A 230,686-nucleotide genomic window follows, 5' to 3' on the forward strand; every position below is an offset into this window, starting at 1 on the left:
GCTTCGGTAGTTGCAGTAACCCAAGGAGGCTCCGGCAGTCACGCCACCATAGTTCTTTCCATAGGGTTTGATCCACCAATCACGCGCAGGACGGTCGTAATACCCATCACCCAGTGAAATCCCATAGCCTGCGTATCCCTGAATGTAGGCACTTGTCTTCCCAAGTCCCAAATTGTACCTGACATCAACCAACGCCGGCAAGAGCCGCTGAAAAGCAATGGATTCGTAGCCCAAACCGATTCCCGTCATCCACCGCTCATTCCATTGCCAACCATTGACCATTTGGAAACTGGGCCCGATCGCCGAGGCGAAGTAGTTGCATACAGTGAAATTCAACGAAGTATGGTTGAAATACCCCGCAGTTTTCATGACAAAACGGTGCTTGCGCTTGTCGATGGTGATATGGGCCACGCTGTCGTCCGGAAAATTCCGATAGGTTCCATCTTCGGATTGAATCCGCACATGGTCACCTGCCAATCGTTCCATGAAGGTCCCACTGACGCGTTTTCCATCCGTCAAGCGAATGACATCTTGAGAAAAGGCTGCTGACCATGCCATGATGATCAGCAGCCCTGCTCCTGTTAATCTCTTCATTTGAAGGCGATTGACTTACAGCTGTACGGGAATCAAGCTCAATTGCGTGATGTTGCGCAAGTCGCTGCAATCGTATTGATAGATGCCCGCAGGACCCGTCATGATCAGCTTTGTTCCAAGCGGAATCACGTCGTTGGCGACGATACCCGGGAATTGGGCGGTCATGTTGACTTCAATTGCGCTCAAATCCGTTTTGTCGAATACTTTGAGGCCATCAGGGCCGTCGCAGAGGAACAATGAGTTGTTGGCGACACCCAAACCGCGTGGGTTGGTCATGTTGTAGGTGTACATCAAACGTGGGGCGTTGATATTCGAGATATCGAGCACTTCCAACACATTGACGCCTGCACCGGTACATGGGCGGCCGGTGGACAGTGTCAAGAACGCCTTGTCGCCTTGTACCACCACAGGATCACAACCGGTGCCATGATCATACTGCGAAAGGTAGGTCGGGCTGGAAGGATTGCTGAGGTTGAAAATCAACATGCCCATGGTCGTGCCGATGAAAAGATGGCCTTCGGCAGGAAACACCGTTTCTGGAAATCCTGACCAGTTCAGATCGACATCGTTCAGGTGATTGATCCCCGTCGCAACGTCAAATGTGGACAATTGCCAGTTGTTAATGGCATAGAGGTAATGGTCTTCGAGGGCAAATTTGGCTGTAGAAGCTGCAATCCCGACACTGGACTGATTGGTGGTACGACCGTTACCCGTTCCGCCGCCAAAGTTGTTCATTGGAGTTACGGACACCATCTCACCGCCATTGTACATGTCATCGGAGGTGTACTCACCAACTTTCCATCCGACTACGATACCCTTGGAAGGATCGACGTTGGCAATGGGATAGTTACGGTTGAAACCGTCGAGATAGGCGAAGTTTTCGTAGGCTACGTAATCAAACACTTCGGTGGCGCGGTCTTTCAAAACCGGGTTGCGTGGATCCGTGATGTCAAAAGACAAAAGATCCTTGTAGCTGTCGAGATAAAGCGTGTTTTCACGGACTGCAATGTCTGCACTTGCCTGAACAGGGAGGAAACCCAAGTTCACAGGGCTGCTAGGTTGCGAATTGTCGAAGAAGTGAAGACCCTTCATGTATTCGTTGACCAGGAGCAGGTTGCCATAGACATAAATGCGGCCAGGATTTTGAAGCGAACGCGGCGCTTCCATCGTGATAGATTTGGAACGCCAAGTTTCCAAGCTTTCATAGACCGGGACATTGGCGGTGAATGTGCGGACTGTGCGATCTGTACAACCGAAAGTCAGCACCGTCAGGAGCAAAACAACAAGGGATGAAATTTTGATACGCATAGGAGGTACTTATTTTATGCTAAGTTAATCCGAATCTCAAAAACCGCAAGTGTCAAAATCGATCCATGGTGACGCACTTGCACCACTTCTCAACGGAATCCGCCAGCTGCGATGCCTGCCATCACCCCGATCAAAATTCCGACCACATAGAGGCCAATCACGATGATCGTCATGATCCCCACAAAACGGTAATGGTTACGCAATTGCTCGAAGGAAGACTCCAAACTCATCGAATCACGCATGGTGATGGCATTGAGCATCTTCGAGGAAAATTTGTTCAGGAAAAGGACCGGGAAAAAGTACAGACCGGCCATGACCAGGTACACTACGCCGATCAAGCCCATCGGCGCGCCACCAAACATGCCGCGGCTGCCATACATGGAACTCGCCCGGCCACTGATCAAGGCACCGCCGGCAAACATGAGCAGGGCTGCGAGCACCATAAATCCGATGCCGATAAACCCGAGAATGGACAGGAAACGCGCCCATTTTGCAGTGCTTTCTAGAAAAGATGTGGAATTGGGTGACAGTTGGAGGCCGCCGTCTTTGGATTCTTGGTCAAATGGATTCATTGAAGTGTATATTTTGATTTGAATGCAATGTAGCTGAAAATCAATTCCAAACCTCCAACTCAGGAACAAATTTTCAGAATTCATGGCCAAAATCATCCGATCAGCATGCAAAGCCTGATTTTTGTCAACACGAAGAAAAACTTGGCGATCTAGATTCGCAGCAGATTCACCGCTTAATTTGTTGAAACCTCCTCTTTATGAAATCTGAAACACTTGCACAAGCAGAATGGGCATTGGAATCACTGCTGCGTGGTTCGGTCAATGAACGTGAAGCATTGCGCGACCGTCTGGAAGATCCGAACGATGCTTCGATCGACAAGTCTGCGCTTTTGGGCATGGTCATGGGACAGTTAAATGGAGATTTTGAAGCGCAAAAAATGTTGGCAGTACCCATAGGAAGCGAGAAGCGTGCAACCTACTATTGGTTGCTCACCATACTTGGCCGGCTTGTGAAAAAAGATACTGAAAGTGTAACATTGTTAACCAAGGTCGTCAAGAGCTGCGTTGGCGATCAAAATTGTGACCCAAAGGCTCGCTATTGGGCATTGGAGTCGTTGATCAAGTTGGAAGCTGAGCAACTCATTGGCATTGCCAAAGAAATCCTTGGGAATGAGCCGACATTCCTTCCCCCACCACCCGAAACGCCAGAGAAAGACGCAAAAAAGGGAAATAACGACGGTACGGTAGCAGCGGAAGTACCAAAAAAGCCGAAATCAAACATCGTCTATTCACTCGCGTTGGCTATTCTACTTGATCAAAATGCGAAACAGCCGGAGGACAAATCACAATTGAATGGTGAGCTCATCGTTGCAGGGCTAAAGGACAACTACGGCCACCGAATGGCCATGCGGGTATTGCCTCATCCCGATGCGATCAAAGAATTGTGCACTTGGCTTCATCCAAATGTCCCGGGCAAGCCTTGCGACACCGATGCCCTCGCCGACGCCGTGCAAGCACTTGCTGTCTTGCCCTTGAAGCACGAACACCAAGAAATGGCCGCAGAAGCCTTGGCATCGTTTATCCGGCGCGCGCGGCATCATTCTTGGTGGAATAGCCTGCATGCCATGGCCCTCCATGGTCTCGGTCGGTTCAAATACCCCGCTGCAGTACAGATTTTGGTCGAAGACCTCGGTGATCCGCATCCGGCGATCTTGTACGAAGCCGCCAAAGCCTTGGAAGCCACCGTGGGCGTCAGGATCGCTACCGACCGCATCGTCGAGGTCGCAAGCAAAAAAACAGAATCCATGATCTTCCGCTATGCCAATGCCTTGCGCTACATGGACCGCGCGGAAGTCGCCAATCAACTTGAGCATCTGATGTTTACCGGCGAACTCGTGATGCAGGAAACTGCACGGAACCTGCTGGGTGAACTTGGCGGCCGCGAAGCCATGGACAAACTTCGCAACCGCACGGAAACCATGAAAGCCCACCGCGAGGCCATTGAAAAGACGGAAGACGATGTAAAAAGGCTTTTTGACAAATCCCTCGAAGAGGCAAGAAGCGGCTACACGATCTCCACGAGCATGAATTTTATGCTCTTCCTCGTCGGATTGGCGTTCATGGGTGTATTTCTGTTCCTTTTGATGCGCGACCCCGACTTGAAAAATGACACGATCGGCAAGCTCATCGCGGGTGGTGGCGGTGCCTTTGTGCTCATTTACAACATGTTCTTTGCCAAAACCCGCGATCAGGTGCGCGAGTCTGCAGAGCATTTGCTTGGCCTCAAAGTGATCTTCCTGGGTTACTTGCGGCAACTTCATCAAACGGATCAGGCCTACGTGCGCCGTTACCTGGAGGATAAGACAATCGCCACCACGGAATTGAAGGAATATGCCGACTTGATCACGGCGACAATGCAAACAGCATTGGCCGAAATCAAAGGCAATGTCAAGGGCAGCAGTGATTACAATCCGCCCGCGCAAGGTGGTACAACGGGTGGAGGCCCATCAACCGTTTAATAATCAAGCGACAAGCAGGAAAGACTTCGTTCTGATTTGCAACAAGCTTCAAAAGCAAGTAGCTTCGTTGCCCATTTGAATCAGTGATTGCATGATGCGTAGAATCTTTTTGTTGGTCATTTGCCTTTCCGTGACCTGCCTTTTCGGTTGCAAGGAAAAAGGCGGTCAGGAAAATACGAGCTCCACCCCTGTCGCAACGGATTCGGCCAAGGTCGATTCGGTCGCAGCGCCCAAAGTTGCCACAGCCGATTCGGCGACGCTGATGAACCTTGCCAAGGAAATCCTGCAATTCGCCGAAAAAAAGGACTTTGGCAAAATCGCAGACTACATTCATCCGACTGCAGGAATCCGGTTTTCGCCCTATGCCTACGTCGATACGGCTGAGCACAAGCACTTTACTGCCGATGCATTCCGGGTCCAAGCGACAACCGACGCCAAAAAGAAGGTTCTATGGGGAACTTATGATCCGATTGGTGATGACATCAAGGTTACCGTGGAAGCCTATTTCAAGGAGTTCGGCTACGACAAAAACTACCTTGGCGAAGGTCAATTTGGGTTCAATGAAACGATGGGTGGCGGCACCGTGATCAACAACACAGAAGAAATCTACCCCGGCTTGCCACGTGTGGAGACCTATTGGGCACCAAAGGACGAGGAAAAAGCTCCCTACGAATGGGGTACCATCCGACTTGTTTTCAAAGAACACGAAGGAAAATTCTACCTTGTGGCCTGGATTCACGACGCGTGGAACACCTGAGAAGTTATAAGTGATTAGTGAAAAGTGAAAAGTCTTGACTCAATTGACGCTGTGGTGGAGAGTGGAGAGTTTCGGTTGCTTGTTTGACCTTCACTGCTCCAAGTGAACAAGTTGATCAGCCTCCATCCTTGATTGCCACCTATCTATCACGTCTTGCTCATTCTCAATTCTCCATTCTCAATTATTCATTCAATGAGTTATCTCGATACCACCTACAACGTTTACAAGGATGCGGCTGAGACGCCGAATGTCGGCCTTTGCTGCACCACGACACCGGTTTGGCAATTGCCGGGCCTGAGCATTCCTGCAAAAATGCTGGCGATGAACTATGGCTGCGGTTCGACGGTGAATCCGCGGGACCTTGTGAATGAGCCGACTGTGCTTTACGTGGGCGTCGGTGGCGGCATGGAATTGCTGCAATTCTCCTATTTCAGCCGTCGTCCGGGTGGCGTGATCGGGGTGGATGTGGTGGATGAAATGCTGCAAGCCTCCCGCGAAAACATGGTGCAGGCCGAGGTCGAAAATCCTTGGTTCCGCTCCGAATTCATCGATTTGCGCAAAGGGGATGCACTTTCCTTGCCGATCGCGGACAATTCGGTGGATGTTGCGGCGCAGAATTGCCTGTTCAACATTTTCAAGATCGACGACCTGAAAAAGGCGCTTTCCGAGATGTACCGCGTGCTCAAACCCAATGGCCGCCTCGTCTTGAGCGATCCCGTTTGCGATACCGAAATGCCCGAAGCCTTGCGCGAGGACGCGAACCTGCGTGCGCTTTGCCTCAGCGGATCGATGCCCTTGGCCGATTACATCAAAACCATCACCGACGTGGGCTTTGGCACCGTCGAAATCCGTGCACGTCGCCCCTACCGCGTGCTCGCACCCGGGCATTACGCGACCGACAAACTCATTTACATCGAAAGCGTCGAAGTCTGCGCCATCAAAGACCCGATGCCTGCCGACGGCCCCTGTGTCTTCACCGGCAAAACAGCGGTCTACTACGGCGGAATGCCGTTTTTCGACGATGGCAACGGTCATATCATGGCTTACAATTCGCCGTTGGCGGTTTGTGACAAGACGGCCGCGGCATTGAAAGGACTGTGGCGGGATGATATTTACATTTCGGAGAGTACGTATTTTTATGATGGTGGGGGTTGCTGCTGAGCTCCGCTCAGCTCCTCGCACGCACACTCGGACTCACACTCTTATTCTCACGCGCGCTCGCAGTGACGCTGGGACGCGCGCTCGCAATGACGCTGGGACGCGCGATCGCAGTGACGATGGGACGCGCACTCACTCTGACTCTTCCACCATCTCCTTGAGCTTCAGATTCATCCGCTCAAAATTGGTGGCTGCCTCTTGGTACACTTTTTTGCCGTAGGACTTCCCAAACAATCCGCCCCACGATTCGCCTTGGGTGAATTTGATTTTGCCTTCGCCGATGTCCTCCAGTTTGAAGTAATGGCGGGCTTTAAAGAAAAACAAGGCGCCGCCGCCCCAGGCGAAGGCTGAATCGGGCTTCATTTCCAGGACCTTGGCTTTGAAATCATAGTCCTTTTCCTTGCCGTCGATGTGAATGTGCAATCGCTTTCCCTTTTCAGCCTTGCCTTCGATTTTGGTGATGTACGGGTTCCAATTCGGGTAGTCTTCGAATCGGAGAAGGATGGCCCAAACCGCAGCAGCATCGGCTTGGATGATGGTTTCGACCTGCACGCCATTGGGTTTTGCAAAGGATTGGGCCTGAATGAAATTCGCAGAAAGAATCAGCAAACACAAGGCAAACACGGTTTTCGCGGCAAAGGATCGAATCATGCTGCAAGAATACGGGCTTGCAGAGGATCGTGCAAATCGCCGGTGAAAGCCAGGTCAATTCGGCAAAACAGGTGGCAGGCCGCCTTGGAAATTGCCCATGGGTTCGAATAGCTTCCCGACTTCGTCCAAGAAGGTATTGAGTTGGGGTGCGGGCATTGGAATGACATTCGAATAGAGATGTTTGTCGAATCCATTTTCGTCCGTACTCCAAAACGAAATTGTCAGGTAGTCCACGCCCTCGATGGTCCGGATGACCTTGGGTATCAGGCGCACGTCGTCGAATTGTTGTACCTTGCCTGCGGTCTGGAAAAATCCCCAATTCTGCTGGACCAACAGCGCCGAACGGCTGACTTCGATCCATTCTTCGCCTTTGACATTCCACAGCAGCGGAATTCCCGGCCAAAAGGACAACATCACAATGACAACGATGACGGGCAAGACCGCCCCGCTCCCACTCTCATCGGTTCCTGTAAAAAGCGCGACTGCAAAGGGCAACACCATGAGAAAGCCAATCAGCATCCCAAGCGCCCATTTTTTCCAAGCAGCCGGCCGCATGCTCACGATGAGCCTGACGGTGTTGGCAGAAAGATGGACTTCGGCGGTATGTTTCACAGCAACAACTGGTACGCATGGATGATGGCTGGCAAAACTAGGATTTTCAGCCGAAAAGGCAGCATCCGGCATTCAGGGTTGGCGAAAAATGCGGAGGGAAATTCGTCCAAAGGAAAAGAAATGTGCCCCCATTCCCCAAAAGTATTATTTTTGCACGCAATTGCCGGGATGGCGGAATGGTAGACGCGCTGGACTTAAAATCCAGTGATCCGTAAGGGTCGTTCGGGTTCGAGTCCCGTTCCCGGTACAAAAGTCGGCTCTGCCGACTTTTTCAGTGTGAGGGCAGAGTGTGAGTGAGGAGGCGGAGGCTACCACAAGTGCCTTTGGTGATCCATCTTTTGATGAAGAATCCGAATGACCTCTACCTAGCCCTTGTTTTTGCGGTAGAAAACGACGTGCCTTCCAAAGGAACGCGAACGACAACCGGCGAATAACTCTTCTCTGGAACGGCATTGACGACATTCCGGATCGTTGCCGATCTCGACCAAAGTCGCTTCGATCAAACTATAGTAACGCTCGAATTGAAGTTCCCCTACTTCAGCAACGTGTATTGAAGAATATTTTTATTATCCTTGGCCGCGGGTATGGAAAGCTTGTACGACAATTGATCAGGCTTTACTCTGAGCGTTAAGCACATTCTGGCGAATGTCCTCCAAACTTTCTTCGCTATATTCGCCGCGTTCCAAACCAGAAAGTCCAATCGAAAGTTCTCGCTTCAATTGTTGGATTTTCAACTCATTCAAAAGGTCATGATTTTTCATCGTGTCAAGGCCCAGCCGGTTGGCGTGCTCCCCTACTCCTTGACGTAAACGCTGCTACAATAAGTGGTGCCCTGCGAATGCAGCTCGAAAAAAATAAATATTGAATCCCTACTGGAATATCCGATTACTTGGTCCACAGTATATCCGCAGGGTACAGAACAGGATTCAACCACGAGATCGCCATCATCCTCCACCCTTACGCGCATATTTGAAGTATTGGTGCCGGTGGAATCGCCCATTACCGGCCGAATGGTTAGTCTGTCTTGCGTGCCTTGATAGCGTGTGATCCGCGTGTGACCTTGGCTGGGGCAGCTACTGCAACTGGATACCGATCGGTAATAACCCAACATGCCGGCAGTGGTGGCATAGACGTGCACGAATTGTTCGATTTCTGCGCTATTCCCTGCCTGATCTGTGGCACTGTAAATCACTTTGTAATTGCCCACCCGGCTCACATCCAGATTTCCACCTACTTGTACCTGGTCGCTGAGATCGAGGTCCTTCTTGTCAAATGCCACGATACGGGGAGGAACGAACGGCGTCGCTTGGGGCCAATCCAATGAATCTGGTGAGGCGAGACGCATGACAGGGGGCTCGTCGTCTTTTGCGCAGCCTGGCAGTCCCAGCACAATAGGAAGCGATAGTGTTATGAACAACAGGTGTCGTGTGAGAATAGGCAACGTCATCGGTCAAAATTGTGGGTAAAACATAGGAAATGCAAACATTACTCCCCAACCTTTGAAAGTCGAAAATTCGCCTCGGAAACTCCCTTGGTCAGCCGCACGAAATAAATCCCTTCTGCATAGCCAGAAAGATCCAGCAAACTTTCTCCAGCAGGATACGTCGAAATCATGACCAACTTTCCTTGTGCGTCGAAAACATGGCCTTCCATTTTGCGGTCAGTCACGATACGAAACAAGCCGGTGGATGGGTTTGGATAAACCGAGACATTCAAAATCGTCGGATCTAGTATCCCTAAGACGGTGTTTACGGGGACGTATTGACAAACCCTTTCGGTGCAGCCATTCGCAGCAGTTGCAGTCAAGCAGACATTATAGACAAAAGGTAGGAAATACGTATGCGTGGGATTTTGGGCGGTGCTTGTGCTCCAATCGCCAAAGTCCCAAGCCCAGGCTGTTGCAGCGGCACTCAAGTCGGTAAAGGATGTCACGAGGGAATTGGTGGAGGCGGAGAATGCAGTGGCAGGGCCCGGGGAAATGTTGGCAGTAATGGTTTGGGGTATCGAGTGGCAGGAGGCATCGTCTGCCGTCACGGAGACGGTGCCACCCTGAGTTCCAGCCGTAGCGGTCATACTGGTGGTCGTACTGGAGCCGGACCATCCTCCGGGAAGGGACCAAGTGTAGCTGGTAGCGCCGGGGACTGGCGTGATGCTATAGGTGTTCTCACTTCCTGCGCATACGCTTAGGTTACCGGAAATTGCTCCGGGCTGGGCCGGAGCAGCCATGATGCTAATGGGTAGTGACTGGGCTGAAGAGGAGCCACAGGCATTGCTTGCTATCACGGTGAGATTGCCGCCACTCGCACCCGCACTCGCAGTCAAACTGTTGCTGGAGCTGCTTCCAGACCACCCGCCAGGCAATGTCCAAGCGTAACTTGTCGCTCCGGGAACTGAAGCGATGCTGTAAGTATTGGTACTCCCTGGACAGACCGCAATATTTCCGGTGATGGACCCGGGTTGTGCCGGTATTGGAATGATCGCAACATTCAATGTACGATCTGTCGAAACGCCACAATTATTTTCACCATTGACAGTGATTATGCCGCCAGTGGCGGTTGCCGTTGTGGAGATGGTATTGGTGGTGCTGCTACCCGACCATCCGCTTGGCAAAGTCCAATTATAACTTGTCGCGCTAGGGGCTGCTGGGAAGGTGTAAGTATTCGAGCTTCCTGCGCAAATGGCGCTATTACCAGATATGAAGCCGGTCAGAAAGGGAACGAAATTGACGGTGAGATTGATCGTAATGACGCTATCACAAACTTGGCTATTGGGGATGATGGCCGTGTAAGTGCCACTCATGGTATAGACCTGCCCATCGGGGGCAGTATAGGTATTACAGAACGTAGGATTGATGGTGGCGGTGGTGGTGACGCACTGATCGATCTTGGATACAAAAATATCGGAACCTCCAGTAGAAGTCAAATTCGCAACACCTGCTCCCGGGTCAAAATCGACGGTATTAGTGAAGATTCCCCCCGTGAAAATGGAAGTGTAGGTGGGAACGGCGACTGCATAGCAAATATCTGATCCCGTACCTCCCCAGCGGTAGGAATCTTTGTACAACCCCATCGAATCCAATATTTGTACAAATGCATCCTGGCTGCCCGCCGATGTCCACAATTGTGTAGTGGCTCCCGGGTCAAAATCAACCGTTGAACTGAATTGCCCTGTCGTGAAAACATTTCCCAGAGGATCCGTATCAATGGCAATGCCTCTGTCAGTACCTGCGCCTCCCATCACAGCGTGCCATTCATAAGATCCTATATCATTCAATTTGAGTACGAAAATGTCCTCCCCCCCAATAGTACTTTCGTAGGCAGTGCCAACACCGGGATCGAAATCGATCAAATTGGTCGCGAAATACCCTGTTACCAGCGCACTACCATTGGGATCAAATGTCACGGCAAGGCCTCCATCATTTCCTCCAGCCGCACCTATGCCTCTGCCCCAAAGATGATTTCCCGAAGCATCAAATTTGATGATGAAGGCATCCGTGCCTCCGCCTGACCCCGTAATCATATTTGTCCCAGGCCCTGGATCGGTGTCAAAGGTTGTATCATAGCTTCCAGTAATACAGAACGTCCCATTGGCGTCTGCCTTTATGCCGAAGATGTCTTTTACACCAGTCGTGCCGAGTCCCTTTACCCAGAGAAAAGTGCCAGCTGAGCTCAGCTTTACGATGAATACATTGTTTGCGCCATAGAGGATACTGGTTCCTGATCCGGGGTCGTAGTCCGTGCTATTCGCCTGCCTGCCGGTAGTATAGACGCTTCCTGCACCATCTACAGTCATTGCACGCGAGAAATCGTCATCCTGAGAACCGTCGATCATTTTGGCCCACAGAAAATTACCGTTGGGATCCAATTTCAAGACATAGCTGATAACCCAGCCTGTCGTGGCCTGCGTATAGGTACCTGGGCCAGGATCAAAGTCAGCGACTCCAACGAAGGTTCCGCCTACAAAAATATTCCCATTGGGATCTGTGGCTACGCTGTGGGGTTTGATCCTACCGGAGCTAAAAAGTCCCTTCGCCCACACAAAGTTGCCTGCCGCATCCAGTTTCAAAATGTAAGTCTGATAATTGTTACTGGTCGGCGTGAGGTTGAACACGCCCGGTCCTGGATCAAAATCGACTGTATTGCGAAATGTTCCAACGCTGATGGTATTCCCCACTTCATCTGAGACCAATCCCGCAAAGGTCTCAGAGTTTTGGGCATTGCCTACTCTGTCTGCCCACTGATAGATTTGGGCTGGAACCTTAACAAGCAAAGCCATTAAGAGTAATAGAATACAACAGCGGAGTTTCATTTCTGTCAATGGCTATGTGGATGATTGAACGCGAATCTACTTAAAATCATTGACAGTCAACTTGTCTGGCCAAAAAACATTTCACTATTCGCTAAAAAATGAAGAGAGAGACTTCGAATGTCGATGGAAAACGCTACAATGTACGTTTCAGGTCACTTAAAAGGTCACCGTAGCGCTCAAATCAAACCATAATGGGTTCGAACTTTGCCACGCGGCGTGTACTTTCACAATGTGAGGGCGGAGTGTGAGGGCGGAGGAGATAAAGCGCAGCGAGTTCGACGACGACCAACTAAATCCCTATAAATCAGATAGCTTGCGGGCTTTTTAGAGATATCGTTTCTCGGTAGACCACAAAAAGGCACCTACTTCTCTCGTATAGGTCAAACCTTTGTTTGGAGGCTCCTCCAAGAATACGCGAAACGAATCCACTTGCGTTGGCGACCCATTCAAATCGAGGGGAGGATTTCATAGCGATGCAATCGCAGTACCAATTGATCTTCGAATACGCAGCCCAACCTCCCTAGCCTACTCGACCTTGCGGCTAACGAAAAAATCACGCCATCGGCAGCTACTTACGTGCGGCAAGAAAACGAAGGCCGATTAATGTATTTGGCAATATCGACGAGATTCAGCAATTTTATATCGTTAACGCCCTAGCCAACTTTCAAAGCTGGGAGTGGCTCATTATCCGCTTTTCCCTCATTCAATACAATTCATTCATCTGCAAAACCCCTTTAACCATGAAATTAGCACCCTTTTTCATCCTGTTACTGTTTGCGTCTGTAATCTATGCCCAGCCTGCGGGAAGCTTGGATCCGTCATTTGGTGTCGCTGGCAAGGTGACCGTCTCCTTCACAAGTGGCCAAGACAAGGCTTATGGCGTGGCGATACAGGCCGACGGGAAGATTTTGGTTGCCGGGTATGCTTCCAGCAACATTACGGGAAAGGACTTCGCCTGCCTACGCCTGAAAGAAAATGGAACCCGAGACAGCACCTTTGGAATCGCGGGATTGGTCACGATCGACGTTCAATTGGGGAGTGAGGACATTGCCTACGGGATTGCTTTGCAGGCTGATGGTAAAATCGTTTTGGCGGGCTACAGTGACGATGGCAGCGATAAAGATGCTGCAATAGTGAGGCTCCTTGACGATGGATCCATTGATGTGACTTTTGGCACCCAAGGCAAAGTTCTGACGGATTTTGAAAATGGGAAACAGGATGAGATCAAGGTCGTACGTATCCATCCTCTCACCGGAAACATCATTGTCGGCGGCGCGGCGATCATCAATGCAAGCACCTCCAAGCCCGTTGTCGCAAGGTACCTCAGCAGCGGTAGCTTGGATAGCACATTCAACTCCAATGGAATTCGATTGATGTGGATCACAAGTCTGGACTACCAATATCTTTTTTCCGTGGAGGACCTTGTGGTGCAAGCAAATGGAAAAATCAGTGCAACCGGCTGGCGCGATTTTACTGGGCTACCATGGGATTCTGATTTTTGGGCCGCAAGGATCAACAGTGACGGCTCGATGGACAATACCTTTTCCGGTGATGGTGTGAGTGTCTACAACGGCAGCTTTAACGGGTATGACAAAGGGTATGCACTCTTGCTGCGCTCCAACAACAATATTCTCATCGCTGGAGGTGGCTACGAAACCACGCTCTATTATGACTTTGCAACGTTTGAGTTGAATGCTGATGGCAGCACAGCCCCTTGGTATGCCATCCAAGATTTTGGCGAAACACTCGACGACATTGCCTACGGTATGCTGGAGGACAACAATGGCCGGTTTGTTCTCGGCGGTTCGTCAGGATCCAATACTAACAAGACTTTTGCGCTCACTCGATTGCAGGCAAATGCGGCCTTGGACAATTCGTTTGGCACAAACTCCAAGGTCACGACTACATTTGGCAGCAACATGCTTCAAGAGTGTTTTGACATTGGCCTTCAAAACGACAACAAGATCGTAGCTGCGGGATATGCCGGCAATGACTTCGCGGTTGCCCGTTACCTGGGCGATGCCGTCCCGCAACTGGACGATTTTAATTTGATCTCCCCTTTCAACAATGCCATCAACCAAAATTTTGCCAGTCTTAATCTGGATTGGTCGAATGCCTTTGGTGCAACTTCGTATGAAGTGGAAATTGATTCCAGCCTCGGATTTTCCACTGGACCACAAACTTTTACCGTTTCCAATTCTGCAAAAACCCTCACGAATCTTGTACCATTGACCGATTATTATTGGCATGTACGGGCCACGGATGGCAGCAATTGGGGACAATGGAGCGGTGTTTGGAAGTTCACGACCAAAACCGACGCGGTGGGTATAGCAAATACGATCGACCGGGATGCGTTTGCTGTATTTCCGAATCCCACCCACGATATCGTGACCATCCAATCGCCCATCAGTCTCAGTGGCAAGGAATTCAGGTTGGAGGACATAGCTGGAAGGCTTGTATTGAAGGGCGTTTTCAGGGGAGTGTCACCCTCGATTTCGCTGGTCAGCTTGCCCCGGGGGATTTATTTTTTGCGCGTCGGAATGGTCGACGGGATGGCTTGGAAAATTGTAAAGGAATAGGGAGGATTCTGGCTGATTTGGGGTCGCACCGCCTCTCTTTTGCAATTTTACAAACGGAAGCACCTGCTACCAGGTGGGTCGATTCCGCAGTCGCCCCCCCCTCACCTCTCCTCAATGCGGTAAACCACAAAATACCGGTACCGGTCCTCGTCAAATGGCACCATTGACGCAACGGTCTCAATCCAATGTATGCGGTATTTTTGTCCCGGCACAAGTTTGTCCAGGAGCTCGTTGGGGATGTGGCGCTCAACAAGGAACATCATCTGTTCCTGAGGATGGGGTTCCTCCAGATGGCCATAAAAATTGAACGGCTCTCCGTCGATTTCTTCAAAGATCAATTCGATGGACCCGCTGCCGAAATTCCCGGCAAGTTCTACGCCATCTGGAACGATGACGCCTTTGGATGGCTTGGAAAGCTTGTAGAGCAATTCTTTTTGAACCAGAAAGGTTTCTGGCAGCGGAAATTGCTGGCCAAGTAGCGAGTCTTCCCTCGAAAGCTGGGCGGCCTGAACCGTCTGATGCTTTTTGGATGGACTCGGATGGCAGGATGCGAAAAATCCCATTGCCAACAACAGGAAAAAGTAGCCAAAGCCCCGAAGTTGGCCCCGCAGGGAACCACAGGCAAACAAGATTTGGAACATGCTCACTGTTATTTGACAGGATCAAGCACATAACTTCTGTCCCAGACGTCTTGGGACTCAGAGGTAAATGTGGCAAAGGTATATTTGGTGTACTTTTTACCGGACTTTTCTATCTCCACCGGTGCAGTGACCTGCGAAGGACGGTACTCCCAGTGATGCCCCTCTTTGAATCCTTGGTAGGTCCGCACAAACCCATACTTGTAGGCATTGCGCTCCATCCACCAGTTGATTCCGCCTACGGCGGTGTCACCTTTGTTGTTCAGGTCTACTGCGATCCCCCGTTGGTGGGTGCTGTACCCCACTGGGTTTGCTTTGTATCCGGCATTGATCATATCGATCTGATAATCCCAATCCCTGAAACCGGTATTCAGTTGCAGGTCCTGCCCTGCCGCATTCGCAGCATCCAACATTCCTTTGAGGCCCGGCCAGATCTCTTTGACTACATGTTCGATATTGCCTTTGGAGTCCACGATCTCGATCACGTCGTCATTCCCCGTAAACTTGGCTGTCCCCTCGGTGTCCTTGCCCTTCGCGCGGTCGTAGCGCCCGTCGGGGATGACTTGGTTCCACATGCCATTTTTTCCCTTCAGGTCTGTATGGAAGCCATGGGTCAGGTTCAGCAGATTGGTATGCCCGAGCGATGCGCCCTTTGCGTACTTGTCTGATCCCTCCGATTTTGTTGCCTCGAAGACCTCCACGTAGGTTCCCGTCGTTTTTGCATCCTGCGGGCCAATGACCACGTGCTTGCCCAAGGCGAGCGTACCCGTTGCCGGAATGTAGGAAGGCACGGCATCGCGAATGTTCGCGTCGGCAACAGTGATCTTTCTCTTGTTGGGATTCGCCTTGTCGTGGGCCTTGGTGCTGTAGTTTCCCGTGGAGGTATAGACAGTTTCGCTCCCGAATGTCACCTTTGCGAGGCTGTGCGGCGCATTGTCCAAGTAATACCCCGAAAAAGTTTCCTCTACCGTGATTTCGGTATTGATCGGAATCACGCTGTTGTCTGCGCGGGTAGGATAGCGATTGCCGGATTGGAGAATCACAGCATTTTCGACCGCCACCGTATAATGCGAGGGATCGGTGGAAAGTGGCTTCACGGCTGCCATTACCCCGACCGATTCATTTTTGAGCCCGCCTTTGATGTTGCTCACAGCCGTCCAGCCAAAACCGACGCAATGGGCATAAAGCAAAGTATCCTGACCGGTCGTAGAGGTTGATTTCTGGATAAATACGTCATCGATATCGACCTTCGTGCCGTTTGGAATCGTTTTGTCCTTCCCGACAAATGATTCATCAGGGACTTCCTTGTCGCCCTCCTTCTTCTTGGGAAGGTCGGCATCGCCCTTTTTGTATTTGATCGCGGCCCAAGAGGCGTTCTTGTCGCGGATGACCGCTGCAGGATCGGCAATTTCGAACTTTCCCTCGCTGTAAGACGTGCTGTCAGGATCGTTCTCGCTTGCGAGTTGTGCAACTGCGCCAGCCTTCAACTGAAACGCAGGAGGCGCCATCGTTACACCGCCTTCGCTGGAAAACTGCGCGTTCTCTTTTTTGGGTTCTGTCGCGTGCGTAGGGGAATCAGCCATAAATGCATTCATTTCGTCCGAACAGAAGCGTCCTGACTTTGGTAGTAGCAATGTAAGGGAAATTTGTCATCCAACATAGGGGAATCACAACAAAATGTTGTATTTTAGACTAGAATGAAAGCATCTTTCCCCATTACCCTCCTGCTTTTTGCTTGTGTGAACCTCTTCGGTCAAAATTGGCGCCCGATCACCTTGGGCGAAACGCATCATTTTCGCTCTGATACTGCCCAGCATTTCCCGGACCGGAGTATCCGTGTGGATTCCGTGGCGGGTGGAACGGTGGATTCGGTGTATTTCCTGACCCAATACCTCGAATTGCTCAGCTTCGACACGGCCGCCATGAATCGGCCGGGGTTTTGTCAGCATCGTTTGCACATTCGTCCCAATGGATGGTACCAATTTGAGGGCCCGGGCAACCTCGCGGTCCATGCGACGGCGAGTTTGAATGCTACTTGGCTGTTGGACAGCATTCAAGGCCTCAGTGGCACGGTGGAGGCAATTTGGCAGGGAACTGTGTTGGGGCAGACGGATTCGCTGAAACGTGTTCGCATTACAGGTGGCGATTCGTTGATCCTCTCCAAGAACCATGGCATCGTCGAATGGCCCGCTGCTTTGGGTTCGGGGCATTTCCAATTGGTCGGTTTGCAGGAGCAGCAGTTGGGGGAGCGGTATCCGACCTTCGACGAATGGTTTCCCTACCAAGTCGGGCAGCAATTTTTCTGGGAATCTTATTACCACGTCTTTGATGGCACGAGCAATGTGTTTTATGGCCATTACAAGATGCTGGTAGACAACGTCGTCCATGATGCAAATGGGGTCCTCGTGACTTTTTCCGGCATGTACGAATACGGTGGTCAAACCAACAACGGCCCCATCTATTGGTCTCCCGTGTACCCATTCAATTCCAATACTTTTTCCATGCGCAAGACGGGAAATACGGCCTTCACGCACTTGCACAAGGAGGCATGGTCGCAGCCGGATTCGATTTTGGTCTATCTGCCCACAGACTTGATGGATTTCAGGTGGGTCGATCTTTGTCCCCAATACCTGACACAAAACTCCAAGGCCCTTTACTACAATCATATCCTGCGGACGGAAATCTCCCGCGCCGATACTGCCTTGATCCTCAACATCGGCGAAACCACGCCTGCCCAATCCGGCTGTTTTGAACCCGATTCCAGTGGCAATGCCATCTCGTACATGTGGGATGAATGTGAATACCGCGTTCGATCGGGCCTGGGTTTGGAACATATCCAATTTTTGGGCATCGATGAAACCGGATGGTCCGACTTGGTCGGCTACATCACCCTCACCGGCGACACCGTCGGCAATGTCTGGCGCACGTGGTTCTTGACCGGGGTGGCTGAGACTGCTGATTTGGACGTCCAATTGTCTCCCGAATCCAGCGACGGTTCAAACTTCGATTCAATGGCCGTCCGACGATTCTTGGACATTGGAATTGATGGATGCCAAGGGGATGGTGCTGCGCAATGAGGCCGGGCTTGGGAATAGGCATGAATTGGATTTGGCGGAGCTTCCGGCGGGGATTTACCTGCTGCGCTTGCAGCAGGGCGGTGTTTTGGGCAGCCGCCGGCTGGTGGTTTTGCGGTGAGGTTGAATGCTTTAGAAAAAGTAGTCAATCGGCCTATAGCGTTTCGAAAAGGCACCGACGCCTCAGTAATATTACCTTGCCAGCGGAAGGAAGGGAGCTCCTTCAATGAAGAATCCTTCAAGCAGGTGCAGTGATGATTATTCACCGTTTGAGCTTGCGACGTTGCGCACCAAAATAGCATCTGAAGGATGATCGAAAAATGTGGCCACAATCGCTGAAAACGACCTCGAATGTTGCGTGATTGAATTGTATCGGAAAGGACAGTAATTTGTCGAGTTCCTCATGAAGCTGATGTGAATCGGGATTCCCAGCGGAAAAATCAATCCTGCCTTGAGGAGAGTCTGCCGAAAGCCGGTGTGCAAGCCAGACTCCTGCCATTCCAAGCTGCCGCGTACCAGAATACTCGAACCTTTGATCGCCATTGAGCGAGCCGTTGTATAACAATGCGAAAGGTTGCTATAAGGAAAGGAAATTTTGTCGATTTTTTAGGTTTTGGCATTGGGAGAGTTGCAAACGTGAGTCCCTGACGCTATTTTTGCAGACAGATAATCAGAGACGATGATGTCCATTTATCAAGACTTGCCATGCCCCAGAAAATCAGAAGGTTGTCTAGGAAAGATTCCTGCAAATCTGAGTTCCTGCCCTACCTGTAACACACAAGTCGCATCTCCCAATGTGCGGATGGCAGATATCCCAGAAGAGTGTGCTGCATTACAAGAACGATACCAAGCTGCGCTTTTACTTGCAGAGGGAAATGGGGCATCGGCGACATTTCAGGAACTGGAAAGAAAATTGAACCGTTCGCAAGCTGTAATCAATATGAGTCCCAGCTTTGTCGAGCAGATGCTAACATATTCAAACACGCTTTATTCTTCCTACCAAGCCCAAGTTGGTGCTGGTACGCGAAAACCAGCCGAATTAGTGAATGATCGTAAGCGCTTGGCAGTAGAAGACATGTTGTTTGGGAGTATTGGAAAGGAAATTGCCTATTCTGCGCTTTCTCCGGATGGCACCGGACTATGGTCGTATGGCGATCTTGCCGTAACGCTTCGTGATGTATCCGTTGCGCATCGATCCTCATTATTGGAGGAGAACTCTTTTGACTTCATGAAGACGCATAAGATTGAGTTGATGGCTGAATCGCTTCCGCTGGGCTATCGTTCCACCTGGAAAGGACGTTCCCATCTTGGCGCTGCCAAACTTGCAGCGGAGCTGCATGAAACGATGAGTGATTCAGAAATTAATGCACTGATTTTGACCTCAGATGGTGACAGAGGGGTTGATAAATTCATTGAAATCCATATCTTTGGTACGTTTGATAATAATGCAATAGCGAAGGTTGTCAGTCGAGTTACCCGAAAGTCTGGAAAGGTCAATGTTGTTCTTTCTGGAATCAAGGACAAGGCTAAAAAACTCGGGATCGAATTTCTAAATGTTTAAGCAAGTCATCATATCTGGCAGCACGGCAAGCGCATTCGTCTTGAAAGGTCGTCATTGGGAGATGCTAGAGGCTGATGGTGGCTCCAGTTGGCGACCCTGCAAATCTCAGCAGCTTCTAAATGTCACCTCCTTAACGCAGGATTGGAAGTTATTGGAGGACAAAAAGCTCAATTACGGATCTGTCGAGTTATTACTTCAAGAGGCAACAGAGCGGCACGATGTCTTGCACTTTTTCTTAATGGGCTTGGACTCAGACTTTTCTCATTCCACACGTACGGATGCGCTTTCTTACTGCGCAGAGTTGCTCGTGAAGCCATTCTTGCTTGCCCACTTGGAGGGCATACTCTATTCCACAGCTGCTCCGGCGAAGGCCGAATTTGAATCAGCAATTCAGATCAGTCACGTTGCTGGGCTAGTGGAGATTTGTGCCTTGCTCAAAGATGTTTGGCAAAAACGACAAGCGATTACAGACCTTGCATTGGGTTGGTCACGATTTTTTCATGAACAATTTGTCGAGGAGGGGACAAAGGATGCTTTGCGCTTGGAACTGATGAGGAATGGGTATTTCAAGACCATTTCGCGAGTACTTTTTCATGGGGGTTTTTCGCAGCTAGACACACTTGTGGTGATGCATTCGCGACTCAAGAATCCAGTGTCGAGGTTGAGTGCTCCGCTTGTGTTGCAAGAGTTTCATGGTCTCCTGCGAGAATCGCTTGGGATCAAGGTTGCAGATACTGCTAATCGGAAGCTAGAGGACGATCGGGATGAGCGCTTTGGCGAGGAGAATGATGAATCCGTGGAGGATCAGATTCGTGACTGCCTAGAAAGATACTTAATTGAAGGAAAAGGAAAGCCACTGACAAAAAAGTATTTTAAAGGTTTAGAAGTCAAATCACGAGTAGAGGAGGCAATTTCGAAGATTGAAATGGCTTTGTACGCCAAGGATCTTGTAATCGCGATGCAAGGACTTTTGCATTTGATTCAGTACCAGATCAACTATAGCTACCGCGAGAATATTCTCAAGTCTTGTACCAATTTGATCAACATTGCACGAAAACAAGGGAATATTGATTTCATGGAATCAGTTTTGGTGGCAGCTCAAATCTTGGATTCTGAAGACGCTGCATTTTTGACAACGAAGGCTGAAATTTTAAAGTCGCAGGGGAAGCTCAATGAGGCCCTCAACGCTTATGACGGAGTGATTCAGCGATTCCCAGACAATGTAATTGCAAGAAGTGGTCGTGCCGAAGTACTAAAGTCGCTGGGCAAGCTCGAAGAAGCACTTGCAGCTTACAACGATGTGATCAATCAATTCCCTGAAAATTTGGTGGCAGGGAATGGACGCGCAGATATCCTTAAGTCACAGGGAAAGCTCTGCGAAGCACTTGCGGCCTATGACATGGTGATCCTGAAATTTCCAGAGGATGTCGTGGCATTAAGTGGTCGTGCCGAAATTATCAAGTCTCTTGGAAAGCTCGACGAGGCACTTGCCATCTACGAAGGTTTAATCCGCAAGTTTCCTCAAGATGTTTACGCTATGACCGGTTTGGCCGAAGTATTGAAATCGCAGGGCAAGCTCGACGAGGCACTCACCGCTTACAACAAAGTTATCAAGCAATTCCCAGAAAATGCGGTGGCAAAGAGTGGCCGAGCCGAACTTCTAAAATCGCAGGGCAAACTCGAGGAAGCTCTATTCGCCTACGACAGTGTGATCCTGCAATTTCCAGAAAATGCGGTTGCAAAGGCGGGGCGCGCAGAAATCCTAAAATCCCAAGGAAAGCTCGACGAAGCACTTTCCACCTACGAAGGGTTAATACGCAAGTTTCCTCAAGATCTTTATGCTTTGACGGGGCAAGCCGAAATATTGAAATCGCAAGGAAAGCTCGAAGAAGCGCTGGCCGCGTACGACGCAGTGATCCAGCAATTCCCAGAAAATGTGGTGCCAAGGACTGGCCGCGCCGAACTCCTTAAATCGCAAGGAAAATTCGAAGAAGCGCTGGCCGCGTACGACGCAGTGATCCAGCAATTCCCAGAAAATGTGGTGGCGATGAGTGGTCGAGCCGAAATCATCAAATCGCAAGGAAAGCTCGAAGAGGCTCTCGCTGCTTACGAGGGAGTTATCCGCCAATTCCCAGAAAATGTGGTAGCAAGGACTGGTCGAGACTCGATTTTGCTATTACAAGGTAAGATTTCAGCGACCACGATATTTGCAAAGTTGCCCGCCAAACCACAAGGACGACAGGAATGGGTATCTTATCACTTGGGTTGTATGGCTCTGATTCGTGAGGGTGAATTGGATTCTGCGATTGATAGATTAGCGTTTGCTCTGGAGGCAAATCCTTTCAAATTGGATCATCCTTACTTCATTTCTGCGATGGCTACGGCACTCATCTGCGATCATAGGTTTGTAGAGGGGCTATCATGGCTTGATAAGCAACCTGATTTTGGCCAATCTGACATCGCCCAAGCCAGAAATCGAATTTTGAGAGCCCATGCAATGTTTGCCCAGGAGAAGCGACAAGAAGGGATTATACTGCTCAGTCAGATCTCGACAATGGTGCTGTTATCGTGAGTCAGGCTAAAACTGCGCTTACGAGACGATTTGTCGATGAACCCGATGTTCAACTGATCCCGCAATTGGATTCGGAAATATGGGAGGCTGAATTCAGGCTGCAAATGGTTGCTTAACCCTAGCGCAGCACCACTCGCATCCCTGTTTTAGTACTGCCCTGTCCAAGTTCGCAACAAGCCACAAGGTCGACGCATTCCGCCCACCCGCCAAATCAACCCATTCGCCCAAAATCTGTCCCTCCTACCCTGCTTTCTTTTTCTTTTGCATCCATGTAACCCTACACGGACATTCACCGTAAGGGTCAACAAGAATTCAAAATCAAGATGAAAGAGACATAGGTTCCTCACGAAAAGCGCCCAAGCAGACTTACCGTCATTACCCGTCGTGACCTGACGCCGGGATATCAAGCCGTTCAATCTGGACATGCTGTTGTCGAATTTTTGATGCGCTATCCGCAAGTGGCTGCGCGTTGGCATCTGCATTCCAACCATCTGATTTTCTTGTCCGTAGCCGATTTGCCCGCTTTGCAGGAGTTGCTTGCCTGCTTGCAATTGGCCGGATTGTCGTGTGCTGCTTTTTACGAACCTGACATCGGCGAAACGCTCACCGCCTTTGCTGTGGAACCTTCACCGCTTGTGCGCAAGTTTTGTGGCCGGTTGCCCTTGTGCCTCAAGGAGTGCAATTCCGAAGCGCTCCTTTCACCCAAACCCATTCTAAATCAATAAAAAACATGAATAAATACCACCATTTGCAGCAAGAACTGCAAACCAACGGCCAAGGCAAGATGAAATGCTATGGCCAATCGATGTTGCCGATCCTGAAAAGCGGCTCCTTGCTCACCTTCCAACGACAAGACAGCTATGCCATCGGCGACATTGTGTTTTGCAAGGTCAAGGGGCGCTTCATTGATGCGCACAAGATCATCAAGCAGCATCCGCAGCGCGGCTTCCTGATCGCGAACAACCATGGCCATGAAAATGGCTGGACCAAGGTCGTCTTCGGCCGCGCCATCCGCGCTGAATATCAAAACGAAACGAAAGAATTATGACACCGACATAGGTTCGAATCCGAGATCCGCCGCTGCGACTTTTTATCAAACCAGCGCAGTCCGAAAGGATAGCATTCACTTTTATTGAACACAATTTTTACCTCAAAAACATTAAAAAAATGAAAACGAAAATACATCCAACGACCTATCGCACATGCGATGCAACTACGATTACCGACCGACTGATGCAAGCCATCGCGCAGGTGCAGGACCATGCCCAAACGCGTGGCTACCGGCAAACGGGCGACATTCCCACTGTGCAGGCACTCCACGCCGGCGTACAAGCCGCGACGCAAACGCTTCGGAAGCGCCTGCTCAAGCGCGCCGAAGCGGTTGCAGAAGAAAACCAACTTGCGCAGTTCCAATCGATTCCTGCACCTCGTATGCATGCGCTTGCTCGCCTATGGGCCTGAAGCACAGGTCGCGCGCGTGGACGTATCCGAGCAGGAAGCGGCGATCCGCGCAGCGCGCCAAGCTTGGTTGAAAGCCCGAAGCGAGGCCGAAGCCAAGCGTTTGGCTTATGTCGCGGAAAAAGGTGATTTTTACAGGCGCATCGTTTGATGCGCAGCCGCTTGGGCGATCCAGGCGGCATTTGCGGGCATAGTTCAAATGGTCAGAACGGCCGACTCTAAATCGGCTAGTGCGGGTTCGATGCCCGCTGCCCGTACAAAAGTCGGCTCCGCCTACTGTTGCAGTGTGAGGGCGGAGTTTGAGTGAGGAGAAAAAAGCGAATTCGTATCTTCGAATCCATTTTACCTAGAGGGAGAAGCTCAGTGGAAGAGCGTTCGGCTAGCTAAGCCGAATGTCGCGGGTTCGAATCCCGCCTCCCTCTCCAATCGTTTGTGTAGCTCAGCGGAGGAGCATCTGGTTCATACCCAGAAGGACGCTGGTTCAATTCCAGCCATGAACGACGGGGGGTAGCTCAGTTGGAAGAGTCCTTTCTCTGCAAGAAAGTGGTCGCCGGTTCGAATCCGGCCCCCCCAGCTACGGAGTGTGAGAGGGAGTGTGAGAGCGAGAGACATTGTATTTGTGCGGTTGGTAGAAATTTTGCGTTTGGTTTTACTGCATTTTGATTGGGTTTATTTTGGCGAATTCTAGGGAGCATATCGAAGCGCTGCTGCAGGTTCACAAGGACCTGCTGGAGGAGATTTTGCAGGGGCTTGCCGACTTTCCCGAATTGGCGGAGGAGGAAACGCGGCTCAAAAGCTTGATTGCCAAGATCAACCGCAAGGCGCGGAAACAAAATCGTGCGGTTACTCAGGAAAACATTCGGAGTGAGGATGCCGCAAAAATTGCTGCTTCCGTCCTCTTTCAACGTAACGACGAACGGCAAGTCGGTTTGCCATTGTTGAATGCATCCTCCGAGCATGCAAGCGAATTGACCCAATCCAAAAACTGCTATTGCTGCAAGTCGCCGTTCAAGCAACTGCACCATTTTTACCATCAGCTTTGCCCCGATTGTGCAGCGGAGAACTTCGCCAAACGGAGCGTCAAGGCCGACCTGCGGGGCAGAATCGCCCTCGTGACCGGCGGCAGGATCAAAATCGGATCCGAAATCAGCTTGAAATTGCTGCGTTGGGGTGCAAAGGTGATCATTACGACGCGTTTTCCTGCGAATGCCCTCGCTGCGTTTCAGGCCCAAGAAGATGCATCCGAATGGTTGGACCGCTTGGAGATTGTAGGCTTGGACTTGCGGAATTTGCAGGATGTCGAGCAGTTGATCATACGCTTGCACCGCGACCTCCCCTATTTGGATGTGCTCATTCACAATGCAGCCCAAACCGTCAAGCGCCCCATCGAATTTTACGCGCCGTTGTTGGCCAAGGAAACGAACAGCCAACTCCTCGAAGACAAGGCTTCGCTCCTGCCCGGATTGCCCTCGCCTCATTTTCCGGCCGGGAAGACCGATCTCTATGGGCAGCAAGTGGATTTGCGTCCGGTGAATTCATGGTTGCAACCCTTGGACGAAGTGACTTTGCTGGAAATGTTGGAGGTGCAATTGGTGAATGTCACGGCACCTTTTCGACTGAATAGTGCCTTGAAACCACTGATGGAGCGCTCCCCGTTTGACCGGCGTTTCATCGTGAATGTCTCGGCGATGGAGGGTGTATTCAACCGCAACTACAAGAGCCCCAACCATCCGCATACCAATATGGCCAAGGCCGCACTCAACATGATGACGCGCACGGCAGCCGAAGGTTATGCGCAGGCGGGCATCTACATGACGAGCGTGGACACGGGATGGATCACCGATGAAAATCCGGCGCCGAAGCGGGAAAACTTGCGGAACCAAGGTTTTGTGCCGCCTTTGGACGTGATCGATGGCGCGGCACGGGTATTGGACCCGGTTGTCGAGGGCATCCATCAGCCGCAGACACCGTTGTTTGGCGTATTTCTCAAGGATTACAAGATCAGCCCATGGTAAACAAGGATCATAATATCACGGAGTCGGTCGTTTGTCCGGTCGGACCCTTGCCTGCCTCCTTGCCGTTTGACTTCACGGAAATCGCGCCGCTTTTGCAGTTTTTGTCTTCGAATGCAGCTGCAAGCGAGGTTTTGGAATTCCAACGGGGAACGGTCACGTCCGCTCAGACTTTGGATTGTTGCAAGCAAGCACTCGGCCCTGCGGGAGCGAGCCTGATCACCGAAGCCCTCAAGGGCAACGACAAGATCAAGGCCATTCTCCTGGGCACGGGCAGCATCGCCAACCAAGGCGCAGCAAGTGTAGCCGAATTGCTCCGTGAAAATACCTCCATCGAAACGGTTTATTTGGGTTGTAATTTGATCGATGGTGAAGGAATGCGGTCCCTGACAGCATCCTTGGAAGGCAATCCGCAGGTGCATGCCCTGTGGCTCAAGCGCAATCCGCTCGGGGTCGACGGCGCCAAGGCCTTGGCGCGGCTGCTGGGCAAGAATCGCAATCTCCGCACCCTGGATCTCGTGAATACGCTGATCGGCAATGCCGGCCTCGCCGCACTTGTCGATGCCTTGGTGCAGGAGGATTATCCGCTCGAGCGCCTTTACCTCAGCGGGAATTTCCTCGACGAAGGCGCTGCCGTTACATTGGGGAATTTGCTGCGCGGCAATCGGCACATTCAGGAAATCTACCTCAGCGTCAACCGGTTGGGTGACGCTGGCGTGTCGAAACTTGCTGAGGGCCTGCAGGAAAACCAGCATTTGAAGGTCTTGAGCCTCGCGAGCAATGGCATCGGACGCGCAGGCGCCGAAGCGCTTTCCACGGCGCTTGCGCTACATCCACGGATGGAATCGCTCGATCTGGGTTATGCACGTTCCACCAAAGTCTTGGGCGGTGCGGCCAACCACATCGGCGATGCGGGCGCCCATCATCTCGCGCAACTCATCCGCCAAAACCGATCCTTGGTGCAGCTCGACATCCGCAAAAATGGCATCGGCATCCTCGGTTTGAAAGCCATTTCGGGGGCATTGACAGAAAACAATCAGCTCCAAGAATTGATCCATGACAACATTCGGGTGCCATGGCTCAAGCAAGAAATCCGGGGAAAACTGGAGCGGAACCGTGTTGGGAAAACGATGCCTCCCATCCCTGCGGATGTGCAGGCTGTCAAAAGTGTGTATCGGTGAACGGGAATGATGCAACGATGAAATTTACCCGTCTGCGCCCGATCCAGCGCGAAGTCTGACGCGCAGCCGCTTGGGCTTTCCGGGCGGCACCTCAGGGGATGGTTGAGATGCTCCGAACGACAGATGCTCAATCGGCCCATGCGGGTTCCATGCGTGTACACGGATGCAGCTTGCGTAAGGGATGTGCGTGCAAAGGAGCGTAGGATTTAGAAATATTTGCCACCCCAATCGCTCAATTAGCTCATTGTATAAGGAGCAATTGACTGTCGACAACTCCCTTCACCCAATGCTTCACATTGGCCTCAATTTCAATGTAATCACCGGGGAATAGATGCGCATTGATCCCGTTTTCGTTTTCAAAGATGACATTTCCCGAGATCAACACCAACAACGCTGCTGCTGCCGTTTGATGGGCTTTCAAATGCCCCTCGGCCAAGATTTGCAGAGCAATCACCTTGCCCGATGTTCCGGTAAACAACACTTTGGAACTGACTTCCTTGTCCGACGAATGAATGGCCTGGATATTCATATTCTTCAATTTTGGAATTGTTTACCGCAACGTTCGTGGGCGGAATTGACGATGTCGTTAAATTCTGATACCGTGAGATATTGCGGGGTATAGATGACTTGATTTGCCTGAAGCTGCCCCACAAAAGCACGCATGTGGTTTCTTGAGCCGCAAGTGAGCCGATCATAAACAGCGATCAGCTCGGGATTGGATGTATGTTGATAAAAGCGTTTGATGTCAAAAATGTCGAGATCCTCGATCGTCGCACCCACCTTCAAAGCTTCGATAAGTGACTCCCCTGATTTTTGGGTGAGCTCATCGTAAAGTTTTTGAAGTTCGGCGTTCTCAAATACGCCCTCTGCTTTGCCTTTGACCGGGTCTTCGATTCCATAGCGATTGAGCAATCCCAGTACACTCTCCATGTGCCGCTGCTCACTTTCGGAAATATTGGAGAAGACCCCTTGACCATATTTTTGGGCCGAAAAAACATATACATCATGGGCCAGTTTTTCTTCCTCCCGCAGAAAGACAAGATCGGCCTTCTCCTGCGCACTGACAGGCATATCCGTGAGGACATTGTCAGCACAGGAAAACGTGAGGATCAAGAGCGCGAAATACGAAATCAACATTTTCATATAACCTCCGATTAATTAATCAAAGCTAGCCGATCCCAATATCAAGTGAAGCAACCTTGATTACACCCGAAGCTGACTTCCCTCAGCAATTTGGGCTTTGTTTTCCACAAAAAACGGCATGCAGCGCATTGCTCCGCATCCTGCGATGACCCGCAAGCGGTTACCACTCAAAAAACTGATCGAATTCTGTCACGGAATCCTTGGCCGAATGTACCTTTCGGCCCTTTTATCCTCCCAGACCAATTTCAACCTCAAAGTGTCATCGTATTCGCATTTCCACTTGAAAGGCTCATCCTTTTTCATATATTTGTCATTCGTCTAAAAGTCTATTGTCCATTGCCCGAAGTCAGCGTCTATGAAAATCCAATCAGCACCAAGGAAAAATTCCTCTGCGCAAGCGGAGACTGAAAATGGCGGCAAAAGCATGGCGCCACCGCAGTTTGCATTTCAGGATCAGGCTGATCGTGGGGCCAAGGTCGCACAGAAAAAGGATGCAGGGGTCGTACAGAAGCAGGAAGCTGCCGGGCAGTGTGTCGCACCCGCTACGCCCGTGATCGAAACAACCAATGAAGCTTGGTCACACTATATGAATGGTTGTGGCAGCTCCGTGGACATCGGTCCCATTGCGATTCAGACGCTCCTTGACAGCGAAGCTTTTCAGGCAAAACATCAACGCATCACCGGCGGATTGACCACTTCATTGACTGGAAACTTTTCCGTGGACATGACTTGGAAGGTGTTTCACATTGGCCGCACAAACGTGGACTACAACGTACAATGCAATGGAGATCAGTGCACTGTGACCTATACCCTTTTTGTCAATGACGGATTCTGGGATGTCGACTACATCGACGAAACCGTGCTCGGTGGCCTGGGATTTGATGCTTATCAACCAGATGGAATGGGCCCCAACCTCGAACGGTTTGGCGGGACGCCTTACCGCTACAACACGGCTACGCGCTCCTTTACATTCCAAAATCCCGGCTACTGATCGATGGGACTTTGCAAATGGGGCTTCCAATTTCTTGTGCTTGCGTTTTTCACGTTGGCGATCCATACACTTACATCATGTGCGCCACAAAGCGCTGAGAGTACCACTATGCGCCCCGATACCACACTTCCTTTTGGCCTTTTTTTGGATCCGGATGCCGATTTCAAGGGCGGATTTACGATCCGGGAGTCCGACGGCTTTGCGCTCATCGGCAAGGGTGTCACCTACCGAGACATCAACCTCACCGTGGCGATGCTGATCGGCTACGGCGTACAAAAAGATGCGCTCGCTGCCGAAGTTTTGGACGATCAAGGGAATACAAAATTTATCAAGGTGCTCAAGCAGTTGAGTCCTTCCAAACAGCCGTTTAGCGTCTCGTGGGCAACGGAGGATGTCAAGAACAACGGAGATTACACTTGGGTGTCCTTGGCAGACAACGAATAGGTTTTTGTTTGGACAAGTGAAAATGCCGCCCAATAGGAACATTGGGCAGATACCCGGTCAAAATTGCAGGTCAAGGCATAGAACATAAAAACCCACTTTCGGTTGTAATTCGCATCGCTCGGCCAAGCTGCAACACGTGTGGCAAACAACCATGAATCACCCTTATGCCCGTGATTGCAGACAATGCAATATCTTGGAATACAAAACCTTCTCGTCAATCGGTTTGGAGACGTAGTCGTTCATCCCGATTTCCTTGCAGCGCTCGATGTCAATCGGGGTGACGTCTGCGGTCAGGGCAATGATGGGAACCGTGGAATGCATTGTGCCGCGGATATAACCCGTCGCTTCAAAGCCATTCATTTCTGGCATTTGCAGGTCCATCAAGACGACGTCATATTCATTTTGCTTGAGCATCTCGATGGCGATTTTCCCATTCGCGGCGATATCAAGGTCAAACCCGAAATCGGCAATGATGATGCGGATGAGCAGTTGATTCAAGGCAACATCTTCGGCCACCAAAATTCTTACGGGGCGGATTGCGTTGGAGGTATTGCCATTGGGCTTCCGAATCTCCAGGGCATGCGGCGTTGCGTCACCGGGTTTCAAATTGGCCTTTGCGAAATTCAGGATAAAGCCAAACGTGGAACCTTTACCGATTTCGCTTCTCACAAAGATGGAGCCACCTTGCAATTCCACCAGTTGTTTCACAATGGCCAATCCCAGCCCTGTTCCGCCATAGGAACTCGTGGTTTCAATGTGCGCCTGCTCGAAATTTTTGAAAACATGCTGCAATCGATCATCGGAAATGCCGATTCCAGTATCCGAAATCGCAAATTCAATGGAAGTATGGTCCAAGGTCTCCTCCAACAGCCGAATAGAAAAAGCGATATGACCTTTCGTCGTAAACTTAACCGCATTGCTCATCAAATTGAGGATGATCTGCCGCAGCCGCATCGGATCGCCCACGATAAGCGCCGGAATTCGGGGATCAAGATCATGGGAGAGTTCCAGATTTTTCTCCTTGATTTTGTGCTCAAACAATTGAAGCATGGCCGAAATGGCATCCGACAGGTTGAAGGGCTTCTCTTCGAATGTCATTTTGCCGGCGTCGACTTTTGCGAGGTCCAAGATGTCATTGATCAGGACGATCAAGGCATCGCCTGATGACTTGATGGCACCGATGTATTCCCTTTGATTGTCATCCAAGGTCGTTTTCAGTACCACATTGGTAAATCCAATGATGGCATTCATCGGCGTTCGGATCTCATGACTCATATTGGAAAGGAATTGCTGCTTTGTCTTGACCGCGTCTTCGGCGACCTTTGTTTTGTGCTCCGCAATTCCCTTTTCGATGACCAATTCAGCATTGACCATTTCGATATTTTTCTTTGCATTGGTCTCGATTTCAAGCTGTTCCAGCAACCCACGCTTTTCTTGATTGCTTAGCTCAAGCGCCAATCGCCGCACCTCGGTGACATCGTGCATGGCAAGCAGGATCAGCTGTTCCTGATTGGTCTTTTGCAACAGCAAGCGCCCATTCATCATCAGCGTTTTTTCGCCGATTCCAGGAAAGTCCTGCGTTAGTTCGAAATCATCGAAATGAGAATTTTTGGGAATGATCTCCTCCAACAGTTCACGCAGTTTGGGAATATTCCACTGCTTCTGATCCAATTGAAACAGGTTGACGCCTTCGGCGTCCCTGGCTTGCAATTGAAACAGCCGGTAAAATGACTTGTTGGCTGACTTGATGCGGAGGTTGCCGTCCAAGATCAGCATCGGCTCGTGAATGGTGGCGTTGATGGCCTCCGCAAAATCGCGCGCCTCGGTCACCTGCTCATTGAGATTGATGATCTCCTGATTCACGACGGTCAGTTCCTCATTGGTACTTTGAAGTTCCTCCTTGTTGGTTTCAAGTTCCTCGTTGAGGCTCTGTAATTCTTCGCTTCCGCTGAGCAGCTCTTCGTTGTCACTTTGGAGCTCCTCATTGGCTGCCTCTTGCGCCTCGGTGATGCTACGCATATCCTCGCGTGCCTCTGCAAGCTCCTGCTCCAGTTGCATAATGCGCAAATCGCTCGCATTTTTCTTCCGTTTGGAAGATGCCGAATTGACCTCAGCACCACTTTCAAGGATGTATCGACCGTCGGTCGGCATCGTTTCCCGCTCCAAAAAGAGAATTAAATAGTGTGGTTCACTGATATTGGGGAGCTGCGAAGCTTCAATGGCAATATTGCGTACCCGCCCGTTTTCCTCAAGCGGAATGCTCTCCTTGACAACAACGCCGTTTTGTTTTTTGCATTTGTGCATGAGGTTACGCAGCTCAAATGCCAAGCCATGCTTGGCCATTTTGAAAAGGTTGTGGCTGGGCTTGCCGCCTCCCTGCTCCAAATAGCTGCCTGTTTTCCCCCGAAAATGCACGATGTCCATCGCTTCATTGACCACCACGCCTGCAGGGGTGTATTTGCTCAGCATGATGTCGTCGGCCACCTTCTGAAAATCGGTGCGGACATACTCATTTTGGGCGTTGGAATCTGACTGACTCAGGTTTTGTTCGCTGCGTTCTGTCGCCACATGCATGAATTTGCCGAGTCCGGGTTTACGCGTGAAGATTTTGTCGCCCTTGACGGCGGGAGCAAACAGCTCAGGCACGCCGCTGGTAGTCTCCGACTTGCCCAGCAACAGAAAGCCCTTGGGATTCAACGAATAGTGAAACGTCGTCAACGCCTTTTTTTGCAGGTAAGGCTCCATGTAAATGAGCACATTGCGGCAACTGATCAGGTCAATCTTGCCAAAGGGTGGGTCTTTGACGAAGTTGTGAACGGCAAAAACGCAAGCTTCACGGAGTACCTTGTTGACCTGATAGCTGCCATTGGTCCTGGTAAAATACTTTTCCAAACGCTCAAAGGAGACATTTTTCAATTCGTTTTTGGAATAGATACCGATTCGCGCCTTTGCAATGGCGATTTCGCTGAGGTCTGTGGCAAAAATCTGGACGCGCTGCCGGCTATCCCCCAAAAATTCCCTGATACAGATCGCGATGGAATAGGCTTCCTCGCCCGTGCTGCATCCTGCCACCCAAACACGAATGGTTTCCCCATGGGGATTGTTGCTGATGATCTGCGGAAAAATCGATTCGCAGAGATTTGCAAAGCTTTTGGGGTCACGAAAAAAGGATGTGACGGGAATGAGCAGGTCTTGGTACAGCGTATCGACTTCCTGCTTGTTTTCGCGCAAAAACTTCAAATAGGCCGCAGGTTCTTCGTTGTTGGTCAATGCCATTCTGCGAAGGATACGGCGCTGAATCGTCGTTTGCTTGTAGTAGGTAAAATCCGTTCCCTTTTTGATCCGCAACAAGGACGTGATTTGTTTAAACATCTCCTCCTTTTCGATTTGTTGATGCAATTGGAGATCTCCGCGCCCAGCCAGGCTTTTGGTAATTTCGAGGATTTTGGCTGGGATTTTATCGGGCGGCAGCACAAAATCGACCACACCTGCCTGTGCCGCACTTTGTGGCATTCCTTCAAACGCGGCGGATGCTTCGTCTTGCGCAAGGGTAATCCCCCGTGGTCCTTGATCGCTTTGAGGCCGAGCGTGCCGTCGGTGGCCGTTCCAGAAAGCACAACGCCGATGGCATGGGCCTGATGCACCTCTGCCAAAGAGCAGAAAAACCGGTCAATCGGCATGTTTGGATCGAGCTTCTGTTTGGGTGGGCGCGGAGCAAGCAACAAAACCCCATCGGTGGCGATCATGATTTTGTTGCTGGGAATCACATAGATATGATCGGGTTCCACCTTCACATCGTGGGTGATTTCCAAAACTGGAATCCGCGTCACCTTTTGCAAGAGCTCAGGCAACATGCTTTCATGGCTAGGATCCAAATGCTGTACGAGCACGTAGGCCATGCCGGAATCTTCCGGAATCGCTTTGAGGAGTTTTTTAAAGGCATCCAATCCGCCGGCAGATGCGCCGATACCCACCACGGGAAAAAGGTTGGCCGAAGGCTCAAGGCTGGTCGAATTTATTTCGGGTGTGGTTTCGGATTTCATAAATCACGGGTTGTGAGACAATTCATGCGGCATCTTGCCCATTTTGGGGAATGCAAACCAATCGCGGAACGCCTAAAATTCAAGAAGGGTGGCAGTACGCAAGCGGAGCGTATCTGAAGGATTGGCAAATGTTGAAATCGACTGATGATCAAGCATACAGTGCATTAGCCAACAAATTTGATGCACATTGTCGGGCGGTATCGTTCCCTTCATCTTCCTCATTAAACGCCCTCATTTTCAAGAACTTTCGATTGAAAAAAATCCTACTCTCAAAGATACCCCTTTTTGAAGGCGCATTCCTAGGAAAAATGATGGAAGTCATGCGGAAGTTTGTTGCGACTGAAGAGGAAAAGTGATTTCAAGTCGTGAGGCAATAACAACCTTCCTTTCATTGGATTAGCAAAATCGAAATTCGCAGCATGATCGAAGGACTGGATTGCAAAATTTCGTAAATTTATTCTCCTCAAAACCGTTGAATCCGTTGATCAACCGATATACACTTGCACTTTCCTTTACAGCCTGATGAAAACACCTTCTTTCTTGATACTTTGGCTTTTTGGACTTGGCGGGCCGGTATTTGCCTGCAGCTGCGCTTCTCCCTTCAGCATGAAAGAAGCCGTTCGGGAGACGGATATCATTTTCCGAGGTACCGTTGTCGCCGAAAGGATCCTCAAGGTGCCCGATCACGAAAACAAATCCAGACAACCGCATTATTTCAACTTCACCGAGTACACCTTTGATATTCAAGCGATTTACAAAGGGAAAATTCGGCAAAAATCGGTCACTGTAACCACAAGTCGTGGCTGTTGTGCCTGCGGATTTCCCTTCGAATTGCAGCGCGAATACATCGTCTATGCAGATTGGGACAACCGATACCATTCAAACCCATGGGAAGTGCCCAAATTCCTGAGCACGAGCATCTGCAAGCGCACCACGCCCAAGGTAGAGGAAGAAATCAAGGCCATGCAGCAGGTCAAGTGGTGGCGGAAAGGCAGTTCCGTTGTACGACTTTGACGTCAAATTGTAGGCTTCATTTGGCTGAGGTGATACGTTCGGAATTTCTTAATTCGCTGGGAATCTCAAAAAACGTTTCCAAATCCCACCCTCCAAAACGCAAAAAAGTCCGCTAGAAGCGGACTTTGAGCGAGAGACGAGATTCGAACTCGCGGTTCGAAGCGTCCTACTCCGGCAAAGGTGAACACCTTTCCTCCCAAATGAACAGCGCATCAGCCCAATTCAATACATGCCATTCTCGTTTCTTGGGGGTAATGACTGATCAGAGCAATTCTGCCTTGGTGCTCGCTTGCCCGGTAGTGGTCCTTGTCCCGGTACCAAGCTGAAACAAAAATCCCCATTCGGAAACATTTCCATTGGCATGTTCTATGCGGATAACTCCGCGATCCAATTGCGCAGTAGGACTCACCAATCCGCCTCCGGCCCATTGGTTGCCTGACGAAGGACTCATCGGGACAATCGTTTGGCCGCACATGCGGCATTGTGGCGTAAAGGTCACGTCCAAGTCTTGGATTTGCTGCGCACCCGGACCTGCAAGGATCACATCCACTTCGATTTGGTCACCGTTGGTACTGAGGTGGATGAATACGTTTTGCAATTGGTTCTGGCCCATGGCAGTTCCGAAAAGCAGGAGGAGCGTGAAAAAAGCAATGATGTTTTTCATACGAATAATCCTTGGTCAAAATTTCTTGAGAAGCTGGTTGCAAATCCTATTGTAGGTGATTGAGACGACTGATCAGAGCAATTCTGCCTTGGAATTCGCCTGTGAAGAACTTGATCTTGTCCCAGTTCCAAGTTGAAACAAAAATCCCCATTCGGAGACATTTCCATTTGCATGTTCTATGCGGATAACTCCGCGATCCAATTCCGCAGTAGGACTCACCAATCCGCCTCCGGCCCATTGGTTGCCTGACGAAGGACTCATCGGGACAATCGTTTGGCCGCACATGCGGCATTGAGGCGTAAAGGTCACATCCAAGTCTTGGATTTGCTGCGCACCCGGACCTGCAAGGATCACATCCACTTCGATTTGGTCACCGTTGGTACTGAGGTGGATGAATACGTTTTGCAATTGGTTCTGGCCAATGGCAGTTCCGAAAAGCAGGAGGAGCGTGAAAAAAGCAATGATATTTTTCATACGAATAAGATTAATGGTTCAAAAACTGGCCGAATTTTGTCCAGAATGCGCATTCGCACGCCATTCAGCCTCGGTCATATACAAAAGTGCGCTTGGGCTTGCAGTCTACAGCGAACCATCTAACCAACCGTGCCTTTGAACTAACCAACCGTGGCTTTCGGCTAATGAATCTATTGGCGATTGTGGGACCATCGTTCCTTTTTGTCTTGATCTGCTACTTTTGGCTTGGAGAATGCGAAAAAACGGAGGGTGGACAATGGGATTTCCATTTTCCACCCTCCGAATTCAATGATCGGATTTCATTCCAACTTCATAGCTTGCTGAACTTGACTGTTTGGCCCGTAGCCATGTCACGCACGAAATAAATTCCGGTTCAAAGCTGTTCACGTCCAAAGCCAGATTATTTTCAATCTCCAAGCGTGTCAATTCTTGGCCGAGCATGTTCAGCACCACGATGGTGGAAGGATGCATTACCTGAATTTGAAGCATGGAACCCGCAGGGTTGGGGTAAATGTTGAGACCAGTGCGATCGATCGTTTCCGCAAAGCCTGTGACTGGAGCAAAGGTAAAAACCCTTGTATGGCCAGCACTCAGTGCAGCACCGTTGTTCTCGGGCGCTCCAACGGCCATGGTATTGGCATCGGGCATGCTGACGGAAGTGCCACAAAAATCCCCGGTTGCTTCTCCTGTAATGTCTACGCCATCTTGAATCCAGCTACTGCCATTCCACCTGAAAACTTGCACTTGGCCCGATTCACTGGAATAATAGGGAGCTCCGACTGCGATGGTATTGGCATCGGGCATACTGATCGATGAGCCTAGGCCGTTGCTTGATGCGTCGCCATCGATGTCGATCCCTCTTTGCAACCATGTACTGCCATTCCAATCATAAATGCGCACATGACCAGCATCAACCCCATTGGTGTTATCATTTTGGGGCCCGCCAATTGCCACCGTGTTTGAATCGGGCATGCTTACAGCATTTCCAAAATAGTCATAGGCAACTTCACCATCAATGTCGGACCCTTTTTGAATCCAACCGCTACCATTCCATTTGAAGATGCGTGCGTGACCTGCAGTTCCGTTCGTGCCTTGATTCGCCAATGCACCGATGGCAAGGGTATTGGCATCAGGCATACTCACGGCGCATCCGGCTTGGTCACTTTGTCCTTCACCCCAAATCGCATCCCCACGTAACAGCCAGGCGGTACCATTCCAGGTATAAACATACACCTTGCCTATTCCATTGTGAAAAGGTGCACCAACAGCTACGGTATTGGCATCAGGCATTGAGACAGATGTTCCGAATTTGTCAGTTGTGATGGCGCCCGCGATGTCAACTCCCTTTTGCGCCCACGCGCTGCCGTTCCATGAAAAAATCCTTACCTGTCCTGAATTTGAGCCATTTTCATCACTATTGGGTGCCCCGATTGCGATCGTATTGGAGTCTGGCATACTTAAAGCATAGCCAGAAATGTCCCCCATCGCTTCGCCGTTTATGTCTGTACCTTTTTGTACCCATGCGTTTCCGTTCCAATGGTGTATTCTCACATATCCGGCATCAGGGAGGTTTGCATCACTGTAAGGAGCACCAAACGCCAACGTATTTGCATCAGGCATGCTTACCGCGTAACCTGCAAAGTCATTTTCGGAATCTCCCTCTAGGTCCGTGCCTTTTTGGATTTGGGCGAATGCAAAGTTGCTGATTCCAATCATCGAAGCCGATGCGAGCAATAAAACCTTAATTTTCTTCATCTTCTGATTCAATTTACCAAGTCCAATAAAGGTTTCAAGGCTTATTGCTTGCTGAACTTGACAGTTTTTCCAGTGGTCACGTCGCGCACAAAGTAGATTCCAGCGTCCAAACCCGAGACATCCACGGATGCTTCATTTTCAACATTCAATCGCTTCAATTCTTGGCCGAGCATGTTGAGGAGCACGATCGTTGAAGGTTGAGCGACATGGATTTGAAGCGTAGAACCGGCTGGGTTGGGATAAATGCCAAGGCTACTGAGGTTTTCATTGTTCTCTGCCATACCGACGGCCACAGGGTTGGCTTCATTGTACAGGGAGTCAATCTCTGACCCCGAAAGTTTGCGCCTGTAAACGCGCACGTCATCGATGGAGCCCCAGAAAAAGGCGTTGTTGCTTTCGGAGAGATAACCCAAGACAAAGGGACGACCGACGATGTTGAAGTTGCCACCGAAATCCGTGGTATCATGAGAGACGTATTGTCCATCGACATAGATGATCGTGCTATCGAGATGACCATGGACAACCACGACATGCTTCCAGCTTCCACTGATGTCGCCGCCAGAAATGGCCCTGCTATTGCTGAAACTGCAACGCTCATAGGACCAAAGGTTCTTGCTCGCGCCCCCAAACAGGGGATCGGCCAGGACGGCAAGATAGTATTGATTGTAGTTCCCGTTGCCGCCATCTCTTTTGCTGAAAATAGCGCCAAACTGCGTAGAAGTATAATGGACCCACACTGATACGGCGAAGTCACCAGTGCCCATTTGAAACTCGGATGAATCGCCAAAGTCGATGTGATCGTCCATCCCATCAAAGCTATAGGCCATGTCACTGTTTCCAAAACGGTCGGTAGCGATCGTGGCACCCGTTACCGTTCCGTCGTTGGTCCCAACCTCGTCATTGGCATCGCCAGAATTGAAGTAGTATTTGGCCACCAATCCAGAATCGATCTGCGCTTGGGCTCCAAGGCTGATTCCAACGAAAGCTAAAAAAATGAGTAGTATTTTTTTCATAATAATAACAGTGAATGATTCAAAAATTGACCGCGACTTGGCTCAGAATCTGCGTGAGCGTCTCCTTAAGCCAAACTCGTGGACAAAGATTAACCTTAGCGAATCCTCCACCTATGCTCATCTAACCAAACGTGCGTTTCAATTAACCAACCGTGGATTTCGGCAAAGGAACGATGGTGATACCCACCCTTTGCGGTTGATGGCTACCGCTCGTTAACTCAAAGCCACCATTCGTTAATTCATGTTTGGAGGAACGGCCCACGATGTCTTATCATTGTGCATCAGGAGAAAACATGACATTTAAGGCGGTTATCATTGAGGATGAAGAAAATTCAGCGGCAGCTTTGGCGATGCTTTTGCAAGTTGGCTGTCCTGAAGTACAGGTGATGGAATCCTGTCGCTCCATTCCGCAAGGCGTTTTGGCGATTCACAAATTCAAGCCTGACATCGTTTTTTTGGACATTGAAATGCCCGTTTACAGCGGATTTGATTTGTTCAAGTTCATTCCCGAACCGGAATTCAGCGTCGTTTTCACCACTGCCTACAGCCAATATGCAATCAAAGCATTTGAGGTCAGCGCCGTGGATTACCTGCTGAAGCCGATCGAGGCTGATGCGCTTGTGGCAGCAGTCAAAAAGGCCAGCATCAAGCAGGAAAAGGAGCTGATCATCAAAAAGATGTCGGCCGTACGGGAAAATGTCGAATCTGAGAAGCTCAAAAAAATTGCCTTGCCGATTTCGGACGGTTTGGCATTCGTGGAGATCGAAACCATTGAGTACTTTGAAGCGGAAGGCGTTTATACCCGCATTTTCTTCAAAGACAAATCCCAAATCTTCATCAGCAAAAACATCAAGGTCTTTGAAGATATCCTTTGCAAACACGACCATTTTCTCCGGATCCATCGTTCGCATTTGGTGAATTCCGATTTCATTTTGAACTACCATCGCGGCGAAGGTCTGGTAAATATGGCTTCCGGTGCTACCTTGCGCATTGCGAGAGACAAAAAGCAATGGTTTGAAGATACAGTCAAAACAATTCGATTGGGCAATGGCAGCTAAACGCCGCGTAATAGGAAGCTGGATTGGGGCCCACAAATGAAAAAATGGGTCTTGATCGGGCCACTGTTGCTACTGTCCACGTTGCGGTTGACAGCCCAAGACCCTCAATACTTTAACTATGGCATTGGCGAGGGCCTGCCCAGCAACCAAATCTACGAACTGGAAACAAGCCGCGACGGCCACTTGTGGTTGGGAACTGATCGCGGGTTGGTCAGGTTTGACGGCACCCATTTTGCACAACTTCGGGCACCCCGCAACGAGGAAACAGGGATCACACAACTGTTTGAACACGAAAAAACAGGCATGTATTGCCGCACGTTTGACGGACGCCTGTTCCTTGCACGCGGTGACAGCCTGCTTCCACTCCCTGTTTTCTCTGGATTGGTGGATTATCGCATCCTCGGCGACCGACTGTATTATCTGACCGCGTCCAAAATGGTGGAAGCAGACCTTTTGGGTCGCAATCCAAAAGTTCTTTTGGAAGCCGATCGGCGCCATCAATTGCTTTACATTTTGAATGATTCCGTCGTGATGAGCAATTACGCCGTCTTTCAGGTCAAAACAGGGGCCCAAACCGCGTTACCGCCAGGAAATTGGATGCGCTATTCGGTTGCAGGAGCAGTTTGGCTTTCCCGAATTGGAGATTCACAACCCTTTCAGGTGGATAAAAACCTGCAACTCCAGCAATTTCCAGTCATGCCACCGCATTTTCGCACCAATTGCCAGATTACCAAGGTTCTGCCCACCAACCAAGGCTACTACTTCGGATCCTTTTGCGGCGTTTTCACACCTAAAAATACAGCACCCTTCTTTTCCAAACATGTCGTGACGGACATAGAAATCGACATTGAGGGCAACTATTGGTTTTCGACGCTTGGGGATGGCTTGATGTTGGTCCCGCAGATTGAAGTTTTGGAATATCGACGCGGAGCTGGCGTTTTTCAAACGAGGCCAGACAAAATCGTAACCGATTCGCAAGGGAATGCCTATATCTGGGGCGTCGGAACGATTTACCGGATTCGAGCAGGCCAACAGCAGATGGAACGGCTACACGAGCTTCCGACAAAAAAGGAATGTCAAGTCGCTTGGCTCAATGAAGCAGAAAATACCATCTATTTCGAGAGTGGCGGCTTCTACGAATGGAATTTGGACCATGCCGAGCGCGCTCCGCGCCGCATTGGCGACATGAACATCAAATCGATCGCAGCAACGCCCGCCGGTTTTCTCACACGTACGTGGAAATTTTTTACGATCCTTCGAAATCAAGAAAATCTTCCATTGCCAAATCATTGGTTTTCAAACTATTTAGGGGCAGAAATTGCGCGACAGGGTGCCTATACCACAAATGTCATTGCGGGTCCAAATTTGCCGAACGAAGGGGCACAAGTTTGCACCTACGATGCCGTGGGTGATCGAGTTCTCTTGGGTTATTTGAAGCAAAGTTTCCTCCTTTCGCAAACTGGCGTCGAGAATGTGGAATTGGACGGGCAACCCCTTCGTCTGACGGCAGTTACGGCACATGAAGGCAGCATCTACATGGCCGCAAAACACGAAGGAATTGTGCAATTAAGACCCGACAAAGTCGTGATCCGCCTCCTTGACCCGGCCTATTTCGACCACCATCGTGTGATTCAGATGCGCATTCACGCGGGCAGTCTTTGGCTCTTACTCGCGGATCGTCTCATTTCCATTCGCTTGGATGGTGAGCATCTCACACGGCCGATTCATACCCATGCAACTGGCAACTACGAATACCGAGACTTGAATTTTGCCGCTCAGACGATTTGGATTGCCACAAATCAAGGCCTCCTCAACATCCCTCTTGCATTGAATGTCATCGACACCATCGCCCCTAGGTTGCAAGGTGTTCAGATTCTGAATGGGACCACGGAAGTGGACACGCGATCCCCATCCGAATTTGATCATCGCGACAATGCATTCATTGTCAAACTACAAGGCATCCATTTCAAAAGTCGCGGAAAGTATTGGTTCAAGGTCCAACTCGCGGATTATGAGAAAGAAGCGCAAACGGTTTTTCCGCAAAACCCCGTTTTGCAATACAAGGGACTACCACCGGGCACCTACACGTTGCATATTTACGCGCAAAATTTTGACGGATTTCGAAGTCCAACTTTTGAATACGCTTTCACGATTCTCGCTCCTTTCTGGCAAAAAGCTTGGTTTTACCTGCTGTTGGTGTTTTTTGCAGGATTTTGCGCGTTTGGGGTCGCAAAATTGTATGCCCGTTACCTGAGACGGCGGAACCTGATGCAAATGCAGTTGGTGGAGTCCAAGCTCACCTCTTTGAAGGCGCAGATGAATCCGCATTTTATCTTCAATGCGCTCGGGTCGATCCAATTTCTCGTTTTGAAGGGCGAAATTCTCCATGCCAATACCTATCTCGGCAAGTTTAGCAGGCTGATGCGAATGGTGCTTGAAATGAGCGAATTAAAAGCAATCACGCTCAATGAGGAAATCCAAAGCTTGACTTTGTACCTCGAACTTGAAAAACTACGCATGGGCGAACGTTTCTTGTATAAGATCCAAATCGAGTCAGGTATCCAGCTGGATTCCATCAAACTGCCACCTTCCTTAATTCAGCCCTACGTCGAAAATGCCATTCGTCACGGATTGCTCCACAAAGAGGGTGAAAAGACACTCCAAATCAACTTCAGCTTCGACAAGAACATCGACACATTGATTTGTTCCATTGACGACAACGGAATTGGCAGAGCGGCCTCAAGCAAACTGAGGGAAGGGTCGCATAGATCATTTTCATCGCAGGCCGGCACCAACAGGCTCAATCTCTACAATCGCCTTTATCCTGGGTACTTCAACATCAAATTTCACGACAAAGCAGCGGATGCAGGAACAAAGGTCGAGATTACGCTGCCGATGCATTTTGAGGGTTAGCCCTGCAAATGTGGTCGGAAACGATGTATGGACTTGATGAAAGGAACCTCCAAGACGCAAAAAAGTCCGCTAGAAGCGGACTTTGAGCGAGAGACGAGATTCGAACTCGCGACCCCGACCTTGGCAAGGTCGTGCTCTACCAGCTGAGCTACTCTCGCAATGGGACACAAAGATAACGGGGTCTTTTGGAATGTCAAGCACCCAACGGCAAAAATTTCAATGTTTTTTCGAATAAATGCCCAAATGCGCTGTAAATGAGGCAGTTTTTTTCACTTCACGGCCCCGGCCTTTAACTGCAAAGACGCAAAGGGCGCAAAGATCCGAGAGGCAAAGGACAATTTCGCTTCGAGTCTTCGTGGCTTCATGGGGAGATTTTCCACCTTTCGCTTCAGCAGAGCCTCCACGCGCGGCATCACGTCGATGTCGGCGCCAAGGAAATCCGTTGAAAATCATCCTTGGAATTTTGCCGGTTTCGCCGTATCTTTTCCTTACGAAGAGACACTTTCATGAAATCGATTTTCAGAATCCTATTGCTCTTATTGCTTGCGTACGTTGCTGTCGGATGTACGCAAGTTTGCTCCACTTGCCGCACCGAATATGGACAATATGACGGCGACAGCCTCAATACAGTCTATGAACATGAAAACTGTGGCAGCGCCTCCGCGATTTCCAATTGGGAGGAACAAGAACGGCAGGACCTGCTCCACTACAAAAAGGTCAGTGGCGTCCCCTTCTCAGAATGCGTTTGTTGGAGACATTGATCCGTGTGAATTAGCTCCGCCACTCATCGCGATTCACTTCCCATTCGCCCTATTCAGCGCCTATGGCCAGTCGACAATTCACAATCGTCGACTCCACTTTTCACTTTTCACTTTTCACTCTCCACTTTTCACTTCAGCAGCGCGAGCTTGATCTCCTGCAATTTCAGCAGCGCTTCCACAGGCGTCATGCGGTCGATGTCCACGCCTGCAAGCACCTCGCGGATGCGCAGGGTGTCTTCGTCCTTGAGCTCAAACATGTTGAGCTGAATCGACTGTTTGCTGCTGAATTTGATGCTTTGCGCGACTTCCTTGTCGTGCATTTTGTTTTGCTCGAAGTGTGTGAGCAGGTCGCTGCTGCGCTTCACAATGCTTTTGGGCATGCCCGCCATTTCAGCGACGTGGATACCGAAGCTGTGGTTACTTCCACCCGGAATCAGCTTGCGCATGAAAATGATTTTCCCGTCCAATTCCTTGACCGAGACATTGTAGTTTTTCACGCGCTGCATCTTTTCGCTGATCTCGTTGAGCTCGTGGTAATGCGTTGCAAACAAGGTCTTGGCAGCACATTTCGCGCTTTCATGCAGGTGCTCCACGAGTGCCCAGGCGATGCTCACGCCGTCGTAGGTACTCGTGCCACGACCGATTTCGTCGAGGAGAATGAGGCTTTTGCGCGTCGCATTGTTCACGATGCGGGCCGTTTCGTTCATCTCGACCATGAAAGTCGATTCGCCGCTGCTGATGTTGTCGCTCGCCCCTACCCGCGTGAAAATCTTGTCGACCCAGCCGATTTTTGCCGAATCCGCGGGGACAAAACAACCCACCTGCGCCATCAACACGATCAACGCCGTTTGCCGCAACAAGGCCGATTTACCCGCCATGTTGGGGCCGGTGATGATGATGATCTGTTGCTGCGCATTGTCCAGGAAGACGTCGTTGGGCACATACGTTTCATCCCGGCCCAAGCTCGTTTCAATCACCGGATGCCGCCCGGCACGGATGTCGAGCACATCGTCGGCATTAATTTCGGGCTTGCAATAGTTGCGTTTCAGGGCCACGTTGGCGAATGAACCGAAAATGTCCAATTCTGCGATTTGAAGGGCATTGTGCTGGATCGCCAACAGCCATGCCTGTAATTTTTCGAGCAATTCGGCGTAGAGCCGCGTCTCCAATGCCACGATACGGTCCTCTGCATGGAGGATTTTCTCTTCGTATTCCTTGAGCTCTTCCGTGATGTAACGCTCTGCACCTGAGAGGGTTTGCTTGCGCATCCAATCGGTCGGGGCTTTGTCCTTGTGAACGTTGGTGACTTCGAGGTAATAACCAAAAACCTTGTTGTAGCCGATTTTCAGCGAACTGATGCCGGTCTTTTCAATTTCGCGGCGCTGCATGTCGAGCAGCAGGTCCTTGCCGTTTGCGCTGATGTTGCGGAGTTCGTCGAGCTCGGCATTGAGTCCGCCGCGAATGACGCCGCCGGTATTCAAATTGTTGTTGGGATCCTCCTCCAAATACTGGTCCAGCAGGCCAAGGGCCTCGCTGATGTCATGGAAAGCCTGCTCGCGGCGGTCGAGGTGGGCGGCTCCAAATTCGAGCAGGAGCTTGCGCAAAGGACCAATCAGCCGAAGGCTGTTGCGCAGCATCATCGCCTCGCGGGGTTGCATTTTGCGTGTCGCCAACTTCGAAACATGGCGCTCAAGGTCTCCGGTTTTCTTGAAAATATCCTCCAAATGCCGCAGGTTCACTTGGTCCTTGAGCAGTGTTTCCACCGTTTCGAGCCTTCTGCGAATGGCCCCCAAATCCTTCAGCGGGAACAGCAGCCATCGCCTGAGCAAACGCGCGCCCATGGGCGTGAGCGTCATGTCGAGCACGTCCACGACGGCTTTTCCATCCGGATGATTGGGGTGGATCAACTCCAGGTTGCGAATGGTAAATTGATCGAGCCAGACAAATCCTGAATCATCAAACAGCTGAATGCCAGCGATGTGATCGATCTGCGTTTGCTGATTTTCGCGGAGATAATGCAAGACCGCGCCGGCGGCGATCACTCCGGATTCTTCCTTGTCGACACCAAATCCCTTGAGGGACTTGGTCTTGAAATGGCCGAGCAGGGTTTCCTGCGCATAATCGAACTGGAATACCCAGTCCTCCAAGCCGCGAGATGTAGAACTTCTCCCCGATTTCCTCCTTGAATTGCCGGATGTCCTTTCGCCCCACCAAAACTTCGGCAGGTTTGAGCGTATTCATCAGCTTTTCAGCCTGTTGAATCGATCCTGAGAGGCAGAAAAATTCGCCGGTACTCACTTCTACGAATGCCAATCCGACCTCTTTGCCGCTGAAATGCAAGGCTGCGAGGTAGTTGCTCTCCTTGCTGTCCAGCATTTTGTCGCTGAAAGCAACTCCGGGTGTGACGAGTTCGGTGACGCCGCGTTTGACGATGCCGATCGCTTGTTTGGGATCCTCGAGTTGATCGCAGACCGCCACGCGTTGGCCCGCACGAACGAGGCGGGGCAGGTAGGTATCGAGGCTATGGTGCGGGAAACCAGCGAGTTCCATTTCGCCGGTTCCATTGTTGCGGCGGGTCAGAACGATGCCGAGGATTTCCGAAACCTTGACGGCGTCCTCGCCAAACGTTTCATAAAAGTCCCCTACCCTGAACAGCAAAACCGTGCCGGGGTGTTTGGCCTTGATGGCATTGTATTGCTTCATCAAAGGCGTTTCCTTCGCCTTGTTGTCGTCCTTTTCTTTCAATGGATCCGCCGTTCAATCATTCAACTTCAGACAAATCGCCAATTTCCGAGGAAAGCAGCCGACTCCGAAACGGAATTATCAACGGTAGGTGTACAATTGGGGGAAATCAGCTGTCATTCACCTAAAAATTCGCGGAAGACCGCCCAAGGGCGAAACTTTCCGCGAATTCTGTTGAAAGGGACCTGCTTTTTAGATCATCGCTTATTCCCAGAAGACCGTTCCGGTGGTGCCATCGACTGTAATCACCTGCCCATCCACAATTTTTTTCGTAACATTTTCACAAGCAACCACGGCGGGAAGGGCAAATTCGCGGGCGATAATCGCAGGATGGGAAAGATACCCTCCTTCTTCTGTGACCAGCGCACCCAATCGGTTAAAAAGGACGGACCATTCGCCACTTGTGATCCTGCAAACCAGAATCTCTCCCTGCTGAACTCTGGAAAACTGATGTGGCCCTTCGACGATTCTGGCGATCCCGGTGTATTTCCCCGCAAAAACGCCCAAGCCATTCACCAAATTCGAGGAATCGGATTTTTGCAAATTGGATGCAGCATCGGGCTCGATAGATGTCATGAATTCGAATAGGCCAAACAACTTTTTGAGCCCGGAAGGAAAGGGCGCTAGATTGGGCAATGGCGCTTCGGCGGGACCATAAGCAGCGGGACCCCGGTTAAATTTCGCCCATTGCCTTTCGCCTAGCCGGTGCAAAATCGTGGCTTTCAGGTTCTGAAATTTGCCCTGCAGCGCCTGAACAACCTCCGCTTGCGTGAGCATCACCATGTCTTCGGGCCCATTGGGGAGATCGGAAATGCGCCTCCCAGCCTCGAGCAGGTGCAGCCGTAGCATTCCCCATACCTTTGAAATACACTCAATTCCATTCGCATCACGGATAAAATATCCCTTTCTCGCCCATTCGAGCAATTCCTCAAACTCCGAACGCAATCCCGAATCCGCCAATTGTGTTCTTGCAGCATCGATTTCCACGCCATCCTCCTTTTGCAGTCGATTGGTTAACGTGTTTCCTGCTTTTAATTGTTGCAGTTGGGACGCCAATGTTTGGTGCAGGTAGTGAAGATTTTCACCCCAGGTCGGGTTGTTCACGTCATAGTCAGACATGCGCATCGTGTGGCGCTCCATCCATGCGCTAAATTCTTGGTTCAATTTTGGATATTCCTCCAAGACCTGCGCAATCGTCTTGCGCTCCAAAGGCATTTCCTGGATTTGCGCATGACTCAGGTTTTGCAGGCAAATCGTTTCCAATTCGACCAAATGCTGTGTGGTTGCCCCGGAATTTCCGCTGAGAACTGCCAAGGTCTTTTTGTAATCCCAACCCAAATGCGATTTGCAGAAGATTGCAAACACCCCGATGCAGGTAAAACTTGCCATTCCGAGGCCTGCATGCACTTGGGCTCCCTTGATGGCGATCGTTTTCAGCTGATCCATTTGCTGTATCAGCGCTGATGTGGACAAATCGCCGAGCGTTTTCAAGTTGAAAGACGCGATTTGATCCTTGAACCATTGCGCATCGGAGGCCTCCCACTCCACAACCGGCTTCCGATAGGATTTTCCGTCAAAGAATGGACCCGCATGTTTGTTCATTTTGCGCATGGCCGGAATCAGTCGCGCTACGAGCCACATCACCCAATCCGGCGGATTTTTACTTCCACCGCCCCCGGCCATTTCCATCCGGGCATACAAATGACCGCCGATAAGCTTAAAGTCCATCCCTTTTACCGGCAGTCCGTAGGTTTTCAGCACTTCGGTGAAGGCCTTTCCGTAAGGATCAAAGAAAAGATCCCATGTAAACGGCGTGGGTATGGTGTGATGGTCGTCCCGTTTCCAGCTTCCTTTGGGAATTTCGATGGCGATTGGAATGGGCGCTATAGGCAGCGCCGTGATCGGCCGGCTTTGCAGCAAGAAAAATTCGCCATTGGAAAATGCCCATTCGATGTCTTGCGGGCACCCGAATTTTGATTCCAAAACTTTTGCGACTTCGGCGATTTTGGCGATCATCGGTTCGGTCAGCTCCTTCACGGCGGCACCTTTCCGCTGAATTTCTGAAGCATTCCAAACGATTTCCTCCGGGCTGACCTCTCCGGAAACGAGCTTTTCACCAAGGCCTGTAACCGCTTCGATAACCACTTCATGCCGGTTACCTGAAACGGGATTGGCCGAAAAGGCGACACCCGCAACATCGGCAGGGACCATTTGTTGAATGAGCACTGCCATCGCGCCGCCACCTGACGCATGATAGGCTTTCACCTGTGCTGCGTCCAAGGACTGAAGACAAGATAGCACAGCCTCCGACAAGCCGTCTTTCGGAACATTGAGGATCGAGACGAATTGACCGGCAAAGGAGGTCTGACTTCCATCCTCCAAGGTTGCCGATGAACGGACGGCGTAAGGTCCGGGACCAAGCTTTTCTGCTGCCGGCAGCAAGCTAGCTGCAAGTTCGCTCGGAATCGAAGGTGCTCCGTCCCATCGCACGGCCGGGATGACAAATCCCTTGGGGACATTGAATCCCCAGCTTGATGCGAGATGAAGGTGCAGTGCCTTGGCACCGATTTCCTGCTTCGTCGGTTGCCAGCCAACGGTTCCAATTGCCGACAGCTCAGTCTTTGAGGTGGTCATCATTTTTTAAATTTTAGAGGGTGATTCTTGAATTCCTTTATAATTCAGGCATTTGTATAAAATGCCGATGTTCACAGCGAAGAGGTCGCCCGGGCGATCGGGGAACAAGCGCAATCCGAGCACGCCCGTTCCATTAAAAATCGAGCCGATCAAACTTGAGATTTCAAATTGGTCCAGATTGGTTGCGATTTGGTGGTGGTCCAAGGCGTATTGGATGTGTCGGTGAATGAAATTGCCCGTGCTGCGTGTTTCATATCCATCTGGATCCTCATTGGGGAACAGTTCAAGTTTGTCGGCCCGACTCAACTCGACCCCCATTGGAAATTTGAGATTCTCCGAAATCATCCCGTAAAAAGCGCGAACAGAATGGGGCGATTCATTGCATACGCGGCCCATCGAGGCATACATTTCTGCGATTGCGGGTATGCCAACAAGTTCCTTCCTTCGAATCAAAACCTGCAGTTCCATCATCCAACAGGCATTGGAAAAAACCAGCAGCGCATCCTTTTCCGGAAAGTACTTGAAAAAGGTCACCTTGGAAATCATGGCCACCTCGCAAAGATCCTCTACCCGGATTTGGTTAAATGGCATTTCATTCAGCTTTTCACGAAGGTGCCGCACGAGTGCAAGACGAATTCGCGCGACCTTCCTGTCCTTCAAACCGATTTTTGTCATTGAATCTTGCATTGGCAACTCCGATACATTTATTTACTCTAGTAAATATATATACACAAATTAATATTTTCAAACAGGTCAAAAAAAAATGGTGCGACAGGCACCATTTTTTTATTCGGATCAACCCTGTAATTCTCTCCAAGGTTGCTGAAACTTCATTTTCTGGCTTGTGGTAGCAATTCCTTCAGACGCATACCACAATGGCATCACTTCAGCGCCCGCTCTTCCGGCCAAACGGAGGTGCTTTCACCGATGGCCATGTCGGTCAGCTTGTAACTTTTGGCCTTCCATTCGTCAAAATTCAGGTCAAATTCGCCAACGCGGGCTTTGTCCCCACTTTTGATTTCGGCGAATTCAGCGCTTTCGTAATAGCCTTCCTGATCGACCATGAGCAAAAGCGATTTGGGCTCCAAGGATTTGATGTCAATCACCAATCGATGGCTGCCTTGTGCAACACTGCTTCCAAAATCGATGTCCAAGGCGATTTTGTCGACCGTTCCACCGATGCGCACGACTTCGGCTTCAAGGTCCAGTCTCAGAAATCGGAACACGTTCACCACTGCAGGTGCCAACAAAGGATCGTAGAAATGCTTTTTGATGCGTTTGCTACGGTGCATGATCTCCCACTCGTACATGCCATCGCAGCGGATTTCGCCATCTTGCCAGAGAATTTGGTACTTCTCTCCTTGCACGACGAATTTGCCCGTGAAAGCCTCGCCATTTTGCCTTTTCCAGTGCACATTTCCTGAAAAGTTGCCGATACCTTCATATTGCTTTTGAAAGGCCAACATCAAGGTGACGGGGTCATATTTTTGTGCCTGAAGGGCCATGAACGGCAAAAGGACCAAAAGGAGGAGTAATGTCTTCTTCATCTTGCGAAATTATATTGCATTCTATCAACAACAATGCCAGAAATTCACATTCACCACCAAAAAAAGAAGCAAAACGACTACAATCTAGGTAGGCAAGAAATATCGATTGCAATACGCCGCTGATTTCCAATACCATTGAATTTATGCAGAACCCAATTTCAGCCGTTATCCAGTTGAGATGATGCGTCAGGAAACGAGATTTGTTACTTTCGTCCCGAATTGGAATCCCCTGCCTGTCATTGGGGCAACTTACGAAAGGAATAATGCGAAAACTGAAGCTCGACGAACTGGGCCGCAAGTCGGTCGAAGAATACAAAGCAGCTGAAAAACATCCGATTGTGGTGGTATTGGACGATATACGCTCCATGATCAACGTGGGTGCGGTTTTCCGGAATTGTGATGCCTTCCTCATCGAGAAGCTTTACCTCTGCGGCTACACCCCTGCCCCGCCCCACCGGGAAATCACAAAGTCGGCGCTTGGCGCGGAAGAGGCGGTCGAATGGGAACATGTCCCTGAGATTCTACCCTTGATCCTCAAACTCAAGGCAGAAGGTTACCGCATCGCAAGCATCGAACAAACCGATGGCAGCGTATTCCTCCACGAATTCAAACCCAAGGAAGATGAAAAATGGGTGATCGTGATGGGCAACGAGGTGGATGGGGTTAATGCGGAGGTGGTTACCAACTCAGACGTGGCGGTCGAAATCCCTCAATTCGGGACCAAACACAGCCTGAATATCTCTGTCGCCACTGGCATTGTGCTCTATGCCCTTGTTTTAGGCAATCCCTGACCGCTTCAAAGCGTCGGAATGGCTTGCTTGAGCAGCCACTTTTTGAGGAATTCGTCGTTGTCGACACGCCCGAGGACAAAACGCTTGCTTTGCGCCAAAACAGCTGATTTAAGTGCCACTTCGTGCACCACGACGCGTGGGTTGCCGTACGAGGCATGGATAAAATCGACCGATTTGGGACCATTGGCAATGAATCCGGTGTGAATATCCAACCCGACAATGTAAAGTCCCTGCGGGAGTTTCCCCATGCGACGCACGAGTTCGGGGACGTCGATCCCGCCATAATCTTTGATTTGGTCTGCAGGACAAACCGTGCGGATGATTTTCAAGGATGCCTGCTGCGCCAATTTGGCGCGTTCGACGCCAAATCCAGCATCTCTGAGAATGGTCGTGACGAAGTAACCGCAGGCGATTTGCCCTTCGCCGGGCTTTTGCGTGATGCCGTTAAAATCCCAGGGGGTACCCATCCATGGCGGAAAAAGCTGCTTGGCAATCACGTCGAGCACGAGTTTGCGCGCAGCAACCACCAATGTCAAACGTTGATCAGCGCCCGCAGACGCGTAAAGCGTAGCCATTGAATCCCGCTGTGCAACGATTTCGGCCTTGATGGCGGAATAATCCTTGCGAGAGCAATCACCGACCCGCGCCCATGCGTGGGAGGGCAAGCTGCCAATCATCAACATGGAAACTGCCAAACAAGCGATGGTATTCCGCATCAGGAATGCTGGATTTCACCTTCCCAGGGATCGACCGTGCCGATCAGCACGTTCTTGGAATCATCGCGCAATGCCTTGATCACACCGTCGCTGATTTCGTCGTTGCTCAGGCGCATCGTCGTGCCCTTCTCGCGTTTGAAACCCAGGACAATGATGCGGTAAAGCACCCTTTCCAAGTTCCGGAAAGTACTTTCAAAGTATTTGCGCTCCTTGACATTGGCAAGCTCCTGACCTGGAAGAATCTGGAAATAGCGACAAACAGGTGATGTCGAATTGAGGATCGAAGCGATGACATCCACAAACTTCAGGAATTGCTCCTGAACCCAGTTGATGGCAAGTGTCACCGGGCCAAAGGCCTCGATGGATTCGCTGATTCGTTGTGAAAGTCCATCGACCTCGTGGGAATCCACGGCAATCGGATTAATTCTGCCAGAAAGCCCGACGGCTTGCGCCTGAAGCTTTTCAAAGTCGTATTTGGACCGAGCCACCACCGTCACGACGTTGTCGTGCGAGGCAAGAAAGAGTGAGACCTTCTCTAAGACACCGGTCCCACCAACCACTAACACATGAGCCATACGCTACTTTCTCCGGTTTTATTTCAAGAACAATTCCCGCGACCGAAACCGGCACATCAGGAAACCTAAATCTTTCTAAAAGCCTTTCGTTCATGCCTTTTTCAAGGAGCAAAAACGATAAGATGATCGGCTTACGGCTTTCAACAAGGAGAATTTACGACCTGTTTTTCAGTTTGGTTGCACGTGTGGATAAAAGAATTTCCGATTTATACACAAACACCTGATTATCAATTAAATTAATTCTTATCCACAGACATTCCACAATCAAATAATTCACTGTTCGAATTAAAGTTCACAAATTTAACAACCAAGCAATTCACTGAATATCAGCAAATTAAAACTTCGTTAGAATGCAATGAAATTGAACTTGGAATTACTGGATCACGAGGGAGTCATTGACCACAGCCGCAGCACCAAACCATCCGACAGCGCCATTGTCAAAATTTGTGGCGAGGTTGTCGGGAACGGAGGCAAATGGTCCGCCCGAGCCGGTGCCTTGCTGAAAGAGGGTAACGAAAAAATCGTAGGTTTTTGCCGAAACAGCCCGCACCTCGACGACGATCGAATCGCCGAGCCGGTTGGGATACGGAAACAGAAACGGTGACAATTGTCCATCGACAAAGGCATCATCGCTCACCAACAGGTCCGCAATCGAATTGAAAACGGTGTCGTTGCGTGTAAATCGAAATTGATAGAAGTCGCCCCTCCCCGCGGGCTCCTGCGCCAGCAAGCCCACGTAATAGCCCGCACCAAACACCATGGTGTCGTTGTATTCGTAGCCCGTTCCCAACAATGGATTGATGCGCGGCAGGTAATTGGTTGCGGAATACTTCTGTCCTTCGACCGTGACGTCCAAGAAGTAGTTGTGCTCGCGTTGCCCCTGGAAATCTGTGGTTTGGTACCATCCGGGACCTGTTTCAACCAAGGTATCGACATTTCCGAGATCATCGCGCAAGATCAATTGAGCACCTGTCACGTGAGATTCGGCACCATCGCCCAAATAGGGACTCGACCGCGAAACCTTAAAATCGTAGGGGCCCGGCTGATCGGTAATCCATCCTTCGATCACGATTTTGGGATCGGCATCGTTCAGCTGCAGGTCGATCTTCTGTTCGCAAGCGACGAGCATTGCCGCCAACGGCAAAAGCATCAAAATTCGGGATTTGACGAAGTTTTTCATGTCAGAATTTGAAGTTCCAGGTGATCGAGGGTACCCAACGGAAAAGGTAGGTTTTGTAAGCGTTGCGAACGGTGACCTGCTGCCCCGGATTGTTGGGATCGTCTTCTTGCTCCTCCCTGAAATCGATCGAAAATGCATTTCGGCGGCCGTAGGCATTGTAGCAGGTGAAATTCCACGAGCTTTCCAGTCTTCGTTTTTTGTTTTCATCGACTTTGGGCTTGCCGTCAATGGTCACGGACAAATCCATGCGATGGTAATCGGGCAACTGATCGGCGTTGCGGGCACCGTAAAGCGGCACAAAGTTGCTGTCGATGCGGTAGCCACCGACCGGGAATGTGACGGGCCGGCCACTCGAATAAACCCATGTCGCGCCGATGTTCGTGCGCTTGCTGAGTTGGAATCCGGCAACCACGTGGAAGTCATGCAAGCGGTTGCTATTGCTCGGATAAGGGTTTCCGCCGTTGATGCCGGCGATTTGCCGCATGGCCTTGCTCAAGGTGTAGCTCACCCAGCCGGTCAATTGTCCGCGCGTCTTGCGCAGCATGAATTCAGCGCCGTAGGCATATCCGTCGCCTCTTAGAATCTCCGTTTCAATCGTCGGATTCAGGATCAATTCTGCACCATTCTTGAAGTCGATCTGATTGCGCATGTCCTTGTAATAAATCTCCAAGGATCCTTCCAATTGGTTGTCGAGGAAATTTTGGAAGTAGCCCACGGCAACTTGGTCGGCGATCTGCGGCACGATGTGCCGGCTGCTTGGAATCCAAATATCCCAAGGGAAGGAGGCGGTGCTGTTGGACGCCAAATGAAGGTACTGCCGTGTGCGCATGTAGGAGGCCTTGATCGAATTGCTTGCCCCGACCAAATAACGCGCGGAAAAACGCGGCTCCAAACCATGATAAAGCTGCACGATCTCGCCTGAGGAGTACTGAGTGGTGTCCAAACGGGTTTCGTAAGTCGAATCGTAGCTGTATTCCTCGCCAGGACCCAATTGGGCGAATTGCGACCATCGCAAGCCGTAGGAAAGGGACAAGCGGTCGCTCACGGTTTGTTCGTTGCTCGCATAAATCGCCGATTCCAAAGCATAGTCGGGACTTACATTCAGCGGCTCCAGAAAGCTCTCCCCGAGCGGTTCGAAGATACCGGGATTCACCCGGTGAAACGTGGCATCAATTCCGAATTGAAGCTGATTTTTGGGGTTTGCAAACCAAGTGATGTCGTTTTTCAACGCGTAGTCCCTGATTCCTGAACCAAATTCGAATCGGTCTCCTGTAAAGGTCTCTGCTTCGAATCCGTAGAAAAAGTCGCTCATGATCAGCGTGGTATTGCTGAAGAGTTTGTCGCTGAAAAGGTGGTTCCAACGTAGCGATCCGGTTGCATTTCCCCAATCATTGCTGAAAATGTTCCTGAACTTGAAAACGTCCCTGCCGAAATAACCGGATAGGAAAAGCCGGTCCTTGTTGGAAATACGCAGGTTGGCTTTGGCGTTGAAGTCATAGAAATAGAGCTTGGTTGCCTTCAGGTTAGGGTCTTTGGCCAAGTTCAAAAAAATGTCCGCGTAGGTGCGGCGTCCGGAAACCACGAAGGATGCACGGTCCTTGATCAAAGGCCCTTCAATCGTAAGCCGGCTCGAAATCGCTCCGAGTCCGCCGCTTGCATGCCATTCTTTGTTGTTGCCTTCTTTCATATGAAGGTCGAGCACGCTGCTGAGGCGCGTTCCGTACTGCGCAGGGATTCCGCCCTTGTAGAGTTTATATTCGTCGCGCAAGGCATCGGCATTAAACACCGAAAAGAAGCCGAGCAAATGCGAAGCATTGTAGACCGTAGCATTGTCGAGCAATACCAAATTTTGATTGCTTTGACCTCCACGCACATAATAACCCGTGATACCTTCTCCGACGGAAACGACTCCCGGCAGCAATTGGATCGTGCGAATGACATCCACCTCGCCCATAAATGCCGGCAATTTCCGTATCTCTTTCAGGTTCATGGTCTCCACGCTCATATCCGAACCTTGGACATTGTCAGCCGATGCCTTGTCGGTGATTTCCACGGTTTGCACCTCGACGGACTTTTCAAGGAGCTCGAAATTCTGGCTAAGATCCTGATTGAGCTGAATATGAATGGTATCGGGAACGTAGCTCAGGTACCGCACCACGACATCGTATTCGCCTTCCGCCAAGGTCAAGGAGAAAAAGCCGTAAGTGTTGGTATAGGCGCCGGTGCCAGCGCTTGGGACGAGGACCTGCGCGCTTGCAAGGTCTTCGCCGGTACCGCCATCGCGGACGTAGCCGCTCAAAGTGTGTTTGGTCTGCGAAAAAGCTGTCGCACTCAGCAGGAACAACAGCAATACCACAAAAGCTGATTTTCGAAAGAAAAGGATCATCGCGGGCTTCAATCTAACAGTCTCACATCGGGACTCACTTCTCAGACACGCGAAGCAGGCAATTGGTTTGCTTTGGGGAGAAATTTAATTTTGCATTAGCCACTACAACCGGAATGACCGCCCCAAAAGAAGCAGCCATCCTAGTACTCTATATCTACACAAAATTCTTAGTTGTAGCCCTTCATCGCCGTGAAGTACTCTTCCTTGCTCATGCCGATCACAACAATCTGAACAAAGCTCTGTTCGCTGAGGTGGTTGCGCCAATTGGTCACGACGCCACCCAAATTGTAGCTTTTGAAGAAAGGCTCATCGCAGAAGATGTTGAGCTTGAGGGACATCTTTTCGAAATCATCACTTAACAGCCAATACTTCTGCGTGATGTAAAAGTCATCGCGCCCAGTCCGTGAGCGCATCAGATCTGTCAAGGACTCCACGAGCGAATCGCGGTTTACATTCCAGGGAAGGTCATTCACGGCAACTGAAAATTCGCCATCAAAGTTGAATTGCTTGACATCGCCGTACCAGTAAACGCCCGGCATACGATCAAGCTGTGTGACCGCAGTTTGCAGCAAGTCAAGGTCACTGTAGCGGATGCGCGACCAACGAATGGGTTTAAACCCACGCTGAAATTCTGTGAGATCTTTTTCCGTAAAGCGGTAGCTGAAGGCCTCGTCGGTGATATAATTGCAGCGAAGATTGACGCGAAGGGTCTTTTGCAAGTCGCCGTTGCGGTAAAATTTGAGGGCATAATGGTATTCGCAGTAATCCTCGTAGGTCTCTTCGAAGCTCCATTTTTGCTGAATTTGCCTCAAAATCGTAGGATCAGACATGATAAACGTGCCCAACTTTTCCTGAATGGCGACAGGTTGATAATTGGTCAAAGACACGCCAACCATTTCCCAGCGGCCAGTGGAAAGATCAAGATCTTCCAACAATTTCTTGGCTTCAAGGCCCTGAACAGTGCCCCAAAAACAAATCCAAACCAATAGAATTTTCTTCAACATAACGGCAACACGCTTGTATTCAATCAATTTGATAAAAATACGGCTTTTGCCCACGATCCGAATGCGTGCTTATCCACAGAAATGCGGGGTTTTCCACAATAATGAACAGGGGATAGTTAGTAGTTAGAATGTAGCAGTTAGCAGTTTGGGAGAATTGCATTTGCTAACTGCCAACTGCTAACTCCTAACTAAATATCCTCTTCCTCATACTCCACCACAAGTGCGGGTGCGAGGAGGACATTGGCTTCAATGGCCTTCGCGGTCGGCGTTGCTGCGATGCCGCCCATCGCGGTTTCTTTGTAGCGCGATTCCATGCTTTCGCCGACCTCGGCCATGGCATCAATCACTTCATCAACTGGAATGATGCTGCGGTCACCCGCTAAGGCCATTTGGGCCGATGCGAACGCGATCACAGCCCCCGAACCGTTGCGTTTGACGCAAGGAACTTCGACCAATCCGGCGACGGGGTCGCAAATCAGACCCAGCATGTTCATGATGGTGATGGCCACGGCATCAAAGACTTCATCGATCGTGCCGCCGAGGCAGTACACGATGGCGCCTGCGCCCATGGCTGCTGCCGTGCCCGTTTCGGCCTGACATCCGCCGACGGCGCCCGCAATCGATGCACGACGCTCAATCACCAAGGCGATGCCTGCCGCTACGAGCATGCCTTCAAAAATCACCTGATTCGGCAATTGGTGCAATTCCTGCAAGGTCGTTAAAATGCCCGGCATGATGCCCGAGGCGCCCGCCGTGGGTGCTGCAACCACGCGTCCCATGCAGGAATTCACCTCCTTGGCTGCAATTGCATACGCCAACAGCTTCTGGAAATTCTCCCCCAAAACCGAGACCTTGGCAGCCATCACCTTCTTGGCGCCATTGTCGATCATGCCGCTGATGCTGCGCATGTCATGCTCCAATCCTGTCCGCACGGCATCGGTCATCACCGCATGCGCCTGCTCCACACGGGCCCAAATCAAGGTCTCCTCCCCTTCCTTCTCCCGGATTTCATAGTCCATCACCGGACGCCAAAGCGGTTGTCCAGTGGCCTTTACTGCCTCGATCCATTCGGAAAAGCTGTCGAATAATACGTTCATCGTGCAGTGTATATGCGCAATTTGGAGGAATGCTTGACCTCCCGGTCGGCATCCAAAATTCTCAAAACATAGTTGCCACTCGGCAAGAAGGCAAAATCATCCTCCCGCGTAAAATGCATCACATTGTAAAACGGCGCGACTTCTATCACCCGCTTCCAAACGATCCGCCCGCTAGCATCAGCCAATTCGAAGGTCGCAGCATAGGCTTGAGTCCCATTGTCAAATGCGACACTGAAATGATCCGTCGCCGGATTGGGATAAATCGCAATGCTATCGCCCCCCATCCAAATCGAGGAGGCTACGGCTGGCAAATCACTCCCTGTCAGGAGCTTGTAGGCCACGGCAACATCGGGAATCCCATATCCATAAAATGTATCCGGACTTTCATAACGGTCTGCCGATCGGATGATGGCATCGTAAAGGACCATGTTTGGCGTATTGGGGGCACTTTGCAGCAAGCAGGCCCCCATGCCGGCTGCAACGGGGCAACTGAAACTTGTACCATTTCCCTGCGAAAGCGTTCCGCTGCTGCGAATGTAGCTGCAGCCCTCTCCCATCGCCGAAATGTCGGGCTTGATGCGCCCGTCAAAACTCGGTCCCTGCGAACTGAAACCTGCGATCACTTCGCTGCCATTCACTGCCCCCACCGAAATCACACTGTCGCCGTCGGAGGGCGCTAGCATTTTGCCAGCCCCGTCATTGCCAGCACTGTTGAATACCACGATACCCTTGCTTGCCGCCAAATCCGCGGCGATCGTGATGATCGCGGTGTTGCCGTCCAGGTCGTCGTAGGTATAACTGTCAAAATCCAAGGTTCTGTATCCCAGAGAGGTAGAAAACAAATCCGCCCCGATCGAATCCGCAAATTCCATCGCAGCGACCCAATTGTCTTCCTCTTGATGGGTTTCTGAAGCGTCGGATTCCGTATGACAGAGAATGAAGGAGGCCCCGTGGGCCGAGCCCGCAAACCAGAAGGATGAATCGGAACTCGATTCGCCCCATCCTGCCAAAATACTCAGTGTAAATTGCCCGTGGTCGCCTTGGTTGAATACATTTTCCTCGTTGTTGACAAAGTCCCATGTTGCGACGAGGCGGTCACTGTTGATGAGGTGGCTGAGATAGGGGTTTTTGTCGGCATCGCGAAACCCGTTGTCCATCATGGAAATGAGGATTCCGTGGCCGTTGTACCCGTTTTTGTGCAATTTGTCGAGGCCGATCATGGCTGTCTGCGTATGCGAGAACCCCGCCGAATAACCTTCACGGGCGTTGACAGCTGGAACTTCGTCGAGATCCAAAACGACCTTCGGAATGCGCTTGACTGCTTTCACATAGGGCAATGAGGCGACCGAAGCGGCTGTTGCTTCGTCCATCCGTACAGATGTTGCATTCAACCACTTCGAGGGATGCAGCAACGTAGCACCCGCGGCACCCACACCATATATATACTGTCGATTCACCGGGAAGTCGCTGAATTGAACATTCAACCCCTGACGAAGGCGGCGGTCAATCGAGCGTTGCGCCAAAAAATCCGTCGGTTCGAGGCCGGAGACATCGCCCTTGTCGGTGAACATCACCCAATATTTATCCGTTCCACCTTGAGAAAAAGCAGGCAGGAAAAAACCGCAAAAGAGCAAAGTCAACAACCAATTCCACTTTGTTTTCATCGGGACTAAAGTTACGGAAAATTCGAAGAAGCCTCTGACTGTTGCCCGACAGGACGATATTTTCACGAATTTCTCTTGTGCGCTTTGCGTTTAACCCGCTTGGCAGATCGTCGGGTACAGCTGTGACGAAATAGAAAAGATCGTAGAAACTCAAAATCCAAGTGGAATTCGAATCCCTACGACCTTGTGAGTCAGCACATATTAAAGCAATCAGCCGCGCTTGTTTTTTGCCCGGCCATCGACATTGATGCCAGTTCCGTCCAAGACGTACTTGTGCACCAATCCTGCCAAAGCGGCTCCGATGATGGGCGCGAGCCAAAACAGCCATAGCTGCTCGACGGCCCAACCGCCTTCAAAGATCGCAGCAGCCGTACTTCTTGCCGGATTCACCGACGTATTCGTTACCGGAATGCTGATCAAGTGAACCAAAGTGAGGCCGAGACCAATGGCCATGCCAGCAAATCCGCCGGGAGCGGTCGATTGCGTGGCGCCCAAAATGATCATGAGGAACATGAAGGTCATGACAATCTCGGTCACGAGGCAAGCCACCATGCCGTATTGCCCTGGAGAATGGTCGCCGTAACCATTCGAAGCAAACCCATTCGTCGCCCAGCCTTCTTGTCCGCTGGCAATCAAGTACAAAACCGCTGCGCCAGCTATGCCTCCAAATACTTGAGAAACAATGTATCCTGGCAAATCCTTGGCTTCAAACCTCCCACCGAGCCATAGGCCGACCGAAACCGCCGGGTTGAAATGTCCGCCGGAAATATGCCCGACCGCGTAGGCCATTGTGAGGACTGTCAAGCCGAAAGCCAATGAAACGCCGACGAATCCGATTCCCATTCCGCCCGGAAAACCAGCGGCCAGAATTGCACTCCCGCATCCGCCGAGGACGAGCCAAAATGTCCCAATAAACTCTGCAATTAACTTTTTCATTCCTGATTTTGGGGTTAAAGTCTTGATTTTAGTTGAATATCGGATGCAAAATGCAGTCCCGAACGGAAGACAAGCTAGGAAAAATTCCTGCACGCATTCACATATTCAGGAAAAAGTGGAATTCGAGGGTCCAATTGGCGGTTCGGGACGAATTCTTTCAATCATTGAAGGAAAAGGTCTGCCTAGTTTCGGCAACTTTCGTAAATTGCGCGCTCATTTTTTCCGCGCATAAGACATGTTTGAGAATCTTAGTTCCAAGATAGAACGCGCCTTCAAGAAACTGAAGGGCTCCCATAAAATCACCGAACTCAACATCGCTGAGATGATGAAGGAGATCCGCCGTGCCTTGGTGGATGCGGACGTGAACTACAAAGTGGCCAAGGATTTCACCAACGATGTGAAAGACAAGGCATTAGGCCAAGACATTTTGATCTCTGTCTCCCCAAGCCAACTCATGGTCAAGATCGTTCATGACGAGCTGACCTTGTTGATGGGCGGCAAGGGCGAGGAAATCAAGATGAACAGCAAGCCGCCGACCGTGATTTTGATCGCTGGTCTGCAAGGTTCGGGTAAGACGACCTTCACGGGCAAGCTCGCCAAATACCTCAAAGGCAAGGGTCGCAATCCATTGTTGGTCGCTTGCGACGTGTATCGTCCTGCGGCTATCGATCAGTTGACCGTGCTTGCCGAGCAAGTCGGTTCAGACATTTATAAGGAGATCGAGAACAAAGACGCCGTTCAAATCGCCAAGAACGGTATCGAATTCGCCCGCAAAAACGGCAAGGACGTCGTGATCGTGGACACCGCCGGTCGTTTGGCCGTGGACGAAAAGATGATGAACGAGATTGCGGCCGTGAAGGCTGCGATCAGCCCCGACGAAATCCTCTTCGTCGTGGATGCGATGACCGGCCAAGACGCGGTCAATACGGCCAAGACGTTCAACGAGCGCTTGGACTTTGACGGCGTGGTGCTGACGAAATTGGACGGCGACACCCGTGGTGGTGCTGCGATTTCGATCCGGTCTGTGGTGGACAAGCCGATCAAGTTCATTTCGAGCGGCGAAAAAATGGAAGCCCTCGACAGGTTCTATCCTGAGCGTATGGCCTCCAGGATCTTGGGCATGGGCGACGTGGTCACCCTCGTGGAACGTGCGCAAGAGCAATTTGACGAGGAAGAAAGCCTGCGTTTGCAGGCCAAAATGCGCAAGAATCAGTTCGACTTTGACGACTTCTTGAAGCAGCTTGCCACGATCAAAAAGATGGGCAACATGAAGGACCTCCTCGGAATGATCCCCGGCGTGGGCAAAGTGTTGAAAGACACGGAGATTCCGGACGATGCCTTCAAGCACATCGAGGCGATGATCCAATCGATGAACAAGGAAGAGCGCGCCAATCCAGCCCTGATCAGCGGCGGACGTCGCAAGCGCATCGCCGACGGTAGCGGCACCACCGTGCAAGAAGTCAATCAGCTCCTGAAGCAATTTGGCGAGATGAAGAAGATGATGAAGACCATGAACAAACTCAGCGAAAAAGGCATGAGCATGAACAACATGCCCATGATGCGCGGGAAGCGCTGAGGCGGGTGTGACTTCAAAACATATTGGAAACGCGGCTTCGAAAGGGGCCGCGTTTTTCTTTGATTTACAATGAAAAGGAACCCGATCCGTTTCTTAAAAACAGAGAAATAACACTACTTTAGGTTCTCAAAATCAAGATTATGCGCAAAACCTTCATCCTTTGTTGTCTCTTATTCCTTGGCGGAATCGCAGCGGCACAAAATACCGCAACCGACTTCAAATACGCATTGAAGCTCAGCAACCTGAGTTCCCTCACGATTTCAAGAATCCGTGACACGCAAGGGAATAATATTGGAGGGAGCTACTTGCGCTTGTTTCAGCCGATTCCTAGCTTTTCCTACAAGACGAAAAAAGGCAACTTCAATGAAATCGGATTGAACCACCTTGCGCTCAATTCGAGTAGCAGGGCTACACCCCGGGCATCACTTTCCAATTTTGGCTTGTCGGTTTCGCTTTCCAAATATTGGGTATTCCTCAAAAGCAAGGAAACCCAATGGGTTCCCATGCTCGGTGTTGGGCTCACTCCCTCCTATTCCTTCTCGCAACTCGATCCCAACAACAATGTCGCGAGGATCAAAGCCAGACAGCAATTGGGAGTCGAATTGCTCCTTACGCCACGTATTACCTGGTTTTCCAAGAATCGGTTTTTCATGGATTTTGGGCTGCCGATCAGTTTGGCAAGCTTGAACATGACCTCTGCGACTATTCAGCCATTAAACTCCACGACAAGTCGAGACCAAACGAGTTTCAATTTCCGTCTGTTTTCCCCTCGTGTGATGGGGCTCATCGGATTCGGCATCAAACTCTGAAACGCATTCCTGCCAAGACCATGCACCGATTTTGGGATGCTTGAGAAGCAATGATTTCTGTTTCTTTGTTCTCAAGACTTCTCGCCCATGAAAAAAAGCATATTGACCATCCTCATCGCCACCCTGGCAATTTCAATCTCAGCCCAAGCTCCACGTTTTGAATTTCGGCACCTTGTCAAAATAGGCAATGCCACTACTTGGGGACCACGTTCGATTTGGGTGAAAGATGCGCAAGGTATCGAAGTCGGGATTCATGATGCCTTGAAGGTCGATCTTCTACAAATTACGCCTACTTTTGGTTGGCAAACGAAACGTGGTGATCTCTGCGAAGTGGCGATCACCAATTGGGCGTTTCGGTTTCAGGAAACGATCGAAGTAGCAAGTCAGGGGCTTGTTTCGGGATCTGTTCGTATCACTGATTTGGGTGCGAAATTCAGCTACTTCACCCGCTTCTTGAAAAAGCAGGATCACCTTGTGTCGCTTTTGCTAGGTTTCGAGGTGATGCCTCGGTTTGATCGTTACCATTCCCGACCAGCGCTCTCAACGATTTTTCCTGAATTGAAACAGAACCTCTCCTTGGGAGCCAACATTGCGCCGCGGATCGCATTTTATCCAAACTCGAAGTTTTTTGCTGATATCACGGGGAGCGTTACACTTGCCGAATACCATGTTGCAAGCCTTATCTATTCCAGCAATGGTTCCATACCGGCACCCGGCCTTCATAACGACTGGCTGGGAATTTTGGAAGGAAATTTTGGACTTACTGCATCGGCGGGCATCAAGTTTTGATTATTTATTCAGGAATTAGCTGATAATCAAGCCAATGTCAAAGACAGATCTTCCTGAACAGATTGGGTTCAGGTTTTTCCTCGGGATCAAACTCTAAAACGCATTCCTGCCAAGACCATGCACCGATTTTGGGATGCTTGATTTGCAGAAATCGAACGTATTTTGATAAAAGGGCATTCGGTAATTCAATTTCATAGATGATTTTCATGGAAAGCGTCGCATTCTCAAGAAGTGCGGCGCTTTTCCATTGAATCCGACCGATTCCTTAAAACCCTTCAAAAATCCCCAAACCAAACAGGCTGAAGTCGTATTTGATTGGATCCATGGGATCAAACTTTCGAAGGGAATCCGTCAGTTCAAGTGCTGCCTTCCAGTCGTTTTGGGTTCGGGTGAGCAAGCCGAGTTTCCTGCCGACATTGCCGGTATGGACATCGAGCGGACAAATCAATTGATCCGGACGCATGTTGTTCCAAATACCGAAGTCCACGCCCGCACCGTCCTTGCGCACCATCCACCGCAGGTACATGTTGAGCCTTTTGGCACTTGAACCGGATGATGGATCGGCAATATGTTTGGCGGTGCGTTCTGTGAATCCTTTGGTGGCCAACATTGCGTTCCGGTAGCGAACGATTCCCTGCGCAGTATCCAACTGATTTGCATCGAGTTGCATCACATTTTCCAAACCACCTTCTTCCGAATAAATTCGTCGCAATCCCAATACCATACTTTGCAAATCGGGTCCTTGAAAAGTGCGGTAGACGAATTTTTCAAGTGCCTTCAGCTCTTTGGTCTTCGCCTGCATGACGAATTCAAATGGCGTATCGTCCAGCATTTCCATCATTTTCCCCGCCGCACGCACGATCAGATCACGGCGTCCCCAAGATATCGTTGCAGCAAGCAATCCTGCAATTTCGATGTCTTCCTTGCGGGAATAGCGATGTGGAATGCAAACGGGATCCGCCGAAATGAAATCCGGACGGTTGAATTGATGGAGCTTTTCCTCGAGAAGCGATTTGATTTCCAAATCGATCATTGCCTATTGCCCCGCCTTTCTAAATGGCGAATTTTTCTGATGGGACTGAATGGCTTTGAAAGAAAGAATCAGCGCCGCCAACAGCACCACAAATGAGAAGATTCCGAAAGCAGCACCGTCAAACATCAGGAAGAAGTCATAGAGACCATGCGCGAGCACTGCAAGGAAAAGCCCCAAGGCCATCAAGCCAACACGTTTTCCGCCGCTGGCATTGAATTTTGCCAAACCGACGAAATACCCCATCAGGTGTGCAAAAACAGCATGGGCCGGCACGGCGGTAAACATTCGGAGAATGCCAACACCGAGTCCGCCACCTTGTACATACAAGACATTCTCGATCGCGGCAAATCCCATCGATATTGCAAGTGCATACATGATACCATCGTACGGCTCATTGAAAGCCTTTCTTGGATAAGCATACAGCCTCAATACCAAGAACTTAAATCCTTCTTCCGAAAATGCGACAACAACAAAAGCCAGCAAGACAGTGGGAAGAAAAGGATTGTTCTCCTCCTGAATGTTGAAGGCCTTTTGCATCCCGAGTTCGGCGAACACCACCGGCAAAGCGATGACGATCCCGAAAACGAAACACAAAATCAGAATCCCCAAAGGCTCCCGCTCGAAGCGATCGAGCATAAAAACCATCGTGAAAATGATGATGACCGGGGCGAGTGCAATCGAACCAAGCAGGAGCCAATCCATGTCTTAGCCGATGGCCTGTTGAAGGTCTTCAATCAGGTCTTCGACGTTTTCAATGCCGACCGAGAGGCGAATGAGCGAGTCCTTGAGACCAGCCTTTTCCCGTTCTTCCTTCGGAATGCTTGCATGGGTCATCGTGGCTGGGTGTCCACAAAGGGATTCGACACCGCCGAGGCTTTCGGCCAAGGAAAACAATGAAAACGAGGACAATACGCGCTTTGCTTCGTCGATATCATCGCCTTTCAGTGTAAAAGAGATCATTCCTCCGAAGTCCCGCATTTGCTTCTTGGCGACCTCGTGACCCGGATGGGAGGCCAAACCCGGATAGTACACACGCTCGACTTTGGGATGCGCTTCGAGCCACGCAGCAACCGCGCGCCCGTTTTCGCAATGCTGACGCATGCGCAGGTGCAAGGTTTTTACGCCGCGCAGCACCAAAAAGCAGTCCATCGGTCCGGGAACAGCCCCGCAGGCATTTTGAATGAAAGCCAAACGGGCATGCAGATCGGCATCGTTCACCACCAAGCACCCCATGACCACGTCAGAGTGACCGCCCAGGTATTTGGTGATCGAGTGCAAGACGATGTCCGCGCCCAAATCCAGCGGATTTTGCAGATAAGGCGAGGCAAATGTATTGTCTACGACGGTCAACGCACCGCATTCCTTGGCGATCGCGGTCATGGCGGCGATGTCCACGATGTTCATCGTCGGATTGGTGGGCGTCTCGACCCAAAGCATCTTTGTTTTCGGGGTAATTGCAGCCTTGACAGCAGCGATGTCTGCCATGTTCACGAAGGTGAATTTGATGCCGAGCGGCTGGAAAATCTTGGTGAAAAGGCGGTAGCTGCCGCCGTAAAGGTCATTGGTGGAGACGACTTCGTCACCTGGTTGCAGCAATTTGATCGCAGCATCCTCGGCAGCCATTCCCGAGGAAAAACAAAGCCCGAATTGGCCATTTTCCAATGCAGCCAAAGCCTTCTGAAGGGCTGTGCGCGTCGGATTGTGGGTGCGGGAATACTCGTAACCCTTGTGGTCGCCCGGGGCGGCTTGCACGTAAGTGCTTGTCTGATAGATCGGCGTCATGATCGCGCCAGTCGTTGGATCGGGTTCGACACCCGCATGAACAGCCTTTGTCCCAAATTTCATATTTCTTCGCTCCTGAATTTTTCCTGTAACTTTATCCAAAATCCGGGGTAAAATACGAAATCATCTCTAATCCTAAAGGAATTCATCAATGGCGAAGCTCAACTCCACAGAACAAAAACTCCTCAAAGAAATCGAAGAATGGAAAGAAACCGGTCCCGGATTTCTGAATAGTGCCACCCATGTGGTCACAAAGCCGCTTTTGTGGGCTGCAGGAAAGCTGATTCCTGAAGACATCCAAGACAAACTGGGCGGTGTCGGTGAAAAGATTGCTGAAAAACTTCAAGATGCTTCCCAATGGACCGTGCGGGAAGAGGAGGTTTTGAAGGCGACCAAGGAATTCGAAATTGACAGCGCGACCATTCTGGAGCTTCAGAATGCATCGGTTTTTGACCTGAACCACGTCGCCGAAGAGTTTGTCAAGTTCAATACAAGGCTTGCCGCAGCAGAAGGTTTCGGTACAGGCCTGCTCGGCTGGGCGGGTTTGCTCGCGGATTTGCCTGCCTTGTTTGTGCTGAACTTCCGAATGTTGTACCAAATTTCGTTGAGCTTCGGTTACAAAGTTGAACCCTCCTCCGATGAAGGCGAAGAACCATTTGAGGTCGGCTATATGCTACGGATTTTCAAGATTGCCACGGCTGCAAGTACCGAAGCCAAAGAAGCCGCGATTGCCGAATTGAAGGAATTTGAGGAGGATCATCCCGATGGGATTTCCCGGATTGGATCCGACTTTACACGCAAGCAGCTTGGCAAGACGGCCGCGATCAATGTTTCGCGGATCATCATCAACCAAATTGTCAAGGAAACTTTGGCACGCAAGGCGATCACCTCGATTCCCGGCATCGGGGCGATTTTGACGGCGGGATTCAACTACTATTATGTGCAGGACGTTGGCCGCACCGCGATCATGATCTACCAAGAGCGCTTTTTGCTGGACAAAAAGGGCCGGAAGAAGATCGTGACGATTGATGTGGAGTGAGGGGTGGACAGTGCCCCTCCTCTTGTGTGATCAAGTGAATTTCAAATTTCGTCGAATCGGACTATTTTTGAGTATGAGAACCAAATTGCAAAACGAGTTTGATTACTTTGTTGCCCACCAAGACGAACTTGTCAAGCTCTATCGTGGGAAACAAATCGTGATCAAGGGAGCCCAAGTGATAGGTGCCTACGATACACTTTACGATGCCTATCACGAAACCGCCAAGACACACAAGCCGGGAACCTTTGCGATCCAGTTGTGCGAGGAAGGCGAAGAATGCTATACGGCTACGATTTTGCGTGCTGTCTTTTGATCATCAAATGTTAACCAAATACAGCGCATTCACAATCCGTTACCGGCGTATAACGGCAATTTTAGATTGTTATGTCCAATTGAGGGCCATCGATGATAATTCAAAACAAAAGGTTCTTGCATTTTTTGATACAGGGGCGATGATTTCAGCAATCGCCAGAGATTGCGCGCAGCTATTGCAGGCCGAAGAAGTAGGTTCCATTCGAATGCGCGGCTTTACGGGAATCGAGTTGGTTCCGCAGTATATCGTCGACGTAGAGCTGCCCAATGAAATGGAAATCCAAACCTTGATTGTTGCTGAAAGTAAATCACTGGGAGAAAACTCAAAAGGTGAACCTTACGGATTCTTGATCGGTATGGACATCCTAAAATTCGGGGACTTGGCGCTCAACCATGCGGATGGCTACGCGAGCCTGAGTTTCAGAATCCCGAGCCTCGCGCATGTCGACTATGTGGAGGAGTATCACAGCGATTTCCCACCTGAATAGAATGGACAGCTTCTCACGAAAAAAGGCAACACCCTTCAGTGTTGCCTTTTTTTATACTCTTTTCCGGTGGTCGGATAAAAGCTCCTGATCAAGTCAGGCTCATGGAAATCTTTTTCTTGATGTCGTCAATGTTCTTGCGGAACTCCTTGTCAATGGAGATCAAGTCATTGACGGTTTGAACAGCGTGAATCACCGTGGAGTGGTCGCGGCCGCCGAAGTGCATGCCGATCGTCTTGAGCGACGCTTTGGTAAGCTCCTTGGCAAAAAACATCGAAATCTGGCGTGCTTGCACGATTTCCCGTTTACGGGTTTTGGCGCGCAGCAAGTCTTGATCCACGGTCAGGTGCTCACAAACGAGCTTCTGAATGGCGTCGATCGAAATTTCGCGGCTGACGTTCTTGATGAAGTTCTTCAGCATCTGCTTGGCCAAGTCGAGGTCTACCTCGCGCTTGTTCAAGGAGCTTTGTGCAAGCAAGCTGATCAACGCGCCTTCCAACTCACGCACGTTGCTCGTGATGTTGTGGGCGATATACTCGATCACGTCCCCGGGCAACTCAATGCCGTCTTTGTACATCTTGTTTTTCAAGATGGCCACACGGGTGTGGTAATCTGGCAATTGAAGATCAGCGCTCAAGCCCCACTTGAAGCGGGACAGGAGGCGTTCTTCCATTCCTTTCAGGTCTTTGGGTGGGCAGTCGCTTGTAAGAACGATCTGCTTGCCTGCCTGATGAAGGTGGTTGAAGACGTGGAAGAAATGGTCTTGCGTCTTTTCCTTGCCGGAGAAAAATTGAATATCGTCTACGATCAAGACGTCGATCAGCTGATAGAAGCTGATAAAGTCATTGACGGTATTGTTCTTGATTGCCTCGACAAACTGGTTGCAAAACTTCTCCAGAGGAGACGTAAAGCACGATTTTGTTGGGGTATTGGGACTTGACCTCGTTGCCGATGGCTTGGGCGAGGTGGGTTTTCCCGAGACCGACACCGCCGTAAAGCAAGAGCGGGTTGAAGGCAGTTTGACCCGGCTTGGTGGCGACGGCGTAGCCGGCAGCGCGTGCAAGGCGGTTGCAATCTCCTTCGAGGAAGTTCTCGAACGTGTAATTTGCATTAAGCTGGGAATCAATGTTAATTTTTTTGATTCCCGGAATAACGAAGGGGTTGGGTACAGACTTGCCGATGTTGATCGGCATGTTGACCGCCGGGTTGCGGGTGTTTACCTCCCGCGACGAAGTGGGGATGTTGATGGAGTACTTGCGCCCTTCATCAAGGTTGTTTTCCACGATAATCGAGTATTCCAGACGGCCATCCGGGCCGAGGAAATGCTTGATTGTCTTGCGCAACAGTGAAACATAGTGCTCTTCAAGCCATTCGTAGAAGAATTGGCTTGGCACCTGTATCGTCAACACTTTATCATCCAGCTTCAACGATTCGATTGGTTCAAACCAAGTCTTGAAACTCTGCTGATTAATGTTGTCCCGGATCACTTCCAGGCACCTTTCCCAAATATCCTTGTGGTCCAAATTCATTGAAATTCCGTAGGTCTGATTAAAACCAATCAGTTGATAAAGACTAGCACTCAGCAAGCGCCAGCGGTGACATTAATTCCATTCCTTAAAGCTCCAAAGTTGTTGAAATATTTCCACAAAAAAAACTTGTACAACAACAATTTTTAGCTTCTGAAGATTCCTTTTCAAGGCGAATCAAACGTTTCACCTTCTCAAGATAATTCGGCATAAAACACTCATTTACAGACGATTAATACTTTCTGGAATTTCTAAACGTTCCCAGAAAACGCTGACAATGAATGCCGTCATTGTTCACATACAGAATGTGGATAACCGCGCTTGCAAGTCCTGCCCAAATGCCAAGTTGAAGGGTTTTCCACAGGTTCATTTTGAGCAGGTTAGAAAGCTTGACTTCTATCAGTCATTAGCCCCAAATCTGAACATTTTGTGAACATCACGTTTCAGTAACATGATTGCCTCCCGTGCAGGAACCATCTCCGTTCTTACCATTTCCCGCATCAACAATTTTCCCAAATCGGATCCGGTCGCGTCCTTGGACATGCCGCTCGCAACTTGGTTGATGAAACCGATCGTCTGCTCCTTGGCCCGCACCACAGCGTCCCAGCTCTCCGAATCAATATAGAGTTGCTGCGTGAGGTTGTGCTCAAATTCAGCCCGAACCTCCGAAGTCATCTCCATTTGAAAGGCCTTGACCGTCTTGCCGCGCCCGTCCACCCGAAGTACCATGTTTTCAAGGCTGATGCGTTCCAGAAACAGCAATGCGCGCTCATACGCCTGCAAACGCAGCGGAACAATCTGCGAAAGTGCTCCTTGAAACACCTTGAAACGCATTCTCGTCTCTTCCTTTTTGGACTGTTCGCGCACCAAAAAGGCCACGGCACCAAGCACCAAACCCGCAGGCACGATGTATTTCAATAACTCCAGAATGATTTCTGATGTCTTCATGGGCAAAAAGCAATGATTTTTTTAAGCAATAGGTCTACTTGCGAAGCCCCATTAACTGGTCTGATGCAAATATAAAGCAATCAATTGAGTCGCGGCGACCGTCGGCGGAATTTTCCCGGCCTCCACAAGCAATTCTTTGACCTTCAATTCATTTTGAATTTTTCCATCCTGATAAAACCGGTCGAGCAATACATGTCCGATGGTTTCGTGCATCCAGGTTTTGGCTTGCTGTTGGCGCTGTAAAGCCAGAAATTCGTTTTCCGTTTGGCTTTTCCGGTATTCTTCCACCATTGCCCCGATCTCCGGAATCCCCTCTCCGCTTACTGCCGAACAGGTTTTCACTGGCGGAAGCCATCCGTTTGCAGCTGCGGGAAAAAGGTGCAAAGCACTTTCATATTCAGCGCGGGCCTGCTTGGCCTTCTGAAGGTTGTCGCCATCGGCCTTGTTGATGGCGATCCCGTCGGCCATTTCCATGATCCCCTTCTTAATCCCCTGCAACTCGTCGCCGGCCCCGGCAAGCATCAGGAGCAGGAAAAAATCCACCATGCTGTGCACGGCCACTTCGCTTTGCCCCACTCCCACCGTCTCGACGATGATGAAGTCAAAACCTGCTGCCTCACAGAGCAAAATCGCCTCGCGCGTCGCACGCGTGACGCCGCCAAGCGAACCGCGCGCCGGCGAAGGACGCACGTACGCCCGCGGATCACGCGACAACCGCTCCATCCGCGTCTTGTCCCCCAAAATGCTACCTTGGCTGATTTCGCTGCTTGGATCGATCGCCAAAACCGCCAATTGATGTCCAATGCCGGTCAAATAACTCCCGAATGCATCGATAAATGTGCTTTTTCCTACTCCCGGCACGCCGGTGATCCCCATCCGAAAGCTCTCCTTCACATGCGCCTGACACCCTGCAAGCACTTCCGCAGCTAGATTGCGGTCGCTCTCCAACGTGCTCTCCACCAATGTGATGGCACGGCTCAAAATCATCCGGTCGCCTTGGCAGACGCCGTCGATATAAGCTTGGGGGGAGAGTCTTTTACGCACTTTTTGAATGAGAAATTAGAAATGAGAAATGAGGGTTTTGCGAGAAGTTTAGAGTTCAGAGAGCAAAAACCCGAAGGGGTCGCGCAAGCAATTCAGAATGACATGGTCACGCAGAGCGAAGCGCCCTTGTCATGCAGAACGAAGCGAAGCATCCGGGAGCTCATAGCAATTCTTTTGATCACATCCCTACTGATTTTGTGGAGAGTGGAGAGTTGAGAATGACCGCCGTGGGTATTTGGCAGCGTGATGAATGCGAAAAGCAAATCTTTCCCTGCAATTCGGACTTGCGCTGTTGCTTCCTTGTCATACTCGGGACTTTTCCTCTCCATTTTTAGTCGATTTCTGCGTTTCTCCTGCGTTGTCGCGTATTCTTTTGGAATCAATCCTTGAGCAAGCGGTTGAGGATTTTCTGCGCTGCGAGCGGAATGACGGTTCCGGGGCCGAAGACTTCGGCGACGCCTGCCTTGAAGAGGAAGTCGTAGTCTTGCTGCGGGATGACACCCCCGGCGACGACGAGGATGTCGGCGCGGCCAAGGTCCTTGAGGGCGGCAATGAGTTCGGGAACCAAGGTCTTGTGGCCTCCTGCGAGGCTGGACACACCTAGTATATGCACGTCATTTTCCACGGCTTGGTTCGCCGCCTCCACCGGAGTTTGGAACAAGGGACCTATGTCCACGTCAAATCCAAGGTCGGCAAAGCTTGTCGCGATCACCTTGGCGCCGCGGTCATGCCCGTCTTGGCCCATCTTGGCAACCATGATCCGCGGACGGCGGCCTTCGAGGGCCGCAAATTCGTCGGCGAGGCGGCGGGCCTCCTTGAAATTGTCGGTTTCCATTGCTTCCCTTGCGTAAATGCCTGCAATCGAATGAATCACAGCCTTGTAGCGTCCAAATACTTTTTCGAGGGCATCGGAAATTTCACCCAAGGTTGCTCTTGCACGGGCTGCATCCACCGCCAAAGCGAGCAGATTGCCCTCCCCGGTTTCAGCACAACGTGTCAACGCACCCAATGCGGCATTTGCCTTGGCCTGATCGCGGTTGGCCTTGACCGCGTTGATACTTTGGATTTGGCCGTTTCTCACCGCGGTATTGTCCACTGCGCGGATGTCGATATTGGTCGGCGCGTCGGTTTGGTAGCGATTCACCCCAACGATCACGTCGGTTCCGGCATCGATGCGCGCCTGTTTGCGGGCAGCTGCTTCCTCGATACGCATTTTGGGAAGGCCGGATTCAATGGCCTTGGCCATGCCTCCCATGGCTTCGACTTCTTCGATCAAGGTCCAGGCCTTGTGCATGATCTCGTGCGTGAGGCGCTCGACGTAGTACGAACCGCCCCAAGGATCAACGACTTGCGTGATGCCGGTCTCTTCCTGAATGTAAATCTGCGTATTCCGGGCGATGCGGGCGGAGAAATCCGTCGGCAAGGCAATGGCTTCGTCAAGCGCATTGGTATGCAGACTTTGCGTTCCGCCGAACGCCGCCGCCATCGCCTCTACACAAGTACGGGCGACGTTGTTGAACGGGTCTTGCTCGGTCAAACTCCATCCGCTCGTCTGACAATGGGTGCGGAGCGACATGGACTTTGGATTTTTGGGGTTGAATTGCTTGACAATCTTGGCCCAAAGCAGCCTTGCGGCGCGCATTTTGGCGATCTCCATGAAGAAATTCATCCCGACCGCCCAGAAGAAGCTTAGTCTTGGGGCGAATTCGTCGATGTCCAGACCGGCATCGATGCCTTTGCGCAAGTATTCGAGGCCATCCGCGAGGGTATAAGCGAGTTCGAGGTCGGCCGTCGCACCTGCCTCTTGCATGTGGTAGCCCGAAATCGAGATCGAATTGAACTTCGGCATCTTCTCGCTGGTATAGCGGAAAATGTCGCCGATGATGTGCATGGAAGGCGCCGGCGGATATATATATGTGTTGCGCACCATGAATTCCTTGAGAATGTCGTTTTGGATCGTGCCATTCAACTTCTCGGGAGCAACGCCTTGTTCTTCGGCTGCGACAATGTAAAAGGCCATAATCGGCAAAACCGCACCATTCATGGTCATGGACACCGACATTTCGCCGAGGGGAATGCCGTCGAAGAGCAATTTCATGTCCTCGACCGTATCGATGGCGACGCCTGCCATGCCGACATCCCCTTTCACACGCGGGTGGTCACTGTCGTAACCGCGGTGGGTAGCGAGGTCAAAGGCGACGGAAAGCCCCTTCTGCCCTGCTGCGAGGTTTTTGCGGTAAAATGCATTCGAATCGGCGGCGGTGGAAAAGCCTGCATATTGGCGGATCGTCCATGGCTGCGAAGCGTACATCGAAGAATAAGGTCCGCGCAGATAGGGTGCTAGTCCGGCGGCGTAATGGAGGTGCTCGAGCGGCGCCAAGTCCTCGGCGGTATAGCAGGCCCAAAGCGGAATTCCCTCTGCCGAATCCCAGGCTTGGCTTTCCAATTCTTGATGGTCATTCGCCAGATTCCACCATTCAGCGAGGCTGCCTTCATTTTGCTTGCGCCAATCGATTTTTGTGAAGTCAGGTTTCATGCGCGGGCCTCCTTTCTTTGTTTCAAAGTCTCCAAAAGCCGTTCCAAGAAGTTGACGCGGTCCATTCCAGCGAAAATCGGCTCGGAGATCCCATTCTCCTTGAGTTTTTCCCAGCCTTCGGGTTTGCCTGCAAGCAACAGTATCGCGTCGGGTAGCACTTTTTGGATTTCAAAAAGCCATTCCCCGCCTTTTTCGAGGTAATCGCCATCGGCACCGCAAAGGACGACGACGGCAGGATTGAAGGATTTGGCTGCAATCATTGCAGCTTGTAAATCAGCTGGATGCGCATTTTCGGCACAGGTAAATCCGCCAGCAGCAAGCACATTCCTTGCGAAATTGGCCCTTGCAGCCCGCATCACGGGATCGCCGATGGTCAACAGGAGCGCCTTGGAAATTGCTGGGTTTGCCTTTTTCAATTCCTGCATTTTCAGCCGCAGTTGTTCAAAAGGCAAAGCGAGGCGGTTTCCTTCGAATGGGGGATTTACAATTCCGAGGGTAGCACCCAAGCGCTTCATTCGCTGCGCAATCGCCGTTTTTTCGATCAAATCTTCGTTCTGGTAATTTGTCGCAGGCAATGTCTCCAGTTCATTCGGGAAATGATTGGTTCCCAGAATGGTCTTGGAGCCCGTGCTCACGGCAGAAGTTCTTTTCCGTTTGCCTTCGGAGAGGGATTGCTGAAGCCGGTCTTGTTGTAAGTAAGAATACCATCCGCCTGCGGCTTCGATTTCCTGAAAAATGGGCCAAGCCTTGTCGGCCAATTGATCGGTCAGTGCCTCCACAAAATAGGTTCCGCCGGCTGGATCGATCACTTTGCCGAGGTAGGATTCTTCCTTCAAAACGAGTTGAATGTTGCGTGCGATACGATAGGCATCTGCATCGGATTGAGCAAATTGGGCGTTGTAGGCGGGCAAACTCACCGTAACACAGCCGCCAAGCGCGGCAGCCATCGCTTGGGTTGTATGCCGCAACAGATTGACATGCGGATCGGCAACCGTTTCATTGGAAATGGAAGGCACGCCGGTGATATAGGTGTAATCCCCTGGATGCCCCGGGAGATTCCAAGCCTCCAACATCCGGCCCCAAAGCACTCTGAATGCCCTGATCTTGGCCATTTCGCCAAAAAAGTCGGTGCTGATCGGAAACTGAACCGCAATCAAACGGAAAACTTCATCGGGCGAAACACCCAATTTGGAAAGGCGGTCGACCAAATCGGTCGCCATAGCCAAGGCATAAGCAATTTGTTGTGCAGCATTGGCACCTGCAAGTTCGAGGTCTTGCAGGTTGAGGGTAAACAACTTGAAGAATTGACTGCTTGCTTGCGGGAGTTTTTGAAGGGCGTTCACGCAAAGCGGCAAAAGTTCTGCCAGCAATCCTTCATCCGGCTTTCCTCCTTTGAAGAAGTTCAGCGGATTCAGGTCCAAACCGCCAATGACCCGTCCCAAAAAGCCGGAATCGAGGAAATCGAGGGCGACATCCCCCAATTCGAAGTAAAGTAAAATCTCTTTGGCCTCCGCCCAGGCGACGACCTTTTCCAAATCCGCCCAATTGTCGATGACCAAGCCTCCGCCAGCGGCATTTTCAGCTCCCCCCGTCGTAAGCGCCTTCCGAAATCCATTCGCCAAGACAATGCGTAACGCTTGCCGACCGGTCCATGGCTGATCCTCAACACCTTTGGAAAACCTTTCGAAGTCAGCAAGGTGAACCTGCCCAAAGTCCTGGCAAAGCAGCCATCCGCCTTGGCTCACGTCCATGAGGTAGGAATCACCGCGGCGCAAGTCATTGAGGCCAGGGAAACTCCGATCGACATCCGAAGGAAGGTCTTCCTTGGCATAGACCGGTGCAATCGGAACGCCTGATTCGGAATAACGGACGAGTTTTTCGTAGGGTTTGCCTTTGAGATCCGACACAACCTTGTCCAACCATTGCTGCTTGGAAACGGGCGGAAATTCATCGAGCAAGTGATCGGCCATTGAATTTGGAATTATTAGAACAAACGACCGAAATTAGGGGTTTATTCGTTGATTTGGAAAAAGAATCGGCAAAATGAAGGGCTCGCGAAGGGCGGAGAAGAATCTATGATTCCAGCAGCAATTACGATTACAAAAGCAGCCGCATCCGCGATCAAAGCCGTGATGCAAGGAGAAAACGTTCCCAAGGACTATCGCTTGCGTGTGGGCGTGCGCGGAGGTGGCCCCGCCTGCGCGAGTGTGAGTTATCTCTTGGGATTTGACAGCAAAAAGGAGTCTGACCTTGAGTATGAAGTAGATGAAATCCCCGTTGTGATCGACCGGTCCCAGAGCATGTATGTTTTGGGAATGGAAATTGACTGGCATGAGGACGAATCGCAGCGTGGTTTTGTGTTTAACAATCCGACGTTGCGCAAGGAGGCATAAACGCTCCGGTAGGCCTGCAATTTTGATGAAATTGGTCATGGTCAGGAATTCGGATGTTGTTTTTTAGAATTGTATGCTATTTTTGGGCCGAAGGCAAGCCTTCTTAATTGAAACAAAATCGTTGGTGCTAGACTTCCTCCTCATATTTCTCACATCCATCGTTTTTAGCTTTGCTATTTCGATTCCGATTGGCGGAGTGAACATGGCTGTGTTCCAGGCGACGCTCAACAACAATGCACGTGCAGGCTACCTGATCGGTTTCGGTGCAATCCTCGCCGAAATCATCTATTGCGCGATTCCAATGTTTAGCTTGGGAGAAACCTTAAAGGATTGGGGAATCATGTCGATACTCTCCATCCTTTTTATCCCGGTTTTGCTGATCATGGGCATTGTCACCATCGTCAAAGCCAACAAGGTCGAAGTCAGTGACCCTCAAACAGGGGTAGGTTCACACAATCGCAGCGCTTGGGGCAACATTGTCTATGGCTTTTTCCTTTGCGCAAGCAATCCGATGACGTTTGTGTTTTGGATGGGAATTGTCGCGGCCTTGCTCGAAGAAGAGTGGATTCATGATACCTGGGGAGACAAACTCGCTTGGTTCATGGGCGTGCCCGTCGGAACTTGGTTTCTCTATTTTATCTTCGTGCAAATCGCAAAGATCACCCGTAGAAGGATCAACCAACTATGGAAGGCGCGTCTCAACATCATCATCGGCGTGATTTTCATTGGAATGGCGATCTACATGACCATCAGCTACTTCCTCGGAATGGGCCAATCGCATTGAGATTCGGCAGCACTGCAGAACCCTACCTTTCGGCAAGTTTATTTTCCTAATCTTCTGATTTACTGAGGGTCTTCAGTCTTGAATTCCTTTTCCGGCGAATCGGTTTGTTCCAGAAGATTCGAAGTTTCATGGACTTCCAATTCCTCCACCGGGCTGCTGAATTCAAGGTAGGTGGGTGGCGTTTCCGGGATTTCCGGTTCTGCGACCTCGTTTTCGATGGGTTCGATCACCGTTGTTTCGACCACTTCTGCGTCCTGAAACGGCGGTTCTGTCGGGGTTTGCGTTTCCAATTCCGGGGAATCGGGCATTGAAACCACCGAAATTTCGATGGTTTTCTCCTCGATGATGGTGGTGGTTTCCGTTATTTTCTCGAGGACGACCGTTGTTTGGGCGACCGGAACGGATTCAACAGCCAAAACAGCCTCCTCCACGGGGGCGACAACCTCCTCCACTTTCGAAATTTCTATCGGGGAATCAGGGCTTTGGACTTCGACAACCGCAGTCGGGTCCGCCACAATTGGCGATGGATTTGCTTCAGCAATCGGCGCGATCGGGACCACCGGTGCAATTGGTGCAACAACGGGTTCTTCGCGAATGGCAGCGGAAACCTGAGTCGGCGGAGCTACCTGTTCCGATGGCGTTTTGGCAAGCGTTTCCCGTGCGTCCGCAATCGCATCCGCAGCGAAGCCTTCCAAGAAATAGTCCAGAAGGGCATCTGCATCAGCCTCGACAATCTGCCGTTTGGGCCAATCCACCAGAATCAGGCCCTTTTTGCGCATGAATTCTGCGAGAATCGTTGCGTCCTCCGCTGTTGCGTAGCCATCAACGTTGCCGGGCGATGCACCCCGAGGTACCGCACGACTTCGTCAAATTCCTGACCGTACAAAACGACTCCTGATGGCACGCTGAATACAAAAGTGCTGTCGGCCACTTGATCGGAACCCATAAACGTAAGCCCGTCAATGGCTTTAGAGGCCGGGAAGTATTCGGTGACGATCATTTCGAGCGTGACCTTGCTGCCCCGCAAGGGCGCAAAAAAGTCGTACCGATCATATTGACGGGTGTAAAAGGTCTTCCCGTCGCGAACGGTGCTGTTGAGTTGAATCAGCTCCTCGATTTTTCCGAACACCTCTTTTGCAACGGAGCGGTTGCTGGCATTCGTAAGTTCGCAATCACGCCATTCCCACGTGCCCATTTCGAGCAACCGGAGGTCTTGGCGTTTGCCTGACATCCGCGGCATCTGATCGGCACGGGAGGGGTAGCTGTAAACCGGAACTTCTTTGACTTCCACGGCAGGTGCCTCGGCTTCAGGCGTACGCTTTTCGACGAGGTCCACATGGACCGTCAAAGTGCCCGAACGCAAAGCCTTCTTGGCTGTCGCAGGTTGAACCTTGGCCACTTTCCAGCGATCACCGTCGATTTCGACCCACGTTTCCTCGGTGAAATCCATGGGGATTTCCTTCAAGCTCAACTCGTCAAAGCCGATCAGCCGTTCGCCTTTTGTGTCCACAAACTCCACACGGAGGATCTTTTTCTTGCCGAATGCCATCTTGGGATCTGGTTTGCTGCAAAGTTAGGGAAATCTATTGAGTTCAGAGATCAGAGTTCAATGTCGATAGATGAGAGTTCGTCGTTCAGAGACCACGAAAACCCTAAAGGCTTACCAAAATCAAACTCTCAACTTTCCACTCTCAACTCTCCACAACTCAGCCCAAATCTGAATCACCGCACGCTAAATGCAAGTCAAGTTTGCTCTATATTTGCCGCCATGAATTTCAGAGGCACAGAAACATATATCGCGACCCGCGAATTGCAGACAGCTGTGAATGCGGCGATCCATTTGGAGCGTCCGTTGTTGGTCAAGGGCGAACCTGGAACCGGGAAAACGTTGTTGGCCTTTGAGGTTGCGAAGTCCTTGGGGATGGAAATCTTCACTTGGCACGTCAAAAGCACCACTTCTGCGCAGCAGGGCCTCTACGAATACGATGCGGTTTCCCGCCTTCGCGACAGCCAATTGGGCGACGCCAAGGTCAATGACATCAGCAATTACATCAAGCCCGGACCCGTTTGGAAGGCATTCGACAGCGACAAGAAGGTGGTGTTGCTCATCGACGAGATCGACAAAGCCGACATCGAATTTCCCAATGACCTGCTGCTCGAGCTCGACAAAATGGAATTCTACTGCTACGAATTGCAGCAAACCATTCGGGCCAAGCACCGGCCGGTCGTGATCATCACAAGCAACAACGAAAAGGAATTGCCCGATGCGTTTTTGAGGCGCTGCTTCTTCCATTACATTCGATTCCCGGACCGCGAAACCATGCAATCCATTGTCAATGTGCACTTTGAGAATCTGGATGGCGAATTGTTCCAGCGGGCAATGGACGTCTTTTACAACCTCCGCGAAATCAACGGCATCAAAAAGCGGCCAAGTACCAGCGAATTGATCGATTGGCTGAAACTCTTGATTTTGGGGAAAGTCGCACCTTCGGAGTTGGCGGATACCGATTTGACCAAGGTTTTGCCGGCCTATTCGGGAGCATTGCTGAAGAATGAGCGGGATTTGGACATGCTGCTTGCGCGGATCAAACGGCGGTAGGTTTGACCGCTTGCGGATGATTCTTGTTCAGGTGATTCAGCAGCAAATACCTGAAGTAGTACAAATGTTCATTCCGCAGGTACTTTCCGATCATTCTGATCTCCTTGTCGGTTTCAATTTCCATGACAGTTTCAGTCCCGAGCTTAGAAAACCCATCGGAATAGGTTTGCGCACGCACAGTACGCGTTGCAAAAGCGCGTCTCCGGATGCGCACGTGCTGGATGCGTTTCCATTTGAGCCTCACGTAAAACCCGATTCCAAAGACGGTGCGCCTGAGATACAAGTATTCGCCTTTGACTTGAATACATTCCCTGCCAATCGAAAAAAACAGGAAATAGCTCAAGGTGATCAGTGTCGTTGCTCCGACTACGAGGTAAAATAAGGTCGGAACCTTTTCCAGTGACAATGACCGAACCAAAAAACCACCTTGAAAGAAGGTCAGTCCGCCAAAAACGATGGCCATGATGATGGACATGGACGGCGCAGTGGCCACGAAACCGCCTTTGGTAGCGCGGTAAAACACCCGTTTGGGATGGTCCTCCGGACTTGCGAATGTAATTTCCGGCTCCGAACGGGAAACGAGGTTCTGCGGGTCACCAATTTTTCTTCGAAAGGTTTTTGCCATTGGAGAAGTGAAAAGTGATTAGTGAAAAGTGAAAGTAGTTGCCTGGAAATGCCTATTGCGGCTTTTGGCCTTCCACTGCCGGTAGTGATATTCGATCAGGTAGCGAAAGTATTGTTGATGGGCATCCTTCAGATTCTTCCCGAATTCCCAGTTGTCGTCGGTTGTTTCGATTCGGATTTGGGGGCGGCGAATGGTGCTAAAATTTTCGCTTTCTTCGCCAGATATGCCGACCATAACTTGCTCCCTGGTGATTGACAGCCGCTTTAGGTTGGTCATCGAAATCCTCTTCCCGAGTATGATGCCAATAAACTTTCTTTGGAAACGAATCCATTCTCCATCTAGCGTGAGCACTGCTTTTGAAAAGGAAAATGCTGCTCCGCAAATGAACATCCCCGCTGCGATGGAACTCATCACTGGAACCCAGGTCGTCGGAATTTTTTCTTGTGCATTTGCTGAGAGAATTAATACGATGCAGGCAACGCCAACGATCCCAAACAATGTACCGATCGGAACATTTGCCAGTGGTGCGGTGACGACAAATCCACCTTCGGTTTTTTGAAGCTTGACCCTTTTGGGAGTGTCTTCTGGACTGTTGAATTCGAAAGCTGGCCTGCTGGGTTTGGGTGCAGTCGGTGCATCTCGCGCGGGTGCAGGCTTGCGAGGACGTGCGGAGGGAAGATCGTCAAAGTTGCTGGGAAAGATTAGTGAAAAGTGATTAGTGAAAAGTAGTTGCACTGGAAATGCCTATTGCGGCTTTTTGGCCTTCCACTGCCGGTAGTGGTATTCGATCAAGTAGCGAAAGTATTGTTGATGGGCATCCTTCAGATTCTTCCCGAATTCCCAGCGACGATCCGCTGTTTCGATGCCAATTTTGGGGAATCTGCGTACGCGTTCAATGGGATACCCGATAGAACCGATCATAATTTGCTCTTTGGTGAGAAAAAGCCGCTTCAATTGCGTCAGGGAAATCCGCTTTGTGCGACGGATGCCAAATAGCGAGACCTTGTAGGTCAGCCATTCGCCGTCCAAACTCAATTTCGCACGCGGGAATAAATACAAAGTGCTTACAAGGAAGAACAGCCCTGCCAAGCCTCCCATGATGGGAATGAAAATGGGTGAAATGTCCTCGTTGGCGATCGTAGAAAGCATCAAAATCGTACTTCCCAACCCTGCCAAAATCATCACCAATCCAGTGGCCACGTCGCGCAGGGGTGCTTCGGCAGCATATCCATCGGCCAACTTTTGAAACTTGACGCCAACCGGCGCATCCTCCGGCCCATTGAAGCGGATAGCCTTGCGTTTTGGAATTCCAGAAACATAGGACTCGAGGGGTGGCCGATCGAATGGACCTTCTTGATACGAATCTTCCGGGCCGCCTTGAAATACGTTCATTGTGAAAGGTAAAAATTTATTTCCATCTCCAAAAGCTGGAAAATGATAGCATTTAAACCCTATACGATAGCTTTACTATCTGGTTACATCTGCCGTTTACTTTCCCTAAATTCGCGGCATGTTTATCGACTTCTTCTTGCTGCTTAAATCCAACGGACTTCCTGTCTCGATTCGGGAACATTTGACCTTGTTGGAGGCGCTGAAGAAAGGCGAAGCCGAGTTCAGCCTGGAGGATTTCTACCATCTTTCGCGGGCAACGTTGATCAAAAAGGAGCAGCATTTTGACCGGTTCGACATGCTTTTCGGGCATTATTTCAAGGGAATGGAGCTGATTCCGAATGAAATGCTGCGCGACATCCCCGAGGATTGGCTGCGGAAGAATCTGGAAAAATTCCTCAGCGAAGAAGAAAAGGCGATGATCGAAGCCATGGGCGGATTGGAGGCCTTGATGGAGCGCTTCAAGCAGTTGATGGAGGAGCAACACGAACGCCACGAAGGCGGCAACAAGTGGATCGGGACGGGCGGCACCTCCCCTTTTGGCGCGTATGGCTACAATCCGGAGGGATTTCGGATCGGGCAAGAAGGCAGCCGCCACCGGCGCGCCATCAAGGTCTGGGATCAACGGCAATTCCGCAACCTGAGCGACGATGTCGAGCTCAATACCCGCAACATCAAAATGGCCCTGAGGCGCTTGCGCGTCCTCACCCGCGAAGGCGTCGCCGACGAACTCGACCTCGAGGCAACCGTCCGCAAAACCAGCGAAAACGCCGGCCTGCTCGACCTCGAAATGGTTCCTTCGAAACGCAACCGCGTTAAAGTGCTGATTTTCTTCGACATCGGTGGTTCCATGGACGACCATATCCGCGACTGCGAGGAGCTATTCAGCGCTGCCCGCCACGAATTCAAGCATTTGGAATACTATTATTTCCACAATTGCCTCTACGAAACGGTCTGGAAAGACAACAATCGCCGCATGAGCGACCGCCTTCCGACCCTCGAAGTCCTCAACAAATACAACAAAGACTACCGCGTGATCATCGTCGGTGACGCAAGCATGTCGCCCTACGAAATCACCTATCAAGGCGGCAGCGTCGAGCATTACAACGACGAAGCCGGCATCGTTTGGCTGCAACGCCTGCGCACGCAGTTCCCCCACATCGTCTGGCTCAATCCGGTCCCCAAAGAACATTGGGGCTACACGCAATCCATCAAGATGCTCGAGAAATTCTTTGAGGATCAGATGTTTCCGATGACCGTGGGAGGATTGACGGAAGCGATGAAAAAACTGAAGAAGGGGAATTGAAAATGGAGAATGGAGAATGGAAAATTGAGAATTTGTGGCGATTCTGAATTTGTGGAGAGTTGAGAGTTGAGAGTTTTCGCACTTTGCAGCTCGGCGCCTGTCCCGCGAGCGAAGCGTTTGACTTGACCTACAAATTGGGACGATTGAGTAGATGCTTTGCATTTTTCACGACCCTATGGAACTGCTAACTGCTACTTGCTAACTGCTAATTTACACCAACTTCATTGGCCCCTGCTACTTGCTAACTGCTCATTGAATATCTAATTTGGTCGGATGAAAAATACGGGCCTGATCTTTGGTGCGGCGTTTGGGTTTCTGGGAGTGGCTTTGGGCGCATTTGGAGCGCATGGCTTGGAGGATTTGCTGGTTGCGAATGGCCGTGAGGCGACTTGGGAAACAGCTGTCCTTTACCAATTTGTACATGCGGGATTGTTGCTTTTGCTGGGAATTTTGGATCATCTCCATTCTTCTACCAAGCTGATCCGCATTTCCATTTGGACAACCATCGTCGGAATCCTGATCTTCTCGGGTTCGCTGTATGCCTTGAGCCTGACGAATATCAAATGGCTGGGAGCCATCACGCCATTGGGCGGACTCAGTTTTTTGGTGGCCTGGACGCTCCTTTTCATCTTTTCACTTCGAATCAAAAAAAATCAATGACACATTTCGAAAGCCTGCGGGCCAAACTGACCGATGCAAGCCATTTGGCCTCTGCCCTTGCTTTGCTATCTTGGGACCAAGAAGTGATGATGCCCGACGGCGGCACGCGCCTGCGTTCGGAGACAAGTGCTTGCCTCACAGGCATGTACCACGAATTGATGGTCGGGCCGGTCATCGACCGCATGAAAGCCGTCGAAGACGCTGGACTCGAAAAACTCGACGCATTTCAACTGCGCAACTACAAAACCCTTCGTCGGGAGATCGATCGCATGGTCAAGCTGCCCAAGGAATTGGTCATGGAGAGCAAACGCGTGAGTTCGGAGGCATTGAGCGCATGGGTGAATGCGCGCAAGGAAAAGAATTTCAGCCTTTTTGCGCCGCTCCTCAGCGAAATCGTACGTCTCAAGCGCCTCGAAGCAGACTGTTACGGCTACGAAGCCCATCCGTATGATGCGCTGTTGGAATCCTACGAACCGGGGATGACAAGTGCAAAGCTGAAAGCGATTTTTGAGCCCTTCAAGCTGGAACTCGGCGGATTGTTGCCCCAAATCGCGGCGCAGCCGCAGATTGACGACCGCTGGATTCGGCAGCAAATTTCGGCAGAAGCGCAGCTGGATTGGAGCCGAAAGGTCTTGCAGGCAATGCATTACGATTTGAATCGCGGCCGCCAAGACCTGAGCGCACATCCGTTTACGATCAATCTCAATCCCGACGATGTGCGCATCACGACGATGGTACAGGCCGATGATATTCGGGAAATGTTGTATTCGACGATTCATGAAGCGGGTCATGCTTTGTATGAGCAAGGCTTGCCGGCGCAACATTTCGGCTTGCCGGCCGCGGAGGCGTGTTCGTTGGGCATCCACGAATCGCAAAGCCGCCTTTGGGAAAACAATATCGCCCGCAGCTTGGCATTTTGGGAGCATTTTTTCCCGAGTTTCCGCGAATTGTTTCCCGACAAATTGCAGGGAAAAGGCCCCGAAGATGTCTTCAAAGCCGTCAACAAGGTACAGCCGGGCTTCATCCGCATCAGCGCCGACGAATTGACCTACCATTTCCACGTTGCCTTGCGGTTTGAAATCGAATTGGCCTTGGTGAGCAAGGAAATCGAAGTGGCCGACCTGCCCGCCCTCTGGAACGAAAAGGTAAAAAAATACCTCGGATTGGACGTCAAGCACGACGCCGAAGGCGTTTTGCAAGACATCCATTGGTCCCACGGCAGCATCGGCTATTTCCCGACCTATTCGTTGGGAAGCTTCTATGCCGCACAACTCATGGATACCGCCGAAATCCGTATTCCCGGCCTGCAATCCCAATTCTCAAGAGGTGAATTCGGCGAAATGAAAACGTGGCTGAACCAGGAGATTCATGCCCACGGCAAACAATACGACAGCGAGACACTCTGTACGCTTGCCACAGGCAAGCCTCTGGATGTGAGCCACTTTACGCGGTACGCGAAGGGAAAATTCGGGGAGGTTTATGGGGTGAGGATTGAATGAGAAATTAGAAATGAGAAATTGTTCATTGCAATACCGGTAGATGAAGCTTGGACCAACGGGTTTCTTTGACTTTGCGAACCTTTGCATCCTCTGCGGTTTTAAAAGACAAATAAAAACGCTGAAAACGTTGCGATTCGCAGGAATGTAGGACTAAGAATATGGTGGGAATGGTGAAGTAAAAGGGAGCTCAAAGTTCATCGAGCTTCACTTGGGAGGCGATTTCTTGGTATCGGGCTTCCCCTAATTTTTCTTTTATTGCGTCAAGATAGCTTTCAGGATGTTGCAGATTCGGCGACCCAATCTGTTTGAGGATAGCATAAGCCTTCAAGAAATAAGGAATCGCCTCCTCGTATGCTTTCCGCCCATAGATGATTGAACCCATATTGTGCAAAGTTGCCGCCATTCCAGCGATGTCACCAATCTCCTGTCTGATCATCAAGCTCTGCTCCTGCACAAAGCCGTGAGTCCCCCGCGCCGTAATCCTACTGAGGTTGTGAGCGTCGCCCCTCCGGCACGCTGTCCTTGATGCCGGTCGCCCCCAGGCCTCTCTCCCCGGTCTCTGATCTAGCTGTTCGTATCCTCCCCGCTCGGTCGCCAATCGTAGGCTAGGCTCAGTCAGGCCTTCTCGTAGTTCCCTCGGGCTTTGTAAATCTGACTTAGGTTGTTGAGCGTCGCCCCCTCCCCCGCGCGGTCGCCGAACTCCTTCGTGATCTTCAGGCTTTGCTCCAAATAACGCAACGCCGTGTCGTAGTCACCTCGGGCATCGTAAATCTGACTCATGTTGTTGAGCATCGTTCCCTCCCCCACGCGGTCGCCGATTTCCTGCCTGATCTTCAGGCTCTGCTCCATCAAGCGCAAGGCCGTCTCGTAGTCCCCTCTGGCAAGCGCGATTCCAGCGAGGTTGTTGAGCGTCGTCCCCTTCGCTGATTGGTCGCCGATCTCCTGAAAGATCTTCAGGCTTTGCTCCAAATAGCGCGTTGCCTTGTCGTAGTCCCCTCGAGCATGCGCGATTCCAGCAAGGTTGTTGAGCGTGGCCCCTTCCCCCGAAAGGTCGCCGAACTCCTCCTTGATCTTCAGGCTTTGCTCCAAATAACGCAATGCCGTGTCGTAGTCCCCTCGGACTTTATATATCTGACCGATGTTATTCATCAATAGCCCTTTACCCTTTGCATCCGCGATCTCTTCGAGCTTGCTTAGAGCAAACTGAAACCATTCAAATGCTCTGGCATATTCCCCGAAGGAAAAGTGCAACTGTCCCAATCGCGTAGCCAAATTTGCGCGGTAGCTGATGGTAGATGAGTCACTTGCAGCTTCTCGCAATTGCGTTTCCAAACGCTCGATTTCTGCAAGCTTTTCCTCCTTGGTGCCAGACAAGCCGTCTCCCACTTGTGCAAATTGCGTCTCTGCCACCTCCACCTCCCGATGTAAATCGATCTCTAAATTCCGAATTGCCCACAAATCAGGCAATCCTTTCTGCAGATTGCGCAATACCTCAACCGAAGATGGAATAAAAAGCACCATCGAAATCGGCACCTTCGTCAGCTTATCGCGTTGCTGGTTAAGGGTGATGCGGGCTGTATCATCCTCCAAAATTTTCTCAAATCCCTCAATGAGCAAGATACCGCTGCCTTGCGAAATGGCGATGCGCCCGACGCTGGAATTCTCTTCCAACGGAAGTCGAATCCTTGCAATCAATCGCTCAGGATATACATCGCGCAAGCGGTCCATGACCGTTTCGACAAAGGAAAGGTGGTTGTGCCGGACCACAATCAATTGAAACTCACCGCTCGCCACAGCCTTTGTGAGCAATGCTATCTCGGCAGTATTGTCGGGCTCAGTGAAGGACAACTTGCTTGTAAAGATTTGAATGTGTCAAAATTGGGTTGGGCCGCTTGTCGCTGCCATCGTTGTATTCCATTACTAGGATTTTTTCTAATAGATCCTCCAATACATCGTCAAATTGCACCTCTAGATGTTGGTCATTCAGCAACTTGAGTTCTTTGAGCTTGGCCCATTCCTCCTTTTCCACATATTGCGCAGCTTGGCTAGCAAGACGCTTTCGGGCCTTTTCGAAGGCAACACGGTCCAGTTGGGTATTGTTAGGGGCCACATTGAAATAGGTTTGCTGCAAAATGCGAAGCAATTCTCTCGGGGAGCCGCCAGAAAGAATAATGATTTCATCGACCAAATCTTCATTCTCAAACAATGTCCGTTCGATGCGCTGAAATACAAAATTGCGAAACGCTTCAATGGCAGGTTCCAATAGATTTCCATCCCGATCAGAAAGTTTCACAGACGGAAAAGTCTCCACAGCACCGAATTGAAGAAGGTGTTGCCGCTCCCTCATTAGCTCGATTGGAAGCGTAAAAATGGTATATGCCTTGATTGACCGGAGCCGATTCGATTCGTCGATAATGATTTTTTGCGAAGGTCAGCTGTCATGGTCTTTTCCAAGCCGTCCACTATGAATAATACTTCCTTCCCAATACCTTTTTTTCGCAATGCTATATTTGCCTCCTCAATGAAATCATTGAACCGTGTAGCAAAATCAGGGAATCGATTCTTGAAGGAAGTGCGAATGGTATTTACCCATTGTTTGGAGCCTGACAAGCCTGCACGGACGTAAGCCACAATTCCAAACAAGGATTGTAGGACATTGCCTTTAGTCACGCCATAGCCAAACTCCATTCCGGTATCGGCCTTGATCGTCGTGCCAATTTCCTTTTCACGCTCCGAAAACCAGCGCTGCATTTCTTTTAGAACCGTTTCGCTGATATCCAATTTCTGGTCGTTAAGTTGTCTAATGAGTTTCTCAAGCTGGAAAATCAAGATATCCGTGTACTCGATATCGTTCATGTCAAGCTCATCGTCGATATTGCAAGTCACGCAAAAAAAGCATTCCGGACGATGGAGGTTTTGGGAATATTTGGCGAGTTCTGACGTCTTCCCTGAACCACGCATTCCACCAAGGAAAAAAAGTACCTTTTGCGAGGAGCTTGTAGCAGGATCAAATTGAAAACTACCGCCCAATTGCGAAACATTCAGTCTCTTGTAGACGATCCGCTCCTCAAAATCTCCTCTTACGTCCCTGAATTCGACGTAAAATTCATGGTCTGGGCCGATCGGTTCCGTAAACCGAACCGCCTGATCGACCTCGGACAAATGATTTGCCTTGTGTGCTGAATTGACAATTGCCATGATGCAAAGCTAAACATTTGGCCTGACCAATGAAACATTTTCTGGGTGGGTTCCTAAGACGGCACAGCAAATTTCGCTAGTCCGCAAGCGAGGGACTCGACTTGTTGACCCACAAATCTTGTAGTTGAAGGGATTACCAAAACATCCCGTCTAGTGACGATTACAAGGGTATTTCTTTAAGGCTGCGGAAAATCTCAACCATGGAAACGATCCCGAGGTAAAGCATTAAGGCTAAAACTTCCTCGTTTTTAAAAGTACCTACAAAGAATGATGGCCACGTAATCAAAGACATTTATGGCAGGTGATACTTCTGGTAAGCAACCCCAGTTCCATTTCTAATTTCTCATTCTAAAACTCTTTCTGCCCAAACGGAAATCCCAACATATACAGCTTGTCTTCCGCACGCGTAATCGCCGTATACGCCCAACGGAGGTAATCGTGCATCGTCATGCCTGGGTACATCGGTTCGAAGGCGATGATGACGTTGCGCCATTGGCCGCCTTGGGCTTTGTGACCGGTGACTGCGTAGCCGTATTTGATTTGCAAGGCGTTGATATAGGGGTCTTTGCGCATAGTTTCCATGGCCCTGGTTTTGGGCATGGTTTGGTATTCTTCCCGTCTTGCGCGCTGTACTTGCTGCATGTCGGTGAAGCTCATCTGCGCCTTTTTGTCTGCCAAAAGGTCGAGCACGACCTTGCATTCGACCTCGACCGAATTGTTGCTCAAATCCTGGAATTCAATCAGGACATCCACCCAGCGGAAACCGTATTTTTCTTCGTACGTCTCACGGTGCACCTCGCGTACAAAGCCCATTTCGCCGTTGGCGATGAAGGGAAATTGCTGTTCGCCCCAGGCGTAGTTGTTGCGGACGACCATGATTTGTTCGCCGCGAATCAAGTCTTCCTCGGGATCGTGCAACAGTTTTCGCACAGCAAGATTGACATCCACGGCGAGCTTATTCGAATAGGTCAAAAACACAACGGCATCCGGATCCTCGGCCCGGAAAAGTCCACTGTAAAGCTCCATGGCTTCGTAACCATTGTCCACATATTCCACTTCGCCGCCCCAGACTTTTTCAATGATCGGCGGAATGTCGCTTTCCATCGCTTCGCGGACCTCGGTGGCGTAGCGGAGGACTTCGCTGAATTCGGATTGGCGCATGACCTCCTTCATTTGGGTTCCGAGCACGCGCATGCGGTAGTTTTTGCGCATGTAGTCGAGGTCTAATGCGGGCGATGTCTGACTTCCCACCGGTGGCAACTGCGCCGGGTCGCCGACCATGATGATCTTCCGCTTGATATCGTCATGAAACACAAACTTCAGCAAATCAGCCAACAAACCCGATCCGGCCCCGTCTTCTCCCCCATCGCCGACCATCGAGGCTTCGTCGACGATGTAGTACATCTTGCTCGGGTCCTTGTTTTCCTTCAACCGAAAAATCATTCCACCGCCAGGCGTTTCTGAAGGCGCATAGATGTATCGGTGAACGGTGGACGCGTAGCGTTTGGTGCGTTTGGTGATCACTTTTGCAGCACGCCTGTCGGGGCCAACAAGGCGACTTTGTAACCCTGTTTCAGTAAAAAGTAGGTCAATAGCCGAATGAGGAAGGTTTTCCCCGTTCCGGCGGCACCCTCCAACACAAACACCGCCCGCCCAATTTCATCGCGGTGGTAGCGAAAAAACTGTTCCATCGCCCGGTCTTGGTCGGGAGTGAGCGACATTTCCACCTTTTGGAGAATGTCATCGATGATATGACGGTATTCGATGGACAAGGGAACGCGGTTGGGAAAAAGGTACTCAAAGATGGATGAAAATGCAGGGGCAAACAAGCGAGAAACAGGTGCGGCGCAACCGGTTTCCCAGTTGCGCCGCCCGATTTTCAAACGTCAGACTCAGGAAACGACGGTCGCTTCCTTGCCCAGACGGGTCATGACATTGTCTTTGCGCAAGCGGTAGAAATGCTTGCGTCCGACGCTGCGCTCATGCTTGATGATGCCGCTGTCAATCATGATCTTGATGTACTTCTTCGCGGTCGTGCCTTTGATGTCCAGCGCCTCCTCAAGGTCTTGGCTGCTGAATCCGCCTTTGCTGTGCTCGACGAGGAATTTAGGCATGTCAAACACCACTTCGAAGATGGTACCGCGCTTGTACAAGTCAAAAAACATCAAGCGGATGCCGTTTTCCAGCTGCTTGTTGTTGGTTTCCTGCTTGTCCAGGAAGAATCCAAGGCGATTGACTTCTTTGAACGTAATGTAGCTGCGCAAGTTCCTGTAGCTGAAGTCGATGTGATCGGCAGCCAGCGGAAGGTCACCCTTGCTGATGGAGATACATTTGTTCAGAACTTTGTTGCGCACGCTGTTTGGAACGTCTTTGAATTCCTCCCAGGTAGCCATCACGAAGTTCATCGGGTTGTTTTCATGCGAAATCTCAGTGATGAGTTTTTCGGCAAGTTTCTGACCCAAGACGTCGCCACGTGCAATCGCGGTGAGGCGCAACATTTTCATTTCGTAGTACTGGAAACGCAAGTACACACGCAGATTGAAGTGGGTTGCGGGCTCAAGACGGATGTATTCCTCCAAGAAGCGATCAAACATTTCCTGACCGATGTTGCCGATATGGCTCTCCATGCTGTCGATCATATCGGTCATGGCAGCGAAGAAATCGGTCAATGCATTGACCATCCAGCTTACGCCTGGGCGATCGACTTCAACAAGGAACATCGTATTGATCTTGGCCAAGCCGAAGGAAACGAGATAAAATCCGCCTTCATCGACCTTTTTGTAGCCCTTTTTGACCATTTCCAAAAGGAGGTCATAGGCTTTCTGCGCGTCGCGCTTTTGCAAGTAATAGTCAGCATAAGCGTTGGCTGCGCGCACGTATGCCCGGTGATCATCGCTCTTTTTGGCTTCATTGAGGACCTCTTTCAAGTCCTTTTCATTGATTTTGGTTTGCTTGCGTGCAGCGATCACCATCCAATCCAGGCGAAGTTGCAGGCGCATCGACTCATCTTTGAGGCGTTTTGCAATCGTCAACGCCTCGTTGATATCGTCCATCGCCATTGCCAGCAAATCCTCGATATCGTCATCGTCCAGCTCAGAGGAACTCAGGCTGAAATAATAGCTGCTGAACAAGGATTTGAGGTAAGCCTTGGCAAATCCGGGGATGTTTTTGCTGTCCAAGGTGACATTTTTCTCCACCTCACGCACTGTGCGCAGGTTTTCCTCTACCTTGACGATATCATCGTCGTGACCAGCAGACCTTGCGACGAGTGCACGCGCCTGATAATCCAGGACGGCAGTGCGATATACGCGCGCCAAACCAGCGTCGGATGCCGAATTTGCATATTGCTCCAACTTGGAGATTTGATCCTGCAGGCGCTTCATGTTATCACCCTTGGAATCGGCCAAATACAGGTCGCAAAGGTTCAAGAAAGCGGCAAGCGTACGCGAAATTTCTTGTTCGGTAGCGGCTTTTTGAAGCCAAAACCTCGCCTTGTTGCTTTTGCCGGCATTGGTTTCATTTTGATAGACGAAACCTGTGATGGCACTGACGCGGTAAATGAACTCGGAGCCAATTTCATCCCATTCGATGTCATCGATGGCCCTTTCAAAGGACTCGATCGTTGCTTTGCGCATCAATCGCGCCGATCCACCTTGGAGATACTTAAAATACCAAATCCATCCGGCGGCATCAATCTGTGATTGACCCGAGCTGAGCAAGGATTGGAGGCGCTTTTCGATGAGCTCATAGAGTTTTTCGAATTCGTTGTAATTGCTGCGATGGGCTGCGAAAAGAAGCGCAGACTCTGACAAGAAGACAAAATACTCCGCGCCATTGTTGTCATGTACCGAGCAGTTTGCGATCTCGCCAGCCAAAATCTCCTCAAGGAGTTTTACATCGTCCAGATCTCCTGTGCGTACAATGTCCTTGAGCGCTTTGGGATAGCTGAATCGACTGCTCTCGCGCGTCAGGCTCGCGAGCAGCTGGTAGTAATATCCAATGTTCATAGTCACTAATCTTTAAAGAAGTTTCCAAATAGTAATAGCACACCAAAACGAAGGCCTGAAATCGCACCTTCGAGGTATAAACACATCATCCAATCACACCAAAGTGGCGAGCGTACGGGTATCTTAGGTCGAAAAATAAAAAATCAAACAAAAAATGTGGTTTCCAAGGTCAAAAGTACGGAAACAACCGCCATTCACAAACCTGATGTTACATTTTTCCTCCACATTTCCACAGGTTCCTACACAATTGACGACACACCCTGTGTCTTAGTTCAAATCCTTATGGCAAATGTAAGCGAAATGCACTTGATCAATCTCGCCATTTTTCGGTTTCGCGATACAGTTGATTGAAAAGCACATTTTTAGAGCCGATAAAGCATCTGCAACCACTTTGGAAGCGGGCAAAACCTGCCGCCCAACGCCGTGTTTTGGGATCCGGCGGGAGAAAAAATCCTCAAAAACCCTCAAAAGCTTCCCGCGCGAATCAAATACCTGATTTATGTCATCCTTTCTGCAATTGAACCCATTCTTGCGTTCATACAGTTTGCCATAAAACAGAACGATGTCGACAAATCTAATTAAGGTCAGCCTGAACGCTTCTTTTCCATCGACGAATCACCATTAACCTTAGCAACTCAAATTAGCAAGCAAAATGAAGGTTTGGTGTTGAAAGTCTGTCAAGCGTTTGATTTTCAAATTTGCTTAATTTGCCCTTTGATTGATCGCTTGGAACCCAAGATAATTTTCGTGTGGAGCAAGACATATTTGATGTAATCGTAGTTGGTGGTGGCATTGTTGGATTGGCAAGTGCGTGGAAGATTCAACTTGCCTATCCTCATCTGAAGGTGTTGGTGCTTGAGAAGGAAGACAAGCTCGCCGACCACCAAACAGGGCATAACTCTGGTGTGATCCACTCGGGACTCTACTATAAGCCAGGCAGTTACAAAGCAAAAAACTGTGTAGAGGGCAGGCATGAATTGGTTGCATTTGCCAAAGAGCACGGGATTCAGCACGATGTCTGCGGAAAGATAGTGGTCGCAACGCATGAGAGTGAATTGCCATTCATGGACAAAATCTTCAACAATGGCATTCAGAATCAGGTTGAAGGAATTGAGAAAATCGGTCCTGAACGGATTCAGGAGATCGAACCGCATGTGCGCGGAATCGCCGGCATCTGGGTGCCTTGCACAGGAATCATCGATTTCCGAGGACTTACAGAAAAGCTAGGCGAACTCATTGTTGCAAAAAATCCACACAGCAAGGTGCTGACAGGGCATGAGGTCATCGGGGTGGACAAGGGCGAAGGCACTACCACCGTGAGTACCCTGAAAAAGAAATTCATTGGAAAACACCTGATCTTCTGTGGTGGATTGCAAGCAGACCGGCTCGCCAAAATGGATGGACTCTCCGATATCGGGATGCGCATCGTGGGCTTCCGCGGAGATTATTATGACTTGACCCCCGCAGGGAAACACAAGGTCAAGCACCTGATCTACCCTGTTCCAAATCCCGCATTTCCGTTTTTGGGCGTGCATTTTACCCGCATGGTCGACGGCAGCATCGAATGCGGTCCCAATGCGGTTTTTGTCTTCAAAAGAGAAGGCTACGGAAAATTGTCTTTCAGTCTGCGCGACAGTTGGGACGCCCTCACCTATCGCGGCACTTGGAAACTCTTTTTCAGGCAATGGAGATTTGGGCTGGACGAATACCGCAGAGCGTTTTCCAAGAAGCTGTTTCTCAAGCAACTGCGTCGACTCATCCCGTCATTGGAAATGGACGACCTCATGCCTGGGCGCGCTGGCGTTCGTGCAATGGCGCTTGACCCCAACGGTGATATGATCGACGATTTCAAAATCGAATACAAGCAAGCCAGCATTCACGTACTCAATGCACCGAGTCCAGCCGCGACATCTGCGCTTGCGATTGGCACAGCAGTGCGGGAAATGGCAGAAAAACACTTCGGCCTTCAATAACGTCCATCATGCAGAATGAATTTGTAAATACCCCCGAATCGATTTTCTTGCTGTACGGGGAGACATTTTACCTTGTTCCCAGTGCCGAAGACGATTTGAAGCCAAGGCAGGAGCAGCAAAAAGTGGGGACCTCTCCAGCAATCGCGCCGACTTCCAAGCCGATTGCCGAAAAGCCGGTTAGCCCTCCCTCGGAAATTAAAACCCCCGTCACGCCCCCAGTCGAAACGCCGATCCCGGCCATGAAACCTGGAATTCAGTGGCGAACCAAACCTGCAGCCAAGATGATGTTCATCATGCAACAGGTGGAGCTCAAGGACCCCGTACTCTCCGATCTCCTGAAAAAAATCGTGGAGGCGATCGGCATCCCCTTTGAAGCGGCAGGATTCGGAATCATTGATGGACCGGTAAACTTGGCCGAATTTGAAAGCATGCCCAATCGCTATGGCGTTGTCTTTGATGGCGATTTATGGAGGTCACCCAACATGGCGACAACTTTTGGCGACAAGGAAGTCTTTTTCAGCATGCGTCTGGCCTACCTGCAAAATGACGCCGAATCAAAAAGGCAACTTTGGGACTACCTGAAGAATCTCAAACAATTGTTGACTTGATCATGGACAAAAAGCAAGTGTTCTTCGGGACCGGAAACGCAAAAAAGCTTCAAGAAATCGGACAAATTCTGGGTGAAAGCTTCAGTATCAAGAGCTTTCTGGACTTGGAGGCTCCCTTGGATGTGGAGGAAACGGAAAGTACGCTCGAAGGAAATGCACGCTTGAAGGCGATGGCCTTCTACGCGCATACGGGAATCCCATGTTTTGCAGATGACACTGGTTTGGAGGTCGAAGCCCTGAACGGTGCACCGGGCGTCTATTCAGCGCGTTATGCTGGTCCGGAAAACGATGCGACCGCAAATATGAACAAGCTCCTGCATGCCCTCGAAGGAAAATCATCGCGTCAGGCGCAATTTCGCACCGTCATCGCTTGGTATGATGGGAAGGACCTACGCTTTTTTGAAGGTGTGCTCAAAGGTGCAATCGGTGTCGAAAAACGTGGAAATGCCGGTTTTGGCTATGATCCAATTTTCATTCCTGCAGGAGGTTCGCGTACGTTGGCAGAAATGGAACCTGTTGAAAAAAATGCCATTTCTCACCGCGGAAAAGCCGTTCAACAACTCGCCCAATATCTCTTGCAACTATGAATGATGCTGTAAAGCCATATTTTGTCGGAATTTCCGGCGGCTCCGGTTCTGGAAAGACAACGCTACTCAAGCGAATTGTGGAGCGCTTCAATCAAGAAGCACTGACACTCATTTCGCAAGACAATTACTACATCAGTCTGGCAGACTTGCCAAGGGACTTGAAAGGGGAAGTCAATTTTGACGACCCCTCCGCTTTGGACCTCGATGCCCTTGCCGTGGACATGGAAAAGCTCCAAAGAGGAGATAGTTTTGAACTTGAAGAATATACCTTCAACAATCCGTCGCGGGCACCCAAAATGCTCAGGTTCGCTCCTGCACCGATCGTGGTGATCGAAGGCCTGTTTGTCTTCAACAATCCCATCGTGAACGAAATACTGGATCTGAAGGTATTTGTGGACACTTCGGAGCATTTGCGTCTTTCTCGACGGATTCGGCGCGACGCTGCTGAACGGGGCTACGGCCTGGAAGACGTGCTCGCCTATTACGAGAAGTTCGTGGTGCCGATGTACCGCCAACACATTGAGCCTTTTCGCGCTGAATGCGATCTTGTCATCCCCAACGACCGTCACATGGAGCGTGCGACATCGGTATTGATCGATCATTTGGACGCTGTGCTTGCAAGACGCCGGGCTTGAGATCGGCTTTCGCATTGATTTCCGGATTGTTGCGCATTGATTTTTGAATATCGGACAGCATAAAAAAGGCCCTCGTTGGAGGGCCTTTTTCATTTCATATCAATCGTTCCGATTATTCTTCGTCTCCGCCGTTGTCAGCAGATTCTTCGATTTCCGGTTCGGTAGTAGCGTCCTCATTGGCTGGCTCAGCTACTTCTGGTGCATTCTTGGACATACCCTTCAGCTTGGCTTCAGCCTTTTCCCGCTCTTGAGCCTCCAATTGAGTCTTCAGATTGGCAAGTGCGGAAATTTCGCCCAAAGTTGTTGTCTCTTGCTTTGGCTTCGGTGTCTGGCTTGAACCACCACCTTGCTTCTTGGCGCCACCTTGACCTTGGGTCTGGCCTTGTCCTTGACCCTGCTGACGCTCAGCACCTTCGCGCTTGCGGCCACGGCCTTCGGTTGCTTCTTGAGCAGGCTCTTCATCCCATGTTGCACGGTGTGAAAGCACCAACTTTTTGGCATCCTTGTTGAATTCAATCACTTTGAACTCATAGGACTCACCGGTTTTGAGCTTAGGCTGACCTTCGGCAACGGCCATATGCTTGCTAGGTACGAAGCCTTCGACGCCGTACTCCAGTTCCACGATACCACCTTTGTCATTGAAGCTAAGGAGTGTGCCTTTGTGGGTCGTTCCGAGCACAAAGATGCTCTCAAACGTGATCCAGACATCCTCTGTCAACTGCTTGTGGCCCAAGCTGAGGCGACGGTTTTCGACGTCGACATCCAATACGACCACTTCCAGCGTTTCTTCTTTCTTGATGAATTCGCTAGGATGGCTGTATTTTTTGGTCCAAGAAAGGTCGCTGATGTGCACGAGGCCGTCAACACCTTCTTCGAGCTCAACAAAAAGACCGTAGTTGGTCATGTTGCGCACAATGCCTTTGTGGTGTGAACCAGGGGCATATTTGGACGCAGCATTGAGCCATGGATCGTCTTTGCTTTGCTTGAGACCGAGGGACATCTTGCGCTCGTCGCGGTCGATGCTGAGGATAGTTGCCTCAACCTCGTCACCGATCTTGAAGAGTTCGGTCGGGTTTTTGAGGTGTTGTGACCAGCTCATTTCGCTCATGTGCACAAGGCCTTCGACGCCTGGCATGATCTCGACAAAAATGCCGTAATCTGCAACTGTCACTACGCGACCTGTGATACGTGAACCTTCGACGAGATCTTCAGGAAGCGACTCCCATGGATGAGGCATCAACTGCTTCATACCCAAGCTGATACGCTTCTTCTCTTCGTCGAATTCGAGTACCACAACGTTGACTTTCTGGTCGAGGTCGAGCACTTCGTCCGGGTGGTTGATACGACCCCATGAGATGTCGGTGATGTGAAGCAAACCGTCGACGCCGCCCAAGTCGATGAAAACACCGAAGTGGGTCATGTTTTTGACGGTACCTTCCAAAACCTGACCTTTTTCCAAGTTCTTGAGGATCTCCATGCGCTGCTGCTCGAGGTCTTTCTCGATCAGCACTTTGTGGGAGATCACGACGTTTTCAAAAGGATGGTTGATTTTGACCACCTTGAAGTCCATGCTCTTGCCGACGTAAGCGTCGAAGTCACGCACAGGCTTGACGTCGATCTGGGATCCTGGCAAGAAAGCTTCGATGCCGTCGATGTCTACCACAAAGCCACCTTTGGTGCGGCGTTTGATGAGACCCTCGATGATGACGTCTTCGGTTTCTGCCTTGAGGATTTTCTCCCAAGTGATCATGTGCTTTGCGCGTTTGCGCGACAGGATCAACTGACCGTTCATGTCCTCGACAGTTTCGAGATACACTTCGATTTTGTCACCTGCTTTGATACTGTCGCGGTCACGGAACTCCGTGAGGGCTACAATACCTTCAGATTTGAATCCAATGTTGAGGATGACATCCTTTTCGGTCACGTATACGACGGTACCTACAACGATTTCACCTTCTTTGACTTCGGTCAATGTGCCTTGGTAAAGGGCTTCCAACTTGGCGCGTTCGGCCTTGCTGTAGCCACCTTCGGCTTCTTCCCAGTCAAAATCATCATCCTCGAGACCATGAGAAGAAGACTTGTGCGTCGTGACGACGGGCGACTTCTTCCGTTCTTTTGGTTCTGCGGCAGGAGCGCTCTCCTTCGCGGCCACGACGACCGGCTCAGGTGTGGCAACTTCTACAACAGCTGCTACCGGCGCTTCAACCACAGGGGTCTCTGCAACAACCTCCACTGCTGGAGTTTCAGCCACGACCTCTACGGTCTCCTCGGCTGATGGTGTTTCCTGTAGCTCAACTTGCGGAACTTCTGGATCCACTTTCTTTACTTCGTTTTCAATTTCTGACATGAATTTTTATGAACTCCTTTCATCCCAAAGGTTTTTGGGAGGCGCAAAGTTAGTAGAGCAATCTTGAATTTCAAAATCGAATTTGAGATTGAAAACGTTGGAGGTGAATGAGAAATTAGAAATTAGCAATGAGAAATGCGTTTTTGGGGGTAATTGGCACGTGATCGTTTGTTTGGTCAAGATGGGAAACGTGCTTTTTCGTCCAAAACATGTCCCATTTTCCCGGTTGAAAGCGCTTTTGAAGGAAATGTCGATCCCGTCATTCATTCTGCATTTTCCATTTTCCATTCTCCATTTTCCATTCTCCATTTTCCATTTTCCATTTTCCATTTCTCCTTTCTCATTTCTAATCTAGACCGTAGTTTTGCACCATGACTGAATATTTGACCATCACCCCTGGGGAAATCAAGACGAAATTTCTGCATGCCTACTTGTTGGGCTCCGTGGCTCCGCGTCCGATTGCCTTTGCAAGCACGATCAGCAAGGACGGAACACCCAATTTGGCGCCGTTCAGTTTCTTTAACGTCTTCAGCTCCAATCCGCCGATGCTGATTTTCTCTCCGGCTAGGCGCGTGCGGGACAATACCACCAAGCATACCCTGCAAAACGTGATCGAAGTGCCCGAAGTGGTCGTCAATGTCGTAAGCCATGCCATCGTCGAGCAGATGAATCTCGCGAGTACCGAGTATCCCGACGGCGTCAACGAATTTGAAAAAGCTGGATTCACTGCAATTCAAAGCGAATTGGTGAGGCCTTTTCGCGTCGCGGAATCGCCGGTCCAAATGGAATGCAAGGTGGTTGAAATCAAACCCTTGGGTGCATTCGGAGGGGCAGGACAGCTTATTTTTGCACAGGTTTTGCGTTTGCACATTAATAAAGGTGTGCTTGACGCCCAAGACAACATCGACCCTCACAAAATCGATTTGGTCGCAAGGATGGGAGCAAATTACTACGCCCGTGCGAGCGGAGAGGCGGTATTCGAAGTCGAAAAACCTTTGGACGTGCCCGGAATCGGCATCGATGCCCTTCCCGATTTTGTCAAGAACAGCAATGTCCTCACCGGAAACGAACTCGGCCGACTTGGAAATGTACCGGCCCTCCCCGACCGCGTTACGCTTTCTGATTGGTGGAATACGAACGGCGGTTCCTACGAAGGCAGCAATCTTGAACTAGCTGCCCGTGCGGCCTTGAATGCCGGGAACAAGGAAACGGCATTGTTCTTGCTGTTGAAGCCGTTGTTGTCGAATTGATTGCCCACTTTTTGGATCGATCCCATGAATAAATTCAAAGGAATATTGTTGGTTGTCTTGCTTGGCGGCCTCGTTTTCGGATTTGCTGCCGTAGCGTCCACTGAAATGGCAGGCAAACCCAAGGGAAAGCTCGTCGGCAAGTACTTCTACGAAACTTCCGTATTTGCAGAAGGCAAAGTCTGCCGCGTGGATTCCGGGGCAGGCACCCTCATCCGATTCGACCAAAACCATGAAAATCCGCTGTTTCAAAGCAAATTGCCCAACATGACCCACCTGATCTTGTGGTTCAAAAACGGCCTCATGACCGGGCAACGTTATGAAATTCCCAATCCGGAGGTCGAAGTTTGCTATTGGGAACAAGGCGATTTGCTCATGTTTCATACCACCAAAGGGCTCGGTTGGGTCGAATTCACAGCCACCGACGGCGGCCAACCTTTGAAGGGAAAAATGGATTTGAAACTCATCGAACCCGACCACAACATGAGCAATTCCGATTATCATTACATGGGCGGCGCCTTCACAGCGACCGAATCCAAGTTGAAAGCCGATTGATCGACCTTGGCAAGAAAAATTGCACTTTTCCGGCGGCCTGATTTTTCCATAACTTCCGTCCATGTTTCAACGCTTGGTTGATTGGGCCGACCGCCTGCTGATTCCGGTTCTGTTTTTGATGGCGATTACCTTTTCGCTGCGGATGCACCGTGGCTGGGAAATCGGGAAAATCCTCTGGTCAGACGGCGAAGGTTATTATATGTATTTGCCGGCAACCTTTATTTATGGGAGCTGGAACGAATTTGACGGACAAGACGGCCTCCAACAGATCGCCTGCTGCAAAGTGAACGAATCCGGAAAGGTCGTCACGCGCTATACCTATGGTGTGGCCTTGCTTCAGGCACCGTTTTTTGCAGGCGCGCACGCTTGGGCAAGCGCCTTTCAGGGTCCGGGTACTGCACCGCCTGCGGATTGGGGGGCCAAAACAGATCAGCAATGGTCGGAGGAAATGAATCAACGCAAGTACACGCCCCTGCGTGGGCAGGCTACGGGATTTTCTGATACCTACGCACGTGGCATCCTCGTCGCAGCGGCATTTTACATGGCCTTGGGACTTTGGTTCCTCAAGCGCGCCTTACGCAGAATCTTCAGAAAAGAGGTTGCCTTGGCGACAACCGGGCTGGTTTTCTTGGCTACGAATCTTTTTTACTATACCGCCGGCGAAGGCAGTATGTCGCACGTTTATTCGTTTTGCCTTTTTGCAGCAGTCTTGTACCACCTTCCCGAATGGCTCCGCGAAAAAACCTGGAGTCGCAGCCTCATTCTTGGAATCTGTTTTGGACTCATTTTGCTGATCCGGCCAACCAATTTGATGCTGGGCTTGATGTTTCCGCTCTGGGCTGTGTTTTCCATCGCCGAATTGAAGCTTCGTCTGAAGGATTTGATCCGAACCTGGCAAAAGGCGCTTGCCCTCATGTTTGCCGCTGTGCTTGTCGTCGTGCCGCAGGCATTTTACTGGAAAAGCGCATTCGGATCATGGATCGTTTGGTCCTATGGCAACGAAGGTTTTACCAACTGGAACCACCCCGAAATCCTCAAAGTGCTTTTCTCCTATCAGAACGGGCTGTTTCTCTATACGCCGGTAATGCTGCTGGCCATGGTCGGAATTGTCCTGGCCTGGAAAAAACGTGCCTTCAATTCGCCCGTGATTTTGTTGTTGTTCGTGTTGGCGACCTACACTTTTGCAAGTTGGTGGGCTTGGTGGTTTGGCGGCGCTTTTGGGCATCGCTGTTACGTCGAATTTTATGCTTTGCTTGTTATTCCGCTGGCCGTGGTTGTTCAAAAGTTCTTCGAAGCCCGGAGAATGGCCATCAAAATCGCGGGATTGGTCCTTGCAATGGTTTTTGTCTACGCGAATGTCAAAATGGCCATGATGTACAGTCCGCCTTGGGACGGAAACGCTTGGAATTGGGAAAGTTACGTGACAGTCTGGCGCGGTGTCGCAAAATTGACTTGGTGGCCTGGATTTTAGAATTCAGACAAACATTCTCTCAAAACGGGCGATTACGCGGAAAAATGTAGTGTTCTTTCGAATTTGGTTCGATGCCAGCCATCTCTTCGGGGCACCTCGAGCTTTTGAGCGGTGAGACAAGGAGCGTATTCGTTCGAATCCAAAAGCAAGCAGTTTTCACAACGCTGATTGGCAAAACGACCTGAATGCAGGAATCGGGATCAACCCATTCGTTTACAGGCTACTATTTCCGGCCTTGGTTGCGCTTTTGGGATCGAGTCGATAGAGCTTGGCCGGCCGGTGAGCGACGCCGTCTTGCCGTTCGTCGAGTTCAAGCAAGATCCCTTGCGCGAGCATGCGTTTTCGGAAGTTTCGCGTGTCTTGTGGTGTGCCGAGAAGTGCCTCGTAAAGGGATTGCAATTGTGTAAGGGTGAACTTCTCCGGTAGCAGCTCAAAACCGATCGGCTTGTTGAGCACGTCGGCTCGCAAGCGCTCCAGACAAGCATTTACGATTTCCTGGTGGTCGAATGCCAGACGTGGGAGGTCATCGACTGCATGCCAATGCGCTTCTTTGGCCCAATTGGCTGCGCCAAGCTCATAATCCTTGATCTTGATGAGGGAATAGTAGGAAATGGTAATGACCCGCCCAAAAGGGTGACGATCGACCTTTCCAAAGGTCTGCACCTGCTCCATATAAACATCTGTGAGTGTGGTGAGTTCCTTGAGCACCCGCTTGGCTGCAACTTCCAAGTCCTCATTGGGATAGACCAAGTCGCCCGGCAAAGCAAAGTCACCCAAAAACGGTTCTGCCCCGCGTTGGATCAGCAAAAGTTTCAACTTTTCGTTGTCGAATCCAAACACCACACAGTCCACCGAAAATGCCGATTTGAAAAATTCGTCAATCTTGATGGAATAGTATGATTCTACACTTTGTCGGCCAGACATCATTCCCTTGAATTATGAGCTAAATCAAAAGCAAGTATAAGCATCATTCGACAATTTGTGCAGCCTTATTGTAAAGTTTACAATAAGTATCTTTGCGAATAAACGTTGTGCTCTGGGATGAAGTGGGAAAATTCAGCGTGAAAAGGCTATTTATGAGTTGGAGGTCGCTGAATTTATCCTAAAACAAGTCGGCGGCAGGAATTGTTAAGCACCCAGAAAAGTCGAAAAAATCGGGAAGTGCATCAAAGGGAATGCGCTTCTGAAATGTGGCGTCGGGATCAGAATCGTTCTTTGATGAAAAAACTTATTGTAAATGTAACAATAAGTATTAATTTAACCCCTTAATTAGCTTAAAGCATAGGATGCTGCGTCGTGTTTTCCGATATTGGTTGATGGTTTTGCTGCTGGCCGCTGGCGCGGCAGGCAAACTGTCGGCCCGTCAATTGGAACTGACACTGACCGCGATCGTGATGCCATCCGACAGCGAGGGCGTCAATAAGCCCAAGGGAATCAGCCTAAGCGATCCACGCCTCAAGAAGCCGTTGCGCAACCTGAATTTTTCAGGGTATTACCGCTTCTACGGGTTTCACCGCTACATGTCCCAGCCTTATTCGGTCCTGGAGCCAAAGCCGCGAACGATTTCGGTCGGCGACGGCTACCGCGAACCGCTTATGCTGCTCACCATCACGGGAACGCCTGTGAGTGGCGCGACTTTTGGCACCGACATTTTCCTGTATGCTCCCTACCTCGGTAGTACGGCTGGCAACGCCATCTCACTCAACCTCGGCGTGAACTTCTATACCTCCATCAAAACCAGCAATGGCAACTTTGACGTTCATCTAGGGGGCATCAATTGGTATCAACAGAGTCCGCTTACGGTCTGGGCAGCAGACGCCTTCAACCGCTACAGCATTTTCACGCGCGTGCCATGGGAGCCCGCCAATGCCGTGGAGACGCGCTACAAAACTTATTTTGACCAAGGTGCGGTCAATTATGACAACCGCTTTGGCAAACGTGCTTTTCAAGGCATCACACTTTACGGGACCCAACTTCCCTTGGGATTCAATCTGTCGGGTTTCGCGGGGAAAATGCAGAGCAATACGGGCACGTTGCTGCCTGACTATGCCTACGGGGGGCGCTTGGCGCGCGAGTTTGGAAAGAGCAAGCACACGATCGCCTACAATACATTCTCCAACTACACACAGACCGATTCCATCCGTGGCGAAGGCAAAACCTACGGCATCCATACGTTGGAGGGCATGTTCAAATGGAAGGGATTTTTGTTGCGGGGTGAGGCAGGTGGCGGCTATTACAACAGCGAAAGTCAGCAATTGGGATGGGGCGAGGGGGTTAATGTGGATCTTACGACTCCCAAGCGGTATACGGGCATTCCGCTCAAGCTCTCCTATTACCGCATTGCACCCGAGTTTGTCAATGTGAATGCAGCATTTTTGAACACCTCGGTGCTCGAGGCATTGACGGGTGTGCAGGGACTTGGCGCGACCACCCTCACTCCTTTTGCGGGGCCCATGATGGACCTCGGCTTCATGGCCAACAACCGTCAGGGTGCGAGCCTGAACGGCGAGCTCGTGCTTGGGAAGCTCAAAATCAATGCCGGCGTTGGCTTTTCCACGGAGTTGACACGCGGCAATGCCGCAGTCTCCTACAACCACCGTGTGAATTCACTCAGCATCTCAAGATTTGCCTTTTTTGCCAACAATATCGGCCCCTACAGTCACCTCAACACCTATTTTCGGGGCGCCTACGAGGTCGTGAACATCCACAGCAACCTCGATAGCCTGGGTCTACCGCTCTTCACCAAGAGCTACAATTCCACCGATGTACAGGCCAAATACAACGGCAAGATCGGCGGGAAGAACTTCTTCCTTTTCTACCTCGGCACCTACAACAATTCGCAAGATTTCCTGTCGCCGTTGCCTGTCTTCACGGATAAAGCATTCGTGCGAACACTTTACAATGAGTTGGATCTGTATTATCAAGTCCATCCCAAGGTGATGCTTTGCGCCTATGGCGGCCTGGAACGCATCAAAGCCAATATGGAAACCGATTTGGATGTAGTGACGTTATTGCCCCGCGATCAGACAGGACTTGGCTTGGGCTTGGGTCTGGATTTGGAGATCGGAAAGAACACGGGGCTGTTTCTACGGCACCAATGGTATGATTTCAAGGACCAAGCATTTACATTGGAAAAATACCGCGGGCAAGAAACGACGCTGGAACTGAAAGCATTCTTTTGATGGGAAATAGAATACAATATTGTCTGTCTCTTTTGCTCGTCGTCTGGATGGCACTGCCGACGCAGTCACATTCAGGGTCAAGGCATTGCCGACAAGGTTTGGTTCAATGGCCTGGGCAGGGCATTTTTTGCGCAGGACCGCTTAAAAGGCGATGTGCTCGAGCAAGACACGACCACCAACCGCAGTTCCAACGGCGGCCACATGCTCTTGGACCTCAACATTCACGTGAATCCCAATCCCAAACTTGAAATCAGTTCCATTTTACGCTTTCGCACGGCTTTTGGTGGCTTTTGGGGTGCCGGAACAACCGTGCAATTGCGGCAACTCTACTTGCGTGGTATCGTCGGTAAAGGCATCCACTACAGTGTGGGCGACCTTTACCTTAAGCAATCACGCTTCACACTTTTCAACAATCGACAAGAAGGAACGGTCCATCAAGCATCGATCTTCACGCCTTACTCCGACATCGTGAATTATGAGAATTTCTACCAAGATGAAAATTGGCGCTTGCAGGGTATGCAAACCAATTTCACGGTGGAGTTCACGCGTTTCATACGGGCCATCGATTTTGATGGCTTCATTGCCCGTAACCGCGGGGCAGTGTGGCTCGGCAAGCCCGACGAATTGTTTGCCGGAAGCTCCATCAAATTGCGGCAGAGTAAGGCATTTGACCTCGGATTCAATGCGGTAAACCTTTTTGAAATCGCGTCAACCTCCAATGGATCAACCTCGTTTCACAATCCGGTCGGCACCCTCACTGCCAACTACCGCCTCGGAAACGACAGCATGATGGTTGAGTTTTTTGCCGAGGCAGGAATGTCAACCTTGCGTCGCTTGGGTGACTCCCTGGCACCGGCCGACCTGAAGGGCAATTTTGTCGAAGGTGGCGTTTCATTGAATTTGCCCAAAAAAGCTTTGAAGATCCAATTGGCTTACCGCGCCGTGAGTCCAGGCTTTCGCAGCGCGGGGGCGCAAACCAAACGTTTCATGTTTGATGGTAGCAATACGGTATTCCCCAGGCTCACCGATGCACAAGTGCTCCGGCCGACAAGTGCATTTGACATCCTCGCCGATGACTTGCGCTACAATCAGGCTTTGTCACAGAACCTCATGACCTTCGATCCCAAATACAACAATTCCACCCCCTATGGCGACGCAACGCCCAACCGGGCTGGCCTGCATCTGCGTGCCGACTACGCGCCCAAGAGCGAGAAAATCGCCGCAAATCTGGAGCTCGGCATGAGTGGAGAGTTGCAGGGGCAGGGCACATTGCAGCTCAAACGTTTCCTTCTGGGTCGTGTTGGTACGGACGTGAACCTGCACAAAATGCTCGCTTGGAAGCAGAAATTGGTGCTCACCGCAGGCTTGCGATTTGAGCAGACGCAGCGCGGTGGCGACAGCCTGGAGCAGTTGCGCCTGACATCATTGCTCGCGGACGTCGGCGTGAGCGCAGAAGTCGTTCAGAACCTTGAAGTGATGATGGGCGTGAAATTATTTCAGGCCCGAGGCAATGAATATCTCACCGAAAGGAACAAATACGGTGAATTGGTAGACTTGCCCATCTATTTGGTAAACGAAACGCACGGCATCTATGCTGCGGGTGTGCGTTACAATTTTCGGGACGATATTTACTTGCAATTGGCCGGTAACTGGATCAATGTCCACGACCGGAATGGTGCGCTGCCCAAGTATCAAATTCAGCGATTTTTACTCGTCTTCAACATGAATCTGTAGTCGAATGAAAAAGTCAGTCATATTATTTGCCTTGCCTTGCTTTTTGCTGATGTTGAGCATCTCCGGCTGCAAAACCGACGATTTCGACGGGCCGGGCCTCAACGATCTCTACGGCGAATTTGACATTTTGGAACCCATGGCGCTGAGCCGCAGCACGGTCGATTTTGCAAATCAGGAGACCGTGTACTTCACGGCAGCATTTTCCAAAATCATCGACTGGAAAATTGCCATCACGGGTCAGGAAACCGGATCGCAAAAAGTGATCACAGGAAAATCGGCCAAAATCGATGTTTCCAACAGCCTTTGGATGGGAAACACGACGGTGTTCCCGATCTTCGGGGCCGAGGCTTGCGACGTCATGATGACCTTTCTCAACGAGCCCGATACCTTGCGCACGACGCTCACGATCGCCGCACCCAAGACCAATCCAGGCGTTTTGATCGATAATTTTGAACACGGCCTGAACCCGAATTATGCCAATTGGGGCATCCATGGCGTGAATTTTTATCCCGATTCGACCGATCATCCTGCAGCTGAAGGCGATTTCTATTTTCGCTTGAATGGCACGGTCAATTGGGATTGGCTCATCAACAAAATCTCGATTCCGCCATCCGGAGGGGCCACCTATTTCGCTTTGCCCTCCAATCCGAATGACCTGTATTTCAACTGCTTCATATATGGGGAAAGGGACAAGGCCAATACCTTGCTCAAATTTGAGTTCCGCGAAGACGACAATGGCGATGGGACTTACGATGCCAATTCGGAGGATCGGTACGACTATCAAATGAATGTGGACTGGGACGGTTGGCGCCTGTTGAGCTTGGACTACAGTCAATTGGCAACCCCAAGTGATGGTCAGTTTGGCGGTGCAAATGGCAATAAATTCCATCAGCCCGACAAAATTCTTTTGCTGGATATTCTCCTGCTTTCCGATCCCAATCTCGGCGAAGCGCGCTCAGATTTGGACTATATGATTTGGACCACCGGAGGCGCTCTGAACCCTTGAAATCAGTCAAGAAAATATTGCAGATGTTAGTTCTTCGCAGGCGAAGTTGTGCATTTGCCGTGGCTTGCTTGTTGATCACTTCCTGCCTGCTTCCCTCCTGCGCGAGTCTCAAAGAATTGAGCCTTTATGACAACCAAGGCGTTCCGTTGCCGGGGATCAAGGGGTTCACCATGACCGATCTCTACCACGACGGAGTCTCCTCCGAAATGTGGGGTGTTGAGGACGTCGCCTGTAAATTGGTCGAAAAAACAGAAAAAACCGCCTTTCAAGGCACATCTTCCCTCCATTTGAAATGGGACCGCACTGCGGCAGGTTGCCCTTGGATCGGCTTCGGCATCGGCTGGGCCAATTGGTTGGGCAAGGACTTGGGAGGTATTATGGATACCGCAGCGATCCAGTTTTATGCAAGAGTGGACACCGGCACCATCAATTATATCCCGATTGTGTTTTTGCTCGAAGGTTATGACGGAAAGCAAACCGCCTCTGTGATGAATCCGTTGGGCATTGAAGGTGGTAAGATCGGGCAGAACTGGACGAAAGTGAGGATACCTTTGAGCTCTTTTGACTACCGTAAGAGCGGTATCGAATTGAGCAATATCAAACAATTGCTCATGCAGTTTGAGGGCATCGCCGATGTGTACATCGATGAAATGACCATCGTGCCCTTCAAAAGCGAATTTGGCCGTGAGGAGACCAACCTGACTGTCGTTCACGATGCATGTCCGCGCAGTTTGTTTTCAGACGCCCTGCCGCATGCTTGGGGTATCAATCCGCTGTATTGCCGCAATTTCACCATGGACTCCACGCAATTCAAGGCTGGATTTGCTTCCGTTCGGGTGGAAGTGGCCCCGCAAAAAAATGGATGCACGTGGAATGAAATGGGTTTCAACTGGAACAATTGGTTGTACAACGACATCAGCCTGCTCAAAGCAACGGCTGCTTTGCAATTGTACGTGAAGCCCGCGAACGGCAATCAAATGCCTGTTGTGAAACTGGGATTCGAAGACTATAGCAACCATACGGCTTGGGTCGAGTTATCTGAAATCTACAGCGCAAATGCCACATTCGGCCCCGATTGGACCCAAGTCTTGATCCCATTGCGGCAATTTCCCTTTTTGGAAAACAAAGTCGAGCTCACCGAAATCAAAGCATTGAAAATCGCCGTCGAAGGAGAATCAGCCTTTAATATCGACGAAATCAGCTTGGTTGAATTCCGGGGAAACCCCAAAAATCCATTTGGTAAATGATCGAATTGAAACAGATAGTGTTATGAGAAAACAACTACTACTTCTAGCTTTCTGCTTTTTGGCCACTACATGGGCATCTGCGCAGGTCACCTATGACAATTTTGAAAATCAACGCAGGGTCTATTATGACTTTGTGCACGGTACCCTCGATCAATTCAGCAGCAATCCTGACACCACTGGCGCGAATAGCAGCGAAGTTTGCGGAAAATACATACGCAACGCCGCTGAACAGTATGACGTGCTCGTGATTGTGCCCGGCGGATTGATGAACGATGTTTCGGGATATGTCGCTGGCACAAAGACCATGAGCGTCATGGTTTACAGCCCTGCAGCCGGCATTCCGGTCCAAATCACACTGGAAGACTCCGCTGCCGCTGGACCTACCAACTATCCAACCGGTCGCCACAGCGTCTACCTTGCGACGACCACCGTTGCCAATCAATGGGAGACCCTGACATTTGCCTTTGACAACCGCCCCGACCCATCCGTCTCCAATACAGCGGTGACTTCCTTGATTCTGCTCTTCAATCCGGGCACGAACACCAACGCGACGTATTATTTCGACGAACTGATGGGTCCGGAATTCAACGATCCATGTGCAGGTGTTGCCTTGGATCCCCTCACGGAATTCGAAGATTTTGACTGCCACCGCAACCTCTTCTACGAATACCGCCAAGGCTGGCTCACCGAGGAGCCCAATCCAGTGACAAGCGGTGCCAACACCAGTCCTTATGCCGGTAAGTATGCCCGTAATCCAGACATCGGCGGCACCGACGTGATCGTGGCTCGATTGGCTGGCACCCTCGACCTGACCACCCACAACCAAGTGAAAATGATGGTCTATGGTGACACCGCCAATGTCGTCGTCTCCTTGCAAAACGGCACCACTGAAATCCTTGCGGCAAGTGCCCGCATCACACAGCCCAATACTTGGGAGGAACTCACATTTGATTTCAGTCCGATTACGAACTATGTCGGCATCGACCATGCGGTCGTGCTATTCGATCCAGGCAGCATCGATTTTGACATTTTCTGGTTTGACAATTTCAGGCTCAACGGCTTCCAATTGGTGGGCACGGAAAATGCGCAAAACGCTCCCTTGGTGCATGCAGGCATGTTCCCCAATCCGACCAATGGCCGCGCATCGCTGGATTTCAGCCTGCGCAAAAGCGCTGAGGTGCAATGGTCGCTGCGTGATCTTCAAGGACGCACGCTGCTGTCCCAAACCGCGGGCCGCATGGGTGCTGGCAGCCACACCTTGCCCCTGGATGCAACCACGCTTGCGCCCGGTGTATACATGTGGACCTTGCAAGTCGATGGCAGTCAGCAGAGTGGAAAGCTCGTGATCGCACAATGAAAAAAGCGTTGAAATTATTAGGGTTGGTGACCGGGCTTCTATTTGGAAGCCCGGGTCATCCGCTCCTGCAAGCACAATCAGGTGCCATTCCCGTCACCCTGAAGGTAGACAACGGGAATTGGAGCTTGTACCGCGAAGGGAAGCCCTACTATGTCAACGGCGCCGGCGGACAAACGGAGCTCGACAAAGTCGTTGCCTGTGGCGGCAACACGATCCGCACCTGGAGCGACGACAACGCGGGCAAAATTTTGGATGAAGCGCAAGCGCGCGGCCTCACGGTTTGCCTCGGCCTTTGGGTCGGGCACGAGCGCCATGGATTTGATTACAACGACAAATATGCCGTCGCAGGGCAATTGGAAAAATTCCGCGAGACTGTGACCCGCTACAAGGACCATCCCGCGCTGCTCATGTGGGCAGTGGGCAATGAAATGGACCTGTTTTACAAAAACTTCAAGGTTTGGCCTGCGGTGGAGCAGATTGCCAAGATGATCAAGCAAATCGACCCCAACCATCCGACAATGACGGTCACAGCGGGAATCGACGTCGCTGAGGTGCAAATGATTCGCGAGCAATGCCCTTCGATTGATATCCTCGGCGTGAACACCTATGGCGACATCGGAAATGTGCCCGACAAAATCCGCAGCTTCGGCTGGCGTGGCCCCTATATGATCACCGAGTGGGGCCCAAACGGCCACTGGGAAAGTCCGAAATATGAATGGGGCGCAGCCCGTGAGCAAACCGGGGCAGAGAAAGCCGACATTTACCTCGAACGCTATCAGAAGTACATTGCCGCCGACAAGACGCTGAGTATCGGCTCCTTTGTGTTTTTGTGGGGCAACAAGCAGGAAACGACCGCCACTTGGTATGGGCTGTTCCTGAAATCGGGAGAACCGACCGAGGCTATCGACGTGCTGCAATATGCGTGGAGCGGCGCATGGCCGAGTAACCGCGCGCCGCGCGTGAGCGGCATGACCATTGACGGCAAACCCCACCGCGAAAACATTTACCTCGTACCCGGCAAAACGTATGAGGCCGTGGTCGATGCCGTTGATCCCGAAAACAGACCAATGCAGATCAAATGGGAATTTATTCCTGAAAGTACGGAAACCAAGGCTGGCGGCGATTTCGAGAAGGCACCTGAAGCAGTCGATGGTTTGATCCTCTCACAAGATGGAAACAAGCTGCAGTTCAAGGCGCCGAGAGAAGCCGGGGCCTACCGCTTGTATATCGTGGCCAAAGACGATGCTGGCAAAGTCGGCATTATGAATACACCCTTTTTCGTAAAACGATGAATTGCGTATGTTGAAGTATAAGCTGTTGGGTTTGTTGTTTTTGGGCTTGGCATTCAGTGCCATCGGGCAGAATGTTACTTTCAGGGTCGACATGCGCAATGAGAATGTCGCAGGTCAAGTGCGCCTCACTGGAGGCTTTGTAGACTGGTATGATGGCATGCTCGAAATGAGCGACCTGAACAACGACGATGTCTATGAAATCACCCTGCAGCTTCTCCCCGGCCAATACGAATACAAATTTCTGAATGGAAATTGGTCAGGCACAGAACTTTTGACGAGCCCGACGGCTGCTTATTGCACCAAAAGCTCGAATGGCAATACCAACCGAATCTTGCAACTCGGGCAAAATGATACGATTTTGCCAGTCGTCTGCTTCGATTCCTGCATGGCTTGCGGCCCATTCACGGCACCCGCTGTAGTGAACGTCACCTATCAAGTCGACATGACGGCCTTGGGCAGTGGCGCAACGTATGTCACGGGCAACAGCCTCGACAACTGGTGTGGCAACTGCATCCTCATGTCGGACGTCAACAATGACCTCATTTACGAAGTAACCCGCCCATTGGCCCCTGGCATGCATGAATTCAAGTACACGCGCAATGGTTGGACGACTGCTGAAGCCTTCTCTCCTGGTGCGCCTTGTACGGTCACCAATTTCAATTTCACGAATCGCTCGGTGTACGTGCCCATGGGTGCGGGTGCCATTACGCTCCCCGCCTCCCCCTGGAACGGCTGCCCCCCACACGATGTCAATATGTACTTGGAGGTCGACATGAGCCAAACTGTCGTTGCACCAGCCGGCGTGTTTGTTGCCGGAAATTTCAACAATTGGAGTACGACCGCCTCGCCACTCAAGGACCTTGGGCATGGAATCTGGGGCATCAATGTCGTCGCCAAAGCGGGAGACAGCCTGCGGTATCATTTCCTGAACGGCGCGACGGCAGAAGTCGTGCCTGTCGCATGCAATGATGGCAATGGCGAACGCCTGCAAATTGTACCTGACGCGACGCCGCGCATGGCTGCAGAATGCTTTGGTGGTTGCGGTCCATGCCAGGATGCGCGCTACCTCCTTTGGTCAGATGAGTTTGACGGCCCCAACATCGATGCCAGCAAATGGAATTATGACATCGGAAACGGTGTCGGGGGCTGGGGCAATACCGAGCAGCAGTTTTACACGGCAAGCCCTGACAATGCCAGCATTGTCAACGGCAATCTTGAAATTACCGCTCGCTTGCAAAGCCTTTCCGGCTTTTCCTACACCTCTGCACGCATGACGACGCGTGGAAAGGGCGATTTCACTTACGGACGCATCGAAGCAAGTTTGAAATCTCCCAAAACCCAGGCGATATGGCCCGCTTTCTGGTTGTTGCCCACCGATCAAGTTTATGGCGGATGGCCCAGCAGTGGAGAAATTGATGTTTTTGAGCTCATCGGCAGTGCCCCGGACCGTGCCCATGGCACGATTCACTACGGCCCCGCACCGGGTGCAGGACACTTCATGGATGGCAGCTATTACGATCTGCCAGGCGCAGACGACTACGCAGATGGTTTCCATGTTTATGCGATCGAATGGGAACCCAATGAAATTCGCTGGTACATGGACTCGGTGTTGTATCACTCGGTGAGCCCATGGGAGATTTCTCCTGCCGATTGGCCTTTTGACCAGAACATGCACATCCTCCTCAATGTTGCGGTGGGCGGCTATTGGCCCGGCTACCCCAATGGCAGCACGCAATTGCCGCAAACGATGACGGTCGAGTATGTGCGGGTCTACAGTTCTACACCCTTGGCGACCACCGAACCCACGGTCGAGCCAATGCTGCAGGTCTACCCCAATCCCTCCAACGGCACTTTCCAATTGGACTTGGGAATCGAACCCAAGGGCGCTGTCAGCATGGCAGTTTTGGATTTGCAGGGGCGTGTTGTGCTCACTCAAAACCTGCGTACGCGGCAATCTAGTTTTGAGCTGAAGGATCAAGCCGCCGGGATCTACTTTTTGCGGGTAGATGGTCAGAAAGGCAATGTGATCAAGAAATTGGTGCTGGTCGATTGAGGCTGGCGAATTGGGAAATGGGATTTGACAATTTAGTAGAGTGTGCTACAAGGCAACTTCTTTGTTTGGCCTGTTGCGAATCATAGCTAGATATTCTTGGGCCGCCATTTCGAAGATATCAGCATCCATTCCATCTGACTCACTTCGAGGATCACTATCGTCGTTGTGGTTGATCAGAGCCAGTCAAACGACCAATCCGATGAAGGGGTGCCTCCCCAAAGTGCGTTATTCGCAGGAAAAGCTCATCGTTGGAGGAAAAAAGGAGGCCAAGTTCGTCCTGAACTGCTTCACGCTTAGGGTCAGAATGTGATATGAGAAGCTTCCTTCATTGGCCTGCACAAGACTGAGATTTTCTAAACCATTGTAATGGACATCATCAGGTTTGCCTTTGACAAGTCTTGAAAGTCCAATGAACAATAGATTCGTGCCCCTTGCCCTGGCAAAGTCCAATTGAGAAAAGGCGCAGAATCGAATCAAAAAAGACAAGCCATTACCAATCAAAGAACATTCAGGAGCAAATCCCCTATTCCGGGGGTTCCAGAAGATACCCAATTGGACCTTGATTATCAAGGAAACTGGAAACAGGTTGTCAAATAGATATCTTCGAAAACCGATGTTGACTGTAGTCCAAGTCCCGGTTTATAAAAAAGAAAAGGCGCAGCGGAATGAGTCGCTGCGCCTTCCAAAATATTCAAAAACTCAATTAATACTTCACAACATTAAAGCTGCTGAAAGCTTCTTTTGATTGCACAGCAACCAGATATACGCCAGCGTGCAGCGCACTCAGGTCGAGGGCAACTTGGTTGGCATCTGCCTTTTGTTGATACACCAGCTTGCCCATGACATCAAAGACTTGGATCGACTCCATGGCCTGCTCTGCCTGAATCCGAAAGCCACCCGTGGTGGGGTTGGGATAATACTGAAGGCCAACGAGTTCTGGACGTTCGACAGCGACAAGATTGCCGAATTCCACGTCATCAAAATAGTAGGTCTTTTGGCCAGCCGTGGCGCCGTCGACACCAAAATTGAAGAAGATCGACAACAGGTCGTAGGTATTGCTGAGATTCAGCGCTGGAGTTCCAGTCACTTCATTGGAAAAATCGAAGACCAATGTTTCCCAACCGCCAGCCACCGTCGTGGTCTTTTCCGTTTCGACCGTGATCGTATTGTTGAGGTGATCCTCGGCCTTGAGGCGGATTTGAATTCCTGCATCGGGCGACCATACACGTACAGAAATGAAAGTCTCCATCATCGTGAATGGAATGGCCGTGGCCAAACCGCTCGGGGTGCTGATCGTGGTGCCGGCCCAAGACTGGGCACCCGCGCCTTTGATCGTTTCACCAACATGGTTCAGGGAATCGGTGGGATCGACGATCACCTGTGAGGCATTGCCTCCAAAATCGGTCATCGTGTAGTCCACCATCGAGTCCTCAAATGTGATTGGAAGGTCGATCTGCATCAGCGGATTGGCGGGTGCACCAAACATGACATCGTCAAAGAAGTAGGTTTTGGAACCGGCAGTAGCGCCATCGACACCAAAGTTGAAGAAGATCGAGACCATGTCGAAGGTATAGGTCAGATTCAGTGCGGCCGTACCGGGAGCTTCATTGCTGAAGTCAAAAACAAGTGTTTCCCAAGCATTGGCAACCGTTGTGGTGGCTTCCGTCTCGACGGAGCGGGTCGGATTCGTGTGGTCTTCGGCTTTCAGACGCACTTGGATGCCTGCATCGGGTGACCAAACCTTCACGGACATCTTGGTATCGGTGATGGTAAATGGAATGGCAGTGGCCAACCCCATCGGTGTGCTGATCGTGGTACCGGACCAGGTCGGGGCAGTGATACCTTTGATCGTCTCGGCAATGTGATTCAGGGAATTGTTGGGATCGACGATCACTTGCGAGGTATTTCCTCCAAAATCGGTCATCGTGTAGTCGGTGGTTGTCCCTTCAAAAGTGATCGGCAGATCGATTTGATCAAGCGGCATCACCGGAGCACCAAACATGACATCGTCGAAGTAGTAGACTTTGACGCCGGCAGTATTTCCGTCGGTACCAAAGTTGAAGAAGATCGACATCAAGTCGTAGGTGTTGCTCAGGTTGAGTGCGGCAGTATTCGCCACAGGCAGGCTGAAGTCAAACAGCAACGTATCCCATCCGCCAGCCACAGTCGTCATCGTTTCTGTCTCGCAAGTGATCGTGTTGTTGGTGTGGTCTTCGACTTTGAGGCGGATCGGAATGCCTGCATCAGGTGACCAAATACGCGCGGATACTACCGTATTGTTGATTGCAAATGGAATCGGATTTACAAATCCCAAACCCGTGCTGATGGTTGTTCCAGCCCACGTTTGTGCGGCAAGTCCCTTGGTGGTGATCCCAACATTGTTGAGCGAATTGAGCGGGTCAGCACCGACAACCGTAGCGTTGTTGCCAAAATCGGTCATCGTGTAATCCACCGTTGGCACGTCAAATGTCACAGGAAGATCGATTTGCGTCAACAATGGACCACCACTGCTGATGAGCTGAATGTCGTCAAAAAGGAAAGTGAAGTTCGCGCTACCGTTGCCGGCCACACCCAGATCCCAAATGAGGACAATTTTTTGGTAGGAATTCGAAGTGTTAATGGCCGAAAAGTCAAAAGTGAGCTCTTCCCAGGCATTCGCCACAGTCGACGTGTCTTCACGCTCAAAGAAAACGGCTCCATTGCTGATGTTTTCCACCTTGAACAGCACCCTTGCACCTACACGGGGCGAATAGACCTTCATTTTCCAAATCTTGTTCACGGAGAAGTCGATCGGATTGGTCATTTGCAGATAGCTGCCTGCCCAAACCTCAGGCGCATTTTTTACCATCTGCCCCACTTTGGTGCTGGTATTGATGCCCGATGATTGTGGGTTGTTGATCACTGTGGCTACACCGCCCCCGAAATCTGTCCAGGTATACGAAATCGTACCCGACTCAAAGTCGATCGGCGGTGCCAATGCCTGACCATGGGCAAATCCAAACAAAAACAAAGGAACTAGAAGTAGAAGCTTTTTCATATTCATACTGATTTATTTAGCCGTCAAAATGAACGAATGTAAAGCAAGTTATGAATTCTAGGCGAATTATTGTACATTTTACAATAACTATTTTACGAGGAAAATGTTCCACCCGTTTTCGTAGGATTTGGATCAGAACCAAAGCCGCTGAAAACATTCATCCAAATGCGTAAAATCGTCGACAGAGCCCCCAAACCACTTCAGGCGGCCATTTACAATCCAACAAAGAAGTCAACAATTTGACGAATGACCGCCCTGCTACTTCTCTCCTTCATTCCAATCCCAGGCAGCTTGGAAGCGCTTGCTAAGGGGACCGATCATCACCGTGAAGTCCCCAGGTTCGACGCGCCAGCGATTGTCCCGATCCACAAAGGCCAAGTCCTTCCTGTCTAACATGAATAGGACAAGCTTGCTTTCACCCGGTTGCAGGCTCACTTTGTCGAATCCCCGCAAACGCCTCGCAGAAGGCGTGATGCTTGCATACTCATCGCGCACATACAATTGCACGACCTCCTTACCTGCCCGATTGCCGGTATTGGTGACTTGCACACTGATCATGACCGAATCCAAAGCGCCGACAGTCGTCTTGTTGACCAGCAGTTCACTGTATCCAAATTGGGTATAGCTCATCCCTTCTCCAAAACGATACTGTGGGCGGATCGCATTGTTCCCGAATTGTGGGTCTCGCGTCTCCGAAGTCTTATAATCGTCGTGGATCAGGTCGCCTGTATAGCGCGGGTATGTGTACGGGAGTTTTCCCGATGGATTGATGATCCCATAGAGGACCTCCGCGATCGCTTGGCCACCTTCATCTCCGGGCAGGTAGGCCATCACAACGCCTTTGGCCAACGGTTCGATAGCAGAAATGATGCGTGGCCTGCCTTCAAGCAAGACCAAAACAATCGGTTTTCCAGTGCGGGCAGCCTCTTGGACCAATGCCTGCTGCGCCTGCGACAAGTCGAGCGACACGATGTCACCCGGCTTCTCGGTACTCGGCTTCTCGCCGATGCACAAAACGATGACATCGGCTTGCGCTGCCGCTGTGGCGATGGCCGGTGCCGCGCTGTCGGCAAAGGACATATCGAGCAGGGTGACGTTGGCCGGGCCCCCGATGGTCCGCATGGCCTCAAATACCGTCGATTTTCCAGCAGTGTTGAAGCGCGTCTCCTCGCCCTGCCATGTATGCGTCCATGCGCCATTGAGCGCATTGAGTGAGTGCGCGCCCGGACCTGCAACCAGCACACGGCTTGTTTTGGACAGCGGTAGCACGGCGTTGTCATTCTTGAGCAAGGTCACGGATTCGCGGGCAGCATTCAGGGCGATGTCGGCAAATTCCTTGGAGGCAAATTTCCCAAATCCATCCAGATTCGGGAGCGGATCATCAAAAAGGCCCAGCTTGAACTTCACTGTCAAAATACGTCGCACAGCCTCATCGAGGCGGCTTTCGGGGACCTCACCCTTGCGCACGAGATCGACGAGGTACGTCGCGAAATCAAATTGCAGCGGCACCATGCTCATGTCCATCCCTGCCATCACCGCCATTTTCACAGCCTCACGCTCCGTTGCGGCAACCCGGTGTACCGAGTGAAGCATCTTCACATCTTCCCAGTCAGAGACCGTGAATCCTTTGAAGCCCATCTTGCCGCGCAAGGTGGTCGTGAGGAGGTCATAATTGGCGTGAACCGGAATGCCATTGATCTCGCCCGAATTGATCATGATCGTCTGTGCCCCGGCATCGATGCCAGCTTGAAAAACGGGTAAAAAGTACTCTTTGAGCTGCCGATCCGAGATCCAGGCTGGTGTGCGGTCCTTGCCGGAAAGCGGCATCGAGTAACCGACAAAATGTTTGAGGCATGCCGCGACTTTTTCAGAATCGGCACCCAGCGAATCGCCTTGGTAGCCCTTCACAATCGCAGTTGCCATGGCTTTTGCCAGAAAGACATCTTCTCCAAATGTTTCAAATATGCGAGACCAAAGCGGTTGCCGGCCAAGATCGAGGACAGGTGAAAAATTCCATGGAATGCCTGAAGCGCGGGTCTCATAGGCCGTCACCATTCCGCATTGCGCAGCAAAACGGGGATCCCAAGTTGCAGCCAAACCGATTTCCTGAGGGAAAAGCGTAGCTCCTACCGTGTAGTTCGCGCCGTGGATCGCATCGACGCCGTACAATACGGGTAGTTTGGGGCGACCGGCCGGAGTTTTGTAAGCATGGATTTCCTTGAGAAGGCGGTGCCACGTCGGCAGATCCATGGTGTGACCCACATTGTTGAGGATGGAGCCTACGCGATAAATACCGAGTGCAGAATCCAGTTTCATCTGATCAAAAGCCGCCGGCAATTTGATCTTGCCGTTACCATCCCTTTGCAGCAGCATTTCCAGCGTCACCTGTGTCATTTGACCTGCCTTTTCCTCCAAGCTCATTTGGGAAAGCACTTGCTCGACCTGCTTGTCATAACGGGAAAGGGGGCCGTCTTGATAGGCCTGGTTTTCAACTTGCGTGCTGGGTTCGATGCCCTTGCAGCCGATCGTCATCACCAAAGCGAAGGCAGACAACGTTACCCAACTTATGGGCATTTTACGCGGAGAGGAAGCGCCTGAGCGTACTTTGTGCATCATTGGCAGGAGCCAATTGGCACCCAAAACAAGCATTAGCCCGAGCGAAGCCAACATCCATCCGAAGTCCATCACCATTTGATTCAGTGTTAAATTCCCATCAATTAACGCAAAATAAGCTGTTAAATTTAGGGAGTACTGGCTTCTTGTGCAAATTACAATAAGGCGCATACCCCTTCCGCAAACGCCTACCGCTCTTAGCCGACGAATGTTTGCAATTCGATTTGAGATCTACCCCACCCTTTTTCGCCGGAAAAATGAATCCCTGCAAATGTTGGTCACGGACAAACCAGCAAATACATGGGATACTTGAGTAGCATCAATTCCCCGGAATTCTACCAAATATCAGATTTTCCAAGCTGCGTCCCAAAAATTGAGATTTGCACTTTTTTGAATATGAGGGATTTACGCGCTCATGCGCCTACATAAGCCTAACCTTTGGTATTGCCATCCGTACAGAAACCATGGATTTTGCCTCCTCAGATCAGAAGTTGAACAGCAAGGGTTGCGTGGATTGTTGATTCGGATGTAAAAACGTTTCGGTTATGGATGCTGCGAAAAAAAGGGACCGTTCCTGGGGACGGAAGGAATTCTTTTTGGGTATGTTTTTGGTGGCAGGGCTGACGAATGGGGTGGCTGCCGCCGATTTGGAAAAGGAATTTGTTTGGAAGAGCTTCGGCGAATCGGAAACATTAAAAGTCAAGGTTCCCGAGGCGATGCATTCCCACTATGCTGGCAAGACCCGCTCCTATCAGTATGGAAACTACATCAAGGAAGATGTTGGTTTTGAACTCACTGCACGCTTGGCTGCGGCATTTGACCGGCGGGCGATCGAGGAAAATCTGACCGAATGGGAGAAGATCAACATGGTGATCGACTTCGTCCAAAGCCTTCAATATCAAACAGAAACGGGCGAATACCCCAAATACCCGATCGAAACGCTGCGCGATGGCGGCGGTGATTGCGAAGACACCTCCATCCTACTCGCCGCCGTGCTTGACAAAATGGGCATCGACTGTGTGCTGCTGTCGCCTCCCGGCCACATGTCCGTCGGCCTTTCCATCACGGGCCTCACCGGCCAACATTATCTTTGGGCAGGCAAAAAGTACTTCTACGTCGAAACAACCGGTCAAAACTGGGAAGTCGGCGCCGTTCCCGCTGCCTATCAGGGAACTGCCAAAATCTACGCTTTGCCTGCATCCACCACGGAAAGGCACACCGCCGTTGCACATACGATTGCAACCGACGAACCCGCCGAGGAAGCCCTTTTGTTGTTGGCTTTTCACCGCTCCCCTAACGGATTTGAAGATCCGAAAACCCACAAAAAAGTGTATCAATACAGCGTACACCTCGAAAGCGACGCCGCCACACTCGGCGAAATCCAAGAGGTGCAATACCGCAAAGTGGCCTCCTCGACCGCGGAACAAGGAAAAATTCTTTGGATGCGCGCCTATGACCTGGAAAATCAGTTCCGGCAGGAATGGACCGATGCGGGACATGTCCCCATACAAGTGCGGATTTTCTTCAAGGACGGTTCCATGGTGCAGACGCTGATTGACTTCGCGCCCAACATCACAGCGGATTGATCACCACCAACCCGGCTTGCTGCGTTTCCGCGTCGATGTCGACCGTGATCTGCCACCCAAGCCAAGCACACCCAAGATGCCGCGCGTGACTTCGCGCACGATGGTCGTCCCCACCGAACTCGTTGCCACACGCTCAAACGTGCTTTTCTGCGAACGTTGCGTACGGGATTCGCGCTCCTCCTGTTTGCGGCGAAGTTCATCCTCCTTTTCTTTCAATTCGGCTTCCTTGCGTTGCAATTCAGCTTTTTCAGCAGCTTCTTCTGCCTCGGCGAGCTTTTCGTTGAGCAATTCGTAGGCGCTTTCACGGTCCATTTCCGTGTTGTATTTGTTCACGAGCTTGGAACTGCTCACGATCTCGCGCACCTCTGCATCCGAAAGCACGTCCATGCGTGACTGCGGAGCGCGCAAGTAGGTATGCACGAGGGGCGTCGGAATGCCTTTTTCGTCGAGGGCGGTCACCAAAGCTTCGCCGATGCCCATTTGGGTGAGCAATTCGTCGACTTGGTAATATTCTGTAATCGGGAAGTTCTCGGCGGCAAGTTTGATGCCTTTTCTATCCTTGGCGGTGAATGCGCGGAGTGCATGTTGCACCTTCAGACCCAATTGCGAAAGCACCGCTGTCGGCACGTCATCCGGATTTTGTGTGCAGAAAAACAACCCGACGCCTTTGGAGCGGATGAGCTTGACCATCGTTTCGATTTGGTCCATCAGCGCACCCGAAGCCTCCTCAAAAATCAAGTGGGCCTCGTCGATGAAAATCACCAATTTCGGCGCATCCATGTCGCCTTCTTCCGGAAATGTCTGGTAAATCTCAGCCAACAGACACAACATAAACGTCGAAAACATCTTCGGACGGTCTTGGATATCATTCAGCCTCAAGACATTGATCACGCCGTAGCCATCGTCGCTGATACGGGTCAAGTCTTCCACTTCGAATGACTTTTCGCCGAAGAACAACTCTGCACCCTGTTGCTCCATTTCCACGATTTTGCGCAGAATGATGCCGGTCGTGCTTGTGCTGACCTTGCCGTATTCCTTTTCAATCTCCGCCTTGCCTTCGTTGGTGATGTATTGCAGCACCTTTTTCAGATCCTTGAGATCCAGCAACGGCAGGCAATTGTCGTCGCACCATTTGAAGATCAAGGAGAGCACGCTCCCCTGTACATCATTCAGCTCCAAGATCTTGCCCATCAACACCGGCCCGAATTCAGAAACCGTCGCACGCATGCGTAAGCCATCCTGCTTGGAAATCGTCAAAAGTTCAACAGGATAGCCGTTGGGTGTCCATGGGAGACCGATTTTGTCTTGACGTTCCTTGATTTTTGGATTTTCAGTTCCGGCCGCGGCCAACCCGCTGATGTCGCCTTTGATGTCCATCATCAGGACCGGAATGCTGAGCAAGGAGAGATTTTCGGCGAGGACTTGGAGGGTTTTGGTTTTTCCGGTTCCGGTCGCGCCGGCAATCAAGCCATGCCGGTTGAGCGTTTTCAGCGGAATGCTCACCATGGCATCGGTCAGGAGCTCGTTGTTGAGCATGGAAGCACCCAACGTGATCGATTCACCCTTGAAGGTGTATCCCGCCTGAACCTTTTTGACAAATTCCTCCTTGTTGGCCATTGTTTTCTGTGTTTCTGAATTGAGTCAGCAAAAATAGGATTTTTTGGGAATGGATGCCCGTTCAAACCCGCCTTCGCTGAATTTGAGGATATGACTTTTGACATGGAAGCAGTTGAGGATTGGAAACGGTATAAGATTCAGGTTGAGATGGCAGGAAAAAAGAAAACTATCCCGTTTCCTTGGATTTCATGATCAATTGAAATAACCGTTTGTATCAGTCGATGAAGCAGACTCCAGTATCGGACGAATGATCATTCACGGTTGCCAATTCATCCAAGCGATACGTTTCACCATTGTCAAAAGTGATGAATTCCGCCCCGCTTCTCGTGAAAACGTCCTTGATTTTCGTATCAAATCTATTCATCCCGCCCTTCAATAGGACAGTGACCGTTTGAGCCCGGGTAGCAAAATCGAGCAATCGGTCATGGAAACCGCAATTCACGGGAATATATCGCTCAGGGCTCATCAAGAATGCAGTTTAGCCAGCTTACCCAAATCCTCGGGCGTGTCCACCGCCTGCGATTCGAGAGTTGTTTCGGCGACGTAAATGGGCATGCCGTGTTCCATCCATCGCAATTGCTCTAAGGATTCGGCCTTTTCCAGCATCCCGCGTTGCATCCCTCGTATGCGCGAGAGCCCTTCTTTGGAATAGCCATAAATGCCAATATGCTTGAAATAACCGCGTTCGCGCAAGAATTCTGCCTCCTGCGTCGTGTCGCGCATATACGGGATCGGACTCCGGCTGAAATAAATCGCTTGACCGTCCAATGCAAAAACGACCTTGATCGTATTCGGATTTTGCAATTCGTTCAAGTCGGCCAATTGCTTCACAAGCGTCCCGACAAAGGCGCCCGTGCGGCTACGCAAGATATCGCAGACTTGGTCGATTTGTCGCGGATCGATATAGGGTTCGTCGCCTTGAATGTTGATGTAGGCTTCAAATTCAGGCATTTTCTCGGCGACTTCCAAGATTCTGTCCGTGCCGCTCGGATGCGCATTCGAAGTCAAAATGACCTTGCCGCCAAATCCCGTCACATGGTCGAAGATGCTTGCATCATCCGTGGCAACATAAACGTCGGCCAAACCCCGTGCTTTGCAAGCCTGTTCATAGACGCGCTGCACCATTGACTTGCCTGCGATCTCGACCAAGGGCTTGCCCGGAAAGCGCGTCGAAGCAAACCGCGCTGGAATCACTCCCAAAATTTTCATGCACCCGTGATTTTTTTCACGATCAAACTTAAGCTTTTCACGCGTTCGATAATCACGCGCTCGCCTTTTCCGATGTAACCTTCGTTGGCCTCGGCATCATATTGTTTGCCACCTATATATATGTGTCCTACCGGGCGCAGGTCCGTGATCGCATCAGCCTCCAATCCTACCAAGGCCAAAAGATCTTTGGGCAACGCGGTATAGCCATCATTTTTATCCTGTGTTGTTTGGTCGACAAACGGATGGGCCGCTTTGGAAGAAACCAGGAATTTCGCGGCCCAAAGCACGAGAATGATCGCGATGCTCAGAAAGACCAGCACGGAGGCCACCGTACTCAAAATCTCAGGCAGGGTGACATAGTCGAGATTCGTTCCATTGTTTTCCAGCATGGCAGCCGTGACCCCTAACAAGGTCAAAATCAGCCCTAAAACACCTGCGACGCCAAATCCCGGCAAGACAAACAACTCCAAGGCCAAGAGAATGACACCGAGAATGAACACCGCAACTTCCCAGCTTTCAGCAAGTCCATTCACATAATGCGGCACAAAAAAGAGGAAGGCGGCCATCAGTGCAATGATCCCGCCTTTGCCCATCCCGGCAGTTTTCAATTCCAGAAAAATGCCCGCAAACAACAAAATCAACAAAATCGAACTCACCGCGGGGAGATTGAGAAAGTCGATCACTTTGTCGGCTTTGGTGCCTTCGTAGTAAATGAGCTGCGCATCCTGCAAACCGAATGCAGCTGCAACTTCTTTCAAATTCGCCTTTGTTCCTTCGGAATAGCCGTTGGCAATCGCATCTTGATTGGTAAACGTAATCACCTGTCCGGCAGGGCTCAGGCCTGGAATTTCCAGGTTTTGGTCGACCATTTTCTCGGCAATCTTGGGATCGCGGCCCTTCACCTCGGCGGTTGCGCGCATCACGCCGCGCCAATAGCTCTGATATTTGTCGATGGCGGCTGCGCCCGTTTCACCATCCACGACGGTCGCCGCGCCGATGCTTGCTCCGGGAGCCATGAAAATCGAGTCGCAGGCGATGGAAATCAAGGCGCCTGCCGACCCGGCATTGCGATCGATGAAGACTGCGGTCGGAATCTTGCTGTCGAGGATGCGGGCACGAATGGTGTCTGCAAAATCCACGCGTCCGCCGTAGGTATCGAGGTGAATGATGACCAAATCGGCCTTGGCCTCTGCTGCGGCATTAAATCCTCTGGTGAAATAGCGGGCTGCCGGACCGTGAACTTCGTCCTTCAAAGTCAGCACAAAGACCTTTTGTTGTGCCGAAAGCATGTTCAGGAAGGCAAAAAAGCCCAAAAAGGCGATGAAAAAACGTTTTGTGTAAGGGTTCATCTCAATTTCTTGACCAATCTTTGTCCTTCATTACTCTAAATTTAGGCAAATAGTTTCAATTCCCGTCGCAGATGTTGAAAATGCAAAGTCATCGGTTTGAAGCGCTTGTTTGGACAGTGCGTGTGGATGCAAAGGCGTCCACTTTGGCAGTGCAATTGCGAGATGGCACCCCAAAATGGGCGGGTTATTGCATGATCGACCTTGCAACCGGGCAAACCGGCCCGATCATTTCGCTCGAAAATGCCTGGTGGACCGAATTATTGGGCGTTTCGGGCAATTTGATGCAGATCGGGCGCTACGGTGACGGCGCATTGCCTGTCATTTCCGAAACTTTTGCCATTGACGGGACCCAAGCCTTGGTCATCACAGACTTCCAATGGAATCCTGAGGTACAGGAAGAAGAATTGAAGGTCCCTTCGAATCTTGCGAATCCCTCCATCGACCTCAGTCCTACCCCACTTCCAGGAAGTTGGGTCGCCGAATTGCAGCAAAAATCCTTGCACCTGCGCGCATGGCATCACGCGGACGTAGCAGGCGCCTCCCTCCGCTTGGGAATCTGGTCGGATGCAACCCTTCAATTCCAAATAACCCTTGAAGAAAACATGGACAAGCTCAATCCCTCGCCCTTTTTTGTGGCGGGCAATTGGCTGATTTTCATTCGCAACCGAATGGAACTTTGCTGGATCAATCTTGCCGAATCCTAAGCTCAGTCCTGATCAAGGACGTCCTTGACGGCTTTCAACTTGGCGCGAAACTCGTCGGTCACCTCGGGAAAGTGCATGTCCAGACTTTTCAATTCGCCGAGAATGATCCGCGAAATGATCAAGCGTGCATTTTTCTTGTCGTTGGCAGGAATCACATACCACGGAGAATTGGGCGAACTCGTCTTGTCGAGCAGTTCCTGGTAACAATCCATGTACTTTTCCCAGTCTTTGCGTTCTTCGACGTCTTGCAGGCTCATCTTCCAGTTCTTCTCCGGCTGATCAATGCGATCGAGCAAACGGCGCTTCTGCTCTTCTTTGGAAATGTTGAGGAAGAATTTGACCACGCGGCAACCGTTGCGGTGCTGGAAATCTTCGAAGTTGTTGATGTCCTTGTAGCGGTCTTCCCAGATTTTGTTTTCGTCAGCGATGAGGTCTTTAGGGATGCGCTGGTAATTGCGCAGAATTTCGGGATGGACTTTGACCACCAACACCTCTTCATAATAGGAGCGGTTGAAAATGCCGATTCGCCCACGTTCGGGAAGGCAGCAGGTCGTGCGCCACATCCAATCGTGGTCGAGTTCCATGTCGCTCGGTCGCTTAAATGTAAACACCTGTACACCCGTCACATTGATGCCTGACATCACATGTTTGATCGCACCGTCCTTACCGGCCGTGTCCATGCCTTGAAAAATCAGCAACAGCGAATAGCGGTCGTAGGCATAGAGCATGTCTTGGAGCGACTGCATTTTCTCCGTGTATTCGCCCATCAAATCCTCGTACTCGTCCTTGTTTTTGTAAACATCCGGGATTTCGGTCGGGATTTTGGAAAGATTGGCCGATTTGCCCGGCGCATAGCGAAAGTCTTCTATTTTGATCTTGGATTCCATTTTCAATGCTAGCTAAAAGCGATGATGCCCTTGGCAGCCGTGGAAATTTAGCAAAAATCCCGAAACAAAGCTGATTTGTTCAATTACGAAACGACCGGGGCCTAGGAAAACTGCCAGAAATCCATTGTGTTGATGCCCTTGAACCGATTCGAGGATTTCCGCTAGATTTGCCGCATGGTGAATTTGAAGAATCATTGCGGCCTTTTCCAATTGAGGATTGCTGCCTTGGTTGTGCTGCTCGTTGCGAATCTCCCTGTTTTCGGGCAAGGCCGCATCAAATTTGAGAAAACGCGACACGATTTCGGGGAAGTCAAGGAAGAGAATGGCTTGGTCGGAACCGTCTTCGAATTCAACAACGAAGGCTCCAAACCGCTCAAAGTGCTCTCCGCCAAGGCTTCCTGCGGATGTACAACCCCCGTTTTCAGCCGTGATTCGATTTTACCTGGTGAAAAGGGCAAGATCAAGGTCGAATACAACCCCATGGGCAGGCCGGGGATGTTCAACAAGGAAATTCTGGTGGAAACCAATGGTTCGCCGCAGTATGTCAGCCTCACGATTCACGGCAAAGTCACGCCGCGCGTGCGCGGGCCGGTGGATTTCTACCCCTTCGAGGAAGGAGCCATTCGCTTCAAAACGAACCACTTGACCTACGGATCCATTTTTGTCGACGACACGGTCACGCAATCGACCATTCTCTACAACCAAGGCAAGAAGGCGATCCAATTCAGCAAATCCAGCAGCAAAGTGCCTAGCCATTTGAAGCCGAAGATGACCAAAACGACGCTCGCGCCCGGCGACACGCTCACCTTGTGGGTGACCTATATCGCGAGCCTCAAAAAGGACTGGGGATTTGCATTCGACAACATCTACCTCTCCACCAACGATCCCGACCGCCCCATGAAACGCCTGAATATCAGTGCAGAAATCCACGAAAAGTTCAATCCGGCAGACAAAGCCAATGCGCCCAATTTGAGCTTGACCAAAACCCTGATCGACCTCGGCGAAGTGAAGGAGGGCGACATGCCCATTGCAGTTTTCGAATTCAAAAACACCGGAAAAAGCCCAATGCATGTGCGCAAGCTCACTGCATCCTGCAGTTGCATCGAAGTGACGAGCAACAAGGTGCTCGAACCGGGCGAATCGGGCGAAATCAAGCTCAGGTTCAATTCCCGCGGCCGTATCGGCGAGTTTGAAAAGGATGCCGAATTGATCTGCAACGATCCCAATCAGGCCGTCACGACCTTGCAAATCAAAGGCACAGTCGTCAGGGAAGGCGCAGCCGAGGGCAATTGAGTACGCAGACTTCCCAATCCTGAAGTCCTGATTCCCAACGAATTCGAGGAAAAAGCTGACGACAAAACCGTTGAGACAGCATTTTTGTACAGTTCGCACAAATGGCAAACAACTGCATGCCGAAATGCGTATATTGGAGTACAGGATGCAAAATGTGCCTATTTATTTGATTCCTGGTTACTTTCATTAGCAGGCTAGTAACGAAAGTTCACCGTCTTGGCCCTCAAGACGGTGATTTTTTTGTGGGGAATGGGGGGGATTCAGTTCCTTCAAAGAAATCGTGCAAGTTTTCCCCTCCCCAAAAAACCCTGACAACCATCATCAAAAATTCTCCCTAACAATTGCTAGTTTTGCAATCAAATGATAGGGACTTCACCAGATTTGATGCCGATCGTTGCGCGCTTGAAAGGGCTGCAGGATGAGATTTGCGCTGGTTTGGAGGCTTTGGACGGCAAGGCGAAGTTTCAAGAAGACCTTTGGAGCCGTGAAAATGGCGGTGGTGGACGTTCCCGCGTGATTATCGATGGCAATGTCATCGAAAAAGGCGGCGTCAACTTCTCGCATGTGCACGGGCCCCTGCCCGACCGCATCGCGGAGGCCTTGCAACTGCCCTCGGGCGCCTACTTCCACGCCACGGGCGTGAGCATCGTCTTGCATGCCCGCCACCCTTGGGTGCCTATCATACACATGAACGTGCGCTACTTTGAGGTCGAAGGCGGTCGCCATTGGTTTGGCGGTGGCATCGATGTCTCTCCTATTTATGTGGTCCCTGAGCAGGCAATGAAGTTTCATCAGCGGCTCAAGGATGTCTGCGACGCCCACTCCCCTGCCTTTTATCCAAAATTCAAGGAATGGTGTGACCGGTATTTTTACCAGAAACACCGCAAAGAGACACGTGGCATCGGCGGAATATTCTACGATCACCTCGCAGCGGATGCCACCCATTCCAAAGAAGATCTATTTGCCTTCGAAATCGCATTGGGTCAGAGCTTCGTTCCGGCCTACAGCGACTTCGTCAACGCCAATCTCTCCCGTCCCTACGGCGAACGCGAACTCAATTGGCAGGCGATGCGCCGCGCGCGTTACGTGGAATTCAACCTCCTTTGGGACAAAGGCACCAAGTTCGGGTTGGATACCGACGGGCGCACGGAGTCCATTTTGATGTCCATGCCGCCGATGGCGAAATGGGCTTACAACTATCAGCCCGAGCCGGGTTCCGAAGAGGAAGCCACCTTGCGCGCCCTGCATCCCACCGATTGGCTGGGAATCGAATCGTCAGTTCCTGACATCATTTCGGGCAGTCGCTAGTCGCGCTGCTTTTTGATACACTTGTAGAAACAGTATTATATGCCTCATTATCACACATTAGGCCAAATACCACCCAAACGGCATACACAGTTCCGCCGCCCAAATGGCGAACTCTACTACGAGGAACTCGTGAGTACCGAGGGGTTTTCCAGCATTTATTCGCTGGTGTACCATCTCGCGCCACCGACTTTGATCGAGCGCATTGGTGAGCCGGTCGACGTAGCGCCCAAAGTTGCGGTGCAACGGAATATTCAGCACAGGTCATTCTTGGGGTTCAAAACAGAGCCGACTGATGACTTTCTGGAAAGCCGCAAGATCCTGTATACCAACAAGGATTGTCATATCGGCGTGGCGGCTCCCAAGAAGTCGATGACGACCTATTTCTACAAAAACGCCCAAGCCGACGAGATGCTGTTCATCCACGAAGGCACCGGCACCCTTAAATCACCCTTCGGTGATTTGCCATTTGGCCCCGGTGATTATCTGGTGATTCCCCGCGGCATCGTCTATCAGATGCATTTCGACGGCGAAGGCAACCGCATTTTCTTTGTCGAATCGTTTAGCCCGCTGGAAACACCGACGCGCTACCGTAACCGGTTTGGGCAAATGGAAGAGCATTCGCCGTTTTGCGAACGCGACATCCGCAAGCCCGTCAACTTGGTGACAATTGATGAACGCGGCGAATTCGAGATCAAAATCAAGAAGCAGGACGCGATGTTCTCCTTCATTTACCGCAATCATCCGTTTGATTACATCGGCTGGGACGGCTATTTCTTCCCCTACGCCTTCTCGATTCACAATTTCGAGCCGATTACCGGACGCGTGCATTTGCCGCCGCCGATCCATCAGACCTTCCAAAGCAAGGGATTTGTGGTTTGCAGCTTCTGCCCGAGGTTGTATGATTATCATCCGTTGGCGATTCCGGCGCCGTACGCACACAGCAATATCGACAGCGACGAAATCCTGTATTATGTGGAAGGCGAATTCATGAGCCGGAAACACGTCGAACGGGGTATGATGTCGTTGCATCCGATGGGCATCCCACACGGACCACACCCTGGTACCGCAGAAAAATCAATCGGCAAGAAGGAAACATTGGAGCTTGCCGTCATGGTCGATACCTTTGCACCGTTGTTCCTGACGGAGGAGGCGATGAAAATCGAGGACCAGAAATACTATCGTTCTTGGGTGGAATAGGAAGTTAGCAGTTAGAAAGTAGCAGTTAGCAGTTGAAAAGTGGAACTGCTAACTTCTAAGTGCTAACTGCTAACTCACTACGCTTTCATTTCTAATTTCTAATTTCTCATTTTTAATTCAATGGCTACGAATACGAATGTTTTTGATGCTCCAAAGGAGACCAAGGATTTCCTTCCATTGAACGGCACGGATTATCTGGAGCTGTATGTGGGCAATGCGAAGCAGAGCGCTCACTTTTATAAAACTGCATTTGGCTTTCAGTCAGTGGCTTATGCCGGACCTGAAACCGGGATTCGCGATCGCGCGAGTTATGTCTTGCAACAGGGCAAAATCAGGCTGGTGCTGACCACTTCCTTGGTGCCCGATAGTGAAATCAACGAACACTATGTCAAGCATGGTGACGGCGTCAAGGTACTCGCACTGATGGTGGACGATGCAAAAAGCGCATTCGAAGAGACCACCAAACGCGGTGCAAAGGCCTTTTTGGCTCCGGAAACGCTGACCGACGAGTTTGGTTCTGTCGTGCGTTCGGGTATCCATACCTACGGGGACACGATACACATGTTCATCGAGCGCAAGAATTATACAGGTCCGTTCATGCCTGGCTTCAAGGAGTGGAAGAGCAATTACAATCCTGTAGACGTCGGTTTGCTTTACGTGGACCACTGCGTCGGAAACGTGGATTGGGGTCAAATGAACACTTGGGCGACCTTTTACCGCGATGTGATGGGCTTTTCACAGCTCATTTCTTTCGACGACAAGGATATCAGCACGGAATACAGCGCCTTGATGAGCAAGGTGATGGCAAATGGCAACATGCGCGTCAAATTCCCGATCAATGAGCCGGCCGAAGGCAAGAAAAAGAGCCAGATCGAGGAATACATCCAATACTACAAAGGCGCTGGTGTCCAGCACATTGCTGTGGCGACGGATGACATCATCGGCACAATTACCGCCTTGAGGCGCCGCGGCGTAGAGTTTCTTGAAGTCCCCGACAATTACTACGGTCCGGAATTGTTGGAGCGTGTCGGCAAAATCGACGAACGCCTGGACGATTTGAAGCAACTTCGGATTCTCGTGGACCGCGACGAAGACGGCTATCTTTTGCAGTTGTTCACCAAGCCTGTGGAAGACCGCCCGACGATGTTTTTCGAGATCATTCAACGCAAAGGAGCCACGAGCTTTGGAAAGGGCAACTTCAAAGCGCTTTTTGAAGCGATCGAGCGTGAGCAAGACCTTCGGGGCAACCTCTAATTCGCATTCATGAGGAATAGCAGAAGCCCGGATGACCTTCGGGTTTCTGCTTTTGGCGACGGCTTCACTTTACCCGTTCACCAATCTCTTTGGACCGTTGACAGATTTGAGTTCCATAAATCCTCCAACCTTCTTATTTTGCATTTTTTCACCTACTAATTAGATTTATGAAAAGACAGCTATCCAAAGCTTTTCTTGCGTTTGCTAGTTTCTTGCTCTTACTGAACCCTTCAAATGGTTTGCTCAAGGCCCAAATCCTGCATGACAACGGTCCCATCTTCAACAATGCCGGCGGCGGATCAGGCGGGGCAAATGCCAGTGTGCTTTATACGACGACCTATGCAATGGGTACCATCGGATTCGGTCATCAGGCTACGGCCTTTAACCGCGTTGCCGATGATTTTGTCGTGCCCAATTGCCATTGGCGGATCGACTCGATTGTCTTTTTTTCCTATCAGACAGGCTCAACGACAACATCTACCATGACCGGTGTCAATTTCCGGATATGGGATAGTATTCCGGATGCATCCGGTTCTGCCGTTGTTTTTGGTGACACAACCACAAACCGCATGACCCGTTCAGTCTGGAGCGGCGCCTACCGCACGACTGAGACTACAATCACCAATACGACACGTCCGATCATGCGGAATGTCTGCGCCTTGAACAACGTCGTGCTCTCCACCGGCACTTTTTGGCTGGATTGGTCTGCGACAGGAAGCTTAGGTTCCGGTCCATGGGCACCTCCCCGCACCCCCATCAACGTCGCTGTGACAGGCAATGGCCGGCAGCGGATCGGTAACACCTGGAACAATGCCTTGGATGGCGGCACAGGTACGCCTGCACAGGGCTTTCCATTCATCGTCTATGGAACTGTTTTGGATCCGGTTGCCGACGCAGGTGCAGACCAATCCGCTTGTCCTGGATCAAGCGTGACCATTGGCGGCACGCCGTCAGGTAGCGGTGGCCAAGGTGCTTTGACTTATTCCTGGACACCTTCCGTCAGCTTGAGCAGCGGAACGGCCGCCAATCCTACCGCCTCGCCATCTGCGACCACGACTTATGTATTGTCGGTCACGGATTCTTCAGGATGTACGGTCGTAGATACTACCGTCGTGACGGTCGGATCTATTGCTTCCAACTTTTTGATTGCAGACACCACAATCTGCGCCAACGACAACATCACCCTCGACGCCGGAGCTGGAAATAGCTTCGTCTGGAGCAACGGTGCGACGACGCAAACCATCACGGTTGGCAGTGGCACATTCAGTGTTGCAGTTGATAATGGTTCAGGTTGCTTGTCCATCGACACCGTCGTTGTAGCCGCAGCAGCCGAGGTTACCATTCTTGGAAACGGCTCATTTTGCCAACAGGCAGGTGATACCTTGACGGCTGACATCAGTGGTGCTTCATACCAATGGAATACCGGTGCTAGTACGCAATCGATTATCGTGTCCTCCTCTGGCTTCTACAGCGTAACAGTGGTGGATGGGAACGGTTGCACCTCACTTGACACCTTTTCCATCGTTGCCATCCCGGCTCCGACCGCTGCCTTCAGCTTTAGTGTTGGTGCAGCTGGACTCACCTATTCCTTTACTGATCAATCTACTGGCGGCGCTACAAGCTATGCTTGGAGTTTTGGCGACGGTGGTACTTCAACGCTTGCGAGCCCTTCGCATACCTACACCGCCTCCGGTAACTATTCGGTCACTTTGATCGCCAGCAATGCTTGCGGCTCCGATACAAGCACGCAGTCTTTGACTGTGACCGATGTGGCTTCTGCATTGCCTTTTGCCAATGTCAGCCTCTACCCTAACCCTGCTTCCTCCAAATTCGAGTTTGCAGTCTCCGGACTCAATCTTGGCAACTTGCAGGTAGAAATGATGGATGTACAAGGCAAAGTTTGCAAGACTTGGACCTATGAATCTGTTGCACAGGGCATCGTGGAGCGCGTCGACGCTTCCAAGTTTGCCAAAGGCGTCTATTTCCTGCGATTCAGCAATGCTGAAGGCATGGAAATGCGCAAGTTGGTGATCGAATAAGCGTCACCGTATTAAACGTCACAAAAAAAGCCCGACCTGCGAATGGTCGGGCTTTTTCATTGGACAACTTGACAATCCTCATTGGACTAGTGCTTCAGGCGAACGAACCTTGCAGAATATACTTGCCGGTCAGTCTTCAATGTGCATACGTACAACCCGTTTGACAATTCGCCGAGCTGAATGTCCAGGGTATTGCTTCCAGGGAACAAAGTGGTCTTGCCAGCATCCAACACAACTTTTCCTGCAAGGTCCATGATCAAGACTTCAGCGGGCTGCTTAGCATCAGATTGGACTTGAAGCTGCAAATCTTGAACAGCAGGATTGGGAAACAAATTGATGGAGACGCTCAATTCATAAGGGTCGTTGATGCCCACAAATCCATTGAAAAGGTCCGAAATCTCATTCGCAGAAAGGGCACGGTCATAAAATTGAACATCGTCAATCTTCCCGGAGAAGTAATCCCCTTCCGTCCCCACCGTTCCGGCCTCTGCGCCGATCAAAGTATGGTTGTTGGGATAAGTATAATGGATCGGATAGTTGGCGCCGGCATCATCCGTGTCGACAGCGACACCATCGACATACAGAATGTTGTAACGCCCGTCGTAAGTAAGTGCAAAATGATGCCAATTTGAATTGAGGCTTGCCAAGGGATAGGTCGCAATGCCGTAAGTCGAATTTCGGTTGACCTCCGCCTCGAAAACGTTCGTTCCTCCGTGTACGACGAGTTCATATCCTCCCGAACTCGTATTTCCGGCTAAGGCGGCCCAATTCCAGAAAGAGGACCAGTTGTCGTTTTGCGCCCATAGCGACAACGTAACGGCGGCCGTTGGTTTGAGCAAAGCGGAGGAGCCCAAGTCGATATGGTCATCCACCCCATCAAATGCCATCGCGCTCCCCGACTGTCCAAACCGGTTCGCAGTAGGCGTAGGATTTCCGATAATTGTTCCATTCAAAGCATTGACGCTGACATCATTGGCATTTCCATCCAATGGATAATGAGCGATAATTCCGAGCTGCGCATGCCCCAAAAATGCCCAAACAAACAGCACAATGAAAGTGGTAATCGTTCTTGTCTTCATCTTCACCTCAGTATTTAGACGATAGAAATTGTGATTTTAACCGCAATTTCAGGACCTACTGCTCGCGACAACAGTACGGACATCAGGACCAAGATTGAGATTCGGCAATTCCAAGAATGAGATTTGGCAGTTCGTGGTAAATCTGGATATGTAACCATCACAGAACCAAAGGCCGTTGACTGAAGGTTGGAAGAGGAAACGGTTGAGGATTCAATGGACTTCGAATCTTGATGCTTCGAGGTCATTTGGCAAAAAACGGGGGTCCAAGTTCCCACGAAGCTTGAAGATGATTCCCCGAAATCAGTGATTCTCTTGGGCTTTGTACAAAACAAAACTTGCCTCCCCGCAACCGGGGAGGCAAGCCTTTCCAACGCTTTGTATCGAATGGAAATTAGTTCTTGGTAGCCTTCAAAGAGACTTTGTAGTCGATGTTGTCGCTGATGATCTTGTCGCCGATGGCGCCAGAGAGGCCGGAACCGTAGGTAACGCCCCAGTCGTTGCGGTTGATCGAGAAAGAAGCCTTGGCGGTAAGGTTCGTGCCTTCGACAACGACATTCGCAGGGAATTCGATGTTTTTGGTTTGATCCTTGATCGTCAAGTTGCCTTTGATCGTGTGCGTGGTGCTGTCGGTTTTGGCAGCAGTCGAACCGGTGATCTCAAACTTGGAGGTTGGGAACTTCTCAGCATCAAAGAAATCAGGGGAGGTCAAGTGACCTGCCAATTTAGCTGCTGCGTCGGCATCCTCAGTTCCGGTCTCCTTGAGCGACTTCATGTCAACAGCAAAGTTGCCTGCGGTGATGTTGCCATTCTCCACGGAGAGGCTACCTTCGGTGATGTTGATCACGCCGGTGTGGCCGTAGGCCAACTTGGCGCCATGCCATTGGAGTTCGCTTGCTGCGACATCAACTTTGAAAGTTGCAGCAGCTGCGCTCGCCGCTGCGACGGAGTCAGCATTGGTTGCGGTAGCGGTCGTAGCGGAATCTCCGCAAGATGCGAGTGCTACGGTTGCGAGGAATGCGAATGCGAAATACTTCAGTGTTTTCATTTTACTCTAGTTGTGAAAGAAATCAATTTTCAATTCGATGACAAAGATAGAAAACATTGCATGTACCTACATGCAATTTAACAAGAAACACAACTCAGTCACTTTTGTTCACAAATAGAAGTCAAGAAGAAGGAGCTCGACCGCCAAGGGACGCGATGCTCGGCAAGCCTTCATAAGCAAGCATTTGATCCAACCAAAGCTCATACCACTCAAGAAAAGTGAGACGTTTTGTGTTTTTGCGCAAATGATCAGGATAGATCCCACCTTCATTTTGGCGATCATCCACCCAAATCTTTCCGTACTCGGGACCATTCGTCACCAAATTGATGAATGTTCCACAGCCGTAGTTGGCGATGCGCAGTAGGCCATTGACCCATTTGGTATGGTAGTACACTTCTTGTTTCATCGTCGCACGAAGAACATGATCTTCGGGGAATTCCATGTTCCATGCCTCGGTGTACAGAAACGGTTTGCTCAGGTCGAGCAATTGATCGGCTTTGGGATCGTCGAGGTCATCGATTTTGCCGCTCTCCAATTGTAGCATTCCATAGTAGGGTCCTGCTCCACCGTTGCCAAGCTGCAAGAGGAAAGCGCGGTAATCCGGAGGCAAACGGATCCCGTTCTGTTGCTCAAACCAAGCTACCTCGTCTTCCCTCTTGGGTGGATTCAGCTTGTAGTGATGCTGACTTGCCCCAAATAAAAAATGGTCCTCGTCCCGCAAAAATAATAAATTTATTTTTGACTGAATTCGAATGAGTTGCGTTTTAAATTCCACATTTAAATACTTAATATGAATGGCGTATTATTCCTTTTGAGAATGCTACAGCAAGATAATCGAATGAACGATAGGTTCGTCAAATCGATTGGCCCAAAGCGACAAAAGTCTCGGAGAAATTTACGATTATTGGGAACTCTAAAATGCCAATGCCCCCATGAAGGTTTCCTACTACACGCTCCCGCCACCACCTGCACTCGCCGGGATTGTACGTTTTTTTTGGGTGTTTGAAATCCAAGGCATCGATGGGAATCCATACATCTATCGGTCGATGGCGGATGGTTGCGCCGAACTTGTCTTCCACTACAAGGGGCCATTTACAGAGCTAAAATCAAATAACCGCGGGGCGACTTTCAAGGCTTGTCTTCATTCGCAAACGATGCATCACAGACGATTTGAAGTATGCGAGGACTTCGGAATTTTTGGGGCCTACATTTTCCCGTTTGCACTGCCGCGTCTTTTTGGCTACCCTGCCTCTGCGCTTGCAAATGAAATGCCCGATTTGGTGGCGCTGATGGGGCAGGACGGGCGAATACTTGAGGAACGTATCCTCTCGGCCGATGATAATTTACAACGCACCGACATACTTTCCCTGTTCCTACTTCAGCGGCTTGCCGAAAATAGCATTCAGAATCAACGGACGCAACGCGCAGTGCAACTAATGATCCACCAAAAAGGCCAAATAAAAATCGACAAACTAGCTGATTCAATGGGGATTAGCCAGCGTCAACTAGAGCGTACATTCAAGGAATATGCGGGGTTCAGTCCCAAAACATTTGCACGAATACTGCGCTTTCAATCAGCGACCAATCATTATGGAACAACCAAAAAAACACTGACAGAAATCGCTTTGGATTGCGGTTACTATGATCAGTCACACTTCATTCACGACTTTAGTCAATTTTCGGGCTACACGCCAAGCGAATACTTTCTTGGGGTGCCGGAGGGAATAGAATACCGGGAAATTTAACCATGTCGAATTTTTACAATCTTCCCACCCTTGCACGTACCTACCTTTGAGGAAAATTAAAAATACTATGAATTCTCTCAATGTCCCCGAAGGCTACCAAGCGGTGATGCCTTACCTCATCCTCCACAATGCAAAGGATTTCATGGATTGGGCCATGAGCGTGCTCGATGCAACCGAAAAGATGCGTTCGCTACGTGATGACAACTCCACGATCGCCCATGCGGAGCTATTTATCGGTGAAAGCACCATCATGGTGGCGGAGGCTTCGGAGCAATGGACCGTGAATAACGCAGGGATGTTTGTGTATGTCGCCAATGCCGACGAGGCATATTCCCGTGCTTGGCGCATGGTGCAACGGCAATCATGGCGCCTGCGGACATGCCCTACGGAAGAAGTTGCGGAATCACCGATCCCTTCGGGAATGTGTGGTGGCCGACGCAGGCTATATAAATCCATCGCGGAGCCAACAGGGCTCAATTAATTGGATTTTCCTCTTATTTAGCTGGCCTTCGAAACGACATCCATTTTTTTTAGAAACGGTACCGTTTTGATATCGTGCAATTTCTTATCCACACAGACATGTATTGGATTCGACGTGGTTTGTCCCCTCCTAAGAAGCTAGACTATCAATATATTAAATAATTAATTATCAATAGCTTAATACACAATATCTCAACTAATCATTTAACGATTGATCAACATCTTTTGAATAAGGAGAATAGGAATATCAAAGCTTAATCCCTGATCAGTATCATCGGAAAATTCATTTTCAAAGCACTGATAAACAGTTCGTTCCGATGACCTGCGCAATCGATTTCCTTCAAGGCCGTCAACTGTTCCAAGATTGCAATCGTGGCACCGCTGTCTTTGAATTTTCCACTCGGTAGCACCAATTTCTTCAAACTCGATAATTTGCTGAATGAAGCGGGCAACAGCGAAATTCGCGTTCCACGCAAGTTGATTTCTTCCAACCTGCTGAGGTTCCCAATGTTGGAGGGAAGGCTAGTCAGGTGCGAACATTGGTCGAGGTCAAGGACTTTTAGATGGCTGCAATTCCCTATTGCATCGGGAAGGTCAACAAGCCCATCGGACTTGTCCAAACGCAGGGATTCCAACAACGGAAGGTCCCAATTCTCCGGCAAATGCGCTTGGTAATAACTTGCGAGGTAGAGTCTTCTCAAGTTTCGGATTTGCAGGATTTCCTTCACGATTTCCTTTACATGATCCCCTTTTCTCACAAAACTGATCGACAACTCCACCAGAAGCGGAATCTCTTTGAGCACGGGAGGAAATGCGGCAAGGTGGCATCGATGCAGCCCCAATTCATTGAGCGCCGGAAGTTTGGACAAGAAAGCCGGCAAAGTCTTGAAGGGATTGAAGGACAGATCGATGTAGGCCAGCTTGGGCAAATGGGCAAGCACCTCCGGCACCTCCGAAAAGGAATTCGACCGAAGTACAAGGTGTTCCAATTGGGTGAGATTTTGAAAGTCATCGGGTAAGCGGGAAAGTTCATTCTGACCCAGATCGAGCCGTCGCAGACCTTGGATGTCCGTGAGACCTGCAGGAAGCTTTTTGAGCCCGTAATTTCTGATTGTCAATCCCTTTAAACGTTTGATCTCATGAAAATACATCGGAAATACAGGAATTTCCCATTGGTCCAGCGCCAAGTCCCCGCGCTTCACAAGTTTCTCCCTCAACTCGTCCTCCTTCATGTAGGGGGTGTAACAATCCTTGAGTTTGGGCCTCAGATGATAGACCATTTTGGCAAATCCGGGGGCATCATCCCCTAAAAAATCTAAAAACCGGAACACATATTCCTTCAAAGATTCCTCGGAAATAGAAATCAGGTCGCGGCTGTTGGAAAGGATATAGGCCCGCACCGCTGCCGAACCTTTGGCAGTCACAAATTTGGCTGCAAGCTTGCGGGTTTCGGCATCCGGGAAAAACAGGCTTACTGCGACGACCTCTGAAATGCTCACTCCTTCCGGAATGCCGCCGGCGGTCATCATTTCCAAGGCCATCTTGATGTTTTCCGGGGCTTTGGAAGTCCAGAGACGTTGGAAATTTTCGCCCATTTTGGGAACCTCGGCCACTTTTTCGCGCAGCCAGGGCTGCTCAAAGGAAGCCACAAATTCAGCCAATTGCGGCATGGATGCTGCCCGTATGCCGTTGTTGAGATAACTGAGGGCCTTGTTGCCCGGTCGCTCCCCGATGACCACGATGTCGGCTTTTGCAGGCTTATTCTGCATCAAAACGATGCCTTGGGCTGCCAGTTTCTTTTCGAATTCCCATACGGGATAGCCTTTGGATTGTCCTAGAATGGCGATCGTGCCGGGCTTCGGTTCGAGGTCGAATGGATTGGGCAACATCTGACTGAGCGCGACCAAAGCATAGGCACGGAGTTTTTCCTGTGAATGATTGAGCGCGAAGAGGATATGCGCCATGGTCGCAGTCTTGCGCGCAAGCGCTACATCCCCGATCGCAAGGGCGAGCAGGGTCGGCCGCATGGGGGATGACGGCGTCTCCTTGCTTAGGACCTGCAAAACGTCTTCCATTTTGTACCCGGCCTTTTCTGCGAATGGGTTTCCTTTTACCAAGATTTCCGCGCTTGCAAGCTTCAAAAGTTCCACCGGAAACTCGGCGATATCATTGTCGCTCAGATCGATTTGCACCAAGGCCGGACATTCCTTCGGACCTTTTGGATAAGTCTCGATGACATTCTCGGCGAGGAGAATGAACTGCAAATTGGGCAGCTCCAGCAGTCGTTTGGGAAAGGCACCCAGTTTGTTCTTGGTCAAATCCACCTTTTTCAGCTTGGAGAGACGCGAAAAGGCAGCAGGAAGCCTTTTCAGCTTATTCTTGTGAAGCGTTATTTCCTCCAACGACGCGATGTTCCCGATCCAATCCGGCAGGGTTTCCAGTTTGTTGTGACTCAGATTCAGGCGTTTCAGGTTGGGGAGGGTCGCGATCACTTCCGGAAGCTTGGTCAAGTTACAAAGCGACAGATCAATCTCCTCCAAATGCTCCAAATTGGTCCAGGCGGGTTGGGAAACGATCTTGCCCCACGTCTGCACCCGCAATTTTTGAAGGTTGGTCAATACCGAAATGTCCCCGAGATCGGCTGTGAGATCCTTTTCTTCATAACGGTATTGAAGAATGAGGTCCTCGAGCGAGGTCAGTTTGTCCAAACCATGAATCTTCGATTCCAATCGGAATATGCGCAGTCTTTTGAGCTGCCGGAGTGTTTCCAAGCCGTTCGGAAGGTTGTCCCGAATCGTCAATTCGAACGATTCGAGCCGCGGCAATTCACCCAATACAGCCAAATGCGACACATCTCCCAGCCACTTGTCAATGTCCAGTTCGATATGGCGCAGGTTGCCCATTCCCCGCATAAAATCGGGAAATTCAGGATAAGAAGTGCACCGGAACCGCATTCGCTCCAGCGTTTTCATCCTACCTAAAGCCTGCGGAAATCGTTCATTCGGCCACAATCCGAAGGAAATATCCAGCAAGCGTGGAAGCTTGGCGAGTTCCTCAAAAAGTGGTACCAAATCCTCCCTCGCCAAGCCGCGAATCTCGACAGATTGCAGATTCACCATCTCCCCAAGCGTCGCCGGGATTGCCTCTACCTTGTTCCAGCCGATTTTGAGCGACCATATTTTTTCGGGTGGGCCGTCGTATTGGTCGAGATCATAGACCGAATCCAGGCCTTTTGTTTGGAATGGAGTGAGGGTGTCTTGCATGTTACAGCCTTAGGAAGGCGAAGTTGGCGTTTGACAGAAGTCTCTGGTGGTGAAGGAAATTCGAAGTGATCAATTTCGGAAGAATTTTGAAATGCACAAGGTGCCTCACGACCAAACTTCCGGCAAACCTTGGTGATTCAATAAAACTGCCCAGCCCGATAAAGTCGCTCGACTTGCGGCAACTGCTTGCGAATGGCTTGAAACATCGCCTCGTCTTCGAAATACGGACATGTGACCTTTCGTAGGTTGGGCATTTGTTGCAGGAGCGAGATGGTTTGCTGCAAATCGCTCATTTTCAGATCACCAAGTCCGAGGTGAATGAGTTTTTGAAGTTCAGGTAGATTCGGAGGAATTCGTTTGATTCCCGTCTCGGAGAGATCGAGAAATTCTAAATCCTGAAGGCCAGCGATTTCCTCAGGTAAAGCCTTGATACCGGAACATTTTGAAAGGTCAAGGTACTTCAGAGAATGGATTTTCAAAACAGGCCTCGGAAAGCCGGCCAACGGATTTTTGAGAAGGCACAGCCATTCCAATGGCAAAAGCGCGAATTCGGCTGGCAAATTCTTGATTCCATTGCGTTCGAGGTCCAGTCTCCGAAGGTGCTGCATTTCACCGATTTCCGACGGCAAAGAGCCGATTTCCGACGTACGCTGCCTTCGAAAATTCAAGGATTCCAATCGGGTGAGCTTGCAAAGTTCAATTGGAAACGATTCAAAACGGCATTCTTCCAAATTGAGTTCGCGGAGGCCGGTCATTTGGTGAATCTCATCCGGCAAAGCTGAAAGCCGATTTTTGGACAGGTCCAACACTTTCAGTTTCTTGAGGGAAAGCAAATTCGGCGGAAAAACCTCGAATTGATTGCCCCCAAGTGTCAGATCCCGCAATCCATCCAATTTCGTAATCTCCACATTGAGGTCTTTGAGCTTGTTGCCGTGCAAGTTCATCTCCCGAACCTGTTTCAGGCGACCGAGACCTGCAGGCAGTTCCTTGAGCTTGGCATATTCAAATGAGAGGTTTTTCAGGGAATTCAATTCGAAGACGGCTTGGGGCAACTTGGACCAATCGGTGAAGTTCCTTTCGATGTTTTTCCCCCGCCACATGAGCTTCTTTTTGAATTCCGCGGCGGTCATGTAGGGAATGTAAAGACCTTCGCAACCATCTTCGAGTGCATAGGCCATCCGCGCAAATGCTTCCTGATTCAAGTCGGGGCATTTTACGAGGAATGCGAAAAATTTCTCCCAATAATGCACATTCGGGCTTTGGATCAGGTCGGTAGCCGCCGCAACATAGGTTCTGAGTGGTTTGGGCGCGTGGTTCCAAAATGTGGCGATGGCATGAAAACGACGGTTTTTCCGCTTATCCACGAGTGCCACGGCAAGTAACTCTGCTATCTCCGAATCTACCAAGTCGACTGTACCCACCAATTGCAGTGCGAGCTCGAAATTGGTATCATCCTTCGAATGAAATAGCCGCAGCCAGTTTTGATATGCTTGTGAAATGGGCATTTTCAGGCGAAAAATGAAGCTTCTGAATAATTCGACACGAAATCAAGTCTCGGCATTTGAGCCAATTTCGTTGAATCGACTTCCAGAAACAAGTGTTCATCAAGACGAAAACCAGCCTGTTTGTCTAGGATTCGCCAACGTTCAGGACAACTCAAAAGAAAACGGCCACAAATCCAAAGATTCGCAGCCGCCATTGTATTTTATTGAGGTTCGGAAAGGAACCCGTCGATCTCTGACCCTGAGCCTATTGTTTGATCCAAGTACGTGTTTCGCATTGAGCCCCCATGCATTGCAAGAAATAGATGCCATTCGGAAGCTGCGAAACATCCAACGATGCCACACCATTCACCTTGCTGCGCATGATTTCAACGCCCTGCAAGTTCAAAATGCGCACCTCCATCATGCCTTTGGAAGCCGGAAAACGAATGCTCAGTACGTCGGTTGCCGGATTTGGATAGATCTCCATCGTCGATTCCTGTGGAGCATTTACACTCGTGGGAATCAGCACCTTGGACACCAATTGCACGATATTGGTGCAGCTTGAGTCATACAGCGCATAATTGAAAAGTCCACGTGTGATGTCGTCGTAGCCATCAAAAAGCAGTTGCTCTGCCACGGTCGAATCGGATTCGCAGAAGCAATTGCCAACAAGATTGATGTTCTTATCGGCTGCATTTTCTACGTTGAATTGGGAATTGCCGCAGATCCGGTTTTCGGTAAAAGTCACGTTGGCATCCCAAATTTTCACGCCAACCACGTTGGCTCCGATCTCATTGCGCACCAAGACCCCGCCCGTCGTCAAATCGACGCCCAAGTTATTGTTCCTGATGATGCAATCGGTTACCGAGCCTCCTTCCAATGGCCCCACTGCCGTCTGATTGTTGATCAACGTACAATTGGAAAGCGCATAACCGATTCCTTGAACGGCAGTTTCATTTGCCTCTAAAAGACAATTTGTGACCGAGCCTGGATTGTTGGCGATCAATGCCTTGAGATTCCCACGAAAGCTGCAACTGTCAATGGTGACGTTGTGATAGATAAAACCCATTCCCACCGCATTGCTGTCAAAATCACAATTCACGACTGCAAGGGAAGGCAAACTGGACCCGGTAATTGCCACGTCATTGTTGGCAAACCGGCAATCGTCGAAGATCGCCTGCCTGAAAACGGTAAACGCCGTTGCGTTGTACGTGAAGATGCAATTGTTGTAGCGTACCGTGTCGATGCCCGTCGCGTAGCTATCGGCACGCAATCCATCAAACATATTGGACATGTGTACATAATTGATCTCGCAGTCGCCTCCTTGAGAGGCTTTGATCAAAATGCCATTCCAAGTATGTGGATCGGGATTGATGCCATCCGCCTTGAAGACGATGGGGGCTGTCGGTGTGCCAACGGCTACCAAGTTACCGCGGACTTCGATCGAGATGCCACCCGCGACAGTGAGAAGATTTCCTTGAACGCGCACCTCTACCCCAGGCTCGATCGTGAGCGTTTTCCCTGGAAAAACCACGACATTACCGGTTACAATATATGGGCTACCCGCAAGCGACCAAGTCACGTTGTTGTAGATGCCGCCGCTGACCATGGTCTGCGCAAACAGGGCTTGGCCAAGGCAGAGTGCGACGAGGAGAAAACGAACAATTGTATTCATCACTGCGGTTTAAGCTGGTATTTCGGAGAGCTAACAAGCGCTGCCTGCCCTACTCCTTCAATTATTGTTTGATCCATTTCACAACCTGCCGGTCGGCACCTTGGAAATCGAGCAAATAAACCCCTGCGGACAGATCAGCAACCTCGATACGTGTAAGTGCTCTAGCCGGGACGACGCGCAACACTTGTCCTTGCAGATTCAATAGCTTGATCGCGCCAGTGCTGTTGCCTGCTGGCAATTGCACGTTCAAAACATCGCTTACCGGGTTGGGGTAAACAGAGATCAGGGCAAGCTTGACTTCAGGCGTACCTGTGGGAATCAACACCTTGGACACCAATTGCAGGACATTCGTGCAAGAGGAATCGTAAATGGCATAGTTGAAAAGTCCACGCGTGATGTCGTCATAGCCATCAAAAAGCAGTTGCTCTGCCACGGTCGAATCTGATTCGCAAAAGCAATTGCTCACAAGGCTGATGTTTTTGTCAGCCGCGTTTTCGACATTGTACTGGACGTTCCCGCAAATCCGGTTGTCAACAAAGCCGACGACATTGTCGTAAATCTTTACGCCAACCTGATTGCTCGAAACGTCATTGTCTCTCATCTCAGCCTCGCCCGTGATTTCCACCCCAAGTTGATTGTAGCGAATCATACAATTCGTCAATGAGCCCGAGGAAAAGTTGCTGATGGCGGTACCATTGTTGATGAATTGGCAATTGCTGATCCTTGCGCCATATCCACTGAAAGCAATGAGATTCCCCTGAAAGAGGGTGTTGGTCACCGTACCGTTCGCCAGGGAAATCACCGGAGTGTTGTTGTTGACGAAGTTGCAGCTGTCGACCGTTACCGTATCATAGACATAAGGAAATGCTACCTGATTGCTGTCAAAGTCGCACCTGAGTAACTGCAAGCCCACGCCGTAGGTACCCATCGGCTGCACGCCGACATAGTTTGAGGAAAAATTACAATCCTCAAACCGCGTGGTAAACCAAGGGCTTGGCCCAAATTGGTTGTGTGTAAAGTTGCAGCTGTGCAGGGTTGTGATCCCGGGTCGAACGGAAAACTGATCGGAAAGAAAAGCAGTGTAGGCGTTGGAGAAATTGACATAGTCGAATGCCGCGTCTCCGCCCTGCGCGGTTTTTACATAAATGCCCGACCAAGTGTAGGGATCGGTGACAATGCCATCGGCTTTGAATGTGATCGGTGCAGTCGCAGTGCCAACTGCGACAAGCATTCCGCGAATCTCAATCGAAATTCCCATGCTGTTGGGATAACCATTTCCTTGCACCCGCACCTCAACGCCGGGTTCGATGGTGAGGGTTTTGCCCGGAAAGACGACAATGTTGCCGGTCACAATGTAGGGGCTACCCGACAAAGTCCACGTGACATTGTTGTAAATACCACCGGAGACGTTGGTTTGGGAAAAAGCGATTCCGAAACCAAGAATAAAGAGCAACGTGAAAAGAGGGTTTTTTATCATTGAGATTTCTGGAAAAGGAAGTGAGCGATTTAGAAAATATCGTAGGCTGGAACAGGGGACCGTATGCTTATCCGCCCAGATCAATGGAGACAGAGTTTGGCAATTACGTTACAACTAGGGAAAACCCTGTTTGTTTTATGTTTTTCGAAATAAATTAAACAAAACCTTGATTCAGGAAATTCCCTAGGTCCATTCAGGGCGCAAGGTTGGATTTTCCTTCTTGGACCACCCGTTTCAGTTGATTTCCGAAGTATCAATCATTCCGATGGGTCAGGGCAATCACTTCTCATTTCCATTTCAAGGACATCTGGAGTCGATGACCATTTTTCGCCCGGAACCGGCCTTCTCTAGGAACCGTGTCCCGCCTACGCGGGGCTCCGATGCCTAAGCGCACGGCAAAAACCCAGGTCAGCAGTAATTGCCCTGTCCAATCGGCGGATCCGCTACAATTTCTTGTCCAAATTTTCTATATTCGCAATGCAATCATTGGATTTGCGCATTGAATTCCTACCAGACAACTCGATGAAAAAATTACAAATCTCCCTATTCTGCATTCTGCTCACAGCCAGCACCTTGTGTAGTCAAAAAGATTACGAGCGTCCCAAGCTTCGCTACAATGCCATGAAGGAAAAGCCGGAATCGCCTTGCGCCGACGGCATGGAAGCCAAGATCGAGCAAGCGATCGAAATGATCGAAACCAACCAAAGCTCCTCCGCGATCGTGCTCGTCGAGGAGACGCGCAAGGCCTTGGGGCAATGCGCATTCTCTGAAATGGCGTATGCCGAAGCACTATTTCGCAACGGGCAGTGGCTTAGAAGCAATCAGGTGATCGATGCCGCCATCAAGGAATATGGCCCGGTGCTGTTTCTTGTGCGGGCACGAGCCGGTTATTGCCTTGAAATGGCCGAATATGGCGTCGGAATGAAAGCGGTAGACGGCAACATGGTCTATCTTCCTGAGGACAAGCACCTCCCTTTCAATGAAAAGCAATTCAAAGAAGCCAATCTCTCCATCGGATGTGAAGCATTGGAATTCCTTGAGTCCAAGGTCGAGCTCGATGAGAAAAGCGCCCTGCTATACCTGATGGGGCAGGTGTACAAGCAAATGGGGAACTTCGAAAAATCGAATCAGGTGTTCTCCAACTTGCGCCAAGATCCCGAATACCAGAACCGCGCAACCTCTTTCTTGATCCAAAATCTGATCGCGCAGAAGGACTTTGTCAATGCGGAAAAAGAGCTTCTTGGCATGTGCGAACGCATTCCGCGAAACTACAAGCTCTATCAAAACCTGGAAAAGCTCTACATGCAAATGGGGGAAACGGACAAAGCAAAGGAATGCCAGCAAAAAAGCTTCTTCTTCTACTGCCTTCCGGCGTTCACCACCCTACCCTATTCCGAGGAAAACCTGGCAGCGCTGCGCTATTTTGGTGATGCGCACAGCATCGAGAAGAAAAATGCCGCCCTCGCAGAAATCGAGAATCGTCCGCTGGATGAAGCCATCGATTTCTATATCGGCATCATCAATATGCACGAAAATCACGGTAACGGCTTGGAGTCCAGCGCCACACGCTTGCTCGGCGAGGCTGGCAATCCCGCTGTCGAAAAACTCATCGGGCTGCTCCGAGGCGCAAGTTCGACATGCGGCATGTCCAATGCGGGACTTGCCCTCGCGAAAATCAAAGATGAGCGCGGCTGGGATGCCATCGTGGAAATGCTCCCTCTCATCGACCGCGTCGGGATGACGACCACGTTGCCGCTATTTCCGCAATGCCTCGTGAATTTTGATCAGGAGCGCGCCATCACCGTCCTGTTGTCATGGATCAAAGAGCGATTGGAACGCAAGGCGCAGGAAAAAGGCGAGGATCCCTTTGACGGCTTGGGCGAAATATTTGCAGACGGCGTGATTTACAGGCCATTGAACGTGGTCGCACGCGAGCACCTCACCGAAAAGGCAAAGGAAATGGGCTTCGACGAGGCACAAATCAAGAAACTCTTGGACGAGGTCTATTATGAGCTACCCGTGGAGGAGAAGGAAGACGAAGGAAAGTAGGGTTGCTCCTTAGAATACGATTCTCCGCTGAGGCACAAATGCCCGTTTGTCAAACGCGTTTCAGGAGGGGACAATAAAAGTCCACAAATACCCAAAGATTTCGTCTATCCTGGCTTTGTGCTTAGAAGAAAAAAGTAGCGAATTAGTGGCTTACAATCTCGCCGCCAAGGCGGCACACAATAAGCCATACAACGCGCAATGCAGCTCCGGAAGGGCGCTATGCTCCAACAAAGCGAGGGTAATCTTGCCCGGCTGCGCCTCTGCCTCCCGGAAAAACAGCATCATCGGTGTAAACAGTTCGCGCATTTCGTTGTCGTGCTGATCGTTTCCAGCCTGAATCAACTGTTTCAGCGGGGCGCCAACAATTTCTAGTCCTTTGATAAACGGTTCGTAAATGGCCAATTCGTCTTGGTAGTCTTCGTCATCGACCAACAGGTATTCGTAGAGGAAGTCTTCCAAATCAGGATCGGCATCAGCGAGTCCGCATTCCTTGATGTAAATCAGCACATTGAGCAACTCTGTGCCGCGATCTGCTGCTGCATTTTCGATTTTTTGCCATTCAGGAGATTCAAAAACCTCGTCTCCCTCCTCTTCATCGGCCTCCAATTCGGTCATGAGGCGCACCACGCAGAGGTCAATCAGGAATTCACGGAGATCTTCGAATGCCGGAAATCGATCGATGACTGCATCTGCCTTGGCAAAAATCCCGACGCCTTGGCTATCAGGCCCAAGCACTTCTGCAATGGCAGTCTTGATGGCGGGTAATTCAGGCAATGACGGCGCTGAGCGCACCTCATCGATCGTCTTGAACGGCGCAGGAGCCGCTTTTGCTGCATATCCCCATGCAAATGCCTCCACCAATGTTTGTCCCAATCCGACCAATGCGTTGCTCATAAATATCAATTTTGCACAAATTTAGACCGCTGATCCCACATTGAAAACGAAAAAGCAATCAAACCTCCGTCGAATTGATTTTTGGTTCGGCTTTTTTGGTGATATTCGATCAAATATTTGTGATTCATCGCTATGGCCAAGAAAAAGGAAAGCCCAAAACCCATCGTCCCGGTGCCTGCTGCAGGCAAGAAAATTGTCCCCGCACCCAAATCCGTCGCTCCGGCAAAAGGTGCCTCGGCAAAGCAACCGGCCTCTCCAGGTAAATCCGCGGAAAAGCCGAAGGTTGCTGCGGCGAAAGTACCTGCAAAACCGGCTGCGAAACCGGCAACTGTGCCAGCGAAAGCTGATCCTAAGCCCGTAGCGAAGGCAAAATCGGCTCCATTAAAGCCGGAAACGAAAGCAGTTGAAAAGCCGAAACCCTCCTCCGTCAAGGGAAAGGTGCCGAACCCAGCCGCTAAAACGGGCGCTCCGGTTGCAAAACCTGCGGTCAAGCCCGCACCGGTTGCATCAAAGTCTACAAAAACAGCAACGCCAACTGCTCCAAAGGCTGTCTCCTCCGATAAAAAGAACGCCATTGCGATGCCGCCCAAAGAAGTGGTGAAGGTTGTACCGGTCTCAAAGAATGAGGTGGAATCCGCCAAGGATTCGTCTCCGGCTACAATTCGGCCAAAGGCAATTGTGATTCCTCCAAACAAGGAACGTGCGGCGCAATTGGCCGAGCGTCTCGCCAAAATTGAGGCGGATAAACTTGCACGCGCAACTGCATTGCAAGAACAGAAAGCTGCAAGGCTAGCCAAAGCTGCGGAGGCAAAGCAGGCAATCGAGGCACAAAAGGCAGAACGTGCTTCAAAAATCCAAGCACAGGCCGACGCACGTGCACAACGAATTGCAGAGGTCAAGGCTGCAAATGCCGCGAAGGCAGCCACCAAGGTGGTTGTCACGAAACCTGTAGAACCTGTGAAAGTGGCTCGGCCTGAACGTCCTGCAAAGGCTGCACCTGCCACAAAAACTGCGGCAAAAGCAGCGCCCGCACCCACCTTTGATGTGGGACTCAGTGTTCGTCTGGACCCAAAATGGGACCTGATCATGCAAAACGCCCTCAAGGACGCTGCGAAATCAGTCGCCGAGCAGTTGGAGGCGCTGCTGAAAATCGGTTCCGATGCCGATTTGAAAACGCGTCGTACGCTTGAAAATGAAAAGCGTCGTTTCATCCGCATCATCGACCGTGCGATTGGCGGCGCATTGACACGGCTCTTGGAGCCCTCGGATTTGGCGATTGCGCAATTGCATTTGAATGCCGATGGATCCCGCTTGGTCGCGCCGGGCAAGCACCTCGCTCCCACTGCCTTTGCCAAGGCAAAGATCGTTGCAGCCTACAAGGACCTTGTGGCACTCATCGGGCAGGCCAATTCGCCGTTGCAGCAATTTGGCCTCAAAAAGCCCGAATTGATCCTGAATTTTGGCGACAGCATGGCCAATGACTACTTTTTGAGCGGCAGTTTCAAACTGCATATCAACTTTGAGAAGCCGGGATCAAGCACCGTGGAGCAACAATTCCATCTCTTTGCGAAGCGAGGAAAAACCCTTGGTGTTCAAATGAAGATTGGATTTAGCCACGACATTGGCGGAAATGGCTACGCTGGCAAACTGGATGTCGATTTTCCCGTTGCCAGGGCAGATGCCTAAAAAAATCAAAAAAAGTTTGGGATTCACCGAGTGGACGTCTATCTTTGCCACTCTTTATAAAAGCAAAGTCATGGGAATCAGATTTAGTACGAAGAAAATGAACACTCGCGGTGTTGCTGCGAGAAGGCGTCAGATGTTGAGAGTCAACCCAAATGAGGTGATTCGCAAAGAGACGCAAGAGGAGTCGAATCGTAAAGTGATCGCCGCGCTCGAAGCCAAAATGAAGTCCTGATTTCAGGATTTGTGCAGAATACAAGTCCGCCTCTCATTGGGAGGCGGATTTTTTTGTTGTCTCTCAAACCCAAAAATGAAAAATGGCCCCATGATCAACATCACCGGGCCATTTTCTCATTTCTCAATTTCGCCGATCTTCCATTCTCATTCCTCATTCTCAAACAGCTTCCACTCCCGCAGCACCAACCACAGAAACAGGCCTGCTGCGGTGGCAACACCAAGGAAAATGAATCCTGCTTGGAAATTTTTAAAGATGAGTTGCCCGATGGCAAACAAGGTTGCATAGGTCATCAGCACCGAGGAAATCCAAGCCATGACGAGCGGTACGGTGTTGGCCCGGACGACGATGCCAGATTTTTCAGCGACGGGTTTCCACCATCCTCCCGGCTGCACTTGCTTGTGATAGGTCACCAAATGCGCCATCGGCTCAGGTTTTGTGAATAGGGTGACAAGCAACCACACGAGTGTCGTACCGCCAATCGTGATGAAATAGCTCGTGGGAAATTCGGAAATACCCCAAGCCTCCGGCACCCCGAACTTCAACGCGGCATAGATCACAAACGGCGCCACGGTCGCCGAAATTTCGGACCAGACATTGATGCGCCACCAAAACCAACGCAAGATGAGGACCAAACCAAGGCCGGCACCGCATTCGATCATGAATGCCCAGACCTCGCTGATCGAATTGATACGAGAGGAAACGGCCATGGCGACGACCATCAATACAATGGTCACCATCCGGCTGATGAAAATCAATTGCTTGTCGCTGCTCGGCGCAAGGCCCTGCCGCTTGCGTGCGGGCATGTACAAGTCGTTGACAAGGTAGCTCGCGCCCCAGTTGAGTTGTGTTGCAATGGTACTCATATAGGCTGCGAAGAAGGAAACGAGCATCAAGCCGCGCAATCCTGTAGGAAGGAACTCCTTCATGGCCATCACATAGCCCAATTTGGCATCTGCAGCAGGTAGATTCGGATAAAGCACGATGCAACACAATGCGACAATGATCCACGGCCATGGTCGCAGGCAGAAGTGCGCGACTTGGAAAAAGAGCGTTGCAAAGACCGCTCCACGTTCGGTTTTGGTGCTCATCATGCGTTGCGCGACGTAACCGCCACCGCCCGGTTCGCCTCCGGGATACCAAGATGCCCACCATTGCAGGCCGATATAGGCAAAAAAGGATGCAAAGGTGATGCTGAAGGCTTTCACTGCCCCTCCCGCGTCACTGCCGATGCTCGGCAACATGTTCCAAACCGCATTGTCGGGTCCAAGCTTCTCCTTGAGTCCGTCAATTCCACCGATTTTATCCGAATTCAAGACCAAAATTGCCAGGACAATGCATCCGCCCATCGCCAGGACGAACTGAAACGCATCGGTCACCGCGACGCTCATGAATCCGCCGACACTACTATAGATACCGACAATCGCCATGGCAGCGGCGGTGTACCAAAAGGCTTCCGTCGAAGATAGATTGAAAAATTCCTGCAAAATGGCTGACATGGCAACGTTGACCCAGCCCATGACGAGGACGTTCATCAGGAAGCCCAAATAGACGGCCTTGAAGCCGCGCAGGAAATGCGCAGCATTGCCAGCGTAGCGCAAGGTGATGAATTCAACCTCGGTCAAGACGTTGGCGCGACGCCAGAGTTTTGCAAAGAAAAACGTCGTGAGCATGCCCCCGATGCACATATTCCACCAGAGCCAGTTGCCGGAGATGCCCTTTTGCACGACCAATTCCGTCACCGCCAACGGTGTATCAGCTGCGAAAGTCGTGGCTACCATCGAGATGCCCGCCAAATACCAAGGAAGGCTACGCCCACCGAGGAAAAATTCGCCGAGGTTTTTGCCGGCACGTTTGGCATACAGCAATGCAATGCCAACCGAAAAGACAAAGTAGGCAACGATCAGGATCCAATCAATCAATTCCAGAGTCATGGCGCAATGCTGAATTGTTGGGTAAAAAAGGTTAAGGTATGACCGAGGGCATCTTCCAACAGGGGATTTGAGCCTTCGAAGGGGTGTTTTGCACCGAATGTATGACCCGCACCGGGGATGACGTGCAATTCGGCTTGGGTATTGTCTGCCCATTCGAACAAAGCGCGGGCATCACCATCGGACACGGCCTCGTCGGCATCACCATGTACGATGCACAACGGCTTTGTCGTCTCCGAAACAGCCTTTTGGATGCTCAACTTGTCATCGATATGCGCCATGAGGTCGGTGTGAATGCGCCATCCGAGGTGCATCATTTGCCCCGTACGGGTATTGGGGACTTCAAGAAATCCTTGCTGTTCCCAGAGATCGATCACGTGTTTGGGATAACGGGCAAAAGTGCTGACAGAGGCCCAAGTGCAAATCGCAGCGACTTTGGGATGTCTTGCAAAAGCTACAAGGGCAACCCCTCCGCCCCTGCTATGGCCCAAAACGCCCATTTTTACATTCGACGATGCCCCGAAGAGCCTTCCGTCGCTGTATTTTTCCAAAACTTCACGGGCCTCATCCACCTCCAATGAAAACGTATTGTCCCGAAATTTCTCCAATTCGGTGAATTCCAACGGATTGTTTCCAATTCCATTGTGTGAAAAATTCATCGCCAAGAGTCGTATGCCGGCTTTTGCAAAACGTTCGCCGAGATAAGGCGTGAACCCCCAGTCTTTGAAACCCTTGAAACCATGCAGATAAACCACACAGGGCGTTTCGGGAGGCAAAGTCCCGCCATAAAGGCTGAGTGCCATCGGGTGACCTTGGGAGGATGTATAGGAAAAATGTTGTACCATAGTGCGCTGTGCTTAGCATGCAAATTCACAAAATCCGCCGAATTTCGAATCAATTTGTTTTGAAATTCATCACGGCAAACAATTTGCTTTGATTCGCGTTCATTGGAGGAAGCAAATAGGGCGCTGAATTAGAATCACAAGGATGCATTGGCTGTTAATCATATTTTTGGCTGTTTTTGGCCTGTTGGTACTGGGCTTTTTGGTCTATGGTTCGAAGTTGCCCGCTAAATGGGAAGTGGCGGAGTCGATTGTGATCCGTGCCGACCGCGAGCGGCTCTATGATTACCTCAATGCCATCGAAAACTGGGAAAAATGGACCATTTGGAGCAAGGATGTGAATCCTAGTTTCCAATTCACCTATGAAGGTTCGAAATCCGGGACCGGCGCGACGATGTGTTGGAAGGCGAAGAACCAGTTCGGTAAAACTAAAATCTGCGGCGGCGAGCGTCCCGAACAAATCAAATACATGTTCAGCTTTGGCCATGGCCATCACATGCTCAAAGGCTGCTTGACCCTACTGCCGCGCGGCGGCGAAACAGAGGTCGTTTGGAAAGCCTACGGCGATTCCGGGAGCAATCCGAGCCGTAAAATCATGGCCAAAATGATGATTCCCTACATGCAAAAGGACTTCGAAGGCGGATTGAAGAGGCTGAAAACGATTATGGAGAGTTCTGAGGTCTGAGTTGAGAATTGAGAAGAATTGAGAATTGAGAGTTGAGAGTTGAGAGTTGAGAGTTGAGAGTTGAGAGTTGAGAGTTGAGAGTTGAGAGTTGAGAGTGGAGAGTTGAATAGCTTTTATGGCGCTCGTTTGACTTTGCATTCCTTAATAGACCTGCGGTTATCCTGCGAACTGAGCGAACTTTGCATTTAATTTAGGATTTGCAATTCAATTGCCGAATCTGATTTGAGTTGCTATCTTCGCTGCCCATGGCAATCCACTGGACGTTAATCCATAATCCAAGGTCATGCAGCGGCAAGGGCGCCAAACATTGGCCGGAAATTGAAAAGCTGCTGCAAGCAGCCTCCATTGATTTCGAAGTTCTGAAAACGGAATATGCAGGTCATGCCATCGTTTTGACCAAGGATGCGATCGCCCGCGGTGCCCGGAATCTCGTGGCTGTCGGCGGCGATGGAACCGTCAACGAAGTCCTGAATGGCATTTTCCAACAAGCGTCCGTTCCAAGTACCGACATTGTGCTGACGCAAATCCCGATCGGGACCGGCAATGACTGGCGCAGAACGGTCGGCATTCCCAAGGACTATGCAAGCTGCGTAAAGTTGCTCTCCAATTGGCAGGAAATCAGGCAGGATGTCGGTGTCGTGGAATGGGAAACGGACCAAGGAACGCAGCGCAGGTATTTTGACAACGTCGCCGGAATGGGATTCGAAGCTGCAGTGGGAATCAAGGCAAACGCCGATAAAGCAGCGGGAAAAGGCGGCATTTTGGGCTATATTCCAGCATTGGTCGGAATACTCTTCCGATATAAAATGACCTCTGCGGCTTTTGTTGTTGACGGAAAACAACTTCCCGCCCGCAACTTCTTCACATTGGCGGTCGGCATCTGCAAGTTCAACGGCGGAGGCATGCAACAATGCCCTGGTGCCTTGCTTGACGACGGGATGTTTGACCTGACGGTAATCAACGAGCTTCCCAAGTGGAAGGTGATCTGGAACTTTCCAGGCATTTTTACCGGAAAATTCGTGCGCATCAGCCATGTAGAGCAACACCGTTGCAGCAGTTTGGCGGTGACTACGGGCACTGAAACCCTGCTCGAAGTTGATGGGGAAAACATCGGTCAGGGCACTGCCAAGTTTTCGATTTTACCCAAAGCGTTGCGGGTGGCGACGGTGGGTAAACCCTGATCACTACAATCGAACGGCTGGATTCCAGTCAAGTAATTTCAAAAAAGACTTTCTGCCCTTTAGCGGAACAGCCCAGGTTGCACGTCATTCATGGCAATTCGATCCACGCAGGTAGTCTTCCTTCAGAACCTGCCGTCTGTAACTTGGTCGCCTTCATTGGTGCGTTGCTGCTTCCATTTGCTGCCTGCGGGCTCCTCCATGTAATCAGAATAGACCCATTCTGCGTGGCCAAATTCATTGTAGGGCAATGCCGCGAGGTTTACTGTCGTATCCATCAACTGCCGAAACGGCCTGCCGTTGTATTCGACGATCAAGAAACCATAAATCTCCGGGTTTGCTGCCGGATTGGCTGTTTTCATTTCGTCGCGAATGAAATGCGCAAACCGGTGAATGGATTTGGGCATCCTGCAGAGGCGGGTAAATTGCCGCCAATTGACATAGTGGAAAAACGATTCGCCCGTGATGTAAAAGGTCTGCCCATCCACCAAAACCTTCAACTTTGCACCATAGTCACGGCTTGTGAGCATCATTCGCCAAGCAAACGTCGCCCCCTCCCCTGTCAAAGACGGATCACCGGGATACAGGAAATGGCGGAATGGATAGAAAATTTGCCAGGCTCCGTAAACCAACAAGAAAGCCAAAAACACCCGTCGCAAGCCTGTAATCCGCTGTGGGACAGGCGACTTTTCAGCAACGGGTTTCACCTTTTCCTTTGCTTTCGCCAGTAGATTCTTCAGTTTAATCCGCAAATTTTCAGGCCAATTCGGTTCAAAGTAGATCAAGGTCGCAGCGGCCATAAAGTGCGGAAATCCAGCAATGGTGCGGAAAGTGAGCTGATTGGTGACGTGGAATGCAAGCACAAATGGCAAGGCCCACCAACGCAATCGTTTGGACATCAACATCCAACCGATGCCAAGATCAAACAGCATTCCAGACCAACTCATAAAAATCGCGACGGCATCGGTCTGCATGAATTTTGGAAGCCACGGTTTCATCGGCAACCAAATCCGCATGGGATAACCTTGCATCCAATCCCATCCGATTTTTGCGATACCCCCATAGAAATAGACGATCATGATTTGAACTTGAAACACCAACACCTGCCAATAGGGTACGGTGTTTTTGTCTTCGCCAAAGCCCAAAATCCAACCACGCGTTACCGGTAAAGCATTGTAAATCAAACGATCGATCGATCCCCATCGGTTGCAATCCGTCATGAACATCCAAAAAGCAACCAGGGAAAAAAGATAGTAGTGATTCGTATAATGCCCACGACAAAGCATGAACATATAAGTCCAAACCAGAAAAACGATCAAGGACGAAAACCGGTTGAGCAGTCCCACGAGCATCATGGCGGCAGCAATCGTTCCTGCCAAAAACAGGGATTCCATAACGCTTGGCGACAGCGGCTTGATCCAGTGGAAGTAGTCGTAGGTCAGGAAAAACTTCGAATTCGTGACGATTTCGAGGATATAAGGCTTGATGGACTGGAATTGCCAAACCATCAAGATCCCGAAGCAGATGCGCAGCAACCCAAGCGTAGCTGGATGCGTGGGTTTAAACAAACTTTGGTACGTGGTGGCAGCGAGAAGACGCATATTTTCCTTTCAATCAATATCGGCAACTGCTTGCCTCGGGGCTAAAATTACAGTTTAGAATTTGATTTTCGGATACTTGGGTTTGACGATTCTTGGAGGTAATTGGACGGCTACAACCAAACGAAAATGGACAGGCCAAAGACCTGTCCATTTTCAGTTGTTGCCTTGCGTACGCTTACTTCGCCTTGACGATCTTGGCTGCTCCCATCGAGACGCCGTTCACGGAAATCTTAGCGAAATACATGCCCGCAGCCATTTCCTTGAGGTTCAGACGCATCATCTGCTTTCCAGCACGCAGGTCAAACTCACGGGCAACACCAAGGCTTTGGCCAGCGATGTTGGTGATCTCGACCTTGACTTTGGCGTCAAATGCCATCCGCACCTCGATGTTCACGACATCTTCAAATGGATTGGGGAATACAGCGCGGACAAAATCAACTGCCGCTCCGGGTACCATCGCAGAAACGATGTTGGACTGGCTGGTATTGCCATCAAAATCGTGCTGCTTGAGTTGGTAATAGTACACCACATCGGCTTCGACATTCTGATCAAGGAAGTTGTAGGTAGCTCCTTCGCCGGGCACTGCCAATGGGGCAACTTCGCCGATCTTGGCAAATTGCAGCCCGTCCGTGCTACGCATCACATCGAAGCGCATGTTGTTGATTTCCAGCGTGGTTTCCCAATCCAAAGCAATGTCCTTGTTCACTGGATTTGCCGCGAGGAATGCATATTCGACTGGCAAGATGCAGATGATGTTCACGGGGATCACCGTCTGGCAACCACGTGTATCGGTTGCTGTGACATTGTAGGTGCCTGGGGACAACCCTGATTGTGTGGCACCTGTGCCAAAGCCCCAATTGTAAGTATAGGGTCCGACACCACCGGTTGCATTCACTGTTGCCGAACCGTCGTTGGCTGGGAAAGGACAGCTAGCTGTCGACGTAGCCAATACAGAACCAATCATCGGGTTGGGCTGCGTAATCGTCACCAAGGTGGACTGCGGGCAGCCGGGGTTGCCCGCGTCAAACACAGTCACGACGTAGTTGCCGGCAGGCAATGGCGTGGAAGTCGCTCCACTGCCACCACTGGGCGTCCAGTTGTAGAAAAACACGGGACCAACACCACCCGTGACTGCGATCGTAGCCGAACCGTTTGCGCCACCGTTGCAATCCACCTGGGTTACATTCGCGACGCTGGGCTGGAGCAAGCCGGGTCCTGCAGGCACCGTCACAACCGACGTACTGATACAGCCCGTGATGTTGTCGACCACCGTCACGGGATAGTTTCCAGGCACCAAGCTGCCGACGGTTGCGGTAGTATTCGGCAATGGCAACCAGCTATAGGTGTAATTGCCTGAACCACCAGAAGGTGTAATGGTTGCTGAACCATTGTTGTTGCAAGTCGCTGCGACCGCAGAGGGTGCCAAGTTGACTTGGTTTACCGTCACGGTAACGGTGTTGGATGCATAACAATTGCCCACAGCATTTACCCCTGTGACCGTATAGGTCGTTGTGCTTGATGGGTAGGCCGTCACGGTACTGCCGACGGTAGTATTCAACCCGCTACCGGGTGACCAAGTGTAGTTGGTCGAGCCGGAGGCAGTCAAATTCACCGAAGATCCGGTTCCAGCACAGAATGCGGTCGGACCAGCAATCGCGACAGTCGGCTGCGGATCGACAATCAATGTGATTGTCGTAGCAGGCGAAAGCCCACAGCAGTCTGTGGTGTAATTCAAGCTAATGGTATAGGTTCCCGGTGTATTGAACACTGCGCCCGTCACGTCCTGCGTAGCATAAGTATTCGGAATCGATCCGCCGCCCATGCTCCATGAATAGATATAATTCAGACCCGGATTCAGCGACTGAAAGGAGACACTGGATCCTGCGCAAACATGGTATTGACCTGAAATGATCGGGGCATTGGTTCCAATCTGCGGCGTGATGCCTGAACCAAGGATGATATTGGCAAATCCTGTATAAGTATTGGCACCAAAAATGATATCCTTCCGACCTGTAGAAGAATACACCGTGGTCGCTGATACCTGCGAAGGGAAGTTTTGCGGACTGGCACCAGCTCCCAAATCCCAGGTGGCTGCGCCCCCCGAGGAATAATTAATATTCGTATTGGTGCATGCGATGTTTTGCATAAAAATCACAGGCTGAGCCGGCAAGTTGAATGCATTGTCATTGAGCACCAATCCAGTTCCACTTTGGAGGTGTACCGCAATCGATTGCCCTGGCTGTCCATTGCCGCCAACGCCACCTACGCCAGCAGTACCGCCAGCACCACCGTTACCACCGCGACCGATTTCTCCTGTTCCAACTGCAGCTCCTGCTCCACCACCGCCACCAGCACCGCCGCCGCCACCGGCACCGCCATTTCCACCAGCTCCAGCAGTTCCAGCTACGATTCTGGAATCGTCAATTGCGCCGTTTGCACCATTTGTACAAAGATAAATGCCGTAGGATGAACCTCCTCCGCGACCACCGGTTCCTCCGGCGCCACCTTGGCCGCCACCACCGCCACCGCCGGCTCCGTTGCCAGCTCCGTCGTCACAGAATGTACAATATTGTCCACCGCCGCCACCGCCGCCGCAGCCACCTTTGGCTCCGCCACCATCTCCACCGGTTCCAGCGATGCCACCCGGAACCCAAAAACAACCGGAATGCGTTCCCGCAGGGCCTGCTGCTCCTGCACCACCTGGTGATCCACCGACACCTCCCGTACCGGCACCACCGGTTCCTCCGGGGTCCTGACCAGCGCCGCCGCCGCCACCAGACAATTGGGCTGCGCCACCATTGACGCCACCTCCGTTTCCGCCTGCTCCACCTGCGCGCCTTTCTTCACCACCGCTCGCGCCGCCGCCGCCGCCGCCGCCCGCACGGGCATTGGAAGAGGCTGTGCCTGCGACACCAGGGCTTCCGACGAAACAACCACAATTTGCGTTTCCAGTGGGATCCGGACCGCCAGCTCCACCGCCGCCAAATCCAGCGCCTGCTCCAGCTCCGCCAGCGCCACCGGCTCCGGCAGCGCCTTCATCATCAATGTCGCCGCCGCCGCCAGGGCCACCTGTGGCACCACTTGCGCCAGCTGCACCAGCTGTGCCATTGGCACCTGCTGAACCGTTGCCGGGAAGGACTTGTGTTCTCGTAAACGTATAGTTGCTGCATGAGGTCATGTGTACCCCGTAGGTACTCATGCCGTTGCCGGTCGCGTTGGCAGTTTGAATCGTCAAATCCTGGAAGCGTACGCCCGATGCAGCGGCCATTTGAATGGCCACCAAGCGTTGCTCATTGGCTGCGCCTTGTGGGTTCAAATTGGAACGCAAAATCGTCGTAGCGCCAGCTTGAGAAGTTTTGCGCCAGCTGTTTCCCGGGTCAAATCCACCTTCAATTGTCAGCAGACCAGCAATGTTCACGATCGGATTGTCGATCGTGTAGGTGCCAATCGCCATCTTGATGACGGTGTTGTTGCAGGAAGCCATGCCGATGGCGGTGATCAGGTTTGCCGGACTAGCTTGGGTACCAGGTCCCGAGCCAGTAGGAGAAGCATAGATCACGTTGCAAGTGGTACCGGTTGGCGCACTGATGTTCACGGTCACACTATCGCGGTTGATGCAACCGGCAGCCGTGGTCGATTGGTACCAATATGTCGTTGTAGCACCTGGAGAGACGGTAATGGAGCCCGTTGTGGCTCCTGTGCTCCAAAGATTGGAGGCGGCAGCGGGCGTTGATGAACCCGTGAGCGTCACCGGCGATCCAGGACATGTGTAAACCACGCCCGGAGTGATCGTTACAACGGGCAATGGGGTCACCGTAACCTGCAAATTGTCGGAAATCGTGCACCCGTCAGGGAAGGTCGCCGACACCGAATAGACGGTTGTCACACCTGGCGAGGCAGTCGGATTTGCACAATTGGTACAACTTAGACCCGTGCCGGGCGACCAAGTATAAGAGGTCGCCCCTGAACTTGTCGCATTCAAACCCACTGATCCGCCGGCACAAATGGTTCGGTCAATACCGGCATTGACGGTATTGGCAGTTCCAACTACGTTCACAATGAAGGAGTAATAGCTCACACCATTGATCGGGCAAGCGTTGTCGCGCGCTGTTACAGTGAAGCTGTTGAAGCCCACATCGGCCAAGGTTGGCGTCCAGCAGAAGGTTCCGACCGGAGCGGTTGTATTGTTGCTCGCGAAGTTCATCGACGCTGCTGGAATGCCGTTGTTCCAGGTGAGCAATACGTTGTTGCTGTTGGGGTCGCTTCCGTTGAAGGTGAAACAAAGATTGGTTCCAACGCAAGTCGTAACGGTATAAACACCTGAACCGTTGATTCCTGATACTACAGGTGGGTTATTGCTGCAATTGATTACCCGGAATTGCATATCCCGAACGGTACGGCCGATAAGCACACCATTGCGGTATTCATCGACCCGCACGCACATGACCCCGATTTGCAATGCGTTGGGGGTGAAGGTAATTACACCCGTTTGCGCATTGATCGAGACACCGCTCACGGTCGACAAGGGACTTACGCCGGAATAGCCTCCGCCATAAACCACCGAAGTAGACGCACTTTGCAAGCAATTGACCAAGGAAAATACCAAACTGTCGCCATCCGGGTCAGTAACGCCGTGCGAATAAGTGACGGGCTGATTGTTACAAACCACCGGGGTAGGTGCGTTGTTGAACACCGGCGAATTGTTGCAGGGAGTCAACGTATTGTTCAAAGTGGCATTGACAAAGATGTTTTGATTGCCAGGTCCGTTCAATGTTGTGATCGCATTGTTGCGACAACATTCGGTCCAGCCCAATTGCCAGTCATTTCCACAACCGACAGGCAATTGCAAAACACCCGTGTACGTCCACTGTTCAACGCCAAATGGACCGCCGCCACCGTTGCAGCTACTGGGTTGCGATACGCAAAGGGGCGTGATATCCACTGCCCCACCCTGTTGATTCAAGGTGATCGACGAACTCACCCCGCATGAAGCAGAAGAGTAAGTCATTGAATACGAATTGAATGGACTTACACCCCCACAATCCCTGAAAAATTTGAGCGTGATCACATACCGTCCATTGCCGGTACATACCCAAGTGATGTCGGCGCCCATCCCGTGGGTCGCTTTCACTTGTGTGAAGGAAAAAGCAAGGGCAAAAAACAACATTCCCAGCATCCACTGGGTCAGAGTACTCAATCTTCTCATAGGCCTTCTAAGAATCTCATTCATGTATCAGCTTCAATTGACTTTCACGGGGAAATTTTTCAGCGTAATTCTAGCGCAACCCCAGCAAAAGAACAGACGGAAGGTGTCCATTGACCACATTCATCGCAAAATACCATTCCGAATTGGCAATGAAGATAGCGCAATTTCCAGCATCTAAAAAAAAATGTTTTCCATGTCCCAAACTCGAAAATGGGCATTATGTAAGGAATGATGCAAGTTTCAGGAAATCGTGGCAGGTCCTCAACGGCTATCGGACAAGTGTAAGAGGACCGCGTTGTTCAGCCTCACGGTCTTGCGGCAATTTCCCCTCCAGGTAGTAGAAATAAACCCCGTCAGGTGCGTCATTGCCTTTGATCTTACCGTCCCACCAAGTGTCTTGCGTATTCGTTTGGAAAACCATGTGTCCCCAGCGGTCATAAATCGAAAACACAAACGTATCCAGCTTCCGGAAATTGGTCATCGGCACGTCGTTGATGCCATCGCCATTGGGACTGAAAACGTTGGGAATGAAAAAGTCAGGATCGGTCACCGAGATCAGCATCGAAAGGGTGTCACTGCATCCGAAAATATCCCAAACGATCAAAGTAACCGGGTAATCTCCGGGATTGGGGTATTGATGCAGCGGATTCTGTTCCGTAGAAGACGATCCATCGCCAAAGGTCCAAAGCCATTGGGCTGCGCTGATGCTCTGATCACGCAACTGTACCAGACTTTGGGGATAATTGTCGTAGGCAATTCCAGCCGTAGGTGCGATTCCGGCCTCTACATGGACAATGTTCGTGGTATCTGCGCCGCAACCCGTAGATGCGATCACTTGATAATCCCCTGCTTGCGTTACAATAAAAACCGAATCCAGGAATCCCGGTACCACCAAGCTGTCTTGAATCCAAGCGTAGGATTCCCCGCCGGAAGCGATCAAAACAACGGTTTCGCCGGCACAAAGCGGGGGTTCGCCGATCAAAATCAACCCCGCGTCAGGGTCTTGCCCAGGATATACCATCACCAAGACAGACGGGTATTCGCAGCCATGCTGATCATAAGCGATTGCCGAATAAGCCCCAGGCTCCGTCACAGCGAGCGAAGCCCCATTCGCCCCGGGTACCAACGTATCATTCTGCAGCCACGTCCATCCAACGCTTCCCAATCCAATTGCCTGAACCACGGCGGTATCTCCCGGACATATGTAAGCGGGTCCGGAGACATTGACTGTCGTGTTGATCGGCGGATAGTATGAAAAAGCATAGGTCAAGCTCGTATCACTGCATCCCGCCGAATTGGTCACAATCAAGGTGTAGTCACCGGTAATGCCTGCATGGTAATAAGGTGTGGTATCAGGCAGCAAGCTGCCATTGTACAACCATTGGTAGGTGCCGACACCTGCCGCGTAGAATACCACGGAGTCCCCCGTGCAGGTGACCGGCAAGCCGGCCGTGCTCAACACCGCATCCGGCGTTGGGTCCACCTGAATCGCAATTCCTGCAGTCGTATCGGCACATCCGTCAGCACTCGTGACGATGACCTGGTAAATTCCACTGGCATGTACGTACAAATTGCTGTCCACCAGCCCAAAAATCGGCATCGAATCCAGCATCCAAGCATACGTTCCTCCCCCGCTTGCCTCCAACAGCGACGAATCCGATGCGCAATACACCGCAGGTCCGGTCAGGTTCAGCAATGCATTGGGAACCAAACCATTGGTCACGGTGACAACGGCTGAGGTTGCCGTACATCCGCCGGGAATCGTTACGGCAACGCTGTAATTGCCGCCTGCAACGGCGTTGAGGTTGGCATTGGTCGCTCCGGGAATGGGGGTGCCATTCAGCAACCATTGAAAGTTGCCATTTCCCACCGCCAATAGGTCCACGGGATGTCCAGGGCAATAAATCGAATCACCTGTCACAATCGCAAAAGCTGCCGGCGGCGGCGAAAAGGTCGCGACAACCGGGGCCGACAGCCCGTCGCAACCGATCAAAAACTGCGTCAAAACCGTGTAACTCCCTGAGGCCGTGGCGACATAAAAGCTGTCCGTGGCGAGATTGATCAAACTGCCGTTGTAAAACCATTGGTAGGTCGCACCCGCGCCACCCGAAGTGGTCAACGTCACGGAATCCCCAAGACAGGCTACCACAGGTCCTGCGGGATTCACAGTCACCGACAATGCGGGATTCACATCCACCCGCAAGGTGTCTGAAAATGTCGTGCATTGTCCGCTTTGGACCTGCAAACGGTAGCAGGTCGTGTCTTGCAATCCGCTTGGCGGATCAAAATTCAGGGCATTGGCACCGGGAATGTTGGTCCACGGACCTTGGCAATCCAATTGGGACTGCCATTGGTAGGTATAGCCGCCCAATCCGCCGGAAGCGGGCAGGCAATTGAGGTTCCCGGGGTCGCCGTTGAAACAAATGGACTGCAAAGCGGGCGTTGCGGTGCCGAGTGCCAATCCATTTTGGGCACCGGCAAAAGTGGTTCCTGCCTGCGCAGGGCCTGCATTTCCCGCTCCGCCTGTGACGGTCATGGTCGGCACTACGTTGTTCCCGTTTGCGCAGGGATTAAAAAACACCTTGATGCGCCCACCGCTCCCACCGCCGCCAAATCCGCCGGCTGCGCTTGGGCCTGCACTTGCATTGGAATTGCCAAAAATGCAATTCTGATTCATGTTGTAGCCGTTTCCAGCAGTTCCTCCGGGTGCCCCGGTCCCTCCGATGGCATTGATCGTGCCGGTGATGGTTGCCGCGCCGCCGGATTCTAGCAAGACTCCACCGCCTGAACCGCCGCCTGCCCCTCCTCCGCCGCCACCGGCGCCGGTATGGGTGTATTCGTCGACGCCGCTGCAAGCATCGACGCAACAACGCGAAGATGCCCCGGCATTGCCGCCATTCCCGCCAGAAAGGCCATTTCTGCCATTGGCATTGATGGTGCCGCTGAAGGTGAAGGTGCCTGTACTGACCAGTTTCACCAAACCGCCACCCGCGCCTCCTGCGCCTCCTGCCGTGCCTGCGGTGCGTCCACGTCCGCCTCCACCTGCGCCTGCGCCACCCGCGCCCAAGGCAATGTCGGCACCGTTTGCCGTTCCGAAGCTCGTTCCGGGTGCGCCTCCTACCGTACCGGATCCCGCGACAATTGGCGTCGAAGTGCATCCCACGTCGGACGTTGACATCGTTGGGACTGAACCGTTTCCGCCGCCTGCACCCGCGGTTCCTGCACCGCCATAGCTGCCTCCCGCGCCTGCGCCTGCGCCGCCTGCGCCACCCACGCGACCGCCTTCATCGCCGAAGTTGAGGCAACGGTCCTTGCGGCCACTGCCATTTTGCCCGACCAATCCGCCCAAGCCGGCGCCGCTACCAAATGCATTGCCGCCGGCACCACCGCCGAACGTAAAAATGTCGGCACATTGATCGGTCGGCGAAGAGCATTGCTCGATGTTGTTGATATTGTTGGCGAGGCCTGCGGTTCCGGGTAGGCCGCCGACATTGCCCGCGCCATTGGCATTGATCGTACCGGAAATGAAAATATTGCCGCCAGCATAAATTTCGAGGCTTCCGCAGCTATTTTGGCTGAATGGACGCACGTGCACCGTGATGCCGGGCCCAATGGTGAAATTTCCGGTGATGTTGTAGATGCCTTGGAGGGTGTCTCCATTGGCAGGGGAAAAGTTACCCGTGATATTGGTCGTCGTGCATTGCGCAACAGCAACATAGGCCGTGAGGCACACAAGCAGGCAAGTGAGAACAATTTTCCGCATCATTGCCACCAAATATGGCGGATTGAGGCGGAAAAGCAAGTGTTAGGTGGATAAGTGGCTGAATCGACGCATCGACTTACGCCGCATGTTGCCGAAATGCCTTTTCCAGTGCACTCACAGTGGTGAAACCCATGCGCGACCAGACGATTTTGCCTTTGTGAAACAACATCAAGGTCGGAAATGCCTGAATCTGAAAGTCCTGCATGAATTGCATGTTATCATAGCCGTTGATTTTGATGATGCGCAATCCGTCGCCCAATCTTTCCTTCAAATCTGCCAAGACAGGTTTCATCGCTTGGCAGGGGCCGCAATTGTCGGAATAAACATCCACCAAAACCGGAACTTCCGATTCGCCGACCAATTTGTGAAAACTGCTTCTTTCGCTGCTCATAGTGTGCGCTTTTCAATTACCAAAAATTGCCGACGGAGACATTTGTCGGTCAGCACGATATCATTGGCAAAATAAACGCAAATCATAAAATGGAAGTGTAACACCGGTAGCAGAACTGCGCCCATCGTGCCATAATCCCCTAACTTTCCTTCTCCCAAACAGCAAACCAAGCGTTTTCAGTGCAACTCATTGCGGCATTCATGGCCTCATGGTCAAACCTTGGCAACTGCGAAATCCGATCCAAAATAGCTGGCATTTCTGGATCCTCCTGTGGAATGACGACCTCCTTTTTCTGTGAGACGTTCCGAAAAACAAAAAAAACATCATCAACGAATGGTCCCTTGTCGGTGGTATTGATCAAGATAACCTCAATCTCATCCCACTGAATTTGCTGGCACAGTATGCCTTTTTCAGTAATGCGCGTGATTTCCTTCGCATTGACGGCCGTGCGGACCTGCAACCGAGGGTCCTCAGACTGCTTTCCATTGTATTTCAACAATCTAAGAAGCCAAAAAGCAAGCAGAACGACTACTGAAAAGACCAACAGAACGATGATCCATGTGCTACCAAAAATTTCTAGAAACCTCATCGCGGGAAGTCGGCTCATTGTATACGTCATCCTCAACCTATGGAAAATGCAAGCTAGAAATTGACGGGGAATAAATGATTTATCGAATTTAGCCAACGGCATTTTTCTTATCTTGCCTCGACAACATCACATGGAACAATTCAAAATTTACAAATCATCTGCCGGCTCTGGCAAGACCTTCACCTTGGTCAAGGAGTACCTTGCGATTGCCTTGCGGAACCCGGAACGGTACAAAAACATCCTTGCGTTGACCTTTACCAACAAGGCTGCGGGGGAAATGAAGGCGCGTATCCTTTCCGAACTTGCCTCGCTTTCCAAAGGGGATGAAAGTGCGATGAAGGAGGTGCTCGTCGCCGAATTTGGAATCCAAGCGAGCCATGTCGCCGTTGCAGCAAAGACCGTTTTGGGTAAAATCCTGCATGATTACGCCAATTTTGCCGTCCGCACGATTGACAGTTTTACACACAAGCTCATTCGTTCGTTTGCAAAGGATTTGGAGCTTCCCGGTCGGTTTGAAATCGAAATGGATTCCAAATTGATGTTGCAACGCACCGTGGACCAATTGATGGACACCATCGGCCGGGACGATTATGTGACGGAGATTTTGGTGCGTTTTGTTGAAGAGAAACTTCGGGATCAGGACGGATGGCGTATCGAATCCGACCTGAAAAATGTCGGGATGGAGCTGTTCAGGGAGACGAGCAAGCCATTTCTATCGCAGTTGAAGCATTTTGACAATGCACAGTTTCCGGAATTCATCGAGATGTTGCGCCAGAAAAAACGTGCATTTCCCGACGAAGTTCATGCCCTCGCAAAAGAAGCACTGGAAATCGTCGAACGCAATGGCCTTGAAGCCAGAGACTTTCACCAAAGCTCCAACAGCGTCGTCACGAAATTGGGCAAAATGATCGCTGCCACGAAGCCATCAGAATTCGAACCGGAATTGGGTTCCAAGGTCTTTTTGGAGGCTGCGGTCGACGACCGCTGGGAACGCAAAGGCGACCAAAATCCAAGGGTAGCCGCTGCGCTTGACAGCGGACTGCGCGCAAAAGTTCAGCAACTCCATCATTATCACACATCCCAATTCCAAGATTACAACACCGCTTGGCACGCCTTTCAAAATGTGCATTCGCTGGCGGTCATGCAGCAAATCGAGGATCTGATCGAGGCCTACAAAGCACAGTACAACCTCGTCCATATCAGCGATTTCCAGCCCAAAATCGAGCAATTCATCCGCGACGAAACGCCCGACTACATCTATTGGCGCCTCGGCGAACGCTACCGGCATTTTATGCTCGACGAATTTCAGGACACCTCCCTCCTGCAATGGCTTAACCTGTTTCCCCTGGTGGAGAATCTCAAAGGCGGTGGCGCTGGCGAATCGGGAAGTTTGCTCATCGTCGGTGATTCCAAACAGGCGATTTACCGTTGGCGCGGTGGCGAAACGACCCTGATGGAATTCCTTGTTCCGGAAAAGCTTGGCGTTGTACCCAAACTGCTTGCCCGCAACTTTCGCAGCAAGGAATATGTGGTCGATTTCAACAATCGTTTTTTTGCAGAAGCCGTCAACCTCGTCTCCGCCACCCATCCCGAGATTGGCCAAATTTACAGCGACCACGCGCAGCTTGTGCGCCCCGGCAACGAAACCCAAGGTTTTGTCAGAATCGAATTGCTCGAAACAGAACACAACAAGTTTGCAGAAGCCGCTTATGAACGCACTGTTGAACTCGTCCAAAGCTTGCTCGAGCAAGGCTACGAATACCGTGACATCGCCATTTTGGTGCGCACCAAAGACGAAGGAAGCAATGTTGCCGAAGCCCTCTCCAAGGAAGGAATTCGTGTGATTTCCGCAGAGTCGATCTTGCTGTGCAAATCTCCCGTTGTCAATTTCCTCGTCAGCCTCTTTCGGTTACTGTTTGATCCATCCGATGCGATTCCGCGGGCGGAAGTCCTGCATTATTTTTTCAGGGATTTGCACCATGGCACCGATTGGGGCATCGATCCCAACTTGCGCATCCGCGAAATTTTGCTGGATGAACACCCGATTCAGGCCATGTTTGAAGTGTTGCCCAAAGCATTCAAACTGCTGAGCTACCGCACTGACCGGCTATCCCTGTATGAATTGGCCGAGGAAACGATCCGCATTTTTGAGTTGGAAAAAATGGCGCCGGCCTTTGTACAGCATTTTCTGGACGTGGTTTTGGAGTTTTCAGAGCGCAAAAAACCGGATATCGGGGCGTTTCTTGAGTTTTGGGATGACAAAAAGGACGATTTTTCCCTGATCGTTCCGGAAGGCGAGAATGCGGTGGAGATCTTGACGATTCACAAAAGCAAAGGCCTCGAATTTCCAATCGTGATCATCCCGCGAGCAGACTGGAGCACTTCTCCCAAGGCATATTCTACGATTTGGGCATCCTCGGGCGATAGTTTTGGCGAATATCCTGCCAATCACTTGATCAAAGCACAGGCTGGATTGCAGCAGTCTGCATTCGGGGAAACCTATCAAAGCGAGCTGGACAAAACGCTGCTCGACAATTTGAATGTGCTTTACGTGGCATTCACACGCGCCCGTGAGCGCCTGTACGTGCTCGCGCCAGCCAAATCGGCAAGTGCCCAAAAGACCAAAGGTCCCGAGGAAATCAAAAGCATCGGCGCCCTGATTCGCAGCGTTTTAGATACTCCCGATTTCCGTGGGATGGATGCCAATATCTACGAATCCGGCTTCCCGGTTCCGCCTGCAGCCAAGCCACCGATTGCCGAACCCAAAAAGCCTGCCCGCTTGATCTCAACCGCTTGGCGCGACCGCATCCGCATCGACCGGAAAGCGCGTAAATTTTGGGAAGCCGGTGCAGATGGCACGCAGTCACTTGGGCCGTTGATGGCCGAAGTTTTGCGCAACCTGCCCAATTCCACGGCATTGACACTTTCTTTGGACCGGCTGCTGGAAACGGGCATGGCTACGGAAGCCACCAAATCGGAGCTCGAAAAGCGCCTCGGTAGCATTCTGCAGCAACCGCAAATTGCCGCTTGGTACGCCGAAGGGCAATCCTACCGGTTCGGAATGAAATTCCTCTTTGGTCCCACCGAACCTTTGTCCGTGGACCGCGTGATCATTTCCGAAAACCGCTTCATTTTGCTGGTCATTGTGGACACTACCCGCGAAAAGGCTGACCTAAAGGCCATTGCGAGTTGCAAAAAGTTCCTGATCGAAGAAGAAAATCGCGAAGTCGATGCTTGGACGCTTCAATTGCCGGATGGCATTTTGGCACAAGTTTGAGCACAAACGCACATTCGGGAAAATGAAGCCAGGAAAATTCGACAGCAAGGAATGGTACAAAATCCTTTAAATTGCCAACATGAAGCCTGCTTTGCGGAACCCCGACAATATTTTGGAAGTAGAAGGCCTTGTGACCCGTTTCCGCACGGAAACCGGCACGCTGACGGCTGTAAAGGGGATTTCCTTTGAGCTGAAAAAAGGCGAGACACTGGCAATTGTCGGTGAATCGGGCAGCGGAAAAAGCGTTACGGCCCTCTCCATCATCAACCTGATTCCCAATCCGCCGGGAGAAATTGCAGAAGGGCGCATCGACTTCCAATCGCCTGCAACCGGCTGGATTGACCTTGCCCGCTTGCGCACCGACAGCCTTCGCAGGTACCGCGGCAAGGAAATTTCGATGATTTTCCAGGAGCCGATGACCTCCCTGAACCCCGTGTTTACCTGCGGATTCCAAGTGATGGAGGCGATTTTGCTGCACGAAAAATGCGACAAGGCAACTGCAAAGGCCAAAACCATCGACTTGTTCAATCAGGTCAAATTGCCCCGTCCCGAGGCCATTTTTGACGCCTATCCGCATGAAATTTCCGGCGGACAGAAGCAAAGGGTGATGATCGCCATGGCGATTTCCTGCAATCCGAGCATCCTGATTGCGGACGAACCCACGACCGCGCTCGATGTGACCGTTCAAAAGACGATTCTCGAACTTTTGCAGGAATTGCAGCAACGCAACGGCATGGCCATTCTGTTCATCACCCATGACTTGGGCGTTGTTTCGGAGATTGCTGACCGTGTTTTGGTGATGTACAAAGGGAACATCGTCGAATCGGGAACGGTCGAGGACATTTTCCGCAAACCGCAGCATCCTTATACCAAGGGTTTGCTCGCCTGCCGTCCGCGCATGGATGTGCGCATGAAGCATTTACCGGTAATCGCCGATTTCATGCGTGAATCTGCCGATGGCCAATTTGAGGAAATCGAGGGAAGCGTAGAGAAAATCGTCGCTTCAGCCGTCGTTTCCGCCTCAGAATTCGATGCCCGACAGAAAACACTTCAGGCACAGGCGCCCATTTTGGAAGTGCGTAACCTGAAAACCTACTTTCCGCAACGAAGAGGCTTTTTGGGAGGGGTCAAAACCTATGTCCATGCCGTGGACGACGTAAGCTTTGCGGTGTATCCGGGCGAGACATTGGGCTTGGTTGGCGAAAGCGGATGCGGCAAAACGACGCTCGGAAGAAGCATTTTGAGATTGGTCGAACCAACTTCGGGCGAAGTTTTCTTTGAAGGAAAAAGCATCACCGGCATGTCCCAATCGGAATTGCGGTTGATTCGAAAGGATTTACAGATCATTTTTCAGGATCCTTACAGTTCGCTCAATCCCAGGATTACGATCGGAAACGCCATTCTCGAGCCGATGCGGGTGCATGGACTCCATGGAAACGAAAAGGGCAGAATCGAAAAAACGCAGGAATTGCTCCAAAAAGTCAACTTGTTGCCGGAGCATTTCGGGCGCTATCCGCATGAATTTTCAGGAGGTCAACGCCAAAGGGCCTGTATAGCAAGGGCTTTGGCAGTGGAGCCCAAATTTATCGTATGTGACGAATCGGTTTCGGCGCTCGACGTTTCCGTGCAGGCACAGGTGCTCAACTTGCTCGTCGGCCTGCGTGAAGAATTCGGATTCACCTACATTTTCATTTCGCATGACCTTTCCGTGGTGAAGTTCATGAGTGACAGGATGGTGGTGATGAACAAAGGAAAAATCGAGGAAATAGGCCTTGCAGATGACATTTACGCCCATCCGCAGCAAGAATACACCCGCAAGTTGATCCAGGCGATTCCCAAAGGCGACCTAGCAAGCATTGAGCGGGCAACCGCCGCACGCAAAGCCTCCAAAAGCCTCTCCGGGCAATGAGCATCCCCGTTTTTGTATTTTACCTGAGCATTTGTCTCAGCTATCTGCTCATCCGGCCGCTGGCAACCCTGATCCATGAATTGGGGCATCTCGGTTACCTGCTGCTGATCGGGCAACGCAAGGAAATCAAAGTATTTTTGGGCAGCGTCGGCGAGGGAAAAGGCAGCTGGCGAATTCGAACGGGCGGCATTTTATGGGTCATCCATCCATCGGGCGTGCTCATGCGCGGCAGCATCACGGACTTTCCAAAATCCTTGTCCCCTGCCCAAATCATCCCCTATGCGCTTTCAGGCCCACTTTTTTCCTTGTTGATGGCGACTTTGGCCGGTTATCTGGCCTTTGGAGAATGGACTTCGGATGTTTCATGGATCAAGCCATTTTTGGTTTTGGCGGCCTTGATTCCAGCGACGGACTTCTTATTGGCGGTTTTTTACACCTATTCCCCGATTTTGCATAGCTCCGAATCGATTTTTGGCAACGACGGGCAATTGATCGCTTGGCGGATACGCTTTGGAAAACAAACCAAGACCTATTTGCATGGATGGTGGCTCTTTGAAAAGGAAAGGTATGGCGAGGCGGCGGAATGTTTTCAGGAAGTCTATCAAAGTGGAATCAAGGACAAAGAATTGCTGGAACACCTGATTTTCTGCGGATTAATGCGCGAGAACTTCCAACAGGTTCTGGAATGGGATAGGGAAATGGCCCAAAAACATCCCACGGATCCGTATGACGCTTGCCGGCGCGCCACCGCTTTGTTGGCTTTGGGGGAGCCAATTGCTGCCAAAAGCACATTGGATGAGGCAATTCGCACGACTCCCGGGCACCACGAAGCCCTCAATTTCCGTGCTTTTTTGGCCATTCAGGCTGGAAATTACGCCGAGGCCACCAAGGATCTTGAAAAATCCACCCGCGCCAACCGCGAATTCGCCGTAGCCTTCTGCAACCTTGGTTGGCTGCATTTACTGCAAAATAATCCCGAAAAAGCGCATTCGATGCTGACCTTGTCCATGAAGCTCGAATATGAAAATCCGGCATTGCACCGCAATTGGGCCATGTATTTCTGGATGACCCAAAACGCGGAGGAAGCCCATTCGGCCTTGGAAAGCGCAAAATTGTTGGGACTAGATCCTTTGGAATACCACGCATGGAAGACAAAAATCGAGGCGCTGCCGCTCACCTGATGCCGCATCCCTCTTTGGGAGGTTTCGTTTGCCCTTATTTCAAAGTCTTTTTTCAATCCCAAAAGCAATACATTTTCCCTTTGGTGGGGAATTGCGAGATTTGAGCAATGCGAATCGGTCGGATTCTATTGGTTTGGACCTGCTTTTACCTGCCTTCGGGCTTCTTGCAAGCGCAGGCGCCTGCAAGCACGCGTGTGGGCCCAACCGTCGCGGGAAAGCCGATCGTGCGTGTGGGCATCATTGCAGACGCACAATTTTGCGATTGTGACGCCAACCTTGGCCGTTTTTACCGCATTTCCCTCGAAAAGCTCCATGCCGCAGTCGATACCTTCAACGCCCAAGGCGTCGACATGGTCGTGAACGTCGGCGATTTGATCGATCAAGACCTCAAAAGTTATCCGGTTGTGCTCAAGGAAATCGAACGGCTCAAGATGCCGGTTCACCATTTGTTGGGCAACCATGAGTTCTGGAACGTGCCGTTTCACATGCAAAAAACCATCTACGACAGCCTCGGATTGAGCGCCGGATACTGCGATATGGAGTTTCCCGGATGGCGGTTTTTGATGCTCGACGGTACCGAACTTGCCGAGTATGCGCAGGGTGCCCACCCCGAAATGGTGGAGGAAGGGGAGCTCTGCCGGAGCAGTTTGGCAGGACATGCGAACAAGGAAATCTGGAACGGCGCGATCAGTGAATCGCAGACAAAATGGATCGAATGGCAGCTTGCCGAAGCGGCGGAAGCAGACCAAAAAGTTGCACTGTTTTGCCACTTTCCGATCAGTCCCGCGGGCCATCCGATGACCCTTTGGAACGAGGCTGACATGCGGGTTTTGCTCGCCAAATTTCCGCAGGCGGAGGCTTGGTTTGCAGGCCATAGCCATGGGGGTGGCTACCACCTTTTGCAGGGTCTGCACCACCTGACTTTTGGTGGAATGTTGATGACGCCGGACTCCAATGCCTTCGCGATTCTCAACTTTTTTTCTGACCAAATTGTCGTCGAAGGCTTTGGCCGGGAGGCCTACCGGGTGCTCCCGATGGCGGGTTCACAGGCCGTTGCCGACACCATTTTGCCCGACACTTTGACCCCGCCCGATGCCATGCCGGAGCCTGTTTTTCCCTGTGTCCATCGCCGGGTTTTTGATGAATTTGGCAGGGTCGTTTGGGACGGAGAATACACCCAAAACGAGCCTTGGAGTCCCCGAAAATTGAAACCCGGCTGCTATGAGGTTGCCGAACAAACCGAGGGTCGCTGGACGTTTTCCAGACTTTCGATTCCGCCCAAAGCAAGGGATTGAATCAGGATTTTATCGGAAAAACATATCCATTACTGAGGGCTCCATGAATCCGGATATTCGCACGTCAGCATAGGTAAAATCGCAGATTACCCTCCGTTGTGCACGCCTTTGAGGTTTCATGCACGGAAATCCAGCCAACTCATCGCCGACGTGGACCGGAACATCAAATCGAGACAAACATTCATGTATAGCTTGAATTGAATAAACATAAAATACTGATAAATAAATATTTATAACATTATAGCCGAATTGAGATTCGACAGCAATCTTGAATCAGCCCAAATTGAATGGCAAACCGCGGATTTTCATCCAAATTTCAACAAAAACAAAGATTTCCAAGTTTGTTAGCGCGTTAGCAATGCGGAAATTTTGCTAATAATGCTATCATCCCACGTTCCAAATTCAATACATTCAACTGTTTATCAGCCACATAAACACAAACAACTCTATATACACTAATTTGACGATTGCCAATGGCCCAATTTCAACGATTCTTGAGATTGGTCCTTCTCTTGGCAGAATCGTGGAGCAGAGCCAACATTGGATCTTTGCCGCCTTTCAGTGCTGTAATTTTATCGAAAATTTCACTGAACAGCAAGGACGTTGATGTGTAACAGATTTTGTCACGAACAAACATTCGGAAGGCAACCTTCCCTCCTGCTGTCCCGCTTTTGGGAGCTTCCAAATCTTCGGCAAACAGCAGCCTTGACGAACCGCGGATCCTTCCAAATCTGAGGCTGAAAACCATTCGTTTTCCCAGCGTAACTTTGGTCACTTTCCCGGCATCATCCGCTTCCCAAATTGCGCCGTAAAAGCCCCCGAAGCTTTGCTGTATCTGCTTTCCTTACAACCGTTCGGAAGCAGCCAAAAAGGAGCGATAACCTTTTCCGATTTTTTTAGTTTTAACCTTAGGCAGTTGGTCTGCCGCAACGATATGAAACAAGAAAATTTCGATTTTGACAAGGCGGTTTTGGAGCGCTCCAACGAGGTGCCCATCGTCGTAGATTACTGGTCTCCCACCTGCGGTCCCTGCCTGTTTTTGGGTCCGATTTTGGAGAAACTCGAGAGCCAATCCGGCGGTACTTGGGAGCTCATCAAGATCAACACGATGGAGCACAACGACCTCGCCTACGCCCACGGAATCCACTCGATTCCCCACGTGAAAATGTTCTCCAAAGGCAAGCTCGTTTCCGAGTTTGTGGGTGCCCTTCCCGAGGGAACTTTGGTCAAATGGCTCGACGAATTCATCCCGACCGAGGCCAAGGAATTGCTCAATGAAATTCGCCAACGGCTCAACACGGAAGACAAGGCTACAGCACTTGCCGACCTGCGCACCTTCGTCGGGGAGCATCCCGAAATCCCGATGGCACGACTCGTGCTCGCTTCGGAAATTGTCTTTGACAATCCGATCGAAGCGCGTGAGTTGGTGACCCCGGTCAAGCAAGGCGACCTGCTTTGGGATGCCGCCGAAAACGTGCGCATGCTTGCCGAGTTGACGACGTATGAAGATACCACGGGCTCCGAAGCCGGCAAGCAGATTGCCTTGGCAAGTGCAGCCCTCAAATCCGACGATTACGAGGCCGCTATGGAGGCGTTGCTCGCTGCGGTGGAAGCCGACAAGGCATTTGCCAAGGAACTGCCCCGCAGGGGCTGTATCGCGCTCTTCCGCATGTTTGGTGCTCAGCATCCGCTGACCATCAAATTCCGCCGCCGCTTCGAAATGGCGCTGTATTAAGTTTGCGTTGGAATGCGAGATTGGAGTTCGAGGGGGGATTGTTTCCTTTTTCGAACTCCAATTTCATTGTATCTTGGCTCGAACTCCACTTTTTGACTTGAATTGAATCTGATTGTATGGCTTTTAGGCGCACGCTTTGCGTTGGGGATATTCATGGTGCTCACAAAGCCTTGGTGCAGGTCCTGGAGCGCTCAGGCTTTGATTCGACGCAAGACAGACTCATTTCCCTGGGAGACTTGACCGACTACCATCCCGACAGCGACAAGGTGTTGGATACCTTGCTGACCATTCCAAATTTGGTGGCTGTGCGCGGCAACCATGATATCTGGGCAGAGGAATGGCTGCAAACGGGCGAAAGGGATTCACTTTGGCTCTACAACGGTGGGGAGGCTACCCTTGCTGCCTTCGAAAGACGCGATGACACCACGCAGGAACGCTACCGCCGGTTTTTCAGCAAACAGCTGCCGTATTTCGTCGATCAGGATAACCGCCTTTTTGTGCATGCAAGCATTGACCCGGTCCTGTTGCTGAAGGAGCAGAAGGAAGATGAACTATTTTGGGGGCGCAGTTTGTGGACAATGGCTACCCGTTCAGAGATGCTGGGTTTACCCTTCCCAAAAAATTCCTTCCACGAAATTTTCATTGGCCATACCCCTACGAGCAAAATTTGGCCGGATTGCAAACCTGTGCACATTGGCAACATTTGGAACCTCGACCAAGGCATCAAACGCATCGGCCGTCTCACGATCATGGATGTATCCACCAAGGAATACTGGCAATCCGATTTCGCTGAAGAATTGGAACTTTTTTAGTCTGAAGGCAAATCGCCCTGCATTCTCCGTGGGTCTTGCTGAGGCCCGCTGATCCAACCACCGACGACAGCGAGGCGATTGTCGGGGTCAACCTTCGGAAATATCGAGAAATGCATGTCATCGACAAGGTCGATCACAATCATACGGTTGAGCAAATTGGATTTGGTCTCGAAGCGCATGTGGCCTTCAGATGCTTTTATCGGCTTCAATTCGTCCGGGAGAAGATAATAGAGCCGGATTTTGGCGACTTCAGACAAATCTGCCGGATTCACCAAACATTCAGCCAAGGGATCCAAAAAGATGTTGCCGCTCAGATAGTGGAGTTTGCCTTTGGCGTCCAACCCGATCAGGAAGTGTTGGGGTGTACGTGGAGGCGGAACCACATGCCTACTCGTGGTCAAAATGCCGTTTCCTTGGGAATTGCGCAATTCTTGTCCAGGGATCAAGGTCAGGTGAATCAATTTTAGACCATGCAATTCGGGCATCAATTCGCCAACAAGGGTGATGTCCTCGAAGAAGTAGCCTTGATCAATGGTGCGGAAAGTATAGAAGCGACGCTCATAGGGCGTACCGTCCTGCTGCGCGTGCAAGTTGTAACGAAAGGAGAATTCGGTTTTGATGTAGTCCTCTGAAACGGGCAAGTTGAGACCCACGCCATTGGGAAATGCCGATTGGGCGCGGATTTTGGTTACCTGCAAGCCAAAAAACAAGAGGGAAAACGTGATCAACGCGAATTTCACAGCGAAAAGACTTTTCCCGAAAATACGATTTTCGGCACTTCAGAGCAAACCCCTGCGCTGCACTTCCTTGCGAAGGAGTTCGACTTCACGGCTACTTTGGCCTGCGATGGAAGTATTTTCAGCGGCGCGGCGGAAGAGATACGGCAACACTGCCTTTACCGGTCCATAGGGCAAGTATTTGGCCGAACGGTAGCCATTGTGGGCGAGATTGAAGCTGATGTGATCGCTCATCCCAAGCAGTTGCGCAAACACGACATGCGGGTGATCGCGCGCGATGCCTTTTTCGTCGAGAAGGACGGCAAGCAAGGCTGCGCTTTCTTCATTGTGCGTGCCGGCGCAGAGCGCTACATGGTCGACATTGGCAATGCACTCGCGCAGTGCAGCATTGTAATCGCGGTCCGTGGCAGCTTTGTTGGCTTGCATGGGCGTTCCGTAACCCAACTCCATCGCCCGGGCATTCTCCTTTTCGATATAGGCGCCACGCACCACTTTAATTCCGATAAAATGACCGGATTTCTTGCTCTCAGTGATCAAATTCTTCAAATATGCCAAACGATCGTGCCGATACATTTGCACAGTTTGGTACACAATGGGCTTCTGCTTGTTGAATTCGGCCATCATCTCCTCGGTCCAGACGTCGATCGTTTTTTGAATCCAAGACTCCTCGGCATCGACAAAAACGGGTTGTCCCAATTCGAAGGCGACTTTGCAAACAGCCTTTAGCCGTTCCTTGCTACGGTCAAGGGAAGCGATTTCTTCCTTGGAAAGTTCGCGTCCGGCATCGCGTTTGGCGAGCAACTCAGCGTCGGCAATCCCGGTGACTTTCATGGCCGAAAATGCAACGGCATCGTCCGCAGCACCATGCCTCACCGTGCGGATGATCTCGTCGCGTGTCGCATTAAAACTCTCTTCGGTGCTTTTCCCTTCGACCGAATAATCAAGAATCGTCAACACTTTGCTCGCAAACAGCTCCTGGGAGCGGTCGCTAGTGTCTTCTAATGAGGTTCCCCCGCAAAAAATATCAAAAATTGTTCGGCGAATGATTCCTTGCACCGGCAGTCCCAATTTCAAGGCGAAGGTCACGAGCGGCGGGCCTACCTTGGAAAGGAAATTTGAGCCCAGCATCTTGAACAACCGGAAGGTACGTTGGAGTTGCGCATCACTTTTGTAGGCAAATGCAAACTCTGTGTTGCTGAAATCCAGTTTTTGTCCACGCGGGTTCGAATCCATTTCCAAAGAATTATGAGGCCGAAATTAAGACAATTTGATCAGAAGCAACAAAGACCTTGATCATGACAATGCTTATCTTCGTCCCATGGCCAGCTTCATTGAACAATTGAGTCTTACGCTAATTCAAACGCACGGCGCCCACCTCGGCGAACTCTGCGTGGTTTTTCCCTCCCGCAGAGCGTGCGCATTCATGGAGGCAAGCCTCGCAAAGCACATTCCGCATGCGACGTGGGCACCCAAAATGTATTCGATCGAGGATTTTGTGCCCCAATTGCAACAGGTCAACATCCTGGATCCGATCTCCTTGACGTTTGAGTTGTGGCCGATTTACAAACAGGCATTTCCCAACGAGTCCTTCGATCAGTTTTACGCTTGGGGGCAAATGATCGTCGCGGACTTCAATGAAGTCGATTTGCATTTGATAGATGGCGGCAAAATTTTCCAGAATCTCGCTGAGCTCAAACGCATCGACGTCACCATTGACGGATGGCTGAATGAAGACGGGAAATTGAGTACGCATCAGCATGAATACATGCGTTTTTGGGAATTGCTGGGCGTATTTTACCAAAGCCTTCAGGCGAAGCTCTCCATTCAAGGGATGGCAAGCCCGGGCCAAGCCTTGCGGGCGCTGGTGACCAAGGTAAAAGCTTCCAAACCGATGTTGCCTTGGAAACGCGTGATTTTTGCGGGCTTCAATGCGTTGGCGCCGGCAGAGGAAAACTTGATTTTGGCGTTGATTCAATGGGATTTGGCCGACTGCTATTGGGATTTGGATGCTTGGTACACGGAAAACGAAGAACAGGAAGCCGGGAAATTTTTCCGGGAATTGCGCCGGCGATGGGAAGCGGCGATGCCGCAGATGAAGGGCAACTGGAACTGGATCGGCAAGCATTTGGAGACCCAAACAAAGGAAATGGTGCTCACAGCCGTTCCCAAGCGTGTCGGTCAGGCCAAAGCAGCGGGTTTGCTCCTCGAAGAAATGGCCCAGGGCATCGCCCCGGAATCCCTCGCACTTGTACTTCCGGATGAAAACCTATTGTTCCCGGTACTGCATAGTCTGCCGGAGTCACTCAGGGACGTGAATGTCACGATGGGATATCCGTTGCGGAACACCCCCTTGTATGGCCTGATTGACTCTGTGCTGACCCTGCATGAAAACGCAGCCCGCCTTCGGCCGGGCGGGGTTGGGCAGCCTGTTTATTACTTTCGGGACATTATTTCGATTCTTCGGCATCCTTATATTCATCAGCTCGCAACAGAGGAAGGCCGGGAAACGATGCGCATCATCACGCAGGAAAATATGATTTACCTGGCGCCGACGTATTTCATGCGCTACGAAGCCGATCATATTCTGCGGTTTCTGTTTGAGCCTTGGACGGACCTCGGCTCGGCCATCCGCTATTTGCTGGACCTGTTTTTGAAGCTCAAAACCGCATTCGAAGCGCGGCAAAAGACAGAAAATCCACTGCCAACGGTCGAATCGGAGATTTTGTTCCAGTTTTTCAGCCTCACGCAGAAGCTGCAAACCAAGCTGGATAAGTATCTGGATGAAAACGATCTGGGAACGTTTCGGCGCATCTACCGCGAGGTGATTGTCGGCGCAAGCCTGCCGTTTGCGGGGGAACCTCTCAAGGGCATTCAAGTCATGGGAATGCTGGAGACGCGGGTGCTTGATTTTGACCGGTTGATCCTTTTGTCGGTCAATGAGGGCATCCTACCGCCCAAACAGCAGCAAAATTCGTTGATTCCGTATGGCATCCGCAAGGCATTTCAAATGCCGACGCATGAAGACCGGGACGCCGTCTATGCCTACCATTTTTACCGGCTGATGCAACGTGCGCGCCATGTTCAGCTGATTTACGATACACAAGCTGATAGTCAGGGCGGAGGAGAAAAAAGCAGGTTCATTGCACAGATCGAAGCGGAATTGCTGCAACGCAACCCGGGCATCACGGTGCGGCACGAAACTTTTACATTCCCGGCTTTGCCGGAAGAAATACAGCCGATCATCATCCAAAAGGATGCGGATGTGCTGAAAAAGCTGATCGAAAAAGGTTCCGACAAAGGATTTTCGCCCAGTGCCTTGAACACCTACCTCAGTTGCAGTCTACAATTTTACTTTCAAAACCTGCTCAAACTGAAGGAGAAGGACGTTCCGGAGGAAACGATGGAAGACAATACCTTTGGCATGGTGGTGCACGGCGCGTTGGAACTGCTGTATAAGCCGCTTGTGGGGCAAACGCTGCAAGCAAAAGACATTGCGCCCCTGCTCGATAAGGTCGATGATGCCGTTGAAAAGGTTTTTACCATCAAAACGCATAGTGACAACTTCAAAACGGGTCGAAATCGGCTTTTGCTCGGAGTGATCCGGGATCTTGTGCGGCAAATGCTCGAACTGGACATGGCTGCGGCTCCCATTGAACTCATGGCATTGGAACAGGAGATGGAAGCTTTCATCCCGACGCAACGCCATCCGGAAGGACTGAAACTACGCGGGTATGTGGACCGGGTGGACCGTGCAGGTGGCCGAATTCGCATCATCGACTACAAAACAGGGCAAGTCACAGGTCTGAAAGTCAAGAACTTCCTGGATCTCAAGGAGGATAAACCGCAGAAGGAGGTCTTTCAGTTGGGGAGTTATGCCTACCTCTACCATCGCAACCACAACCCCGACCGTGCGGTCTATCCCGGCATTTTTGGCATGCGCAACCTCCCCGCCGGATTCTTGACGCTGGAGTATGGACCGCAAAAGATTGGCGAATTCGACTTGCTCAGTTTGGCCGAATTTGAAGGCTTGTTGGTGAATATTTTTGACGACTTGCTGGATCCCGACCTGCCTTTTACCCAAACAGCCGACGAAAAGCGTTGTATTTTTTGTGCCTTCAAAACGATTTGCAACCGTCATTGATGCAAATAATGGTTAACCAACGAAACATTGTAGCGGCAAGTCCGTTTCACTCCCATCAAGCAAGCCACTTCCTGACGAAGTGTGGAAAATTTGGGTGACTTTCGATAGTTTTCGCAACAAGACTCAAAAAAATTGACATATTTGTCGGCATTCTAAAAAGTTGGGAAAGTTCAACAGCATACGATTTCTCCTGTCCATTCTCCTCATCGGGGGATGCATGAATATCGCCATTCCTTTGAAATCCCTTCAGCTGACCTTTTACACTTTTGCCTGGGACTTTCAATCGGAAGACCGGGAAAAAGATCAAGAAGGCGAAGACGAACAAAACCGGGATTCAAAAGAAGAACGTGATTCCAAAGACGAGCGCGATGACCGCGAGGAAAAGGAAGCAGAAGGATTTGACAAAGAGTACTTTGGGAAATCCTCCTCGTTCAAAATACTCCTATCTCAACAAAATGGATGGCGTGCGGTGGCTGTTGGCAGCCTAGTACCGCCGCATTTGGAGACGATTGTGCCTCCTCCGAAGGTTCATAGCTGAAAAACAGTTGCGCACCCCGCTTTTCGGGCCAAAGGCATCCTTGTATGCCTTGTGCACTTTTCATTTTAGCTGATTTCGGACAATTATAACTCCCTGTGAAGAAATTCAATTCTGGTGATCTTTTAAAAGATCTGAATGCTGGTTTGGTCGTATTCCTTGTGGCTTTGCCACTCTGCCTTGGGATTGCCTTGGCATCCAAAGCTCCCTTGATGTCTGGCATCATTGCAGGCGTGATCGGGGGGATTGTGGTCGGAGCCTTGAGCGGTTCACAACTCGGTGTCAGCGGTCCTGCGGCAGGTTTGGTGGCCACGGTGATCGCGGGCCTCACCGCAATGGGTGGATCATTTTCAATGTTTTGCCTCGCAATTTTGCTCGCAGGGGTGATGCAAGTCGCATTTGGCCTCCTGCGCGCCGGCGCGCTTGCGCAGTATTTCCCCACAAGTGTGATCAAAGGAATGCTTGCCGCCATCGGGATTACGATTGTGTTGAAACAGATACCGCACATGGTCGGACTCGACTCCGATTACGAAGGCGACTTCAACTTCATTCAGGCAGACGGTCACACGACCTTTTCCGAATTTGGCTATTTGTTTGAGGCACTCACACCGGGGGCGGTGATCATCGCCTTGGCGGGATTAGCGATCATGCTGCTCTGGAATCTCCCGGCCATCAAGCAAAACAAGGTGCTTGCCTTGATCCCCGGACCATTGCTCGCAGTCGGCCTCGGAATCGGATTGCAAGTGTTTTTTCAGGAGACCGGTTCTTCCCTTGCTTTGGCACCTGAGCACTTGGTTCAAATCAAAGCTTCGCGTAATCCCGTCGAATGGATTTCCCTTCCCGACTTTTCCCAGATTGGAAATCTAACGGTTTGGACCTATGCCTTCGTGATCTTCCTGATTGCCAGCATCGAATCCTTGCTTTGTGCAGAAGCGACCGACAAAATCGACCCGCAAATGCGTGTGGCCAACAAAAACAAGGAATTGGTGGCGCAAGGCGTTGGCAACGTTTTGGCAGGCCTTGTCGGGGGATTGCCGATCACCCAGGTGATCGTGCGCAGTTCCGCCAACGTGCAAGCGGGCGGGCGCACACGTATCTCCGCGATTTTCCATGGTATTTTGATCCTTGTCGCAGTGGTGGCAATTCCGGGAGTGCTCAACAAAATTCCAATGGCGAGCCTCGCTGCGGTGTTGTTGCTTGTGGGGTACAACCTTGCAAAACCTTCACTGATGATCAAATACTACAAGAAGGGCTGGACACAATTTATTCCATTTGCAGTGACGATCCCGGCTGTTTTGTTGACGGATCTGCTAGAAGGCGTTGCCATTGGCATCGCTGTGGCCATTTTCTTCATTCTGAGGCGCAACTTCCGGGCCCCCTACGATTATCATTTGGATGAAAGCAAGGAGGTTCCTGTGTTGACCTTGAAATTGGCCAACATCGTGAGCTTCATGAACAAAGGCGTGATCATATCCACGTTGGAGATGATTCCGCCGCAATCCAAAGTCATTATCGACACGACCCACACGGGCTTGATCGATCCTGACATTGTGGAAGTCATTGAGGATTTCCTCCAAAAGGCACCTACCAAGGAAATCGACGTAAAACTCATCGGAACGCTGGACCATACCGCATCGGTCAAAAATCCGACGAAAAAATTGCGCGAGATCCTGGCAAAGTACCAAGACGGGGCCGAAAAGGACATTCCAAGCAAGTTTGTCAAACAATAGCAGCATGTGGCAACTGCCACTTCCCCCCGGGAGAAAGGGGCCTCCCCTCGAGACATGCGCTCACCGCTTGTCCAATGTGCACCCAATTATCAATCCATCAATTAGTTATCAAATCAAATGCTGAAGTCATATCTGAAACTTCTCGAGAACAATAAGGAATGGGTCGCCAAGCAAAAGGCCATTGACCCCGATTTTTTCAAGAACCTGGCCAAAGGCCAAACTCCGGAATATCTCTGGATCGGTTGCTCAGACAGCCGCGTACCGGCAAACGAAATTACCGGCACGCGCCCTGGCGAGATGTTTGTGCATCGCAACATTGCCAACATGGTGGTGCACAGCGACATGAACCTTCTGAGCGTCCTGTCCTATGCTGTAGAGGTTTTGAAGGTAAAACACATCATCGTTTGCGGCCATTACGGCTGCGGTGGTGTCATCGCCGCCATGGGCAACAAACAATTTGGATTGATAGACAACTGGTTGCGCCATATCAAGGATGTTTACCGGATTCACCACGCAGAGCTGGATAGCATCACGGATATGGAGCAGCGTTCAAGGCGTTTTGTTGAATGCAATGTCATCGAGCAGGTGAATGACCTTGGGAAATCCTCGATCGTTCAAAATGCTTGGTCCAATGAACAACCCCTGCACATACATGGCTGGGTTTACGACGTTGCCGACGGCGAAATCAAGGACCTTGGGGTAACCTGTACCGGCTTCAAGGACTTGCACCAAGTCTATCAGCTCGAGACCAAGGAGGGCAAAATCTACTCAGGCGTCTAAACACCCCATGACGGCGACTTTTCGCCAAACTTGCCCATGCGAAATGTCCCGACAATGCAAAAAGGCCCCAATGAGGAACTTGATTCCCCAATCGGGTTCATTGCAGCGGACTGTCTGGAGAAATTGATGCACTTTCTGCCTTCGCAGACGCCGCTCAAGGACTTCATTCATCACAATTCGCTGCATGCATTTCAGGATCGCAAATTTTTTGACGCAATTTTTGAAGCCTCCAAGATTTTCGGGTATCAGGTAACCCTTGAATTGAAGGATTTCAGAGGTTTGCATGCCATGGGGCGCATCAAAGCCTCCGTATTGGATCGGCTCATCCTCCAAAAGAAGGGCGACGCCAATGCGGCGAAATGGAGACATCGTCTCCTCGAAGCAGCTTTCGACGAAACCAAACAACCGCGCGTTGGAAGACTGCGGTCACTTTGGAAACCACGATTGGGGATCGACCTCGACAATGCAGTCCATCCCCTACTTTTCCGCGTGATGGGCCACTATCTCGATCAGGGAATTTCGCTTTGGGGATTTCCGCAGGTTGCCGGTGGCTGCTTGGCCTCCATCCGCGTTTTGGAACGCGAAAGTTTTGCGAGTTTTTTTTCGACCCAACGCGCAAAACAGCTGCTGCTCGATGAATCCTGTACGTTGGAACATCTTTTAGGGATCGTAGTTGGAGATCCAGCATTGTTTGAGCAATACCTCTTTGACCAACAATTTGCCCACCGCGGTTGGTCTGGAATGGTGGCCACACTAGAAACGCATCCGGAGACATTGCTGTCACCAAGGGAGATCACATTACAGGATTTCATCCAACTGGAATTGCTGTTGGAGATTGACGCGATTGAAGGAAAATTGGGATCAGGATGGCAACCGTTGGCGGTGGATCCAATGATTTCCACGTTTGATATCTTCGCTCCCACTGAAAAAACAGAACTGGACGAAGTCTTTGAGATTTGGCAGGAGGCATTTGAATGGAGCTATTACGATGAAGTTTTGGCTGGACTTTTGTCCGCCGAACCTGAATCCGGAAAGTCTGTAAAAGCACCGACTTTTCAAGCGATCTTTTGCATTGACGAGCGTGAGTGTTCGTTTCGACGGCATTTGGAAGGCGTTGCCCCGCATTGTGAAACCTGGGGAAGCCCTGGCTTTTTTGGCGTCGAATTTTATTATCAACAGGCACATGCGCAGTTCTACGACAAGCTTTGCCCTGCGCCTGTCACGCCAAAGTACCTGATCAAGGAGTCTGATTCGGCAACATCGCATTCGAAGGAGGCCCTGTACACCAACAATACGTCCAAGCTTTTTTGGGGAAGTCTGCTCACATTTTCCCTGGGCCTGTGGGCAAGCGTCAAAATGCTCCTGTTGATGTTCAGGCCCAAAATGAGCCCCGCAATTTCCAATGCATTCGCCCACATGGATGAACGCTCCACGCTCTCCATCGAAAACCGGTCCCGCGAGGACATGGAAAATGGTCTTCAGATCGGGTTTACGATAGAAGAAATGGCAGTGCGCGTCGAAGGTTTGCTGCGGAGCATCGGGATGGTCTCGCAATTCGCGCAGCTTATTTATGTGGTTGCCCATGGCTCAAGCAGCGCCAACAATCCGCATCATGGTGCCCACGACTGTGGCGCATGCAGTGGCAGACCCGGCGCCGTGAACGCCAAAGTTTTTGCTTTCATGGCCAATCACCCACGAGTGAGAAAAATCCTTGCCGACCGTGGCATCGAAATTCCAGCCAAAACGCAGTTTCTCGGAGCCTTGCATGACACAGCTTCCGATCAGATCGCCTATTATTTGACCGAATCCTTGTCCCCTGTCAATGAAGTCGCGCATGCCGCTCACAAGGCCGCGTTTGACAATGCACTGAATCTCAACGCAAAGGAACGTTCCCGTCGTTTTGCCTCCATCGATACAGGTCAAAGCCCTCAAAAGGTGCGTCGCGCCATCCTGAAACGATCGGTTTCGATGTTTGAACCACGTCCCGAACTCGGGCACGGCACAAACACCCTCTGCTTTGTGGGCCGCAGGGAGCTTACGAAGCAGCTATTTCTCGATCGCAGGGCGTTTCTCAATTCCTATGACTACCGCACGGATCCCGAAGGAAAGCTCCTTGCAGGGGTCATGCGTCCGCTTGGTCCTGTTTGCGGCGGCATCAACTTGGAATACTATTTTTCGCGCGTCGACAACCACAAACTGGGTGCAGGCACCAAATTGCCGCACAACGTGATGGGACTGATCGGGGTCGTCAACAGTTGTGACGGAGATCTCAGGCCGGGGCTTCCCTTGCAGATGATCGAGGTCCATGATCCGGTAAGGCTGCTCATTGTCGTCGAACATTTTCCTGAAGTGGTGTTGCGAACCGTGCAATCTTCACCGGAAATGTATCAGTGGTTTATCAACGAATGGGTCAATTTGGTGGCTTTTGACCCGCTCAATAAGACGCTGCACCGGTTCAATGCTGGGAAATTTGTGGATTACATGCCGCAGGCAGCATCCCCTTCGACCATCACGGATTTCGAATCCTACCTGGAATCGGCCAAGGAAATGGAATCCAACCATATCCTCGATGCTACAAAAGAAAACTTGCCGGTGCACCTGATCCGATCATGATGACAAGTGCCTCTTTGCTGCAGTTTTTCCTCTGGGTTCCGCTTGTGGCGGTGCTGATCAGCGCCCTTGTTCCAGCCAAAATGGAAAAACTGATTTCAGGCATTGCTGTCTTTTCAACCGGATTGCAATTGGCCGGGACCTTGGGCTTTATCTCGAATTGGCTTCTGAATGGGTCCATTAACTTGAATATCAAACACTTGACCGTCTTCCAAGCAGATGACATCGAAATCTTCATCGATTTCTATTTTGACAAGACGACAGCCGTTTTTGGTGTTGTCGGTGCCACGATTGCATTTATTGTCGCCATTTTCAGCCGCACTTACCTCCATCGCGAGGCTGGATTCAAACGCTATTTCAGCGTTTTACTGCTGTTCATCTTCGGGTACAACGTGATTGTTTTCTCCGGAAATTTTGAAACGTTGTTTGTCGGATGGGAAATTTTGGGGCTGTGCTCGTTTTTGTTGATCGCGTTTTACCGCGACCGTTACCTCCCCGTAAAAAACAGCCTCAAAGTCCTGTCGATCTATCGTTTGGGTGACGTTTGCCTGATTCTTGGCATGTGGATGAGCCATCACCTTTGGTACGAAAACATCACATTTGCCTCACTCAATGATACGGCAGCGGTGTTGGCGCATCTTGCCGAACACAATTGGTACGGCGTTTTCATTGCTACGATGGTTTTGCTCGCGGCTGCCATGAAATCCGCGCAAATGCCCTTTTCGACTTGGTTGCCGCGCGCCATGGAAGGTCCCTCCTCCTCAAGTGCGATATTCTACGGTTCGCTTTCGGTACATCTTGGGGCATTTTTGCTGCTGCGTACTTATCCTTATTGGGAATCCATTCTTGGAATCAAAGTGGCCATCGTCGCTGTGGGTGTGGTGACAAGCATCCTTGCGAGCAGCACCGCTCAAGTGCAATCCTCGGTCAAAACTCAAATTGCCTATGCTTCCATCGCCCAAATCGGTCTGATTTTTATCGAAATTGCCTTGGGTTGGCATTGGATCGCATTGCTGCATTTTGCTGGAAATGCATTTTTGCGCACTTATCAGCTGTTGGTTTCTCCATCCGTTTTGGGTTACCGTCTCCACGAAATGTTTTTCAAGGCTGTAAAACCCACTGAAAATCAGCAGCAACCTTGGATGCGCAAGATTCGCCACACTTGGTATGTGCTGTCGGTCAAGGAATGGAACTTGGACAAATTCTTGTCTCAAATATTGTGGAGTCCATTCAAATGGATGGGCCATCATCTTGGATTTCTCTCCCATCGCGTTGCAATTGGAGTTTTAGCAATCATCTACCTCGGCGGCATCTATGCCAGCTATTTTGGCGAGCAAATTCCGGATGCATTCGAAGAATGGCTTCCCTACTTCTTTTCATTGCTGAGTTTGATGCTCACGCTCAGGGCATTTGCCGAACGGGGTTCAGCCATTGCAGCTTGGATTTTCATCGTGGCGGGTCAAGCTACCATGGCGCTTTCCATCGCTTTGCTGCACGAAGACTTTGGCCACTTGGACATTTTGATCTATCTCAGTGGATCGATGTTGGCCACCGTTTTGGGAATGTATTGTTTGCTCAAAATCAAGGCCATAGACAATGAAATCGGACTGCATCAGTTTCATGGGTACGTCTACGAACGCCCTGCGCTGGCACTGCTGTTTTTGGTGGCCTGCTTTGCGATGATTGGCCTACCCTTCACGCCGACATTTATCGGGATCGATATCCTTTTCAGCCATATTCACAAAAGGGAATGGGTTTTGATTGCCTTTACGGCATTGAGTTTCATTTTCGTGGAACTCTCCGTCGTGCGCATCTATACGCGAATCTTCTTGGGCATCCACAAAAAGTCTTCGCATGCAGCAGCTTACCGATCTTCCTGATCAGCTGATGCGAAAATCAAAACTCCTTGCGTTGAGACTATTGTCTGTATTCACCGTCGCAATCCCCTATTCATCAGCCCCGTCTCCGCTACCGTCATCCTCGGTAAAGGATTCCAAGTTCACGTTTTCTGTGCCAATGTGGATCAGCGCGTCACCGGCATTGATCACCGGCTGATTGTTGAGCCCGATGATGTAGCCATCGATCGGTGCCTTGACCTCCAAAACGGTTTCACCGAATGGATCACCGACATGGGCCATCACTTGTCCTTCAATGACACCGTCCCCGGCTTGCACAAAAGGTACAAACATCCCTGAAATCTTGGCCCTGATCCAGGTGCTTCTCCTTAGAACGAGCGATTCACGGTGCGGAATGCGGCGCTCCACCATGCTGAGATGAGACATGACACGGTGAATGCCATCCATCGCCTCGTTGATCGAGCGTTCGTCAAAGCGCTGGGATTCACCACCTTCAAATACAATGATGGTTTTACCGGCATTGGTGGCCGATCTCCGGAATGATCCCGGAATTTCCTTGGAATTGAGCACAAAAGGCGCTCCGAAGGCATGGGCAAGCTGCAACGATTCTTCGCGTTCAAAGTCGCAGCGCACTTGTGGGAAGTTGGTGCGTCGTGCACCGCCAGTATGTAAATCGATCCCGAAGTCGGCATGGACCACCACTTCATTCAGCAAAATATAGGCCATCCGACGGGCAAGTGAGCCGCCTTGATTGCCTGGAAACGAACGGTTCAGGTCCTTTCCGTCAGGCAAGGCGCGGGATTGATGCAAGAATCCGTAGACGTTGACAACGGGCATGGCGATCACGGTCCCAACTTCCGGCATCAGCGAACCATTGCGAATCATGCGGCGCAGGGTTTCGGTGCCATTGACCTCGTCTCCGTGGAGACTGCTCGTCAACAACAGCACAGGCCCGTCAATCGGCCCACGGAAGACGTACACCGGCAAATGAATTTCCGTATGCGTCGGCAGGCGCGCAATCGTCAAGGACAAATCACGCCGCTCCCCTGGCAAGACTTCAAAATCTTGGATCACCAATGGTTTGCTCATGCAAATTGACAATTGTAATCAGTAACCAATGCTGTCCCTGCGGTCTTTGTTCTTTGCATTTCGCTCGATGAACTGTATGATTTTGCTTGCAATGTCCACGCCGGTGGCCCTTTCGATGCCTTCCAAACCGGGAGAAGAATTGACTTCCATGATCAGCGGACCACGTTTGGAGGGCAGCATATCGACCCCCGCAACCGACAATCCCATGGCACGCGCAGCTTTCAGCGCTGTTTCCCGCTCCAAATCCGTCAATTCCACGGCCCGGGCAGTGCCACCGCGGTGCAGGTTGGAACGAAATTCGCCTTCCGGACCTTTCCGCTCCATGGCGCCGACGACTTCGCCATCGACAATGAATACGCGCAAATCGGTTCCCTTGGCCTCTTCGATGAATTCTTGCACAAGAATATGCGCGTCCAAGGCATAAAAAGCCTCGATGACCGACTTGGCGGCCTTTTTGGTTTCGCACAACACAACGCCGAGCCCTTGGGTGCCTTCGACAAGTTTCACCACCAACGGCGCTCCACCGACGTGTTTGATCAGCTCATTGACGTCGACCGTATGCCTCGCGAATGCAGTTTTGGGCAAATCCACGCCTTCGCGTGTCAAAATTTGCATCGCCCGGAGCTTGTCACGGCTGCGCACGATCCCTTGCGAACTGCTCGTCGTGAAAACGTCCATCATCTCAAATTGCCGCACGATGGAGCAACCATAGAAGGTGACGGAGGCGCCGATACGCGGAATGATCGCCCCGACATCGGTGAGTAGGCGTCCGTCAAATTGAACAGTCGGGACACCCTTTTCCATCATGACCGCGCATTTGAGGTGGTCAACCACCTCAACCTCATGGCCACGTTGGTCGGCAGCCTCGATGAGACGCCGGGTCGAATGAATCAATTTGGATCGTGATAAGATGGCGATCTTCATTCCTTATTCTTGCGTTTTTGCTTCTGCTTGAAAGATAGATTTTTTTGAGTCACGTCGACCAGAAATTTTCTGTAAAGTAATTTCCTGCCGAGCAAAACCGGGCATTCCATTTTCGAGCGATCAGAAAGTGAAAACTCGGTCAGGTACCGTTTCCCGAAGAGCACGACCGGAATGCGCACAATGTAGCGCAATTCGCTTTGGCCCGTCGAACTCTTGATGTTTTTGTGGGCATGCACGGGCAAAGTGAAGGCCTTGTTATTGAATGCAGGATGATGTGGATGCGCCAATTTGAATTTGACCCACATTTCTCCCTCCTTTTCAACAGCCTTGATATTCTTCACATGTAGCGAAGAAGTATAGGCTCCCGTGTCAATTTTGGCATCAATTCCCTCCAAATGCAATGAAGGAAGGTCGATGAGATCCTTCCTGCCGATGGTCTTGAGGGCTTTGCGCTTCTTTTCCACTCCTCTAATATATAGTGTAGAATGTCATCCCACAGCACGGTCGACGAGAAGATGTTTTTTTTGTCTGCTGTGCCTTGTGTATGAATCTTCTAAATTTGCGCCCATGGATCGAAAAAAACGTCTCCTCAACCGGGTTTTGTTGGTTTCCGGAAGTTCGGCAGTCTTGTTGTTTGCTGGATTCCTCTTTTTCACGCACCGTGACGCTCAACACTACTTCATTCCGAAAGGGTATTCCGGTTGGGTAACGATCAAATTTGAGAAGGCGGGAGCGCCTGCCTTGCCCGAGAAGGATGGGGCTGTGGAATACCATATCCCTGCAACCGGGATTTTGGAGACCTCAAGCAAATTGGTCACGGGTTGGTCGCGGGACGAATTTTTCTGGGAAAGTCCATCCGGCACCGAATTGATTCCGAAGAAGGTGGATTGCGGAGAAAATATTTGCCGTTGGGTACACGATTTGAAGGAATCGCCGATGAATTATGAATCGGTGATCCTGAGTTTGCCGGAGCAGAGCGACACATTACTATGGGATGGTGCGCGCATCAGCAAAAGAAGTGAAAGCGTGGAGGTGCGTACAGGACGCAAAACAATGGTGCATTTTTGGGTTTCAGCAACGCCTGAACAATTTTTCTATGACCATGACAGCCTTCCACCGACCTTGCAGCGTTGGTAAAATTATTTTTACCTGCTTGGAAATTAGCTAGCAATCCCTAACTTTGCATTCCTTTTAAAATTCTATTGCGACTTAAGCATTAATTATTTCACATGTCAGTAAGGTTAAGACTTAGAAGACAAGGCCGGAAGGGACACCCGTTTTATCACATCGTAGCCGCGGATGCGCGCGTTGCACGTGACGGCAAGTTCCTAGAGAAAGTTGGAAGCTACAATCCAACTGCTAACCCTGCCGTGATCGAAGTCGATCATGACAAGGCCATCAAATGGCTCCAAAACGGTGCGCAACCGACCAACACGGTCAAAGCGATCCTCCGTTACACTGGTGTCAATTTGAAGTACGCCCTCATCAAGCAAGGTAAATCCCAAGAGGACATCGACCGGATTTTCACACGCTGGATGAACGAGAAATTGGCGAAAATCGACGCCAAGAAAGACAGGATCAGCGAGGAAAAAGCCAATGCCCTGAAAAAAGCGCTGGCTCATGAAGCGGATGTCAAAGCTGCGAAAGAAGCTGCGATCATCGCCAAAAACACTCCTCCAGCTCCCGAGGCCCCTGAAGCTCCAGAAGAACCTGCCGCAGAAGAAGAAGCTGCTGCAGAAACCGAAGGCGAATAAGGTCAGCTTATGCGCGTTGAAGATTGTTTCCTGCTTGGCCGCATTCTGAAACCGCATTCTCTCCACGGCGAATGCAAAGTGTATTTTGACGTGGACTTCATTGAGGACTATGAAGATTTGGAGTCAGTTTATGTGCTACAAGGCAATAAACTGACTCCTTTTTTGTGGAATCCATTCGTCCCCAGGGACCTAACTTGGCTTTGGTCAAGTTCAAACACATCCACGACCGCAACGAAGCCGAAACCGTTGCCAACCTCGAACTCTACCTGCCAGCCGACGAACTGCCGGAACTGACCGAAGACCAATTCTATTTCCACGAAATCAAAGGTTTTATTGTCGTCGATGCCAACCTCGGCGAATTGGGAACCATTGTACGCGTGGACGAGTTTCCTGCCCAGGCATTGCTCGTCATGCGCTACCAAGGCCGGGAAATCCTGATTCCCATCGCGGGAGACATCGTCGGAAAAGTCGACCGTGAGGCCAAGACCATTGCTACCAAGCTACCCGAAGGACTTTTGGAAGTCTATCTCGGCGGGGGAAGCGATGATGACGACGAAGAAGAAGACGGCGTTGACAATTAGAAATGAGAAATGAGAAATTGCCAATTGGTCATTTCTAATTTTTAATTTCTAATTCGAATTACAGCTCAAACCTGATATCAATGTCCTCCAACAACTCTTGCAATTCTGCGACTTTGTCTTGCTTGTCGTTTGCTGCGTAGTCATTGGAAATCGTCGCGATCATGTTGAGGATCATATAGATATTGGACGTCGGCATGAAATAGCTCGGTTTTTCCGGGACATTCACCTGCTTGAGGTAACTTTCCAGCCGAGCGCGGTTGAAAGTATGCCCGCCGTTGAAAACGTCGATGTAGAATTCGTGCTTGTCATCTTTGTAGAGCAAGATGAAATAGCCGGGCAAAATCACACCCGACACGTGTAAATCCAGTTGCTGACAGATGATCAAGTAAAGCAACGACAAGGATACTGCGTTTCCTTGTTGATGGTCGATCAGGTAGTTGAGGTGGCTGTTGTGCGGAAAATTGGGACGTGTCGTATTGGGTCCGTAACCTTCCATCTTAAAGAGAATGTGGTTGATCACCTTCAATTTCTGGAAGGGATCCATCTGGTTGTTGAGTTCGAGCCAGCTTTTGTTCACGAGTCTGTTGACCTCGTTTCGGTACTTCTGAAAGTCAAGTTCCGGAAATTGGAACTTGGAAACGAGGTGCCAGCCTTTGAGCAAATCCCTGCCACCGTCTTTTCGCCATTCGAGGAGCTCTTTTGCAAGTCCTTTATGGTGAATGCGACTGATCACTTCCTCCAACCGGCGCTGCATTTCAGGATCGGAGGAGGTCAACCATTCGGCTTCCAATCGCTCGACTCCCGTTTCGCCCAAGGCCATCAGTTTTCCCCAAACATGGGAAGATACTTCGGGATCCTCGTCGTCGAGCAAGAACAACAGCGCCTTGAATTCGCTTTCGGAAAGAGGGTTTTGTGGCGTACTCATGTCAAAATTTACAGCTTTTCCGTCCATTCGATTTTCTGCAATTATTCACAAAAGCTGCACTTAGAACGAGGGGACACGGGAAAATGTTTGATTCATCAGACAGTCCCGACAACAGAACCGATGGAAGGTTCGCATATCATTTTCATGTAAATCCCCTCCAAATCGTCCCTATCTTGTCCTAAATATGAAGCATTTCCCAAAAATGCACCCAACTGAAAACGGATTCAATGCCATTTCACCAAGAAAGAACTGCCGCAACATCGTCTGAATTCAGGCATTGATGCGGCAGTTTGCTTGGGTTGTTGATAACCCTTATTCCAATTCTGCTTAGACCTGGATCACACCCACATTGTAAGGAGCCATTCTTGGCTGATTGCTCGCGACCTCGATGCCCTTGCTGATCACGTCACGCGTGTCTGCAGGATGGATGATGCCATCGATCCAGAGCCTTGCTGCGGCATAGTACGGCGAAATTTCGCTGTTGTACTTGTCCGTGATCTTCTTGAGCAATTGCGCCTCGTCTTCGGGTGCGATCTCCTGTCCTTTCTTCTTCAGGGCCGAAACCTCGATTTGCACCAAGGTTTTCGCGGCAGAGGCGCCGCTCATCACCGCAATCTCGGCACTCGGCCAAGCATAGATCAATCGTGGGTCGAATGCCTTTCCGCACATCGCGTAATTCCCTGCACCATAGCTGTTTCCGATAATGAAAGTAAACTTGGGCACAACCGAATTGGCCATCGCATTCACCATTTTGGCGCCGTCCTTGATGATGCCGCCTTGCTCGGATTTGGAGCCGACCATAAATCCGCTGACGTCCTGCAAAAACACCAAGGGAATGCGTTTTTGATTGCAATTCATAATGAAACGGGCAGCTTTGTCCGCGCTGTCGCTGTAGATCACGCCGCCAAATTGCATTTCGCCTTTCTTGGGCTTGACAATCGTGCGCTGATTGGCCACGATGCCGACCGCCCACCCATCGACGTAGGCATAACCGCAGATCAAGGTCTTGCCGTAGCCTGCCTTGTATTCGTCCCAAGAGCCGCGGTCGATGATGCGCTCGATCACTTGCATCATGTCGTATTGTTTGGTGCGGTCGCCCGGGACGATGCCGATGATTTCTTTCGGATCGTATTTTGGCAGTTGGGGCTCCGTGCGCATGAATCCGACGCCCGGTTTGTTGCCCATTTTGGCGATCAAGGACTTGATGCGGTCGAGCGCAGCCTTGTCATTGGCCATTTTATAGTCTGTCACGCCCGAAATCTCGCAGTGCATGGTCGCACCGCCGAGGCTTTCGTTGTCGATGTCTTCGCCGATTGCGCTTTTGACCAGATAAGATCCTGCCAAAAAGACCGAACCCGTGCCATCCACAATCATCGCTTCGTCGCTCATGATCGGCAAATAGGCGCCGCCCGCAACGCAAGGGCCCATGATGGCTGCAATCTGCGGAATGCCCATGCTGCTCATGACCGCATTGTTCCGGAAAATGCGGCCAAAATGCTCTTTGTCGGGGAAAATTTCGTTTTGCATCGGCAGATAAACGCCTGCGCTGTCGACCAGATAGATGATCGGCAGATGGTTTTCCATCGAAATTTCTTGCGCACGCAGGTTCTTTTTGCCAGTCAAGGGAAACCATGCCCCTGCTTTCACGGTCGCATCGTTGGCGACGATCATGACCAATTTCCCGCTCACGCGCCCGATGCCGGTGACCACGCCCCCGCTCGGACAACCGCCATGCTCGGCGTACATGCCATCGGCGACAAAGGTTCCGACTTCCAGAAATTCGTATTTGTCGTCGAGCAAATAGTCGATCCGCTCCCTTGCGGTCATCTTTCCTTTGGCCTTGTGGGACTCAATATTCTTCGTTCCGCCCCCCAATTTGACCGTTTCCAACTTTCCTTCAAGCTTTCGCAGAAGTTCGCGGTGGTGGTCTTCATTCTTATTGAACTCAATATCAGTGTCTTGAAAAACACGTTCGAATCTGGAATCACTCATGATGAAAAAACTGTTGTAGAAGGCCAAATTAGCTAAAAATGCTTTGCATTTCACAAAAACCGCTTTACCTTTGTGCCGACGGTCGGATGCGACTCTGTCCCACTAAATCCGGTCAGGCCAGGAATGGAGCAGCCGTAGGTGGTTGACGAGTGCGACATCCCGACCGTCATTTTTTTTTGCCCCTTTGCAATTCAATCGCCGCGTGACATGCCCCCTAAAAGCTTCACTTCAGACGGCAACACCAAGCTCGCTTCCTTTAATCCTTATCTTCTTCGTTGTCTCGAATTGGCAAGGTCCTACGGTGCCGCCGTCGAACCCAATCCGCGTGTAGGTGCCATCGTCGTGTATGAAGGAAAAATCATCGGCGAAGGCGCGCATGAATATTTTGGTGGACCACATGCCGAGGTGAATGCCATTCGGAGCGTCAAAAACACCTCTCTCCTACCTGATTCGACCTTGTACGTCAGTCTTGAGCCCTGCAATCATCACGGGAAAACGCCGCCTTGCACACAGTTGATTCTGGATTCCGGCATCAAAAAAGTCGTGGTCGGTGCAGTGGATCCCAATCCGCAAATGAGCGGGAAAAGCATTGATTACCTGCGAAGTCAAGGTGTTAATGTGGTTTTGGCTGCCGACGAATGCGGATTCGACGAACTCAACCGGCATTTCGAAGTCAATCAACGGGAGAAGCGCCCGTATATCGTGCTAAAATGGTCCGAAAGTGCCGACGGATTGATCGCCGGCTTGGATCAAAACGGCAATCCGGAACCGAGGGCGATTTCTGGGGAGCAAGTCAATCGCCATTTTCATCGGTTGCGCCACGAATTGCAGGCGATTTTGATCGGGAAAAATACCGCGCTGATCGACAATCCATCACTGACCACACGGCATTGGCCGGGAAGGAATCCGTTGCGGATCGTTTTGGATCAACGCCTTGAATTGCCTGCAAGTTTGCAGATTTTCCAAGGTGGAACAACCGTGGTCATCAACGCAATCAAGGACGAACAAATAGAAAATTGCAGATTTTGGAAGGTGGAGGACAGCCATGATCTTCCCAATTTGCTTCGAAAAATGTACTCCGATTTAAAGATTGGGAGCATTTTGGTAGAGGGTGGTCGCGATTTGCTTCAGCAATTTCTCGATTCCGATCTATGGGACGAAATCTATCGTTGCACGAGTCAGAATGCACTTCAGGAGGGCGTTTCTGCGCCGAATTTGCCCATCAACTTGACATCCGCAGGATCCATCACTTGGGGAAATGATCGCGTGAATTACTTTCTCCGCTGATTATCAGCGCTCAAACAACCCGTAAATCGCACTCCCGCTGCCCGACATCGCCGCATAGACCGCCCCGAGCTTGTACAATTCGGCCTTGGTTTCCGCAAGGATCGGATAACGCGCAAAGACTGGCTTTTCCAGGTCATTCAACACATGGTGGCGCCATTCGGTGATCGGTAATGCGAGTAAATCCTTCAATGGCGTGGAGTGTCCGATATCTTCCGGCAATACATCGCGGTAGGCCTGCACCGTCGAACTGTGGATGTTGAAGAGCTTCATCCGCAATTCGTAGCGACTCAAATCCATCGGAAATGGCTCCAAAATGGTCCCCGTCCCGGTGCCATACATCGGCTTCTCGTAGACAAAAAACGGGACATCCGCACCGAGCCTTGCGCCCCAGTTGGCCAATTGGGCGTCTGAAACGTCGACTTTCCAAAGGTCACGCAAGGCTTTCATCGTCGTAGCTGCATCCGAAGAACCGCCGCCAAGTCCGGCTCCTGCGGGAATTCCCTTTTTCACGCGGATGGTCACACCCGCATGCTTTTTCTCCAATTCCTCTGCCATGATCCGCCAAGCCTTGTAGATCAGATTGCCTTCAAGGGGGATTTGCTCGTCAATGCCTTCCATTTTGATGACGCAGCCCTCGCCTTCGTCGCGCTCGACAAGCATCAAGTCAAACAGGTGATCGACCGGGTAAAACAGCGTTTCCAGCAAATGGTATCCATCGGGACGTTTGCCGACGAGATGCAGACCGACATTGATTTTCGCGCCTCCGCGCTGCATGACAGATGTGACCATGCGGCAAATCTAATGCGTGTCGGGGATATTTGGAGGTCTCATCCATCAATTCACCGACCAATCTCCTCGTTCTTGCAGGTAACCGTATTTCGGATTCACAAAAACATCTGATCACGCCGCAAATCACCATGTAAGTAGTGTCTTTATCTACCGAACTCCCCCCATTTGTAGAATTCCATTTTCATTTTCGGGCGATTTGGTCAATATTTGCCGGATGAAAGGTACCAAGCGCCTCCAGATGCTGTCTGAATCGCAGACGCTCGCGCTCACAAAGCTCGTGCGACAGCTTCAAGCAGAAGGCAAAGACGTGGTAGGGCTCACTTTGGGCGAACCAGATTTTGATACGCCCGACCACATTCGCGCGGCAGCCATTGCGGCAATCAACGAAGGTTTCACGCACTATACGCCCGTGGCGGGCATTCCCGCCTTGCGTCAGGCGATTGCTGCAGTTTACAAGCCGCATGGCGCAGAATATGCAGCTTCCAACGTTGTCGTGAGCAACGGCGCCAAGCAATCCGTCGTCAATGTCGTGATGTCGTTGCTCGATCCCGAAGACGAAGTCATCATCCCGGTCCCCTATTGGGTTTCGTACATCGAAATCTTCAAAATGGCGGAGGCACATGTCGTCGAAGTCCAAACGACCCTGGAAAGCGGTTACAAAATGACCGCGGCGCAGTTGGAAGCTGCGATCACGCCCAAAACCAAAATGCTGCTGCTCAACAGCCCCAACAATCCTACCGGCGGAATGTACAGCCGGGAAGAAGCTGCGGCCTTGGTCGCTGTCCTGGAACGCTATCCTGAGATCATTCTCGTCTCCGACGAGATTTACGAGCATATCTGGTTTGAGCATCCCACCGTTTGCTTTGCCAGCTTTCCTTCGATTTTGGACAGGTTGGTCATCATCAGCGGTGTTTCCAAGGGTTTTGCGATGACGGGCTGGCGAATCGGTTATTCGATCAGTCCCAAATGGATTGCTGAACTCTGCGAAAAATACCAAGGTCAAATCACTTCGGGTGCGAGTTCTGTGTCGCAACGCGCCGCCTTGGCGGCCTATACCGGTCCATTGGACCCGACCGAGAAAATGCGCCTGAAATTCAAGGAACGTCGGGACTTCATGGGCGAAAAGCTCAATGCCATTCCGCATTTGCGTTCCTATTCGCCGCCCGGAGCGTTCTATTTTTACCCCGACTTGAGTTATTTTCTGGGTAGGAAGACTTCGAAAGGTGAAGTCATCCGCGACATCGATCATCTGACCGAATACCTCTTGCTCGAAGGCGGCGTTGCCGTGATTCCGGGAACGGCATTCGGAACGGATTGCCATGTGCGCATTTCCTACGCCTACGCCATGGACATCTTGGAAAAAGGCTGCGAGCGCCTCGCCAATGCCTTGAATGCTCTGCAATGATCGCATCCGCCGACATCGCGACCTTTGAGAAAGCCCTTCCGGGACTCAAGGTGTTGGTGATCGGCGACCTGATGCTCGACCGCTACCACTTTGGAAGGGTCACGCGCATTTCCCCGGAGGCGCCTGTACCCGTGGTAGACGTGGAACGAACGGAAAACCGCCCCGGCGGGGCTGCAAACGTCGCATTGAACATCCGCAGTCTTGGCGCCGCCGTGACGCTCTGCGGCGTGATCGGCAACGACGACCATGGCGATCTATTGATCAAATCATTGGCGGTCCAAGGACTCGATGCAAGCTTGGTCATCACGACCAGCGACCGTCCGACAACCACGAAAACGCGCATCATCGGCAACAATCAGCAGATTTTGCGGGTGGACCATGAATCCAGGGAAGCAATTGGCAAGCAATTGGAGGAAGAATTGATCCATTCTCTCGGAAAACGCATCCAAGAATTTGACGCCATCATACTCGAGGACTACGACAAGGGCTTGCTCGGTCCCGATCTGATTGAAGCAGTCGTGCAATTGGCCAATGCCGCGCAAGTTCCGGTGGTCGTTGACCCGAAATATCGAAATTTCCTCGCTTACAAAGGTGTGACGCTCTTCAAACCCAACCTCAAGGAGCTGAACGAGGCCTTGAACCACCGCATTTCCAAAGCGGATTTGCCCGGCATTCAAGCAGCCGTGATGGAACTTCGGGAAAAGATGCCGCATCGACAGACGTTGGTGACCTTGAGTGAAAATGGGGTTTTGGCCATTGACGAAAACGGCTTGGCGACGCATCTGCCCGCACACCTACGCAAGATCGCTGACGTATCGGGCGCGGGCGACACCGTCATCGCTGTCATGGCCTTGGCCTTGGCAGCAGGATTACCCTTGAAAACAGCATCAGAAATCGCCAACCTCGCTGGCGGATTGGTTTGTGAGGAAGTCGGTGTCGTGCCGATTGATTTAGGGACCCTTTTGAGGGAAATGAAGAATTAGAAATTAGAAATGAAAAATTGCGGTTTTAGAGTTCAGTTAAGGAGTTAGCAGTTACAGTTTTGATGCCGCATGTCTCATTTGTAATTTCTAACTGCTACTTCTAACCGCAGAATATCAGATCTTCTTCTTCAGTTTCTCCATCAGCGTCACAAACGGCTGTGTGTTTTGCATGATGTAGAAGTGCACGCAGGGCACGCCGCTTTCGAGGAGTTCAAGTGTCTGCTTGACGGCCCAATCGACGCCGACTTCGACCTGCTTTTCCTTGGTATCGGCTTTGAGCATGCGTTCGGTGAGTTCCTCGGGCAGGTCCACGTGGAAAATGCTGGGAATCACGGTGAGCTGCGACTTGGTCGTGAGAATTTTGAGTCCAGGAATCAGCGGAATGTTCACGCCCATTTTCCGGCTTTCGGCAACGTAGCTGTGGTAGCTGCTGTTTTCGAAAAACATCTGGGACACACCATAGCTTGCACCGGCATTCTGCTTTTGGAGCAGGATTTCCATGTCAAACTTCAAATTGGGCGCTTCGAAGTGTTTTTCCGGATAATAAGATACCCCGACACAGAAATCTGTATGGGCCGCATCGATCAATTCGTCTTGGTAAATGCCCTGGTTGAGGCGCATCAGCTGCGCGACGAGGTCCACGGCATACTCGTTGGTGGAACGATCAGGACGGTCATTTTTCTTGATTTTGCCGTCTCCACGGATCGCAAGCACGTTTTCGATGCCCAAGTAGTTGAGTTCGATCAGCGCGTCCTCCGTTTCCTCGCGCGTGAAGCCTGAACATAAGATATGGGGTACGGGATCGATCTCGAATTTGTATTTGATCGCTGCACAAAGTCCAAAAGTGCCCGGACTCTTGCGTTTGACCCGCTTTTTGAACGTTCCGTCACGCATTTCCTCCCATATCACCTCGGCAGAATGACTCGTAACGTCGATGAACGGCGGATTGTAAGGTTTGATGCTTGCAATGGCCTCGTGCAATTTCTGCAAGCTATGCCCACGCTTGGGTGGAATGATTTCCACACTGATCAAGGGATTTTTGGCGAGGGCGAGATGTTCAGTGACTTTCATATTTACCTATCGGAGGTGCAAAACTAGCGTGATGCAGCCAAAAATAAAACAAGGAATATAGAGAAAGGGAGCTTGCTTGAAAGGTGCCGAATGACAGGCGATTACACCATCCATCAAGCACGCATGGACTCGACAGGATCCATCTTCGAGGCAATGTTTGCTGGGAAGAATCCGGAAACGAGCCCGATCAAGACTGAAATGGCGACGCCGATCATCAATGAACTCCAGGAAGTGACGACGGTGAACCCTGCGCCAACTTCATTGATGACCCACTGCAGCAAGAGCGTCACGCCAAAGTTCAGTAGCAGGCCAAGCAAACCGCCGAGGAAGCAAAGCAAAACCGATTCGAAGAGGAACTGAAACAAAATGAATTCCCTCGTCGCGCCCAATGCTTTTTGCAGACCGATTTCGAACGTGCGCTCCTTGACGGTGCTGAACATGATGTTTCCAATGCCAAATCCGCCAACGATAATGGAAAAAAGGCTGATGAAGATGCCGCCGATTTTGAGATAGTCCGTCGCGGAAGAAAAAAGATTCATCAGCATTTCGGGACGGTTGATGGCAAAATTATTTTCGGCTTTGGGCCGCAATCCCCTTGCTGAACGCATGAGTCCGATGATTTCATCTTCAACGCGATCGATCATCTCCGGACTTGATACTTTCACTTCAATCATCTTGTCGACGGATTGACTGCGCATGTCAAACAGCCGCTGACCAAAAGAATAAGGCACAAAAACGATGTCATCGGGGGAGGAACCAAAGACATTTGTCCCTGCCAATGCGGAAACGCCCACGACGCGTACCGGCTTACCTTTGATCATCACCTCTTTCCCAAGCGGATTGGTTTCAGGAAAAAGTTGCTTTGCGACGTTGTTGCCAATCACGCAAACCGCCCGCCCCCCATCCACCTCGACCTCGTTGAAGGGCCTTCCGGCACCCAATTCAAGGCTATTGATCAAAAAATAATCGTACGTGATCGACCTCACGGCCACCGGCTTGATTTCCCGATGTTTGTACTTGACAGTTTGCCATCCGATCCGCGCTTCATAAGCCACGCCGTCGACATGATCGAGGCCATTTTTGACCTTGACAAACTCATTGTAAGTGGCCATCGGGCGCTGTACATACTTCTGCCAATTGCTCATGGCATCGTTGGTCCAGGGAAAATGATGGACAAACAATACGCTGTTACCCAATTCGCTGAGGTTCTTGTTGAGGCTGAATGTGAGCGAGTTGACCAGTGTGAAGATGATCGTAATGGCAAAAATACCAATCGAAACACCGAGCATCGTGAGGAGCGTACGCAGCTTGTTGGAGATCAAGGAACTGATCCCAATTTGCATACCTTCGATCATCAAAGCCAATCGCTTCATCAGGGTAAAACTAACAAAACTCCATTCGAAATGAAGCATGAAGATGGCTGGAATGCGTCCCTGTTTTTCAAGTCTGATTCGAAACCCTGCATTTCCGATTCATCAAGCCAGAATTTGCCATCAAAAAATAGATGCAAGTTTATTTTGGCAAACCGCCATTCAGCGTATAACTTTGCGGATTCATTTTAGGACTGTATGAAGCTCTCCGAATTTTCTGTAGAAATTCCAGATTCACTGATCGCCAATTATCCAACGGAACCCCGCGACGGGTGCCGGTTGATGGTCTGTCATTTGAAGGACAAGCGCATCGAGCATAGGACCTTCAGGGACATCTTGGAGTACTTTGACGAAGGCGATGTCATGATCCTCAACGACACCAAGGTGTTTCCTGCGCGCCTTCTCGGCAAAAAGGAAAAAACCGGTGCCTCGATCGAGGTATTCCTCCTCAGGGAATTGAACAAGCGTGCCAAACTTTGGGACGTCTTGGTCGATCCAGCGCGCAAAATTCGTGTCGGAAATAAACTGTTCTTCGGTGAGAATGAACTTGTTGCCGAAGTTGTTGACAATACGACTTCAAGAGGCCGCACGATTCGCTTCCTGTTTGACGGAACTGACGAGGAGTTGAATCAGATGATTGACACTCTCGGTAAAACGCCGATTCCTCCCTACATCAGCAGGGAAGTTGAGGACCGCGACCGTGATGATTATCAGACAATTTACGCCAAACATGTTGGCGCAGTTGCAGCACCCACCGCAGGTCTGCACTTCACAAGGGAGCTTCTGAAGCGCTTCGAATTGAAGGGTGTCGAGCAGGTGCAAATCACGCTCCACACGGGCTTGGGCACCTTCCAACCTGTCGAAGTTGAAGATCTGAGCAAACACCGCATGGACTCGGAGTATTTCGAGATCGATGAGAAGATTTGCGAGATCGTGAATGCTGCCAAAGTGCGTCGCAACAAAGTGCTTGCCGTCGGCACTACTACCATGCGTGCCTTGGAAAGTTCGGTATCAGCGGGCAGAATGCTGAAACCACAAAAAGGATGGACCGACCGGTTCATCTATCCACCTTATGATTTCAACATCGCCAACGCGATGCTCACGAACTTCCACCGTCCAAAATCGACTTTGATGATGATGGTTTCGGCCTTTATGGGCTACGACTTCATGATGAAATGCTACGAAGAGGCGGTCAAGGAAGAATATCGTTTCTTCAGCTATGGCGACGCCATGCTGATCATCGACTAAAAGATGGCCGCTGCAGCCATCTCCCCTGTTCAGAAGTTTGCCTTGGTGGTTGCGGGCGGTACGGGTACGCGCATGGGCGCGGGTATGCCCAAGCAAATGCTGCCCCTCAAAGAACGCGCAGTTTTAGCGCATACGCTGGATCGATTTTTGTCGTTTGATCCTGAAATTCAGATTGTTTCTGTATTGCATCCATCTTTGGCAGACAGTTGGTCTGCCTTTCTGGATTGGCATTTTGGGGCCGTCGAAAGTCCACGTTTGCATATTTGTCTCGGCGGGGCAGAGCGTAGCGAGTCCGTTCAAAACGGTCTTCATCAAATTCGTGATATGGTTGGCGAAGGCCGGGCATTGGTTGCGATTCATGACGGCGTTCGGCCATTTGTGAACCATCGGATACTCTCTGAAGGTTTTGCCTTGGCCGAGGAAAAAGGAAATGCTGTTGCCGTGGTCCCCGTCAAATCATCGATGCGCATGAAGACGGAAAATGGCAGCAAGGCCGTCGAAAGGGATCTCTTTTACCATGTACAAACGCCTCAAATCTTCTTTCTCGACGAAATCCTGACTTGCTACAACGAGCGCGGGAATGCCATTTTTACCGACGATGCCAGTTTGGCAGAATCGCAAGGAATGACCATTCAAATGTACTTGGGTAGCTATGACAACCTGAAAATCACCACGCCTGAAGACCTTTTGCTTGCAGAGCGCCTGCTGGAGCGCGGCGACTGGTAAGCAAAAAGGTCCGACATTACGTCAGACCCTTTGTTATTTCCATCAAGCTGCAAGCAGCCTTTCATTCATCTGAATCATCCTCTTCCAAATCCTCATCCACTCCAGGGATCAGGTCATCGTCGCCGCCATTGACAAACGTGGAGAGATCTTCATCTTCTTCAAGTTCTTCGTTCAACAGGTCAAGATCGTCATCATCGGAGGAGCCAACAATCTCGAACGCGTCTGGGTTTTCCCAGTCCGTATCCGTTTCCAGTCCTTCAATGTCATCCAATTCAAGGTCTTCGACCTCTTCATTGGCTTGATCTCCACGCATGCCACCACGGGCACACTCGGGCAGGCTCGCACCCGCGTCGCGTGTGAAGTCGCCAGCATCATAACCTTTCAAGCTCAACTCAAGCTGCATGTCGATCACACTCGCTGCCACGGGATCAAAATCCACGGTGAGCATGGAGGAGTTGGGGTCAAATTTCGCGGAACGCACGCCATCCAAACCCTTCACAACCCCGAGAATGCGGTCAGCTCCACAAGCCATACATGGCCCGGAAACCTTGAAAACTGCTTGCTTTTGGGCAAAAACCCCGCCAGCCAACACGAATCCAAAAAAGCCCCAAACCAACGATTTTCTCAAAAAGGCACCCATTTCCTAGTAATTGATTGACGAATATAGGTAGAATTTGAATTTATCAAACAAATAACGCGCCAAAACAAGGCTCCGCTCCCATCGAATTGATCCACAAGATTTCCACGGATCCTCGGAAGCATAGAATTCTGGGAAATTGAGGCCTCTTAGCATTCGAAAGGCCAAAAAAATTCGGTATCTTTGGCGACACCCAGCAACTTTTAGGTGTCTTGGGGGTTTTACATTCATGTTTTAATCCGGCAAATACGGATACTGTTGGCAACGCTTCCCGGAAGCCGCGCCTTGCAACGCAAATAGCAAGAGATGGGCATTTTTGGTTTCTTCAGCAAGAAGGAAAACAAGGAAAATCTTGATCAGGGGCTTGAAAAAACCAAGACCTCCTTTTTTTCAAAGATAAGCAAGGCTTTGGTCGGCAAATCCCGTATCGACGAGGAAGTGCTCGACGAATTGGAGGACGTCCTGATTGCCAGCGACGTCGGTGTTGATACAACGATCAAGATCATCGAGCGCATCCGCGTGCGTGTCGCGAAGGAGAAATATACCAGTACCAACGAGCTTGATTTCCTCCTGCGCGATGAAATCGCCAAGATGCTGGAAGAGAATCAACAGAAGTCGGATGCGGACTTCATGGTTCCAAAGATTGTCGAAAACGGGGTCAAAAAGCCGTATATCATCATGGTGGTCGGCGTGAATGGCGTGGGTAAAACCACCACCATCGGAAAACTTGCCCATCAATTTAAACAACGCGGATACAGCGTCGTCTTGGGCGCAGCGGATACTTTCAGGGCTGCCGCCGTCGATCAACTCAAGATTTGGAGCAACCGTGTCGGCGTCCCGATTGTGGAACGCGGCATGAATGTGAATCCCTCCTCGGTAGCTTTTGATGCCGTGGCTGAAGGAATGAAGATGGATGCCGACGTGGTGATCATCGACACCGCAGGGCGTTTGCAGACCAAGCTGAATTTGATGGCTGAGCTATCCAATATCAAGCGGGCAATGGCAAAACCCTTGGCTTCCGCGCCGCACGAGGTTTTGCTCGTGCTCGATGCCTCTACCGGTCAGAATGCCATCATGCAGGCCAAGGCCTTTACAGAGGCTACCGAGGTGACGGCACTTGCCCTCACAAAGTTGGATGGCACTGCAAAAGGCGGTGTTGTGATCGGCATTTGTGACCAATTTCGCATTCCAGTACGCTACATCGGCGTAGGCGAAGGCATGGACCACTTGCAAGTTTTCCAGCCCAAAGAATTTGTGGATTCGATGTTCAAAGGCAACTGACCGCTTTTGGAAGGTCATCTTTCGAATGGTTACCACGGCAATACGCCACCCAAAACCCAACGCACCGATTCCTCCAACCCTTAATTTTGTGGCAGGAAAGGCCAATTTGCAGTCATGAAGACAAAAGCGCTCAAAAAGGACAAAGTCAATATCATCACCCTCGGGTGTTCCAAAAATATCGTGGACAGCGAAGTCATGCTCACTCAATTACGCGGCAATGACATCGACGCTTCCCATGAAACCGATACACCGGCCAATATTGTTATCATCAATACTTGCGGGTTTATCGACCGCGCCAAGGAGGAGTCCATCAATACCATCCTTGACTACGTGCAACGCAAAGAGGCCGGAGAAATCGAAAAGGTATTCGTAACCGGCTGTCTTTCACAGCGCTACAAAGATGATCTGACAGCAGAAATTCCCAATGTCGACGCTTGGTTTGGCACCATGGAGTTGCCCGCATTGCTGCACAAATTTAACGCGGACTATAAAAATGAACTTGTTGGCGAGCGCATCATCACAACCGATGCCCACTTTGCCTACCTCAAAATTGCAGAAGGCTGTGACCGCCCCTGCTCTTTTTGCGCGATTCCGTTGATGCGTGGCAAGCACAAAAGCCGCACGATCGAGGATTTGGTCAAAGAGGCCGAATGGTTGGCCAAGCGCGGCGTCAAGGAATTGATGTTGATCGCCCAAGATTTGACCTTCTATGGTTTGGACCTTTACAAGGAACGCAAACTCGACGTGTTGCTGGAGAAACTGTCGGATGTGAAAGGCATCGAATGGATTCGACTTCATTACGCCTACCCTGCCGGCTTTCCAACCGAGATTTTGCGCGTCATGCGGGAACGTGACAACATTTGCAAATACCTGGACATGCCCCTGCAGCATGTTTCTGACAGGATGCTCAAGGCCATGCGGCGCGGCATCAACAGGGAGAAAACGATCGCTTTGATCAATAAAATTCGGGAAGAAGTCCCCGGAATCGCAATTCGGACCACATTGATCGCAGGATATCCCGGAGAAACCGAGGAGGATTTCCAAGATTTATTGGCCTTTGTGAAGGAAATGCGATTCAACCGACTTGGCGTATTTGAATACTCCCACGAGGAAAATACCCACGCCTATGAATTCGATGACGATGTGCCGGCAGAAGTAAAGGAATTCCGGGTGGCGACCATCATGGCGGCACAGCAGGATATTTCCTTTGACCTCAACAGCGAAATGATGGGGAAACGCCTGAAAGTAATCATTGACCGCCGCGAGGGAGAGTATTGGATCGGCCGCACAGAATTTGATTCGCCAGAAGTGGACAACGAGGTTTTGATCACAGGCGAAGTTCCAGCCATCGGCGAATTTTGTATGGTTGAAATCTTTGACACTGCAGAATTCGATTTGTTTGGCCAGGTTGTTTGAAAATGAACAGGTTACAGCCATACCTCCAGCGTAAAATCGCGACTTGGTTGGCGGTAATGACAGGCTGTTTCTGGTTCCAACCCCTTGCTGCCCACCCTCAGTTCAATGCCTCCTGCATCAACCTGAGACAAGGCCTCGACAATACTGCGATTTACCTGCGCCTTGAACCATCGTTGTTTCACATTGATCCACAAACGGGAAATTTATCGACGGACCTTTTGATGCGGATCAGTTTCCGCAAGATGCCGGAAGGGAGAATGGTATTGGTGCGCCAGAAATCGCTGAATTTCAGCCATGATTTCCTTTCTGGCGAGGATCCATTCTTCTACGCTTTCACCATGGCCGTGCCGCCAGGTATTTATGAAGTATGGCTGGAGATAGAAGACCATCGCACACGACGCACATTCGCAGAGCCCATCCCCTACCAATGCAGGGATCTTGATGCCAATGTCGCCATCTCCGATCCGCTGCTTGTGCAAGAATTTGGGGATATTCTTGCGCCGCAGCCGCTTCTTGGTGACCACTTCACCTCCGTTCCTGACAAACTGAGCATGACTGCTTTTGTCTACACCCGTTTGCCGGACTTCTACCGCGCCAAGGCTGTACTCTATTTGCGCCAAAACAGCGTCGTAGCCGGACCGACTGATGCTGAACAAAGCCACTCAAGTCAGTACCTCACCATGAATCAGATGAATGCCGTCGTCGATGCACGCAACGGAATGGCCATGTTGCGGCACGAGCTCGACCTTGCCGAATTGCCGCATGGCGAATATTTGCTGGAACTGTACCTGTTCAAGGAGGATTCATTGGTGGCAGAGGCAGCACGGAGCTTTTTTATCGATTGGAAACGCCTCCGGGATGTCTTCGGGGATCTGAACGCTGCGATCGACAAAATGATCTGGATTGCCTCCCCAGAAAAAATCGAGTATTTGAAGTCATTCAAAGATGCTGACGATCAGCAACAAGCATTTCTTGACTTTTGGGAAGAACGGTCAAATCCCAGCCAAGAAACTGCTGTAGATGCCATCGAACGGTATTTTTCGAGGATCTTCTACGCGAATGAGAACTTCAATGAGGGCATTCCCGGCTGGCAAACGGATCGCGGAAAAACGTTGACACTTTATGGGACACCCGACCATCAAAGCAGCATGAAGTTCAATGGCAAGCTGTATGAAGCATGGACCTATTCCCGCTGGGGAATGAAATTTCTCTTTCGCAACGATGATGGCAAGATGCACAAGGTCGAGATTGGTTAACTTTGCACAATTGATTGATAGCGAAGGAGGATTTGAAGATGTTCAAAAAGTATTTTCAGAAGCATTTCCAGTTTGACAGCATCTTTAAGGGTCCGCCAACTGCTGAGGAGCAGGCCTTTATCGCCAAACGCAAACGGAAGCTCGGGTTTTTCATCTTTTTGCAGTTCCTCAGACTTTTACCTATCGGCTGCGGGGTTGCTTTCGGGATTTCCTTCTTTTGGGATTTTGGCAAAGATGATCACATCACCGTTTTGGGGCAGGTGTTGGAGATGAACGCCATTATCCGAATGATTTCAGTGAGTGGATTGATCGGATTTGGCACCAACTGGGTGGCGGTGAAGATGCTTTTCAAACCAGTTTTCAAGCGTCCCATTTGGGGACAAGGTTTGATTCCAGCGCATAAGGAGCGTATCGTCTGGCAAATGGCGGGCGGAATTCACAAACACATCCTCAATGAGGAACTGATTCGGGAACGCATTCATGACTCGGGTTTGATTCCCAAAATCAACCAAATCCTGATTCGAGGAGTTGAAAACTTGCTGGATGACGAGGAATTCAGCCGTGAAATCAAGGCTGTCGCCTACACTTATGTGAAGCGAAGTCTCGCAAAACCAGAAACACGGGAGCGGTTTGCGGGCATTATTGATGAGAAACTGGATGAGAATCTCAAAGGAGGCATCTCAGGATTCGTTTTTCAAGCCTATAAGAAACTGAACCGCAGGGAATACCAAGCGGTGATCGACAACATCTTGAACCGTGTACCGGGAACGGTGGTCAACGTGATCGAGGAAGTCGAGGATGAACGCGAATCGATTGCCGAGGCCATTCGTGCGCGTGAGAAGGACATGGAGCAATTTATTCTCAAGTTGGTCCTCGATGTACTTGACCGCATCGATATCCGGACTTTGTTGAGCAAACAAATGGCGCATTTTGACGAAGCGAAATTGGAAAACCTCATCTGGAGCGCTACCAACGAGCAATTGCTCTACATCGAATACCTCGGTACCCTTTTGGGCATCTTCGGCGGATTGTTGATCTGGCAACCCATTGTGATGGGAATCCTTTTTGTTGCCGTTTTTGTGACGCTCTTTTTGCTCGACATCGTTTTGCATCACCTCAAAAGAAATAACATTGGCAGCCGAAAAGCGTGACTTGAAGCAGAGCTACCTTTCCGGTGACTCCGAATTATTGCCATTTACCCAATGGCAATGGCCGATCGAAGACTATCAGGCTGTCATCGACGCCAGGGAAGCAGTTGCCGTGCCTCGGCAGTTGCTTGTTGCCGAATTAGCCGCACAAAATGCGCACCTTCCAAATTCGAAAGGCACCCTGTTGCAAATCGCAAAGTTGGGCTCAGCGCGCACATTTACCGTGACAACCGGCCATCAGGTTTGTCTCTTGGGAGGGCCGATGTTTACCTTGTACAAGATTGCCACGACGATTGCCTTGGCGCAGTCGCTCAAGGAAAGGTATCCGGCTTATGAATTCGTGCCCATTTTGTGGATGGCGACCGAAGACCATGATTGGGAAGAAGTCAACCACTTCTACCCTTCCTTCGCCGAAAAACGCACATATTCTGGAAAATTCAAGGGTCCGGTTGGAAGACATGTGCTCGAGCCTGCGATCCACGACGTGCTACAAGCGCCCGTCGCGCCATGGGTGCAGGATTTTTATAAGCCTGGTCGAACCATGGGCGAAGCTTTTCGAGGAATGATGCACCATCTGTTTGGCGCACAGGGACTCGTCATCGTCGATGCAGATCGGTGGTCTTTCAAAGCTGCGTTTTCCCCCATCATGGCCGCGGAATTGCAGATGAAAGGTATTGCAGCCCCTGCACGCGCAACGACGGAGCAATTGGAATCCCTAGGATTCAAACCACAAATTTTGCCCCGCGCCATCAATCTATTTTATGTCGGAGATGGAGATCGCAGCCTCATTGACTATGTCGAGGGCCATTATCAGCTCAAGGGACAAGAGAAACGCTGGACGGAAGCCGAAATCCTTGCCGAATTGGCCGAATCCCCCGAACATTTCAGTCCCAACGTCGCCTTGAGGCCCGTGTACCAAGAAACTTTGCTTCCCAATGTTGCTACCGTTGGTGGTTGGGCAGAGGTGAGCTATTGGTTGCAACTCAAAGCAGGCTTCGAGCACCTCGGCGTTCCATTTCCCCCCTTGATTCCACGGATGCATGCCACCCTCGTCACCAAGAATCAAGCAAATGAACTTGACCAATTGGGATTGCCGCTTTCCGCTATGGCGGAGCCGTTGCATGTGATCAATGACCGCTATCTCCAACAGCATTGGGACGAATCTCCTTTGGTATCCGCAATTGCAGATGTCCATGCTGCCTACGAGAGACTCGCCGAATTAGTGGCAACGATAGATCCGACACAGGCAACAGGCGTAAAAGCCGAACAGGCAAAATCCGGCAACGCCTTGGAAAGCCTGCCCAAAAAGCTGAAAAAGGCACTGCGCAACCGCAACCCGCAACCTTATCAGCAGATTGCAACGCTCAAGAACAGCATTGAGCCAGAAAATGCTTCGCAGCAGCGCGTGCTCAACTTCACAGCATTTGATAACGTGAATCCACTAACTTTGGTGGAAGTCCTGATCGCTCAGGCCAAAAATGCAAAGTCAGACGCTCAATGGATCACACTGCCCTGAAAAAGGCTCTTCGGAAGGAAATGTTGGCTGAACGAAAGGCAATGCCGGCAGAAGACGTTGCTGTCAAAAGCCATGCGATGTTTGAGCGTTGGCGTAATCGGTTTTCCTTGAAAAAAGTGGGCTTTTTTCACATTTTCCAATCGATCCCAGCAAGGAATGAGGTGGAGACCCGTGAATTCATCGATTTTGTTTGGCAACGGCATCCCCAAGTGTATTTGGTAGTGCCAGTCGTTGACCCGATCACACAGACCTTGCGCCATGCGATGGTGCACGACAACCTTGAAATGCGGCCCAACAAATTTGGCATCCCGGAACCGTATATGGCCGTCGATTTTGTGCATCCCGTGCAAATGGACATGGTCATCGTGCCCTTGCTCGCTTTTGACGATCGTGGCCAACGTTTGGGTTATGGCGCAGGCTATTATGACCGTTTCCTTGCCCTCACGCGTCCCACTTGCATCAAAATCGGCCTTTGCTTTGAATCAGGTCACCAATCGACGGAATTGCCTTCGGAATCCCACGACATTCCTTTGGACTTTGTCGTTACGGAAAGTAATATTTATCGCTTTAATCCCAACTTCCCAATTTAAAGACCGTAAGGATTAGGCTATGGAAGAGGAAACCATTCACCGCCACAACTACGACGAATTCATTTCGAGCTATTCATTGCCAAGCACCGATGACTTGGATTTGATGGAACGGGAAGACAATGAGGTTCCGGAAGAAGTCAAGCGCGACAACCGCCGACTTTGGTTTGCTGGCCTCACTTCCTTGGTGGCGGGTGCAGGCATATTTGCTGCATCCAACTTTGCCATGCTCACAGAAGCCGTTCCCTGGCTGATCGGTGCCGGCGTCGTGGGCCTAGGAATGGGTGTGATGCGCTTGATGGGCAAGGTATTTCGGAAAAAAACACTCACCCTTCCACAAATCGAGCTGCGAAGGAAAACGGAAAAGTCACCGGAGACCCAAAATGCGATGAATGCGTTTGCAAATGGTGCTCGGAGTGGCCGCCTTACCAAATCGGAGACCGACAAAGTGTTTATGGGAGTTTCGGGAGGCCTTGCAGCCCATTCCGGAATTTCCTCGACCTTGATTCGTATTGCCTGGATCATTGCCTTTGGGCTCACAAGTGGTATGGCAGGTCTGCTCTATATCGCGATGGGCCTTTTTATGCCCGCTGCACCTTCCAATCAACTACCTCCCAAACGGGGATAGGGATCCATCCTTTTGCGTAATTTTCTGCCATCGGCAGCTTCGATTCACGGAGATGCTGAATCTATTGCTATGCACCAAGGAAGGTGATGCCATCTCCTGGTTCTCAATATTCAGAAGGCATCCAAGCTGCCCTTCCTACCTCCATTTGGCAATCGTTGCTGCGGGCAAACGGCATTGGAATTCCTTTGGAGATTCCGGGAAGGTTCCCTTTTGAAAACTCAAGGGAAAATCAAATCGTCAGATAGGTTCAAAAAACAATCGGGCTGACTCCAGAGGAATCAGCCCGATTGTTTTCGATCATCCAAAGGTTGGATTAACCTCCGATTGCAGCTTTGAACTCGGTGTTGTTCCAGTAATTGCGGAACTCGAGGTCTTTGCGTGCTTTGTCTTTCAAGCTTGAGTCAATCTGGCAAGCCTTGCGCAGGTTGACAGTCAAAAGGCTTGGATCCTTGCTTTTGGCACCTGCGATTGCAAGCACGTAATAAGGCATTGCCATTTGATCACCTGACTGCTTGATGGCCTCCTCGAGGCTTGATTTAGCACCGTTGACGTCGCCCATGAGCAATTTGCACAAACCGGCGTTGTAGTAGGCACCGCTCAAAGAAGATGCAGCATTGAAACGCTCGATGGCCATGTTGTAACGTGCCATTTTCTCCAACACGACACCCAAGTTGAAGCTAGCTTCAGGGGTATTGCGACCGGCGAGTGAGTTTTCAAGGATTTCCTTGGCCTCTTTGTATTTGGCGTTGCGGATATAAGCAGCACCAATGTTGTTTTGGATGGCATAGTCTTTGGTGTTCAGCTTGTAAGCCTTGTCCAAGTAGTTCATGCCAGCATCAGCATCATTTTCCATCAATGCAATCACGCCGAGGTCATTGAATGCACGGGAATCGGAAGAATATGCATCACGGAAGGCCTCAAGCAATACTTTCTTGCGCGCAGGCTTGTCTTGGCGGGAGATCGCATACATCCACTCTTCTTTTTCGAAAGTGTCTTTGATGTTGCCTTGCAATTTACCGTCGATGAAGTCATTGGCGACTTTGTCGATTTCAGCATCGGTGCGACGGAATTCGTAGCCTTCCATCTCGATCGTTGCACGGCGCAATGGGGCGAGGATGTACTCGACCTTTTCTTTGCCGCCAACCAATTGCATGATTTTGTTTTCCAAATCATTTGGCTCAAGACCAGCAGAGACAAGTGTGATGATTTGCTTCTTCACGTCTTCGCTGTAAGGCTGACCTTGGATGCTGGCTTTGAAACCGTCCCAGTCTTCGTAGGTTACGGCAACATCAAAGAAGCTGGAGTCAAGATAGTTGTCGTATCCAGCGGTCTTGAGCTGCTCGATCAACCAAGCTTGCACTTGCTTGGAACGGTTGATGGAAAGCTCTGTGTTACGTGCAAAAGGACCTTCAGGGGAGGCAAAGCCTTTGATGGTGACCTTTTTGGTGATATATTTTTTCTTGAGGAAGTCGCCGATTGCAACGATGTCGCCTTTAGAATAGTCGCCAGCCTGAATGTCAAAAACATTCTTTGGGAAGTTGAACTGTGCTTTGCGCTCAGCACGAACTTCCTTGACGTAGTTGTGTGTGGAGAAAATGAGGTAAGTGCCTTCGTACACCAACTTGGAGGTGGTGATGCAGCACTCGCAAAGATTCTCGACGTTTGGCAATTCAAAAGTTTTGCCTTTACGCTCGTAGTCTTGCTTGATCAGCAGGCTGTTGCCATCCATGCTCTTTTCAAACGGACGACGGAAGCTGATGGTGGTGTCGATGCCGGTCTTCTTGACTTTTGGATATTTGTCAGAAGAAAAGACAATCTTTCCTTGGGATACGGAACCAAACTTGGCTTCGCCAGTGTAGGTACCGCCCTTTTTCATCCCCGATTTGGGGGGAACTGACGCTTTCAATTGAAAGCGGATCGAATCTGCGTGAACTTCGACAGGATCGGGGGTACAGTTGACAGTCGCGCCTTTGAACAACTTACAGGATGAAAATCCGAAAGTCATAACGGCGGCCAACGCAGCAAATAAATAAATTTTCCTCATGATAAACTCCTATTGGTCCTTACTTAAAAGGGGAAACAAGTGGTTTTTAATTCAGGGGGTAAAATTAGAACATATTTTGGAATTCGGAAAAATATCTCGCTTAAATTTGATCCCGAAAGCTGGCATTTGGCCCCCCGGCTCTTTTGAGATACCCAATTGATTTCCATTTCGCCCTTGGATTCAGGCATGCATACAGTTTCTCGTCGCGTTTTTATCCTCAAGTTTGGTAGCCAAGCTGTCAAGCCGATGCGTTTGGAGGTCAGAAATGAGTCTTTGGAGCTGCTTGGAACAACGAATGCCGACAATCTGCCTGAAATTTCCCGCTTGATGTGCCTTTCCCGGCTTTCCTCCACCGTCATCCAACAATTGCAAGCGGCCCCTCACGGAAAAATCACCTTGATCTCTTTATGAACGACAGTTATTCGGAAAAAATCCTCGAATTCAAAGATGTTTCGAGTGGATATTCGGAGCGAACAGTCCTCCAGAATGTAAATTTCAGCATCCTGAAGGGCGAATTCGTGTACATGATCGGCCGCACTGGCGCTGGGAAGAGTTCAATTCTCAAGATGATCTATGCCGACCTTCTGCCGGCCAAAGGACAATTGACGGTCGGTGACTACAACATCACCAAGCTCAAAAACCGGGAAATTCCCTTTCTCCGGCGCAAAATCGGAATCGTCTTTCAAGACTTTCAATTGTTGCCCGACCGGGACATCTATGAAAATATCCGTTTTGCCATGCGTGCAACGGGATGGACCGACAAAACGAAGATCAACAACCGCATCAACGAGTTGCTGGCCAAGGTTGGCCTGAGCGCCAAGCTGCATTCCAGGCCGCATCAGCTCTCCGGCGGCGAACAACAGCGTGTTTCCATTGCGCGTGCTTTGATCAATGATCCGCTTTTGCTCCTCGCAGACGAGCCGACCGGGAATCTTGATCCCGAGGCCACAGACATGATTATGGAAATCCTATTCCGGATCAACCTTGCAGGGACGTCGGTGATCATGGCTACGCATGAACACGACTTGATCAGACGCTACCCTGCACGCACCTTGGAATGCCGCGAAGGAAGCGTTTTTGATCATAAAATGAACTTTCAGTAAGCCCTATTTACCCAGTTCGGCAAAGACAGCGGCTAATTGCTTCTTTTCATTCTCCCAATTCAGCGAATTGGCTGCTTTTTGGCAATTCGCGGAATAGGCAAAATATTTATCCACATTTTCACATATTGATCGAATTCGGTTTGCGAGCTGTTCGGGCGTGCGTTCGCTTGCATGCAGGACTTCCCCGACGTTAAATTCCGATATGATCCTTGCCATCTCGGGGAGGTCACTCACCAGTACGGGAATGCCTGCTTGGATATAATCAAACAACTTGTTGGGAAGCGCAAAATGGTAGCTCGCCCCCTGATCTGCCTCAAGGCTCATCCCAAGCATTGCTTTCACGGTCTCCTTGCGTAGAAATTCAGGAAGCAAAAAGCCAAGAAATTCGATTTGATGTGCAAAAGGTCTTGCTGCGGTAAGTTTCCGCAAAGGGCCTTCGATGGTGCCAAATCCCACAATCACCAAGCGGTATTCGGGCAAAAAACGCATAGCCTCGATCATCAATTCGATTCCCCTGCCAATGTTGAGGGCACCTTGATAAATGAGAATCTTTTCTTTTGTCCCTTCGGAAACGGGGGCCTTCCAAGCCATCGGAAGGTTGCGTACGACATGGACTTTGCGCTTGTAGAGGCGAGTGTAGATTTCCGCAATGCTTTCATTGACCGTCAAAGCAACATCGACCCGCGGAAACATCCAACGCTCGAGCCAAAGCCAAACCGCACGCGTCATGGCACGGTTGGCAAGTTCAGGTACCTCGGTCCAGTACTCATGCGAGTCATAAATCAGCTTTTTGCCGCGAATTTTTGCCACCAGAAAATTCGGCAACAGCGTATCCATGTCGTTTGCCACAAGCACATCCACCCTCTGAAACAACAACCACCAAAAAAGCCGCATCGCATAGGCGAGGTAAAACAGTTTCCCGGTTTCAAACAGCAACCAAAGCCGCTTGGTTGCATAGGGTCTTGGGTCTAGTGGAACCGATTTCTTGCGTTGACGTCCGACAAGCAACACCTCAAATCCCATTTCCATTGACGCCATGGCCATACGGTGAACGCGTTGGTCATTGCCGAGGTCGTTGGTGACGGATATGATAAGCTTTTGGGACATCCGCCGCAAAACAAGTCAAAATCCTGAAAACTTGCGAATCGGCTCTATCGGACGCGTCGAACGGTCAATCCTTCGCCGCGAACGAGTATATGCTTGTCCAACATCTCCCGCACGAGCTCAATGCGTTGATCACGCGTACCTTCCTTGACGTTGTCAATGAGCAGGCGCATTTCGATTTCATCATTTCCGATATAGGCCAATATCGCTGTGCTGAGTTCAGAAATCAATGTCGCTCCAACTGGACGCGCCTTTGCAAGACAATAGTCGCATTTGCCACATTCCTTGGTGCCCAATTCGCCAAAATAGGTCTCGAGGATGCGGCTTCGGCAGTTTTTGCCCGGAAAGGTGACATACTCCAGCATCGCCGCAAAACGATCCTGCGCCCGCTGCCTGAGGAATTCCAGTTTGTTCCAGCCGACTTCTTCCATGATAAGTCTTCGCCTGCGCGTGAGCATCCGCAGCACGGGCATGCTCGTGGACGCGCGATAGGAAATAATGCCACGTGCGGCAAATTGAAGCAGGTATTCGTTCAATTTTTCAAGTTCCAAGTCCAGCATTCTTGCCCAAACAGCTGGTAAAAAGCGCATATCGTCCTGATAAACACCGCCACCCAGATTCCGCAGGATGAAATCCAGCAAAAACGCGCGGTCGGCATACCGCTCCTTGTACAGCAAAATCTCCTGCGGACGCACCAAAATCTGCAAATAGGCATAGTCATCGGGCTGTTCATTCAACATCATCAACCCAGCCTGATCCAAAATTTGGATTGAATTGTACAATTTGACGGGATTCACGCGTTGCTTTTCCGCGATGGCTGGCAAATCCAACTTCAACAATTCGGCAGGTGGACCATCTGCCTGTACGTCGTAAAATTCACAGAGCAGGTCAAAATGGCGGTTGAGTGTATCCCAATCCGGGTATTTTTCCGAGACGAAATTCTCCAATTCCAGGCAGTCCTGCTCATTGTGAAAAGCCAAAGCCAGGGAGTCCAGGCCATCGCGTCCTCCCCTACCCGCTTCCTGATAATAACTTTCAGGGTCCGCCGGTAAATTGTAATGGATGACAAAACGGACGTTGGGCTTGTCGATGCCCATTCCAAAGGCATTCGTAGCAGCCATCACGCGGATCTTGTCTTGAATCCAAGCCTCCTGCACATCGTTGCGGTCGGATGTTTTCATGCCGCCATGGTAGGCTGCAGCGGCCACACCATTGCGTTGCAAGTATTCGGCGATGGCTTTCACGCGTTTGCGGGTGCGCGCGTACACGATGCCCGTTCCTTGCGTTTTTTGCACGACTTCCAGAATGCGATCGGCGATGCGCTCGCTATGCTCCACGATGTAATGCAAATTCTCGCGTCGGAAGCTCTGCGTAAAAATCGCCGGATTTTTGAGTTCGAGTTTTTGGGCAATGTCCTCACGAACCGAAGGCGGCGCTGTCGCGGTCAATGCAATCACGGGAACATTCGGCAGCCATTCCCGGAGTTTGGCGATCTCGAGGTAGGATGGCCGGAAATCGTACCCCCATTGACTGATGCAGTGGGCCTCATCTACGGCGATGAGCGAGACATTCATTTTCTGCACGCGGGCAGCAAACATCTCGGTCTGCAAGCGCTCGGGCGCGAGGTAGAGGAACTTGTAGTCGCCATTCATGGCCTTCTGCAACTTGCGGTCGATGTCAGAGGACGAAAGCGTACTATTGATATATGTGGCCGGGATGTCACGACGGCTCAGTTGCTCGACCTGATCGCGCATCAGCGCAATCAAGGGTGAAATCACGATCGTGAGACCGTCGAGGGCCATACCCGGAACTTGGAAACAAATCGATTTGCCACCGCCGGTCGGCAGCAAGGCCAACGTATCACGCCCGGCAAGCACTTGGTTCACGATATCCTCCTGCAGCGGCCGGAATGCCGGATATCCCCAATACTGCTGCAAGATTTCGATGGGCGAAGACATGGGGCTCAGGCGAATAAAGTCGGGAAAATGACGGAAAAATGTGCCTCAGACGATCAATCCGTCCTTCATGGACAGGCAACGGTCGGCACTTTCGGCCAAGCGTTCGTTGTGCGTGGTGATCAGAAAACCAACCTGCAATTCGCGGGAAAGCTGCACGAAAAGCTCATACATACGTTCGCTGTTGGTCGAATCGAGGTTTCCGGTGGGCTCATCGGCCAGGATCAATGCCGGCTTGTTCATGAGGGCCCGGGCAACGGCCACGCGCTGTTGCTCTCCCCCGCTCAGCTGCGAAGGTTTGTGCGTTGCGCGCTCACTCAGGCCCATGTACGCGAGCAGCTCTGCGGCGCGTTTGTTGGCTGCATTGCGATCCATACCGCCGATCAGCGAGGGCAATGCGATGTTTTCCAGGGCATTGAATTCGGGAAGCAAATGGTGGAATTGAAACACGAATCCCAGCTTTTCATTGCGGAAGGTCGCCTTGCGGGCGTCACGCATGAGGTGAATCGGCTCCGAATCAAACCAAATTTCGCCCTGATCTGCATCGTCAAGGGTCCCGAGAATCTGCAACAAGGTACTTTTGCCGGCACCCGAAGCACCGACCAAAGCAACGATTTCCCCGCGTGCCACGGTGAGGTTCACGCCTTTCAACACATGCAACTGCCCAAAATGCCGATGGATGTTGGTTGCCTGCAGCATGACTGCTGCGGGTGTGGCAAGGGTGGCCTTCTCAGATTGCTGAAAATCGTTCATGTTTGCGAAAGTCGGAAGAATTTGGATTTTTGATGCATATTTTATCGTGTGGACCAAGGAAAACACGTAACGAAAGGCGTGTTGGTTCCCCAACAAATCTGCAATTTTGACCCATGATGCGCACCTTCCTCCAATCCCAACTCGCTGGACAGTCCGGAAATGGTGTCGTCGACCTCTGTCTTGACCACAAGCTCATCGCCGACATTCACCCGCAGAAGTTCACTGAAATGGAGGGATTGGAGCTGTTTCCGGACTTGCGCATCTTCTCGGCGGCGATGCATGAAATCAGGACGTTGGCGGGATTGGAGTGCGCGAAACGGCTCCTAGAGTTGGATTTGAGCTTGAATGAGATTTCCGATATTTCAGGAGTGGAATTGCTTGCCGAAATCCAGAGATTGCGCCTTTCACACAATGAAATCGCTTCATTAACAGGCATTTCGTTTCCCGCATCCCTTCAAGAACTGGATTTGGGATTCAATCAGTTGACCGATATTTCGACGCTTTCCGAACTGCCGAACCTTGAGATTTTGATTTTGAACGGGAACCGTGGATTGGCGAATCTGAATGGCGTTCCCATCGGAATCAAGGAATTGCATGTGACGCAGGCCTTTGTTTCCGATTTTGAGCGGCTTCAAAGTTTAAAGGGCCTGGAATCACTGTCCATTTCGCCCGGAAGCATGGGTGGATTGATTTTGCTCGAAGAATTGCCTGGTTTACAATCACTTAAAGTCAGCGCAGGTCGAATTTCCGGCAATCTTAACTTGCCTGCACTGCACGGTTTGAAAACGTTGCGCATTCACAAGGCCATCCAAACGCATTCGATCAGCGGCCTAAATCGACTTGAAACCTTGCAACATCTCGACATTGGGAACTCCTTATTGGAAAACCCGCCCAACCTGGAAGGAATGAATTTATTGGAAGTGCTGGAAATCAAGTTCTCTCCCCTCAAAACGCTCAACGGCGTCGCCGAATTGAAAGCTTTGAAGCAATTGATCCTTACCGGATCTTCCATTCCGCAAGAGGAGGTTAGGAAATTGAAAGTGCGAAGACCAGAACTTGAAATCGAGCTTTGAAGAAGGCTAGTCGAGGTCCTCGTATTCGACCGTTTCAATACTCAAATCCTTGATATCAGGTTTTTTGTTGGGGTCAGGTTTGTTTCCGCGGCGAATCGAAACCTTGACGTCGTCTTCGACATAGACGCTGTCTTCAAATGGACTGTATTCCTCCGCATGCCGTTGGTAGGTCTGCGTTTGCCGGTCCATGTCCGCCTGCGCACGCTTCATCACGGATTTCATCAATGCGCGCATTACAGCCTTGCCAAAGATTTTCCACAGGAGCCAAAACCCCATGTAAATACTCAGCAGGATCAACACAAACTTCAGCAGGACCATAGGCGAATCGCGTCAGTGAACCGGCAAGTTCTGACGACTCAGAACTTGTTGATAGTAATTTTCATACAAAGGAACGACTTTTTCGATGTCAAATCCAGAGGCATGCACAATCGATTGCTCCGAAAATTCCTTCCATCGCACGTCATCAGAAAGGATCTCCACCGAACGCGCAGCCATGCTTTCAACATCGCCCACAGCGCAGGCGTAGCCTGTCACGCCATTGATGATCACCTCAGGCAAGCCTCCTGCATCCGATGTGACACATGGAATACCGCAGGCCATGGCCTCCAATGCCGAAAGGCCGAAGCTTTCACTCGCCGATGGCATCAGAAACAAATCGCCGATCGAATACAGCTCCTCCACAGGATTTTGATTGCCCAAAAACACGATGTCGTCGCAAAGATGCAACTCGCGGCAGAGTGCCTCGGCATTGCTGCGTTCAGGCCCGTCTCCCACCATCAACAGTTTGGAGCGTACATTCTGACGCACAATCGCGTAGGTTTTGATGACATCCTCGACACGCTTGACCTTGCGGAAGTTGCTCGTGTGGATGATCAATTTTTCATTGTTGGGTGCCACCAATCTCCGGAAATGCTCCTTGTCTTGCCGTTGGAAACGGTTGGTATCCACGAAGTTGGGGATGACATTGATTTCGTTTTTGATCGGAAAAGCCTCCAAGGTCGCTTGACGCAAATAGTCGGAAACGGCCGTGACACCGTCGCTTTGATTGATCGAATAGGCGACCACCGGTTCGAAGCTCTTCTCCTTGCCCACCAGCGTGATGTCCGTCCCGTGCAAGGTCGTGATCACGGGTACGTAGCGGCCCATGCCTGCGAGGATGTTGCGCGCCATCACCGCGGCACTTGCATGCGGGATCGCGTAATGCACGTGAAACAGGTCGATGTTCTGGTAACGTCCGACATCAACCATCGTGCTCGTCAAGGCTGATTCGTAGGGCGGATATTCAAACAACGGATAATCGGAAAGGCGAACTTCATGAAACAGAACGTTTTGCACGAAATGTCCCAATCGAATCGGTCTGCTGTAGGTGATAAAGTGAATGTTGTGCCCCCTGGCAGCCAAGGACTTGCCGAGTTCTGTAGCCAAAACGCCGCTTCCGCCGTAGGTAGGATAACAAACAATGCCAATATTCATGTGGGCTATTCCATCAACCGCCCTGACAGCGCGTCAAGCGGTAAATTCTGAAACATCCGGCATTGAAAATTGTTTCGGATTCCTTCGAAATGCCCTCAGCCGTTGAGCTTGAACCGCCTTTTCAGCCCTTCGTAGAGCATGACATTCAGCAACATCAAATCCAACCCGTAAAAGAAATCTTCCATCGGAATGGTGATGAACCGCATGCCCATGTTTTCGGCATCGTTGTACCAGACGATCGGTTCAGCAGTGATGGCACCGGTGAGGATACCGTTGACGATGACAAAGGGGATCAAACTCACCAAATAGGCCAAGAAAAAATCGTCCCATCCATGGGGATCGCAGCACCCAAACATTGAGAATCAACAATACAATCATCACAATCACAGCGGATTGCGTGTAGAGCCGGCCAGGAAACAGGAACAGCAACAAGGCACCCAACAAGATCAGCACCATTGCGATCGAGGTCGAGGCCCCACCGAGTACATCCTTTCGGATGAAGAGATTCAGCACCTCGTAGATAAACACGCAAGCGTAGGGAATGGTGATGAAAAACAGCCATTCCTCGAGCGGAAGGTTAATGATGTTGATCCCGACGAGGTATTCCGGTGTGAATCCCCAGACGCCCCAATGGGTGAAAACGGCATCCCAGGTGATGAACAGCACCATGGTCAATCCGATGGCGGGAAAAAGCGCCTTCCATTTGCGCCAATAGGCAATACGCGGCTCGAAGCTGCGTGCCATTGGCCCGGCAAGCGTCAACAGGTTGATGAGCAAGTAACTGAACATCAGCGTGTGGCAGGGGTTTGTTGCTTGGCGGCACGCGCCTCACGGTAGTAATGGAAAGGTACGATCAGCATCCCGAAGCATTCGCCCTCTTCCTTGCCAAGATGTTTGTGGTGCATTTTATGTGCCCTGCGAATGGCCCGCAAATAGACATTGTCGGAGTTGCGGAAGAGCTTGAAGCGCTGATGAATGAAGATTTCATGCACGAGGAAATAGGCCAATCCGTACAGCGCGATGCCTGCCCCGATCCATACGCGGATGTCGTTGTCGGCCATCATGCCCGTCATGATCAACAGCCAACTCGGAACTGCAAAAATCAGAAAAAAGGAGTCATTCTTTTCGAAAAACCCCGGCTCCTTTTGGTGGTGGTCCTTGTGGAGGTACCATCCGAGGCCGTGCATGACGTATTTGTGGGTGAACCAAGCCATGAATTCCATGAAGAAAAACGTGGCAATGACAGTTGCGATGTTGAGCACGATATTCATATCAGAGCATCAAGTTGAGAATTCCAAAAAAGAGAACCTGCAGCGCCAACACCGGCGCCGCCAACGGATTGCGCTTGTCAAAGCGCAGGTATTGAAACAGGAGCAGCAATGCAAATGAAACCAAGAACCATGCGATATAGTTCTGCATCGGAACGACTCCCCCCGGCCATTGCCAGAAATCGAAGGCCATTGCGATGGGTTCGATCAGGACGTCGAGCGCGGTCATCGCCGCTGCCGCCAAGGCGGCTTGCAAGACCTTTGGCAGGCGCAAACGCGCCGTGAGCGCGCCCGTCGTATACGTGAGCAGCAGCCAATTCAGCCCGATCACGAGCGGAACAGCCCACAATTTTGCCCCCAACGTCGCCCCGTAGGCATATTCGCCGAAGATCAGACCCGTCTGCACGCCCACCACCTCGACCAAAAAACCCACAATTGCTGCCGTGACAACCGCCGAAACCGCCCAACGGTTCCATTCCAGATGATTCGCCAACAACAACCCTGCTGAAATGACCAACGTCAACGGCGTCGCCGCCAAAAACCATTCGCGGCTGCTGCTTCCCAAACCGACAATGCCCACCACGTAGAGGATCACCAAAATGGCGATCGAAAAATGGGGGCGATAGGTCAGCAACAGGGCTTTCATGCGGCATCTACAAGTGAAGCGACAATTTTGGCACTCAAGAGACACAAAGGTATGCCACCGCCGGGGTGGACGCTTCCGCCACAAAAGTACAGTCCGCTGATTTTGCGGCTGAAATTGGCATGACGAAAAAAGGCGCTCATTTGGCTGTTGGAGCTCGCCCCGTAGAGCGAACCTTGGTAAGAACTTGTCTTGGATTCAATCGATCGTGGATCCAAAATGGCCTCGCAACGGATCATCGACCGAATGTCCTTATCCAAAATGCGACTCAACTTGTCCAAGACGCGTTCGCGGATTTGCGGAATGTGCACGTCCCAATCCTGCCCCTTGTTCCCCGGCACATTGACCATCACAAACCAATTTTCTTGTCCTTCAGGCGCATCCCTTTCCTCCATTTTGGAGCTGATATGCACATATACCGTTGGATCAGCCGCCAAGTCGCCGCCGTCAAAAATGCCCTTGAACTCGGCTGCGTAATCTTGGCTGAAGAAAATGTTGTGCAAGTCCAATTGATCAAACTGTTCCCGGATTCCCCAGTAGAAAATGAGGGCGCTGCTGCTCCGTTCATGGTTGAGTACCTTTTCAGGGGCTTTTTGGTCCGGAAGCAGTTTGCGATAGGTCGGCACGATGTCCATGTTGCTGACCACAAGATCGGCCTCAAGCCTCTTTGATTCAACCATCACACCCATTGCGCGACCGCCTTCCACGATGATGCGCTCGACTTTTTTGCCGAATTCAAATTGTACACCAAGTTCCTTGGCCAATCTCACCAGACTATTGGTAATCTCAACCATCCCGCCCATGGGAAAACAGGCCCCGATGCCATGTTCCAAATGCGGAATCAGGTTTAAAACGCCCGGTGCCCGGTAAGGATTGGAACCATTGTATGTGGCGAATCGATCAAACAATTGGACCAACCTGGGCTCGGAAAGTGCCTTCTGATTGGCTTCATGCATGGTTTTGCCCAGGTCGAGGCTGCGGACATTGAGCATCGCTTTCAGGACATCTTTCTGAAAATAGCTCCGGATTTTGTGCAGCGACCGTTCAAGGAAAATGCCCTTGGTGAGGTTGTATTTGCGTGCGGCGTCTTGAAGGTGGATCAAAAGGCGATTCGAAGGTATGCCGAGCTTAGCTTCGACTTCCAAGGCAAACTTTTGCGGATCAGCCCAAGCGTTCAGCACAGTTCCATCCTCGTAGAAGTACCTGCAACCCAAATCCAACTTGACGTGCCGAAAATAATACTCCGACTTGCGGCCCGAGAGTTCAAACAATTCATCGACCAATTCAGGCAATGTAAACAGGGACGGGCCAGCATCGAATCGGAAATCACCCAGCACAAATTCGCTGAGTTTGCCACCGGGATAGGAATTGGCTTCCAAAACAGTAACTTTCAGGCCTTTCAGGGCCAGCCTGATAGATACTGCGATGCCTGCAATGCCAGCGCCGATGACGATTGCTTGTCTCATCAGCGGTTAGTGGATGTAGGAGATTTGTGGTTGGCGGCGCAAGCCACCCGAGGCTTTGAAGCGCTTGACTTGATCCAAACACAGCCTGAACCAGACGGTAAACGCCTCAGGATCGGCTTGCATTTCCTTTTCCAAGGATTCCATCGAGACAAACCGCCATTCGGCAACTTCTTCCGGATCAACGACTGGAGTTCCATCAAAGCTTCCGATAAAAACGTGATCGAGCTCATGTTCGGTCAATTCGCCGACCTTTTGAAGGTAGAGGAAGGAAAATGCTTTCATCAAGGTGCATTCGAATCCCATTTCCTCTTTCAATCGGCGTTTTGCAGCTGCGAGGTTACCTTCGCCCGGACGCGGATGACTGCAACAAGTATTTGTCCAGAGGCCACCGCTGTGGTATTTATGATCTGCGCGCCGTTGCAAAAGCAATTCGCCAGCGGCATTGTAGACAAACACAGAAAATGCACGGTGAAGACTCCCTTTGATATGGGCCTCCTGCTTTTCCATGACCCCAATCTCATTGTCTTGGGTATCCACCAATATCACTTGCTCTGCATTCATAATGGATATACGCATCGAATTTAGAGAATATTGAATTGATGGCGGAAATAAGACCCGACAAACAGGGCGTACTTCTTTTTGTTGGGGATGCGCACGCGCTCCTGCAAAACGCGGTGATGCGGCAAGGATTTAATCTTGCGAAACAGGCGCTGATAGTAGACGTAGGCCATATAAACCCCAAATCGGGCATCCTTGGGCAACATTTTGATGCCGACGAGACCGTCTTGGAAGTCTTTTTCGATGTCCTTTTCTATTTCGAGTTTGGTTGTGGAATCAAATTGCTCCACATTCAATCCGGGAAAATAGGCGCGACCCAAGGTTTGATAATCCGCTTGGAGGTCCCGCAAAAAGTTGATCTTTTGAAAAGCACTCCCGAGACGCTTGGCGTAGTACTCAAGTGCGTTGTAGCGATCACGATCCCCTTCGACAAAGACATAGAGGCACATCAATCCGACCACTTCTGCCGAACCCAAAATATACTTTTCAAAGTTGGATTGGTCATATTCGTGCTCAGTGAGGTCCATTTCCATGCTATCGAGAAAGGTGTCGATCAAATGCATCGGGATTTTGAACCGATTCACGACAGCCTGAAAGGAATTGAGGATCGGATTCAGACTGATACCGTCCGCAATTGCTTCGTACGTGTCCGCACGAAATTTTGCCAGCAACTTAGCCTTGTCAAAATCATGGAAGGTATCCACGATCTCATCCGCAAAGCGCACAAAGCCATAAACGCCGTAGATCGGATCGCGGAAACGCTGACCCAAAAACCGAATTCCAAGGGCAAAGGAGGTGCTATAAGCCTTGGTGGTGAGCTTGCTCGAACTGAAGGAAACGCTGTCAAACAGTGCCTTGTTGTTCATATTCAACTAATTTTGAATTCTTTTTCAATTTCCCTGGCAACGACATGGCCAGAGATTAAAGAGGGAGGAACGCCAGGACCAGGCACGGTCAATTGGCCCGTGTAGAAGAGGTTTCCTACCTTTTTGGATTTGATGGAAGGCTTGAGAATGGCAGTTTGACGCAGCGTATTGGCCAAGCCGTAGGCATTCCCGCGAAAGGCATGGTAATCTTGCTCAAAGTCGCGGTGGGCGTAGCTGCGCTTGTAGATCACATGTGGCCGGATCGCCTGCCCTGTGAGTTTTTCAAGCCGCTCCATGACCAAATTGTAATAGCGTTCACGGATTTCATCGTTGTCGTCACTCATTCCGGGAGCCAAAGGAATCAAGACGAACAGGTTTTCCTTGCCTTCCGGAGCGACGGATGGATCCGTCATCGAAGGCGCACAGACATAAAAAAGCGGATTGGTCGGCCATTTCGGATCGTCGTAGATCTCTTTGGCATGCTGCTCGAAGTCGGTGTCAAAAAAGAGGTTGTGGTGCTGCAAATTGGTCAATCGCTTGTCCACACCCAGATAAAACAATAGGCAACCGGGGGCCATGACGCGGCTGTCCCAGTATTCCTTTTTGTAGCTCTGGAATTCGGGAGCCAACAAATCGTGCTCAATGTGGTGGTAATCAGCACCTCCGACCACGATGTCTGCCTCTAGGCTACGGCCTTCGAGTTGGATGCGGCGGGCCATGCCATTGCGCACCTCAATGCTTTTCACCTCCGAATTCAATTCAATTTGGACCCCGAGCGACTTGGCCACATCCACCATGCCTTCGACGATTTTGTACATTCCGCCCATCGGGTACCAAGTGCCCAGTGAGATGTCGGCATAGTTCATGAGGCTGTACAGCGCGGGGGTCTGCGATGGTTTTGCGCCCAGAAACAGCACAGGAAACTCCAGCAGACTGATCAAACGTTCATCGCGAAAATATTTGCGGACATGGCGGGAAAAAGAACGGAACAATTGCAGGCGAATCGCGCCTTTGATCACCCGCCAGTCCGCAAACTCCCACAATGAACGTCCTGGTCGATAGACCAGATCTCTAATTCCTACTTCGTATTTATAGGCAGCTTCGACCAAAAATGCCTTTAGCTTGTCGGCACTGCCTTTTTCGATAGATTCAAACAACGCATACATGCCTTCCATACTCGCCGGCAGATCGACCTTGTTGTCCGGACCAAACCAGACACGATAAGAAGGATCCAAGCGCACCAATTCGTAGTAATCGCTCGTCGACTTCCCGAATTGCTCGAAAAACTTGTCAAAGACATCGGGCATCCAATACCAGCTGGGCCCCATGTCAAACACAAATCCGTCTTGCGTAAAAGTGCGCGCCCTCCCTCCTGCTTGCTCATTTTTTTCAAGGATACGCACATCATACCCTTTCTGAGCCAGATTCGAGGCTGCTGAGAGCCCGGCAAATCCGGACCCGATGACGACGACTTTTTTACCCATTTTCATTGTGTTGCTCTTATGACCACTGAAAAGCTAATTTTGTTTAACGATTATTTGAATTAATTAAACAATACTGACCAAATACGCCATAATTCATTGAATTTCAATTATATAATTTCAAGCCAG

At 50.8% G+C, this 230,686-nt stretch carries 191 protein-coding genes, 5 tRNA genes, 1 other RNA gene and 2 pseudogenes; 97 read left to right on the plus strand and 102 right to left on the minus strand.

The features are described from left to right. The 3 genes from IPN95_03695 to IPN95_03705 all read right to left on the minus strand — a co-directional run. Window positions 1-594: hypothetical protein (locus tag IPN95_03695; protein MBK9448513.1), on the minus strand; the 594-nt coding region annotated here is incomplete at its 3' end. Between the two features lie 15 nt (window positions 595-609). Next, window positions 610-1,902: a hypothetical protein gene (locus tag IPN95_03700; GenBank protein ID MBK9448514.1), complete on the minus strand. Its 1,293-nt coding sequence runs from the start codon at window positions 1,900-1,902 to the stop codon at window positions 610-612. An 89-nt stretch (window positions 1,903-1,991) separates the two neighbouring features. After that, window positions 1,992-2,474, minus strand: a complete 483-nt coding sequence (locus IPN95_03705; protein MBK9448515.1) for a hypothetical protein — start codon at window positions 2,472-2,474, stop codon at window positions 1,992-1,994. Between the two features lie 197 nt (window positions 2,475-2,671). On the opposite strand from IPN95_03705, the gene IPN95_03710 reads away from it, so the two are divergent. The 3 genes from IPN95_03710 to arsM all read left to right on the plus strand — a co-directional run bounded on the left by IPN95_03710 (window position 2,672) and on the right by arsM (window position 6,350). After that, complete coding sequence (locus tag IPN95_03710; protein ID MBK9448516.1) at window positions 2,672-4,432, plus strand: HEAT repeat domain-containing protein; 1,761 nt, start codon at window positions 2,672-2,674, stop codon at window positions 4,430-4,432. 91 nt (window positions 4,433-4,523) lie between these two features. Then, window positions 4,524-5,189, plus strand: a complete 666-nt coding sequence (locus IPN95_03715) for a hypothetical protein (GenBank protein MBK9448517.1) — start codon at window positions 4,524-4,526, stop codon at window positions 5,187-5,189. Window positions 5,190-5,381: 192 nt separating this feature from the next. Beyond that, window positions 5,382-6,350 (plus strand): arsenosugar biosynthesis arsenite methyltransferase ArsM, encoded by a 969-nt coding sequence (arsM, locus tag IPN95_03720; GenBank protein ID MBK9448518.1) that lies wholly within the window; start codon window positions 5,382-5,384, stop codon window positions 6,348-6,350. 129 nt (window positions 6,351-6,479) lie between these two features. Here the strand turns inward: arsM and IPN95_03725 are convergent, their stop codons facing one another. Beyond that, window positions 6,480-6,998 (minus strand): SRPBCC domain-containing protein, encoded by a 519-nt coding sequence (locus IPN95_03725; GenBank protein ID MBK9448519.1) that lies wholly within the window; start codon window positions 6,996-6,998, stop codon window positions 6,480-6,482. 54 nt (window positions 6,999-7,052) lie between these two features. Further along, window positions 7,053-7,610: a hypothetical protein gene (locus IPN95_03730; GenBank protein MBK9448520.1), complete on the minus strand. Its 558-nt coding sequence runs from the start codon at window positions 7,608-7,610 to the stop codon at window positions 7,053-7,055. Between the two features lie 162 nt (window positions 7,611-7,772). On the opposite strand from IPN95_03730, the gene IPN95_03735 reads away from it, so the two are divergent. After that, window positions 7,773-7,857: transfer RNA gene (locus IPN95_03735), tRNA-Leu, on the plus strand. 361 nt (window positions 7,858-8,218) lie between these two features. On the opposite strand, the gene IPN95_03740 is transcribed toward IPN95_03735, so the two are convergent. The 3 genes from IPN95_03740 to IPN95_03750 all read right to left on the minus strand — a co-directional run bounded on the left by IPN95_03740 (window position 8,219) and on the right by IPN95_03750 (window position 11,885). Next, entirely contained in the window at window positions 8,219-8,371 is a 153-nt protein-coding gene (locus tag IPN95_03740) for a hypothetical protein (protein MBK9448521.1), read from the minus strand. Between the two features lie 32 nt (window positions 8,372-8,403). Further along, complete coding sequence (locus tag IPN95_03745; protein ID MBK9448522.1) at window positions 8,404-9,000, minus strand: DUF5011 domain-containing protein; 597 nt, start codon at window positions 8,998-9,000, stop codon at window positions 8,404-8,406. A 95-nt stretch (window positions 9,001-9,095) separates the two neighbouring features. Continuing rightward, complete coding sequence (locus tag IPN95_03750; protein MBK9448523.1) at window positions 9,096-11,885, minus strand: SBBP repeat-containing protein; 2,790 nt, start codon at window positions 11,883-11,885, stop codon at window positions 9,096-9,098. A gap of 773 nt (window positions 11,886-12,658) precedes the next feature. On the opposite strand from IPN95_03750, the gene IPN95_03755 reads away from it, so the two are divergent. Beyond that, window positions 12,659-14,497, plus strand: coding sequence for a T9SS type A sorting domain-containing protein (locus IPN95_03755; protein MBK9448524.1), 1,839 nt, complete (start codon window positions 12,659-12,661; stop codon window positions 14,495-14,497). Window positions 14,498-14,598: 101 nt separating this feature from the next. Here IPN95_03755 and IPN95_03760 read toward each other — a convergent pair whose 3' ends face one another. Beyond that, window positions 14,599-15,138 carry a hypothetical protein gene (locus tag IPN95_03760; GenBank protein ID MBK9448525.1) on the minus strand — a complete coding sequence of 180 codons (540 nt, stop codon included), beginning with the start codon at window positions 15,136-15,138 and terminating at the stop codon, window positions 14,599-14,601. 8 nt (window positions 15,139-15,146) lie between these two features. Continuing rightward, complete coding sequence (locus IPN95_03765; GenBank protein MBK9448526.1) at window positions 15,147-16,730, minus strand: D-alanyl-D-alanine carboxypeptidase family protein; 1,584 nt, start codon at window positions 16,728-16,730, stop codon at window positions 15,147-15,149. 1,351 nt (window positions 16,731-18,081) lie between these two features. Here IPN95_03765 and IPN95_03770 point away from each other — a divergent pair. The 12 genes from IPN95_03770 to IPN95_03825 all read left to right on the plus strand — a co-directional run bounded on the left by IPN95_03770 (window position 18,082) and on the right by IPN95_03825 (window position 26,993). Then, window positions 18,082-18,330: a T9SS type A sorting domain-containing protein gene (locus IPN95_03770; GenBank protein MBK9448527.1), complete on the plus strand. Its 249-nt coding sequence runs from the start codon at window positions 18,082-18,084 to the stop codon at window positions 18,328-18,330. Window positions 18,331-19,011: 681 nt separating this feature from the next. Then, a complete protein-coding gene (locus tag IPN95_03775) occupies window positions 19,012-19,770 on the plus strand; it encodes a hypothetical protein (protein ID MBK9448528.1) in 759 nt (252 codons plus the stop codon). Continuing rightward, window positions 19,763-22,342 (plus strand): tetratricopeptide repeat protein, encoded by a 2,580-nt coding sequence (locus tag IPN95_03780; GenBank protein MBK9448529.1) that lies wholly within the window; start codon window positions 19,763-19,765, stop codon window positions 22,340-22,342. Before IPN95_03775 ends, IPN95_03780 begins: the two co-directional genes overlap by 8 nt. A 374-nt stretch (window positions 22,343-22,716) precedes the next feature. After that, a complete protein-coding gene (locus IPN95_03785; GenBank protein MBK9448530.1) occupies window positions 22,717-23,067 on the plus strand; it encodes a hypothetical protein in 351 nt (116 codons plus the stop codon). A 5-nt stretch (window positions 23,068-23,072) separates the two neighbouring features. Continuing rightward, complete coding sequence (locus IPN95_03790; GenBank protein ID MBK9448531.1) at window positions 23,073-23,390, plus strand: S26 family signal peptidase; 318 nt, start codon at window positions 23,073-23,075, stop codon at window positions 23,388-23,390. Window positions 23,391-23,509: 119 nt separating this feature from the next. Next, window positions 23,510-23,803 carry a hypothetical protein gene (locus IPN95_03795; GenBank protein ID MBK9448532.1) on the plus strand — a complete coding sequence of 98 codons (294 nt, stop codon included), beginning with the start codon at window positions 23,510-23,512 and terminating at the stop codon, window positions 23,801-23,803. Further along, complete coding sequence (locus IPN95_03800) at window positions 23,778-23,951, plus strand: hypothetical protein (protein ID MBK9448533.1); 174 nt, start codon at window positions 23,778-23,780, stop codon at window positions 23,949-23,951. Before IPN95_03795 ends, IPN95_03800 begins: the two co-directional genes overlap by 26 nt. Before the next feature lie 198 nt (window positions 23,952-24,149). Further along, window positions 24,150-24,225, plus strand: a tRNA-Ser gene (locus IPN95_03805). Between the two features lie 3 nt (window positions 24,226-24,228). Further along, a tRNA-Met gene (locus IPN95_03810) sits at window positions 24,229-24,300 on the plus strand. A gap of 1 nt (window position 24,301) precedes the next feature. Continuing rightward, window positions 24,302-24,374: transfer RNA gene (locus tag IPN95_03815), tRNA-Ala, on the plus strand. Window positions 24,375-24,507: 133 nt separating this feature from the next. After that, window positions 24,508-25,815, plus strand: a complete 1,308-nt coding sequence (locus IPN95_03820) for an SDR family NAD(P)-dependent oxidoreductase (protein MBK9448534.1) — start codon at window positions 24,508-24,510, stop codon at window positions 25,813-25,815. Next, window positions 25,809-26,993: a ribonuclease inhibitor gene (locus IPN95_03825; protein MBK9448535.1), complete on the plus strand. Its 1,185-nt coding sequence runs from the start codon at window positions 25,809-25,811 to the stop codon at window positions 26,991-26,993. The genes IPN95_03820 and IPN95_03825 overlap by 7 nt, the downstream gene beginning before the upstream one ends. 241 nt (window positions 26,994-27,234) lie before the next feature. Here the strand turns inward: IPN95_03825 and IPN95_03830 are convergent, their stop codons facing one another. Next, complete coding sequence (locus tag IPN95_03830; GenBank protein MBK9448536.1) at window positions 27,235-27,522, minus strand: hypothetical protein; 288 nt, start codon at window positions 27,520-27,522, stop codon at window positions 27,235-27,237. A gap of 5 nt (window positions 27,523-27,527) precedes the next feature. Beyond that, window positions 27,528-28,136 carry a DUF2202 domain-containing protein gene (locus IPN95_03835; protein ID MBK9448537.1) on the minus strand — a complete coding sequence of 203 codons (609 nt, stop codon included), beginning with the start codon at window positions 28,134-28,136 and terminating at the stop codon, window positions 27,528-27,530. Window positions 28,137-28,491: 355 nt separating this feature from the next. Between IPN95_03835 and IPN95_03840 the strand changes: the two genes are divergently transcribed. Together IPN95_03840 and IPN95_03845 are read left to right on the plus strand one after the other, a co-directional pair. Further along, window positions 28,492-29,127, plus strand: a complete 636-nt coding sequence (locus IPN95_03840; protein ID MBK9448538.1) for a hypothetical protein — start codon at window positions 28,492-28,494, stop codon at window positions 29,125-29,127. A gap of 108 nt (window positions 29,128-29,235) precedes the next feature. Then, complete coding sequence (locus tag IPN95_03845) at window positions 29,236-29,571, plus strand: hypothetical protein (protein ID MBK9448539.1); 336 nt, start codon at window positions 29,236-29,238, stop codon at window positions 29,569-29,571. Between the two features lie 162 nt (window positions 29,572-29,733). On the opposite strand, the gene IPN95_03850 is transcribed toward IPN95_03845, so the two are convergent. Together IPN95_03850 and IPN95_03855 are read right to left on the minus strand one after the other, a co-directional pair. After that, complete coding sequence (locus tag IPN95_03850; protein MBK9448540.1) at window positions 29,734-32,943, minus strand: response regulator; 3,210 nt, start codon at window positions 32,941-32,943, stop codon at window positions 29,734-29,736. After that, the gene (locus IPN95_03855) at window positions 32,838-33,614 is read right to left on the minus strand and encodes a chemotaxis protein CheB (GenBank protein MBK9448541.1); all 777 of its coding nucleotides are present in this window, start codon (window positions 33,612-33,614) and stop codon (window positions 32,838-32,840) included. Before IPN95_03855 ends, IPN95_03850 begins: the two co-directional genes overlap by 106 nt. Before the next feature lie 50 nt (window positions 33,615-33,664). Between IPN95_03855 and IPN95_03860 the strand changes: the two genes are divergently transcribed. Together IPN95_03860 and IPN95_03865 are read left to right on the plus strand one after the other, a co-directional pair. After that, window positions 33,665-33,970 carry a hypothetical protein gene (locus IPN95_03860; protein MBK9448542.1) on the plus strand — a complete coding sequence of 102 codons (306 nt, stop codon included), beginning with the start codon at window positions 33,665-33,667 and terminating at the stop codon, window positions 33,968-33,970. Window positions 33,971-34,136: 166 nt separating this feature from the next. Continuing rightward, complete coding sequence (locus tag IPN95_03865) at window positions 34,137-34,628, plus strand: hypothetical protein (protein MBK9448543.1); 492 nt, start codon at window positions 34,137-34,139, stop codon at window positions 34,626-34,628. A gap of 262 nt (window positions 34,629-34,890) precedes the next feature. Here IPN95_03865 and IPN95_03870 read toward each other — a convergent pair whose 3' ends face one another. The 4 genes from IPN95_03870 to IPN95_03885 all read right to left on the minus strand — a co-directional run bounded on the left by IPN95_03870 (window position 34,891) and on the right by IPN95_03885 (window position 38,534). After that, window positions 34,891-35,292 (minus strand): hypothetical protein, encoded by a 402-nt coding sequence (locus tag IPN95_03870; protein ID MBK9448544.1) that lies wholly within the window; start codon window positions 35,290-35,292, stop codon window positions 34,891-34,893. A 72-nt stretch (window positions 35,293-35,364) separates the two neighbouring features. Continuing rightward, window positions 35,365-35,766, minus strand: coding sequence for a hypothetical protein (locus IPN95_03875; protein ID MBK9448545.1), 402 nt, complete (start codon window positions 35,764-35,766; stop codon window positions 35,365-35,367). Between the two features lie 285 nt (window positions 35,767-36,051). Next, window positions 36,052-37,521 carry a hypothetical protein gene (locus tag IPN95_03880; GenBank protein ID MBK9448546.1) on the minus strand — a complete coding sequence of 490 codons (1,470 nt, stop codon included), beginning with the start codon at window positions 37,519-37,521 and terminating at the stop codon, window positions 36,052-36,054. A 41-nt stretch (window positions 37,522-37,562) separates the two neighbouring features. Next, window positions 37,563-38,534: a T9SS type A sorting domain-containing protein gene (locus IPN95_03885; protein ID MBK9448547.1), complete on the minus strand. Its 972-nt coding sequence runs from the start codon at window positions 38,532-38,534 to the stop codon at window positions 37,563-37,565. 263 nt (window positions 38,535-38,797) lie between these two features. Between IPN95_03885 and IPN95_03890 the strand changes: the two genes are divergently transcribed. Both IPN95_03890 and IPN95_03895 read left to right on the plus strand, forming a co-directional pair. Then, window positions 38,798-39,592 (plus strand): response regulator transcription factor, encoded by a 795-nt coding sequence (locus IPN95_03890; GenBank protein MBK9448548.1) that lies wholly within the window; start codon window positions 38,798-38,800, stop codon window positions 39,590-39,592. A 36-nt stretch (window positions 39,593-39,628) separates the two neighbouring features. Next, window positions 39,629-42,505, plus strand: coding sequence for a histidine kinase (locus IPN95_03895; protein MBK9448549.1), 2,877 nt, complete (start codon window positions 39,629-39,631; stop codon window positions 42,503-42,505). 85 nt (window positions 42,506-42,590) lie between these two features. Here IPN95_03895 and IPN95_03900 read toward each other — a convergent pair. Then, window positions 42,591-42,663 (minus strand) — tRNA-Gly (locus tag IPN95_03900). Between the two features lie 348 nt (window positions 42,664-43,011). Here IPN95_03900 and IPN95_03905 point away from each other — a divergent pair. Next, window positions 43,012-43,266 carry a hypothetical protein gene (locus IPN95_03905; GenBank protein ID MBK9448550.1) on the plus strand — a complete coding sequence of 85 codons (255 nt, stop codon included), beginning with the start codon at window positions 43,012-43,014 and terminating at the stop codon, window positions 43,264-43,266. A 128-nt stretch (window positions 43,267-43,394) separates the two neighbouring features. Here IPN95_03905 and mutS read toward each other — a convergent pair. From mutS to IPN95_03925, 4 genes and pseudogenes are all read right to left on the minus strand, one after another. Next, window positions 43,395-45,969, minus strand: a pseudogene (mutS, locus tag IPN95_03910) (DNA mismatch repair protein MutS). A 243-nt stretch (window positions 45,970-46,212) separates the two neighbouring features. Continuing rightward, a complete protein-coding gene (locus IPN95_03915) occupies window positions 46,213-48,645 on the minus strand; it encodes a hypothetical protein (GenBank protein MBK9448551.1) in 2,433 nt (810 codons plus the stop codon). 3 nt (window positions 48,646-48,648) lie between these two features. After that, a complete protein-coding gene (locus IPN95_03920) occupies window positions 48,649-49,329 on the minus strand; it encodes a TetR/AcrR family transcriptional regulator (protein MBK9448552.1) in 681 nt (226 codons plus the stop codon). A 194-nt stretch (window positions 49,330-49,523) separates the two neighbouring features. Next, window positions 49,524-50,189, minus strand: a complete 666-nt coding sequence (locus IPN95_03925) for a hypothetical protein (GenBank protein ID MBK9448553.1) — start codon at window positions 50,187-50,189, stop codon at window positions 49,524-49,526. A 263-nt stretch (window positions 50,190-50,452) separates the two neighbouring features. On the opposite strand from IPN95_03925, the gene IPN95_03930 reads away from it, so the two are divergent. Further along, the gene (locus IPN95_03930; protein MBK9448554.1) at window positions 50,453-50,980 is read left to right on the plus strand and encodes an RNA methyltransferase; all 528 of its coding nucleotides are present in this window, start codon (window positions 50,453-50,455) and stop codon (window positions 50,978-50,980) included. Window positions 50,981-50,985: 5 nt separating this feature from the next. Here the strand turns inward: IPN95_03930 and IPN95_03935 are convergent, their stop codons facing one another. The 8 genes from IPN95_03935 to aqpZ all read right to left on the minus strand — a co-directional run bounded on the left by IPN95_03935 (window position 50,986) and on the right by aqpZ (window position 60,538). Further along, entirely contained in the window at window positions 50,986-51,696 is a 711-nt protein-coding gene (locus tag IPN95_03935) for a hypothetical protein (GenBank protein ID MBK9448555.1), read from the minus strand. Further along, window positions 51,696-52,271, minus strand: coding sequence for a hypothetical protein (locus IPN95_03940; GenBank protein MBK9448556.1), 576 nt, complete (start codon window positions 52,269-52,271; stop codon window positions 51,696-51,698). The genes IPN95_03935 and IPN95_03940 overlap by 1 nt, the downstream gene beginning before the upstream one ends. A gap of 373 nt (window positions 52,272-52,644) precedes the next feature. Beyond that, window positions 52,645-53,451, minus strand: coding sequence for a DUF4249 domain-containing protein (locus tag IPN95_03945; GenBank protein MBK9448557.1), 807 nt, complete (start codon window positions 53,449-53,451; stop codon window positions 52,645-52,647). A 1-nt stretch (window position 53,452) separates the two neighbouring features. After that, window positions 53,453-55,837, minus strand: coding sequence for a TonB-dependent receptor (locus tag IPN95_03950; protein ID MBK9448558.1), 2,385 nt, complete (start codon window positions 55,835-55,837; stop codon window positions 53,453-53,455). Between the two features lie 167 nt (window positions 55,838-56,004). Then, window positions 56,005-56,841: a hypothetical protein gene (locus IPN95_03955; protein MBK9448559.1), complete on the minus strand. Its 837-nt coding sequence runs from the start codon at window positions 56,839-56,841 to the stop codon at window positions 56,005-56,007. 188 nt (window positions 56,842-57,029) lie between these two features. Then, window positions 57,030-57,938 (minus strand): L-serine ammonia-lyase, iron-sulfur-dependent, subunit alpha, encoded by a 909-nt coding sequence (gene sdaAA / locus IPN95_03960; GenBank protein MBK9448560.1) that lies wholly within the window; start codon window positions 57,936-57,938, stop codon window positions 57,030-57,032. After that, entirely contained in the window at window positions 57,935-59,602 is a 1,668-nt protein-coding gene (locus tag IPN95_03965; GenBank protein MBK9448561.1) for a S8 family peptidase, read from the minus strand. Before IPN95_03965 ends, sdaAA begins: the two co-directional genes overlap by 4 nt. A 210-nt stretch (window positions 59,603-59,812) precedes the next feature. Continuing rightward, window positions 59,813-60,538 carry an aquaporin Z gene (gene aqpZ, locus IPN95_03970; protein ID MBK9448562.1) on the minus strand — a complete coding sequence of 242 codons (726 nt, stop codon included), beginning with the start codon at window positions 60,536-60,538 and terminating at the stop codon, window positions 59,813-59,815. Window positions 60,539-60,773: 235 nt separating this feature from the next. On the opposite strand from aqpZ, the gene ffh reads away from it, so the two are divergent. The 3 genes from ffh (at window position 60,774) to IPN95_03985 (ending at window position 63,712) form a co-directional block, all read left to right on the plus strand. Then, complete coding sequence (ffh, locus tag IPN95_03975; protein MBK9448563.1) at window positions 60,774-62,114, plus strand: signal recognition particle protein; 1,341 nt, start codon at window positions 60,774-60,776, stop codon at window positions 62,112-62,114. A gap of 140 nt (window positions 62,115-62,254) precedes the next feature. Beyond that, window positions 62,255-62,923: a hypothetical protein gene (locus IPN95_03980; GenBank protein ID MBK9448564.1), complete on the plus strand. Its 669-nt coding sequence runs from the start codon at window positions 62,255-62,257 to the stop codon at window positions 62,921-62,923. 87 nt (window positions 62,924-63,010) lie between these two features. Then, window positions 63,011-63,712 (plus strand): hypothetical protein, encoded by a 702-nt coding sequence (locus tag IPN95_03985; protein ID MBK9448565.1) that lies wholly within the window; start codon window positions 63,011-63,013, stop codon window positions 63,710-63,712. A 265-nt stretch (window positions 63,713-63,977) separates the two neighbouring features. Here the strand turns inward: IPN95_03985 and IPN95_03990 are convergent, their stop codons facing one another. The 3 genes from IPN95_03990 to IPN95_04000 are packed head-to-tail and all read right to left on the minus strand — an operon-like array spanning window position 63,978 to window position 66,590. Then, the gene (locus IPN95_03990) at window positions 63,978-64,745 is read right to left on the minus strand and encodes a TIGR02757 family protein (GenBank protein MBK9448566.1); all 768 of its coding nucleotides are present in this window, start codon (window positions 64,743-64,745) and stop codon (window positions 63,978-63,980) included. Between the two features lie 3 nt (window positions 64,746-64,748). Beyond that, window positions 64,749-65,447 carry a PrsW family intramembrane metalloprotease gene (locus IPN95_03995; GenBank protein MBK9448567.1) on the minus strand — a complete coding sequence of 233 codons (699 nt, stop codon included), beginning with the start codon at window positions 65,445-65,447 and terminating at the stop codon, window positions 64,749-64,751. A 3-nt stretch (window positions 65,448-65,450) separates the two neighbouring features. After that, window positions 65,451-66,590, minus strand: a complete 1,140-nt coding sequence (locus tag IPN95_04000; GenBank protein MBK9448568.1) for a cystathionine gamma-synthase — start codon at window positions 66,588-66,590, stop codon at window positions 65,451-65,453. A gap of 88 nt (window positions 66,591-66,678) precedes the next feature. Between IPN95_04000 and IPN95_04005 the strand changes: the two genes are divergently transcribed. From IPN95_04005 to IPN95_04015, 3 genes are all read left to right on the plus strand, one after another. Then, on the plus strand, window positions 66,679-67,566 hold the full coding sequence (locus IPN95_04005; protein MBK9448569.1) for an EcsC family protein: 888 nt from the start codon (window positions 66,679-66,681) through the stop codon (window positions 67,564-67,566). Between the two features lie 73 nt (window positions 67,567-67,639). Next, complete coding sequence (locus IPN95_04010; protein ID MBK9448570.1) at window positions 67,640-67,879, plus strand: hypothetical protein; 240 nt, start codon at window positions 67,640-67,642, stop codon at window positions 67,877-67,879. A 7-nt stretch (window positions 67,880-67,886) separates the two neighbouring features. Continuing rightward, window positions 67,887-68,366, plus strand: coding sequence for a hypothetical protein (locus tag IPN95_04015; GenBank protein ID MBK9448571.1), 480 nt, complete (start codon window positions 67,887-67,889; stop codon window positions 68,364-68,366). Window positions 68,367-68,454: 88 nt separating this feature from the next. Here the strand turns inward: IPN95_04015 and dnaA are convergent. From dnaA to IPN95_04045, 6 genes and pseudogenes are all read right to left on the minus strand, one after another. After that, window positions 68,455-69,892, minus strand: a pseudogene (gene dnaA, locus IPN95_04020) (chromosomal replication initiator protein DnaA). Between the two features lie 396 nt (window positions 69,893-70,288). Next, window positions 70,289-70,837 (minus strand): hypothetical protein, encoded by a 549-nt coding sequence (locus tag IPN95_04025; GenBank protein ID MBK9448572.1) that lies wholly within the window; start codon window positions 70,835-70,837, stop codon window positions 70,289-70,291. A 51-nt stretch (window positions 70,838-70,888) separates the two neighbouring features. Continuing rightward, complete coding sequence (gene meaB, locus IPN95_04030) at window positions 70,889-71,881, minus strand: methylmalonyl Co-A mutase-associated GTPase MeaB (protein ID MBK9448573.1); 993 nt, start codon at window positions 71,879-71,881, stop codon at window positions 70,889-70,891. 92 nt (window positions 71,882-71,973) lie between these two features. Beyond that, on the minus strand, window positions 71,974-72,264 hold the full coding sequence (locus IPN95_04035) for a hypothetical protein (GenBank protein ID MBK9448574.1): 291 nt from the start codon (window positions 72,262-72,264) through the stop codon (window positions 71,974-71,976). Further along, window positions 72,261-74,417 carry a methylmalonyl-CoA mutase gene (scpA, locus tag IPN95_04040; protein ID MBK9448575.1) on the minus strand — a complete coding sequence of 719 codons (2,157 nt, stop codon included), beginning with the start codon at window positions 74,415-74,417 and terminating at the stop codon, window positions 72,261-72,263. Before scpA ends, IPN95_04035 begins: the two co-directional genes overlap by 4 nt. Further along, window positions 74,414-76,387, minus strand: a complete 1,974-nt coding sequence (locus IPN95_04045; protein ID MBK9448576.1) for a hypothetical protein — start codon at window positions 76,385-76,387, stop codon at window positions 74,414-74,416. Before IPN95_04045 ends, scpA begins: the two co-directional genes overlap by 4 nt. Before the next feature lie 105 nt (window positions 76,388-76,492). Between IPN95_04045 and IPN95_04050 the strand changes: the two genes are divergently transcribed. Together IPN95_04050 and IPN95_04055 are read left to right on the plus strand one after the other, a co-directional pair. Next, the gene (locus IPN95_04050) at window positions 76,493-76,810 is read left to right on the plus strand and encodes an iron-sulfur cluster assembly accessory protein (protein ID MBK9448577.1); all 318 of its coding nucleotides are present in this window, start codon (window positions 76,493-76,495) and stop codon (window positions 76,808-76,810) included. A gap of 124 nt (window positions 76,811-76,934) precedes the next feature. After that, complete coding sequence (locus IPN95_04055) at window positions 76,935-77,594, plus strand: LysE family transporter (GenBank protein MBK9448578.1); 660 nt, start codon at window positions 76,935-76,937, stop codon at window positions 77,592-77,594. Window positions 77,595-77,653: 59 nt separating this feature from the next. On the opposite strand, the gene IPN95_04060 is transcribed toward IPN95_04055, so the two are convergent. Both IPN95_04060 and IPN95_04065 read right to left on the minus strand, forming a co-directional pair. After that, on the minus strand, window positions 77,654-78,373 hold the full coding sequence (locus tag IPN95_04060) for a hypothetical protein (protein MBK9448579.1): 720 nt from the start codon (window positions 78,371-78,373) through the stop codon (window positions 77,654-77,656). Beyond that, window positions 78,355-79,143 (minus strand): hypothetical protein, encoded by a 789-nt coding sequence (locus tag IPN95_04065; protein ID MBK9448580.1) that lies wholly within the window; start codon window positions 79,141-79,143, stop codon window positions 78,355-78,357. The genes IPN95_04060 and IPN95_04065 overlap by 19 nt, the downstream gene beginning before the upstream one ends. Before the next feature lie 219 nt (window positions 79,144-79,362). Between IPN95_04065 and IPN95_04070 the strand changes: the two genes are divergently transcribed. Then, window positions 79,363-80,193 (plus strand): MoxR family ATPase, encoded by an 831-nt coding sequence (locus IPN95_04070; protein ID MBK9448581.1) that lies wholly within the window; start codon window positions 79,363-79,365, stop codon window positions 80,191-80,193. Here IPN95_04070 and IPN95_04075 read toward each other — a convergent pair. From IPN95_04075 to IPN95_04085, 3 genes are read right to left on the minus strand one after another with little or no spacing between them, the layout of a single operon-like run. Continuing rightward, window positions 80,180-80,818, minus strand: a complete 639-nt coding sequence (locus IPN95_04075) for a hypothetical protein (protein ID MBK9448582.1) — start codon at window positions 80,816-80,818, stop codon at window positions 80,180-80,182. The two genes, IPN95_04070 and IPN95_04075, sit on opposite strands and share 14 nt — an antisense overlap. A gap of 18 nt (window positions 80,819-80,836) precedes the next feature. Further along, on the minus strand, window positions 80,837-81,553 hold the full coding sequence (locus IPN95_04080) for a hypothetical protein (GenBank protein MBK9448583.1): 717 nt from the start codon (window positions 81,551-81,553) through the stop codon (window positions 80,837-80,839). Window positions 81,554-81,562: 9 nt separating this feature from the next. Continuing rightward, window positions 81,563-82,210 (minus strand): hypothetical protein, encoded by a 648-nt coding sequence (locus tag IPN95_04085; GenBank protein MBK9448584.1) that lies wholly within the window; start codon window positions 82,208-82,210, stop codon window positions 81,563-81,565. A 118-nt stretch (window positions 82,211-82,328) separates the two neighbouring features. Between IPN95_04085 and IPN95_04090 the strand changes: the two genes are divergently transcribed. From IPN95_04090 to IPN95_04100, 3 genes are all read left to right on the plus strand, one after another. Then, a complete protein-coding gene (locus IPN95_04090) occupies window positions 82,329-83,513 on the plus strand; it encodes a VWA domain-containing protein (GenBank protein MBK9448585.1) in 1,185 nt (394 codons plus the stop codon). 273 nt (window positions 83,514-83,786) lie between these two features. Next, window positions 83,787-84,173 (plus strand): DUF423 domain-containing protein, encoded by a 387-nt coding sequence (locus tag IPN95_04095; protein ID MBK9448586.1) that lies wholly within the window; start codon window positions 83,787-83,789, stop codon window positions 84,171-84,173. Then, a complete protein-coding gene (locus tag IPN95_04100) occupies window positions 84,170-85,672 on the plus strand; it encodes a carboxypeptidase M32 (GenBank protein ID MBK9448587.1) in 1,503 nt (500 codons plus the stop codon). The genes IPN95_04095 and IPN95_04100 overlap by 4 nt, the downstream gene beginning before the upstream one ends. Window positions 85,673-85,859: 187 nt before the next feature. On the opposite strand, the gene IPN95_04105 is transcribed toward IPN95_04100, so the two are convergent. The 7 genes from IPN95_04105 to IPN95_04135 form a co-directional block, all read right to left on the minus strand. Next, window positions 85,860-86,108: a tetratricopeptide repeat protein gene (locus IPN95_04105; protein ID MBK9448588.1), complete on the minus strand. Its 249-nt coding sequence runs from the start codon at window positions 86,106-86,108 to the stop codon at window positions 85,860-85,862. A gap of 179 nt (window positions 86,109-86,287) precedes the next feature. Then, the gene (locus IPN95_04110) at window positions 86,288-87,520 is read right to left on the minus strand and encodes a tetratricopeptide repeat protein (GenBank protein ID MBK9448589.1); all 1,233 of its coding nucleotides are present in this window, start codon (window positions 87,518-87,520) and stop codon (window positions 86,288-86,290) included. Beyond that, complete coding sequence (locus IPN95_04115; protein ID MBK9448590.1) at window positions 87,507-87,965, minus strand: hypothetical protein; 459 nt, start codon at window positions 87,963-87,965, stop codon at window positions 87,507-87,509. The genes IPN95_04110 and IPN95_04115 overlap by 14 nt, the downstream gene beginning before the upstream one ends. A gap of 53 nt (window positions 87,966-88,018) precedes the next feature. Then, the gene (locus IPN95_04120) at window positions 88,019-88,870 is read right to left on the minus strand and encodes an AAA family ATPase (protein ID MBK9448591.1); all 852 of its coding nucleotides are present in this window, start codon (window positions 88,868-88,870) and stop codon (window positions 88,019-88,021) included. 348 nt (window positions 88,871-89,218) lie between these two features. After that, window positions 89,219-90,394 (minus strand): ATP-binding domain-containing protein, encoded by a 1,176-nt coding sequence (locus tag IPN95_04125; GenBank protein MBK9448592.1) that lies wholly within the window; start codon window positions 90,392-90,394, stop codon window positions 89,219-89,221. Then, window positions 90,391-90,753, minus strand: a complete 363-nt coding sequence (locus IPN95_04130; GenBank protein ID MBK9448593.1) for an AAA family ATPase — start codon at window positions 90,751-90,753, stop codon at window positions 90,391-90,393. The genes IPN95_04125 and IPN95_04130 overlap by 4 nt, the downstream gene beginning before the upstream one ends. Before the next feature lie 9 nt (window positions 90,754-90,762). Beyond that, window positions 90,763-92,877: a hypothetical protein gene (locus IPN95_04135; protein MBK9448594.1), complete on the minus strand. Its 2,115-nt coding sequence runs from the start codon at window positions 92,875-92,877 to the stop codon at window positions 90,763-90,765. 749 nt (window positions 92,878-93,626) lie between these two features. Here IPN95_04135 and lhgO point away from each other — a divergent pair. Genes lhgO through udk form a run of 4 tightly spaced genes read left to right on the plus strand, consistent with a single transcriptional unit; the run spans window position 93,627 to window position 96,680 of the window. Further along, entirely contained in the window at window positions 93,627-94,850 is a 1,224-nt protein-coding gene (gene lhgO / locus IPN95_04140) for an L-2-hydroxyglutarate oxidase (GenBank protein ID MBK9448595.1), read from the plus strand. Between the two features lie 8 nt (window positions 94,851-94,858). Continuing rightward, window positions 94,859-95,458 carry a hypothetical protein gene (locus IPN95_04145; protein MBK9448596.1) on the plus strand — a complete coding sequence of 200 codons (600 nt, stop codon included), beginning with the start codon at window positions 94,859-94,861 and terminating at the stop codon, window positions 95,456-95,458. Between the two features lie 2 nt (window positions 95,459-95,460). Beyond that, entirely contained in the window at window positions 95,461-96,045 is a 585-nt protein-coding gene (gene rdgB, locus IPN95_04150) for an RdgB/HAM1 family non-canonical purine NTP pyrophosphatase (protein ID MBK9448597.1), read from the plus strand. Then, on the plus strand, window positions 96,042-96,680 hold the full coding sequence (gene udk / locus IPN95_04155) for a uridine kinase (GenBank protein MBK9448598.1): 639 nt from the start codon (window positions 96,042-96,044) through the stop codon (window positions 96,678-96,680). The genes rdgB and udk overlap by 4 nt, the downstream gene beginning before the upstream one ends. A 112-nt stretch (window positions 96,681-96,792) precedes the next feature. On the opposite strand, the gene rpsA is transcribed toward udk, so the two are convergent. Continuing rightward, the gene (gene rpsA / locus IPN95_04160; GenBank protein ID MBK9448599.1) at window positions 96,793-99,027 is read right to left on the minus strand and encodes a 30S ribosomal protein S1; all 2,235 of its coding nucleotides are present in this window, start codon (window positions 99,025-99,027) and stop codon (window positions 96,793-96,795) included. A gap of 371 nt (window positions 99,028-99,398) precedes the next feature. Here rpsA and IPN95_04165 point away from each other — a divergent pair, with 371 nt between their 5' ends. The 3 genes from IPN95_04165 to IPN95_04175 all read left to right on the plus strand — a co-directional run bounded on the left by IPN95_04165 (window position 99,399) and on the right by IPN95_04175 (window position 102,300). After that, window positions 99,399-100,277 carry a flavin reductase family protein gene (locus IPN95_04165; GenBank protein ID MBK9448600.1) on the plus strand — a complete coding sequence of 293 codons (879 nt, stop codon included), beginning with the start codon at window positions 99,399-99,401 and terminating at the stop codon, window positions 100,275-100,277. A 24-nt stretch (window positions 100,278-100,301) separates the two neighbouring features. Further along, the gene (locus tag IPN95_04170; protein ID MBK9448601.1) at window positions 100,302-100,829 is read left to right on the plus strand and encodes a hypothetical protein; all 528 of its coding nucleotides are present in this window, start codon (window positions 100,302-100,304) and stop codon (window positions 100,827-100,829) included. 61 nt (window positions 100,830-100,890) lie between these two features. Continuing rightward, entirely contained in the window at window positions 100,891-102,300 is a 1,410-nt protein-coding gene (locus tag IPN95_04175; protein MBK9448602.1) for a glycosyltransferase family 39 protein, read from the plus strand. A gap of 213 nt (window positions 102,301-102,513) precedes the next feature. Here IPN95_04175 and IPN95_04180 read toward each other — a convergent pair whose 3' ends face one another. After that, window positions 102,514-103,224 (minus strand): NUDIX hydrolase, encoded by a 711-nt coding sequence (locus IPN95_04180; GenBank protein ID MBK9448603.1) that lies wholly within the window; start codon window positions 103,222-103,224, stop codon window positions 102,514-102,516. A gap of 362 nt (window positions 103,225-103,586) precedes the next feature. Between IPN95_04180 and IPN95_04185 the strand changes: the two genes are divergently transcribed. The 7 genes from IPN95_04185 to IPN95_04215 all read left to right on the plus strand — a co-directional run bounded on the left by IPN95_04185 (window position 103,587) and on the right by IPN95_04215 (window position 114,171). Next, window positions 103,587-105,482 (plus strand): hypothetical protein, encoded by a 1,896-nt coding sequence (locus IPN95_04185; GenBank protein ID MBK9448604.1) that lies wholly within the window; start codon window positions 103,587-103,589, stop codon window positions 105,480-105,482. 153 nt (window positions 105,483-105,635) lie between these two features. After that, complete coding sequence (locus IPN95_04190; protein ID MBK9448605.1) at window positions 105,636-107,216, plus strand: hypothetical protein; 1,581 nt, start codon at window positions 105,636-105,638, stop codon at window positions 107,214-107,216. Between the two features lie 4 nt (window positions 107,217-107,220). Beyond that, entirely contained in the window at window positions 107,221-108,222 is a 1,002-nt protein-coding gene (locus IPN95_04195; protein ID MBK9448606.1) for a hypothetical protein, read from the plus strand. 23 nt (window positions 108,223-108,245) lie between these two features. Continuing rightward, entirely contained in the window at window positions 108,246-109,469 is a 1,224-nt protein-coding gene (locus IPN95_04200) for a hypothetical protein (GenBank protein MBK9448607.1), read from the plus strand. 22 nt (window positions 109,470-109,491) lie between these two features. Beyond that, window positions 109,492-110,826 (plus strand): T9SS type A sorting domain-containing protein, encoded by a 1,335-nt coding sequence (locus tag IPN95_04205; protein ID MBK9448608.1) that lies wholly within the window; start codon window positions 109,492-109,494, stop codon window positions 110,824-110,826. Next, window positions 110,823-112,118: a hypothetical protein gene (locus tag IPN95_04210; protein MBK9448609.1), complete on the plus strand. Its 1,296-nt coding sequence runs from the start codon at window positions 110,823-110,825 to the stop codon at window positions 112,116-112,118. Before IPN95_04205 ends, IPN95_04210 begins: the two co-directional genes overlap by 4 nt. Window positions 112,119-112,125: 7 nt before the next feature. Further along, window positions 112,126-114,171 carry a family 16 glycosylhydrolase gene (locus IPN95_04215; protein MBK9448610.1) on the plus strand — a complete coding sequence of 682 codons (2,046 nt, stop codon included), beginning with the start codon at window positions 112,126-112,128 and terminating at the stop codon, window positions 114,169-114,171. Window positions 114,172-114,874: 703 nt separating this feature from the next. Here the strand turns inward: IPN95_04215 and IPN95_04220 are convergent. Together IPN95_04220 and IPN95_04225 are read right to left on the minus strand one after the other, a co-directional pair. Continuing rightward, complete coding sequence (locus IPN95_04220) at window positions 114,875-117,208, minus strand: T9SS type A sorting domain-containing protein (GenBank protein MBK9448611.1); 2,334 nt, start codon at window positions 117,206-117,208, stop codon at window positions 114,875-114,877. Between the two features lie 258 nt (window positions 117,209-117,466). Further along, a complete protein-coding gene (locus tag IPN95_04225) occupies window positions 117,467-119,821 on the minus strand; it encodes a glycoside hydrolase family 3 C-terminal domain-containing protein (GenBank protein MBK9448612.1) in 2,355 nt (784 codons plus the stop codon). A gap of 545 nt (window positions 119,822-120,366) precedes the next feature. On the opposite strand from IPN95_04225, the gene IPN95_04230 reads away from it, so the two are divergent. Then, complete coding sequence (locus IPN95_04230) at window positions 120,367-121,407, plus strand: hypothetical protein (protein ID MBK9448613.1); 1,041 nt, start codon at window positions 120,367-120,369, stop codon at window positions 121,405-121,407. On the opposite strand, the gene IPN95_04235 is transcribed toward IPN95_04230, so the two are convergent. The 4 genes from IPN95_04235 to IPN95_04250 all read right to left on the minus strand — a co-directional run bounded on the left by IPN95_04235 (window position 121,408) and on the right by IPN95_04250 (window position 125,582). Then, window positions 121,408-123,024: a DUF853 family protein gene (locus IPN95_04235; GenBank protein MBK9448614.1), complete on the minus strand. Its 1,617-nt coding sequence runs from the start codon at window positions 123,022-123,024 to the stop codon at window positions 121,408-121,410. Window positions 123,025-123,238: 214 nt separating this feature from the next. Then, window positions 123,239-123,388: a hypothetical protein gene (locus tag IPN95_04240; GenBank protein MBK9448615.1), complete on the minus strand. Its 150-nt coding sequence runs from the start codon at window positions 123,386-123,388 to the stop codon at window positions 123,239-123,241. A gap of 101 nt (window positions 123,389-123,489) precedes the next feature. Then, the gene (gene kdsB / locus IPN95_04245; GenBank protein ID MBK9448616.1) at window positions 123,490-124,233 is read right to left on the minus strand and encodes a 3-deoxy-manno-octulosonate cytidylyltransferase; all 744 of its coding nucleotides are present in this window, start codon (window positions 124,231-124,233) and stop codon (window positions 123,490-123,492) included. Beyond that, on the minus strand, window positions 124,230-125,582 hold the full coding sequence (locus IPN95_04250; protein ID MBK9448617.1) for a nodulation protein NfeD: 1,353 nt from the start codon (window positions 125,580-125,582) through the stop codon (window positions 124,230-124,232). The genes kdsB and IPN95_04250 overlap by 4 nt, the downstream gene beginning before the upstream one ends. Window positions 125,583-125,653: 71 nt before the next feature. On the opposite strand from IPN95_04250, the gene IPN95_04255 reads away from it, so the two are divergent. Then, window positions 125,654-126,286: a hypothetical protein gene (locus IPN95_04255; GenBank protein ID MBK9448618.1), complete on the plus strand. Its 633-nt coding sequence runs from the start codon at window positions 125,654-125,656 to the stop codon at window positions 126,284-126,286. A gap of 2 nt (window positions 126,287-126,288) precedes the next feature. Here IPN95_04255 and IPN95_04260 read toward each other — a convergent pair whose 3' ends face one another. After that, complete coding sequence (locus IPN95_04260) at window positions 126,289-127,173, minus strand: polyphosphate kinase 2 family protein (GenBank protein MBK9448619.1); 885 nt, start codon at window positions 127,171-127,173, stop codon at window positions 126,289-126,291. 174 nt (window positions 127,174-127,347) lie between these two features. Between IPN95_04260 and IPN95_04265 the strand changes: the two genes are divergently transcribed. From IPN95_04265 to IPN95_04285, 5 genes are all read left to right on the plus strand, one after another. Further along, on the plus strand, window positions 127,348-128,466 hold the full coding sequence (locus tag IPN95_04265; GenBank protein MBK9448620.1) for a DUF1573 domain-containing protein: 1,119 nt from the start codon (window positions 127,348-127,350) through the stop codon (window positions 128,464-128,466). 384 nt (window positions 128,467-128,850) lie between these two features. Then, window positions 128,851-129,774 (plus strand): oxygen-dependent coproporphyrinogen oxidase, encoded by a 924-nt coding sequence (gene hemF / locus IPN95_04270; GenBank protein MBK9448621.1) that lies wholly within the window; start codon window positions 128,851-128,853, stop codon window positions 129,772-129,774. A 39-nt stretch (window positions 129,775-129,813) separates the two neighbouring features. Then, complete coding sequence (locus IPN95_04275; GenBank protein ID MBK9448622.1) at window positions 129,814-130,971, plus strand: homogentisate 1,2-dioxygenase; 1,158 nt, start codon at window positions 129,814-129,816, stop codon at window positions 130,969-130,971. A gap of 120 nt (window positions 130,972-131,091) precedes the next feature. After that, complete coding sequence (gene hppD, locus IPN95_04280; protein MBK9448623.1) at window positions 131,092-132,225, plus strand: 4-hydroxyphenylpyruvate dioxygenase; 1,134 nt, start codon at window positions 131,092-131,094, stop codon at window positions 132,223-132,225. Between the two features lie 167 nt (window positions 132,226-132,392). Then, the gene (locus IPN95_04285) at window positions 132,393-134,264 is read left to right on the plus strand and encodes a T9SS type A sorting domain-containing protein (GenBank protein ID MBK9448624.1); all 1,872 of its coding nucleotides are present in this window, start codon (window positions 132,393-132,395) and stop codon (window positions 134,262-134,264) included. Window positions 134,265-134,350: 86 nt separating this feature from the next. On the opposite strand, the gene IPN95_04290 is transcribed toward IPN95_04285, so the two are convergent. From IPN95_04290 to IPN95_04300, 3 genes are all read right to left on the minus strand, one after another. Beyond that, window positions 134,351-135,343: a T9SS type A sorting domain-containing protein gene (locus IPN95_04290; GenBank protein ID MBK9448625.1), complete on the minus strand. Its 993-nt coding sequence runs from the start codon at window positions 135,341-135,343 to the stop codon at window positions 134,351-134,353. Window positions 135,344-135,734: 391 nt separating this feature from the next. Further along, entirely contained in the window at window positions 135,735-136,388 is a 654-nt protein-coding gene (locus IPN95_04295; protein ID MBK9448626.1) for a YceI family protein, read from the minus strand. Between the two features lie 121 nt (window positions 136,389-136,509). After that, a complete protein-coding gene (locus IPN95_04300) occupies window positions 136,510-137,163 on the minus strand; it encodes an SMI1/KNR4 family protein (GenBank protein ID MBK9448627.1) in 654 nt (217 codons plus the stop codon). Window positions 137,164-137,320: 157 nt separating this feature from the next. On the opposite strand from IPN95_04300, the gene IPN95_04305 reads away from it, so the two are divergent. Next, window positions 137,321-138,133: an AraC family transcriptional regulator gene (locus IPN95_04305; protein MBK9448628.1), complete on the plus strand. Its 813-nt coding sequence runs from the start codon at window positions 137,321-137,323 to the stop codon at window positions 138,131-138,133. 67 nt (window positions 138,134-138,200) lie between these two features. Next, on the plus strand, window positions 138,201-138,614 hold the full coding sequence (locus IPN95_04310) for a hypothetical protein (protein MBK9448629.1): 414 nt from the start codon (window positions 138,201-138,203) through the stop codon (window positions 138,612-138,614). 253 nt (window positions 138,615-138,867) lie between these two features. Here IPN95_04310 and IPN95_04315 read toward each other — a convergent pair whose 3' ends face one another. The 4 genes from IPN95_04315 to IPN95_04330 form a co-directional block, all read right to left on the minus strand. Next, complete coding sequence (locus IPN95_04315) at window positions 138,868-141,876, minus strand: leucine-rich repeat domain-containing protein (protein MBK9448630.1); 3,009 nt, start codon at window positions 141,874-141,876, stop codon at window positions 138,868-138,870. A gap of 137 nt (window positions 141,877-142,013) precedes the next feature. After that, a complete protein-coding gene (locus IPN95_04320) occupies window positions 142,014-143,381 on the minus strand; it encodes a leucine-rich repeat domain-containing protein (protein MBK9448631.1) in 1,368 nt (455 codons plus the stop codon). A 244-nt stretch (window positions 143,382-143,625) separates the two neighbouring features. Then, on the minus strand, window positions 143,626-145,035 hold the full coding sequence (locus IPN95_04325) for a T9SS type A sorting domain-containing protein (protein MBK9448632.1): 1,410 nt from the start codon (window positions 145,033-145,035) through the stop codon (window positions 143,626-143,628). A gap of 61 nt (window positions 145,036-145,096) precedes the next feature. After that, the gene (locus tag IPN95_04330; protein ID MBK9448633.1) at window positions 145,097-146,512 is read right to left on the minus strand and encodes a T9SS type A sorting domain-containing protein; all 1,416 of its coding nucleotides are present in this window, start codon (window positions 146,510-146,512) and stop codon (window positions 145,097-145,099) included. Window positions 146,513-147,034: 522 nt separating this feature from the next. Here IPN95_04330 and IPN95_04335 point away from each other — a divergent pair. After that, entirely contained in the window at window positions 147,035-148,561 is a 1,527-nt protein-coding gene (locus tag IPN95_04335; protein MBK9448634.1) for a hypothetical protein, read from the plus strand. A gap of 150 nt (window positions 148,562-148,711) precedes the next feature. On the opposite strand, the gene IPN95_04340 is transcribed toward IPN95_04335, so the two are convergent. Together IPN95_04340 and IPN95_04345 are read right to left on the minus strand one after the other, a co-directional pair. Beyond that, window positions 148,712-149,455 carry a hypothetical protein gene (locus IPN95_04340; protein MBK9448635.1) on the minus strand — a complete coding sequence of 248 codons (744 nt, stop codon included), beginning with the start codon at window positions 149,453-149,455 and terminating at the stop codon, window positions 148,712-148,714. Between the two features lie 5 nt (window positions 149,456-149,460). Then, on the minus strand, window positions 149,461-150,030 hold the full coding sequence (locus tag IPN95_04345; protein MBK9448636.1) for a hypothetical protein: 570 nt from the start codon (window positions 150,028-150,030) through the stop codon (window positions 149,461-149,463). Between the two features lie 4 nt (window positions 150,031-150,034). Between IPN95_04345 and IPN95_04350 the strand changes: the two genes are divergently transcribed. Together IPN95_04350 and IPN95_04355 are read left to right on the plus strand one after the other, a co-directional pair. Next, on the plus strand, window positions 150,035-151,141 hold the full coding sequence (locus IPN95_04350) for a hypothetical protein (protein ID MBK9448637.1): 1,107 nt from the start codon (window positions 150,035-150,037) through the stop codon (window positions 151,139-151,141). Next, a complete protein-coding gene (locus tag IPN95_04355; protein ID MBK9448638.1) occupies window positions 151,086-151,373 on the plus strand; it encodes a hypothetical protein in 288 nt (95 codons plus the stop codon). The genes IPN95_04350 and IPN95_04355 overlap by 56 nt, the downstream gene beginning before the upstream one ends. Before the next feature lie 146 nt (window positions 151,374-151,519). Here IPN95_04355 and IPN95_04360 read toward each other — a convergent pair whose 3' ends face one another. Further along, window positions 151,520-153,307: a Na+:solute symporter gene (locus IPN95_04360; protein MBK9448639.1), complete on the minus strand. Its 1,788-nt coding sequence runs from the start codon at window positions 153,305-153,307 to the stop codon at window positions 151,520-151,522. Further along, window positions 153,304-154,149, minus strand: coding sequence for an alpha/beta fold hydrolase (locus IPN95_04365; protein ID MBK9448640.1), 846 nt, complete (start codon window positions 154,147-154,149; stop codon window positions 153,304-153,306). Before IPN95_04365 ends, IPN95_04360 begins: the two co-directional genes overlap by 4 nt. Before the next feature lie 142 nt (window positions 154,150-154,291). On the opposite strand from IPN95_04365, the gene IPN95_04370 reads away from it, so the two are divergent. Both IPN95_04370 and IPN95_04375 read left to right on the plus strand, forming a co-directional pair. Beyond that, window positions 154,292-154,831 carry an SRPBCC family protein gene (locus IPN95_04370; GenBank protein MBK9448641.1) on the plus strand — a complete coding sequence of 180 codons (540 nt, stop codon included), beginning with the start codon at window positions 154,292-154,294 and terminating at the stop codon, window positions 154,829-154,831. A 245-nt stretch (window positions 154,832-155,076) separates the two neighbouring features. Beyond that, window positions 155,077-156,012 (plus strand): diacylglycerol kinase family lipid kinase, encoded by a 936-nt coding sequence (locus tag IPN95_04375; GenBank protein MBK9448642.1) that lies wholly within the window; start codon window positions 155,077-155,079, stop codon window positions 156,010-156,012. Window positions 156,013-156,134: 122 nt separating this feature from the next. On the opposite strand, the gene IPN95_04380 is transcribed toward IPN95_04375, so the two are convergent. The 5 genes from IPN95_04380 to IPN95_04400 form a co-directional block, all read right to left on the minus strand. After that, window positions 156,135-157,610 carry an HTTM domain-containing protein gene (locus IPN95_04380; GenBank protein ID MBK9448643.1) on the minus strand — a complete coding sequence of 492 codons (1,476 nt, stop codon included), beginning with the start codon at window positions 157,608-157,610 and terminating at the stop codon, window positions 156,135-156,137. Between the two features lie 175 nt (window positions 157,611-157,785). Next, window positions 157,786-162,816 (minus strand): T9SS type A sorting domain-containing protein, encoded by a 5,031-nt coding sequence (locus tag IPN95_04385; GenBank protein MBK9448644.1) that lies wholly within the window; start codon window positions 162,814-162,816, stop codon window positions 157,786-157,788. Window positions 162,817-163,084: 268 nt separating this feature from the next. Beyond that, window positions 163,085-166,582: a gliding motility-associated C-terminal domain-containing protein gene (locus tag IPN95_04390; protein ID MBK9448645.1), complete on the minus strand. Its 3,498-nt coding sequence runs from the start codon at window positions 166,580-166,582 to the stop codon at window positions 163,085-163,087. Between the two features lie 73 nt (window positions 166,583-166,655). Then, on the minus strand, window positions 166,656-166,970 hold the full coding sequence (locus IPN95_04395; protein MBK9448646.1) for a thioredoxin family protein: 315 nt from the start codon (window positions 166,968-166,970) through the stop codon (window positions 166,656-166,658). A gap of 139 nt (window positions 166,971-167,109) precedes the next feature. Further along, window positions 167,110-167,661 carry a hypothetical protein gene (locus tag IPN95_04400; protein ID MBK9448647.1) on the minus strand — a complete coding sequence of 184 codons (552 nt, stop codon included), beginning with the start codon at window positions 167,659-167,661 and terminating at the stop codon, window positions 167,110-167,112. Between the two features lie 28 nt (window positions 167,662-167,689). On the opposite strand from IPN95_04400, the gene IPN95_04405 reads away from it, so the two are divergent. From IPN95_04405 to IPN95_04430, 6 genes are all read left to right on the plus strand, one after another. After that, window positions 167,690-170,836: a UvrD-helicase domain-containing protein gene (locus IPN95_04405; protein MBK9448648.1), complete on the plus strand. Its 3,147-nt coding sequence runs from the start codon at window positions 167,690-167,692 to the stop codon at window positions 170,834-170,836. A 79-nt stretch (window positions 170,837-170,915) separates the two neighbouring features. Next, a complete protein-coding gene (locus IPN95_04410; protein ID MBK9448649.1) occupies window positions 170,916-172,745 on the plus strand; it encodes an ABC transporter ATP-binding protein in 1,830 nt (609 codons plus the stop codon). Next, window positions 172,742-173,926 (plus strand): tetratricopeptide repeat protein, encoded by a 1,185-nt coding sequence (locus IPN95_04415; protein MBK9448650.1) that lies wholly within the window; start codon window positions 172,742-172,744, stop codon window positions 173,924-173,926. The genes IPN95_04410 and IPN95_04415 overlap by 4 nt, the downstream gene beginning before the upstream one ends. Before the next feature lie 107 nt (window positions 173,927-174,033). Beyond that, a complete protein-coding gene (locus IPN95_04420; protein ID MBK9448651.1) occupies window positions 174,034-175,221 on the plus strand; it encodes a metallophosphoesterase in 1,188 nt (395 codons plus the stop codon). 934 nt (window positions 175,222-176,155) lie between these two features. Then, a complete protein-coding gene (locus tag IPN95_04425) occupies window positions 176,156-176,956 on the plus strand; it encodes a tetratricopeptide repeat protein (GenBank protein ID MBK9448652.1) in 801 nt (266 codons plus the stop codon). A gap of 116 nt (window positions 176,957-177,072) precedes the next feature. Then, window positions 177,073-177,768, plus strand: coding sequence for a metallophosphoesterase (locus IPN95_04430; GenBank protein MBK9448653.1), 696 nt, complete (start codon window positions 177,073-177,075; stop codon window positions 177,766-177,768). On the opposite strand, the gene IPN95_04435 is transcribed toward IPN95_04430, so the two are convergent. Together IPN95_04435 and IPN95_04440 are read right to left on the minus strand one after the other, a co-directional pair. Next, complete coding sequence (locus tag IPN95_04435; protein ID MBK9448654.1) at window positions 177,765-178,508, minus strand: hypothetical protein; 744 nt, start codon at window positions 178,506-178,508, stop codon at window positions 177,765-177,767. The genes IPN95_04430 and IPN95_04435 overlap by 4 nt on opposite strands. A 39-nt stretch (window positions 178,509-178,547) precedes the next feature. After that, on the minus strand, window positions 178,548-179,738 hold the full coding sequence (locus IPN95_04440) for a proline dehydrogenase family protein (protein ID MBK9448655.1): 1,191 nt from the start codon (window positions 179,736-179,738) through the stop codon (window positions 178,548-178,550). Window positions 179,739-179,823: 85 nt separating this feature from the next. Here IPN95_04440 and IPN95_04445 point away from each other — a divergent pair, with 85 nt between their 5' ends. The 6 genes from IPN95_04445 to IPN95_04470 all read left to right on the plus strand — a co-directional run bounded on the left by IPN95_04445 (window position 179,824) and on the right by IPN95_04470 (window position 190,181). Continuing rightward, window positions 179,824-182,646, plus strand: coding sequence for a PD-(D/E)XK nuclease family protein (locus IPN95_04445; protein MBK9448656.1), 2,823 nt, complete (start codon window positions 179,824-179,826; stop codon window positions 182,644-182,646). A gap of 217 nt (window positions 182,647-182,863) precedes the next feature. Further along, window positions 182,864-183,184, plus strand: coding sequence for a hypothetical protein (locus IPN95_04450; GenBank protein MBK9448657.1), 321 nt, complete (start codon window positions 182,864-182,866; stop codon window positions 183,182-183,184). 95 nt (window positions 183,185-183,279) lie between these two features. Further along, on the plus strand, window positions 183,280-184,911 hold the full coding sequence (locus IPN95_04455) for a SulP family inorganic anion transporter (GenBank protein MBK9448658.1): 1,632 nt from the start codon (window positions 183,280-183,282) through the stop codon (window positions 184,909-184,911). A 117-nt stretch (window positions 184,912-185,028) separates the two neighbouring features. Then, the gene (gene can / locus IPN95_04460; protein MBK9448659.1) at window positions 185,029-185,691 is read left to right on the plus strand and encodes a carbonate dehydratase; all 663 of its coding nucleotides are present in this window, start codon (window positions 185,029-185,031) and stop codon (window positions 185,689-185,691) included. A 36-nt stretch (window positions 185,692-185,727) separates the two neighbouring features. Continuing rightward, entirely contained in the window at window positions 185,728-188,304 is a 2,577-nt protein-coding gene (locus IPN95_04465; protein ID MBK9448660.1) for a DUF2309 domain-containing protein, read from the plus strand. Next, window positions 188,304-190,181 (plus strand): hypothetical protein, encoded by a 1,878-nt coding sequence (locus IPN95_04470; GenBank protein MBK9448661.1) that lies wholly within the window; start codon window positions 188,304-188,306, stop codon window positions 190,179-190,181. Before IPN95_04465 ends, IPN95_04470 begins: the two co-directional genes overlap by 1 nt. A gap of 66 nt (window positions 190,182-190,247) precedes the next feature. Here the strand turns inward: IPN95_04470 and IPN95_04475 are convergent, their stop codons facing one another. Genes IPN95_04475 through IPN95_04485 form a run of 3 tightly spaced genes read right to left on the minus strand, consistent with a single transcriptional unit; the run spans window position 190,248 to window position 192,634 of the window. Further along, entirely contained in the window at window positions 190,248-191,246 is a 999-nt protein-coding gene (locus IPN95_04475) for a succinylglutamate desuccinylase/aspartoacylase family protein (protein MBK9448662.1), read from the minus strand. An 18-nt stretch (window positions 191,247-191,264) separates the two neighbouring features. Next, a complete protein-coding gene (gene rimK, locus IPN95_04480) occupies window positions 191,265-192,170 on the minus strand; it encodes a 30S ribosomal protein S6--L-glutamate ligase (protein MBK9448663.1) in 906 nt (301 codons plus the stop codon). Beyond that, complete coding sequence (locus IPN95_04485; GenBank protein ID MBK9448664.1) at window positions 192,167-192,634, minus strand: ATP-dependent zinc protease; 468 nt, start codon at window positions 192,632-192,634, stop codon at window positions 192,167-192,169. The genes rimK and IPN95_04485 overlap by 4 nt, the downstream gene beginning before the upstream one ends. 103 nt (window positions 192,635-192,737) lie before the next feature. On the opposite strand from IPN95_04485, the gene IPN95_04490 reads away from it, so the two are divergent. From IPN95_04490 to rimM, 4 genes are all read left to right on the plus strand, one after another. After that, window positions 192,738-193,307 (plus strand): hypothetical protein, encoded by a 570-nt coding sequence (locus IPN95_04490; protein MBK9448665.1) that lies wholly within the window; start codon window positions 192,738-192,740, stop codon window positions 193,305-193,307. 92 nt (window positions 193,308-193,399) lie between these two features. After that, a complete protein-coding gene (gene rpsP, locus IPN95_04495) occupies window positions 193,400-193,924 on the plus strand; it encodes a 30S ribosomal protein S16 (protein ID MBK9448666.1) in 525 nt (174 codons plus the stop codon). Window positions 193,925-193,933: 9 nt separating this feature from the next. Continuing rightward, a complete protein-coding gene (locus IPN95_04500; GenBank protein ID MBK9448667.1) occupies window positions 193,934-194,218 on the plus strand; it encodes a hypothetical protein in 285 nt (94 codons plus the stop codon). After that, window positions 194,125-194,505 (plus strand): 16S rRNA processing protein RimM, encoded by a 381-nt coding sequence (rimM, locus tag IPN95_04505; GenBank protein MBK9448668.1) that lies wholly within the window; start codon window positions 194,125-194,127, stop codon window positions 194,503-194,505. The genes IPN95_04500 and rimM overlap by 94 nt, the downstream gene beginning before the upstream one ends. A 58-nt stretch (window positions 194,506-194,563) precedes the next feature. Here the strand turns inward: rimM and IPN95_04510 are convergent, their stop codons facing one another. Beyond that, on the minus strand, window positions 194,564-195,430 hold the full coding sequence (locus tag IPN95_04510) for a transglutaminase family protein (protein MBK9448669.1): 867 nt from the start codon (window positions 195,428-195,430) through the stop codon (window positions 194,564-194,566). A gap of 327 nt (window positions 195,431-195,757) precedes the next feature. Beyond that, window positions 195,758-197,422, minus strand: a complete 1,665-nt coding sequence (locus IPN95_04515; GenBank protein MBK9448670.1) for an acyl-CoA carboxylase subunit beta — start codon at window positions 197,420-197,422, stop codon at window positions 195,758-195,760. Window positions 197,423-197,498: 76 nt separating this feature from the next. On the opposite strand from IPN95_04515, the gene ffs reads away from it, so the two are divergent. Together ffs and ribD are read left to right on the plus strand one after the other, a co-directional pair. After that, window positions 197,499-197,594, plus strand: an RNA gene (gene ffs / locus IPN95_04520) — signal recognition particle sRNA small type. A gap of 35 nt (window positions 197,595-197,629) precedes the next feature. Beyond that, the gene (gene ribD / locus IPN95_04525) at window positions 197,630-198,709 is read left to right on the plus strand and encodes a bifunctional diaminohydroxyphosphoribosylaminopyrimidine deaminase/5-amino-6-(5-phosphoribosylamino)uracil reductase RibD (protein ID MBK9448671.1); all 1,080 of its coding nucleotides are present in this window, start codon (window positions 197,630-197,632) and stop codon (window positions 198,707-198,709) included. Between the two features lie 3 nt (window positions 198,710-198,712). Here the strand turns inward: ribD and ispE are convergent, their stop codons facing one another. Then, window positions 198,713-199,483, minus strand: a complete 771-nt coding sequence (gene ispE / locus IPN95_04530) for a 4-(cytidine 5'-diphospho)-2-C-methyl-D-erythritol kinase (GenBank protein MBK9448672.1) — start codon at window positions 199,481-199,483, stop codon at window positions 198,713-198,715. Window positions 199,484-199,712: 229 nt separating this feature from the next. Here ispE and IPN95_04535 point away from each other — a divergent pair, with 229 nt between their 5' ends. Both IPN95_04535 and rfaE1 read left to right on the plus strand, forming a co-directional pair. Beyond that, window positions 199,713-200,903: a pyridoxal phosphate-dependent aminotransferase gene (locus IPN95_04535; GenBank protein ID MBK9448673.1), complete on the plus strand. Its 1,191-nt coding sequence runs from the start codon at window positions 199,713-199,715 to the stop codon at window positions 200,901-200,903. Then, a complete protein-coding gene (gene rfaE1, locus IPN95_04540; GenBank protein ID MBK9448674.1) occupies window positions 200,900-201,886 on the plus strand; it encodes a D-glycero-beta-D-manno-heptose-7-phosphate kinase in 987 nt (328 codons plus the stop codon). The genes IPN95_04535 and rfaE1 overlap by 4 nt, the downstream gene beginning before the upstream one ends. Window positions 201,887-202,000: 114 nt before the next feature. Here the strand turns inward: rfaE1 and IPN95_04545 are convergent, their stop codons facing one another. Both IPN95_04545 and IPN95_04550 read right to left on the minus strand, forming a co-directional pair. Next, window positions 202,001-202,957, minus strand: a complete 957-nt coding sequence (locus IPN95_04545; protein ID MBK9448675.1) for a methylenetetrahydrofolate reductase — start codon at window positions 202,955-202,957, stop codon at window positions 202,001-202,003. A gap of 113 nt (window positions 202,958-203,070) precedes the next feature. Beyond that, a complete protein-coding gene (locus tag IPN95_04550) occupies window positions 203,071-204,330 on the minus strand; it encodes an ABC transporter permease (GenBank protein ID MBK9448676.1) in 1,260 nt (419 codons plus the stop codon). Between the two features lie 195 nt (window positions 204,331-204,525). Between IPN95_04550 and queA the strand changes: the two genes are divergently transcribed. Continuing rightward, a complete protein-coding gene (gene queA, locus IPN95_04555) occupies window positions 204,526-205,575 on the plus strand; it encodes a tRNA preQ1(34) S-adenosylmethionine ribosyltransferase-isomerase QueA (protein ID MBK9448677.1) in 1,050 nt (349 codons plus the stop codon). A 3-nt stretch (window positions 205,576-205,578) separates the two neighbouring features. Beyond that, window positions 205,579-206,301, plus strand: a complete 723-nt coding sequence (locus tag IPN95_04560; GenBank protein MBK9448678.1) for a 2-C-methyl-D-erythritol 4-phosphate cytidylyltransferase — start codon at window positions 205,579-205,581, stop codon at window positions 206,299-206,301. A gap of 61 nt (window positions 206,302-206,362) precedes the next feature. Here IPN95_04560 and IPN95_04565 read toward each other — a convergent pair whose 3' ends face one another. Further along, on the minus strand, window positions 206,363-206,941 hold the full coding sequence (locus IPN95_04565) for a cation transporter (GenBank protein ID MBK9448679.1): 579 nt from the start codon (window positions 206,939-206,941) through the stop codon (window positions 206,363-206,365). A 303-nt stretch (window positions 206,942-207,244) separates the two neighbouring features. On the opposite strand from IPN95_04565, the gene ftsY reads away from it, so the two are divergent. The 7 genes from ftsY to IPN95_04600 all read left to right on the plus strand — a co-directional run bounded on the left by ftsY (window position 207,245) and on the right by IPN95_04600 (window position 214,770). Continuing rightward, window positions 207,245-208,219: a signal recognition particle-docking protein FtsY gene (gene ftsY / locus IPN95_04570; GenBank protein MBK9448680.1), complete on the plus strand. Its 975-nt coding sequence runs from the start codon at window positions 207,245-207,247 to the stop codon at window positions 208,217-208,219. Window positions 208,220-208,333: 114 nt separating this feature from the next. Further along, a complete protein-coding gene (gene rimO / locus IPN95_04575; GenBank protein MBK9448681.1) occupies window positions 208,334-209,635 on the plus strand; it encodes a 30S ribosomal protein S12 methylthiotransferase RimO in 1,302 nt (433 codons plus the stop codon). A gap of 2 nt (window positions 209,636-209,637) precedes the next feature. Beyond that, complete coding sequence (locus IPN95_04580; GenBank protein MBK9448682.1) at window positions 209,638-210,891, plus strand: GWxTD domain-containing protein; 1,254 nt, start codon at window positions 209,638-209,640, stop codon at window positions 210,889-210,891. A gap of 38 nt (window positions 210,892-210,929) precedes the next feature. Continuing rightward, window positions 210,930-212,042, plus strand: a complete 1,113-nt coding sequence (locus IPN95_04585; GenBank protein MBK9448683.1) for a DUF445 family protein — start codon at window positions 210,930-210,932, stop codon at window positions 212,040-212,042. Then, a complete protein-coding gene (bshC, locus tag IPN95_04590; protein MBK9448684.1) occupies window positions 212,023-213,555 on the plus strand; it encodes a bacillithiol biosynthesis cysteine-adding enzyme BshC in 1,533 nt (510 codons plus the stop codon). Before IPN95_04585 ends, bshC begins: the two co-directional genes overlap by 20 nt. Window positions 213,556-213,575: 20 nt before the next feature. After that, window positions 213,576-214,145 carry a 5-formyltetrahydrofolate cyclo-ligase gene (locus IPN95_04595; protein MBK9448685.1) on the plus strand — a complete coding sequence of 190 codons (570 nt, stop codon included), beginning with the start codon at window positions 213,576-213,578 and terminating at the stop codon, window positions 214,143-214,145. A gap of 385 nt (window positions 214,146-214,530) precedes the next feature. After that, window positions 214,531-214,770 carry a PspC domain-containing protein gene (locus IPN95_04600; protein ID MBK9448686.1) on the plus strand — a complete coding sequence of 80 codons (240 nt, stop codon included), beginning with the start codon at window positions 214,531-214,533 and terminating at the stop codon, window positions 214,768-214,770. A gap of 313 nt (window positions 214,771-215,083) precedes the next feature. On the opposite strand, the gene IPN95_04605 is transcribed toward IPN95_04600, so the two are convergent. After that, window positions 215,084-216,646: a hypothetical protein gene (locus IPN95_04605; protein MBK9448687.1), complete on the minus strand. Its 1,563-nt coding sequence runs from the start codon at window positions 216,644-216,646 to the stop codon at window positions 215,084-215,086. A 354-nt stretch (window positions 216,647-217,000) separates the two neighbouring features. Between IPN95_04605 and IPN95_04610 the strand changes: the two genes are divergently transcribed. Further along, entirely contained in the window at window positions 217,001-217,225 is a 225-nt protein-coding gene (locus IPN95_04610; protein MBK9448688.1) for a hypothetical protein, read from the plus strand. Continuing rightward, window positions 217,222-217,917, plus strand: coding sequence for an ATP-binding cassette domain-containing protein (locus tag IPN95_04615; protein MBK9448689.1), 696 nt, complete (start codon window positions 217,222-217,224; stop codon window positions 217,915-217,917). The genes IPN95_04610 and IPN95_04615 overlap by 4 nt, the downstream gene beginning before the upstream one ends. Window positions 217,918-217,920: 3 nt before the next feature. On the opposite strand, the gene IPN95_04620 is transcribed toward IPN95_04615, so the two are convergent. The 3 genes from IPN95_04620 to IPN95_04630 are packed head-to-tail and all read right to left on the minus strand — an operon-like array spanning window position 217,921 to window position 221,675. Then, window positions 217,921-219,024 (minus strand): glycosyltransferase, encoded by a 1,104-nt coding sequence (locus tag IPN95_04620; GenBank protein MBK9448690.1) that lies wholly within the window; start codon window positions 219,022-219,024, stop codon window positions 217,921-217,923. 44 nt (window positions 219,025-219,068) lie between these two features. Continuing rightward, window positions 219,069-220,979 (minus strand): RecQ family ATP-dependent DNA helicase, encoded by a 1,911-nt coding sequence (locus tag IPN95_04625; GenBank protein ID MBK9448691.1) that lies wholly within the window; start codon window positions 220,977-220,979, stop codon window positions 219,069-219,071. A 45-nt stretch (window positions 220,980-221,024) separates the two neighbouring features. After that, complete coding sequence (locus tag IPN95_04630; protein MBK9448692.1) at window positions 221,025-221,675, minus strand: ABC transporter ATP-binding protein; 651 nt, start codon at window positions 221,673-221,675, stop codon at window positions 221,025-221,027. Between the two features lie 167 nt (window positions 221,676-221,842). Here IPN95_04630 and IPN95_04635 point away from each other — a divergent pair, with 167 nt between their 5' ends. Further along, window positions 221,843-222,802: a leucine-rich repeat domain-containing protein gene (locus IPN95_04635; GenBank protein ID MBK9448693.1), complete on the plus strand. Its 960-nt coding sequence runs from the start codon at window positions 221,843-221,845 to the stop codon at window positions 222,800-222,802. A 6-nt stretch (window positions 222,803-222,808) separates the two neighbouring features. Here IPN95_04635 and IPN95_04640 read toward each other — a convergent pair whose 3' ends face one another. The 10 genes from IPN95_04640 to crtI (IPN95_04685) form a co-directional block, all read right to left on the minus strand. Continuing rightward, entirely contained in the window at window positions 222,809-223,120 is a 312-nt protein-coding gene (locus IPN95_04640; GenBank protein ID MBK9448694.1) for a hypothetical protein, read from the minus strand. Between the two features lie 12 nt (window positions 223,121-223,132). Then, entirely contained in the window at window positions 223,133-224,275 is a 1,143-nt protein-coding gene (gene bshA / locus IPN95_04645; protein ID MBK9448695.1) for an N-acetyl-alpha-D-glucosaminyl L-malate synthase BshA, read from the minus strand. Window positions 224,276-224,370: 95 nt separating this feature from the next. Beyond that, window positions 224,371-224,571 carry a hypothetical protein gene (locus tag IPN95_04650; GenBank protein ID MBK9448696.1) on the minus strand — a complete coding sequence of 67 codons (201 nt, stop codon included), beginning with the start codon at window positions 224,569-224,571 and terminating at the stop codon, window positions 224,371-224,373. Next, the gene (locus tag IPN95_04655; GenBank protein MBK9448697.1) at window positions 224,519-225,064 is read right to left on the minus strand and encodes a lycopene cyclase domain-containing protein; all 546 of its coding nucleotides are present in this window, start codon (window positions 225,062-225,064) and stop codon (window positions 224,519-224,521) included. The genes IPN95_04650 and IPN95_04655 overlap by 53 nt, the downstream gene beginning before the upstream one ends. Next, window positions 225,064-225,546 carry a sterol desaturase family protein gene (locus IPN95_04660; protein MBK9448698.1) on the minus strand — a complete coding sequence of 161 codons (483 nt, stop codon included), beginning with the start codon at window positions 225,544-225,546 and terminating at the stop codon, window positions 225,064-225,066. The genes IPN95_04655 and IPN95_04660 overlap by 1 nt, the downstream gene beginning before the upstream one ends. 1 nt (window position 225,547) lies before the next feature. Then, a complete protein-coding gene (locus IPN95_04665) occupies window positions 225,548-226,189 on the minus strand; it encodes a carotenoid biosynthesis protein (GenBank protein ID MBK9448699.1) in 642 nt (213 codons plus the stop codon). Then, on the minus strand, window positions 226,186-227,652 hold the full coding sequence (gene crtI / locus IPN95_04670; GenBank protein MBK9448700.1) for a phytoene desaturase: 1,467 nt from the start codon (window positions 227,650-227,652) through the stop codon (window positions 226,186-226,188). The genes IPN95_04665 and crtI (IPN95_04670) overlap by 4 nt, the downstream gene beginning before the upstream one ends. A 6-nt stretch (window positions 227,653-227,658) precedes the next feature. After that, complete coding sequence (gene idi, locus IPN95_04675; protein ID MBK9448701.1) at window positions 227,659-228,213, minus strand: isopentenyl-diphosphate Delta-isomerase; 555 nt, start codon at window positions 228,211-228,213, stop codon at window positions 227,659-227,661. A 20-nt stretch (window positions 228,214-228,233) separates the two neighbouring features. Further along, entirely contained in the window at window positions 228,234-229,076 is an 843-nt protein-coding gene (locus IPN95_04680; protein MBK9448702.1) for a phytoene/squalene synthase family protein, read from the minus strand. 2 nt (window positions 229,077-229,078) lie between these two features. Beyond that, complete coding sequence (gene crtI, locus IPN95_04685; GenBank protein ID MBK9448703.1) at window positions 229,079-230,560, minus strand: phytoene desaturase; 1,482 nt, start codon at window positions 230,558-230,560, stop codon at window positions 229,079-229,081. Window positions 230,561-230,686: the final 126 nt, after the last annotated feature.

Source organism: Bacteroidota bacterium, from assembly GCA_016718825.1.
In the GTDB taxonomy this organism is placed as follows: Bacteria; Bacteroidota; Bacteroidia; order J057; family JADKCL01; genus JADKCL01.

What these genes read in the sequence shown, in the direction of transcription:
- IPN95_03700 (MBK9448514.1), bottom strand. Translation starts at nt 1,902, where the DNA reads ATGCGTATCAAAATTTCATCCCTTGTTGTTTTGCTCCTGACGGTGCTG.
- IPN95_03705 (MBK9448515.1), bottom strand. Translation starts at nt 2,474, where the DNA reads ATGAATCCATTTGACCAAGAATCCAAAGACGGCGGCCTCCAACTGTCA.
- IPN95_03710 (MBK9448516.1), top strand. Translation starts at nt 2,672, where the DNA reads ATGAAATCTGAAACACTTGCACAAGCAGAATGGGCATTGGAATCACTG.
- IPN95_03715 (MBK9448517.1), top strand. Translation starts at nt 4,524, where the DNA reads ATGATGCGTAGAATCTTTTTGTTGGTCATTTGCCTTTCCGTGACCTGC.
- arsM (MBK9448518.1), top strand. Translation starts at nt 5,382, where the DNA reads ATGAGTTATCTCGATACCACCTACAACGTTTACAAGGATGCGGCTGAG.
- IPN95_03725 (MBK9448519.1), bottom strand. Translation starts at nt 6,998, where the DNA reads ATGATTCGATCCTTTGCCGCGAAAACCGTGTTTGCCTTGTGTTTGCTG.
- IPN95_03740 (MBK9448521.1), bottom strand. Translation starts at nt 8,371, where the DNA reads ATGAAAAATCATGACCTTTTGAATGAGTTGAAAATCCAACAATTGAAG.
- IPN95_03750 (MBK9448523.1), bottom strand. Translation starts at nt 11,885, where the DNA reads ATGGCTTTGCTTGTTAAGGTTCCAGCCCAAATCTATCAGTGGGCAGAC.
- IPN95_03755 (MBK9448524.1), top strand. Translation starts at nt 12,659, where the DNA reads ATGAAATTAGCACCCTTTTTCATCCTGTTACTGTTTGCGTCTGTAATC.
- IPN95_03760 (MBK9448525.1), bottom strand. Translation starts at nt 15,138, where the DNA reads ATGTTCCAAATCTTGTTTGCCTGTGGTTCCCTGCGGGGCCAACTTCGG.
- IPN95_03765 (MBK9448526.1), bottom strand. Translation starts at nt 16,730, where the DNA reads ATGAATGCATTTATGGCTGATTCCCCTACGCACGCGACAGAACCCAAA.
- IPN95_03775 (MBK9448528.1), top strand. Translation starts at nt 19,012, where the DNA reads ATGGCAGATATCCCAGAAGAGTGTGCTGCATTACAAGAACGATACCAA.
- IPN95_03780 (MBK9448529.1), top strand. Translation starts at nt 19,763, where the DNA reads ATGTTTAAGCAAGTCATCATATCTGGCAGCACGGCAAGCGCATTCGTC.
- IPN95_03790 (MBK9448531.1), top strand. Translation starts at nt 23,073, where the DNA reads ATGAATAAATACCACCATTTGCAGCAAGAACTGCAAACCAACGGCCAA.
- IPN95_03795 (MBK9448532.1), top strand. Translation starts at nt 23,510, where the DNA reads ATGAAAACGAAAATACATCCAACGACCTATCGCACATGCGATGCAACT.
- IPN95_03800 (MBK9448533.1), top strand. Translation starts at nt 23,778, where the DNA reads ATGCGCTTGCTCGCCTATGGGCCTGAAGCACAGGTCGCGCGCGTGGAC.
- IPN95_03825 (MBK9448535.1), top strand. Translation starts at nt 25,809, where the DNA reads ATGGTAAACAAGGATCATAATATCACGGAGTCGGTCGTTTGTCCGGTC.
- IPN95_03830 (MBK9448536.1), bottom strand. Translation starts at nt 27,522, where the DNA reads ATGAATATCCAGGCCATTCATTCGTCGGACAAGGAAGTCAGTTCCAAA.
- IPN95_03835 (MBK9448537.1), bottom strand. Translation starts at nt 28,136, where the DNA reads ATGAAAATGTTGATTTCGTATTTCGCGCTCTTGATCCTCACGTTTTCC.
- IPN95_03840 (MBK9448538.1), top strand. Translation starts at nt 28,492, where the DNA reads ATGAAAATCCAATCAGCACCAAGGAAAAATTCCTCTGCGCAAGCGGAG.
- IPN95_03845 (MBK9448539.1), top strand. Translation starts at nt 29,236, where the DNA reads ATGCGCCCCGATACCACACTTCCTTTTGGCCTTTTTTTGGATCCGGAT.
- IPN95_03850 (MBK9448540.1), bottom strand. Translation starts at nt 32,943, where the DNA reads ATGTTTAAACAAATCACGTCCTTGTTGCGGATCAAAAAGGGAACGGAT.
- IPN95_03855 (MBK9448541.1), bottom strand. Translation starts at nt 33,614, where the DNA reads ATGAAATCCGAAACCACACCCGAAATAAATTCGACCAGCCTTGAGCCT.
- IPN95_03860 (MBK9448542.1), top strand. Translation starts at nt 33,665, where the DNA reads ATGCAAACCAATCGCGGAACGCCTAAAATTCAAGAAGGGTGGCAGTAC.
- IPN95_03865 (MBK9448543.1), top strand. Translation starts at nt 34,137, where the DNA reads ATGAAAACACCTTCTTTCTTGATACTTTGGCTTTTTGGACTTGGCGGG.
- IPN95_03870 (MBK9448544.1), bottom strand. Translation starts at nt 35,292, where the DNA reads ATGAAAAACATCATTGCTTTTTTCACGCTCCTCCTGCTTTTCGGAACT.
- IPN95_03875 (MBK9448545.1), bottom strand. Translation starts at nt 35,766, where the DNA reads ATGAAAAATATCATTGCTTTTTTCACGCTCCTCCTGCTTTTCGGAACT.
- IPN95_03880 (MBK9448546.1), bottom strand. Translation starts at nt 37,521, where the DNA reads ATGAAGAAAATTAAGGTTTTATTGCTCGCATCGGCTTCGATGATTGGA.
- IPN95_03885 (MBK9448547.1), bottom strand. Translation starts at nt 38,534, where the DNA reads ATGAAAAAAATACTACTCATTTTTTTAGCTTTCGTTGGAATCAGCCTT.
- IPN95_03890 (MBK9448548.1), top strand. Translation starts at nt 38,798, where the DNA reads ATGTCTTATCATTGTGCATCAGGAGAAAACATGACATTTAAGGCGGTT.
- IPN95_03895 (MBK9448549.1), top strand. Translation starts at nt 39,629, where the DNA reads ATGAAAAAATGGGTCTTGATCGGGCCACTGTTGCTACTGTCCACGTTG.
- IPN95_03905 (MBK9448550.1), top strand. Translation starts at nt 43,012, where the DNA reads ATGAAATCGATTTTCAGAATCCTATTGCTCTTATTGCTTGCGTACGTT.
- IPN95_03915 (MBK9448551.1), bottom strand. Translation starts at nt 48,645, where the DNA reads ATGATGACCACCTCAAAGACTGAGCTGTCGGCAATTGGAACCGTTGGC.
- IPN95_03920 (MBK9448552.1), bottom strand. Translation starts at nt 49,329, where the DNA reads ATGCAAGATTCAATGACAAAAATCGGTTTGAAGGACAGGAAGGTCGCG.
- IPN95_03925 (MBK9448553.1), bottom strand. Translation starts at nt 50,189, where the DNA reads ATGAAGAAGACATTACTCCTCCTTTTGGTCCTTTTGCCGTTCATGGCC.
- IPN95_03930 (MBK9448554.1), top strand. Translation starts at nt 50,453, where the DNA reads ATGCGAAAACTGAAGCTCGACGAACTGGGCCGCAAGTCGGTCGAAGAA.
- IPN95_03935 (MBK9448555.1), bottom strand. Translation starts at nt 51,696, where the DNA reads ATGCGGAATACCATCGCTTGTTTGGCAGTTTCCATGTTGATGATTGGC.
- IPN95_03940 (MBK9448556.1), bottom strand. Translation starts at nt 52,271, where the DNA reads ATGGCTCATGTGTTAGTGGTTGGTGGGACCGGTGTCTTAGAGAAGGTC.
- IPN95_03945 (MBK9448557.1), bottom strand. Translation starts at nt 53,451, where the DNA reads ATGAAAAACTTCGTCAAATCCCGAATTTTGATGCTTTTGCCGTTGGCG.
- IPN95_03950 (MBK9448558.1), bottom strand. Translation starts at nt 55,837, where the DNA reads ATGATCCTTTTCTTTCGAAAATCAGCTTTTGTGGTATTGCTGTTGTTC.
- IPN95_03955 (MBK9448559.1), bottom strand. Translation starts at nt 56,841, where the DNA reads ATGTTGAAGAAAATTCTATTGGTTTGGATTTGTTTTTGGGGCACTGTT.
- sdaAA (MBK9448560.1), bottom strand. Translation starts at nt 57,938, where the DNA reads ATGAACGTATTATTCGACAGCTTTTCCGAATGGATCGAGGCAGTAAAG.
- IPN95_03965 (MBK9448561.1), bottom strand. Translation starts at nt 59,602, where the DNA reads ATGAAAACAAAGTGGAATTGGTTGTTGACTTTGCTCTTTTGCGGTTTT.
- aqpZ (MBK9448562.1), bottom strand. Translation starts at nt 60,538, where the DNA reads ATGAAAAAGTTAATTGCAGAGTTTATTGGGACATTTTGGCTCGTCCTC.
- ffh (MBK9448563.1), top strand. Translation starts at nt 60,774, where the DNA reads ATGTTTGAGAATCTTAGTTCCAAGATAGAACGCGCCTTCAAGAAACTG.
- IPN95_03980 (MBK9448564.1), top strand. Translation starts at nt 62,255, where the DNA reads ATGCGCAAAACCTTCATCCTTTGTTGTCTCTTATTCCTTGGCGGAATC.
- IPN95_03985 (MBK9448565.1), top strand. Translation starts at nt 63,011, where the DNA reads ATGAAAAAAAGCATATTGACCATCCTCATCGCCACCCTGGCAATTTCA.
- IPN95_03990 (MBK9448566.1), bottom strand. Translation starts at nt 64,745, where the DNA reads ATGATCGATTTGGAAATCAAATCGCTTCTCGAGGAAAAGCTCCATCAA.
- IPN95_03995 (MBK9448567.1), bottom strand. Translation starts at nt 65,447, where the DNA reads ATGGATTGGCTCCTGCTTGGTTCGATTGCACTCGCCCCGGTCATCATC.
- IPN95_04000 (MBK9448568.1), bottom strand. Translation starts at nt 66,590, where the DNA reads ATGAAATTTGGGACAAAGGCTGTTCATGCGGGTGTCGAACCCGATCCA.
- IPN95_04005 (MBK9448569.1), top strand. Translation starts at nt 66,679, where the DNA reads ATGGCGAAGCTCAACTCCACAGAACAAAAACTCCTCAAAGAAATCGAA.
- IPN95_04010 (MBK9448570.1), top strand. Translation starts at nt 67,640, where the DNA reads ATGAGAACCAAATTGCAAAACGAGTTTGATTACTTTGTTGCCCACCAA.
- IPN95_04015 (MBK9448571.1), top strand. Translation starts at nt 67,887, where the DNA reads ATGTTAACCAAATACAGCGCATTCACAATCCGTTACCGGCGTATAACG.
- IPN95_04025 (MBK9448572.1), bottom strand. Translation starts at nt 70,837, where the DNA reads ATGAAGACATCAGAAATCATTCTGGAGTTATTGAAATACATCGTGCCT.
- scpA (MBK9448575.1), bottom strand. Translation starts at nt 74,417, where the DNA reads ATGAAACCTGACTTCACAAAAATCGATTGGCGCAAGCAAAATGAAGGC.
- IPN95_04045 (MBK9448576.1), bottom strand. Translation starts at nt 76,387, where the DNA reads ATGGCCGATCACTTGCTCGATGAATTTCCGCCCGTTTCCAAGCAGCAA.
- IPN95_04050 (MBK9448577.1), top strand. Translation starts at nt 76,493, where the DNA reads ATGATTCCAGCAGCAATTACGATTACAAAAGCAGCCGCATCCGCGATC.
- IPN95_04060 (MBK9448579.1), bottom strand. Translation starts at nt 78,373, where the DNA reads ATGCGCAAAAAGGGCCTGATTCTGGTGGATTGGCCCAAACGGCAGATT.
- IPN95_04065 (MBK9448580.1), bottom strand. Translation starts at nt 79,143, where the DNA reads ATGGCATTCGGCAAGAAAAAGATCCTCCGTGTGGAGTTTGTGGACACA.
- IPN95_04070 (MBK9448581.1), top strand. Translation starts at nt 79,363, where the DNA reads ATGAATTTCAGAGGCACAGAAACATATATCGCGACCCGCGAATTGCAG.
- IPN95_04075 (MBK9448582.1), bottom strand. Translation starts at nt 80,818, where the DNA reads ATGGCAAAAACCTTTCGAAGAAAAATTGGTGACCCGCAGAACCTCGTT.
- IPN95_04085 (MBK9448584.1), bottom strand. Translation starts at nt 82,210, where the DNA reads ATGAACGTATTTCAAGGCGGCCCGGAAGATTCGTATCAAGAAGGTCCA.
- IPN95_04090 (MBK9448585.1), top strand. Translation starts at nt 82,329, where the DNA reads ATGTTTATCGACTTCTTCTTGCTGCTTAAATCCAACGGACTTCCTGTC.
- IPN95_04095 (MBK9448586.1), top strand. Translation starts at nt 83,787, where the DNA reads ATGAAAAATACGGGCCTGATCTTTGGTGCGGCGTTTGGGTTTCTGGGA.
- IPN95_04100 (MBK9448587.1), top strand. Translation starts at nt 84,170, where the DNA reads ATGACACATTTCGAAAGCCTGCGGGCCAAACTGACCGATGCAAGCCAT.
- IPN95_04105 (MBK9448588.1), bottom strand. Translation starts at nt 86,108, where the DNA reads ATGATCAGACAGGAGATTGGTGACATCGCTGGAATGGCGGCAACTTTG.
- IPN95_04120 (MBK9448591.1), bottom strand. Translation starts at nt 88,870, where the DNA reads ATGGCAATTGTCAATTCAGCACACAAGGCAAATCATTTGTCCGAGGTC.
- IPN95_04135 (MBK9448594.1), bottom strand. Translation starts at nt 92,877, where the DNA reads ATGAACATTGGATATTACTACCAGCTGCTCGCGAGCCTGACGCGCGAG.
- IPN95_04145 (MBK9448596.1), top strand. Translation starts at nt 94,859, where the DNA reads ATGCAGAATGAATTTGTAAATACCCCCGAATCGATTTTCTTGCTGTAC.
- rdgB (MBK9448597.1), top strand. Translation starts at nt 95,461, where the DNA reads ATGGACAAAAAGCAAGTGTTCTTCGGGACCGGAAACGCAAAAAAGCTT.
- udk (MBK9448598.1), top strand. Translation starts at nt 96,042, where the DNA reads ATGAATGATGCTGTAAAGCCATATTTTGTCGGAATTTCCGGCGGCTCC.
- rpsA (MBK9448599.1), bottom strand. Translation starts at nt 99,027, where the DNA reads ATGTCAGAAATTGAAAACGAAGTAAAGAAAGTGGATCCAGAAGTTCCG.
- IPN95_04165 (MBK9448600.1), top strand. Translation starts at nt 99,399, where the DNA reads ATGACTGAATATTTGACCATCACCCCTGGGGAAATCAAGACGAAATTT.
- IPN95_04170 (MBK9448601.1), top strand. Translation starts at nt 100,302, where the DNA reads ATGAATAAATTCAAAGGAATATTGTTGGTTGTCTTGCTTGGCGGCCTC.
- IPN95_04175 (MBK9448602.1), top strand. Translation starts at nt 100,891, where the DNA reads ATGTTTCAACGCTTGGTTGATTGGGCCGACCGCCTGCTGATTCCGGTT.
- IPN95_04180 (MBK9448603.1), bottom strand. Translation starts at nt 103,224, where the DNA reads ATGTCTGGCCGACAAAGTGTAGAATCATACTATTCCATCAAGATTGAC.
- IPN95_04185 (MBK9448604.1), top strand. Translation starts at nt 103,587, where the DNA reads ATGCTGCGTCGTGTTTTCCGATATTGGTTGATGGTTTTGCTGCTGGCC.
- IPN95_04195 (MBK9448606.1), top strand. Translation starts at nt 107,221, where the DNA reads ATGAAAAAGTCAGTCATATTATTTGCCTTGCCTTGCTTTTTGCTGATG.
- IPN95_04200 (MBK9448607.1), top strand. Translation starts at nt 108,246, where the DNA reads ATGTTAGTTCTTCGCAGGCGAAGTTGTGCATTTGCCGTGGCTTGCTTG.
- IPN95_04205 (MBK9448608.1), top strand. Translation starts at nt 109,492, where the DNA reads ATGAGAAAACAACTACTACTTCTAGCTTTCTGCTTTTTGGCCACTACA.
- IPN95_04210 (MBK9448609.1), top strand. Translation starts at nt 110,823, where the DNA reads ATGAAAAAAGCGTTGAAATTATTAGGGTTGGTGACCGGGCTTCTATTT.
- IPN95_04215 (MBK9448610.1), top strand. Translation starts at nt 112,126, where the DNA reads ATGTTGAAGTATAAGCTGTTGGGTTTGTTGTTTTTGGGCTTGGCATTC.
- IPN95_04220 (MBK9448611.1), bottom strand. Translation starts at nt 117,208, where the DNA reads ATGAAAAAGCTTCTACTTCTAGTTCCTTTGTTTTTGTTTGGATTTGCC.
- IPN95_04225 (MBK9448612.1), bottom strand. Translation starts at nt 119,821, where the DNA reads ATGCACAAAGTACGCTCAGGCGCTTCCTCTCCGCGTAAAATGCCCATA.
- IPN95_04230 (MBK9448613.1), top strand. Translation starts at nt 120,367, where the DNA reads ATGGATGCTGCGAAAAAAAGGGACCGTTCCTGGGGACGGAAGGAATTC.
- IPN95_04235 (MBK9448614.1), bottom strand. Translation starts at nt 123,024, where the DNA reads ATGGCCAACAAGGAGGAATTTGTCAAAAAGGTTCAGGCGGGATACACC.
- IPN95_04240 (MBK9448615.1), bottom strand. Translation starts at nt 123,388, where the DNA reads ATGAATAGATTTGATACGAAAATCAAGGACGTTTTCACGAGAAGCGGG.
- kdsB (MBK9448616.1), bottom strand. Translation starts at nt 124,233, where the DNA reads ATGAAAATTTTGGGAGTGATTCCAGCGCGGTTTGCTTCGACGCGCTTT.
- IPN95_04250 (MBK9448617.1), bottom strand. Translation starts at nt 125,582, where the DNA reads ATGAACCCTTACACAAAACGTTTTTTCATCGCCTTTTTGGGCTTTTTT.
- IPN95_04255 (MBK9448618.1), top strand. Translation starts at nt 125,654, where the DNA reads ATGTTGAAAATGCAAAGTCATCGGTTTGAAGCGCTTGTTTGGACAGTG.
- IPN95_04260 (MBK9448619.1), bottom strand. Translation starts at nt 127,173, where the DNA reads ATGGAATCCAAGATCAAAATAGAAGACTTTCGCTATGCGCCGGGCAAA.
- IPN95_04265 (MBK9448620.1), top strand. Translation starts at nt 127,348, where the DNA reads ATGGTGAATTTGAAGAATCATTGCGGCCTTTTCCAATTGAGGATTGCT.
- hemF (MBK9448621.1), top strand. Translation starts at nt 128,851, where the DNA reads ATGCCGATCGTTGCGCGCTTGAAAGGGCTGCAGGATGAGATTTGCGCT.
- IPN95_04275 (MBK9448622.1), top strand. Translation starts at nt 129,814, where the DNA reads ATGCCTCATTATCACACATTAGGCCAAATACCACCCAAACGGCATACA.
- hppD (MBK9448623.1), top strand. Translation starts at nt 131,092, where the DNA reads ATGGCTACGAATACGAATGTTTTTGATGCTCCAAAGGAGACCAAGGAT.
- IPN95_04285 (MBK9448624.1), top strand. Translation starts at nt 132,393, where the DNA reads ATGAAAAGACAGCTATCCAAAGCTTTTCTTGCGTTTGCTAGTTTCTTG.
- IPN95_04290 (MBK9448625.1), bottom strand. Translation starts at nt 135,343, where the DNA reads ATGAAGACAAGAACGATTACCACTTTCATTGTGCTGTTTGTTTGGGCA.
- IPN95_04295 (MBK9448626.1), bottom strand. Translation starts at nt 136,388, where the DNA reads ATGAAAACACTGAAGTATTTCGCATTCGCATTCCTCGCAACCGTAGCA.
- IPN95_04305 (MBK9448628.1), top strand. Translation starts at nt 137,321, where the DNA reads ATGAAGGTTTCCTACTACACGCTCCCGCCACCACCTGCACTCGCCGGG.
- IPN95_04310 (MBK9448629.1), top strand. Translation starts at nt 138,201, where the DNA reads ATGAATTCTCTCAATGTCCCCGAAGGCTACCAAGCGGTGATGCCTTAC.
- IPN95_04315 (MBK9448630.1), bottom strand. Translation starts at nt 141,876, where the DNA reads ATGCAAGACACCCTCACTCCATTCCAAACAAAAGGCCTGGATTCGGTC.
- IPN95_04320 (MBK9448631.1), bottom strand. Translation starts at nt 143,381, where the DNA reads ATGCCCATTTCACAAGCATATCAAAACTGGCTGCGGCTATTTCATTCG.
- IPN95_04325 (MBK9448632.1), bottom strand. Translation starts at nt 145,035, where the DNA reads ATGAATACAATTGTTCGTTTTCTCCTCGTCGCACTCTGCCTTGGCCAA.
- IPN95_04330 (MBK9448633.1), bottom strand. Translation starts at nt 146,512, where the DNA reads ATGATAAAAAACCCTCTTTTCACGTTGCTCTTTATTCTTGGTTTCGGA.
- IPN95_04335 (MBK9448634.1), top strand. Translation starts at nt 147,035, where the DNA reads ATGAAAAAATTACAAATCTCCCTATTCTGCATTCTGCTCACAGCCAGC.
- IPN95_04340 (MBK9448635.1), bottom strand. Translation starts at nt 149,455, where the DNA reads ATGAGCAACGCATTGGTCGGATTGGGACAAACATTGGTGGAGGCATTT.
- IPN95_04345 (MBK9448636.1), bottom strand. Translation starts at nt 150,030, where the DNA reads ATGGCGTTCTTTTTATCGGAGGAGACAGCCTTTGGAGCAGTTGGCGTT.
- IPN95_04350 (MBK9448637.1), top strand. Translation starts at nt 150,035, where the DNA reads ATGCCGCCCAAAGAAGTGGTGAAGGTTGTACCGGTCTCAAAGAATGAG.
- IPN95_04355 (MBK9448638.1), top strand. Translation starts at nt 151,086, where the DNA reads ATGGCTACGCTGGCAAACTGGATGTCGATTTTCCCGTTGCCAGGGCAG.
- IPN95_04360 (MBK9448639.1), bottom strand. Translation starts at nt 153,307, where the DNA reads ATGACTCTGGAATTGATTGATTGGATCCTGATCGTTGCCTACTTTGTC.
- IPN95_04365 (MBK9448640.1), bottom strand. Translation starts at nt 154,149, where the DNA reads ATGGTACAACATTTTTCCTATACATCCTCCCAAGGTCACCCGATGGCA.
- IPN95_04370 (MBK9448641.1), top strand. Translation starts at nt 154,292, where the DNA reads ATGCATTGGCTGTTAATCATATTTTTGGCTGTTTTTGGCCTGTTGGTA.
- IPN95_04375 (MBK9448642.1), top strand. Translation starts at nt 155,077, where the DNA reads ATGGCAATCCACTGGACGTTAATCCATAATCCAAGGTCATGCAGCGGC.
- IPN95_04380 (MBK9448643.1), bottom strand. Translation starts at nt 157,610, where the DNA reads ATGCGTCTTCTCGCTGCCACCACGTACCAAAGTTTGTTTAAACCCACG.
- IPN95_04385 (MBK9448644.1), bottom strand. Translation starts at nt 162,816, where the DNA reads ATGAGAAGATTGAGTACTCTGACCCAGTGGATGCTGGGAATGTTGTTT.
- IPN95_04390 (MBK9448645.1), bottom strand. Translation starts at nt 166,582, where the DNA reads ATGATGCGGAAAATTGTTCTCACTTGCCTGCTTGTGTGCCTCACGGCC.
- IPN95_04395 (MBK9448646.1), bottom strand. Translation starts at nt 166,970, where the DNA reads ATGAGCAGCGAAAGAAGCAGTTTTCACAAATTGGTCGGCGAATCGGAA.
- IPN95_04400 (MBK9448647.1), bottom strand. Translation starts at nt 167,661, where the DNA reads ATGCCGTTGGCTAAATTCGATAAATCATTTATTCCCCGTCAATTTCTA.
- IPN95_04405 (MBK9448648.1), top strand. Translation starts at nt 167,690, where the DNA reads ATGGAACAATTCAAAATTTACAAATCATCTGCCGGCTCTGGCAAGACC.
- IPN95_04410 (MBK9448649.1), top strand. Translation starts at nt 170,916, where the DNA reads ATGAAGCCTGCTTTGCGGAACCCCGACAATATTTTGGAAGTAGAAGGC.
- IPN95_04415 (MBK9448650.1), top strand. Translation starts at nt 172,742, where the DNA reads ATGAGCATCCCCGTTTTTGTATTTTACCTGAGCATTTGTCTCAGCTAT.
- IPN95_04420 (MBK9448651.1), top strand. Translation starts at nt 174,034, where the DNA reads ATGCGAATCGGTCGGATTCTATTGGTTTGGACCTGCTTTTACCTGCCT.
- IPN95_04425 (MBK9448652.1), top strand. Translation starts at nt 176,156, where the DNA reads ATGAAACAAGAAAATTTCGATTTTGACAAGGCGGTTTTGGAGCGCTCC.
- IPN95_04430 (MBK9448653.1), top strand. Translation starts at nt 177,073, where the DNA reads ATGGCTTTTAGGCGCACGCTTTGCGTTGGGGATATTCATGGTGCTCAC.
- IPN95_04440 (MBK9448655.1), bottom strand. Translation starts at nt 179,738, where the DNA reads ATGGATTCGAACCCGCGTGGACAAAAACTGGATTTCAGCAACACAGAG.
- IPN95_04445 (MBK9448656.1), top strand. Translation starts at nt 179,824, where the DNA reads ATGGCCAGCTTCATTGAACAATTGAGTCTTACGCTAATTCAAACGCAC.
- IPN95_04450 (MBK9448657.1), top strand. Translation starts at nt 182,864, where the DNA reads ATGAATATCGCCATTCCTTTGAAATCCCTTCAGCTGACCTTTTACACT.
- can (MBK9448659.1), top strand. Translation starts at nt 185,029, where the DNA reads ATGCTGAAGTCATATCTGAAACTTCTCGAGAACAATAAGGAATGGGTC.
- IPN95_04465 (MBK9448660.1), top strand. Translation starts at nt 185,728, where the DNA reads ATGCGAAATGTCCCGACAATGCAAAAAGGCCCCAATGAGGAACTTGAT.
- IPN95_04470 (MBK9448661.1), top strand. Translation starts at nt 188,304, where the DNA reads ATGACAAGTGCCTCTTTGCTGCAGTTTTTCCTCTGGGTTCCGCTTGTG.
- IPN95_04475 (MBK9448662.1), bottom strand. Translation starts at nt 191,246, where the DNA reads ATGAGCAAACCATTGGTGATCCAAGATTTTGAAGTCTTGCCAGGGGAG.
- rimK (MBK9448663.1), bottom strand. Translation starts at nt 192,170, where the DNA reads ATGAAGATCGCCATCTTATCACGATCCAAATTGATTCATTCGACCCGG.
- IPN95_04490 (MBK9448665.1), top strand. Translation starts at nt 192,738, where the DNA reads ATGGATCGAAAAAAACGTCTCCTCAACCGGGTTTTGTTGGTTTCCGGA.
- rpsP (MBK9448666.1), top strand. Translation starts at nt 193,400, where the DNA reads ATGTCAGTAAGGTTAAGACTTAGAAGACAAGGCCGGAAGGGACACCCG.
- IPN95_04500 (MBK9448667.1), top strand. Translation starts at nt 193,934, where the DNA reads ATGCGCGTTGAAGATTGTTTCCTGCTTGGCCGCATTCTGAAACCGCAT.
- IPN95_04510 (MBK9448669.1), bottom strand. Translation starts at nt 195,430, where the DNA reads ATGAGTACGCCACAAAACCCTCTTTCCGAAAGCGAATTCAAGGCGCTG.
- IPN95_04515 (MBK9448670.1), bottom strand. Translation starts at nt 197,422, where the DNA reads ATGAGTGATTCCAGATTCGAACGTGTTTTTCAAGACACTGATATTGAG.
- ribD (MBK9448671.1), top strand. Translation starts at nt 197,630, where the DNA reads ATGCCCCCTAAAAGCTTCACTTCAGACGGCAACACCAAGCTCGCTTCC.
- ispE (MBK9448672.1), bottom strand. Translation starts at nt 199,483, where the DNA reads ATGCAGCGCGGAGGCGCGAAAATCAATGTCGGTCTGCATCTCGTCGGC.
- IPN95_04535 (MBK9448673.1), top strand. Translation starts at nt 199,713, where the DNA reads ATGAAAGGTACCAAGCGCCTCCAGATGCTGTCTGAATCGCAGACGCTC.
- rfaE1 (MBK9448674.1), top strand. Translation starts at nt 200,900, where the DNA reads ATGATCGCATCCGCCGACATCGCGACCTTTGAGAAAGCCCTTCCGGGA.
- IPN95_04545 (MBK9448675.1), bottom strand. Translation starts at nt 202,957, where the DNA reads ATGAAAGTCACTGAACATCTCGCCCTCGCCAAAAATCCCTTGATCAGT.
- IPN95_04550 (MBK9448676.1), bottom strand. Translation starts at nt 204,330, where the DNA reads ATGAAGCGATTGGCTTTGATGATCGAAGGTATGCAAATTGGGATCAGT.
- queA (MBK9448677.1), top strand. Translation starts at nt 204,526, where the DNA reads ATGAAGCTCTCCGAATTTTCTGTAGAAATTCCAGATTCACTGATCGCC.
- IPN95_04560 (MBK9448678.1), top strand. Translation starts at nt 205,579, where the DNA reads ATGGCCGCTGCAGCCATCTCCCCTGTTCAGAAGTTTGCCTTGGTGGTT.
- IPN95_04565 (MBK9448679.1), bottom strand. Translation starts at nt 206,941, where the DNA reads ATGGGTGCCTTTTTGAGAAAATCGTTGGTTTGGGGCTTTTTTGGATTC.
- ftsY (MBK9448680.1), top strand. Translation starts at nt 207,245, where the DNA reads ATGGGCATTTTTGGTTTCTTCAGCAAGAAGGAAAACAAGGAAAATCTT.
- rimO (MBK9448681.1), top strand. Translation starts at nt 208,334, where the DNA reads ATGAAGACAAAAGCGCTCAAAAAGGACAAAGTCAATATCATCACCCTC.
- IPN95_04580 (MBK9448682.1), top strand. Translation starts at nt 209,638, where the DNA reads ATGAACAGGTTACAGCCATACCTCCAGCGTAAAATCGCGACTTGGTTG.
- IPN95_04585 (MBK9448683.1), top strand. Translation starts at nt 210,930, where the DNA reads ATGTTCAAAAAGTATTTTCAGAAGCATTTCCAGTTTGACAGCATCTTT.
- IPN95_04595 (MBK9448685.1), top strand. Translation starts at nt 213,576, where the DNA reads ATGTTGGCTGAACGAAAGGCAATGCCGGCAGAAGACGTTGCTGTCAAA.
- IPN95_04600 (MBK9448686.1), top strand. Translation starts at nt 214,531, where the DNA reads ATGAATGCGTTTGCAAATGGTGCTCGGAGTGGCCGCCTTACCAAATCG.
- IPN95_04605 (MBK9448687.1), bottom strand. Translation starts at nt 216,646, where the DNA reads ATGAAAAAGGGCGGTACCTACACTGGCGAAGCCAAGTTTGGTTCCGTA.
- IPN95_04610 (MBK9448688.1), top strand. Translation starts at nt 217,001, where the DNA reads ATGCATACAGTTTCTCGTCGCGTTTTTATCCTCAAGTTTGGTAGCCAA.
- IPN95_04615 (MBK9448689.1), top strand. Translation starts at nt 217,222, where the DNA reads ATGAACGACAGTTATTCGGAAAAAATCCTCGAATTCAAAGATGTTTCG.
- IPN95_04620 (MBK9448690.1), bottom strand. Translation starts at nt 219,024, where the DNA reads ATGTCCCAAAAGCTTATCATATCCGTCACCAACGACCTCGGCAATGAC.
- IPN95_04625 (MBK9448691.1), bottom strand. Translation starts at nt 220,979, where the DNA reads ATGTCTTCGCCCATCGAAATCTTGCAGCAGTATTGGGGATATCCGGCA.
- IPN95_04630 (MBK9448692.1), bottom strand. Translation starts at nt 221,675, where the DNA reads ATGCTGCAGGCAACCAACATCCATCGGCATTTTGGGCAGTTGCATGTG.
- IPN95_04635 (MBK9448693.1), top strand. Translation starts at nt 221,843, where the DNA reads ATGATGCGCACCTTCCTCCAATCCCAACTCGCTGGACAGTCCGGAAAT.
- IPN95_04640 (MBK9448694.1), bottom strand. Translation starts at nt 223,120, where the DNA reads ATGGTCCTGCTGAAGTTTGTGTTGATCCTGCTGAGTATTTACATGGGG.
- bshA (MBK9448695.1), bottom strand. Translation starts at nt 224,275, where the DNA reads ATGAATATTGGCATTGTTTGTTATCCTACCTACGGCGGAAGCGGCGTT.
- IPN95_04655 (MBK9448697.1), bottom strand. Translation starts at nt 225,064, where the DNA reads ATGTTCAGTTACTTGCTCATCAACCTGTTGACGCTTGCCGGGCCAATG.
- IPN95_04660 (MBK9448698.1), bottom strand. Translation starts at nt 225,546, where the DNA reads ATGAATATCGTGCTCAACATCGCAACTGTCATTGCCACGTTTTTCTTC.
- IPN95_04665 (MBK9448699.1), bottom strand. Translation starts at nt 226,189, where the DNA reads ATGAAAGCCCTGTTGCTGACCTATCGCCCCCATTTTTCGATCGCCATT.
- crtI (MBK9448700.1), bottom strand. Translation starts at nt 227,652, where the DNA reads ATGAGACAAGCAATCGTCATCGGCGCTGGCATTGCAGGCATCGCAGTA.
- idi (MBK9448701.1), bottom strand. Translation starts at nt 228,213, where the DNA reads ATGAATGCAGAGCAAGTGATATTGGTGGATACCCAAGACAATGAGATT.
- IPN95_04680 (MBK9448702.1), bottom strand. Translation starts at nt 229,076, where the DNA reads ATGAACAACAAGGCACTGTTTGACAGCGTTTCCTTCAGTTCGAGCAAG.
- crtI (MBK9448703.1), bottom strand. Translation starts at nt 230,560, where the DNA reads ATGGGTAAAAAAGTCGTCGTCATCGGGTCCGGATTTGCCGGGCTCTCA.